The organism is Marinobacter sp. DUT-3 (assembly GCF_050379435.1).
Classification (GTDB): Bacteria; Pseudomonadota; Gammaproteobacteria; order Pseudomonadales; family Oleiphilaceae; genus Marinobacter.
Genome location: NZ_JBNRMG010000003.1, coordinates 1 through 230,686, shown reverse-complemented (window position 1 = coordinate 230,686; position 230,686 = coordinate 1). Strand labels below are relative to the sequence as shown.

General features: G+C 58.3%; 213 protein-coding genes, 3 tRNA genes, 2 rRNA genes and 1 other RNA gene (1 of these 219 cut by a window edge). 74 read left to right on the top strand and 145 right to left on the bottom strand.

The window, feature by feature from the left end; translation table 11 throughout:
• From ACQUWM_RS06405 to ACQUWM_RS06395, 3 genes are all read left to right on the top strand, one after another.
• On the top strand, positions 1-1,528 hold the 3' portion of the coding sequence (locus tag ACQUWM_RS06405; protein WP_407002063.1) for a putative bifunctional diguanylate cyclase/phosphodiesterase. Its footprint begins 644 nt before the window's first position; the window shows 1,528 of its 2,172 coding nt (coding positions 645-2,172); the start codon falls outside the window, past its left edge; its stop codon occupies positions 1,526-1,528.
• A gap of 264 nt (positions 1,529-1,792) precedes the next feature.
• A complete protein-coding gene (locus ACQUWM_RS06400; RefSeq protein ID WP_428921557.1) occupies positions 1,793-2,449 on the top strand; it encodes a class I SAM-dependent methyltransferase in 657 nt (218 codons plus the stop codon).
• 50 nt (positions 2,450-2,499) lie between these two features.
• Positions 2,500-3,507, top strand: a complete 1,008-nt coding sequence (locus ACQUWM_RS06395; RefSeq protein ID WP_428921556.1) for a DUF2156 domain-containing protein — start codon at positions 2,500-2,502, stop codon at positions 3,505-3,507.
• Here ACQUWM_RS06395 and murI read toward each other — a convergent pair.
• The gene (gene murI, locus ACQUWM_RS06390) at positions 3,485-4,333 is read right to left on the bottom strand and encodes a glutamate racemase (protein ID WP_428921555.1); all 849 of its coding nucleotides are present in this window, start codon (positions 4,331-4,333) and stop codon (positions 3,485-3,487) included. The two genes, ACQUWM_RS06395 and murI, sit on opposite strands and share 23 nt — an antisense overlap.
• Positions 4,334-4,355: 22 nt before the next feature.
• Positions 4,356-5,165, bottom strand: a complete 810-nt coding sequence (gene nudC, locus ACQUWM_RS06385; protein ID WP_407002067.1) for an NAD(+) diphosphatase — start codon at positions 5,163-5,165, stop codon at positions 4,356-4,358.
• A 166-nt stretch (positions 5,166-5,331) separates the two neighbouring features.
• Here nudC and plsB point away from each other — a divergent pair, with 166 nt between their 5' ends.
• Entirely contained in the window at positions 5,332-7,797 is a 2,466-nt protein-coding gene (gene plsB, locus ACQUWM_RS06380; RefSeq protein WP_428921554.1) for a glycerol-3-phosphate 1-O-acyltransferase PlsB, read from the top strand.
• 10 nt (positions 7,798-7,807) lie between these two features.
• On the opposite strand, the gene ACQUWM_RS06375 is transcribed toward plsB, so the two are convergent.
• From ACQUWM_RS06375 to ppc, 7 genes are all read right to left on the bottom strand, one after another.
• Positions 7,808-8,653: a class I SAM-dependent methyltransferase gene (locus ACQUWM_RS06375; protein ID WP_428921553.1), complete on the bottom strand. Its 846-nt coding sequence runs from the start codon at positions 8,651-8,653 to the stop codon at positions 7,808-7,810.
• Positions 8,653-9,009: a UDP pyrophosphate phosphatase gene (locus ACQUWM_RS06370; protein ID WP_428921552.1), complete on the bottom strand. Its 357-nt coding sequence runs from the start codon at positions 9,007-9,009 to the stop codon at positions 8,653-8,655. The genes ACQUWM_RS06375 and ACQUWM_RS06370 overlap by 1 nt, the downstream gene beginning before the upstream one ends.
• Positions 9,010-9,094: 85 nt before the next feature.
• Positions 9,095-9,892, bottom strand: a complete 798-nt coding sequence (locus ACQUWM_RS06365; protein WP_407002071.1) for an undecaprenyl-diphosphate phosphatase — start codon at positions 9,890-9,892, stop codon at positions 9,095-9,097.
• Between the two features lie 32 nt (positions 9,893-9,924).
• On the bottom strand, positions 9,925-10,623 hold the full coding sequence (tsaB, locus tag ACQUWM_RS06360; RefSeq protein WP_407002072.1) for a tRNA (adenosine(37)-N6)-threonylcarbamoyltransferase complex dimerization subunit type 1 TsaB: 699 nt from the start codon (positions 10,621-10,623) through the stop codon (positions 9,925-9,927).
• Positions 10,624-10,654: 31 nt separating this feature from the next.
• Positions 10,655-11,308, bottom strand: coding sequence for an adenylate kinase (gene adk, locus ACQUWM_RS06355; protein ID WP_407002073.1), 654 nt, complete (start codon positions 11,306-11,308; stop codon positions 10,655-10,657).
• A 204-nt stretch (positions 11,309-11,512) separates the two neighbouring features.
• Positions 11,513-12,883 (bottom strand): HDOD domain-containing protein, encoded by a 1,371-nt coding sequence (locus tag ACQUWM_RS06350; protein WP_407002074.1) that lies wholly within the window; start codon positions 12,881-12,883, stop codon positions 11,513-11,515.
• Positions 12,884-12,945: 62 nt separating this feature from the next.
• Positions 12,946-15,591, bottom strand: a complete 2,646-nt coding sequence (gene ppc, locus ACQUWM_RS06345; protein WP_407002075.1) for a phosphoenolpyruvate carboxylase — start codon at positions 15,589-15,591, stop codon at positions 12,946-12,948.
• 83 nt (positions 15,592-15,674) lie between these two features.
• Here ppc and ACQUWM_RS06340 point away from each other — a divergent pair, with 83 nt between their 5' ends.
• A complete protein-coding gene (locus tag ACQUWM_RS06340; RefSeq protein WP_406986465.1) occupies positions 15,675-15,908 on the top strand; it encodes a hypothetical protein in 234 nt (77 codons plus the stop codon).
• A 72-nt stretch (positions 15,909-15,980) separates the two neighbouring features.
• Here the strand turns inward: ACQUWM_RS06340 and ACQUWM_RS06335 are convergent, their stop codons facing one another.
• From ACQUWM_RS06335 to cysM, 5 genes are all read right to left on the bottom strand, one after another.
• A complete protein-coding gene (locus tag ACQUWM_RS06335; protein ID WP_406986462.1) occupies positions 15,981-16,325 on the bottom strand; it encodes a pilin assembly protein in 345 nt (114 codons plus the stop codon).
• 158 nt (positions 16,326-16,483) lie between these two features.
• Complete coding sequence (mazG, locus tag ACQUWM_RS06330) at positions 16,484-17,326, bottom strand: nucleoside triphosphate pyrophosphohydrolase (protein WP_407002076.1); 843 nt, start codon at positions 17,324-17,326, stop codon at positions 16,484-16,486.
• Positions 17,323-19,560: a GTP diphosphokinase gene (relA, locus tag ACQUWM_RS06325; protein ID WP_428921551.1), complete on the bottom strand. Its 2,238-nt coding sequence runs from the start codon at positions 19,558-19,560 to the stop codon at positions 17,323-17,325. The genes mazG and relA overlap by 4 nt, the downstream gene beginning before the upstream one ends.
• Before the next feature lie 58 nt (positions 19,561-19,618).
• Positions 19,619-20,959, bottom strand: a complete 1,341-nt coding sequence (gene rlmD / locus ACQUWM_RS06320; protein ID WP_428921550.1) for a 23S rRNA (uracil(1939)-C(5))-methyltransferase RlmD — start codon at positions 20,957-20,959, stop codon at positions 19,619-19,621.
• 21 nt (positions 20,960-20,980) lie between these two features.
• Positions 20,981-21,874, bottom strand: coding sequence for a cysteine synthase CysM (cysM, locus tag ACQUWM_RS06315; protein WP_428921549.1), 894 nt, complete (start codon positions 21,872-21,874; stop codon positions 20,981-20,983).
• Positions 21,875-22,135: 261 nt separating this feature from the next.
• On the opposite strand from cysM, the gene ACQUWM_RS06310 reads away from it, so the two are divergent.
• Complete coding sequence (locus ACQUWM_RS06310) at positions 22,136-25,036, top strand: ATP-binding protein (RefSeq protein ID WP_428921548.1); 2,901 nt, start codon at positions 22,136-22,138, stop codon at positions 25,034-25,036.
• A gap of 15 nt (positions 25,037-25,051) precedes the next feature.
• Here ACQUWM_RS06310 and pdxJ read toward each other — a convergent pair whose 3' ends face one another.
• From pdxJ to rpoE, 13 genes are all read right to left on the bottom strand, one after another.
• On the bottom strand, positions 25,052-25,789 hold the full coding sequence (gene pdxJ / locus ACQUWM_RS06305) for a pyridoxine 5'-phosphate synthase (RefSeq protein WP_428921547.1): 738 nt from the start codon (positions 25,787-25,789) through the stop codon (positions 25,052-25,054).
• Positions 25,779-26,507: a DNA repair protein RecO gene (gene recO / locus ACQUWM_RS06300; protein WP_407002082.1), complete on the bottom strand. Its 729-nt coding sequence runs from the start codon at positions 26,505-26,507 to the stop codon at positions 25,779-25,781. Before recO ends, pdxJ begins: the two co-directional genes overlap by 11 nt.
• Before the next feature lie 7 nt (positions 26,508-26,514).
• Positions 26,515-27,432: a GTPase Era gene (gene era, locus ACQUWM_RS06295; RefSeq protein ID WP_428921546.1), complete on the bottom strand. Its 918-nt coding sequence runs from the start codon at positions 27,430-27,432 to the stop codon at positions 26,515-26,517.
• A complete protein-coding gene (gene rnc, locus ACQUWM_RS06290) occupies positions 27,432-28,121 on the bottom strand; it encodes a ribonuclease III (RefSeq protein ID WP_406986437.1) in 690 nt (229 codons plus the stop codon). The genes era and rnc overlap by 1 nt, the downstream gene beginning before the upstream one ends.
• Positions 28,118-28,507 (bottom strand): DUF4845 domain-containing protein, encoded by a 390-nt coding sequence (locus ACQUWM_RS06285; RefSeq protein ID WP_406986435.1) that lies wholly within the window; start codon positions 28,505-28,507, stop codon positions 28,118-28,120. The genes rnc and ACQUWM_RS06285 overlap by 4 nt, the downstream gene beginning before the upstream one ends.
• 21 nt (positions 28,508-28,528) lie before the next feature.
• A complete protein-coding gene (gene lepB, locus ACQUWM_RS06280) occupies positions 28,529-29,317 on the bottom strand; it encodes a signal peptidase I (RefSeq protein ID WP_407002084.1) in 789 nt (262 codons plus the stop codon).
• An 11-nt stretch (positions 29,318-29,328) separates the two neighbouring features.
• Positions 29,329-31,131 (bottom strand): translation elongation factor 4, encoded by a 1,803-nt coding sequence (gene lepA, locus ACQUWM_RS06275; RefSeq protein ID WP_407002085.1) that lies wholly within the window; start codon positions 31,129-31,131, stop codon positions 29,329-29,331.
• A gap of 104 nt (positions 31,132-31,235) precedes the next feature.
• Entirely contained in the window at positions 31,236-33,962 is a 2,727-nt protein-coding gene (locus ACQUWM_RS06270) for a bifunctional diguanylate cyclase/phosphodiesterase (protein WP_428921545.1), read from the bottom strand.
• A 113-nt stretch (positions 33,963-34,075) separates the two neighbouring features.
• The gene (locus tag ACQUWM_RS06265; RefSeq protein ID WP_407002098.1) at positions 34,076-35,473 is read right to left on the bottom strand and encodes a DegQ family serine endoprotease; all 1,398 of its coding nucleotides are present in this window, start codon (positions 35,471-35,473) and stop codon (positions 34,076-34,078) included.
• A gap of 146 nt (positions 35,474-35,619) precedes the next feature.
• The gene (locus tag ACQUWM_RS06260) at positions 35,620-36,087 is read right to left on the bottom strand and encodes a SoxR reducing system RseC family protein (RefSeq protein ID WP_407002087.1); all 468 of its coding nucleotides are present in this window, start codon (positions 36,085-36,087) and stop codon (positions 35,620-35,622) included.
• Positions 36,084-37,127 carry a MucB/RseB C-terminal domain-containing protein gene (locus ACQUWM_RS06255; RefSeq protein ID WP_428921544.1) on the bottom strand — a complete coding sequence of 348 codons (1,044 nt, stop codon included), beginning with the start codon at positions 37,125-37,127 and terminating at the stop codon, positions 36,084-36,086. Before ACQUWM_RS06255 ends, ACQUWM_RS06260 begins: the two co-directional genes overlap by 4 nt.
• A 21-nt stretch (positions 37,128-37,148) precedes the next feature.
• Entirely contained in the window at positions 37,149-37,715 is a 567-nt protein-coding gene (locus ACQUWM_RS06250) for a sigma-E factor negative regulatory protein (protein WP_428921543.1), read from the bottom strand.
• A 15-nt stretch (positions 37,716-37,730) separates the two neighbouring features.
• On the bottom strand, positions 37,731-38,405 hold the full coding sequence (gene rpoE, locus ACQUWM_RS06245) for an RNA polymerase sigma factor RpoE (protein WP_407002090.1): 675 nt from the start codon (positions 38,403-38,405) through the stop codon (positions 37,731-37,733).
• 129 nt (positions 38,406-38,534) lie between these two features.
• Between rpoE and nadB the strand changes: the two genes are divergently transcribed.
• Both nadB and ACQUWM_RS06235 read left to right on the top strand, forming a co-directional pair.
• On the top strand, positions 38,535-40,139 hold the full coding sequence (gene nadB, locus ACQUWM_RS06240) for an L-aspartate oxidase (protein ID WP_407002091.1): 1,605 nt from the start codon (positions 38,535-38,537) through the stop codon (positions 40,137-40,139).
• Positions 40,140-40,168: 29 nt separating this feature from the next.
• Positions 40,169-40,423: a succinate dehydrogenase assembly factor 2 gene (locus tag ACQUWM_RS06235; RefSeq protein ID WP_406986412.1), complete on the top strand. Its 255-nt coding sequence runs from the start codon at positions 40,169-40,171 to the stop codon at positions 40,421-40,423.
• Positions 40,424-40,631: 208 nt separating this feature from the next.
• Here the strand turns inward: ACQUWM_RS06235 and ACQUWM_RS06230 are convergent, their stop codons facing one another.
• Positions 40,632-40,784 (bottom strand): hypothetical protein, encoded by a 153-nt coding sequence (locus ACQUWM_RS06230; RefSeq protein WP_407002092.1) that lies wholly within the window; start codon positions 40,782-40,784, stop codon positions 40,632-40,634.
• On the opposite strand from ACQUWM_RS06230, the gene ACQUWM_RS06225 reads away from it, so the two are divergent.
• Together ACQUWM_RS06225 and ACQUWM_RS06220 are read left to right on the top strand one after the other, a co-directional pair.
• Complete coding sequence (locus ACQUWM_RS06225) at positions 40,772-41,770, top strand: YgfZ/GcvT domain-containing protein (RefSeq protein ID WP_428921542.1); 999 nt, start codon at positions 40,772-40,774, stop codon at positions 41,768-41,770. The two genes, ACQUWM_RS06230 and ACQUWM_RS06225, sit on opposite strands and share 13 nt — an antisense overlap.
• Positions 41,771-41,851: 81 nt before the next feature.
• A complete protein-coding gene (locus ACQUWM_RS06220; protein ID WP_407002094.1) occupies positions 41,852-42,685 on the top strand; it encodes an HDOD domain-containing protein in 834 nt (277 codons plus the stop codon).
• A gap of 161 nt (positions 42,686-42,846) precedes the next feature.
• On the opposite strand, the gene ung is transcribed toward ACQUWM_RS06220, so the two are convergent.
• From ung to ffh, 13 genes are all read right to left on the bottom strand, one after another.
• Positions 42,847-43,587 carry a uracil-DNA glycosylase gene (ung, locus tag ACQUWM_RS06215; protein WP_428921541.1) on the bottom strand — a complete coding sequence of 247 codons (741 nt, stop codon included), beginning with the start codon at positions 43,585-43,587 and terminating at the stop codon, positions 42,847-42,849.
• A gap of 3 nt (positions 43,588-43,590) precedes the next feature.
• Positions 43,591-45,123 (bottom strand): lysine--tRNA ligase, encoded by a 1,533-nt coding sequence (gene lysS / locus ACQUWM_RS06210; RefSeq protein WP_428921540.1) that lies wholly within the window; start codon positions 45,121-45,123, stop codon positions 43,591-43,593.
• A gap of 54 nt (positions 45,124-45,177) precedes the next feature.
• Positions 45,178-46,273 (bottom strand): peptide chain release factor 2 gene (prfB, locus tag ACQUWM_RS06205; RefSeq protein ID WP_407002097.1). Its coding sequence is split into 2 segments (ribosomal slippage): positions 45,178-46,200 and positions 46,202-46,273, totalling 1,095 coding nucleotides; the frame shifts between segments, so codons are not numbered across the junction.
• Positions 46,274-46,543: 270 nt separating this feature from the next.
• Positions 46,544-48,280 carry a single-stranded-DNA-specific exonuclease RecJ gene (recJ, locus tag ACQUWM_RS06200; RefSeq protein ID WP_428921539.1) on the bottom strand — a complete coding sequence of 579 codons (1,737 nt, stop codon included), beginning with the start codon at positions 48,278-48,280 and terminating at the stop codon, positions 46,544-46,546.
• 6 nt (positions 48,281-48,286) lie between these two features.
• Entirely contained in the window at positions 48,287-49,687 is a 1,401-nt protein-coding gene (thrC, locus tag ACQUWM_RS06195) for a threonine synthase (protein WP_407002100.1), read from the bottom strand.
• 11 nt (positions 49,688-49,698) lie between these two features.
• On the bottom strand, positions 49,699-51,000 hold the full coding sequence (locus tag ACQUWM_RS06190; protein WP_428921538.1) for a homoserine dehydrogenase: 1,302 nt from the start codon (positions 50,998-51,000) through the stop codon (positions 49,699-49,701).
• Between the two features lie 158 nt (positions 51,001-51,158).
• Positions 51,159-51,860 (bottom strand): thioredoxin fold domain-containing protein, encoded by a 702-nt coding sequence (locus tag ACQUWM_RS06185; protein ID WP_428921812.1) that lies wholly within the window; start codon positions 51,858-51,860, stop codon positions 51,159-51,161.
• Between the two features lie 182 nt (positions 51,861-52,042).
• On the bottom strand, positions 52,043-52,975 hold the full coding sequence (gene xerD / locus ACQUWM_RS06180) for a site-specific tyrosine recombinase XerD (protein WP_428921537.1): 933 nt from the start codon (positions 52,973-52,975) through the stop codon (positions 52,043-52,045).
• Between the two features lie 107 nt (positions 52,976-53,082).
• Positions 53,083-53,439: a 50S ribosomal protein L19 gene (gene rplS, locus ACQUWM_RS06175; protein ID WP_127330945.1), complete on the bottom strand. Its 357-nt coding sequence runs from the start codon at positions 53,437-53,439 to the stop codon at positions 53,083-53,085.
• A 24-nt stretch (positions 53,440-53,463) separates the two neighbouring features.
• Positions 53,464-54,222 carry a tRNA (guanosine(37)-N1)-methyltransferase TrmD gene (trmD, locus tag ACQUWM_RS06170; protein ID WP_407002103.1) on the bottom strand — a complete coding sequence of 253 codons (759 nt, stop codon included), beginning with the start codon at positions 54,220-54,222 and terminating at the stop codon, positions 53,464-53,466.
• Positions 54,223-54,224: 2 nt separating this feature from the next.
• On the bottom strand, positions 54,225-54,752 hold the full coding sequence (gene rimM / locus ACQUWM_RS06165; RefSeq protein WP_428921536.1) for a ribosome maturation factor RimM: 528 nt from the start codon (positions 54,750-54,752) through the stop codon (positions 54,225-54,227).
• 27 nt (positions 54,753-54,779) lie between these two features.
• The gene (gene rpsP / locus ACQUWM_RS06160) at positions 54,780-55,019 is read right to left on the bottom strand and encodes a 30S ribosomal protein S16 (RefSeq protein ID WP_012138828.1); all 240 of its coding nucleotides are present in this window, start codon (positions 55,017-55,019) and stop codon (positions 54,780-54,782) included.
• A gap of 162 nt (positions 55,020-55,181) precedes the next feature.
• On the bottom strand, positions 55,182-56,570 hold the full coding sequence (gene ffh, locus ACQUWM_RS06155) for a signal recognition particle protein (protein WP_428921535.1): 1,389 nt from the start codon (positions 56,568-56,570) through the stop codon (positions 55,182-55,184).
• A 179-nt stretch (positions 56,571-56,749) separates the two neighbouring features.
• Between ffh and ACQUWM_RS06150 the strand changes: the two genes are divergently transcribed.
• The 5 genes from ACQUWM_RS06150 to ACQUWM_RS06130 all read left to right on the top strand — a co-directional run bounded on the left by ACQUWM_RS06150 (position 56,750) and on the right by ACQUWM_RS06130 (position 62,811).
• Positions 56,750-57,550 (top strand): cytochrome C assembly family protein, encoded by an 801-nt coding sequence (locus ACQUWM_RS06150; protein ID WP_428921534.1) that lies wholly within the window; start codon positions 56,750-56,752, stop codon positions 57,548-57,550.
• Complete coding sequence (locus ACQUWM_RS06145) at positions 57,547-58,824, top strand: HlyC/CorC family transporter (RefSeq protein WP_407002107.1); 1,278 nt, start codon at positions 57,547-57,549, stop codon at positions 58,822-58,824. The genes ACQUWM_RS06150 and ACQUWM_RS06145 overlap by 4 nt, the downstream gene beginning before the upstream one ends.
• Before the next feature lie 141 nt (positions 58,825-58,965).
• On the top strand, positions 58,966-59,568 hold the full coding sequence (locus ACQUWM_RS06140; RefSeq protein ID WP_428921533.1) for a Yip1 family protein: 603 nt from the start codon (positions 58,966-58,968) through the stop codon (positions 59,566-59,568).
• 199 nt (positions 59,569-59,767) lie between these two features.
• Positions 59,768-61,987: a DUF1631 domain-containing protein gene (locus ACQUWM_RS06135; RefSeq protein WP_407002109.1), complete on the top strand. Its 2,220-nt coding sequence runs from the start codon at positions 59,768-59,770 to the stop codon at positions 61,985-61,987.
• 38 nt (positions 61,988-62,025) lie between these two features.
• Positions 62,026-62,811 (top strand): TonB family protein, encoded by a 786-nt coding sequence (locus tag ACQUWM_RS06130; protein WP_428921532.1) that lies wholly within the window; start codon positions 62,026-62,028, stop codon positions 62,809-62,811.
• 4 nt (positions 62,812-62,815) lie between these two features.
• Here ACQUWM_RS06130 and grxD read toward each other — a convergent pair whose 3' ends face one another.
• The gene (grxD, locus tag ACQUWM_RS06125; protein ID WP_406986354.1) at positions 62,816-63,142 is read right to left on the bottom strand and encodes a Grx4 family monothiol glutaredoxin; all 327 of its coding nucleotides are present in this window, start codon (positions 63,140-63,142) and stop codon (positions 62,816-62,818) included.
• Between the two features lie 331 nt (positions 63,143-63,473).
• Between grxD and argF the strand changes: the two genes are divergently transcribed.
• Positions 63,474-64,388, top strand: coding sequence for an ornithine carbamoyltransferase (gene argF / locus ACQUWM_RS06120; RefSeq protein ID WP_407002111.1), 915 nt, complete (start codon positions 63,474-63,476; stop codon positions 64,386-64,388).
• A 4-nt stretch (positions 64,389-64,392) separates the two neighbouring features.
• Positions 64,393-65,466 (top strand): ABC transporter ATP-binding protein, encoded by a 1,074-nt coding sequence (locus ACQUWM_RS06115; RefSeq protein ID WP_428921531.1) that lies wholly within the window; start codon positions 64,393-64,395, stop codon positions 65,464-65,466.
• 8 nt (positions 65,467-65,474) lie between these two features.
• Here ACQUWM_RS06115 and glpK read toward each other — a convergent pair whose 3' ends face one another.
• The 3 genes from glpK to ACQUWM_RS06100 all read right to left on the bottom strand — a co-directional run bounded on the left by glpK (position 65,475) and on the right by ACQUWM_RS06100 (position 69,594).
• Positions 65,475-66,956: a glycerol kinase GlpK gene (gene glpK, locus ACQUWM_RS06110; protein ID WP_407002113.1), complete on the bottom strand. Its 1,482-nt coding sequence runs from the start codon at positions 66,954-66,956 to the stop codon at positions 65,475-65,477.
• Positions 66,957-67,211: 255 nt separating this feature from the next.
• Positions 67,212-68,786, bottom strand: coding sequence for an ATP-binding protein (locus tag ACQUWM_RS06105; RefSeq protein WP_428921530.1), 1,575 nt, complete (start codon positions 68,784-68,786; stop codon positions 67,212-67,214).
• 70 nt (positions 68,787-68,856) lie between these two features.
• Positions 68,857-69,594, bottom strand: coding sequence for a response regulator (locus tag ACQUWM_RS06100; protein ID WP_406986342.1), 738 nt, complete (start codon positions 69,592-69,594; stop codon positions 68,857-68,859).
• Between the two features lie 248 nt (positions 69,595-69,842).
• Here ACQUWM_RS06100 and ACQUWM_RS06095 point away from each other — a divergent pair, with 248 nt between their 5' ends.
• Both ACQUWM_RS06095 and ACQUWM_RS06090 read left to right on the top strand, forming a co-directional pair.
• Positions 69,843-70,601 (top strand): GNAT family N-acetyltransferase, encoded by a 759-nt coding sequence (locus ACQUWM_RS06095; protein ID WP_428921529.1) that lies wholly within the window; start codon positions 69,843-69,845, stop codon positions 70,599-70,601.
• Positions 70,601-71,410, top strand: coding sequence for a lysophospholipid acyltransferase family protein (locus tag ACQUWM_RS06090; protein ID WP_428921528.1), 810 nt, complete (start codon positions 70,601-70,603; stop codon positions 71,408-71,410). The genes ACQUWM_RS06095 and ACQUWM_RS06090 overlap by 1 nt, the downstream gene beginning before the upstream one ends.
• A 21-nt stretch (positions 71,411-71,431) precedes the next feature.
• Here the strand turns inward: ACQUWM_RS06090 and ACQUWM_RS06085 are convergent, their stop codons facing one another.
• The 4 genes from ACQUWM_RS06085 to ACQUWM_RS06070 all read right to left on the bottom strand — a co-directional run bounded on the left by ACQUWM_RS06085 (position 71,432) and on the right by ACQUWM_RS06070 (position 75,812).
• The gene (locus ACQUWM_RS06085; protein WP_406986335.1) at positions 71,432-71,890 is read right to left on the bottom strand and encodes an FKBP-type peptidyl-prolyl cis-trans isomerase; all 459 of its coding nucleotides are present in this window, start codon (positions 71,888-71,890) and stop codon (positions 71,432-71,434) included.
• Complete coding sequence (locus tag ACQUWM_RS06080; RefSeq protein ID WP_428921527.1) at positions 71,890-74,091, bottom strand: acetyl-CoA hydrolase/transferase C-terminal domain-containing protein; 2,202 nt, start codon at positions 74,089-74,091, stop codon at positions 71,890-71,892. The genes ACQUWM_RS06085 and ACQUWM_RS06080 overlap by 1 nt, the downstream gene beginning before the upstream one ends.
• 139 nt (positions 74,092-74,230) lie before the next feature.
• Entirely contained in the window at positions 74,231-74,548 is a 318-nt protein-coding gene (locus ACQUWM_RS06075; protein ID WP_407002119.1) for a hypothetical protein, read from the bottom strand.
• A 226-nt stretch (positions 74,549-74,774) separates the two neighbouring features.
• Positions 74,775-75,812 (bottom strand): NADP(H)-dependent aldo-keto reductase, encoded by a 1,038-nt coding sequence (locus tag ACQUWM_RS06070; protein WP_428921526.1) that lies wholly within the window; start codon positions 75,810-75,812, stop codon positions 74,775-74,777.
• Between the two features lie 87 nt (positions 75,813-75,899).
• On the opposite strand from ACQUWM_RS06070, the gene ACQUWM_RS06065 reads away from it, so the two are divergent.
• Both ACQUWM_RS06065 and ACQUWM_RS06060 read left to right on the top strand, forming a co-directional pair.
• The gene (locus ACQUWM_RS06065) at positions 75,900-77,147 is read left to right on the top strand and encodes a glycosyltransferase family 4 protein (protein ID WP_428921525.1); all 1,248 of its coding nucleotides are present in this window, start codon (positions 75,900-75,902) and stop codon (positions 77,145-77,147) included.
• Positions 77,113-77,685: a phosphatase PAP2 family protein gene (locus ACQUWM_RS06060; protein WP_428921524.1), complete on the top strand. Its 573-nt coding sequence runs from the start codon at positions 77,113-77,115 to the stop codon at positions 77,683-77,685. The genes ACQUWM_RS06065 and ACQUWM_RS06060 overlap by 35 nt, the downstream gene beginning before the upstream one ends.
• Before the next feature lie 8 nt (positions 77,686-77,693).
• On the opposite strand, the gene dinB is transcribed toward ACQUWM_RS06060, so the two are convergent.
• Positions 77,694-78,758 (bottom strand): DNA polymerase IV, encoded by a 1,065-nt coding sequence (dinB, locus tag ACQUWM_RS06055; RefSeq protein WP_428921523.1) that lies wholly within the window; start codon positions 78,756-78,758, stop codon positions 77,694-77,696.
• 115 nt (positions 78,759-78,873) lie between these two features.
• Here dinB and ACQUWM_RS06050 point away from each other — a divergent pair, with 115 nt between their 5' ends.
• From ACQUWM_RS06050 to minE, 5 genes are all read left to right on the top strand, one after another.
• Positions 78,874-79,152 (top strand): DUF1244 domain-containing protein, encoded by a 279-nt coding sequence (locus tag ACQUWM_RS06050; protein ID WP_406986319.1) that lies wholly within the window; start codon positions 78,874-78,876, stop codon positions 79,150-79,152.
• Positions 79,152-79,541: a HopJ type III effector protein gene (locus ACQUWM_RS06045; RefSeq protein ID WP_428921522.1), complete on the top strand. Its 390-nt coding sequence runs from the start codon at positions 79,152-79,154 to the stop codon at positions 79,539-79,541. Before ACQUWM_RS06050 ends, ACQUWM_RS06045 begins: the two co-directional genes overlap by 1 nt.
• The gene (minC, locus tag ACQUWM_RS06040; protein ID WP_407002126.1) at positions 79,538-80,317 is read left to right on the top strand and encodes a septum site-determining protein MinC; all 780 of its coding nucleotides are present in this window, start codon (positions 79,538-79,540) and stop codon (positions 80,315-80,317) included. The genes ACQUWM_RS06045 and minC overlap by 4 nt, the downstream gene beginning before the upstream one ends.
• A gap of 65 nt (positions 80,318-80,382) precedes the next feature.
• Positions 80,383-81,195, top strand: coding sequence for a septum site-determining protein MinD (minD, locus tag ACQUWM_RS06035; RefSeq protein WP_406986311.1), 813 nt, complete (start codon positions 80,383-80,385; stop codon positions 81,193-81,195).
• A 3-nt stretch (positions 81,196-81,198) separates the two neighbouring features.
• A complete protein-coding gene (gene minE, locus ACQUWM_RS06030; protein WP_406986309.1) occupies positions 81,199-81,453 on the top strand; it encodes a cell division topological specificity factor MinE in 255 nt (84 codons plus the stop codon).
• Between the two features lie 81 nt (positions 81,454-81,534).
• Here minE and ACQUWM_RS06025 read toward each other — a convergent pair whose 3' ends face one another.
• The gene (locus ACQUWM_RS06025) at positions 81,535-82,548 is read right to left on the bottom strand and encodes a DUF2804 domain-containing protein (RefSeq protein ID WP_428921521.1); all 1,014 of its coding nucleotides are present in this window, start codon (positions 82,546-82,548) and stop codon (positions 81,535-81,537) included.
• 131 nt (positions 82,549-82,679) lie between these two features.
• On the opposite strand from ACQUWM_RS06025, the gene ACQUWM_RS06020 reads away from it, so the two are divergent.
• From ACQUWM_RS06020 to ACQUWM_RS06010, 3 genes are all read left to right on the top strand, one after another.
• Entirely contained in the window at positions 82,680-83,417 is a 738-nt protein-coding gene (locus tag ACQUWM_RS06020) for an START domain-containing protein (protein ID WP_407002128.1), read from the top strand.
• A gap of 60 nt (positions 83,418-83,477) precedes the next feature.
• Positions 83,478-83,960 carry a CBS domain-containing protein gene (locus tag ACQUWM_RS06015; RefSeq protein WP_406986301.1) on the top strand — a complete coding sequence of 161 codons (483 nt, stop codon included), beginning with the start codon at positions 83,478-83,480 and terminating at the stop codon, positions 83,958-83,960.
• Positions 83,961-84,023: 63 nt separating this feature from the next.
• Positions 84,024-85,379 carry a PhoH family protein gene (locus tag ACQUWM_RS06010; RefSeq protein ID WP_407002138.1) on the top strand — a complete coding sequence of 452 codons (1,356 nt, stop codon included), beginning with the start codon at positions 84,024-84,026 and terminating at the stop codon, positions 85,377-85,379.
• A 90-nt stretch (positions 85,380-85,469) separates the two neighbouring features.
• On the opposite strand, the gene ACQUWM_RS06005 is transcribed toward ACQUWM_RS06010, so the two are convergent.
• The 4 genes from ACQUWM_RS06005 to ACQUWM_RS05990 all read right to left on the bottom strand — a co-directional run bounded on the left by ACQUWM_RS06005 (position 85,470) and on the right by ACQUWM_RS05990 (position 89,603).
• Complete coding sequence (locus ACQUWM_RS06005; protein ID WP_407002129.1) at positions 85,470-86,579, bottom strand: porin; 1,110 nt, start codon at positions 86,577-86,579, stop codon at positions 85,470-85,472.
• A 77-nt stretch (positions 86,580-86,656) separates the two neighbouring features.
• On the bottom strand, positions 86,657-88,183 hold the full coding sequence (locus ACQUWM_RS06000; RefSeq protein ID WP_428921520.1) for a tripartite tricarboxylate transporter permease: 1,527 nt from the start codon (positions 88,181-88,183) through the stop codon (positions 86,657-86,659).
• The gene (locus tag ACQUWM_RS05995; protein ID WP_428921519.1) at positions 88,183-88,629 is read right to left on the bottom strand and encodes a tripartite tricarboxylate transporter TctB family protein; all 447 of its coding nucleotides are present in this window, start codon (positions 88,627-88,629) and stop codon (positions 88,183-88,185) included. Before ACQUWM_RS05995 ends, ACQUWM_RS06000 begins: the two co-directional genes overlap by 1 nt.
• Entirely contained in the window at positions 88,626-89,603 is a 978-nt protein-coding gene (locus ACQUWM_RS05990) for a Bug family tripartite tricarboxylate transporter substrate binding protein (RefSeq protein ID WP_428921518.1), read from the bottom strand. The genes ACQUWM_RS05995 and ACQUWM_RS05990 overlap by 4 nt, the downstream gene beginning before the upstream one ends.
• Before the next feature lie 268 nt (positions 89,604-89,871).
• Between ACQUWM_RS05990 and ACQUWM_RS05985 the strand changes: the two genes are divergently transcribed.
• From ACQUWM_RS05985 to ACQUWM_RS05975, 3 genes are all read left to right on the top strand, one after another.
• The gene (locus tag ACQUWM_RS05985; RefSeq protein ID WP_428921517.1) at positions 89,872-91,461 is read left to right on the top strand and encodes an ATP-binding protein; all 1,590 of its coding nucleotides are present in this window, start codon (positions 89,872-89,874) and stop codon (positions 91,459-91,461) included.
• Positions 91,458-92,144, top strand: a complete 687-nt coding sequence (locus ACQUWM_RS05980; protein ID WP_428921516.1) for a response regulator — start codon at positions 91,458-91,460, stop codon at positions 92,142-92,144. The genes ACQUWM_RS05985 and ACQUWM_RS05980 overlap by 4 nt, the downstream gene beginning before the upstream one ends.
• Positions 92,145-92,340: 196 nt before the next feature.
• Complete coding sequence (locus ACQUWM_RS05975) at positions 92,341-94,284, top strand: alpha/beta hydrolase (RefSeq protein ID WP_407002135.1); 1,944 nt, start codon at positions 92,341-92,343, stop codon at positions 94,282-94,284.
• A 45-nt stretch (positions 94,285-94,329) separates the two neighbouring features.
• On the opposite strand, the gene ACQUWM_RS05970 is transcribed toward ACQUWM_RS05975, so the two are convergent.
• On the bottom strand, positions 94,330-94,755 hold the full coding sequence (locus tag ACQUWM_RS05970; RefSeq protein ID WP_407002136.1) for a secondary thiamine-phosphate synthase enzyme YjbQ: 426 nt from the start codon (positions 94,753-94,755) through the stop codon (positions 94,330-94,332).
• Positions 94,756-94,869: 114 nt separating this feature from the next.
• Between ACQUWM_RS05970 and ACQUWM_RS05965 the strand changes: the two genes are divergently transcribed.
• The gene (locus ACQUWM_RS05965; RefSeq protein WP_428921515.1) at positions 94,870-95,991 is read left to right on the top strand and encodes an HD domain-containing phosphohydrolase; all 1,122 of its coding nucleotides are present in this window, start codon (positions 94,870-94,872) and stop codon (positions 95,989-95,991) included.
• Positions 95,992-96,026: 35 nt separating this feature from the next.
• On the opposite strand, the gene ACQUWM_RS05960 is transcribed toward ACQUWM_RS05965, so the two are convergent.
• From ACQUWM_RS05960 to ACQUWM_RS05940, 5 genes are read right to left on the bottom strand one after another with little or no spacing between them, the layout of a single operon-like run.
• A complete protein-coding gene (locus ACQUWM_RS05960) occupies positions 96,027-97,091 on the bottom strand; it encodes a succinylglutamate desuccinylase/aspartoacylase family protein (RefSeq protein WP_406999890.1) in 1,065 nt (354 codons plus the stop codon).
• A 1-nt stretch (position 97,092) separates the two neighbouring features.
• Positions 97,093-97,998: a 30S ribosomal protein S6--L-glutamate ligase gene (gene rimK, locus ACQUWM_RS05955; protein WP_406999891.1), complete on the bottom strand. Its 906-nt coding sequence runs from the start codon at positions 97,996-97,998 to the stop codon at positions 97,093-97,095.
• On the bottom strand, positions 97,995-98,492 hold the full coding sequence (locus ACQUWM_RS05950; RefSeq protein WP_406986273.1) for an ATP-dependent zinc protease family protein: 498 nt from the start codon (positions 98,490-98,492) through the stop codon (positions 97,995-97,997). Before ACQUWM_RS05950 ends, rimK begins: the two co-directional genes overlap by 4 nt.
• Positions 98,473-99,360, bottom strand: a complete 888-nt coding sequence (locus ACQUWM_RS05945; RefSeq protein ID WP_406999893.1) for a mechanosensitive ion channel family protein — start codon at positions 99,358-99,360, stop codon at positions 98,473-98,475. The genes ACQUWM_RS05950 and ACQUWM_RS05945 overlap by 20 nt, the downstream gene beginning before the upstream one ends.
• 31 nt (positions 99,361-99,391) lie before the next feature.
• Positions 99,392-100,210, bottom strand: a complete 819-nt coding sequence (locus ACQUWM_RS05940; protein ID WP_406999895.1) for a hypothetical protein — start codon at positions 100,208-100,210, stop codon at positions 99,392-99,394.
• 149 nt (positions 100,211-100,359) lie between these two features.
• Between ACQUWM_RS05940 and phrB the strand changes: the two genes are divergently transcribed.
• The gene (gene phrB, locus ACQUWM_RS05935; protein ID WP_428921514.1) at positions 100,360-101,760 is read left to right on the top strand and encodes a deoxyribodipyrimidine photo-lyase; all 1,401 of its coding nucleotides are present in this window, start codon (positions 100,360-100,362) and stop codon (positions 101,758-101,760) included.
• Between the two features lie 132 nt (positions 101,761-101,892).
• Here phrB and ACQUWM_RS05930 read toward each other — a convergent pair whose 3' ends face one another.
• The 4 genes from ACQUWM_RS05930 to hemA are packed head-to-tail and all read right to left on the bottom strand — an operon-like array spanning position 101,893 to position 105,880.
• Complete coding sequence (locus tag ACQUWM_RS05930) at positions 101,893-102,639, bottom strand: molybdopterin-synthase adenylyltransferase MoeB (RefSeq protein WP_428921513.1); 747 nt, start codon at positions 102,637-102,639, stop codon at positions 101,893-101,895.
• 37 nt (positions 102,640-102,676) lie between these two features.
• Positions 102,677-103,519, bottom strand: coding sequence for a peptide chain release factor N(5)-glutamine methyltransferase (gene prmC, locus ACQUWM_RS05925; RefSeq protein ID WP_428921512.1), 843 nt, complete (start codon positions 103,517-103,519; stop codon positions 102,677-102,679).
• Positions 103,512-104,597: a peptide chain release factor 1 gene (gene prfA, locus ACQUWM_RS05920; protein ID WP_428921511.1), complete on the bottom strand. Its 1,086-nt coding sequence runs from the start codon at positions 104,595-104,597 to the stop codon at positions 103,512-103,514. Before prfA ends, prmC begins: the two co-directional genes overlap by 8 nt.
• The gene (gene hemA / locus ACQUWM_RS05915) at positions 104,594-105,880 is read right to left on the bottom strand and encodes a glutamyl-tRNA reductase (protein ID WP_428921510.1); all 1,287 of its coding nucleotides are present in this window, start codon (positions 105,878-105,880) and stop codon (positions 104,594-104,596) included. The genes prfA and hemA overlap by 4 nt, the downstream gene beginning before the upstream one ends.
• Positions 105,881-106,097: 217 nt before the next feature.
• Between hemA and ACQUWM_RS05910 the strand changes: the two genes are divergently transcribed.
• The 12 genes from ACQUWM_RS05910 to ACQUWM_RS05855 all read left to right on the top strand — a co-directional run bounded on the left by ACQUWM_RS05910 (position 106,098) and on the right by ACQUWM_RS05855 (position 115,620).
• Positions 106,098-107,852, top strand: coding sequence for a tetratricopeptide repeat protein (locus ACQUWM_RS05910; protein WP_428921509.1), 1,755 nt, complete (start codon positions 106,098-106,100; stop codon positions 107,850-107,852).
• Positions 107,853-107,854: 2 nt separating this feature from the next.
• Positions 107,855-108,496 carry a lipoprotein insertase outer membrane protein LolB gene (lolB, locus tag ACQUWM_RS05905; protein WP_428921811.1) on the top strand — a complete coding sequence of 214 codons (642 nt, stop codon included), beginning with the start codon at positions 107,855-107,857 and terminating at the stop codon, positions 108,494-108,496.
• Positions 108,493-109,356, top strand: a complete 864-nt coding sequence (gene ispE, locus ACQUWM_RS05900; RefSeq protein WP_406999908.1) for a 4-(cytidine 5'-diphospho)-2-C-methyl-D-erythritol kinase — start codon at positions 108,493-108,495, stop codon at positions 109,354-109,356. Before lolB ends, ispE begins: the two co-directional genes overlap by 4 nt.
• Positions 109,357-109,375: 19 nt before the next feature.
• Positions 109,376-109,450, top strand: a tRNA-Gln gene (locus ACQUWM_RS05895).
• A gap of 52 nt (positions 109,451-109,502) precedes the next feature.
• Positions 109,503-110,453: a ribose-phosphate diphosphokinase gene (locus ACQUWM_RS05890; protein ID WP_406999910.1), complete on the top strand. Its 951-nt coding sequence runs from the start codon at positions 109,503-109,505 to the stop codon at positions 110,451-110,453.
• A 170-nt stretch (positions 110,454-110,623) separates the two neighbouring features.
• A complete protein-coding gene (locus ACQUWM_RS05885) occupies positions 110,624-111,268 on the top strand; it encodes a 50S ribosomal protein L25/general stress protein Ctc (protein ID WP_406986390.1) in 645 nt (214 codons plus the stop codon).
• A 30-nt stretch (positions 111,269-111,298) separates the two neighbouring features.
• Positions 111,299-111,889, top strand: a complete 591-nt coding sequence (pth, locus tag ACQUWM_RS05880; protein WP_406999912.1) for an aminoacyl-tRNA hydrolase — start codon at positions 111,299-111,301, stop codon at positions 111,887-111,889.
• Positions 111,890-111,966: 77 nt separating this feature from the next.
• Entirely contained in the window at positions 111,967-113,058 is a 1,092-nt protein-coding gene (ychF, locus tag ACQUWM_RS05875; protein WP_406999914.1) for a redox-regulated ATPase YchF, read from the top strand.
• Positions 113,059-113,132: 74 nt separating this feature from the next.
• Positions 113,133-114,518: a hypothetical protein gene (locus ACQUWM_RS05870; RefSeq protein WP_428921508.1), complete on the top strand. Its 1,386-nt coding sequence runs from the start codon at positions 113,133-113,135 to the stop codon at positions 114,516-114,518.
• Between the two features lie 82 nt (positions 114,519-114,600).
• Positions 114,601-114,677, top strand: a tRNA-Met gene (locus ACQUWM_RS05865).
• 158 nt (positions 114,678-114,835) lie between these two features.
• Entirely contained in the window at positions 114,836-115,291 is a 456-nt protein-coding gene (locus tag ACQUWM_RS05860) for a PACE efflux transporter (RefSeq protein WP_428921507.1), read from the top strand.
• Positions 115,288-115,620: a DMT family transporter gene (locus tag ACQUWM_RS05855; protein ID WP_406999920.1), complete on the top strand. Its 333-nt coding sequence runs from the start codon at positions 115,288-115,290 to the stop codon at positions 115,618-115,620. Before ACQUWM_RS05860 ends, ACQUWM_RS05855 begins: the two co-directional genes overlap by 4 nt.
• A 68-nt stretch (positions 115,621-115,688) precedes the next feature.
• Here ACQUWM_RS05855 and ACQUWM_RS05850 read toward each other — a convergent pair whose 3' ends face one another.
• Positions 115,689-116,204, bottom strand: a complete 516-nt coding sequence (locus ACQUWM_RS05850; RefSeq protein ID WP_428921506.1) for a hypothetical protein — start codon at positions 116,202-116,204, stop codon at positions 115,689-115,691.
• 189 nt (positions 116,205-116,393) lie between these two features.
• On the opposite strand from ACQUWM_RS05850, the gene ACQUWM_RS05845 reads away from it, so the two are divergent.
• The 4 genes from ACQUWM_RS05845 (at position 116,394) to ACQUWM_RS05830 (ending at position 122,755) form a co-directional block, all read left to right on the top strand.
• Entirely contained in the window at positions 116,394-117,671 is a 1,278-nt protein-coding gene (locus ACQUWM_RS05845) for an O-acetylhomoserine aminocarboxypropyltransferase/cysteine synthase family protein (protein WP_428921505.1), read from the top strand.
• Between the two features lie 128 nt (positions 117,672-117,799).
• Positions 117,800-118,840, top strand: coding sequence for a lipoyl synthase (lipA, locus tag ACQUWM_RS05840; protein ID WP_406999925.1), 1,041 nt, complete (start codon positions 117,800-117,802; stop codon positions 118,838-118,840).
• Between the two features lie 149 nt (positions 118,841-118,989).
• Complete coding sequence (locus ACQUWM_RS05835; RefSeq protein ID WP_428921504.1) at positions 118,990-120,210, top strand: methyl-accepting chemotaxis protein; 1,221 nt, start codon at positions 118,990-118,992, stop codon at positions 120,208-120,210.
• A 52-nt stretch (positions 120,211-120,262) separates the two neighbouring features.
• Positions 120,263-122,755, top strand: a complete 2,493-nt coding sequence (locus ACQUWM_RS05830) for an efflux RND transporter permease subunit (protein ID WP_428921503.1) — start codon at positions 120,263-120,265, stop codon at positions 122,753-122,755.
• Positions 122,756-123,165: 410 nt separating this feature from the next.
• On the opposite strand, the gene ACQUWM_RS05825 is transcribed toward ACQUWM_RS05830, so the two are convergent.
• Positions 123,166-123,633, bottom strand: coding sequence for a Spy/CpxP family protein refolding chaperone (locus tag ACQUWM_RS05825; protein ID WP_428921502.1), 468 nt, complete (start codon positions 123,631-123,633; stop codon positions 123,166-123,168).
• A 253-nt stretch (positions 123,634-123,886) separates the two neighbouring features.
• On the opposite strand from ACQUWM_RS05825, the gene ylqF reads away from it, so the two are divergent.
• A complete protein-coding gene (gene ylqF, locus ACQUWM_RS05820) occupies positions 123,887-124,780 on the top strand; it encodes a ribosome biogenesis GTPase YlqF (protein ID WP_428921501.1) in 894 nt (297 codons plus the stop codon).
• On the opposite strand, the gene ACQUWM_RS05815 is transcribed toward ylqF, so the two are convergent.
• Positions 124,772-125,554, bottom strand: a complete 783-nt coding sequence (locus tag ACQUWM_RS05815) for a helix-turn-helix domain-containing protein (protein ID WP_406999936.1) — start codon at positions 125,552-125,554, stop codon at positions 124,772-124,774. The two genes, ylqF and ACQUWM_RS05815, sit on opposite strands and share 9 nt — an antisense overlap.
• 52 nt (positions 125,555-125,606) lie before the next feature.
• Complete coding sequence (locus ACQUWM_RS05810; protein ID WP_428921500.1) at positions 125,607-126,131, bottom strand: DUF962 domain-containing protein; 525 nt, start codon at positions 126,129-126,131, stop codon at positions 125,607-125,609.
• Positions 126,132-126,342: 211 nt separating this feature from the next.
• Between ACQUWM_RS05810 and fabB the strand changes: the two genes are divergently transcribed.
• Both fabB and fnr read left to right on the top strand, forming a co-directional pair.
• Complete coding sequence (fabB, locus tag ACQUWM_RS05805) at positions 126,343-127,551, top strand: beta-ketoacyl-ACP synthase I (protein ID WP_428921499.1); 1,209 nt, start codon at positions 126,343-126,345, stop codon at positions 127,549-127,551.
• Positions 127,552-127,694: 143 nt separating this feature from the next.
• Positions 127,695-128,441: a fumarate/nitrate reduction transcriptional regulator Fnr gene (gene fnr / locus ACQUWM_RS05800; protein ID WP_406999941.1), complete on the top strand. Its 747-nt coding sequence runs from the start codon at positions 127,695-127,697 to the stop codon at positions 128,439-128,441.
• 35 nt (positions 128,442-128,476) lie between these two features.
• Here the strand turns inward: fnr and ACQUWM_RS05795 are convergent, their stop codons facing one another.
• Positions 128,477-129,355, bottom strand: a complete 879-nt coding sequence (locus ACQUWM_RS05795; RefSeq protein WP_406999943.1) for a sugar nucleotide-binding protein — start codon at positions 129,353-129,355, stop codon at positions 128,477-128,479.
• 142 nt (positions 129,356-129,497) lie between these two features.
• Between ACQUWM_RS05795 and ACQUWM_RS05790 the strand changes: the two genes are divergently transcribed.
• A complete protein-coding gene (locus tag ACQUWM_RS05790; RefSeq protein WP_406999945.1) occupies positions 129,498-129,857 on the top strand; it encodes a hypothetical protein in 360 nt (119 codons plus the stop codon).
• Between the two features lie 14 nt (positions 129,858-129,871).
• Here the strand turns inward: ACQUWM_RS05790 and alr are convergent, their stop codons facing one another.
• The 8 genes from alr to rnr form a co-directional block, all read right to left on the bottom strand.
• Positions 129,872-130,951 (bottom strand): alanine racemase, encoded by a 1,080-nt coding sequence (alr, locus tag ACQUWM_RS05785; protein WP_428921498.1) that lies wholly within the window; start codon positions 130,949-130,951, stop codon positions 129,872-129,874.
• A complete protein-coding gene (gene dnaB / locus ACQUWM_RS05780) occupies positions 130,951-132,357 on the bottom strand; it encodes a replicative DNA helicase (RefSeq protein WP_406999949.1) in 1,407 nt (468 codons plus the stop codon). The genes alr and dnaB overlap by 1 nt, the downstream gene beginning before the upstream one ends.
• Positions 132,358-132,580: 223 nt before the next feature.
• Positions 132,581-133,027, bottom strand: coding sequence for a 50S ribosomal protein L9 (gene rplI / locus ACQUWM_RS05775; RefSeq protein ID WP_406999951.1), 447 nt, complete (start codon positions 133,025-133,027; stop codon positions 132,581-132,583).
• Between the two features lie 20 nt (positions 133,028-133,047).
• Positions 133,048-133,914, bottom strand: a complete 867-nt coding sequence (locus ACQUWM_RS05770; RefSeq protein ID WP_406999953.1) for a hypothetical protein — start codon at positions 133,912-133,914, stop codon at positions 133,048-133,050.
• 26 nt (positions 133,915-133,940) lie between these two features.
• Entirely contained in the window at positions 133,941-134,171 is a 231-nt protein-coding gene (gene rpsR, locus ACQUWM_RS05765) for a 30S ribosomal protein S18 (protein ID WP_114613426.1), read from the bottom strand.
• A 25-nt stretch (positions 134,172-134,196) separates the two neighbouring features.
• Positions 134,197-134,628: a 30S ribosomal protein S6 gene (gene rpsF / locus ACQUWM_RS05760; protein WP_406999955.1), complete on the bottom strand. Its 432-nt coding sequence runs from the start codon at positions 134,626-134,628 to the stop codon at positions 134,197-134,199.
• Positions 134,629-134,867: 239 nt separating this feature from the next.
• On the bottom strand, positions 134,868-135,605 hold the full coding sequence (gene rlmB / locus ACQUWM_RS05755) for a 23S rRNA (guanosine(2251)-2'-O)-methyltransferase RlmB (RefSeq protein ID WP_428921497.1): 738 nt from the start codon (positions 135,603-135,605) through the stop codon (positions 134,868-134,870).
• A gap of 3 nt (positions 135,606-135,608) precedes the next feature.
• Positions 135,609-138,182, bottom strand: coding sequence for a ribonuclease R (gene rnr / locus ACQUWM_RS05750; RefSeq protein ID WP_428921496.1), 2,574 nt, complete (start codon positions 138,180-138,182; stop codon positions 135,609-135,611).
• 252 nt (positions 138,183-138,434) lie between these two features.
• On the opposite strand from rnr, the gene ACQUWM_RS05745 reads away from it, so the two are divergent.
• A tRNA-Leu gene (locus tag ACQUWM_RS05745) sits at positions 138,435-138,521 on the top strand.
• A gap of 95 nt (positions 138,522-138,616) precedes the next feature.
• Here ACQUWM_RS05745 and ACQUWM_RS05740 read toward each other — a convergent pair.
• The 4 genes from ACQUWM_RS05740 to mpl all read right to left on the bottom strand — a co-directional run bounded on the left by ACQUWM_RS05740 (position 138,617) and on the right by mpl (position 143,885).
• Positions 138,617-140,461, bottom strand: coding sequence for a hypothetical protein (locus tag ACQUWM_RS05740; protein WP_428921495.1), 1,845 nt, complete (start codon positions 140,459-140,461; stop codon positions 138,617-138,619).
• 139 nt (positions 140,462-140,600) lie between these two features.
• Positions 140,601-141,740 (bottom strand): acyl-CoA dehydrogenase family protein, encoded by a 1,140-nt coding sequence (locus tag ACQUWM_RS05735; protein WP_428921494.1) that lies wholly within the window; start codon positions 141,738-141,740, stop codon positions 140,601-140,603.
• 85 nt (positions 141,741-141,825) lie between these two features.
• Positions 141,826-142,491: a flavin prenyltransferase UbiX gene (locus ACQUWM_RS05730; protein WP_428921493.1), complete on the bottom strand. Its 666-nt coding sequence runs from the start codon at positions 142,489-142,491 to the stop codon at positions 141,826-141,828.
• The gene (mpl, locus tag ACQUWM_RS05725) at positions 142,488-143,885 is read right to left on the bottom strand and encodes a UDP-N-acetylmuramate:L-alanyl-gamma-D-glutamyl-meso-diaminopimelate ligase (RefSeq protein WP_428921492.1); all 1,398 of its coding nucleotides are present in this window, start codon (positions 143,883-143,885) and stop codon (positions 142,488-142,490) included. The genes ACQUWM_RS05730 and mpl overlap by 4 nt, the downstream gene beginning before the upstream one ends.
• 156 nt (positions 143,886-144,041) lie before the next feature.
• Between mpl and ACQUWM_RS05720 the strand changes: the two genes are divergently transcribed.
• Positions 144,042-145,304, top strand: a complete 1,263-nt coding sequence (locus ACQUWM_RS05720; protein WP_428921491.1) for a 6-phosphofructokinase — start codon at positions 144,042-144,044, stop codon at positions 145,302-145,304.
• Between the two features lie 69 nt (positions 145,305-145,373).
• Here the strand turns inward: ACQUWM_RS05720 and ACQUWM_RS05715 are convergent, their stop codons facing one another.
• Complete coding sequence (locus ACQUWM_RS05715) at positions 145,374-145,628, bottom strand: GrxA family glutaredoxin (protein WP_406999971.1); 255 nt, start codon at positions 145,626-145,628, stop codon at positions 145,374-145,376.
• A 170-nt stretch (positions 145,629-145,798) separates the two neighbouring features.
• On the bottom strand, positions 145,799-147,925 hold the full coding sequence (locus ACQUWM_RS05710) for a methyl-accepting chemotaxis protein (RefSeq protein ID WP_428921490.1): 2,127 nt from the start codon (positions 147,923-147,925) through the stop codon (positions 145,799-145,801).
• A gap of 46 nt (positions 147,926-147,971) precedes the next feature.
• Here ACQUWM_RS05710 and ACQUWM_RS05705 point away from each other — a divergent pair, with 46 nt between their 5' ends.
• A complete protein-coding gene (locus ACQUWM_RS05705; protein ID WP_406986162.1) occupies positions 147,972-148,424 on the top strand; it encodes a YqaA family protein in 453 nt (150 codons plus the stop codon).
• On the opposite strand, the gene ACQUWM_RS05700 is transcribed toward ACQUWM_RS05705, so the two are convergent.
• Positions 148,355-149,809 (bottom strand): ABC1 kinase family protein, encoded by a 1,455-nt coding sequence (locus tag ACQUWM_RS05700; protein ID WP_406999974.1) that lies wholly within the window; start codon positions 149,807-149,809, stop codon positions 148,355-148,357. The genes ACQUWM_RS05705 and ACQUWM_RS05700 overlap by 70 nt on opposite strands.
• A gap of 262 nt (positions 149,810-150,071) precedes the next feature.
• On the opposite strand from ACQUWM_RS05700, the gene ACQUWM_RS05695 reads away from it, so the two are divergent.
• On the top strand, positions 150,072-151,163 hold the full coding sequence (locus ACQUWM_RS05695) for a GGDEF domain-containing protein (RefSeq protein WP_406999976.1): 1,092 nt from the start codon (positions 150,072-150,074) through the stop codon (positions 151,161-151,163).
• 15 nt (positions 151,164-151,178) lie between these two features.
• Here ACQUWM_RS05695 and lipB read toward each other — a convergent pair whose 3' ends face one another.
• The 11 genes from lipB to ACQUWM_RS05640 form a co-directional block, all read right to left on the bottom strand.
• Positions 151,179-151,817, bottom strand: coding sequence for a lipoyl(octanoyl) transferase LipB (gene lipB / locus ACQUWM_RS05690; protein ID WP_406999978.1), 639 nt, complete (start codon positions 151,815-151,817; stop codon positions 151,179-151,181).
• A gap of 4 nt (positions 151,818-151,821) precedes the next feature.
• Complete coding sequence (locus ACQUWM_RS05685; protein ID WP_406986151.1) at positions 151,822-152,091, bottom strand: HP0495 family protein; 270 nt, start codon at positions 152,089-152,091, stop codon at positions 151,822-151,824.
• Positions 152,092-152,125: 34 nt separating this feature from the next.
• Entirely contained in the window at positions 152,126-153,289 is a 1,164-nt protein-coding gene (locus tag ACQUWM_RS05680) for a D-alanyl-D-alanine carboxypeptidase family protein (RefSeq protein ID WP_428921489.1), read from the bottom strand.
• Positions 153,290-153,327: 38 nt separating this feature from the next.
• On the bottom strand, positions 153,328-154,221 hold the full coding sequence (locus ACQUWM_RS05675; RefSeq protein ID WP_428921810.1) for a septal ring lytic transglycosylase RlpA family protein: 894 nt from the start codon (positions 154,219-154,221) through the stop codon (positions 153,328-153,330).
• Positions 154,218-155,225 (bottom strand): lytic murein transglycosylase B, encoded by a 1,008-nt coding sequence (gene mltB, locus ACQUWM_RS05670; protein WP_428921488.1) that lies wholly within the window; start codon positions 155,223-155,225, stop codon positions 154,218-154,220. The genes ACQUWM_RS05675 and mltB overlap by 4 nt, the downstream gene beginning before the upstream one ends.
• Positions 155,226-155,363: 138 nt before the next feature.
• Entirely contained in the window at positions 155,364-156,500 is a 1,137-nt protein-coding gene (rodA, locus tag ACQUWM_RS05665) for a rod shape-determining protein RodA (protein WP_428921809.1), read from the bottom strand.
• Positions 156,500-158,392, bottom strand: coding sequence for a penicillin-binding protein 2 (gene mrdA, locus ACQUWM_RS05660; RefSeq protein ID WP_428921487.1), 1,893 nt, complete (start codon positions 158,390-158,392; stop codon positions 156,500-156,502). Before mrdA ends, rodA begins: the two co-directional genes overlap by 1 nt.
• An 8-nt stretch (positions 158,393-158,400) precedes the next feature.
• On the bottom strand, positions 158,401-158,871 hold the full coding sequence (gene rlmH / locus ACQUWM_RS05655; RefSeq protein WP_428921486.1) for a 23S rRNA (pseudouridine(1915)-N(3))-methyltransferase RlmH: 471 nt from the start codon (positions 158,869-158,871) through the stop codon (positions 158,401-158,403).
• 2 nt (positions 158,872-158,873) lie between these two features.
• Positions 158,874-159,224, bottom strand: a complete 351-nt coding sequence (gene rsfS, locus ACQUWM_RS05650) for a ribosome silencing factor (RefSeq protein ID WP_406999988.1) — start codon at positions 159,222-159,224, stop codon at positions 158,874-158,876.
• Positions 159,225-159,294: 70 nt separating this feature from the next.
• A complete protein-coding gene (nadD, locus tag ACQUWM_RS05645) occupies positions 159,295-159,945 on the bottom strand; it encodes a nicotinate-nucleotide adenylyltransferase (protein ID WP_428921485.1) in 651 nt (216 codons plus the stop codon).
• A gap of 6 nt (positions 159,946-159,951) precedes the next feature.
• A complete protein-coding gene (locus tag ACQUWM_RS05640; protein WP_406999992.1) occupies positions 159,952-161,208 on the bottom strand; it encodes a glutamate-5-semialdehyde dehydrogenase in 1,257 nt (418 codons plus the stop codon).
• 202 nt (positions 161,209-161,410) lie between these two features.
• Here ACQUWM_RS05640 and ACQUWM_RS05635 point away from each other — a divergent pair, with 202 nt between their 5' ends.
• Genes ACQUWM_RS05635 through ACQUWM_RS05625 form a run of 3 tightly spaced genes read left to right on the top strand, consistent with a single transcriptional unit; the run spans position 161,411 to position 164,876 of the window.
• Entirely contained in the window at positions 161,411-162,430 is a 1,020-nt protein-coding gene (locus ACQUWM_RS05635; RefSeq protein ID WP_428921484.1) for a GGDEF domain-containing protein, read from the top strand.
• Complete coding sequence (locus ACQUWM_RS05630; RefSeq protein ID WP_428921483.1) at positions 162,427-163,419, top strand: GGDEF domain-containing protein; 993 nt, start codon at positions 162,427-162,429, stop codon at positions 163,417-163,419. The genes ACQUWM_RS05635 and ACQUWM_RS05630 overlap by 4 nt, the downstream gene beginning before the upstream one ends.
• A 2-nt stretch (positions 163,420-163,421) precedes the next feature.
• On the top strand, positions 163,422-164,876 hold the full coding sequence (locus ACQUWM_RS05625; protein ID WP_428921482.1) for a bifunctional DedA family/phosphatase PAP2 family protein: 1,455 nt from the start codon (positions 163,422-163,424) through the stop codon (positions 164,874-164,876).
• Between the two features lie 9 nt (positions 164,877-164,885).
• Here ACQUWM_RS05625 and ACQUWM_RS05620 read toward each other — a convergent pair whose 3' ends face one another.
• Complete coding sequence (locus ACQUWM_RS05620) at positions 164,886-165,464, bottom strand: LON peptidase substrate-binding domain-containing protein (RefSeq protein ID WP_428921481.1); 579 nt, start codon at positions 165,462-165,464, stop codon at positions 164,886-164,888.
• Between the two features lie 49 nt (positions 165,465-165,513).
• Entirely contained in the window at positions 165,514-166,770 is a 1,257-nt protein-coding gene (locus ACQUWM_RS05615; RefSeq protein WP_428921480.1) for an HDOD domain-containing protein, read from the bottom strand.
• A 172-nt stretch (positions 166,771-166,942) separates the two neighbouring features.
• On the opposite strand from ACQUWM_RS05615, the gene ilvD reads away from it, so the two are divergent.
• Positions 166,943-168,778 carry a dihydroxy-acid dehydratase gene (gene ilvD, locus ACQUWM_RS05610; protein WP_407000003.1) on the top strand — a complete coding sequence of 612 codons (1,836 nt, stop codon included), beginning with the start codon at positions 166,943-166,945 and terminating at the stop codon, positions 168,776-168,778.
• A gap of 71 nt (positions 168,779-168,849) precedes the next feature.
• Here ilvD and ACQUWM_RS05605 read toward each other — a convergent pair whose 3' ends face one another.
• Positions 168,850-169,269 carry a peptidoglycan-binding protein gene (locus tag ACQUWM_RS05605; RefSeq protein WP_428921479.1) on the bottom strand — a complete coding sequence of 140 codons (420 nt, stop codon included), beginning with the start codon at positions 169,267-169,269 and terminating at the stop codon, positions 168,850-168,852.
• Positions 169,270-169,411: 142 nt separating this feature from the next.
• Positions 169,412-170,488, bottom strand: coding sequence for an AI-2E family transporter (locus tag ACQUWM_RS05600; protein ID WP_407000007.1), 1,077 nt, complete (start codon positions 170,486-170,488; stop codon positions 169,412-169,414).
• A 125-nt stretch (positions 170,489-170,613) separates the two neighbouring features.
• Between ACQUWM_RS05600 and ACQUWM_RS05595 the strand changes: the two genes are divergently transcribed.
• The 3 genes from ACQUWM_RS05595 to ACQUWM_RS05585 all read left to right on the top strand — a co-directional run bounded on the left by ACQUWM_RS05595 (position 170,614) and on the right by ACQUWM_RS05585 (position 172,351).
• Positions 170,614-170,958 carry a hypothetical protein gene (locus ACQUWM_RS05595; protein ID WP_428921478.1) on the top strand — a complete coding sequence of 115 codons (345 nt, stop codon included), beginning with the start codon at positions 170,614-170,616 and terminating at the stop codon, positions 170,956-170,958.
• 120 nt (positions 170,959-171,078) lie between these two features.
• Positions 171,079-171,327, top strand: coding sequence for a hypothetical protein (locus ACQUWM_RS05590; RefSeq protein WP_428921477.1), 249 nt, complete (start codon positions 171,079-171,081; stop codon positions 171,325-171,327).
• Between the two features lie 124 nt (positions 171,328-171,451).
• Positions 171,452-172,351 (top strand): haloalkane dehalogenase, encoded by a 900-nt coding sequence (locus tag ACQUWM_RS05585; protein WP_407000013.1) that lies wholly within the window; start codon positions 171,452-171,454, stop codon positions 172,349-172,351.
• Between the two features lie 23 nt (positions 172,352-172,374).
• Here the strand turns inward: ACQUWM_RS05585 and ACQUWM_RS05580 are convergent, their stop codons facing one another.
• Entirely contained in the window at positions 172,375-173,163 is a 789-nt protein-coding gene (locus ACQUWM_RS05580) for an acyl-CoA thioesterase (RefSeq protein WP_428921476.1), read from the bottom strand.
• A 194-nt stretch (positions 173,164-173,357) separates the two neighbouring features.
• Between ACQUWM_RS05580 and ACQUWM_RS05575 the strand changes: the two genes are divergently transcribed.
• Positions 173,358-174,893 (top strand): DEAD/DEAH box helicase, encoded by a 1,536-nt coding sequence (locus tag ACQUWM_RS05575; protein ID WP_428921475.1) that lies wholly within the window; start codon positions 173,358-173,360, stop codon positions 174,891-174,893.
• Here the strand turns inward: ACQUWM_RS05575 and ACQUWM_RS05570 are convergent.
• The 4 genes from ACQUWM_RS05570 to ACQUWM_RS05555 all read right to left on the bottom strand — a co-directional run bounded on the left by ACQUWM_RS05570 (position 174,872) and on the right by ACQUWM_RS05555 (position 178,261).
• On the bottom strand, positions 174,872-175,387 hold the full coding sequence (locus tag ACQUWM_RS05570; protein ID WP_407000019.1) for a dihydrofolate reductase: 516 nt from the start codon (positions 175,385-175,387) through the stop codon (positions 174,872-174,874). The genes ACQUWM_RS05575 and ACQUWM_RS05570 overlap by 22 nt on opposite strands.
• 441 nt (positions 175,388-175,828) lie before the next feature.
• Complete coding sequence (locus ACQUWM_RS05565) at positions 175,829-176,668, bottom strand: thymidylate synthase (RefSeq protein ID WP_428921474.1); 840 nt, start codon at positions 176,666-176,668, stop codon at positions 175,829-175,831.
• On the bottom strand, positions 176,665-177,453 hold the full coding sequence (gene lgt / locus ACQUWM_RS05560) for a prolipoprotein diacylglyceryl transferase (RefSeq protein ID WP_407000023.1): 789 nt from the start codon (positions 177,451-177,453) through the stop codon (positions 176,665-176,667). Before lgt ends, ACQUWM_RS05565 begins: the two co-directional genes overlap by 4 nt.
• A 10-nt stretch (positions 177,454-177,463) precedes the next feature.
• Positions 177,464-178,261, bottom strand: coding sequence for a sulfite exporter TauE/SafE family protein (locus ACQUWM_RS05555; protein ID WP_428921473.1), 798 nt, complete (start codon positions 178,259-178,261; stop codon positions 177,464-177,466).
• A gap of 85 nt (positions 178,262-178,346) precedes the next feature.
• On the opposite strand from ACQUWM_RS05555, the gene ACQUWM_RS05550 reads away from it, so the two are divergent.
• The 4 genes from ACQUWM_RS05550 (at position 178,347) to dxs (ending at position 182,374) form a co-directional block, all read left to right on the top strand.
• Positions 178,347-179,123: an NRDE family protein gene (locus ACQUWM_RS05550; RefSeq protein ID WP_428921472.1), complete on the top strand. Its 777-nt coding sequence runs from the start codon at positions 178,347-178,349 to the stop codon at positions 179,121-179,123.
• A gap of 55 nt (positions 179,124-179,178) precedes the next feature.
• Positions 179,179-179,433: an exodeoxyribonuclease VII small subunit gene (locus tag ACQUWM_RS05545; RefSeq protein WP_127330714.1), complete on the top strand. Its 255-nt coding sequence runs from the start codon at positions 179,179-179,181 to the stop codon at positions 179,431-179,433.
• On the top strand, positions 179,433-180,332 hold the full coding sequence (locus tag ACQUWM_RS05540; RefSeq protein ID WP_428921471.1) for a polyprenyl synthetase family protein: 900 nt from the start codon (positions 179,433-179,435) through the stop codon (positions 180,330-180,332). The genes ACQUWM_RS05545 and ACQUWM_RS05540 overlap by 1 nt, the downstream gene beginning before the upstream one ends.
• A gap of 110 nt (positions 180,333-180,442) precedes the next feature.
• Positions 180,443-182,374: a 1-deoxy-D-xylulose-5-phosphate synthase gene (gene dxs, locus ACQUWM_RS05535; RefSeq protein WP_428921470.1), complete on the top strand. Its 1,932-nt coding sequence runs from the start codon at positions 180,443-180,445 to the stop codon at positions 182,372-182,374.
• A 50-nt stretch (positions 182,375-182,424) separates the two neighbouring features.
• On the opposite strand, the gene ribA is transcribed toward dxs, so the two are convergent.
• From ribA to ACQUWM_RS05505, 6 genes are all read right to left on the bottom strand, one after another.
• Positions 182,425-183,039: a GTP cyclohydrolase II gene (gene ribA / locus ACQUWM_RS05530; protein WP_406986044.1), complete on the bottom strand. Its 615-nt coding sequence runs from the start codon at positions 183,037-183,039 to the stop codon at positions 182,425-182,427.
• Between the two features lie 107 nt (positions 183,040-183,146).
• Complete coding sequence (moaC, locus tag ACQUWM_RS05525; RefSeq protein ID WP_407000033.1) at positions 183,147-183,635, bottom strand: cyclic pyranopterin monophosphate synthase MoaC; 489 nt, start codon at positions 183,633-183,635, stop codon at positions 183,147-183,149.
• A 99-nt stretch (positions 183,636-183,734) separates the two neighbouring features.
• The gene (locus ACQUWM_RS05520; RefSeq protein ID WP_428921469.1) at positions 183,735-184,691 is read right to left on the bottom strand and encodes a Nudix family hydrolase; all 957 of its coding nucleotides are present in this window, start codon (positions 184,689-184,691) and stop codon (positions 183,735-183,737) included.
• 3 nt (positions 184,692-184,694) lie between these two features.
• Complete coding sequence (gene argJ / locus ACQUWM_RS05515; protein WP_428921468.1) at positions 184,695-185,912, bottom strand: bifunctional glutamate N-acetyltransferase/amino-acid acetyltransferase ArgJ; 1,218 nt, start codon at positions 185,910-185,912, stop codon at positions 184,695-184,697.
• 106 nt (positions 185,913-186,018) lie between these two features.
• Positions 186,019-188,760, bottom strand: coding sequence for a preprotein translocase subunit SecA (gene secA, locus ACQUWM_RS05510; RefSeq protein WP_407000039.1), 2,742 nt, complete (start codon positions 188,758-188,760; stop codon positions 186,019-186,021).
• Between the two features lie 194 nt (positions 188,761-188,954).
• Entirely contained in the window at positions 188,955-189,911 is a 957-nt protein-coding gene (locus tag ACQUWM_RS05505; protein ID WP_407000041.1) for a M23 family metallopeptidase, read from the bottom strand.
• Positions 189,912-190,123: 212 nt separating this feature from the next.
• Here ACQUWM_RS05505 and ACQUWM_RS05500 point away from each other — a divergent pair, with 212 nt between their 5' ends.
• Positions 190,124-190,570, top strand: coding sequence for a DciA family protein (locus ACQUWM_RS05500; RefSeq protein ID WP_428921467.1), 447 nt, complete (start codon positions 190,124-190,126; stop codon positions 190,568-190,570).
• An 11-nt stretch (positions 190,571-190,581) separates the two neighbouring features.
• Here the strand turns inward: ACQUWM_RS05500 and lpxC are convergent, their stop codons facing one another.
• The 18 genes from lpxC to rsmI all read right to left on the bottom strand — a co-directional run bounded on the left by lpxC (position 190,582) and on the right by rsmI (position 210,236).
• Entirely contained in the window at positions 190,582-191,499 is a 918-nt protein-coding gene (gene lpxC / locus ACQUWM_RS05495; protein WP_406986027.1) for a UDP-3-O-acyl-N-acetylglucosamine deacetylase, read from the bottom strand.
• A gap of 209 nt (positions 191,500-191,708) precedes the next feature.
• On the bottom strand, positions 191,709-192,866 hold the full coding sequence (gene ftsZ, locus ACQUWM_RS05490) for a cell division protein FtsZ (protein ID WP_407000045.1): 1,158 nt from the start codon (positions 192,864-192,866) through the stop codon (positions 191,709-191,711).
• Between the two features lie 96 nt (positions 192,867-192,962).
• Positions 192,963-194,198, bottom strand: coding sequence for a cell division protein FtsA (ftsA, locus tag ACQUWM_RS05485; protein ID WP_213479051.1), 1,236 nt, complete (start codon positions 194,196-194,198; stop codon positions 192,963-192,965).
• Between the two features lie 36 nt (positions 194,199-194,234).
• Positions 194,235-195,074, bottom strand: a complete 840-nt coding sequence (locus ACQUWM_RS05480; protein ID WP_428921466.1) for a cell division protein FtsQ/DivIB — start codon at positions 195,072-195,074, stop codon at positions 194,235-194,237.
• Entirely contained in the window at positions 195,067-196,023 is a 957-nt protein-coding gene (locus tag ACQUWM_RS05475; protein ID WP_407000098.1) for a D-alanine--D-alanine ligase, read from the bottom strand. The genes ACQUWM_RS05480 and ACQUWM_RS05475 overlap by 8 nt, the downstream gene beginning before the upstream one ends.
• 10 nt (positions 196,024-196,033) lie before the next feature.
• On the bottom strand, positions 196,034-197,479 hold the full coding sequence (gene murC, locus ACQUWM_RS05470; RefSeq protein WP_428921465.1) for a UDP-N-acetylmuramate--L-alanine ligase: 1,446 nt from the start codon (positions 197,477-197,479) through the stop codon (positions 196,034-196,036).
• Positions 197,472-198,557 carry an undecaprenyldiphospho-muramoylpentapeptide beta-N-acetylglucosaminyltransferase gene (murG, locus tag ACQUWM_RS05465; RefSeq protein ID WP_428921464.1) on the bottom strand — a complete coding sequence of 362 codons (1,086 nt, stop codon included), beginning with the start codon at positions 198,555-198,557 and terminating at the stop codon, positions 197,472-197,474. The genes murC and murG overlap by 8 nt, the downstream gene beginning before the upstream one ends.
• The gene (gene ftsW / locus ACQUWM_RS05460; protein ID WP_428921463.1) at positions 198,550-199,749 is read right to left on the bottom strand and encodes a putative lipid II flippase FtsW; all 1,200 of its coding nucleotides are present in this window, start codon (positions 199,747-199,749) and stop codon (positions 198,550-198,552) included. Before ftsW ends, murG begins: the two co-directional genes overlap by 8 nt.
• The gene (gene murD, locus ACQUWM_RS05455) at positions 199,749-201,089 is read right to left on the bottom strand and encodes a UDP-N-acetylmuramoyl-L-alanine--D-glutamate ligase (RefSeq protein WP_428921462.1); all 1,341 of its coding nucleotides are present in this window, start codon (positions 201,087-201,089) and stop codon (positions 199,749-199,751) included. Before murD ends, ftsW begins: the two co-directional genes overlap by 1 nt.
• A gap of 15 nt (positions 201,090-201,104) precedes the next feature.
• Positions 201,105-202,190: a phospho-N-acetylmuramoyl-pentapeptide-transferase gene (mraY, locus tag ACQUWM_RS05450; protein ID WP_407000057.1), complete on the bottom strand. Its 1,086-nt coding sequence runs from the start codon at positions 202,188-202,190 to the stop codon at positions 201,105-201,107.
• Positions 202,175-203,566, bottom strand: a complete 1,392-nt coding sequence (locus ACQUWM_RS05445) for a UDP-N-acetylmuramoyl-tripeptide--D-alanyl-D-alanine ligase (RefSeq protein ID WP_428921461.1) — start codon at positions 203,564-203,566, stop codon at positions 202,175-202,177. Before ACQUWM_RS05445 ends, mraY begins: the two co-directional genes overlap by 16 nt.
• On the bottom strand, positions 203,563-205,047 hold the full coding sequence (locus ACQUWM_RS05440) for a UDP-N-acetylmuramoyl-L-alanyl-D-glutamate--2,6-diaminopimelate ligase (RefSeq protein WP_428921460.1): 1,485 nt from the start codon (positions 205,045-205,047) through the stop codon (positions 203,563-203,565). The genes ACQUWM_RS05445 and ACQUWM_RS05440 overlap by 4 nt, the downstream gene beginning before the upstream one ends.
• Positions 205,048-205,050: 3 nt before the next feature.
• A complete protein-coding gene (locus tag ACQUWM_RS05435; RefSeq protein WP_428921459.1) occupies positions 205,051-206,790 on the bottom strand; it encodes a peptidoglycan D,D-transpeptidase FtsI family protein in 1,740 nt (579 codons plus the stop codon).
• 32 nt (positions 206,791-206,822) lie between these two features.
• Positions 206,823-207,227 carry a cell division protein FtsL gene (gene ftsL / locus ACQUWM_RS05430; protein ID WP_428921808.1) on the bottom strand — a complete coding sequence of 135 codons (405 nt, stop codon included), beginning with the start codon at positions 207,225-207,227 and terminating at the stop codon, positions 206,823-206,825.
• A gap of 2 nt (positions 207,228-207,229) precedes the next feature.
• Entirely contained in the window at positions 207,230-208,216 is a 987-nt protein-coding gene (gene rsmH / locus ACQUWM_RS05425) for a 16S rRNA (cytosine(1402)-N(4))-methyltransferase RsmH (protein ID WP_428921458.1), read from the bottom strand.
• Complete coding sequence (mraZ, locus tag ACQUWM_RS05420) at positions 208,213-208,665, bottom strand: division/cell wall cluster transcriptional repressor MraZ (protein ID WP_406985999.1); 453 nt, start codon at positions 208,663-208,665, stop codon at positions 208,213-208,215. Before mraZ ends, rsmH begins: the two co-directional genes overlap by 4 nt.
• A gap of 298 nt (positions 208,666-208,963) precedes the next feature.
• An RNA gene (gene rnpB, locus ACQUWM_RS05415) (RNase P RNA component class A) lies at positions 208,964-209,313 on the bottom strand.
• Positions 209,314-209,363: 50 nt separating this feature from the next.
• Positions 209,364-210,236, bottom strand: coding sequence for a 16S rRNA (cytidine(1402)-2'-O)-methyltransferase (rsmI, locus tag ACQUWM_RS05410; RefSeq protein ID WP_428921457.1), 873 nt, complete (start codon positions 210,234-210,236; stop codon positions 209,364-209,366).
• Positions 210,237-210,354: 118 nt separating this feature from the next.
• Here rsmI and ACQUWM_RS05405 point away from each other — a divergent pair, with 118 nt between their 5' ends.
• Genes ACQUWM_RS05405 through ACQUWM_RS05395 form a run of 3 tightly spaced genes read left to right on the top strand, consistent with a single transcriptional unit; the run spans position 210,355 to position 213,248 of the window.
• Complete coding sequence (locus ACQUWM_RS05405; protein ID WP_428921456.1) at positions 210,355-212,259, top strand: penicillin-binding protein activator; 1,905 nt, start codon at positions 210,355-210,357, stop codon at positions 212,257-212,259.
• Between the two features lie 24 nt (positions 212,260-212,283).
• Positions 212,284-212,655 (top strand): YraN family protein, encoded by a 372-nt coding sequence (locus tag ACQUWM_RS05400; protein WP_407000071.1) that lies wholly within the window; start codon positions 212,284-212,286, stop codon positions 212,653-212,655.
• Between the two features lie 2 nt (positions 212,656-212,657).
• Positions 212,658-213,248 carry an SIS domain-containing protein gene (locus ACQUWM_RS05395; RefSeq protein WP_407000073.1) on the top strand — a complete coding sequence of 197 codons (591 nt, stop codon included), beginning with the start codon at positions 212,658-212,660 and terminating at the stop codon, positions 213,246-213,248.
• A gap of 42 nt (positions 213,249-213,290) precedes the next feature.
• Here the strand turns inward: ACQUWM_RS05395 and ACQUWM_RS05390 are convergent, their stop codons facing one another.
• The 16 genes from ACQUWM_RS05390 to ACQUWM_RS05315 all read right to left on the bottom strand — a co-directional run bounded on the left by ACQUWM_RS05390 (position 213,291) and on the right by ACQUWM_RS05315 (position 230,448).
• A complete protein-coding gene (locus tag ACQUWM_RS05390; protein WP_407000102.1) occupies positions 213,291-213,704 on the bottom strand; it encodes a ClpXP protease specificity-enhancing factor in 414 nt (137 codons plus the stop codon).
• A gap of 63 nt (positions 213,705-213,767) precedes the next feature.
• Positions 213,768-214,397 carry a glutathione S-transferase N-terminal domain-containing protein gene (locus ACQUWM_RS05385; RefSeq protein WP_406985986.1) on the bottom strand — a complete coding sequence of 210 codons (630 nt, stop codon included), beginning with the start codon at positions 214,395-214,397 and terminating at the stop codon, positions 213,768-213,770.
• A 108-nt stretch (positions 214,398-214,505) separates the two neighbouring features.
• Positions 214,506-215,261, bottom strand: coding sequence for a cytochrome c1 (locus ACQUWM_RS05380; RefSeq protein WP_428921455.1), 756 nt, complete (start codon positions 215,259-215,261; stop codon positions 214,506-214,508).
• Positions 215,261-216,493, bottom strand: coding sequence for a cytochrome b (locus tag ACQUWM_RS05375; protein ID WP_407000077.1), 1,233 nt, complete (start codon positions 216,491-216,493; stop codon positions 215,261-215,263). Before ACQUWM_RS05375 ends, ACQUWM_RS05380 begins: the two co-directional genes overlap by 1 nt.
• Entirely contained in the window at positions 216,493-217,089 is a 597-nt protein-coding gene (petA, locus tag ACQUWM_RS05370) for a ubiquinol-cytochrome c reductase iron-sulfur subunit (RefSeq protein WP_428921454.1), read from the bottom strand. Before petA ends, ACQUWM_RS05375 begins: the two co-directional genes overlap by 1 nt.
• Positions 217,090-217,336: 247 nt before the next feature.
• Positions 217,337-217,729 (bottom strand): 30S ribosomal protein S9, encoded by a 393-nt coding sequence (rpsI, locus tag ACQUWM_RS05365; protein WP_407000081.1) that lies wholly within the window; start codon positions 217,727-217,729, stop codon positions 217,337-217,339.
• Positions 217,730-217,741: 12 nt separating this feature from the next.
• The gene (rplM, locus tag ACQUWM_RS05360; protein WP_012139003.1) at positions 217,742-218,170 is read right to left on the bottom strand and encodes a 50S ribosomal protein L13; all 429 of its coding nucleotides are present in this window, start codon (positions 218,168-218,170) and stop codon (positions 217,742-217,744) included.
• Positions 218,171-218,375: 205 nt separating this feature from the next.
• The gene (locus ACQUWM_RS05355; RefSeq protein ID WP_428921453.1) at positions 218,376-219,152 is read right to left on the bottom strand and encodes a TatD family hydrolase; all 777 of its coding nucleotides are present in this window, start codon (positions 219,150-219,152) and stop codon (positions 218,376-218,378) included.
• 15 nt (positions 219,153-219,167) lie between these two features.
• Positions 219,168-220,748, bottom strand: coding sequence for a peptide chain release factor 3 (gene prfC / locus ACQUWM_RS05350; RefSeq protein WP_428921452.1), 1,581 nt, complete (start codon positions 220,746-220,748; stop codon positions 219,168-219,170).
• Between the two features lie 103 nt (positions 220,749-220,851).
• Entirely contained in the window at positions 220,852-221,337 is a 486-nt protein-coding gene (gene rimI / locus ACQUWM_RS05345) for a ribosomal protein S18-alanine N-acetyltransferase (protein ID WP_428921451.1), read from the bottom strand.
• Positions 221,334-222,164 carry a 2-isopropylmalate synthase gene (locus ACQUWM_RS05340; RefSeq protein WP_428921450.1) on the bottom strand — a complete coding sequence of 277 codons (831 nt, stop codon included), beginning with the start codon at positions 222,162-222,164 and terminating at the stop codon, positions 221,334-221,336. Before ACQUWM_RS05340 ends, rimI begins: the two co-directional genes overlap by 4 nt.
• Before the next feature lie 36 nt (positions 222,165-222,200).
• Positions 222,201-223,751 (bottom strand): 2-isopropylmalate synthase, encoded by a 1,551-nt coding sequence (locus tag ACQUWM_RS05335; protein ID WP_428921449.1) that lies wholly within the window; start codon positions 223,749-223,751, stop codon positions 222,201-222,203.
• Between the two features lie 48 nt (positions 223,752-223,799).
• Entirely contained in the window at positions 223,800-225,509 is a 1,710-nt protein-coding gene (locus ACQUWM_RS05330) for a protein kinase domain-containing protein (protein ID WP_428921448.1), read from the bottom strand.
• A complete protein-coding gene (locus ACQUWM_RS05325; protein ID WP_428921447.1) occupies positions 225,506-226,975 on the bottom strand; it encodes an MFS transporter in 1,470 nt (489 codons plus the stop codon). Before ACQUWM_RS05325 ends, ACQUWM_RS05330 begins: the two co-directional genes overlap by 4 nt.
• Before the next feature lie 368 nt (positions 226,976-227,343).
• A 5S ribosomal RNA gene (gene rrf / locus ACQUWM_RS05320) occupies positions 227,344-227,458 on the bottom strand.
• Between the two features lie 96 nt (positions 227,459-227,554).
• A 23S ribosomal RNA gene (locus ACQUWM_RS05315) occupies positions 227,555-230,448 on the bottom strand.
• Positions 230,449-230,686: the final 238 nt, after the last annotated feature.

The window sequence follows — 230,686 nt, the reverse complement described above, 5'->3', positions numbered from 1 at the left end:
CCCGAATATATCCGCAGACAATCCCCGCACCCTGGAGGTTCGCCTGAAAACCCGGGGCAGCCGTCGCGCCAACCGCCACTTTGAAATCACCGCCTTCCCGATTGACCCGGAAACCTGGCCCCAGGCTGGCGGCGACACACAGGGCAAATGCCGGGAGGCCCGCTATTACGGTACCGCCCGGGATGTCACGGAGCGCAAGGAAGCGGAAGCGTTTATCAACTTCCAGGCCTACCATGACCTGCTGACCCGCCTACCCAACCGTGCCCTGTTCAAGGATAGGCTTGAACTGGCCATTACCCACGCCCGGCGGGGGAACCAGAAGCTGGCGGTGATGTTCCTGGACCTTGATCGTTTCAAGGTGATCAACGACACCCTCGGCCACGCCATGGGAGACCGACTGCTGCAGGCGGTTACCCATCGCCTGGAGCGCTGTCTGCGCAAGGGCGATACCTTATCGCGGTTTGGCGGCGACGAGTTCACGCTATTACTGCCGTCCATCCGCAGCCATGAGGATGCGCGCCAGATTGCGAAGAAACTGATCAAAGCCCTGCGCTCCCCGTTTCAACTCGGCGAACACGAAGTATTTGTCGGCGTCAGTATCGGCATTTCCATTTTCCCGGAAGCCGGGGAAACCATGGATAACCTGATCCAGAACGCGGACATAGCCATGTACCACGTCAAGGCCAAAGGCAAGGACGGCTATCGCTTCTATTCCGAAAGCATGAGCATTGACTCGGCCAACCGACTCGGCCTTGAGCGTGACCTGCGACTGGCCCTGGAGCGGGACGAACTGCGGGTGTTCTATCAGCCCCAGGTCTGCTCAGACAGCAACCGCGTGATCGGCCTGGAAGCCCTGGTGCGATGGCAGCATCCCAGGCGTGGCCTGCTCTACCCCCGGGATTTCCTGCCCCTCGCCGAAGAGACCAGGCTGATCTCCCAGGTCAGCGAACGGGTCATGGATCAGGCCTTCCGGGATGTTGGTAACTGGATCAGGTCCGGCCACCACGACCTGCGACTGGCGGTGAACCTCTCTCCGATCCAGGTCGAACACCCAAAGTTTGTGGACAACCTGATGAATCAGGTCCACGCCAGTGGATTCCCGCCACAGAACCTGGAAATAGAAATTACCGAAAACCTGATCATGAACGACCTGGAGCAGATCAGCCAGAAATTGCGGGAGCTGGCAGATTTCGGCGTTCGCATCGCTATTGACGATTTTGGCACCGGCTACTCATCCCTCAACTACATTCACCGCCTGCCAATCCACACCCTCAAGGTGGATCAATCGTTCGTCAAAGCCATTCGCAGCGGCGAAGACGGCGCCTGCATCGTCAACGCTATCATTGCCATGGCTCACGGTCTGAAACTGGATATTGTGGCGGAAGGCGTTGAGACAAACGAGCAGCTGACCTACCTGAAGCAGCTCGGCTGCCACCAGATCCAGGGGTTTATCCATGGCGCGGCAAGGCCCGCCGAAGTAATCGGGAAGTCCCTGAACCGCCCGCATGCCAAGGCGGCCGCTCTCTGACCGCCGCCTGACTCATTCACCTGTTCCGTTCGCCCGCCATACAATTGTCTAACATTCCTATTATAAATGTTGACTTGGTTTGCAAAGCGTTTCACTGCGTTACTTTATGTATCCGGAAATGCGCGGTGCTGCACATAATTCCCCCTGCCTCTTCCCTAGAGTGAGATTCACAAGGCGTTGTCACCGGAAAGCCGACAGGCAGTCGAGCCAACAATCACAAAAACGGTGACAACATCCACAGGATCCGGACAGGCAACAGTGATCATGCGCGACAAGTACAAATACATTGGCCCCGTTTACGATTTCCTCAGCAACCTATACAGCGGCAAAAATATCCACCGGTGCAAGACAGCCATGCTGGACGTGGAGACCGTAGGCCCCGGATCACGCGTTCTGTTTGCCGGGGTGGGCCACGGGCGGGACGCCATCAGGGCAGCAGAGCTCGGCGCCGACGTAACGGTGGTCGACCTGTCCGAAACCATGCTGCGCAAATTCGGGGAAGCCCAGGAGAAAGAAGCCCCCCACCTGGTCATTCGCCGCATCCACAGCGACATTATGAAAGTCGAAGAGTTCGGGCAATACGACATGGTCGTTGCCAATTTTTTCCTCAACGTGTTTGACGAAGACATGATGGTGCGGGTGCTGGAGCATCTGATTCGACTGGGCAAGGCAGACGCCAAAGTGGTGGTGGGAGATTTCTGTTACCCCACCGGCAACCTCGTCGCGCGGATGTTCAAGAAAATGTACTGGTACATGGCGGTTTTCATATTCTGGCTGTTCGCCAACAACGCTTTCCACAAGATCTACAACTACCCCGAGCATATGCAGCGTCTCGGCCTTGAAGTCACCGAGAAGAAACACTTCAAGCTGCTGAACATGAACTGCTACTGGTCGATCCTCGGTCAGAAACAGGCGCAGTAACAGGCTCTCAAAGCACTCTCTGAACAAGAACAAACCGGGGGAGCATTCATATGTCAGACCAGATTCTTGCACTCGATGATATTCGTTCGCTGGACGAGGGCGCCTTCAGCTTTCCGGAACGTGTGGGCTACCTGAAAAAATACGGCGGCCATTCCCAGTCTTTTTCCACCCTGCAGCCAGGCATGAAGTATTACGACATGGCCGGAGTCGGCTACGTCGCCTACATGCGCAAATGGAGCGGTACGTTTGTATTGTCGGACCCAGTCTGCGCTCCGGAGCACGTCGCCCTCATTCTGGAGCGGTTTCACAACCGCTTTCCGAATGCCTGTTACATTCAGGTCTCCAAACCGGTGGTGGACTTCCTGCATAGGCGTTTCGGGTTGTTTGGCACCCAGTTCGGCAGTGAGTCCCGCATTGACCTGAAACACTGGACCCTGAGCGGGAAGAAAAAGCAGGTCCTGCGCACCGCCCTGAACCAGGCGGAAAAAAACGGGATCACCGTGAAAGAGCGGTTCAGCGACGACCATACCCGGGAAATCTCAGACGCCTGGATCCGCACCCGCAAGTGCAAAAGCAAGGAGATCCGGTTCCTGATTCGTCCCATGGAAATGGATTACCGGGAAAACGAACGTCACTTCTATGCCTACCAGGACGGCAAGGCGGTGGGTTTTATCTACTTTGATCCAGTTTACCGCAACAATGACATCGTCAGTTATGTACCCAATATTTCCCGGGCCAACGCCGATTTCAGACAGGGCATCTTTTATACACTGATGGCCCACGCCATGGAGGTGTTCAGGTCGGAAGGTGTGCCCTACCTGGATCTCGGGCTGATTCCGCTATCGCTGGACCCGGCTACCGAGCATCAGGAAAGCCGGTTGCTCAAGCGCTTACTTCATGGTCTCTATGAACGCGGAAATTTCCTGTACAATTTCAAAGGGCTGGAGTTCACCAAATCCCGCTTTCGCGGTGATAATTTCAAGACCTACTGCTGCCACCGCAAAACCATCCCGGCACTGGAATTCCTGGCCATGTTCAAGCTGACCCGGCTGTTGTAACCCCTTCATCACCGGGCCAGTGGCCCCGGATGTTATCCGGGGCCAACCCTGCCTGTTCCATGTAATGCCTCAACCCATCGGGCACTTCCCCGGAAAACAGAGCTGCGCATACCGCCCCCCCGGGCAGCGTTGACGGAGGCAAGGACACACCCTGCTGGCTCAGGAGCCACTCGGTGCGACGGGCAATGGCATCTCCGGAATCCACCCAGAAACGCACCTCCGGCAGGCATGCCTGGAGCTGGTCGCGAATCAGAGGGTAATGGGTGCAGCCCAGAACCACCGTGTCGACACCGGTTTCCCGGAACGGCTGCAAGGCTTCCTTCAGCGCCTGTTGCGGCAGGTCGTGCCCGATGACGGTGTTTTCAATCCAGCGCACCAGCTGCGGATGGCCGATGCGCTCAATCCGGCAATCAGCGGCAAATTCCTGAATCAATTCGTCCAGATAGGGGCGGCGGATAGTCGCCGGAGTCGCCAGGATGCCGATATGGCGGTTCAGACTGCACGCTGCCGCCGGTTTCACTGCCGGTACAACGCCCACCACGGGCACGGATGTCATTGCGCGCAGATCCGGCAGCACCACCGTACTGGCGGTATTACAGGCCACCACGATAACGTCACAGGGATACATCCGCAGTGCCCCGGAAATCAATTCCCGGCAACGCCGAATAACCACGGGTTCGGGCTGGTCACCGTAGGGAAAACCGGCATTATCCGCGACATACACCTGCTCGGCGTACGGCAGGCGCTGCCGGATACAGGCAGACACACTGAGACCGCCAATACCGGAGTCAAAAACCAGAATACGCGGTACCGTCACACCACCCATCCCGACAGTTTCATCAACCCTGTCATATCTGCTCCAGCTCCTGCGCCATCTCCCGAATCAACCGCCCGGCGATGGTGGTTGTTGGCGGCACCGGCGGTAAATCGTTGGGGAGAAACCAGTCCGCGTCTGCCAGCTCATCCTCCTGGAGCACCAGATCGCCACCACTGTAATCGGCGAAAAAACCAACCATCATCTGGTGCGGGAAGGGCCAGGGTTGGGACGAACGATAGCGGATATTGGTCACATCCAGGCCGGTTTCTTCCTTTACTTCGCGGACAACCGCCTCTTCCAGGTTCTCTCCCGGCTCCACAAACCCGGCAATCAGACTGTAAAAGTGCCGTTTCACCCGGGACGATCGGGCCAAAAGCATACGATTTTCCCGGCGAATAACCACGATGACGCAGGGCGCAACCCGTGGATACCAGGGAATGCCACAGGGCTCACACCACTTTGCCCGCTCCAGTGGATGGAGCCCGGTGACGCCACCACAACGGCCACAAAAACGATGATCCCGCCACCACTGCCAGACCTGGAAACCGGTTCCCAGCATGTCCGCGGGAGCCTCTTCCATCATCAGGATCGCGTCCCTCAACGGAATCACTTCCATCGTATCCGGTAACCGGTCGGCGGCCAGTTCAACCACGTAAAGCGGCTGGCCGCCCCACTGGCCAAGGTTTACCGGCACCAGATCACTTGCGGCGTATGGTTCCGCCCGGTGCCAGCGAGTCAGCCACTGACCGCCGGACCTCACCACGTTTTGCCCGGTGATTGCCAGCACCGGATCACCCGGAGCGGGAGGCGTTGTTGTCCAGCCTGGCTGCCATGACGTCATACACAGAACCTGAAACAATAATTGGAGGTTTTAACGATCAAACGGTGATTCCTGTCTGCGGGAAATGTATCACACGGAGCTTCGCAGCAGAACGCCGGCACGTCTTTCCGCACCGCACACAACCAAGTAAACTTAGCGCCTGTTCAGCAGACCGGAGCAACACTTTATGCGAATTTTACAGGCCCTTCGCAGCCTGATTCTGACTTTTTTCCGCAAGATTCTGTTTCTGTGGGTCAGGACCGATGTCAGTGGTAACAGCCGCGAAGCTCTCGGGCTCGATCCCGACAAGCCTGTCTGCTATGTGCTGCAATACAGCTCCATGTCCAGCCGGCTGGTTCTCGAGCAGGAAGTATTGCGGGCCGGTCTGCCCGGCGCCGAGGCGTCACTACCCGTCAAGAACGGGCCGGTGCATTCGTTTTTCTTCCTCTATCGACGCATTGGCGGGCTATTCCGGAAGCGGCAAACCCCGGTTCCCACATCGGAATTCAAGGCGCTGGTTCGCTACGGTCTCGAGCAACCGGACAAGGATGTGCAGATTGTGCCGGTGTCGCTTTTCTGGGGCCGCTCTCCGGATAAGGAGAAATCCCTGGTCAAGCTGTTGCTCTCCGATACCTGGTCTGTCGCCGGCCGGCTGCAGAAACTGCTGATCATCATGCTTCACGGCCGCAGCACCTACGTCCAGTTCAATCAGCCGCTGTCCCTGAAACAGGTCATCGATGAATACCGTCACAGCGAAGAGCGCGCCAACCGCAAGCTGGCCCGCATCCTTCGCACCCATTTCCGCCGCGTTCGCCAGGCCGTACTCGGCCCCGACCTGTCCCACCGCCGCACCCTGGTGGAAGGACTGGTGCGCACCCAGGCGGTAAAGGAAGCCATCCGGGAGACCGCCCGCCAGGACGACATCCCGCCGGAAAAGGTACGGGCGAAAGCCTACAAGTACGCTGACGAAATCGCCGCCAGCATGTCCATCGTCACCATCCGCTTCCTGGAAGTGGTGCTGTCCTGGCTATGGAACCGCATTTACAACGGCATTGCGGTGAACAACATCCGCGTAGCCAAGGAAGTCGCCCAGGACAATGCCGTGGTGTATGTGCCCTGCCACCGCTCCCACATTGACTACCTGCTGTTGTCCTACGTGCTTTACAAGAACGGCCTGATGCCACCGCACATTGCCGCCGGCATTAACCTGAACATGCCCATTGTCGGCCCTATACTGCGTCGGGGTGGTGCCTTTTTCATGCGCCGCAGCTTCAAGGACAATCCGCTCTACGCCACGGTGTTCAATGAATACATGCACGTCATGTTCACCCGGGGTTACTCGGTGGAATATTTCGTGGAAGGTGGCCGCAGCCGCACCGGCCGCATGCTCCAGCCACGGCCCGGCATGCTGGCCATGACCGTCCGCAGTTTCCTGCGCAACCACCGCAAACCCATTGTCTTCGTCCCGGTATACGTGGGCTATGAGAAGGTCATGGAGGGTCGTTCCTACCTCGGGGAGCTCCGCGGTAAGAAAAAACAGAAAGAAAGCGTATTTGGCCTGGCCAAGACCGTGCGCAAGCTCAGCAACTCCTTTGGCCGGGTTGCGGTCAATTTTGGCGAAGCCATTCCCCTTGAGGACGTGCTGAACGAGGTTCATCCAAGCTGGCGCGACGAGGCCTACGACGCCGAGTATCGTCCCTCCTGGCTGCCAGAAGCGGTGGACAGCCTTGCCACCCGCGTGGCGGCTAATATCAACGCTTCGGTGGCCGTGAACCCCATCGGCATGACCGCAACCGTGCTGCTGGGCACCGACCGGCTGGCCATGGACGAAGGCCAGCTTATCCGCCTGATGGACCAGTACGCCAACCTGCTGAGGGCTTTCCCCTATGCCAGCACCGTTACCATGCCCGAGGGCAGTGGCAAGGACTGGGTAGCCTACTGCGAAAATATGGGACTGGTGACCCGCCAGCCCCAAAAGCTGGGGGACATCATTGCTCTGGAAGGCAGCAATGCCACGCTGATGACCTATTACCGCAACAACATCCAGCACCTGTTCGCGTTGCCGTCGCTGATTGCCAGCCTGTTCGAGAACAAGGATTCGCTGCAGCGGGACAAAATCGTGTTCCTGGCCAGTGTCGCCTACCCCTACCTTCAGTCCGAGCTGTTCCTGAAATACCAGCCGGATGAAGTAGAAGGCGTGATCAATCAGTGGATCGACCTGATGATCGAACAGGGGCTTATATTCGAGAGGGACGAGCGCATCTGCCGACCGGAAGAAGGCACCGATGCCATGCTGCGGCTAAGGGTTCTGTCACGCTTTATCATCCAGACTCTGGAGCGCTACCACATAGCCATTGGCATCCTGCGCAAATACGGTTCCGGCCGTATCAGCGCTGCCGAGCTGGAAGAGCAAAGCACCCTGCTCGCGGAGCGTATGTCGATTCTGTTTGGATTGAACGCCCCGGAGTTCTTCGACAAGAGCCTGTTCCGAAACTTCATCGCCAATATGCAGAAAAACGGCGTCATCACCACTGATGACAACGGGCTGCTCAGTTATACCGAAGGATTAAACGAGGTGGCGGAAGACGCCCGCCTGGTTCTGAGTGTTGAGAAACGCCAGGCCATCCAGCAAGTCACCATGCTCGGTGCCTGAATCCGGACTATCAGGCGTTGCCGCTGGGTAGCGCCTTGAGCGGGTATATGTCGTAGCGGCTGCTCTTGCCTTCAATGCGGGTAGCCGGTTCGGGACCCTCAATGGACGGCGCCTTGCGAGGACGCTTGACCACCACCCGGTAAGTGGCTGCTTTCAGTGCTGCGGCCAGCAGCTCCGCAGCATCGTCGTCGTCCCCCACCACCGTGCGAAACACCTGCATTTCCTTTTTCACCAGTGCGGACTTGTCGCGATGGGGAAACATGGGGTCCAGGTACACAATATCCGCTACGTCTCCCTCCGCAGTGTCTCCCGCTCCTTTCCCCAGACTTTCAAGCCACGCCCTGCTGCTGCCAGCCCGCAGCGTCATCCTGGCAATGATGGGGGCACATTCGGTATTCAGGGCCGCCCTGGCCAGTCCGTCCGCCAGCAGGGCGTGAATGACCGGGTTGCGCTCAAAAAGGGTGACCCGGCACCCCAATCCGGCCAGTACAAACGCATCCTGCCCCAGGCCTGCCGTGGCATCCACCACGTGCAGTGGGACACGGGTCTTTTGCAGACCAATGGCCTTGGCGACCAGCTGCCCGGTACCGCCACCATGTTCGCGACGATAGCCGGCCTTACCCGACACGAATTCCGCACGCACCGGCCCGGGCGCACCTTTTCCGGTCACTTGCAGGCTCAGCCCCAGCTCATCAAACATTAATAACACGGGAAAGTCGGCAACCAGCTTGGGCTTGACGGCCCCCAGAAAGGGAATGGCCAATTGTGTGGCCAGTTCCCGGGCCTGTACGGCATCACCCAGCGGACTGCAGGCTACGGCAAGGGATTGGTCTGAAGCGGGAGGTTCTGAAGACATCAAACCAGGATATCAATACCGGCCAGACCATTCTCACCATTATCACCGCGGGCAGCGATATCAGTGAACGTGGACAGGGCGCGTGAGGTGGATAACGGCAACTCGTCTGCGCGAAAGCGTTCCAGGCGGGCGTCTTCCGCAGCCCGACGTGCCTCCACACGACGCTCCAGGGACTCGGTGTTAACCTGCCGGGGAGCAGTCTCAGGACGTCCCTCGGCCAGATCACGGCGTACTCCCTCGGTACTTCTGTCAGGCGAGGACGCGGGCGTCCGCGCCACATCACTACGCTCCCGGACTGGATTGCTGTTACCAGACTGGAACGGGTAGTTGTTGTTGGGATTAACACCGCCGATCATGGACTGAAACCGGAAAAATGGATGGAATTCGAGTATGAAAGATCGTCACGCAATTTGAAAGCCCGACGAACAGTTTTTAACCAACCTACCACAGCATGACAACAAGCAGCAGCCCCAACAGCAGGCGGTAGATCACAAATGGCATCATGCCCAGACGCTCGAGGAATTTCAGGAACAGGTGAATGCACACGACAGCGCTGACGAAGGACACCAGGGTACCCAACAGAATAGCGGTCCAGTCGGTGGCGCCGCCCTGCTCGACCAGTTCCAGGGTCTTGAGCAGTCCTGCGGCCAGGATCAGGGGAATGGACAGCAGGAACGAGAATTTTGCAGCCGCTTCCCGTTTCAACCCGAGAAACAGCGCCGCAGTGATGGTAATGCCCGAGCGCGAGGTACCGGGAATCAGCGCCAGAGCCTGCGCCAGTCCGACGATTACGGCGTCCTTCATGGTCAGCGCCGGCAACTCCCTGGCCCGCCGCCCCACGGCATCAGACCACCACAACACCAGACCAAATCCGATGGTGGAGGCGGCTATCACCAGCCCCGACCTCAGCTCCGTTTCGATAAAATCATTCAGCAGCAGGCCTGCAAGACCCGCCGGTATGGTACCGACAATCACCGCCCAGGCCAGCCCACTGTCCTGGCCTATCCGCCCACGGGTCGTGTCGCCCACCCAGGCCACGGTGAGCCGATACACTTCGCGGCGGAAATACCACATCACCGCCGCCAGCGTGCCTACGTGAACGGCCACATCGAAGGCAAGCCCCTGGTCCGGCCAGCCCAGCAGCTGCGAGGGTAAAATCAGGTGAGCGGAGCTGCTGATCGGAAGAAACTCCGTCAACCCCTGCATAACCGCCAGGGCAATGATGTGCCACAGTTCCATGGGCAAAGATTCCGGTAACGGGTAAGAGTGGATCAGCGGCCTGGTAGTTTCTTCCAGGTCACTTCGTCACGAACGTACACTGGTTGCGCCTCGGCAGCGGACACACCACCGCCGGCAGCCAGTTCATGACTGGCGAGGCGGGCCACATGGCCGGCACGCGGTACCAGCGTGTCATCCAGCCGCGACATGGTCGCCACCAGGGCTTGGGGCATCTGATCCTGCAAACGCCAGCCCTGACCAGCGCCATACCAGCTGCCGGTGATCACCGAGGGCAGGCTGACGGATGCCGGGGCACAGACCTGTTCGGGCACAAGCAGCTCGGGCAAACCCTCACTGGCCTGGAAACACCCCCAGTAGACTTCCCCCATACGCGCATCAAAGGCAACGGCAAGACCGTCGCCTTCGGCAACATTGAGGGTTTCCATTGCGCTGAGGGCCACCGCAGCCAGGGAGGAAACAGGAACAACCGGTACTTCCAGCCCCCATGCCAGGCCCTGGACCACACCCGTGGCGATACGCAGCCCGGTAAAAGACCCTGGGCCCCGCGCAAACGCTAATGCATCGAGGTCCGCCGGCGCCAGTCCCTGTTCGGCAAGCAGCTCGCGGATCATCGGCATCAGCAGTCGGGTATGACCACGAGGGGCCAGCTCAAAACGCTCGGTCAGGCTGCCATTGATCAGCAGCGCAGCCGAGCAGCCTTCCGATGAGGTATCCAGTGCCAGTAACTTCACGGATGCTGCCGTTGCCTCAAGGTTAGGTGGTTTACTTCAGCTGCTGGAGAATCTGGTCGCGGATCGCGTCCAGGCTGCCGACGCCTTCCACTCGCACGTATTTCGGTGCGGCACTGGCGTCTTTTTCAGCCCAGTCGTGATAATAGTCAACGAGCGGAGCGGTCTGCTCGTGGTAGATGGACAGGCGCTTGCGCACGGTCTCTTCCTTGTCGTCCTCGCGCTGAACCAGGGGCTCCCCGGTTTCGTCGTCCTTGCCGTCCTGCTTGGGCGGATCGTATTTGACGTGGTAAATGCGACCGCTGCCCTCGTGGACGCGACGACCGGACAGGCGGCTGACGATTTCCTCGTCATCCACGGCGATTTCGACCACGTAGTCGATAGCGATGCCCTGGTCTTTCAGCGCCTCGGCCTGCGGGATGGTGCGGGGGAAGCCATCCAGCAGGAAGCCATTCTTGCAGTCCGGCTGCTGGATACGCTCTTCGATCAGCGCAATGATGATATCGTCAGACACCAGACCACCGGTCGCCATCACTTCCTTGACCTGCTTACCCAAATCGGACTCGGCCTTGACCGCCGCACGCAGCATGTCGCCGGTAGAGATCTGGGGGATGTCGAAGCGCTCGGTAATAAACTGGGCCTGGGTCCCCTTACCTGCGCCCGGTGCGCCTAACATAATAATTCGCATAACGCTGTGCTCCCATAATATTTAGTCATTATCGTTTGAAAAGCTATGGCAAAAACGTCTGCCTTTGCGAAAGCCTCTCGACCAGGAACAGGTGCAAGCCGGAGCCGGCGAAGGCGCATTATACGAAGTCAGCCGCCTTAGAGAAAGTCGACCTCCGTATCATGCACCAGAACGGGACACGACTGCCCGGAATGCCAGGCAGGATCAGGATGACAGGGAGGCGGCCAACGCGTCCAGCTCACCGGCCACGTCATCGATACTGGTACCAATGGCCGAGATTGCGTTGTCGTCCAGGCCCAGTAACCTGGCCAGCGCGGGCACATCGTCCGGATTGAACTCGTCACCAATACCGCGTTCTTTCAGTAACCCGTTAGCAAGCTGCACCATCAATACATAGTGTTCATGCTCACCGTGGTATCCGGTTTGCTGGTGCATACCGGCGGCCTTGACGACCGGATCGGGCAATTGCCACAAGCGATGCAGGATCCCGCCGATGGCACCGTGGCCGACCGCCAGCACATCCTGGCCATGCCCCGCCCCGAACACCTGCTGCTCCAGGGAGTGCATGCTTGCTTCGGGGTTCGCTTCCCGCAATGTGTTCAGGTCTTCAAACTCGCTGGGGAACAGATGCCCCACCAGCAAGAGCCCGAAATTGTGCAGAAGGCCGCACAGATACGCCAGGCCTTTGTCCTCGTTACAGTAGGAAGCGATACGCTGGCACAGGAAAGCACAGTACAGGGAGTGCCGCCAGAAGCTGTCCATCCCCAGCATCCCGTGACGGGGCACATCGAAAGCCCGAACCGAGGCAATGCCCAGCGCAATATGGGCCACCCTGTCGAACCCGAGCACCCGGGTGACCGCCTCCTGGACGGAATTGATCTGCCCGGGATAATTGAATAGCGCTGAGCGCGCATACCGCATGATTTGCGCCGTCAGGCTGGGATCGAATTCGATCAGTTCCGCCAATTCCCTCGCGGTGGCTTCGGTATTGGCGGTTAACTTGAGAATTTTCAGCGCAAGGGCCGGCATGGGAGGCAGGCGATAAAGCTTCTGCAGCTTGTTTGCGACCTCCTCCAGGGTCAAGACGTCCCGTTCGCCATCACCCTGCCCCCTTATAACCAAGCGCCCGCCACGAGCCCCCGCCAGCGCAAGGCGTAACGCACCACCATCAAGCTCAATCAGAGTATGATCATTGCCGCTGGTCATCAGGGCGCGGGAACAGCCCAGCACATCCTCGTCGACCAGCACCGGAATGTCATAGGCCCCGCCCATCGGCGGCTGGAAACCGGGATCACAATCTGCGAACAAGCGATTACCCTGACGGGCCGTCAGCGGCTGCAGCCGCCGCCCCGTCAATTGCTGCACGGCGTCCATGTCGAGCGTGCTATCGAAACGGTGAACAGCCATAACCACACCGTTGATGTCGATCAGCAGCGTGGCGCGGATGAAGTCATCCTGCGGCCGCCCCGATGCAATCACGGCGGCATCCAGGTTGATCACCTGATCAATCGGTCGCTCCGTGAAGGAAATCCCCTTACGGGCAAAAAAACGTGCCAGTCGCGCAGCTACAGCCACGGCGTTACTCCTGTTATCCATACTGGCCGACACTCCAGCCAGCCATACATCGTCGGGCCTGATCAGCCGGTATTACGCATACCGGCAGCAATACCCGCCATGGTTACCTTCAGGGCCCGTCCGACCACTTCCGGCACTTCGCCCTTACCTTCGCTTTGCCGGTCACGCTTGAGCAATTCCGCCTGCAGGTAGTGCAAAGGATCAGTATACGGGTTCCTTACGCGCATGGAATGGGCAAACACCGGTTCCCCTTCCAGCAGGGTCTGCTGATCCTTTAACTCCAGCAGCCTGTCAATGCACCCGTTCAGGCGCTCCCGCAGACTGCCCCCCAGTTTCTTCAGGTCTTCATCCTCAACCAGGGTCTGCTCATAGTAACTGGCAATCCGCAAATCGGCTTTTGCCAACACCATTTCCAGCATATCCACGTAGGTGCGGAAGAACGGCCAGCCGCTCATCATCTCCCGCAGCACTGGCAGGCGGTCATTGCGGGCCGCTTCTTCCAGCGCCACATCACTGCCGAGCCAGCTTGGCAGCATCAGCCGCATCTGGGTCCAGGCAAAAATCCACGGAATGGCGCGCAGACTCTCGACGCCTCCGCTCGGTTTCCGGCGGGCCGGGCGGCTACCCAGGGCCAGCTTGCCCAGCGCCTGTTCGGGGGTGACCTGGCGGAAGTAGGGTACAAAATCAGGGTCTTCCCTCACCACATCCCGATAGGCCTTGAGAGACCTCTCAGTCAGCCAGTCCATGGTTTCACGCCAATGCGGTTCCGGTTCGGGTGGCGGCGCCAGTGTCGCTTCGACCACCGCAGTGGTGTACAGCGTCAGGCTCTGCTCCGCCAGACGCGGCAGACCGAACTTGAAGCGGATCATCTCTCCCTGCTCGGTGATGCGGAAGCTGCCATTCACCGACCCGGGCGGCTGGGACAGAATGGCCCGGTTAGCCGGACCACCGCCCCGCCCCACAGTGCCACCACGACCATGGAACAGGGTCAGGTGAACGCCATAACGGGCAGCAACAGCCGTCAGCTTTTCCTGAGCCTGGTACTGGGCCCAGGCCGCCATCAGCTGGCCGGCGTCCTTGGAGGAATCGGAATAGCCGATCATCACTTCCTGGCGTCCGCCGCAATAGTTTCGGTACCACTCCACGTCGTACAGGGCCGCCATGCTGTCGGGCGCACCGGTCAGATCATCCAGGGTCTCAAACAGGGGAACGACCCGCATGGGAAAGGTCATGCCGGATTCCCGCAGTAACAGGATGACACTGAGCACGTCGGAAGGTTTGCTGGCCATGGAAATCACGTAGGAACCCAGGGCTTCCGGCGTTTGACGGGCAATCACTTCGCAGGTGGCGAGCACTTCGCGCACCTCTTCCGAGGCTTCCCAATGTCTTGGCACCAGGGGGCGACGCCCCTGCAGTTCTTTCAGCAAAAACTGCTGACGCTGCTCCTCGGTCCACGACAGGTAATCGCCAAGCCCGAGGTAATCCACCATTTCCGCCACCGCCTGGGCATGCCGGGAGGCCTCCTGGCGAATATCCAGACGGATCAGCGTCAGGCCAAAGGTATGAGCGCGCCGGATGGTGTCCAGAAGAGGACCATTCGCAATGTTCTCCAGACCACAATCCACCAGCGAGCGGTAGCATATTTCCAGGGGCTCGATAAAATCCCTGTTCTCGAACAGGATGTCCCTGTCATCTCCGGACCCGCCATTGACACCGGCCTCAGCCCAGTCACGGGTCTTGATCAGCCGGTCCCGCAATCCGGCCAGGATGTAACGGTAGGGTTCCCGGCTCTCGCCCGCCAGCGCTTTCAGTTCGTCATTGGCCTGCCACATGGACAACTCGGCACGCAGCGCCTGGATATCCCGCAGATAGAGGTCCGCGGCCATCCAGCGCCCCAGCAGAAACACCTCGCGGGTCACCTGATGGGTCACGTTAGGGTTGCCGTCCCGGTCTCCGCCCATCCAGGAAGCAATTCGAATCGGCGCCGCATCGAGAGGCAGCCCCTGTCCGGTCACTTCGGTCAACGACAGGTCGAGGCTTCTCAGAAACCGGGGCAAGGCCTGCCAGAGGCTGTTTTCGATCACCGCAAACCCCCACTTGGCTTCATCTACCGCCGTCGGGCGCTCGTGGCGAATCTCGTCGGTATGCCAGGCCTCGGAAATCAACTGGGCCAGCCGGTTCACGATCTCATCCCGCTCCGCCGGCAGCAGGTCCTGGTGATCCAGGCGAGCCAGGCAATCGGACATTTCATCGTACTTCATGATCAGGGTGCGGCGGGCAACCTCGGTGGGGTGCGCCGTCATCACGAACTCGATACTCAGGCCCGCCACCTGACGATGTAATTCATCGGCACTGATGCCGGACGACGTCAGACGCTCAAACACTTCCTCCAGGGACTCCACCATCAGGTCCGACTGGTGGCCACGCTTGCGGCGTATGCCATGATACTGCTCTGCCAGGTTGGCGAGGTTCAGGAACTGGTTGAAGGCGCGGGTGACCGGAAGCAGTTCTTCATCTTCCAGCTTCCCCAGCAGGTTGACCAGACGCTGCCCCGAACCGCTTTCCTGGCGACGATCAGCCTTGGCTGCGGCGCGAATCTCCTCAATCAGGTCAAAGCAGTCCTGCCCCGGGTAACGCTGGATGCTCTGGCCCAGCAGTTCACCCAGCATACGAACGTTTTCTCGAAGGTCGGGATGTAACTCGGTCACATTGACGTCCTTTTAAATTGACGGAAGCGAAGTAAACTAACGATACTAATAACGATTAAAGCCCGTAGTCGCAAGGAGAATTCATGAAAGTTACTGATCTGCCCAAGCATTGGGAAAGCAAGAAGAAAAACGTCGAGAGGACCCACGACTACAACCTGCGGCTGCCGCTGGAGGATGCCGCACGGATCGCCGCGCTGGCCGAGCTTTATCCGGACCGGTCGGAGAGCGACATACTCAATGACATGATCGGAGCCGCGCTGGACGACCTGGTCAGGCAGAGTCCGCTCAAGGATAAACTCGAAGGAAAAGAAAAGTAGCGCAGAAGGCATGGATTCGGGGTGGCGGGACCACCCCGACGGGAGAAGCCAAAGGTCAGTGAAGCTGCCGTGTCAGGCAACGGACTCCAGCTGACGGGCTTTCAGACGCTGGATGTGCTTCTGGCTCAGGCTGACAAAGCGCGGTGTCATACCCTGATCCTCGTAGATCTCGAAGCCGTCCTCATCGTATGCCACCACCTTCGTTCCCTCAACGTACGGGAAGCTGGTTTCCAACTCATCAAGAGCGGCGGAAATCAGATCACGCATCAGGTCCTGGGATGACTTCATCGGATAAAGCGCGGCGAGCTTTTCCAGTCGCTTGTGATGCTGGTCAGACAGCTCCATAAAATAGGCATCGCGGGTCAGACGTCCCCGTGCATGCTTATCCCAGTAATTGACCAGATCTTTGATTTTCATGGTGCCTTCACTCCTGCATCTTCTCTGCGGCCTACGGCGCACTGATAAAGTGCATCCGTTTCAGGAAGTGTAGACGAAGGAAACGCATGCCGGGACAACAAATTGGTAACGGATTGTACTTACCAACCCTTTGCCAACCCCTTGCAGGTGCCGGGTTTTCAGCCTTTCTCCACACCTTTGACCTGTTGCCAGATGGCGTCCAGGGCCTCCAGGGTTTCATCGTCCAGGTTACGGCCTTCGCCCTCCAGGCGCTGCTCTATGGCACGAAAGCGTGCATCGAACTTGTGATTGGTTCGATTCAGCGCCTGCTCAGGATTCACCTTCATGAACCGTGCCAGGTTAACGCAGACGAACAGTAGATCCCCCAGCTCATCCTCAACCGCATCACGGGCGCCAGTACCGTTCTCGGCAGCGTGCCAGGCTTCCTTGAGTTCATCGATTTCCTCGTGGAGCTTGTCGAACACCGGCTCAATATCCGGCCAGTCGAAGCCGTGGTTGGCGGCCCGCTTCTGCAGTTTTTCCGCACGAGCCATGGCTGGCAGGGTCCGGGCGATACCATCCAGTCGACTGCTGTCGCTCGTTTCCGGCTTGGGGTTGAGTGCGCGTTCTTCTGCCTTGATTCGCTCCCAGCTCGCCTTAATCTCGGCCTCGCCAGGCCGATTATCGGGGTCAACACGGCTCTCAAGGGTGCCTTCGGGGAAAACATGCGGATGGCGACGCAACAGCTTGCGCACCAGATTGTCCACCACCGAGTCAAAATCGAAATGCCCCTGTTCCCGCCCCATCCGCGTGTAGAAAATCACCTGGAACAGCAGGTCCCCCAGTTCGTCTTCAAGGTGGGGGTAATCAGCCCGCTCTATGGCATCCGCCACTTCGTAGGCTTCTTCCAGGGTGTGAGGCACGATGCTTTTAAAGGTCTGTTTGATATCCCAGGGGCAACCGGTCTCGGGATCCCGTAACCGCGCCATCAGGGTTTTCAGGTCCTCAATGGAGTAACTCATCCTCGCTTGCGCCTCACGTCAATGATGTTGGGCAGGTTGCGTATCTGGGCCAGCAGCTTCGCCAGTTGCTCAAGACTGGAAATCTCCACCGTTACGGTCATTGTCGCGGTGTTCTCATCCTTGTTGCTGAGCGTGTTCAGGGACAAAACATCACTTTTGGAGGACGACAGCACCTGGGTGATATCCCGCAGCAGCCCCGAACGATCGTAAGCCTGGATTTCAACATCCACGGGATAGACCGCCGCTGGCTGACCGCCCCAGCTCACCTCAATGATCCGGTTGGGCTCCAGATCCTTCAGGTTCAGGAAGGTGATGCAATCCTGCCGATGCACGGTCACTCCGCGACCAACCGTAATGTAGCCACCGATATCATCCCCCGGCAGCGGTTTGCAGCACTTGGCCACCTGGGTCTTGAGTTTGCCGACCCCCAGGATGCGGATATCCGATTCCGTATCATAAGGCCGGCGACGCTGGCCGCTGAGTTTGAGGTCCAACTGCTCCGACTTGGGCTCCAGCATCTGCTGGGCCACATTGGCCACGTGGGTGGGGCGCAGGTCGCCGGCGCCAAGTGCAGCGAACATATCCTCGGCATCGTGGTAGTTGACCTTTCGGGCCAGATCCCCGAGGTCGACATCATAGAGGGAGAGACGACGAAACTCGTCTTCGAGAATGGCTCGTCCATCGACGACATTCCGATCGCGATCCTGCTCCTTGAACCAGTGGGTCACTTTCGCCCGTGCCCGGGAGGTCTGGATGTACCCCAGGCTGGGATTCAGCCAGTCCCGACTGGGCGCCGGATTGTTCGAGGTAAGAATAAACACCTGATCACCGGTTTTCAGGGGATAGGTCAGGGGCACAATCCGGCTATTGACCCGGGCGCCACGGCAGGCGTGACCGATCTCGGTGTGTACCCGGTACGCAAAGTCCACCGGGGTCGCCCCCTGGGGCAGATCCACCACATGCCCTTCGGGCGTGAAGACATACACCCGGTCGGAAGCCACGTCGCTTTTCAGGTGATCGGCGAGCCCGGACAGGTCACCCAACTCTTCCTGCCATTCCAGCACCTGACGCAACCAGTTGATCTTGGCATCGTAGCCAGTGGAACGGTTCCCGGTGTCCGTGCCCTTGTAGAGCCAATGGGCGCACACGCCCAGTTCCGCTTCCTCGTGCATCTTGTGGGTGCGGATCTGCACTTCCATCACCTTGCCCTCGGGGCCAATCACGGCGGTATGCAGGGACTGGTAGCCATTTTCCTTGGGGTTGGCGATGTAGTCGTCAAACTCGTTGGGGATGTGGCGCCACAAAGTGTGCACGATACCCAGCGCCGCGTAGCAGTCCCGCACTTCGGGCACCAGTATCCGTACAGCTCTGACATCGTAGACCTGGGAGAAATCGATGCCCTTACGGCGCATCTTCCGCCAGATGCTGTAAATGTGCTTGGCGCGCCCCGACAACTCCCCTTCGATACCAAAATTCTTGAGTTCGGTTTTCAGGGTATCGATCACCCGGCGGATATAACTCTCCCGGTCGAGACGCTTCTCATCCAGGAGCTTGGCAATTTTCTTGTAGGCCGAGGCATGGAGATACCGAAAGGACAAGTCCTCCAGCTCCCACTTGATGTGCCCGATGCCCAGGCGATGGGCCAGGGGCGCATAGATGTCGAACACCTCCCGGGCCACCCGCATACGCTTTTCTTCGGACGCGTTCTTGACCGCGCGGATCGCACAGGTTCGTTCTGCCAGCTTGATCAACGCGACACGAACGTCGTCAATCATGGTCACCAGCATCTTGCGCACATTGTCGAGCTGGCCTTCACTCTGGCCAAGCACATTGCCCTTCAACGGGTGATGGATCGAGGAGATGGCAGCCATATGCTGAACGCCATTAATCAGCCCGGCGACTTCATCGCCAAACTCCTTGCGGATCTCCTCCAGGGGCACCCGCTCCTCACGCACCGCACGGTAAAGTATCGCAGCCACCAAACTGGCCTGATCGAGATGCAGCTCCACCAGCACCTGCGCCATTTCTATGCCGGTACGGAAACTGCTGGCGCCTTCGGCCCACAGGCGATCTTCGCGGAAAGCCTGCAGATCGATCTCTGCCGCTTTTTCGCAGGCACGGCGAAACTGGTCCACATTCTCCAGGCGGGTCTGGGATTCGATCCGGCGCACCCAGCGCCCGATATCTACCTGACCATCACCGGTGACTGCGTAATCTTCGCGTACTTTTACCATATCGGTTTTGTTCTTCCCGTTTATTCACCCGGCCATCCCTGACCGGCTGGTTAATCTGTCATTGATCGTCACGCTCAAACATCGCAATGGATTCCACATGAGTGGTGTGTGGAAACATATCCATCACACCCGCCCTGACCAGGCGATAACCATTACGCACCATAACGCCCGCATCCCTGGCCAGCGTAGCCGGATTACAGGAAACATACACAATACGCCTGGCGCCAAACGCTGTCAGGTATTCACACACTTCCTGGGCGCCCGACCGGGGCGGATCAATCAGGATCTTGTCGAACCCTTCAACTGCCCACGGCTGGGATGTGAAATCCGCCTGCAAATCGGCACCGTGGAAAGTGACATTGGTCAGGCCGTTGAGTTCCGCATTTTCCCGACCACGGACCACCATGGCGTCATCACCTTCGACGCCGACAACCTGCCCGGCCTTGCGCGCCAACGGTAACGTAAAGTTGCCAAGGCCACAGAACAGATCCAGAACCCGCTGTTCCGGCTGAACGTCCAGCCACTCCACAGCCCGGTGAACCATGGTGCCATTGATGCCCGCGTTGACCTGGGTGAAATCCATCGGATGGAACTTCATCGTCAGGTCAAATTCGTCGAGACGATAACTCAGGCGCTCTTCGCCCTCTTCGGGCCAGATGCGATGCACGGTATCAGGCCCTTTCGGCTGCAGGTAAATATGCAAATCGTGGGCCTGACCAAAGGCAATCAGGGCGGCCCGGTCCGGGTCACTGAGGTCGTCCATGTTACGGAACACCATGACCGCGACATCATCGCCACAGGCCACTTCGACCTGGGGAATGCGGCTGAAGGCGTCCAGCTTGTAGAGCATCTCCCGCAGCGGAGTAATACGCTCGCCAATTCGCGGATCCAGAACCGCGCAGCGGTCAATGTCCGTCAGAAAACTGTTGCGCTTTTCCCGGAACCCCACCAGCACCGAATCCCTGGCCTGGACATGGCGAACACCGAGACGGGCCTTGCGGCGGTAGCCAAGGGAGTCCGGCGACCGCATCGGCGGTACCCATTCTTCGGGCTCAATGCCCCCGAAATGGGCGAAGTGCTCCCTGAGAGTATCTTCCTTGAACTGAATCTGGGCATCGGCCCCCATGTGCTGAAGGCTGCAGCCACCGCACAAATCTGCATAGTCACAGGGAGGCGTCACCCGCGCGGGAGAATCTTCCAGCACTTCCAGGGTTCTCAATTCGTCAAACTTGCTGCGGGAACCCACCACCTTCGCCATCACCGTCTCGCCGGGCAAGGCGCCATCGACGAACTGGGTTTTCCCGTCCTGACGGGCAATGCCCCGGCCATCGTGACTCAGGTTTTCAACTACACAACGGACAGGTTCTTTCGGAAGTACCTTCCTGCGTCTTCTGCTCATACTGAATTCTCTTGCTGCGGTTCAGGCGCCGGGAAAGACGCCGGTAGACAGGTAACGGTCGCCACGGTCACAGATAATGGCCACGATCACGGCGTTTTCAACCTGTCGGGACAACTGCAGGGCCGCGGCAATAGAGCCCCCGGAAGACACACCGCAGAAAATCCCTTCCTCGCGGGCGAGGGCTCTCATGGTGTCTTCCGCTTCCTGCTGGCCAATATCCAGCACCTGATCAACCCGACTGGCCTCGTAGATTTTGGGCAGATAGGCTTCCGGCCAGCGCCGGATACCGGGAATGGATGCGCCTTCCCTGGGCTGCAAACCGATGATGCGGATGTCCGGGTTGCGTTCTTTCAGGTATCGGGACACCCCCATAATGGTGCCGGTCGTGCCCATGGAGCTGACAAAGTGTGTCACCCGACCTCCGGTCTGCTCCCAGATCTCGGGGCCGGTGGTGCGATAGTGAGCCAGGGGGTTATCGGGGTTGCTGAACTGATCGAGAACCTTACCCTTGCCATCGGACTCCATTTGCAGGGCCAGGTCACGGGCGGTTTCCATCCCCTCTTCTTTCGAAACGGTGACGATTTCCGCGCCATAGGCCCGCATGGACGCCCGACGCTCCTCGCTCATGTTCTCCGGCATGATCAATACCATGCGGTAACCCTTGATGGCGGCGGCCATGGCCAGAGCAATACCGGTGTTACCACTGGTGGCCTCAATCAGCGTGTCGCCAGGGCTGATTTCGCCCCTGCGCTCGGCTTCCTGAATCATGCTCACCGCCGGGCGGTCTTTCACCGAGCCGGCCGGGTTGTTGCCTTCCAGCTTGGCGAGAACGACATTACTGGTATCACCCGGCAGGCGCTGCAAACGGACCAGCGGTGTGTGCCCGACATAATTTTCTATGGTGGGGAAATTCATAACGGAACCTTTCCTCAAATCTGCCTCCTCCCGGCATGCCAGATAACCAAGCTGACAATAGCCTGTGGTACACTTCCGGGTTCGCATGATACGCGTTATGGTCGCCGTCTCCCAATACAGCTTCTCGCTATATCCATGACCGGCGGCTATATCCGGAACACTACCGGGCTGTCAGAACAGCACCGATGTTCCGGATCATCTATTCTGACAGGGAAGTAAGGCCAGATAACCGGCTGGTAACGACAACATCGGGAACACGATATGCGGCGTTGGGGCATTCGCAAAAAAGTACTGGTGGTGACGCTGGTCCCCACTCTTCTGACCACCCTGGTCCTGGGGCTATTCTTCACCTATAGCTGGGTCAATAACATTGAAAACCTGCTCCAGGATCGTGGCCAGTCGTTGTCGCGGCAACTGGCGGCAGGCTCCGAGTATGGCCTTTTTACCGCCAACAGAAGTCTGCTGAACAGCCTTTCCAACGCCCTTCTGGAAGAGCAGGACGTACGTTCCATCACGTTTTTCAACGCCGAACGTCAGCGCCTGCTGCATACCGGCCCGGGAAGCACCGACGCCATCTCCGCCGAGGACCTCACGGCGGATCGCCCCTGGCGCATCTTCCGCGAGAACAGCACCCTGTTCGTCACCCCGGTTTTCCTTCAGGACCTGATGATCGAAAGCATGCTGGACCCGGATGCCGGGCAGCCAGTGAATGGGGTGCGGGAGCCCCTGGGCTGGGCGGCCGTGGAGATGTCCCACATCCGCACAGAAAAGGAAACCTACAAGGCGCTGCTGATCTCGCTGATGCTGGTACTGGGGGGCGTCATTCTCAGTCTCATCATCGCCATGCGCCTCAGTCGCGCCTTTACCGATCCGGTTTTCGAACTGAACGAGGCCGTTGCCAAACTCAAGGAAGGCAAGCTGGATACCCGCGTGCACACCGCTGCTGGCCCTGAGTTCGAGCAACTGGAATCCGGCCTCAACGCCATGGCGGAGGAGCTCAGCAAGGCCCAGGCGGAAATGCAGCAGAACATTGATCAGGCCACCGAGGATCTTCGGGAAACCCTGGAGACCATTGAGATCCAGAACATCGAGCTGGATTTCGCCCGTAAGGAAGCCCTGGAGGCCAGTCGGATCAAATCCGAGTTTCTCGCCAACATGTCCCACGAGATACGCACGCCCCTGAACGGCATCATTGGCTTCACCGAGCTATTGATGAAGAGTCCTCTGCCCCGCCAGCAACGGGACCATCTCAGCACCATCCGAAAATCCTCGGAGATCCTGCTGACCATCATCAATGACATCCTGGATTTCTCGAAAATCGAAGCCGGCAAACTGATCCTGGACAGGGTTCCGTTCCAGCTGAGGGACATCGTCGAGGATGTCATGGTCATGCTGGCCCCGGCCGCCCACGGCAAGAACCTCGACCTGGTGCCGCTGGTCTACAACGATGTGCCAGACAACATCATGGGCGACCCGTTGCGGGTCAAACAGGTGATTACCAACCTGGTCAACAACGCCATCAAGTTCACCCAGACCGGCGAAGTCGTGCTCCGGGCCAGCCTCGAAGAAGAGGACCAGGAAAGCAACAGGGTGACCCTGCGCATCAGCATCACCGACTCCGGCGTGGGCCTTTCCCGGGCCCAGCAGCAATCCCTGTTCAATGCCTTCAATCAGGCAGACGCCTCAACCGCGCGCCAGTATGGCGGTACCGGCCTCGGGCTGGCGATCTCCAAACGGCTGGTTGAGGAAATGGGCGGCAAAATTGGTCTGCAAAGCGACCTGGGCAAGGGATCGACGTTCTGGTTCACCCTCACCTCGGAGCTGTCCTGCTCCGGCGAGGCCATCGCTCCCCGGGACGCCCTGCGGGGGGAACGTGCCATTTACCTGGAGCAACAGAGGACCACTGGCCTCGCGGTGGAGCACATGCTCAGAGAATGGGGCATGTTGGTCGATGTGGTCGCCTCCCCCGGCGCCATGCAGGAACAGGTGGAAGAGGCCCAACGCAACCAGTCCGGCTATGCTCTCGCCATCGTTGGGATTACCCGGCATTTGCTGAATTCCAGCCAGTACTGCGGCCTGGTACGGACCCTGGAACTGGAGCGTGACTGCCGGACACTCCTGCTGACACCGACTCTGGACACCCACGACACACCCCTCTCCGGTCTCGCCAGCGGGCACCTGACAAAACCTGTGTGTCGTGACGCCCTGTATGACGAGCTACTGTTACTGGTTCACGGCATCAGCACCGGACAGAAAACCCTGCTGGAGCACTCCGCGCCACCGCTGTGGCAACCGTCCGGAGCCATGCCAAGGATCCTCGCGGTGGACGATAACGACGCCAACCTGAAGCTGGTCATGACCTTGCTGAAAGACTGCCAGGTCAACGCGGAAGGCGCTTCCAGTGGCTTTGAAGCCATCAGCAAGGCCCGCAAAAACCCGTTTGACCTGGTCTTCATGGACTTGCAAATGCCCGGCATGGACGGCGTCGAGACCACGGCCCGGTTGCGCGCCATGGACAGCAAGACCCATCGCACCCCGGTGATCGCCCTCACCGCCCATGCCCTGGCCGATGAGCAGGACCGCCTGGCACGCCAGGGATTCGATGGCTATCTCGCCAAACCCATCAGCAGCCACCAGCTGGTCGAAACCATTCGCGAATATACCGGTTATTCCTCTGATGCCTCACCGCAGCCCGAACAGACCCGGATTCCGGAAGTCAGGGACACCCGCAAGACCCTGAGGCCATCGACTCGCAACCTGCAACAGGAATCCGTCAGCGTTGAGGAGAGCATTCAGTTGGCCGCCGGCAAGGCGGATCTTGCGGAGGAGTTGTTCAGCATGCTTCTGGAGCAGCTGTCAGCGGATGCGGACAAGGTCCGCAATTTCTGGAGAGAGGGCGATCTTGAACCGCTTCTTGAGTGTGTCCATAAACTGCATGGCGCTACTCGCTACTGCGGCGTTCCGGAACTGCGTGCTGCCGCCAATCAGTTCGAGACAGCACTCAAGTGTTCTTCCTCGGACATGGCCTACCAGAAAGATCAGTTACTGGCGGCCATTGAGAGGCTTGAGATATGGAGCGACCAGACGGACTGGCAATCCCTGTTCCGCCAGCAATCCGAGAGCGGGACAACGGACGCCGAGAACACCAACACCCTGTCCTGAAGGCTCTGTCCTGACCTAGCGGCTCCGGGCACTCTCAAGAATGGTCTTCATGTCACGCACCGCGTCCTTCAGGCCAGTGAAGACCGCCCGGGCAATAATGGCGTGACCGATATTAAGCTCGTTGATGCCGGGAATGGCCGCCACCCGCTCGGTATTGTGATAGTGCAATCCATGGCCTGCGTTCACGATCAATCCCTTTTTACGGGCGTAAGCCACAGCGTCCGCCAGTATCCTGAAGGCTGACTCCACGGCCTGAGGCTCCTTAGCCTCGGCGTATTCACCCGTGTGTAGCTCCACTACAGGGGCGCCGCAACGAACCGCAGCATCAATCTGCGCCGGATCAGGATCAATAAACAGGGACACTTCGGCTCCGATCTTAGCCAGACGCTCGCAGGCCTTGGCCACCCGGGCCTCCTGACCGTCAACGTCCAGCCCACCCTCGGTGGTGAGCTCCTCCCGTTTCTCTGGCACCAGGCAGACGCATTCCGGCCTCACCTGTTCCGCAAATGCCAGCATGGCATCGGTCACCGCCATCTCAAGGTTCATCTTGGTCTGCAGGGTCTCTTTGAGCATCAGCACGTCACGATCCTGGATGTGACGGCGATCTTCCCGCGGATGAATGGTGATCCCGTCAGCACCGGCCTCTTCCGCCAGCAGTGCCGCCTGGACCGGATCGGGATAGCGGGTACCCCGCGCCTGACGGAGGGTGGCCACGTGATCAATATTCACACCAAGTAACACTCTAGGATTCATTCGGTTCTCTCCGTGCATGACTGAAAAGGCTCCTGCTGTGCAGTGGCCTGCCCTGTAACAGGTAGTCCACCAACACGCGCATGACCCGTTTGGCGGTACGACGGCATTCCGGTGACTGCAGGTCTCCCTCCGCCAGGGCAAGCAAGGTATCTCCCGACAGACGCCTTAACCGTACATTCTGGTCCGGGCGCTGCAAAATGCCCTGCTCCGGATCATAGCAATAGCTCTGCCCCGCCTCGACCCCGATTCCGGTATCTGTCGCCATGTCCCAGGCGAAGCTGTAACCCAGCGCCTCGGCAAATGAGCGCTCAAACCGGCGCAGCACCGGTTCAACGTCGTCCGTGAGCGCCAGTTCGGCGATAACATCAATGTAGGCGGCAAACAGGGAGGGGTGGGGATCCGCCACTGGCAGGATCCTCTGCAGCAACTCATTAATATACAACCCGCTGTACAACGCAGTCGTACGGTTAAGCGAGGGACCACTGCGCACCTCTGCCTGGGTCAGGGTTTTCAGATTACTGCGGCCGGTCCAGTCCAGCATCAGCGGCTGGAACGGTTGCAACTGCGCCTTCAGGGGACTTTTGGCGCTATTGGCGCCACGGGCGATCAAGGACACGCGGCCCGCATTCAGCGTGAATACGTCAACCTGAAGACTGGTTTCCCGCCAGGGACGGCGATGGAGGACATACGCCGGCTCCTGCTGAACTGACCCGGCCATACGGTTCTCAGAAATCGTTCATGCCCAGGCTCTTCAGGGCCCGGTCGCTATCAGCCCAACCCCGCTTGACCTTGACCCACAGGCGAAGCATCACCTTGCTGTCGAACAAACGTTCCATATCAGCGCGGGCTTCCTGGCCGATGCGGCGCATTCGCTCACCCTTATCGCCTATGATGATCTTCTTCTGGCCCTCCCTTTCCACCAGAATAAGCGCGGAAATATGCAGGGTTTTGCCATCACGACGAAATTCCTCTATCTCAACAGCGACGGAATAAGGCAGTTCCGCACCCAGTTGCCGGGTGATTTTCTCCCGCACCATTTCGGCTGCCATGAATCGCTCACTGCGATCGGTGACCTGGTCATCCGGGTAGAAGTGCACGCTCTGAGGAAGATAGCGGCCAACCGCCTCTTCCAGCGGCTCCAGGTTCATCTCCTTGAGGGCTGACAGCGGAATGATCTCGGTAAACTCCCGCTTTTTTGACAGCATATCCAGATGCGGCAACAGGGTTTCCCGCTTCTCTATCCTGTCGACCTTGTTCACCGCGAGAATCACCGGGCACTTGAGGCTGGATAGCTTTTCCAGAACCAGTTCATCGGCCGTGGTCCACGCCATCTGGTCAACCACAAACACAACGACATCCACATCAATCAGCGCCGAAGTCGCGGCCTTGTTCATGTAGCGGTTCAGGGCCCTGGGCTCATCCTCGTGCATACCCGGGGTATCAACATAGATCGCCTGCACCGGCCCCATGGTCTTGATACCCAGCACCTGATGGCGGGTGGTCTGAGGCTTGCGGGAGGTTATGCTCAGCTTCTGGCCGAGTATATGATTCAGCAGCGTGGACTTGCCCACGTTTGGCCTGCCAACGATGGCAACAAAGCCACATCGGCTTTCCGGGTCGTCCGGACGGGTAATATCGTTCATTAGTCGTTCTCCACGCCCAGTTCCTTCAGGGCATTACGGGCGGCCTGCTGCTCGGCAATACGACGACTGCTGCCAACACCGGACGTATTACGACCCAGTGACGGCAAAGCGCAGGAAACATGGAAAGTCTGTGCATGGGCTTCACCGTCCACCGAGATTACATCGTACCGCGGCAGGGGAAACTGGCGCGATTGCAGATATTCCTGAAGACGGGTTTTCGGATCTTTCTGGGTGTCCTGGAGGTCCAGATTCTTCAGGCGCTGCTCAAACCAGCGCAGAACCTGCTGCCGACAGGTATCGAAATCACTGTCGAGGTAGATGGCGCCGATGATGGACTCCACGGCATCCGCAAGGATCGATTCGCGGCGGAATCCACCGCTTTTCAGTTCACCGGACCCCAGCCTGAGGTATTTTCCCAATTCAAACTCACGCCCGATCTCGGCAAGGGTCACGCCTTTGACCATACGGGCGCGCAAGCGACTTAACTGGCCCTCCCGCGCTTTCTCGAACTGCAGGTAGAGGTGTTCGGCAATAACCATATTCACGATGGAATCCCCCAGGAACTCCAGCCGTTCGTTATTCTGGTTGCCATAACTGCGGTGCGTCAGTGCCAGCAGCAAGCGCTCCGGCGTCTTGAACTGATAGCCGATACGACGCTGTAGTTGTTCCAGATCCGGTTGTGAACTCACTGGCCCTTCATCTCGTATTCGTGTTGGAAGTGGATGACGGTATCCACGTTACGGAACAGGTTATTACGCACCTCATAGTCCACTTTGATCACTACAAATTCACCGTTTTTCTCAACACTGATCTGTTTGGCATCAAAACCGCGGACGTTGTTCACGCTCAACCTTTTGTTGATCAGGCTCCTTACCTGGGGAGGCCCCATGGTCGAAAGACCTTCCGTGCCTTCCAGACCCTCAAGGGCTTCCTGAATGGTAATGTCATCCAGATAGGCCGGCCCCAGCTTGATCACCAGTGTCAGCAGGCTGCCAAAAAACAGCACCATCACCAGCATGGTAAGGGCCGAGGCACCGCCCTGACGCCCCATTGAAGAGACTTTATTCTTCTTCATTCAGACTACACTCCTTGAAAATTATTCAATGGCGCCGACACGATCAAAGGATGGCAGACTGGTCAGTGATTTCCAGTGCATCCAGATAGCAAATGCCTTTCCCACGATCAGTTCATCCGGCACCGTCCCCCAGTAACGACTGTCGTTACTGTTGTCGCGGTTATCACCCATCACGAAATAATGCCCCTCTGGTATCGTCCATTCTCCTTCACCGGAGCCACCCGGGCGCCCCAGGGTCAGGTAAAGGTTGTGTTCGATATCACCCAGGGTTTCACGGCGGAGCTCCATCGGTGGCAGTCGAGCCACAAACCGGGAGTCCACCTTGTCGCCATTGATAAACAGGTCCTTGTTGCGGTAACGGACATGATCCCCGGGCAAACCGACCACACGCTTGATGTAGTTGGTGCGTCCGTCCTCGGGATAGCGGAAGACCACCACCTCACCACGATCAGGATCATCCACTTCAAGAATCTTGGTACCAGCCACCGGCAGCCGCAGACCATAGGCGTACTTGTTCACCAGAATAAAGTCGCCCACTTCAAGCGTCGGCAACATCGACCCCGACGGTATCTGGAAAGGTTCCACCAGAAACGAGCGCAGCACCAGGACGATCGCCAGTACCGGGAAAAAGGAACGGCTCAGATCCACCAGGTATGGCTCTTTGGGTTCCTCCGCCTCGGTCCCCTGTGAGCCATCATCGGAGGGCACACCGGCCATTCTGCGCTTGCGGAGAAACAGCCTGTCTGCCAGCCAGATAAGGCCCGTTGCGAACGTCAATACAACCAGGACCAGGGGAAAATCAATATCCATTCAGGCGCCTTCTATTTATCCACTTTCAGTACGGCAAGGAACGCTTCCTGAGGCACTTCAACGTTGCCCAGTTGCTTCATGCGTTTTTTACCTTCTTTCTGCTTCTGCAGCAGTTTCTTCTTACGACTCACGTCACCACCGTAACACTTGGCGGTGACGTTCTTGCGAAGCGCTTTCACAGTCACCCGCGACACCACGTGAGTGCCAATGGCAGCCTGAATGGCGATATCAAACATCTGACGCGGGATCAGTTCCTTCATTTTCTCAATCAGCTGCCGGCCTTTGTAGTGGGCCTGATCCTTATGCACGATCAACGCCAGGGCGTCGACCCGCTCACCATTAATCAACACATCAAGACGTACCAGGTTGGCCGTCTGGAAACGGGTGAAATGGTAATCCAGGGAGGCAAAGCCGCGGCTGGCGGACTTGATGCGGTCAAAGAAATCCATCACCACTTCCGCCATGGGCAACTCATAGGTGAGCTGCACCTGGGTCGACATGAAGTGCATGTTCTTCTGAACACCCCGTTTCTCTTCACACAGAGCGATAACACTACCAAGATGCTCCTGGGGCACCAGAATGTTGGCCTCGACGATAGGCTCACGCATTTCCTCAATGGACCCAACATCCGGAAGCCGTGAGGGGTTGTCCACCGACAACGTCTCATTCTGCTTGTTCAGCACCTCATAGATGACCGTCGGGGCGGTGGTAATAAGGTCAATGTCGTATTCCCGCTCCAGCCGCTCCTGGATAATTTCCATGTGGAGCATGCCGAGGAAACCGCAACGGAACCCGAAGCCCAGGGCATCGGAGTTTTCCGGCTCGAAAAACAGAGAGGCATCGTTCAGGGTGAGCTTTTCCAGGGCATCCCGGAAATCGTCATAATCGTCCGCACTGACCGGGAACAACCCGGCGTACACCTGGGGTTTCACTTTTTTGAACCCCGGTAGCATCGGTGTGTCTTCCGAGAATTTCTGATGCACGATGGTATCGCCCACCGGCGCACCATGAATGTCCTTGATGCCCGCAACCACGAAGCCCACATCACCGGCCTGGAGAATGTCGGTGTCTTTGGGCTTGGGGTTGAAGATACCCACCTTGTCCGCGTTCCAGGCCTTGCCAGTGGACTTGATGACAATCTTGTCGCCCTTTTTCAGGGTACCCTCGGTGACCCGCACCAGGGAGACCACCCCGAGGTAATTATCGAACCATGAGTCGATGATCAGTGCCTGCAAAGGCGCGCCCCGATCACCTTTGGGAGGCGGTATCTTGCGGATCAGGTCTTCCAGTACATCTTCTACTCCCAGCCCGCTCTTGGCACTGCAGCGCACGGCATCGGAAGCCTCAATACCAATGATATCCTCAATTTCAGCTGCCACCCGCTCCGGCTCGGCCTGGGGCAGATCCATCTTGTTGAGCACCGGCACCACTTCCAGTCCCTGTTCGATGGCGGTGTAACAATTGGCTACGGACTGGGCTTCCACGCCCTGGCCGGCATCCACTACCAGCAGCGCCCCTTCACAGGCGTACAGAGAGCGAGATACCTCGTAGGAAAAATCCACGTGCCCTGGGGTGTCGATAAAGTTCAGCTTGTATTCCTGACCATCCCGGGCTTTATAGTTGAGCGTGACGCTCTGGGCCTTGATGGTAATCCCGCGCTCACGCTCAAGGTCCATGGAGTCCAGGACCTGCTCCGCCATTTCTCGGTCGGTCAGGCCGCCGCAAACCTGGATAAAACGGTCCGCGAGTGTGGATTTACCATGGTCGATGTGGGCGATGATGGAAAAGTTACGGATTCGGCTCAGTTCAGTCACAGACAATGAATACTCATATAAGACGAAGGATTGAGCCCGGAGGGGCCGCTACCGCAGTCCGGGAACGGCGTGATTTTACCGGTTACTAGCCGCCATTGCCATGTTCAGGAAATAAGCGGTCGCTCATACTGCCGAATCAGGAAGCCAATCAGCGCATCCTCGTCAAGCGGATAGCTGAACAGATTGCCCTGACACTGGGCGCACCCGGCCGTTTTAAGGAAGCTGAGTTGCTGGGGCGTTTCCACACCCTCCGCCACGACCGTCAGGTGCAGTTTCCTGGCCAGGGCAATGACGGCGGACGCCACGTCAGTGGCGCTGACATTATAGGGGATGTCGCGGATAAACCGATGATCAATCTTGATCACATTCAGCGGCAGTTGCTGCAACGCCACCAGGGAACAGGAACCGGTGCCGAAGTCATCAAGGATCAGGCACACACCGAGATCGTGCAGGGACACCAGCAACTCCCGCAACCGACGGGGATCTTCATTCAGCAGTTCCGCCGGCATTTCCAGTTCCAGCCGTTCTGGCGATACTCCGGTTTCAGTAATCACCTGGCGCACCATGTCCAGGAATCCCGGATCAATCAGCTGGTGCACGGACAGGTTCACCGCCATTTTGAGCGATTCAAAGCCGGCGCGCTCAAGCGCCTGAACCTGAATGCAGGCCTGGCGCAGGGCGATCTCCCCGAGCCGTACAATAAGGCCCGTTTCCTCCGCCAGCCCGATGAACTGTTGGGCCGACACCAGCCCCCTCTCCGGATGGTGCCAGCGCAGGAACGCTTCAACACCAATCACTCGCTCGGTTTCGAGATCCACCTTCGGCTGATAGTGAAGAACAAAACGGTCGCCATCCAGGGCGGTCGCCAACTCCTCCTGCTGCAGCAGACGACGCGCCGCCTGAATATTCATCGCAGGAGTAAAGAACTGATAGGTATTCCGGCCCATCTCCTTGGCACGATACATGGCAAGGTCGGCATACTTCATCAGGGTACCGGATTCCTCGCTGTCATGGGGAATCATGGTGATACCGATACTGACGGTAATGCCTACTTCGTGCTCGTTCAGACGGATGCGCTGGCACAGCCGCCTCAGGATGGTTTCCGCCACTTTGCCGGCGGCATCCGGGCCGCTGATTCTCGACAGCAGGACAACAAATTCATCCCCACCCAGACGGGCAACGGAATCCTCCTCCCGCACGCAACCAGTAAGCCACTGGGCAACCTGTTTCAACAGCTCATCGCCGGAATCGTGACCGAGGGTGTCATTGATCCGCTTGAAACCATCAAGGTCCAGAAACATCAGCGCGGCAGGCTCCCCGCTGCGGCGGCTCCGGCGAACCACGTGGTTCAGCCGGTCACGGAAAAGCTGTCGGTTCGCCAGACCGGTCAGAGGATCATAGAACGCGAGGCGATGCAGTTCCGACTGCGCCGCTTTCAATTGCGTCAGGTCCCGCAGGCTCAGCACCACACCGTTCACCCCCGGCACATTCAGCATCGCGGTATAGGTGCCTTCCATGTCCCGCCACTGGCCTTCGGCATCACGTACACGGGCGCGAATAACCGGCATTTGTTTACCGGGGGCCCCGATCGCGTCATCAAATCCGGTCACCAGCTGTGGCCAGTCATCGCCATGCACAATCGACTCAAAGTCCAGTTCCTGCAGCTTGTCGGGATCAAAACCAAGAATGTCCATGCTGGAGGGGCTTGCATACTGTGGCTTGCCATCGCGACCAAGCACCAGGGTGACATTGGCTGCGCCTTCGGTAATGGCACGGTACCGGCCAGCACCCACCTGCGCGAGTATGCGGGAGCGGATCAGCGTCAGGGCGAACAGGAACAACAACAGACTGATAACAATACCGGCACCCAGGACAATCGGGGGCCTGGGATCGGACGCCAGGAAATCAAAGGCGGGTGTCGAGCGGGTCTGTAACAGCCAGTCCCGGCCGCCATGGCGGATGGTCTGGCTCATTTCAAAACTGAAATCGTTATCCAGGGAACCGAGGTTGGAGCCATACATCACCGCGTCCCGGGAGACCTGGTTACCGTCGTAGATACGCACATCCAGAAAAGGCGAAATCAGGCCGACAATGCCGTCAATCAGGTTATTCATACGGAATGCACTGAACACGTAACCGGCCAGCATCATCCGGCGCTCCCCACGGAGGTCCGGAATCTTCCCGCCCTGGTACACCGGGTAATACATCAGGAAGCTGGCCTGATCTTCCGCAACTTCCTCCTGGATCAGGATCACTTTCCCGGTCACTGTTGGTTTGGCATCATCCCGGGCTTCTTCCATTGCGCGGCGATGAATGGGGTCACTGAAAGCATCGTAACCCAGCGCCCTGCGATTGCGTTCCGTACCGGGCTCCAAATATACCATCGGGTAATAATCCGGCCCGGCCCCCAACGGCGTGACCAGGTAATTGCGCACGCCCTCGGCACGGACCGAGGAAATATGATCCGCCATACGCCGCACGCCAATGCGCTCGACATAGCCAATCCCCTGTATGCCGGGGTAGTAACGGTCTATATCGACCTTGTCCACGTACTCCCGCCACTCATCGCGACTTACCTCTCCAGCTACGGCAAACAGACCCGCGCTGCCGGCCAGCACCTGCTCATAGTTCAGCAACCGTTCTTCGATGGCGGTCTTGAGCTGAAGCGACTGTGTACGGAAACGGGCCTCAGTGCGGTCTTCAACCAGTCGAATGGAAACCTGCCAAAGCAAAAGGGTCACCGCGATACTGGCAGCGAAAAGAAGCCACGCAACCCAGGCGTTGCGCAATTTCAGAAGTGTCCTGAGGGGAAGTTCCTTTTTGTTCATCATTCGGGCAGGTCCGGTCCGTGGCCAACGTTCTTGTTTAGTTCCGGCAGTATAACAAAAGCCCCGGGCAATGTCCCTGACCAGACATTACCCGGGGCTTTGGTACCAACGCCGGATCAGGGCTTCATCACAAGATAGATGGCCCGCCCCTGGCGCACTATGCGAACCGACACGGCACGATCCTCGGGTAAAGAGGATACGACCTCATGAAACTCCTCAACCGAACGAACCGGCTTGCGGTGGATCTCGGTAATGACATCCCGCGGACGAATACCCGCGTTCAAAGCCGGTCCCCGGCCAACATGCGCAACCAGAACACCCGAACTCAACTCCATGGCATCGGCGAGCTCCGCGGGTATCGGCTCAACCGACAGCCCCAACGGTGCCGACGCCGGGCCATTCTGATCCGTTGCGGGAGCGCCTGCCTGAACATCACCCTGCTCGGGCAGCTTGCCAATTTCCACATCCAGACTCATCTCCCGGCCTTCCCTGAGCACCGTCAGAGATGCAGTCTCGCCGACGGGGGTACGCCCAACCATGGGCGGCAGGTCCGACGACAGCTCGACATCGTCACCGTCGTACTCAAGCACGATATCGCCTGCTTCCAGACCCGCCTCCTCAGCCGGTGACCCTGCCATGACTTCCGCTACCAGGGCACCCCGGGGACGTTCGAGACCAAAGGATTCGGCCAGGTCCCGATTCACTTCCTGAATCAGCACACCCAGCCAGCCGCGGGCTACCACCCCCTTGTCACGAATCTGCCTGAAGACATTCATGGCGTCATCGATGGGAATGGCAAAGGAAACTCCCATGAAGCCCCCGGAACGGGTGTAGATCTGGGAATTAATGCCAACCACTTCGCCGTCAAGATTGAACAGCGGACCGCCGGAGTTCCCCGGATTAATGGCAACGTCAGTCTGGATGAACGGTACGTAGTTCTCGGTAGGCAGTGAACGACCGAGCGCACTGACAATGCCAGCAGTAACTGTGTAATCAAACCCGAAGGGAGAACCAATAGCCAACACCCACTCCCCCACTTTCAGATCCCGGGACTGGCCAATCTTGACCACCGGAAGGTCATCACCATCCTCAATCTTGAGCACGGCCATATCGGAACGGGGATCCGTACCCACCAGGGTTGCCGGCAATTCACGCCGATCACTCAGCCGCACGACAATCTCATCAGCACCCTCGATCACGTGATTGTTAGTCAGCACATACCCGTCTTTCGAAACAATGAAGCCGGACCCCATGGAACGACGGGGTTCCGAGCGCCCGGGACTGTTACCAAACGGAGACTGGGGCCCCCGAAAGAAGTCCTGGAAGAATTCCGGCAGCTGTTCCAGCTGGCGTTCATCAAACGGCATACCGGGATAACCGCCACCGCTGCGGGAGGACGAAGGAGTGCTGGTCGTACTGATGTTAACCACGGCGCCGGAGTTCTCCTCCACCAGTTCGGTGAAATCCGGAAGACTGCGTGCACTGACCCCCTGGGCCCAGACCAGAGACACCATCAGACACAGAACGAATGCCAAAGCCGTGGATACACCACCGGAGGTTGTCGCCAGCGTTCTGCGCTTCAGGTTTATTGTTAACATTTAGAACCCCCTGTTTATCAGAACTTTACGAATATTCTGTAGTCAGATACGCGATTTTCAACTTACAAAACGGTAGGGTTTGCGGGCACATGTCTGTCGATGGCGGCAGCAACTCGGATCAGCCGGGGTTCGTAACGATGGGCAGAGTGTCGCTGCAGCCAGCGAACCAGCGCGAAGCCACCGGCAAGCCCTGCTACAGCGCCAGCGATAGAAGCAGGATCCTGCCCCCCTGAACCCTGGTAACCCAGTACCGCCCCCATAACCATCAACAACAACGGCACGGCATACACCAGCAGGGACGCCCTCAGCAAGGCCGCCTCATCAATGGCCAGGGTGACCTCGTCGCCCACCTGCGCCTCCAGGTCATTAGCCACCAGCACCTGGTTGGCCCGGCCACCGGTCGCGCCGGCCAGCGCACGCTGACCACACCCATGACGGGCCGCACAGCTCTGGCAGGCGCTGCTACGAATGGTCTGTACCCAGACGCGCGCGCCGTCGATCGCCACAACCTTACCATTTTCAGTAATCATCGCCGGGCCGTCTCAAACGCCATGGCATCGTCTACCTCCACGGATTCCGCCACTTTCTTCGCCGTTACCGGGGGCACTTCGCCGACCACTGTTACCATAAAAGAACGGTCTCCCGTCTCCAGCTGATTGATGTATACGGTAGTGGCGCCAATCCTGGACGCCCCGGTGGGCATGGTAATCCGCCCTGTCGGCTCGACAAACACAGAAAAGGCCGCCAGCCCGTCTGAAAATGCTACCGCCTGACCATTGCCAGAGCGCGGCGCGGCGGCCGGCATAAACCCCTCGGGCTGCCAACGCAGTATCCAGCCATCCATTCGCGGCGCCTGGGAAGAGGAGCTCCCGTCGCTCAGGGAGCGCTCTATTTCCTGTCCCCGGGTTTGCACCTGAAATTCGCTGTCCGGCAGATTATCCGTGATTTCCAGACTGGTAAACTGGAAATGCTCCAACACCTCGTCGGTATCCGAACGGACATGGCTCTTGACCAGCAGACCAGTGGATTTCTCAAGCCACAAGCGGTGACTGTAGCGGTGTTCATCCCGTGCCTTGAGCGCAATTTTCACCACATCGTAGCCGGCCACCCGGTCTTCCCCCATCAACTCCGGGGTATACCACTGGATGACCGGCATCAACTGGCTCGAAAACGCTTCTGCAAACGGACCGGAAGGAATCACCTGATCCAGCTGGATGCGCCCCTGGTCAGGCAGAACACAGACAACCCGCATGCCCTTGCGGACGATTTCACCACTGCCGCCATCCTGGAGCACCAAACGCTCTTCAACCACGCCGTCACGGTAGCGATGGGCAATTTGCAGGGAACTGACCTGGTCCCCACGGGCATATACAAACACACCGCGATAGGAGGTCATATTGAGCGCCGGCCCCAAACGGGCCAGCCATTGTTCAGCAGTCTTTGACGCGGTACCGGTTTCAGATTCTGCACTGACCGCAACGGCAGGCGAAGCCGCGAGGAGCATCGCGACAGTCACCATACAGAACCTGTGAACCCGAAAATACCGGGTAATTGCCCGCCAATTCAACATCGACCACTCCACTTCCGAATACTAGTAAGCCGGGGCTGACGCACTGACCAGCCGGGCATAGCCAACGGATCCCCGACCTGCTCCCACGCTGTTGTGCTGAGCATGTTCAAGCAGATACCGACTCAGATGTTCCCATTGTTCCTCGTCCAGCCCCTGCAGGGCGACTTCCTGTACCTCGTCACCCGCGCCTTCACCTGCGGCAGCGGCATCCGCACTGGCCACTCCGGCAACTTGTCCCTCGAGCGCGGATGAGTCCCACCCTGCGCCGACACCAAACCCGACAATCAACGCGAGACTCACCATGGCAACTGCCGGCCAGTGCCAGCTTCTGTTCCGATGCACGTTGACGGCCTCGACCCCGGTTCCGGTGGCGCTCTGACCTGAGAGCGCGCGCCTGACGCCGGCACTGACATCGATAGCATCCGAGGGAGCTTGGCTCTGGTGCATGAGATCCCGCACTTGCTGCCAGCGCTGCCACTGGGAGCGAACATCGTTCTGCTCATCATGGGACAACAGCCGTCGGACGGATAGCTCATCCGCTTCATCGTCCATCATGGCAGACAGTGTTTCTCTGAGACGATCATCCATGGGATGCAACCTCATTCACGTCGGGGAATTATTGAGTAGCGGCCCGAGCTGTCGATCAACAGCATCCCGCGCCCTGAATATCCGGGACCGGACGGTGCCAATCGGGCACTCCAGTATGCGCGCGATATCCTCATAGCTCAGACCATCATATTCTCTGAGCAGAAAAGCGGAGCGGAGTTCCTCCGGGAGGTTCGATATTGCCCTGCCCAGTTCCTGCTGCAACTGCTCCCGCTGCAACAGCTTCTCCGGGGACGCGCTGTCCCGCAGCCTGGCGCCGTCTTCAAAGTTTTCCGCTTCGGTGACATCCGCACTCCCCTGCGGCCTTCGACCACGGGCCTCAAGGAAATTTTTGGCGGTATTGACAGCAATCCGGTAGAGCCAGGTATAGAATGCGCTGTCACCACGAAAACGGTCCATTGCCCGGAAGGCCTTCACAAAGGTTTCCTGGGTCAGGTCCTGCACTTCCTGGCTGTCGTAGATATACCGGCTGATGATCGAGGCCACCCGGGACTGATACTTGACGACCAGGAGGTCAAACGCTGCCCGATCACCATGGCGCACTTTGCGTACGAGCTGGAGATCGGTCTGGCTGTCGGGGGCATCCCCCTTGTGCTGATCAGTATCCGGAGTCATGGACGGATTGCCGGGGCGCTCAAGTTTTATAGCCTGCCTTGAATTACTTTGCATCATAATGCTGTCCGGCGTCCGTTTGAGAATCGGCCAGGGCCAGGTCAGGCCTGCCCTCGTCAGGGCAAATAGACAGCAAGCGTAAAGTTTAGTTCAATACACGTCCACATTATGGCCCGCGATAACGACCCAATGCCACAGTCTCACGAATACGATGTCCTGATTATCGGCAGCGGTGCTGCCGGCCTAACCGTCGCTCTCAATCTGCCGGAGCACCTGAATGTCTGTGTCGTAAGCAAGGCCGACATCAGCAGCGGGGCCACGCTCTGGGCCCAGGGTGGCATTGCAGCGGTACTGGATGACGAAGACTCCCTGGAGAACCATGTCCAGGATACGCTGAATGCCGGAGGGGGCCTGTGCCATGAAGACGCCGTGCAATTCACCGTCGAACACGGCAAGGAGAGCATCAACTGGCTTATCGACTCGGGAGTGGATTTCACCCGTGACGAACGCTCGCAGTACCACCTGACTCGCGAGGGCGGCCACAGCCACCGACGCATCATTCATGCCGCGGACGCCACCGGACATGCCGTTTCCACCACCCTGACATCTCAGGCACAGGCACGCTCCAATGTCACCCTGATATCGGGCCGGGTAGCGGTGGACCTGATCACCAACCGCAAACTGTCATTGCCGGGCAATCGCTGTGTCGGCGCCTACGTTCTCAATCTGGAAGACAATCACGTTGAGCTGATCCGGGCCCGTTTTACCGTGATCGCCACCGGCGGCGCCAGCAAGGCCTATCGCTACACCACCAACCCGGACGGCGCGTCCGGCGACGGCATCGCGATGGCCTGGCGTGCCGGGTGCCGGGTTGCCAATATGGAATTCAACCAGTTCCATCCGACCTGCCTGTACCATCCTCACGCCAAATCCTTCCTGATCACGGAAGCCGTGAGGGGTGAAGGCGGCGTGCTCAAGCTTCCGGACGGCAGCCGCTTCATGGACCGGTTCGACAAGCGTGGAGAACTCGCGCCCCGCGACATCGTGGCACGTGCTATCGACCATGAGATGAAACGCCTGGGCGCCGACCACCTGTACCTGGACATCAGCCACAAGCCGGCCGACTTTATCAGACATCACTTCCCGACCATTTACGAGAAGTGCCTTGAGTTTGGCATCGACATCACCAAAGAGCCCATCCCCGTGGTGCCGGCGGCACACTATACCTGTGGCGGCATTGTCAGTGATGACCGCGCCCGCACCGACATCAACCAGTTGTATGTGGTTGGGGAAGCCGCTTTCACCGGCCTGCACGGCGCCAATCGCATGGCCAGCAACTCCCTGCTGGAGTGCCTGGTGTATGGGCGCGCTGCCGCCGCCGACATTACCCGCCGGGAAGCCGACATTCCGCCACCGCCGCCAGTGCCGGACTGGGACGAAAGTCAGGTGCGGGATTCCGACGAGGACGTGGTAATCTCCCACAACTGGGACGAACTGCGCCATTTCATGTGGGACTATGTTGGCATTGTACGCACCACCAAGCGCCTGCAGAGAGCCAAGCACCGCGTCGATCTGCTGTCGCGGGAAATAGGTGAGTTCTACAGCAACTACCGGGTCACCAATGACCTGCTTGAGCTGCGCAACCTGGTTACGGTGTCTGACCTGATCATCTGCTCCGCGCTCCAGCGCAAGGAGAGCCGGGGCCTCCATTACACCCTGGATTACCCGGGGCTACTTAACGAGCCGGGGGACACGGTGCTGTTCCCGACAACGTACAGAACGCTATCACCCTGACACACCCGACCAGCGGAAAGAGAAACCGAATGTCTGACAACACCGAATACAAACGCCTGTGGTGGCACAGCCGCCGGGGAATGCTGGAACTGGACGTATTGCTGGTCCCATTTGTGGAAGAGGCGTACCCCGACCTGCCCGCAGACGACCAGGCGCGCTACGAGAAACTGCTGACCTGCGAGGACACCGACATGTTCGAGTGGTTCATGCAGCGTAGTCGACCGGAAGATCCGGACCTTCAGCGTATCGTGGATATGATCCTGAACCGTGTCCAGCCGGATTAACCTGCATCTTCGGCCGTCGGCTCCCCAGGGCTGGTTGCGTAACTTGCTAAGGGCGGTTAACACCGTGACGGAGCTGACTCTGGATCACAACCAACTCCGGGCCCGCTTCGGCTCCGGCGACAGCTGCCCGGTCGCCGTCGCGGGGGAGAGCCGGCTAAGTCCCCGGCTGACACTCTTGAAAATTCGGCCAACCGACTCCAGATTCCATTCACGCCTGGTTGTTCTGGCCAATTTCGGCCCAGGGTTTCGCAATGTCGATCCCGAGGAATTCCGCCGTTTGCGGATGTGGCTGAGACTGGGTCAGTCCAACCGCCCCCTCGTCAGCAACACCGATACCGGGAGTGCCCAATGACAGATCCATCGACCCTCGTTGCAGGCCAACCACTGCCTGCTTCAGCCTGGGCCGCCCTTGAAGACCAACGCATTGTCCGTATTGCAGGTTCCGGAACCGACAAATTTCTCCAGGGTCAGTTCAGTCAGAACCTGACGGACGTCACCGAGGCCTTCTCGCCCCGAGCTGCGGCCAGCACCCCCAAAGGCAGGGCCTATTGCCTGACGCGCATGGTGCGTGACGGGGATGACGTTCTGCTCGCGCTGCCGGAAGACCTTGCCGACCACATCACCAGCCAGCTGCGCAAATACCTGATGCTGTTTCGCGGCACGACGATGGAGGTTGTCGACGGCGCCCGCGTGCTTGGCATCCTTGGCGATGATATTGCCCGGCGCTTCGGTGAGGATGCCGCACTCAACCTCCACAACCCCGGCGACAGCCTTGTTGTCGGCCAGCACCACCTGATCAGGACCGAGAATACGGCCGAGGGCCTTCCCCGGTATGAGCTCTGGCAACTGGGTGAGTTTTCGCCGCAACAATCCGAAGCCTTCCCGGAAGCCGAACGCACAGAACTCGTCGACTGGCAGGCATCGGAAATCGCGGCGGGTATTGCCAGACTCACACCGGAATCCATGGAAGCCTACGTGCCACAGATGCTGAACTGGCAACACGTGCTCGGCGTTCATTTCAAGAAAGGTTGCTACACGGGTCAGGAAGTCATTGCCCGTATGCATTTCCTCGGTCAGCTCAAGAAAAGCCTGTTTCGCTTTTCCGCCACCGGCGTAGATGCTGCTCCCGCTTCCGGAACATCGATCAAGGCCGGTGAGAAAACCGTCGGCGAGGTGGTCAATAGCGTTCGTCTGGCAAACCATTCCGTACAATGTCTGGCCGTTGTCCGCCACAATGCCGTGGATACTCCGCTCCACCTGGCCCCCCATCCGGACATCACACTGGAGCGACTGGCACTGCCTTATTCTGTGCCGGAGCAGCAACAATCCGATACGCCAGATACATAAGTTGACAGGCATTCCGACGATTTTTTGCTATAAAGTACGTCATATTTTTGAATATTTTCAGGCGACGGACCTCAACTGACCATGTCGAACATTGTTGAAACCATCAGAAATGATCTGATCAGTGCGATCGAAAATGACAAGCTGGTGCTGCCAACGCTGCCGGAAGTCGCCTTGCAGGTGCGGGAGATTGCCGAGTCGGAGGACTCCGCCATTCTGGACCTGGTCAAAGTCATCAGTAACGATACCGCCCTGTCCGCCCGTATTATCCGTGTCTGCAACAGCCCCCTGTTTCGGGGCAGCCGCGCCATAGAAAACCTGAATATGGCCGTCAGCCGCCTGGGTATGGCCTATACCAGCAATCTGGCGATGGGACTTGCGATGGAGCAGATGTTTCAGGCCACGTCTGACATGATCGACAAGCGTCTGCGGGCAACATGGCAAACCAGCACAGAAGTCGCTGGTGTTTGCCACGTTCTGGCCCAGCATTACACCCGACTGAAGCCGGACCAGGCCACGCTGGCCGGCCTGGTTCATCTGATTGGTGTACTGCCTATCCTGCGGTACGTTGAGGATCGGGATATCCAGATCAGCAGCATTATGCTCGATAATGTCATTGATGCACTGCATCCGCGTATCGGCAACCTGATCCTGAAAAAGTGGGATTTTCCGGAGGAACTCCAGTCCGTGCCACTGGACTATGCCAACTTCCAGCGCGAGGTGCCGGCGCCGGACTACGCTGACCTGGTGATGGTGGCCAATTTGCAGCTGGTGGCTGGTTCCGATCATCCCTGGACTGAGATGGACTGGAAATCCATTTCCGCCTTTGATCGACTTGGCCTTGATCCCGAGGTGGACATGAGCGAGGAGGAAGACCTCAACGCTCAGATGGAAGCCGCTATGGCCCTGCTTAAGTAGTCATAGAGAACTGGGGCTGGTCCCGGGGAGGGGGTACTTTTTCTTCGGGAAAAGAACTCGCTTCGCTCAGACACCTTTGTCCTGCCAGAAAAAGTACCCCCGCCCCGTGACCGGTCGGATGCTTTTCTTTGCCGCCTGAACAGCAGAACCCTGCATTTCGGTTAAGACTGATTCTGGCTGTAGCGTTTAAGCAGGTCAGACTTTGTTGGTAGCGACCAGTCTACGGGCTGCATCCCTTCCTGCTTCAGCCAGTCATTAGCACGTGAGAAATGCTTGCAGCCGAAGAAGCCACGGTAAGCGCTCAGTGGTGACGGGTGCGGACCATCCAGTACATGATGGCGGCTGCGGTCGATGTGCTGCCCCTTCTTTTTCGCGTAACTGCCCCAGAGCAGGAACACCACCCCTTGCCGTTCACGGTTGATGGTTTCGATAACCTTGTCGGTGAAGACTTCCCAGCCCTTGCCCTGGTGGGCGCCGGCCTGGCCCTGGACCACGGTGAGTACGCTGTTGAGCAGTAACACGCCCTGTTCCGCCCAGGGTTGCAGGCAGCCGTGGTCCGGTGGCTCGATGCCCAGATCTTCGCGGATTTCCTTGTAGATGTTTACCAGTGACGGGGGTGTGGGTACGTCCGGGCGGACGGAGAAGCAGAGGCCGTGGGCCTGGCCGGGGCCGTGGTAGGGGTCCTGGCCGAGGATCACCACGCGCACTTTGTCCAGCGGCGTGCTGTTGAGGGCATTGAAGCAATGATGGCTGGCCGGGAACAGGGTTTTACCGGCCTGTTCCTCGGCAGCCAGGAATTCCGCCAGCTTTTGCATGTAGGGCTGGCGAAATTCCGCTTCTAAATGCTGACTCCAGCCCCGGTCGGGCCTGAGCTGGCTGGCCAGTACCTCCGCCGGGTGCATGGGTTACTCCTCGTCTTTCCGGGCTTCAGCCTTGTGTTCCGGGCGCATGGCCGGGAACAGGATGACGTCGCGGATCGACTGCGAGTTGGTCAGCAGCATGGCCAGGCGGTCGATCCCGATGCCCTCGCCGGCGGTGGGCGGCAGGCCGTATTCCAGGGCCATCACGTAGTCTTCGTCGTAGAACATGGCCTCGTCATCACCGGCGTCTTTCTCGGCGACCTGGGCCTGAAAACGTTCGGCCTGGTCCTCGGCGTCGTTCAGCTCCGAGAAGCCGTTGGCGATCTCGCGGCCGCCAACGAAGAATTCGAAGCGTTCGGTGACGAACGGATCACTGTCTTTGCAGCGGGCCAGCGGTGACACTTCTTTCGGGTATTCGGTGATGAACGTCGGCTGCATCAGGCGGTGCTCAGCCGTGGCTTCGAAGATCTCGATCTGCACCTTACCCAGGCCCCAGCCATCCTTGAGGTGGATGCCCAGATCCTTCGCCACCTGGCGGGCGCTTTCTTCGTTCGCCAGCTGCTCAGCCTTGATGTCCGGGTTGTAGCGCAGGATGGCGTCGACCACTGTCAGACGATCGAACGGCTTACCGAAATCGTATTCGATGGTTTCTTCCTCACCGTCCTTCAGCGTGCGGGTGTTCACCACCGTGGTCGTGCCCAGTACCTTCTCGGTAATGGTCCGCAACATGTCCTCGGTGAGATCCATCAGATCATTGTAATCCGCGTACGCCTGGTAGAACTCCACCATGGTGAATTCCGGATTATGACGGGTGGAAAGCCCTTCATTGCGGAAGTTGCGGTTAATCTCGAACACCCGCTCGAAACCACCGACCACCAGGCGCTTGAGGAACAGTTCCGGCGCAATGCGCAGGTACATGTCGATGCCCAGGGCATTGTGATGGGTCACGAACGGCCGAGCCGTGGCGCCACCGGGAATCACCTGCAGCATCGGGGTTTCCACTTCCATGAAATCCCGGTCAGTGAAGTACTGGCGCATGGCGCTGATGATTTTCGAGCGCGCGTAGAACACCCGGCGACTATCCTCGTTCACCATCAGGTCGACGTAGCGGTGACGGTAACGGGCCTCGGTATCGGTCAGGCCTTTGTGCTTCTCCGGCAGCGGGCGCAGGGACTTGGTGAGCAGTGTATACTCGTCCATGGTCACGTACAGGTCGCCCTTGCCGGACTTGCACAGGATGCCTCGCACACCCACGATATCCCCAAGATCCCAGTGCTTGGTGTCTTTCTGGACATCCTTGGTCGCATAGATCTGGATGCGGCCGGTCATGTCCTGAACCACCTTGAACGCCTTGCGGTCAAGCATCATGCGGCCGGCAATGGCCACCTGGATACCCATCTCCGCCAGCTCTTCCTTGGTCTTGTCACCGTATTTGGCCTGCAGCTCGGCGGCCGTCGCGTCACGGCGGAAGTCATTGGGGAAGGCGTTGCCCTGCTCGCGCATGTCCGACAGCTTGGCGCGGCGCTCGGCAATCAGCTTGTTGTCCTCGTGCTGTGCATTCTGGGTTTGTTCAGTCATGTTGGCTCACTAAAAATCGGGGGTTGTCCGGGTTAGCGTGGCGAAGGCGCTGGGTTACAGCGCCATCTTCAGGCTGGCTTCGATGAACTTGTCGATGTCACCGTCCAGCACCGACTGGGTATTGCTGGTTTCGACCTTGGTGCGCAGATCCTTGATACGGCTGTCATCCAGTACGTAGGAGCGAATCTGGCTGCCCCAGCCGATATCGGCCTTGGCATCTTCGGCTTTCTGCTTCTCGGCGTTACGTTCCTGCATCTCGCGTTCAAAGAGTTTGGCCTTGAGCTGTTTCATGGCCTGGTCTTTGTTCTGATGCTGGCTGCGCCCGGCCTGACAGGCCACCACAATCCCGGTGGGGTTGTGAGTCAGACGTACCGCGGACTCGGTCCGGTTTACGTGCTGACCACCAGCGCCGGACGCACGGTATACGTCAACGCGCAGGTCAGACGGGTTGATTTCGATTTCAAAGCTGTCATCCACTTCCGGTGATACGAACACGGAAGAGAAGGAGGTATGGCGACGGTTACCGGAATCGAACGGCGACTTCCTCACCAGGCGATGGACACCGGTTTCGGTGCGCAACCAGCCGTAGGCGTAATCGCCCTGGATATGGATAGTGGCGCTCTTGATACCGGCCACATCCCCTTCCTGCAATTCGACGATTTCCGCTTTGAAGCCACGACGCTCTGCCCAGCGCAGGTACATGCGCAGCAGCATGTTACCCCAATCCTGGGCTTCGGTACCGCCGGAGCCGGCCTGGATGTCCAGGTAGGCGTTGTTGGCGTCCATCTCGCCGGAAAACATGCGACGGAACTCGAGTTTTTCCAGTTCCTTGTCGAGGCTTTGCAGATCGGCCTCGATTTCGCCGACGGTACCTTCGTCCTCTTCCTCGGCCGCGATTTCCAGCAGGCCGTCGGCGTCTTCAAGGCCGGAGGTGAGGTTGTCGATGGTGCGCACGATCAGTTCAAGGTCTGAGCGCTCCTTACCCAGGGCCTGGGCGCGCTCGGGATCGTCCCACACCGTGGGCATTTCCAGTTCCCGCTCTACTTCGACCAGTCGTTCGCTACGCTGATCGTAGTCAAAGATACCCCCTGAGCGCTTCGGTGCGCTCACGAAGTTCTTTAATCTTCGTCACAATGGGATTAATTTCCATGGAAACCTTACTCGCTATTGAAAAATGGAGAGTAAAAACAGAGGCGGAATTCTACCGGAATTCTGTTTGTAAATCAGCCTGTGGGTTTTGTTTGCCTTGGAGTTGGTTCCGGGGTGGGGGTCGCTTTTCTTTCGGGAAAAGAACTCGCTTCGCTCAGACACCTTTGTCCCTGCAGAAAAGCGACCCCCACCCCGAAACCGGCAGGCCTGCTTGCCGGCCTTCCATGCTTGTCGGATTACGCTTTGCTAATCCGACATAGCACCCACAAAATCAGGAGCTCAGCGGTTCCAGATAATCCACCAACAACTGCAGGTTGGTTCTTCCCCTGAACGTATTGGCATCCGGCTTGTAAACCACTCTGGCCCCGGTTTTAGTGTAGTCGGGCACTTCCGGCCCGGTGTTGAACGCAATGCCATCAACAATCCCGCTGCCATCAGCGGGCTGCAGCACCAGTTTCAGGTGGTTTTCGCCGACGATGCGCTGGCTGACCACACGGAATTCGCCATCGAACAGCGGCTCGGGAAAGTGCTGCCCCCAGGGACCGGCTCGCTTGAGCAGGGTAGCGGTGTCGAGGCACAGCTCCTGGCTGTTCAGCGGGCCGTCGGTGACGATGGCGGCTTCCAGGTCTTCCGGCGTTAGCGTATCCCGCACGGCTTGATCGAAAGCCTCGCAGAAAGTGTCCAGATCTTCCCTGGCCAGGGTCATGCCGGCAGCCATGGCGTGGCCGCCGTATTTTTTCATCAGGCCGGGATTGCGCGAGTCCACTACCGCCAGGGCGTCGCGGATGTGCAGGCCGGGGATGGAGCGGGCGGAGCCTTTGACGTCTTCGCCGTTGTCGTCCGCGGCAAACGCTATTGTCGGACGGTTGGTTTGCTCGCGGATTCGCGCGGCGAGAATGCCGATGACGCCCTGATGCCACTCCGGGTCATACAGCGCCAGCCCCCAGGGCAACCCCTCCAGATCCAGGGACATGGACGCCAGCAGGTCCTGGGCCTGGGCTTTCATGTCTTTTTCGATGGTGCGGCGTTCGCGGTTGAAGGTGTCCAGCTCTCTGGCCAGCCTCTGGGCCTCGTCGGGGCTGTCGGCCAGCAGGCAGGCGATGCCGATGCTCATGTCATCGAGCCGGCCGGCGGCGTTGAGGCGGGGGCCGACGACGAAGCCAAGGTCGGTGGAACTGATGGCGGTGTGATCACGGCCTGCCACTTCCAGCAGCGCCAGAATACCCGGGCGGGCCTCGCCCTGACGTATCCGGCGCAGGCCCTGCTCTACGAATATCCGGTTATTGTGGTCCAGTGGCACAACATCGGCCACGGTGCCCAGCGCCACCAGATCCAGCAGGGTGCCAAGATTGGGCTGCGGCTCCGGCAGTCTGCCCTGCTCCCGCAGGTGTTTGCGCAACGCCGTCAGTACGTAAAACATCACGCCCACACCGGCGGCATTCTTGCTGAGGAACGGGCAACCCGGCTGATTGGGATTCACGATGGCATCGGCATCTGGCAACGTCTCGCCGGCCAGGTGATGGTCGGTGATGACCACCCGGATGCCCAGTTCTTTTGCCGCCCTGACACCCTCAACGGCGGAAATACCATTATCCACCGTGACCATCAGGTCCGGTAGCTCGCCCTCATCCTTCAGGCGATGAATGATGCCCGGGGTCAGGCCATAGCCGTCAGCAAACCGGCTGGGCACGCGGAAGTCGACGCTTTTCAGACCAAGCATGGACAATCCCAACATGGCGACAGCGGTGCTGGTGGCACCGTCAGCGTCAAAATCCCCCAGAATCATCACCCGCTGCTGACCGGTGATCGCTTCAGACAACAGCTCCACCGCCCGGTCAATACCGCGCAGCTCCAGCGGCGAGGCCAGGTGCTTCAGGGTATAAGTCAGCTGCTCATCGGAAGTGACGCCGCGTGCGGCGTATAAACGGCGAAGCAAGGGGGGCAGGTTTTGGCCCCAGCCCGGAAGGGTGTCGGGCTGGGGGCGACGCAGGATCTTTTTGGGTGTCATACCGGATCAGGTATTCTTCCAGTGTTTGGCGATGAATTCCTGAACACCCGCGATGTTGTTATCCAGCACCGTGTAGCGCTCTTCCCGCTCGAACAGGTCCGCCATGTGCGCCGGCAATTCGGGCTTGACGGCCAGGCCGGATTCCGCGATGGCATCCGGGAACTTGGCCGGGTGGGCCGTACCCAGGGTCACCATCGGCACGGCCTTGTCACGGCGACAGTTACGGGCGGCACGCACACCGATAGCGGTGTGGGGATCCAGCAGGTATTCGTTCTGCTCGTAGATCTCGCGAATAGTATCGCAGGTGGTCTTGTCGTCCACCGCGTCACTGTCAAACAACTTGCGAGCATGCTTCCAACGGTATTCCTCGATACTGACCGGCCCCTTGGCGGCATTCTCCAGAAGCAGCTTGACCGCCGCGCCGTCACGACCGTGCAGATCGAACAGCAGGCGCTCGAAATTGCTGGATACCATGATATCCATGCTCGGCGACAGGGTATGTTCGAGCTGGTGCTGCTCGTACTTGTTGCCGCTCATGAAGCGATGAAGAATGTCGTTACGGTTGGTGGCGATCACCAGTTGGGAGATCGGCAGGCCCATTTTCTTCGCCAGGTAACCGGCAAAAATGTCACCGAAATTACCGGTAGGCACCGAGAACGCCATGCTGCGATCGGGACCGCCCAGCGCCAGCGACGCCTGGAAGTAATAGACGATCTGGGCCATGATCCGCGCCCAGTTGATGGAGTTCACCGCAGCCAGCTGGGTCTTGCCACCCAGGAACGACTGGTTGCCGAAGCTCTCCTTCACCATACGCTGGCAGTCATCAAAGTTGCCGCGCACCGCTATGTTGTGGATATTGTCGCCCTTGACCGTGGTCATCTGGCGACGCTGCACTTCGGACACCCGCTCGTGCGGATGCAGGATGAAGATATCCACGTGCTCGCAACGACGGCAGCCTTCAATCGCCGCGGAACCGGTATCACCCGAGGTTGCCCCCATGATGACCACGTGCTGCTTGCGTTTCTCCAGCACGTAATCCAGCAGACGGCCCAGCAGCTGCAGGGCGAAATCCTTGAACGCCAGGGTCGGACCGCGGAACAGTTCCAACACCCATTCATTGGTGTCGAGCTGAACCAGCGGGGCAACCGACTGATGGGCAAACACGCTATAGGTCTCGTCCAGCATCTTGCGGAAATCATCAGCCGGAATGGCGTCGTCCACGAACGGGTACATGACGTTGAACGCCAGCTCGCTGTAGGACAGGCCACGCCAGCTGCGAATTTCTTCCACGCTGAAGTGCGGCAGGGATTCGGGCACATACAGGCCACCATCGGTGGCCAGCCCGGTCAGCAGAACGTCTTCAAAACCCAGAGCGGGAGCTTCCCCCCGTGTACTGATGTATCTCACGTGCGTACCTGTCAGTTGAAGTTTTCGGCGCGGATGCGAACAACCTGACCATCGATGTCCGTCAGGGCTTCCAGTTCTTCAATGGCGCGGTTTACCTGGCGCTCCTGAACCGTGTGGGTCAGGATGATCACCGGAATGCGGCCATCTTTCAGCTCCGACTCCTTCTGCATGATCGACTCTATGTTGATGCCATGCTCGCTGAGAATCGAGGCCACCTTGGCCAGCACACCGGGATGGTCCATGGCGGTGATGCGCAGATAGTACGCCGACTGAATGTCTTCCATCGGCAAGACATTGAGATCTTCCAGCGCGGACGGATCAAAGCCGAGGTAGGGCACCCGCTGGGAGCTTCCGGCTGCGACCGTGCGGGCCACATCCACGATATCAGCGATCACTGCGGAGGCCGTCGCCTCGTCGCCGGCCCCCGGACCGTAATACATGGTCTGACCAACCGCGTCGCCGTCCACCAGTACCGCGTTGAGAACGCCATCGACCTGGGCAATCAGGTGGCTCCGTGGCACCAGGGTCGGATGCACACGCAGCTCGATACCGTCATCACGACGACGGGCAATGCCAAGGTGTTTGATGCGATAACCCAGCAGCTCCGCATGGGCAATGTCGTAAGGCGTGATCTGCGAGATGCCCTCGGTGTAGGCTTTTTCGAATTGCAGCGGCACACCAAAACCGGCCGAAGCCAGGATGGTCAGCTTATGTGCGGCATCAATACCTTCCACGTCAAACGTGGGGTCGGCTTCGGCGTAACCCAGGTCCTGGGCCTCCTTGAGCACTTCCGCGAATTCGCGGCCTGCGCGCATCTCGGTAAGAATGTAGTTGCCAGTACCGTTGATGATGCCGGCAATCCAGTCGATGCGGTTGGCAGCCATGCCCTCGCGAACCGATTTGATCACCGGAATACCGCCCGCCACGCCGGCCTCATAGGCAACGATAACGCCGGCTTTTTCTGCCGCCTCAAAGATCTCGTTACCGTGGACCGCGATCAGGGCCTTGTTGGCCGTCACCACATGCTTGCCATTCCTGATGGCAGCCAGCACCAGTTCCCGGGCAGCGTCATATCCACCAATCAACTCCACCACAACATCAATATCGGGGTCGTTGATGACGTCGAAAATGTCGGTGCTGAACGGAATACCGCCCATATCAATATCTTCCCGGGGGGTACGGCTAGCCACCCGGCCAATCCGGATATTGCAGCCGGCACGGCCCGTAATGAGTTTGGCGTTTCGGGTCAGTACGTTAAATGTACCGCCGCCGACGGTTCCCAATCCGCAGATTCCGACACTGACGTCTTTCAAACTTTCACCTCTGATCCCGCTTGGGGGTGCTGATGGGTTTTCTTGGGGTTATCTCAAGAGGGCATAGTATACCGATTAAGGGCACACTGAATAAGCCCTGCGTCACTGCTCGGACTTATTCAGTCGGGGGCGCCGGTAAGGCCCCGGCATCCGCAGGGTTACAGCAGGCCAAGCCCTTCGGCCAGTTTCTGCGCGGGGACGTATCCACGCACCATGTTGCCATCTTCCAGCACAATAGCCGGTGTGCCGGTTACCCCAACTTCTCCGCCCAGATTGAACTGATCCCTGACAGGATTCTCGCAGGATTGCGCATCAACCTGTTTGCCGGCTTTGGCCATATCCATAGCCGCCTGCTGATCGTCACTGCACCATACCGAAACGTATTTGTTGAACGACCGGGTATTCGGCCCCGAACGGGGGAACCCATAATAGTGCACGGTAATACCGTATTCGTTGAGCTGGGCCATCTCGTCATGCAACTTGCGGCAATAAGGGCAGTCGATATCGGTAAACACGGCAACCTCAGCCTTCTCTTCGCCGTCGGCACGATAACTGATCACTCCCCTGGCACCAAACGCTTCCATCTGCTGTTTGCGGACAATGGCCCGATTCCTTTCCGACACATTGGCAATGCCTTTATCGGTTACCTGAAGCAGATCACCCGTTAGCAGGTAACCGCCATCCTCGGTGGTATAAATAGTGTCGCCATTATTGCTGTACACCTCATAAAGCCCCGGAGCTTCAGACTCTCGAACCTCACTCACCCTCAGCCCCGGAATGGCCTTGGTCAGCCGCTCGGAAATCCGGTCCTCCACCTCGCCGGCCACCGCAGTGTGCATGCCGGTCAACCCCGCCATCATCAGGGCGACCACCAGGGAGGATGTAAACAGTTTTCTGGCAAACATAATGTCTTCCGCTTTCAGTTGTGGTTCAAACCCGGCGCGTCCCCGGGTCGGGTTCAGTTAATCTACTGCGACACCCTGGCGGCGCGAAAGTTCAGGCGCAGCTCCAAGGTTATCAGAGTTACTGGAAAGAACACCCCTCAGCCACGCGGATGGTGAGTCTGATGCAGGGACTGCAGGCGCTGGCGGGCCACATGGGTATAGATTTGCGTGGTCGAGAGATCGGAGTGCCCCAACAGCATCTGAACCACTCGCAGGTCTGCACCGTGGTTCAGCAGGTGCGTCGCAAAGGCGTGCCTCAGTGTGTGCGGAGACAGGTGCTTGTTAATGCCGGCACGCATGGCGTAATGACGGATACGATGCCAGAAGGTTTGCCGTGTCATTGCCACAGGCCGGTTACCCGGGAACAGTGCATCCGAGGTTCGTCCTTTCAACAATTCCGCGCGCCCTTCTTTCATGTAGCGCAGCAGCCAGTCCACCGCCTCTTCACCAAGCGGAACCAGGCGCTCTTTGTTTCCCTTGCCAGTGATCCGAGCCACGCCCTGGCGCAGGTTGACCTGATCCACTCGCAACTCCGTCAATTCCGAAACCCTCAACCCACACCCATAGAGAATTTCCATCATCGCCTTGTCGCGCAATTCTATGGGGATTTCCGGATCTGGCTCGTCCAGCAGGGCATCAACATCCCGTTCCGACAACGAATCCGGAAGCCTGCGGGGCAGACGCGGGCTGTCAATCTGCAACGTGGGATCTTCACTGATAACCCCCTCTCGCAGCAGATAACGATAGAAGCGCCGCAACCCCGACAGCCTGCGCGCTGCCGTAGAAGTCTTGGCGCCCTCCGCCAACCCCCGGGAGATCCACGCGAGCAGATCCATCCGCTTCACCGCCACCAGAAGCGGTCGCCCCGGCTGATCCACCAGCCAGGCTGCCAGACCCTCCAGATCATTACGGTAAGCCATACGGGTTTTATCGCCCAGGCCATCTTCCAGCCAGATAGCATCGGTGAAACGCGCAATCAGCGCCTCATCATCGGGCCGAAGCTCCTTACGGGATCTGCGTTGAGACACCATACTTACTTCCCGGACCAATGACTAAAACCCTGTTTATAACAGCCAGACACGAAAAAGGCAGCCCGCGGCTGCCTTTTTCTGAAGCACTCTGTTCAGCGCAAGGCTGATCAGCCCAGCTTCTCCTTGATACGAGCTGCCTTACCAGACAGGTCGCGCAGGTAGTAAAGCTTGGCCTGACGTACGTCACCACGACGCTTCACGCTGATGCTGTCGATCAGCTTGGAGTGAGTCTGGAAAGTACGCTCAACACCCACACCGTAAGAAATCTTACGAACAGTGAAGGAAGAGTTCATGCCACGGTTACGCTTACCGATAACAACGCCTTCGAACGCCTGCAGACGCTCACGGTTGCCTTCAGTTACGCGAACCTGGATAACCACGGTGTCACCCGGCGCGAACGCAGGGATTTCCTTGGTCATCTGTTCTGCTTCAAGTTGACTGATGATGTTGTTCTTGCCGCTCATCGTATGCTCCTGATACCCAATCTTTTAATGCCCTGATGATTCAGAGGCACCCGGTTCGTTCAAAATCTCTTCCAGCAGCTCACGCTCTTCGTCCGTCAGTACCCGCTTTTCCAGCAGGTCGGGGCGTCGCTCCCGGGTTCGCCTCAGCGACTGCTTGAGCCGCCAACGCCGGATCTGATCATGGTGACCGCCTAACAAAACATCCGGCACCGCCTGACCTTCGTAAACCTCGGGCCGGGTGTAGTGCGGACAATCCAGCAAACCGTCGGCAAAGGAATCCTGCTCTGCCGACTGCGCATGACCCAGCGCTCCGGGGATGAGGCGCGTAACCGCATCAATGACAGCCATGGCTGCCAACTCGCCGCCGGACAGGACAAAATCCCCCAGCGACACTTCCCGATCGACTTCCGCCGATATCAGGCGCTCGTCGACACCCTCGTAACGGCCCGCCACCAGAATCAACCGTTCTTCCGCCGCAAGGGACTCAACAACAGACTGATTCAGGGTCTCACCCTGGGGTGAGAGATAAACAACACAGGCTTTGCCGGGTGCCGATTCCCTGGCCGCATGGATCGCATCCCGCAGAGGCTGCATTTTCATCAGCATGCCAGGACCACCACCATAAGGCCGGTCATCCACCGTGCGGTGACGATCATGGGTAAATTCCCGCGGGTTCCAGCTCTTGAAGGTCAGAAGACCATCACGAACCGCCCTGCCGGTAATGCCATAATCAGTGACCGCACTGAACATTTCCGGGAACAGACTGACTGCGCCAATCCACACCCTCAGAACTCCGGATCCCAGTCAACAACCATGCGCTTCGCGGCCAGATCCACTTCCCGAACCACCTGATCCGGAAGATAGGGAATCAGCCGCTCACGCTGGTCGATGGAAGCCTGATTGGACTTCACCACCAGAACGTCGTTGGAGCCTGTCTCGATCATGTGATCCAGCACACCCAGGCACTCATCCTCAACAGTGAAGACGTCAAGCCCCTCAAGCTGGTGCCAGTAGTACTCCCCTTCGGGAAGCGCCGGCAGCTCAGCGGTCGGAACCTTGACCTCTGCACCGCAGTATGTGTGCGCCAGATCACGATCATTAATACCTTTCAGCCTGACGACGATCCCCTGCCCCTGGCGGCGACCTTCCTCAAGCCTGGCCGGAATACGCTTACCGTTGAGGACCAGAGTCCAGTCACGGTAGTTCAGTATTCCGTCCCTGGGGTCTGTGTAGGAATAAACCTTAAGCCATCCCTTAACCCCAAACACCGAGGTAATCCGGCCAATCACAGTTTCCTGCGAATGCTGTGTCATGCCATCAACCCCGGTATTAAAGCGTAATTACTCAGCGCCTTTCAGCAGCTGGGCAACGCGATCGGTGGCCTGAGCACCCTGGCCCAGCCAGAACTCAACACGATCACGATCAACGCGCAGACGCTCTTCCTGACCACGGGCAACCGGGTTGAAGAAGCCAACACGCTCAATAAAACGACCGTCGCGGGATTTGCGGCTGTCGGTGACTGTCAGGTGATAGAACGGGCGCTTCTTTGAGCCGCCGCGAGCCAAACGGATTGTTACCATTTAACCAATATCCTGTTCTGTTGTACGAACTTTGTACGATTCACACCCGCCAGAACTGGCCGGCGTGAAGACCCATACTCGAAAGGGGCGCTATTCTATGCTAAAAAAGCGCCAATGAAAACAGGGAAACACAGTGAAACCCGGTTTTCTGCGTACGGCTTTCTACATACGGCCATATGGAGGCATACCGCCACCGCCTCCACCCGGAGGCATCATGCCGCCCAGGCCCCGCATCATATTGGCCATACCGCCTTTTTTACCGAATTTCTTCATCATTTTCTGCATCTGCTTGTGCTGCTTGAGCAGACGATTCACATCCTGAATCTGGGTGCCGGACCCGGTCGCTATACGGCGCTTGCGGGAGTTGTTGATGACATCCGGGTAACGACGCTCTTTCGGCGTCATGGAGCAGATGATGGCCTCCATCTGCCCCATGGACTTGTCATTCACCTGCTGCTGGGCCATTTGCGCCATCTGCCCCATGCCCGGCAGTTTATCCATCAGTCCGGCGACACCGCCCATGCTTTTCATTTGCTGCAGCTGATCACGGAAGTCCTCAAGATCGAAACTCTTGCCCTTCTTGATCTTCTTGGTCAGCTTCTGGGCCTTCTTCTGGTCCAGCTTGCGCTCAGCCTCTTCTATAAGGGAGAGCACATCCCCCATCCCCAGAATCCGCGAAGCCACCCGATCCGGATAGAAGGGCTCAAGGGCATCGGACTTTTCACCAATACCAAGGAACTTGATGGGCTTACCGGTAATGTGACGCACGGAAAGCGCGGCACCGCCACGGGCATCGCCATCGGTCTTGGTCAGCACCACACCGGTCAGCGGCAAGGCATCATTAAAGGCCTTGGCGGTATTGGCAGCGTCCTGACCGGTCATGGCATCGACCACGAACAGGGTTTCCACCGGGTTGACCGCCTTATGCAGCCGTCCGATCTCGCCCATCATCTGCTCATCCACATGCAAGCGACCGGCCGTATCCAGGATCACTACATCTATATGCTTTTTACGGGCTGCTGCTATGGCACCTTCGGCAATGTCCACCGGATCCTGATCCGAGGAACTGGGGAAGAACTCCACCCCGACCTCACCGGCCAGAGTTTCCAGCTGCCGGATAGCGGCAGGGCGGTAGATGTCGGCACTGACCACCATCACCGATTTTTTCTGGCGCTCCTTGAGCAATCGGGAGAGCTTGGCCACCGTTGTGGTTTTACCCGCACCCTGCAGGCCAGCCATCATGATCACCGCCGGAGGCTGCACGGCCAGGTTGAGGGATTCATTACCCTCACCCATGACCCGCTCAAGTTCCTGCTGGACGACCTTTACAAACACCTGGCCCGGCGTAAGACTGCGCTGCACTTCCTGGCCGACGGCGCGCTGGCGGACACCTTCTATGAAGCCCTTGACCACCGGCAGGGCAACGTCTGCCTCCAGCAGCGCCTTTCGCACTTCGCGCAGCGTGTCCTTGATATTGTCATCGGTAAGCCGCGCCTGGCCGGAAATTTTGCGCAGGCTACCGGAAAGTCGGTCTTGGAGGTTTTCAAACATGTTGCTCTTCCGTACCCCGGATAAATTGAGTGCACAAACCACAAAGCCGGAACCCGGCTCCTTGATTCCTGTTGCATAATCGCGACATTATAACCAGACTATCGCCCTGAAACGACCAACCCGGTCAAATCGGTGACTAACCGCACCGATCCCCAGTCAGACAGTGGTTAAAGGAAGTCATGGGAACGCTGATTCTCGCGGTCACCTCTCTTTTTCTGTATAGCATTGGTACCGCCCTACAAGCACTCAGCTTCAGGGGGCGAGTGCATACCAATGTAGCCATCACCATGCTGATTGGCATTCTGGCACTGACCGGCCACGGCCTGCTGATTGCCCAGACGATGCATCAGGATACTGCCTTTGATTTCAGCTTTTTCCAGAGTTCAGTACTGATATCCTGGCTGATCGTCTTCCTCCTGCTCGGGCTGAGTCTGCGCAAGCCTGTGCAAAGCCTGTTCCTGGGAGCTTACCCCCTGGCCGGGCTCACAATCATCCTGTCACTGATTACCCATACCCCTTCCCGCCTGATACCGGAAGACAGCTATGGCATGCTGTCCCATATCGCGCTATCGGTGACAGCCTACAGCCTGTTCACCCTGGCCGCCATTCAGGCGACCCTTTTTTACTTCCAGAACCGTCAGCTCAAGCACAACTACAACAGCATCCTGGTTCGCAACCTGCCGCCACTGCAAACCATGGAATCCCTGCTGTTTGAAATGGTTTGGGCCGGGGTGGTCATGCTCATTCTGGCGATCGTCACCGGCGCGCTATTCGTGGAGGACCTGTTTGCCCAGGACCTGGCCCACAAAACGCTCTTTTCGCTGTTATCCCTGGTGGTTTTTGTGGCTCTGCTGATTGGCCGCTACACCAAGGGCTGGCGCGGCATTACCGCCAGCCGCTGGACCCTAGCGGGCTGCGCGCTGCTGATGCTGGCGTTCTACGGTAGTAAATTCGCACTTGAGCTGGTTTTCCATCAATGAATGAAACGTCGCTAACGGTACTTTTTAGCGTACTGGTCGGGCTTATTGTGCTGTCTGCTTTCTTCTCCAGCTCTGAAACCGGGATGATGTCCCTGAACCGGTACCGCCTGAAGCACATGGCGAAAACCGGCCACAAGGGCGCCAAGCGCGCCCAGGGCCTTCTGCAGAGAACCGATCAACTGATCGGCGTCATCCTCATTGGCAACAACTTCGTCAACATCCTGGCGTCCTCCATAGCGACTGTCATCGCCATTCGCATCTGGGGGGATGCGGGCATAGCCATCGCCACGCTGCTGCTCACGCTGGTTATCCTGATTTTTGCCGAAGTAACCCCGAAAACCCTGGCGGCACTCTTCCCTGAAAAAATCGCTTTTCCGGCCAGTCACATTCTCGGACCGCTGCTCAAGATCCTCTATCCGCTGGTCTGGGCGGTCAACCTGTTCACCGGAGCTATCCTCAAGATTCTCGGCATTTCTCCCCACGACGCTGCCAACGACCACCTGAGCCGCGAAGAGCTGCGCACCGTAGTCAATGAAGCCGGCGCGCTGATTCCCGCCAAGCACAAAGACATGCTGGTGGGCATCCTGGATCTGGAGAACGTCACTGTGAACGACATCATGGTGCCCCGTAACGACGTGGTCGGTATCGATCTCGACGATGAAATGGACACCATCCTGCGCCAGCTCCGCAGCAGCCAGCACACCCGGCTGCCGGTCTACAAGGGCGACATCAACAATATCCGGGGTATTCTCCACCTCCGCAGCGCGTCAAAACTGCTGTTGCAGGAAGACCTGAACAAGGCAATGTTGATGCAGCTGTGCCAGGAACCCTACTTCATCCCGGAAAGCACGCCCCTGAATACCCAACTGATCAATTTCCAGAAAGGCAAGCGCCGGTTCGGGGTAGTGGTGGATGAGTATGGCGACGTGCGGGGCCTGGCCACTCTTGAGGACATCCTTGAAGAAATCGTGGGTGAATTCACCACAGATTACGCCGCGACCAGCCCCGACATCATCCCGCAGGACGACGGCACCTTTATTATTGATGGCGCCACGGCGCTCAGAACCATCAACAAGACACTGGGCTGGAAGATGCCCACGGATGGCCCCAAAACCCTGAACGGACTGATCACCGAAACCCTGGAAAACATCCCGGAAACCAACGTCTGCCTTAAGGTCTCCGGTCACCGGATCGAGGTTCTGCAGATCAAGGATAATGTCGTCAAGGCAGCCATCGTCCACCCTGCCCGCCGCAAGAAACGCTCTCTCCTCTGATGCTCCGGGATACTTATACCGTAAGGTTATAGCAGCTCCGGGGTTAGACGATCAAAATTTAACCGACTCCTTGACCGCCACTCACATTCCACCAAGACTGAAGGTGCGTGCGACATAACAATAATCATTAGGAGTCTTTCCATGAGTCTGACACACACCGTTGGCCTGCTCACCCACCCTGATCGTGAGTGGGAAGCCATACGTCGGGATTCTGAATCCGTTAGTAAACTGTATTTAGGCCACATTTTTATCCTGGCCCTGATTCCCGCTATTGCCGGTTTTGTCGGGACCACCCAGGTTGGCTGGCAAATCGGAGATGGAGCCATCACCCGGCTGACGGTCACCAGCGGACTGCAACTGTCCGCCCTGTTCTACGCCGCCATGCTTGCGGGCATCTATGTTCTGGGCAAGTTCATCGATTTTTTCGCCGCCACCTACGAAGTCAAGGACCGCACACCCCGTGGCGTGACCCTGGCCGCGTATACTGCGACCCCGATGTTCCTGCTGGGCGTTATTGCGGCCTACCCCAACATCTGGGTAAACATGGCGGTAGGGCTCGTCGCCGTTTCCTACGCCGTGTATCTTCTTTATGAAGGCCTGCCGATCCTGATGAAGATACCTGAGGATCGGGGCTTCATGTTTGCGTCCTCGGTACTGACCGTCGGACTGGTCATGCTGGTGGCGCTGCTGGCAGTCAGCGTGGTGATCTGGAGCGTTGGCATCGGACCGGTGTACATTCACTGATACCGTCCGAACCTCGCATAAACCGAGGATCATGCAACGGGGTACCCTTCGGGGTGCCCCGAAATTTTTTGGCAACGTGGGCCTGTTATCATTTAGTCATGTTACCGCCTGTAAAAATGCGGTAGATTTAACCGATAATGAGAAACAAAGTCAGTAAGCTCGGTCATGTATCCGGTTGAGGCGTAAACAGGAGTCGGCCATGAATAAGCAGTCCGGCATACATTATCTCCGCGAACACAGGAAAGCGGGCAGTTCCCGCCCCGTTCCCGCAGAGGTAACCCGGATCCGTGACACCGTCGTTGCCGGGCTGGGTGACTTGCTGCAGGGAGCCTTCGACGCGGTCGATGACTCGTTGTTCGAGCTGGCCAACAATGCCCGCAGCAATAACGAGCAAAACCGGTATTTTGAGGCGATGCGCGAAATCCGCATCAAACGCAAGGGTGTGGAACGGCATTTCCAGAACGCCGTTGCCCAGAATTTTTCCGCGCCACCGCGCAGCGGCGGTGTGACCAGCGAAGAAAGCCAGACTGCACAGCCTTCGGCTGACAACCTCTCTCTCGTGGGCAATGACGACCTGGAAGAGCAGGTCGCACTCAATGCCATGATCACCAAGGCCAAGGCACACTTCCAGGGACCACTGCTGCAACTCCAGACCCGTTTCAGCGTGGTCTACCCGGAAGCCAGCGAAGAGTCGCCGGTTAATCCGATGGCCCCGGAGCACTTGTGCAGCGCCTTTATCGAAGCCATACAGGCGCTGGAAATCCAGATTCGTGAGCGCCTGATCCTGCTCAAACAGTTCGACCGATACGTGGTATCCAACCTGGGCATGCTGCTGGATGAAGCCAACCGCATACTGATCCAGGCCGGCGTTATTCCCAATTTCCGCTACCACGGCAAAACCGGGCAGCAACAAGGTAAAACCCAGGGACAGTCGACTGAAAAGCCCAGGCCCGAGGGAGAGACCGACGACGCATCCCGAGCGGCCGGCCAGGCCGGTGACAGCGCGGTGTTTGAACAGATACGCCAGATGCTTGCCTTGCAGCGGGCCAACGCCGGCATCCCGTCACGGGCATCGGACCCCAATGTCCACGTTATCGGAGACGCGGAGCTGATCGGCCTGCTGAGCGCCCTGCCCCAGCAGCCGGCAACTTCCACCTCAGAGAACCTCAGTGCCGGAGAGCCGCTCACCGTAGATCTGCGGCAGGTGGTTGAGCAGTTGCTGGCCCACAAAGTGGCTGCGGATGGCAAGAAACCCGCACTGAACGAAATGGATGAGGACCTGATCAACCTCGTCTCCATGCTGTTTGAATTCATCCTTGACGACTACAACCTGTCAGCGCCTATTCAGGTACTGATCAGCCGGTTGCAGATTCCCATCCTCAAAGTGGTCATCAAGGACAAAACCTTCTTCAGCAAAGCAACCCATCCGGCGCGCCGTTTACTGAACTCCCTTGCCCGTGCAGGTATCGGATGGAGTGACAGTGACGAAAAGACTCGCGACAAACTTTACGACAAGATTCACAGCATCGTGCAACGCATCCTCAACGAATTCGATGGCGACCTGTCACTGTTTGAAGAACTCGGAGAAGAGTTTGAGCAGTACCTTGCCAGGGAGAACCGTAAAGCTTCACTGGTGGAACAACGAACCCGAGAGTCGGAGCGTGGCCGAATAAAATCCCAGAAAGCCCAGGAAACCGTCGATCGCGTGCTTCAGGAAAAAGTCGCCCGCTACCATTTGCCGGATTCGGTTCAAAACATCCTGGTCAACGGCTGGAGCCGGGTCATGTTCCTGGCGTACCTGCGGGACGATGTCGAGCACCGCTGGCTGGAATCCGTACGGGTCGTGGATGACCTGATCTGGTGCCTCCATCCTCACCAGGAAGATGAGGAAAGAGACCAGTGGGTACGCGTAGTGCCGGGCCTGATCAAGTCTTTGCGCGCAGGGCTGGAAGAAGTTTCCTACAACTCCTCAAAGCTCGACGAAATGATGAGCGAGCTCAAACACGAATTGACGGAAGCATTCCGGGCCAACGCGCTGATGGAAGCCCGGGAGGAAATACCAGCCCCCTCCGCTGAAGAACCGGAACAAATCCCGCCAACGGCTGTCGAGCGCCAACAGCAGCTTGAGGAAGCCGCCATTGCGGAGTACGTCGCGCAGATTGATGCGATCGAAATTGGCAACTGGGTTGAGTTCAACCTGGTCAACGGCGCCAGCTTCCGCTGCAAACTGTCTGCCATTATCGAGGAAGCGGACTGCTTCGTTTTCGTCAATCGCATGGGGCTCAAGGTAATCGAGAAAACTCGCACCGAGCTGGCCCACGAAATGCGTCGCGGGAGACTGACCGTACTGGAACAGGGCGCACTCATTGACCGGGCACTGGATGCTGTTGTTGGCAGCTTGCGGAGCAAGGCTGGATAAGGCCGCAATTCATTCTTGCCAGGAGCACGCGACAGACCATGCTGGATTATGGCCGTACTACCAGCCTTCCGGCCCAGTATCGAATTGCCCTTGCCATTTCCCTGGCGCTGTTCCTGCACACTGCGGCCCTGTCGGCCATTCCCTCACTGCTTGAGAAAACAGAGCAACCGACGCCGACCATGACCGTCACGCTGGTTGCTCCCGGCAGTCAGGCAGCCCCCGAGGCCGTGACCAGCTCCGCGGAAAAACCCGCCGAGCGGCCACAGCCCCCCCGGGATTCCAGCGTCCCGCCGCAAAATTCGAAGACAGCAAACCCGGACCAACCCGAGACGCCCTCGCAATCTGCACCCCCACGGGTCACTCCGGCCCCCGAACCGGCATCAGCGGCGCCCGCCGCCGGAGCCTCGCAGGCGGAGGCAGAAAACCAGTCGCCCTCCTCCCGAACAACGGCGGCGGGCGCTCCCGCCACCTCTCCAACCGAAGCGCCCCGTCAGATCAGACAGGTAACAGACTCCCCGAAAGAAACCGACGCCTACGTTGTCAGTCTCGCCACCCGGATTGCCCGGGAACTGAGGCGCAATGGCGTGCCGATGCTTCGGGAACTGAGCTCGCCCATCACCCTGGAGGTTGAACTGCAACTGCTGGGAAATGGCGCTCTGACCAGGGCAAACGTGTCCCGATCAAGTGGTATGAAAGGAATCGATGGCGCAGCCTACCGGGCTGCATTGGCAGCCAGCCCCTATCCGGAGCCGCCAGGTAAGGAGGGAGGGCAACAACGCTACCGGGTTGAACTGGTGTTCTCCCCGGAGCGCCTGGAAAACTAACGGATCAGGCTTCAGCCTGCTTGGCTGCATCCTTGACAGCCTTGGCCAAATCGCCACTTTCGGACATCTCAAGAACGATGTCACAGCCACCCACCAGCTCACCGTTGATGTAAAGCTGCGGGTAGGTCGGCCAGCTGGAATAAACCTTCAGGGCCTCACGCAGTTCCTGATTGTCCAGAATATTGACAAACGCAAAGCGCTCACCGCAGGCCATCAATGCCTGGACGGTTTTTGCCGAGAAACCGCACTGTGGAGCCTGCGGAGTACCCTTCATGTACAGAATGACCGGGTTACCCTCAAGCTGGCTCTTAATGGTTTCGTTAATGTCCATGAACATTCACCTCTGATTGGAAACGGAATTGCCTGTCGGCAATGCACTTGAGGCCTATTGTACACGCCGCCTGTCGGGGGCACCAAACTCCCCGCTTGATGCAGCGCAACCACCTCGGCAACGCCGTTGTCATCATCTGCCTTAAGGGCTAGACTTGAGCCCCTGTCTTCCAGGCAGTCAGCGCAGCTCCCGTCACGTTCACCCGCCGGTGCGGTTTTATCCGCAGTCTGGCGCGTTGTGGTTTTCCGACGCGGATTTTTACGGGCCAGTTGTAACAACCAGCATGCCCGTAAATGTGCGGCAGGGTTTTCGTTTGATAAAGGGCCAGAACATGGCAGCAAGACACTTTCTGACATTGAATGACATGACCTCCGGCGAGCTTGAGAGCCTGTTGGACCATGCAAGCAAACTTCGCAAAGAGTGGCGCAGCGGCGTTACCCGGGACACCCTGAAGAACCGGGTGCTGGCGATGATCTTTGAGAAATCATCCACTCGAACCCGGGTATCGTTCGAGGCCGGCATGACCCAGCTCGGCGGCGCCGCTCTGTTCCTCTCTCCCCGCGATACCCAGTTGGGACGAGGTGAGCCCATCGAGGATTCCGCCATCGTCATTTCCAGCATGGTGGATGCGGTGATGATCCGCACTTTTGCCCACGAAACCGTGGAAAAATTTGCCAGCGCCTCCCGCGTGCCGGTCATCAACGCGCTGACCGACGACTTCCATCCCTGCCAGTTGCTGGCCGACATGCAGACTTACCGTGAGCACCGGGGCAGCATCCGTGGCGCCACGGTGACCTGGGTCGGCGATGGCAACAACATGTGCCATTCCTACATCAATGCCGCTACCCAGTTCGGCTTTAACCTGCGCATTGCCTGCCCTGAAGGCTACGACCCCAGCGCCTCACTGATGCAGATGCACAGCGACCGCGTCAGCATCGTCCGCGATCCGCAGGAGGCAGCCCGTGGCGCCAACCTGCTGGTCACCGACGTGTGGGCCTCCATGGGCCAGGAAGACGAGCAGAAAGCTCGCGAAAAGGCATTCCAGGGTTACCAGATCAGCCCTGAACTGATGACCCTGGCAGACAAGGACGCACTCTTCATGCACTGCCTCCCAGCCCACCGGGGCGAGGAAATCTCCACGGACATGATGGAGCACGCCAGCTCCGTAGTGTGGGATGAAGCGGAAAATCGTCTGCATGCCCAGAAGGCACTGCTTGAATTCCTGATTCTCAACAAACTGGACTGACCGGATGAGCCCGAGCCTGAACCAACCCGCCGACTGGCTGCTGGAAGTGCACAACCTGTCCTGCGGGTACGGTGACGGCTCGGTGGTCAAGGACGTCAGCTTCTCACTGAGCCACGGCGACATTGGCTGCCTCCTGGGCCCCAGCGGCTGCGGTAAAAGCACCATACTTCGTGCGCTGGCCGGTTTCCTGCCGCTCAATACCGGCGAAATCCGCCTGCAGTCACAATCCATCAGCCTGCCCGGCCGGACACTGGCACCGGAGAAACGCCGCATCGGCATGGTGTTTCAGGATTACGCGCTGTTTCCACACCTGACCATCGCCGACAATGTGGGGTTTGGCCTGCACAAGGAGAGCCGCAGCGAGAAGCGCCAGAAAGTCATGGAACTGCTGACTCTGGTGCACCTTCAGGACCTGGCGGACAACTACCCCCACGAACTGTCAGGCGGCCAGCAACAACGGGTCGCTCTCGCCCGGGCACTGGCGCCGGAACCAACGCTGATTCTGCTGGACGAACCCTTCTCCAACCTGGACACCGATCTGCGCCGTCGCCTGAGCCTGGATGTGCGCGAGATCCTCAAAACCCTCGGTATCAGCGCCATCCTGGTGACCCATGACCAGCAGGAAGCCTTTGCCATGTGCGATCAGGTAGCGGTACTGAAAAACGGCAGCATCCAGCAGTGGGACGTGCCCTACAACCTCTATCACGAACCGGCCAATCGTTTTGTGGCCGGCTTTGTCGGTCAGGGTGGTTTTATTCCCGGCAAGGCGCTGGGTCCGGATACCATTGAATCGGAGCTGGGCATCATTCACGGCAACAGGGCCTACAAATGGGCACCCGGCACCCTGGTGGACGTGCTGATCCGGCCTGACGACATCGTCTACGACGCGGACTCCGGCCTCAAACCCAAGGTGGTCGAGAAAACCTTTGCCGGCACCTCAACCCTGTACCGTTTCCGCTGCTCGGAAGACACGGAGTTCGAGGCCCTGTTCCGCAGCCATCTGGATTTTCATCTGGGCGAAACCGTGCCGGTGCGCGTCGAAGCCGACCATCTGATCGCGTTCGAACGCACTGCCTGACCGGGCCGTCAGTTGTTGCAGACCCGCTCCACGGCATCCAGCCATCCGGCATAGAGCGATTCCCTGAGGGCCGGTCTCATGGCCGGCTCGAACCGCCGCTCCCGCTCCCACAACTGCGCAATCTCATCCAGGCTCTTGTAGACGCCAGTATGGAGCCCGGCCAGGTACGCGGCTCCCAACGCCGTGGTTTCTGTCACCCGGGGGCGGTCCACCGTCACATTCAGAATATCCGACAGGAACTGCATGACCCAGTCGTTCACCGCCATGCCGCCATCGACCCTCAGCGCCTGCAGGGGGGCACCGTCGTTCTGAATGGCGCGGACAAGATCCTTGGTCTGGTAGCAAACGGACTGCAGGCCTGCGGTGACAATCTCGGCGATACCGGTATCCCGGGTCAGCCCCATGATTGCCCCCCGGGCGTGAGGGTCCCAGTGTGGCGCCCCCAGACCGGTAAACGCCGGCACCAGGTACACCGGGTTATCCACCCCGACCTGCTCCGCACACGCAGCCGATTCACTGGCATGGCGAATCAGCTTCAGGCCATCCCGCAGCCACTGCATCGCCGCACCCGCGACAAAGATGCTTCCCTCCATGGCGTAACAGGGTTTGCCGTTCAGACGATAGGCCATGGTGGTCAACAGGCGGTTCTCGGAGCGTAGCGCCTGCTCTCCGGTGTTGAGCATGAGAAAACAGCCGGTGCCATAGGTGCTTTTGGCCATACCAGGCTCAAAACAGGCCTGGCCGATCAATGCGGCGTGCTGATCACCCGCGATACCCGCGACCTGCACCGGCGCGCCCAGACATGCCTCGTCAGTGGTACCGAAATCCGCGGCACAATCCATGACTTCCGGAAGCAGCGCCCTGGGCACGCGGAACAACTCAAGCAGTTCATCGTCCCAGGCCTGATTATGGATATTGAACAGCGCGGTGCGAGAAGCGTTGGTGGCATCGGTCAGGTGCGACCGGCCGCCGGTCAGGTTCCACAACAACCAACTGTCAACCGTGCCGAATGCCAGTTCTCCGGCCTCGGCGCGGGTCCGAGCACCATCGACATGATCCAGAATCCAGGCAACCTTGGTGGCCGAAAAGTATGGGTCAATCAGTAATCCGGTACGCTCGACAACGGTATCCTCATACCCATCGGTTTTCAGCTTGGTGCAAATCGATGCCGTACGGCGATCCTGCCAGACAATGGCGTGATGAATGGGCTTGCCCGTCTGACGGTCCCAGATAATCGTTGTCTCACGCTGATTGGTGATTCCGATCCCTGCCAGGGTCGCGGCGTCTATGCCGCCTTTTTCCAACACTTCACGACACACCGCCAGAGTGCTGTCCCATATCTCGGCGGCATCGTGCTCAACCCAGCCATCCCGGGGGAAATATTGATGGAATTCCTGCTGGGCCACGGCAACGCTGGTCCCGGTTTCATCAAACACGATAGCGCGGGAGCTGGTCGTCCCCTGGTCAATGGCGAGAAGGTAATCTGGCATGGTGATTGGCACTCCATTGTTTTTTCATGATTCTAACAGTGGAGAGCCTGAGGAAAGCAAAACCAGCAACAAAAATCCAAAAAAAAGGGCCGGTAAAAACCGGCCCTCAAATGACGAATGAAACAAGGAAAGTTCGTAAGAACTACAACCTCAAAAGTCATCCCTTACACTGCGAATTATGGACAAGGCGATGACCCTGTTCAGTTGAGGTTATGTATGTGGATTGTTACATCAGGTGAGAGGGCGAGACACAGTTCACACTATCGCGTCCACCGGCTTCTTGCGCGGCCACACCAGGCTGAACCTGGCACCACCCAGCGCTTCACTGCGGCTGACGAACGCCTGCCCGCCATGCCAGTACAGAATACGGCGCACAATCGACAACCCCAGCCCATAACCGCCGGAGGTGCGCGTGCGACTGTCATCCAGACGGGCAAAGGCGGTAAAGACCTTCTCCCAGTCCTCTTCCGGAATGCCGGGACCGTCGTCCTCAACGTCCACCCGGCAGTTATCTTCGTCGAAATGACAGCAGACCATCACTTTCTCGCGGGCATAACGTCCGGCATTTCCGACCAGGTTCTGGATGGCTCGGTGGATGTAGCGAGGCTCGACATCTGACAGCCCCCACTGCTCCGATTCCTCGCCAATCCTGGCCGTAATGGCCAGTTCCGGGCGGATCAGCTGCTGCTCGCCCACCACCTGCCGGACAATATCCGTTACCGAAGTTTCCTGCAGCGAGAACACCGGCCCACCCTGCTCCAGCCGGGCGTAGGTCAGAATCTCATCAATCAGTTCATCCAGTTCCTGGATATCGCCGTCAATGCCATCCAGCTGCTTCTGCAGCGCCTCCGGGCTGGAGGCGCTCTCAATCATCTGTACACCAAAACGAATGCGGGCAACCGGCGTGCGCAACTCGTGGGACACCGCGTGGATCATCTCCCGCTGAACCCCCACCAGACGCTGGATATGCTCTGCCATGCCATTAAAGGCCGCGGCCAGACGGGAAACCAGCTTACTGTCCCCGGCATCCACCCGGGCGCCCATCTCCCCCCGTGCAATGCGCACAGCCACCGATTCAACCGACCGCAGATTGCTATCCACTTCCCTCAGCGCCAGGTAGAGCGCCAGTGCCAGCACGCCGCCACTGACCGTCAGCAACAGCAGGATCACGGGCCAGCCCCAGGGACTGAATGGCTTCGGCATGGTGAGGTCGAACAGGGAACCGTCCCCAAGCCGAATCAATACACTGGCACGGTCAGTGCCGTCCTGCTGGTACAGTGACAGTCCCCGCTCCGATACCCGATCCAGCACTTCGGAGCCCGGCACACGATCAGGACTCTCAACCCGGGACAGGAGTATCCCGAAGGTCTCTTCCAACTGATCGATCATCATCTCTTCACGGCCGGGGCCCACTTCATCCATATGCTGGCGCACAATCAGGGCCACCGCTTCAGCCACATCGCGATAGGTATCCCTGAATCGGATCGACAGCACCGAACCATCCACACCCTGAACCAGAACCTGCTGACCGATACTCGACTCCCTGGCGACAACCTGGCCATACGCCAACCGCTCAAGAACAACCGGTGACAGAGACAGGCCATCGGGCGCGGCTACCTGGAAATCGTAGAGCGATTCAAGCCAATGATATTGCTGGAGTGGTGCTGGCGACGCTGCCAGCCAGCGCATGAGCGGCTCGGGAAATCGTTCATTCCAGAACTGGGAACGAACCGAATTGACGCCCATGAACAAGGCAGCACACAGCAGCAGGACCAGAAAGGTAAGGCCGATCAGGCGAAGGTAGAGTTTGAGGAAAAACTTCAGGGGCATCGCGTTAACCCTGGCAACGAACGCCGGCCCCACCCCACAGGGAAGGCTGCCGGCGCCAGAGGCTGATGGTTCAGGCTTCTTTTACGAACAGATAGCCTTTGCTGCGAACCGTTTTGATGCGGCGGGGGTGTATCGGATCGTCACCGATCTTGGGACGAATCCGTGACACCCTGACATCGATGGAGCGGTCCTGGCCGTCGTATTCAATCCCCCGCAGGGCCGTGAAGATTTCCTCCCGGCTGAGCACCCGCCCGGCGTTACTGGCCAACAACCAGAGCAGATCGAACTCGGCACTGGTCAGATCGATACTCTCGTCATTGAGCCAGGCTTCGCGCATGGATCGATCCACCACCAGATCATTGAACTGAAGCCGGACCGGTTCTTCACCATTGACTTCTTCGGCCCCGCCCTGGCTGCCCTCGGTGATTCGTCGCAGCATGGCGCGAATCCTTGCCAACAGCACCCGGGGCTTTACTGGTTTGCCGATGTAGTCATCCGCGCCCATCTCCAGACCCAGCACCTGATCCAGGTCATCGGTCCGGGCGGTGAGCATGATGATCGGCCCCTGATAGGCAGGCCTCACCCGACGACAGATGGACAAGCCATCCTCGCCCGGCAGCATAAGGTCAAGAACAACCAGGTCAGGCTGCTCGTTGCGGATACGTTCGACTGCGCGGCCACCATGGGTCTCCAGGGAAACGGTCAGGCCGTTACTCTCCAGATATTCCCTTGTCAGCTCTGCCAGCCGTTCATCATCCTCGACAATGAGAATTCGCCAACTTTCGTTTGTCTGTTCCACGCCGTCCATCTCTGGTTTTGTTATTCCGGTTTCAGAAGAAGCATTCTGTTACTGACAATACAGGCAACCTGCTGTAACAGCAATTATACATGCTATTCAGAAATATACATGGAACCGCCACTCCGTTACAGCTGGTGACATACCTCACAACCTGATTTGTCCAAAAAACACTGTAACCCAGTCGTCATCAGGCGGTCATTCCGCTGTCACACCCGGTTCATAGCCTTGTCTGGAAACGGCAACAATGAGACCAAGCTATGAGCGCACAATCCGTTGACGTCACCCGCCCCGCCCGCCAGTTAAAGGCTGGAATAACAAACCACCCGGCCACTGTGGAAGCAGCCCAGCGCCTGCGTTACCGGGTATTTTCCGAAGAATATGGCTCCGACCTCGGCGCCACCACCCCGGGTATCGATGCGGACAGCTTCGATACGTATTGCGATCATCTGATTGTTACGGACCAGTCCAGCGGACAGCTGGTGGCGACCACCCGCATCCTGCACCAGCGGGATGTGGCAAAGGCCGGCGGCTTCTATTCCGAAGGGGAATTTGACCTGGCCGCATTTCACCGTCTACCGGGCACTGTGGCAGAGTTGGGCAGAACCTGCGTCCACCCGGATTACCGGAATGGCGCCACCATCACCCTGCTGTGGGCCTCCCTGGCGGAGTACCTGGTTCAGCACCAGGTAGACTACCTGATCGGCTGTGCCAGCATCAGCATGGCCGATGGCGGACTGAAAGCCTGGAACATCGCCCGCTACCTACAGCGTGAATTCATGTCCGATGAGGCCTTTCGGGTGACTCCGAAACGGGAGCTGCCACACCTGGCTCATCCGGTCAGCGAAGGACGACCGGTGAATGTACCGGCCCTGATCAAGGCATACATGCGACTGGGGGCCAAAGTATGCGGGGAACCCTGCTGGGATCCGGAATTTCGCTGCGCGGATGTCCTGGTGGTGCTGGAAGTGAGCCGGCTGGCTTCGCGTTACAGCCGACACTTCCTGGCCAGGGCCTGATGGCCATGGGAGGAATCCGGCTCACCGTCAGGCTGGCGCTGTTTTCCGCCTTCCTGCTCACTACCGCACTGATCGCAGCAGCCTGCCTGCTGGCGGAAAGCGTCTCGCGGCGCGCCATCAACCGTGCTCCGATCGCCCGCTTCTGCTTCCATGGCGCCAGCCGCTGCCTCGGCCTTCGCATTCGCCTGCAGGGCACCCCGGCCGCCAGGCCCGTGCTGTTTGTCAGCAACCACATTTCCTGGTCTGACATTCCAGTGCTGGGCGGTAGCGTCCCACTCCGCTTCCTGTCCAAGGCGGAAGTGGGTCGCTGGCCGGTAATCGGCTGGCTTGCGCGACAAGCCGGAACACTGTTCATTGTCCGTGGCGGCGGCAGGGCACGGGAAGCCAGGCAGGAAATCGCCTCGACCCTGTGCGGCGGGCAATCCGTGCTGATATTTCCGGAAGGCACAACCAGCACGGGGCTGACGGTACTCCCGTTCCACAGCCGGTTACTGCAGGCAGCGGCGGATGCCAATGTTGCCATTCAGGGCATCAGCATTGCCTACACCAGACAGGGGAGGCCGGACCACCTGGCACCGTTTATTGGCGATGACGAGTTCCAGTCCCACCTGCCCCGACTGCTGCGACAACCAGCCGTGGACGTTACAGTGGTGTTTCACCCGCCAGCGCAGATGGGCGCCGACAGGTCACTGACGGAGGTCGTTGAACAGGTACAGGAAACCGTCGCCGGCGGCGTGCGGCAGATCTATCGGGAAAGGGCCATTGAAGCTGGCAGAGACGCAGGCGAGCCTGTGCGGCAGCAGGCGTAAGCCGTACAGGCAACCCGCCGCTCAGTAAAGCGGGCGCCCCTGAGCGACTTCCTCTTCCGTAGCTTCCCGCTTGCCGACAATTTCCAGATCGAAGTACAGGGTAAAACCCGCCAGCGGATGATTGGCATCCACCTTAACCAGGTTGCCATCAATACTCACAACCTGAACGACTTGTGCGCTGTCTCCGGTGTTGGTCTGGAACTTCATGCCAACATCAAGGTTCTCCACCCCCTCGAACATGGAGCGTGGCACCTTGCGAATCAATTCCGGGTTGTGCTCGCCATAGGCCATGGAGGGCGGCACGGTGACCTCAAGGCAATCGCCCACGTTCCGGTCTTTTACCGCCTCCTGAATGCCGGCGATAATGCCCGGGCTGCCATACAGGAAGTGCAGAGGCTCACTGCCCTCCGAGGTATCAACCAGCTCCCCGATCTTGTTCTTCAGGACATAGTGAACGGTAAAAACATCAGGTTTTTGCATCAGGTTTCTTTGCTTCCCGTGTCGGATGGTGTATCAAGTTTGCGCAGGCCATGAATAACCAGGCGCCGATCAAGCCTGGCCTTCAGGCCACGGGGATTCTCCAGCCCCATACGCTGCAACAATGCCGCGTAACGGCCGTCCTCATCCTTCTCCCGAAGGGCCTGCCACAGCGTCACCAGTTTACCACGTCGGGTCGACGTTGCGGCCTTCAGGGTCTGCAATGCCTTGCCCAGCGTCAGTTCCTCGTCGGTGAAGTCGCGGCCAAAGGGAAACGCCGGGAACAGCTCTTCGTCCCCAGTACGGGTCACCGCCTGGCGCACGGCGTCCGGCGTGTTATTGCACCAGTCGGCGGGCAGCGTGAAATCCGGCGCCACCTTGCCTGCCTTCTGGGCCTGTTTCAACAAATCCTGCTGAAAGCGGGAATCGGCGATGCGGATCAACCTCAGATAGACCTGTTCGTCAGGCTGTCCACGCAGATCGGCGATGCCATATTCGGTCACCACAATATCCCGCAAGTGTCTGGGAATGGTGCAATGACCATAGCTGAACACAATATTGGACACTGCCTCACCCCCGGATTGACGGGTACTCCGCAACGTCAGGATTGATCTGGCGTCCGGCAGCTCGTGAGCCATGGCGACGAAGTTGTACTGACCACCCACCCCACTGACCACGCGGCCATCGTCCAGGCCGTCGGAAACGGCAGCGCCGCTGAGGGTGTACATCATGGCCGAATTGATAAACCGGCTGTGAACGCGTTGGGCGGCCTTTAACCGCTGATTGCCGAAGGCGTGATCATAAAGGTGGTTGATGTAATTCACGCTGGTCATGCAGATGCGCTGACGGTCCTCGTCGGACAGATCCCGCAGAGCCTGGTAGAACGATTCCGGCCCGACATAGAAGCCACCGTGCATGACCACGCCGCCGGTCAGGCGATCACCCAGCGCCAGGGTCCGGATGGCCTCTCTGGAGTCGGCATTATCCAGATCCGCATCCAGCGATTGCTCCCCTACCCTGAGGCGCCCCCCCTTGAATTCGACGGTGTCCCTGAAAATACCGAATCGGGTCAGCCAGCGAACGTCCCGGGCCCGCATCGGGGAATCAATCAGCTTTTCCCGGCGGAGGACATCGAGTGTGTCCAGTGAGACCTGCTGACTGATATCGCCCTGGTTGATCAGGGTTTGCAGGCCAGCGTGGTCATATACCACGCGGGTCAGTACGCCGGCATCCAGCAGATAATAGAAACCGTCGACCATCATTTCGCTGCAGCCATACAGCCCTTCCCGGAACGGCTCAGTGCCACCGTCCTCCGTTGCTACCGGGAACCGGTCCGCCACACGCAAACGGTCAAAGACCGCATTCCAGTCATCGTTCTGCTTGTGACGCATGATGGTACTGTGCACCAGAGCTGCCCCCAGGGAACCGATCCCCACCTGCAAGGTGCCGCCATCCCTGAGCAGGGTGCTGGCATAAAAGCCGATCAGATGATCTGCCGGGCTCACCGCCATCTGTGGAGCGGAGAACAGCGGATAGTCGGATGGCTGGTGCTCCAGCAGGACATCGAAACTGGTCTCGGCAATTGCCGCATGCTGCCCCATGAACGGCAGGTTTTCATTGAGCTCGCCAATGACAGCCACCGGCGTCCCTTCAGCTTCCCGCTCACGCATCAGGGGCAACAGATCCAGAGACAGGTCCGGATTGGAGCTGAGACTGACCTGACCCGAGCCATCCCCGGGCGCGATCATCTGCCCGATCACATTCACCCCCAGCGCCATGAGATCCCGCACGGCATGGGTGTAGTTGGTGCAAACGTAATTGCGCTGCTGATCAACATTGTTAAGGAACGATCCGGCCTTGAAGAAAAACTCGGATACTTTGACGTTGTCCGGCAGGCGGTTGGCACTGACATCACGGGCATAGGCCAGTTCCGGAATACGTCCATACAGACGCTCGGCGAACGGCCCCATAAATCGCTTTTCCAGGGAGGAACTACCCCGGGGAGCGAGCAGCGACAGCGCGGTGACAATATGAAGGTTAATGGAGGGATCGTCCTTGGCGCGCTGATACAGCGCATTCACGAACCGAACGGGTTTACCCAGCCCCAGCGGCAAGCCGAGCGTTATGTTCTTGCCCACCCGCTCGATAACGGCGTCCACACAGGCATTGGTATCACTCAGGCGCAATGGCGCGTCTGCCACCATATCCATACTCCTTTATAACCTTCGTAGAGGGTTCCGGAGAGGATCATCACATGATAGGTGCAGGCAGACAATGAGCCAGGCGACTTAGTTGGGAGCTAAAACGGCAAATTCCGGGGAGATGGCAGAGGAAGAGTGGAGGTCAGAAATTCCACTTCAGATTCAGGGCCGCGCCCTCTTCCAGCAGGGCAACGCCATGGTCCGCACGGGCCCGATCGGAAGCGTAGCGTTTTCCGCTGGACCCGGAACGATACAGGCTGAGGCTCAACAGGCGGGAACCAATTTCCGTCAGCGCGTCCTCGGTATCGTCACGCTCAAAATCACCCGCCATCCGTTCCTGGAGCTCGTATACATCCTCAGCAACGTTTTCATCAGCAATGACTCGCTCGTCCGCCTCGGCACGAACGACGAATGCAATCATATTGAGGGCTAACAGCGTGACAAAAATGCGGATAATCATGATACTTCTACGACCTTTATTATTAGGGAAGCAGTCTACGTTCGTATACTGCTAAAGTCTAATGATTCGAGGCCAGAAAGATGTGATTCTGCACACAAATTAGTCGATTTTTTGTCACCAAATGAAACCGTTTATGTCAATAAATTATCCCTTCCAATTTCAGTGTATCTTTCTGGCGAGGGCTGCGCCCCGACGCGTCTCCAGGCAACACGTCGGGGCGAGCCACTCAGGGACAGGGGTAGGTGAACTCCTGGTGAATGGCCTCGATGGCTTCAATCAACTCTCTGTCCAGCGTGATCCGGGCCGATCCGATGTTCTCCCTCAACTGCTCCATGGTGGTAGCGCCGATGATATTACTGGTAACGAAGTCCCGGCTGTTCACCCAGGCGAGGGCCAGTTGCACCGGTGACAGACCATGTTTCCTGGCCAGATCCGCATAGGCACGGGTCGCCGCCTCGCCACGACCGCCGGAGTAACGGCTGAAACGCTCAAACAGGGTCAGACGTGCCTTCGGTGGGCGCTGACCATCCAGGTACTTGCCAGACAACATACCAAACGCCAGGGGCGAATACGCCAGAAGTCCGGCCTGCTCCCGATGTGACACTTCCGCCATCCCCACTTCGTAGGAGCGGTTCAGCAGGTTGTAGGGATTCTGGATACTCACCGCCCTGGGCCAGCCCTTTTCCCGGGAAAGCCTCAGATACTCCATGGCTCCCCAGGGCGTTTCATTGGACAGTCCGATGTGGCGAATCTTGCCCTCTTTCACCAACTCGTCGAGAGTCGAGAGGGTTTCCTCAATCGGTGTCGACTGCTCCTCCGGGTTATGGACATAACCCAGCTTGCCAAAGAAGTTGGTATTCCGGTCCGGCCAGTGCACCTGGTAGAGATCAATATAGTCGGTCTGCAGGCGCTTCAGACTGTCATCACAGGCCTGGCGGATGTGCTCACGGGTCAGGCGGGGCCCGTCCCGCAAATAACTCAGACCATTTCCCGGCCCCGCCACCTTGGACGCAATCACCAAATCATCCCGACGACCGCGGCGAGCCAGCCAGTTGCCGAGGTATTGCTCGGTCCGTCCCTGGGTCTCAATTCGAGGCGGCACCGGGTACATTTCTGCCGCATCAATAAAGTTAATACCTTCGGCAACGGCCAGGTCCAGTTGCTCAAATGCTTCCTGTTCCGTGTTCTGCTCGCCCCAGGTCATGGTGCCGAGGCAAATCAGGCTGACATCGATATCGGTGGTACCGAGCTTGCGCGTCTGCATAGTTTCTCCGGTTTGTCTGGTCAAAAGGTAAACAGATTGTCACGGGGCTGTCGCATAACTGTCACAGCGACTTCCCATAGTGGAAACATGATTCAGGGAAACACAGGACGCACCGTGACCAATTCATTGCAGGCCATCCGGCGCAGCAGTCACATTACCATCGTTTCCGAGACCTTTCCTCCGGAAATCAATGGTGTGGCGAACACCTTGAGGCACTTGTGCCAGGGCTTGCTGCAACGCGGCCACCGGGTAGCGGTGGTACGCCCCCGCCAGCAGCATGAAGTCAAAGGACAGGTGGACCACGCCGGAGATCAGCTGTTTTCCGCCGAACACGTGGTAACGGGCCTGCCCCTGCCCGGCTATCCGGATCTGCGCTTCGGACTGGCAGGAGCGCGGTCGCTGACAAAACTCTGGAAAGCGCAACGTCCGGACGCGGTTTACGTAGCCACCCAAGGGCCACTGGGGCTGGCAGCCGTAGCCGCCGCCAGACGTCTGGGCATTCCGGTCAGCTCCGGCTTTCACACCAACTTCCACTCCTACAGCCGATATTACGGCGCAGGGTTCCTGGAAAAGCTGCTCTGCGCGTATGGGCGCTGGTTTCACAATCGCACCGCCATCACTCTGGTGCCCACTCGGAAAATGCAGCGCACGGTGGCGGATATGGGCATCACCCCGACAGGACTCTGGAGCCGGGGCGTCGACTGCCACCGTTTCAGCCCACACAAACGCGACGAGGCACTGCGTCAACAGTGGGGCCTGAAAGACACTGACCGGGCCATTCTTTATGTCGGCCGGCTGGCCTCCGAGAAAAATTTGCAGATGGCCGTCGCCTGTTTCGAACGCCTTCGGGGACTGCACCCCCAGACCCGTTTCGTTCTGGTGGGTGATGGCCCACTGCGCAAACAGCTGGAAGAGCGTCACCCGGATTATATTTTCTGCGGGACCCGGCGCGCGGATGACCTGGCTCGCCACTATGCGTCCGGGGATATTTTCCTGTTTCCGAGCAAAACCGACACTTTCGGCAACGTAGTGACCGAGGCCATGGCCAGTGGCCTGGGCGTGGTGGCCTTCGACGATGCCGCCGCCAGCGAGCACATTCGCCAGGAAGAAAATGGCATGAAGGCGCCGCTGAACGACGATGAGAGCTTCGTGGACAATGCCCTGCGCCTGGCCGACCAGCCCACGCTGCTGAACCGAATCCGCGCCCAGGCACGCCTGGACGCCCTGGAACTGAACTGGGCCAGCCAGATCGAGCAGTTTGAACAGCTGGTATTCAATCAGCCAACAAAGGCCAACTACCATGCCGTCAACAACCAAAGCATCTCGCTTCTTTAACCTGGTGGATCAGCGGGAGTACGCCTTTTGCCAGGCGATTAACCGCAGCCTGCGCTTCCGGCCGGTACACGGCTATTTTCAACTGGTCAGTCGCCTGGGTGACGGCTGGCTGTGGTACGCGCTGATTCTCGCCATGCCGATGATCCGGCCCGCCGATGGCCTGGCGCTGGCCCTGCTGATGGTCTCCACCGGGCTCACCTGCACGGTGACCTACAAGCTGCTCAAACGCTGGCTGATCCGTGAGCGACCGTTTATCTCATTCCCCAGCATCAACTGCGGTACGCCGCCGCTGGACCGCTACAGTTTCCCCTCCGGCCACACCCTGCACGCCGTCTGCTTTACCACCATGATTGCGCTGCTGGCGCCAGGCCTGTTCTGGCTGCTGCTCCCCTTCACACTGAGTGTGGCTGCCTCGCGGGTTGTCCTGGGCCTGCACTACCCCAGCGATGTCGCCGCCGGAGCACTGATAGGCGGATGCCTGGGCAGCCTCGCGGTCTACGGTTTTGCTGCGCCGGTCTGGGCCCTGTTTGCCACCTGAACTGGTCGTTATTCGAACAGCCGCAACTGTGTGACGGGGGAATCGTCGTTACGGAAGCGCACACCCAGCCCCAGAAGCCGAACCGGGCGCGAACTGTCCGTGACCAATTCATCCAGTAACGGGCTGAAATCTTCAATACCGGGCTCCCGGATTTGCTCCCGGACCCGCTCAAGGGTATGGGTCGAAAAGTCGCTATAGCGAATCTTGATAAACAGCTTGTGGATCGGTTTGTCACGGGCCTTACGGCTCAGGCGCAGGTTCAGGTCAGCCACCAGCGAGGCCATCACCGACTCACAGGCGGTCTTGTCGGGAAGATCCTGGGAAAAGGTCCGCTCCACGCTCAGGGATTTGGCGATGCGGGACACCACCACCGGGCGCTCATCACGACCAAACGCCATCTCGTGCAGCCGGTAGCCCTGCTTGCCGAAACGGTCGATCAATACCTCGGCGCCGATCGCCTGCAAGTCACCGCAGGTACTCACGCCGAGAGCGTGAAGCTTGCCGGCAGTGACCTGCCCCACACCAAATAACTTTTCCACAGGCAGCTCGGCCACAAAGCCTTCAACGTCCTGGGGACGAATCACGAACAGACCGTCCGGCTTCTTCCAGTCACTGGCGATTTTTGCGAGGAATTTATTGGGCGCCACGCCAGCGGAAATTGTGATACCGACTTCATCACGCACGCGCTGGCGAAGGTACTGCGCCATCAACGTGGCACTACCCTTGTGATCGGCGACATCACTGACATCCAGGAACGCCTCGTCCAGGGATAGCGGCTCCAGAAGGTCGGTCATTTCACGCAGAATGGCCATAACCTGCTGCGACACGGCACGGTATCGCGCCATGTCCGGCGGCACTGTCACCAGCCCGGGACACAGGCGGCGGGCCTCTCCGCCCGGCATGGCAGACCGCACCCCGAATGCCCGGGCGCGGTAATTACAGGTGGTCACCACCCCCCGACCGCCTTCTCCGCCCACGGCGAGGGGCACGTCCCTTAACGAGGGATCGTCCCGCATCTCCACGGCGGCATAAAAGCAGTCGCAATCCACATGTATGATCTTGCGCTGGGGCATCGGACAACAACTCGAGTCGACAGTCTGTACATATATACAGCCTTGTATCTTAAGCTAACATACAGAGAATGTCAGGAACTCTTCAGGCACTCTACAGCCCAACAAGCGAGCAATCATGACAAACCCCATTCCCGAGCAATCACAAACCGAAATCGAGGCCGCGGCATTCCGCCGTCTGGTGCAACACCTGCGTGATCACACCGAAGTCCAGAACCTGGATCTGATGAACCTGGCCGGGTTCTGTCGTAACTGCCTGTCCAAGTGGTATCGTGCCGAGGCCGCCGAACGGGGCTATGAGCTGTCCGATCCGGACGCCCGCGAGGTTATTTACGGCATGCCCTATGAAGAATGGAAATCCCGTTATCAGAAGGGCCCCAAACAGGACCATAAATAATGAAGATCAATGAATCAGTGCGGATTCATCTGGCGTCCCTGAAAGCGGGCCATGCCGATTTTGACGATACTTTGGCGTTGATTGACCGCCATTTCGAGTATCAGCCGACCGGTTTCCATAACGGCCCACTGCTTAACGCCGCCGGCGAGAATGCAGGCTCCTGCAGGGTATTTGCACTGGGTCAGTACTGCAGCCTCAACGAAGCCGACACCCTGCAGCTGTTCGCACAACATTACCAACAGGTATTGAATGATCCCGCAGGCGGCAGCCATGGTAACATTCGTCAGTTCATCAGCACCGGCTGGTCCGGCATCCGCTTTGAAGGCGAGCCACTTCGCGCCCGCCCTGCCGACTCCCGGAACGATCCCAAGGAAGAGAGCCTTTCATGAGCGATACCGCCACCTCAGGGGTACAACACTGCTTTCAACTGAAAAGCGCCAGCGTGTCCATGACGGCTCTGGAGCTTTATTACTTCGACAATGACGAATTCGAGGACACCCTGCGGGACAAAATCAGTCAGGCGCCCGGGTTCTTCAAGGACATCCCGCTGATCATCAGCCTGGAGAAGTACGAAGGTCTGAGCAGCGAGCTGGATTTCTTCAAGATTATCGGCACCTGCCGCCGCCATAATATCCACGTTATCGGTGTTCGCGGCGGCAACGACGACCAGCGCAGACTGGCCCGGGGAGCTGCACTGGCCCTGTTGCCCGGTGGCAATCAGCGTGACCGTGACGTCAGCCCGTCCGACCAGAAGGCGACCGCCGCCAACGAGCCAGCACAGGTGAGCGAACCGGAAGCCAGCCCGGCCGCAGAATTGCCATCCGGGCCCGCACCGGCCCGCATCATCAATCAGCCGGTGCGTTCCGGCCAGCAGGTGTATGCCCCCGAAGGCGATCTGATCATTCTGGCCCCGGTTCAGGCTGGCGCGGAAGTACTGGCGGCAGGTAATATCCACGTCTACGGTCCGTTGCGTGGTCGCGCCCTTGCTGGCATACACGGTGCGCCGTCCGCCCGGGTTTTCTGCCAGTCACTGGAAGCGGAGCTTGTGTCCATCGCCGGACACTATAAAATCTCTGAGGATCTTCAGGAGAAAAGCTGGAAAACCGCTGTTCAGATCCAGCTCAGGGACGACCTGCTGGTGGTAACGCCACTGGAAAAGGCCTGATAAGACTATAACGACCGATTTACTCGGCATAGATGACGAATCCACCGTGAAACAGGAATGTAACCTTGGCTAGAATCATTGTCGTTACCTCAGGAAAAGGTGGCGTAGGCAAAACCACCACCAGCGCCTCAATCAGTACCGGTCTGGCCAAACGCGGCCACAAGACCGTGGTCATTGATTTTGACGTGGGCCTGCGCAACCTCGATCTCATCATGAACTGCGAACGCCGGGTGGTGTATGACTTTGTCAACGTCATCCAGGGCGAGGCATCGCTGAACCAGGCGCTCATCCGCGACAAGCGCGTCCAAAGCCTGTACATACTGCCAGCCTCGCAAACCCGGGAAAAAGAAGCCCTGACCCGGGAAGGCGTTGAAAAAGTCATTAACGAACTGTCGGAGACCTTTGACTACATTGTCTGCGATTCCCCGGCCGGCATCGAACACGGTGCACTGATGGCACTGTACTACGCGGATGAAGCCGTTGTGGTCACCAACCCGGAAGTGTCCTCGGTGCGGGATTCCGACCGCATCCTGGGCATCCTGCAGAGCAAGTCCCGCCGCGCCGAGATGGGCCAGGACCCGGTCAAGGAGCACCTTCTGCTGACCCGCTACAACCCATCCCGGGTGGAAAGGGGCGAAATGCTGTCGGTAGCAGACGTGGAAGAGATTCTTGCTATCCCGCTGCTGGGCGTCATTCCGGAAAGCCAGATTGTGCTGAATGCGTCCAACCAGGGTCTGCCCGTCATTCTTGAAGAAGACAGCGATGCCGGTCAGGCCTATGACGACGCCGTGGGCCGGCTGCTGGGCGAGGAGCGCGAACACCGCTTTATGTCTGCCCAGAAAAAGGGCTTCTTCTCACGGATGTTCAAGGGGGGCTAAGGGATGAGTTTCCTCGATTACTTCAGAAGCAAGAAAAGCAACAGTACCGCCAACGTTGCCAAAGAGCGTCTGCAGATCATTGTTGCCCATGAGCGGGGTCAGCGCGAACAGCCGGACTACCTGCCCCAGTTGCAGCAGGAACTGCTGGCGGTTATTCGCAAGTATGTGCAGATCAGTGACGATATGGTCCAGGTGGAAGTGGACCGCAACGACAGTTGTTCGGTACTGGAACTGAACGTCACCCTACCGGAAAGCTGATCGCGCTTTAAATCACTTTCCAGATCACTTTCCAGATCACTTTCCAGATCACTTTCCAGATCATTCGCAACACGCCCGCAGCTACCAGCGGGCGAAATGATCTTCCATCAATCCCCGTAGCCCTGCTATGGGGATTTTTTTGTCTTCATCATCCACCACAAAGCCTTCAAACGTGCCCGCGTATTGGCGGAAGTTGGACGCCAGCACCAGAGCATTCAGCCGTTCCTTGCGAACACCCGACGGCACAAAGCGGAGATCCACCCGGCCATCGCTGGTGGTAACCCGCCAGGGTGCGCCCTGATCGTAGCGGTCAAACTCGAACCTGGCCAGATCAAGCTTGATGCAGCGACCATTGAGCCACAGTGCGTTCTCGGTCAGCCCTGATTCGTTCACCCCGGTGGCGAGATTCAGACCAACAGAGGTGCCATCCGCCAGTTGACCGGCCAGGCACGCCCAGTTCCAGGCGGTTTCACGGCGCATGAAACCGCAACTCCAGTCGACTGAACCCCGGGTATGGTCATCACAGCGCCAGACCTGGTCTCCCCAACGAATTTCACCGGTGACCGGCAAGCCCGCAGACTTACGGGTAAACACCCAGCCATTGTACCCTGCGGGACAAGCCAGCCTCAGGGGATCCCGGTCTTCATGGAGTGCAAACATCGCACGAACAGTGTCACCCGCCGTCACGCTGATGCTGCGACCTTCCGGGCCCGGGATAATCCTCAGGTTCGCCTGTTTGCTGCGGAAACTGGCCACACCGTCCTCCGGACGCGGTTCAATCACGGTGCCCCTGCCCAGCGGCTGGATGAAGGTCTGTTCCAGCATCTCTCCGGAAGCAAAATCATACAGGTAGAAAAAACCGTTGCTCACCAGTTTCAGGTCAACAATGGCCAGACCAAATACCCAGTGGTCCGACATGACACTGACAAACTGGAACTGATTGAACCGCCATTTCCGGGCAAGCCGGGAGCGAGGTCGGTCCATCACCGTTCGCAGGTCGTAATCCAGGTAATTGATCGTATCCACGGGGCCCGAAAACACCCCGGTTTGCACCCGCCCCCTGTCATCAATCAGTTGCTTTATCGAAGTCATCATTTTCAATTCGGGCCAAATTCAATGTGTGGATGTAAAGGCAGATACCCAGTTCACAATCCCCTGATTCAACGCCACGCCCCTGTAAATGTGCATGGTAGACTCATGCCACTCACATCAAGGAAGTGTACTCTATGCCTAATCAAAGAGCCCACGGCAAGCCCACATTCACCATTCTGACTGCCATTCTGACCCTCGCCACCAGCTTCCCGGCACTCGTCCAGGCTGGATTACCTTCCGAGAATGCCGATGGCTGGACCCTGCGCAAGGAATCCGACAACATCAAGGTCTACACCATCGACCAGGACGACTCCAGCTTCCAGGCATTCAAGGCCGAAGCATTGATGGATACCTCCATGGAAAACCTGATGGCGGTGATGGTCAATCCGGAATCCTGCGTTGAGTGGGTTCACAATTGCACCAAATCCCATGCCTTTGGTGACGGCAACTTCCTCGACCGGTACGCCTACTCGGTGAATGACATGCCCTGGCCGGTGACCGACCGGGACTACGTCCTGCGCATCCGTACCCATGGCGAACAGTCCACAGGTGAGGTGGAGATGGACCTCAACGCTGTCCCTGATCGCCGCGAGGAGGTCGATGGCCTCGTCCGGGTTGATCGCTCTGATACCCGGTATCGATTTATTCCCGAAGGCGACAAGACTCGTATGGTCTGGATCCAGCACACCGAACCCAATGGCTCGATACCCGGCTGGCTGGTCAACACCTTGCTGGTGGACATTCCGGTAAGATCCATGGAGCAACTGGAGCGGGTCACACACCGGGAGCGCTACCAGGACCACACACTGGTGTATGACGATGAAGGTAAACTCATTGATGTGGCGCCATCGTTACAATCAGGGGATGACTAGCCGCACGGGACAAGCTAAGCTCTGGTGAAAAGGACCCTTCAACAGAACAGGACCCGGTAAATGACTGTTCTCGCTTACGAGATCATGACCCCAAGCATCAAGGCCGTACCGCAATCATGGACGATGGAGAGGCTGGCCCGCTTCCTCACCGACAACGAAATCACTGGAAGTCCGGTCACCGATGAACACGGTGACATTGTCGGTATCGCCACCCTGAAAGACATCACCGAATTTCGCTGGAACGCCAACCGCAATGACAACGATGCCCGGCTGACCCCGGAAGAGGAGCGGGAAGCCCGCCGCCTCCGCATGGCCATCTTCGAGGAGATGGGTAAGGTCCCCGTCGAAGTACGGGATATCATGACGCCGAGCGTCCTTTCCGTTGATGAACAGACCCCGGTGCGCGATATCGCCGATATCATGATGCGTGAACACCTGCACCGGATCTTCGTTACAAAAGACGACAAGATCACCGGTATCATCACCACTTATGACATGCTAAAACTGATTTCAGACAAAGAACTCACCAGCCGCTGTGCCTGAAACGACTGAGCCACCAGAGAGGTAACGCGCCTTATGCCAGGAGCATCGCAAGCTCGCCGAAAGATGTATGTCCTCGACACCAACGTCCTGATTCACGACCCCAACGCCCTCCTCAATTTTGAAGAACACGATGTCATCCTTCCGATGACGGTCCTTGAAGAACTCGACAGCCTCAAATCCGGTAAACAGGCCGTAGCTGCCGATTGTCGCCAGGCCATTCGCAACATCGACAAACTGCTGGGTGATGCCAGCCCGAAGGACATTGAGAAAGGCGTTCCCATTGTAAGGGCAAAGAAGGCCGAGCCCCTTGGCACCCTGTCGATCCTGATGAGCACCGAAAACCACGGCAATCATTCCCTGCCGGAACACCTCAACGACAACAAGATCATCAACACTCTGGCGGCGCTGCAGGAACAGCACAAATCCCGTGACATCATCCTGGTCAGCAAAGACATCAACATGCGGCTCAAAGCCCGCGGTTTCGGTGTCGAAGCCCAGGATTACCACAACGACATGTTGCTGGATGACATCGATTTGCTGCCCAAAGGCTACAAGCAATTCCCCAATTCCTTCTGGGACAATATCGCCAAGGTGGAAACCATACAGCGCGAGGGCATCACCGAACATATCCTCAAGCGCGAAGGTGAGCTGGCCAGGCTCAACGTCAACGAATTCGTGGTGGACGAACAGGGATTCGTTGGCAAGGTGGTGGACCTGTCTGATGACCAACTGGTCATGCAGGATCTGCATCAACACGATCTGATGAACGAGGAAGTCTGGGGCCTGGTCCCCCGGGACATATACCAATCGCTGGCCCTGAACCTGCTGCTGGATCCCGACATTCACCTGGTGAACCTGACGGGGTCGGCCGGTTCGGGTAAAACCATCCTGGCGCTGGCCGCCTGCATCGAGATGACCGTGGCGAGCAAGCTGTACAAGCGCATCATCGCCACCCGAAGCACCCAGGGGCTGGATGAAGACATCGGCTTCCTGCCCGGTACCGAGGCAGAGAAAATGGAGCCCTGGCTGGGCGCCATCGTCGATAACCTGGAAGCGCTCCATGAAGACGACGAGAACATGACCGCAAGCGTCGACTACATCCTCAGCAAGGTGCCATTGCACTTCAAGTCCATGAACTACATCCGCGGGCGCAGTTTCCAGCACAGCCTGATCATTATCGACGAGTCCCAGAACCTGACGCCGCACCAGATCAAGACCATCATTACCCGCGCCGGCAACGGCTCCAAGGTCATCTGCCTGGGTAACCTGGCACAGATAGACACCCCCTATCTCAGCGCCCTCAGCTCCGGCCTGACCTACATGACGGAACGCTTCAAGGGCTTCCGCCATGGCGGCCACATCCATCTCCAGGGTGTACCGAGGTCGGTTCTGGCGGAATACGCCGAAGCCAATCTCTGACAGCCCTCCAGAACCAAAAAAGCCGCACCCTTAACCCGGTGCGGCAAATCTGGGCTCATTCACCCAGGGACAACAACAAAGAGACGCAAATCAGAACTTCAGCCGTCCTCCGACCAGAACGGTGTCCACATCGTCAAAGTCAGCACCGGCACGATCCAGGGAATGGTTGTTGTAACCGGCATAAGCCTCAAACCATTTGATTGGGGTGAAGACATAGCCTACCCCGACGGTTTCCGCCGAGTCGCCCTTTTCAACGCGGTCTTCTGTTTCCATATAATGAATGTCGAAGGCATGTCTGCCCATTATGTATCCCAACTTCGCCAGGTAGAAATCAGAGTCCGGATTGGCAGAGTCATCATCACTGCTGGCTGAGTAGGCGCCCGTCAGGTTGATACCGCTGTCGTGCAACCACGACAGCGAACCGCCAAGGGTTTCAACATCCCCGGTTTGCCCGCCACTGTCCTTGACTGAATAACCGAGCGCACCGGAAATCTTGCCCCCGAACCGGCCAGAGAAGCGCACCCCGATCTCTGAAACGTCATCACCATCCTTGATGCCCTGGCTTATCGAGGGCTGCAGCCCGGCCAGGGCTGGCAGATCGTACTTCACACGGCTGTACCGGCTCTCGAAATCCTGGTCGCTCGTGGCAGCCCCCAGCCGGACCCGCGTATCGGTGGCATCGTCCAGAAACTCCAGACCGCCACCCACCAAGCCGGGGTTGGTATACGAAATAACCTTGGTACCCGACAGGTCCCGTTCGATGTTGCCGTTCGCGGCCCCATCACCCTGGCCGAGTGATAACTTGCCAAATCCACCGGAGACAAACAGGTTCAGCTGGCGCTCATTGAATTCGCCGCTGATCGAACGCTCTTCAAGCGTCACTTTGTTAGAGGCGTTCTGCTGATACTCCAGCTCCACATGGGCACCGACCACCAGGTCTGTATCGTTCAAGTCGCCTTTCAGTTTGGCGCCGATCCGGCTCCCGCTGTTGTCGTTATCAACGATGAAGTGCTCACTGCCATCGCCAGTGTCACCATACAGAAGACCATAGTTCAGCTGGCCATACACGTCCGCAGACACATTCGACACCGGCGCATCCGCTGAGAGCTTCGAGCCCATCGCCTGGGCATACGCACCTGAAGCGGAGAAACCACAAACAACCAACGCAATACATGAAACCAATCTTTTTTGTTTTCTCATTACATCCTTCCTTATTGAATTGTATTTATTGCTTTGCAAGCCAGACACCAGTCTGGCGGGAACACACTGGAGCGCAGTCAGTCACTGACCGGGCTTTCCTTCATGGCAGCGTTCATGCGGCGACGCAGCAGGGGGCCAACCAGGTACGGCAGCACCAGGCTCAACCCGGCGACCAGCCAGAAGCTCTTGGCCAGGGTGCTGGCCCAGAGAACGCTCCAGTCACCATCTGACAGCACAAGGGCATGTCCGAGGTTCTTTTCCATCTCCGGTCCCAGCAACAGACCGAGAATGATGGGCACCACCGGGATTTCCAGCTTGCGCAGGAAATAACCTGCAACACCAAACGCCACCATGAAATACAGATCGAAAGTACTGTTGCTGATGGAGTAAATGCCCACGAAGGCAACCATGGTCACGATCGGCAACAGGTACATGGGGGGAACTGACAGCAGCCGTACAAAGAGCCCGACCAGAGGAATGTTCAGCAGCAGCAAGAGCACATTCCCGATGAGAAGGGCTGCGATGACGCCCCAGACAATATCGGCGTTCTGGGTGAACATGAGGGGGCCAGGCGTGATGTTCAGCGAGATCAGCATCGCCAGCAGGACCGCTGTCGTGCCACTGCCAGGTACCCCCAGGGTCAACATGGGCACCAGCGCACCCGATGAAGCACCGTTGTTACCCGCTTCAGGCGCAACCACACCGCGGATATCGCCTTCACCGAACCTGCCCTTCTTGCCCAGAATCTGCTTCTCCAGCGTGTAACTGATGAAGCTGCCCAGAGACGCGCCCGCCCCCGGCAGGACCCCGGAAATAAACCCGAGCACACCACCACGCAACTGGGTAGGAATGGTGCTGACCAGTTCCCGGAAGCCGAGAGTCAGCTTGCCCACGCTCACCTTTTCGCGCCCACGACCCATGCGTGACTCGACGAAGAACAACAACTCCGAGATCGCAAACAGCCCCACAATGGCGAGAATAAAATCGATCCCTTCGTACAGCTCCAGCACGCCAAAGGTGTAGCGCTGGGTGCCGGTGGAGATATCGATCCCCACGGTGGAAATCATGATCCCCAAAGTGGCAGCGATCACGGTTTTCATCGGGTTCTTACCGGTAATACCACCCAGCGTTGCAAACGCCAGCAGGAACAGCGCGAAGTACTCCGCCGGTCCAAAACTGAGAGCAAACTTCGCCAGCACCGGGGCCAGCATGATCAAACCCACCGTCCCTATCAGACCGCCAGAGAACGATGCTATGGCAGAGATCGCCAGCGCATCCGCCGCCCTGCCCTTGCGGGCCATCGGATAGCCATCAAGACAGGTCATCATCGCCGGCTCGTCACCGGGGATATTGAGCAGGATGGAGGATATGCGGCCGCCGTACATGGCCCCCGCGTAGACCGAGGTCAGCAGGATCATGGCCGTTTCCGGCGGCAGACCCAGCGTGAACGCCAGGGGAATAAGAATGGCCACGCCATTGGCGGGACCGAGGCCCGGCATACAACCGATCAGGGTACCGGCAAAGGCGCCAAGCAAGGCGAACATCAGATTGTACGGTGTCAGTGCCACCGCAAAGCCGTCCATCAGAAAACCGAGCGTTTCCATCAGTTCACCTCCAGAAGGCCAGCGGGCAGGTTCAGTGACAAGCCGTAGTTGAACAACACAAACACCACCACGGCACTGATCAGCCCCGTCACAAATGCACTTCGGGGATTAGCACCCATGCGCCAGCTCAGCGTGCCCACAGCCAGGGTTGTCGAGATGACAAACCCCAAAGGCTCAAGCAGCATGGCGTACACCACCAGAACCAGCAGGGACACCACAAGCTCCAGTGCGGACTTACCCAGCGGCCACTGTGCGTCGGGATCCGGCCTGATCATCAGGTAGATACCACCGGCCACCAGCACGACCGCCAGGATGGTGGGAAAGGTTTCCGGCCCCACGGTTTCGGCGCCGCCAAACGGTTCCGGCCACTGCTGGGCCAACCAGCCGTAAACCACTGCCAGCACCATCAGGCCAAGACCAAGAAGTCGATCACCGAGGCCAGTCATTTGAGCAGCCCTATTTCACGAGACAGAGTTTCGATGTCCTGCACCTGCTGCCGCACAAAGCTGTCAAATTCACCCGCCGGTGGGTGGAAGGGAATCAGGCCATTGGCCTTCATGACCTTTTTCCATTCCTCGCTGGCGTAAAGGGTATCGACCGTATTGGCCCAGTAGGTCTTGGATTCTTCGGAGGCGTCCTTCGGCATGTAGAAACCCCGCCAGTTCGGACCGACCGCATCAATGCCCTGCTCTTTTGCCGTCGGAATCTCTGCAAAGTTACCCGGCACACGCTCATCCGACAGTACCGCCAGCACACGCAGGTCGCCGGATTCCATAAAGCCGGTGACTTCTGAGAGGTCACCGGTAAAGGCATCAACCTGGCCGCCCACCACCTGGGTCATGGCTTCGCCGCCGTTGTTGTAGGAAAGGTAGGGAATCGCCGGGAGCTGCTCAGCACCGGCAGCCTTTGCCGTGATCAGGACCTTGAGATGATCCCACCCGCCCCGGGCACTGCCGCCCGCGAACTTCACCGACTTGGGATTCGCCTTGACGGCATCCAGAAGCTGATTCAGGTTCTGGTATTTGGAGTTGCTGCCCACGGCAATCACGCCGTAGTCGGCCCCCAACGCCCCAACCCAATTCACCATATCTGCGTCCAGACCGGGAAACTGCTTCTGTGCCAGGCGTGTGGTGGTGGCTGTCGATGCGGCCACAATAAGCTTGTCGTCCTCGGCCCGCTTGCTGACCGTGTGGGCAAAAGCAACCCCGCCACCGGCGCCAGCCATGTTCACGGTCTGGACCGTGCCATCAATCAGGCCAAGCTCTCTGAGGACATTGCCGGCACTGCGGCAGGTAAAGTCCCAGCCACCGCCCGGATCGGAAGGAGCAATACACTCGACCTTACCGGAAGGCTGCCAGGCCAGAGCGGACATGCTGAAGGTGGCGGCTGCCACCAGGGAAAGTGTTTGTTTGATAGTCATGATTGTCACCTCACTCTTGTTTTTATGGTCTCTTCCTCGGCGGATCTCATTGCTGGATCCCGCGGGAAGGAGACTCGCAAAAACAGACTAGAGGGCAATCAACGCCTCCAGAAGTTTCTGGACGTAAAGCCTTTAAAGAAACTAATGGGCGTTAAGTTCATAAAATTTACGGGTAATCGCGAAACTTGTGATTTACCCTGAAGGGAATAATGACAACAAACCAATCGCTGCTGATAACGTGTTCCGAAAAACCAAACTTAAAACCCGAATGATCCTTTCGCTCGGGTTCGTCAGTGCCCTGCAAACTACACTGATCGGCGTATTCGCCGGCTATTACCTCAGTGATTCCCTGTTTGATGAGATCGGACAGCGTGCGCTGATGGTTGCCAAAACCGTTGCCGCCGCGCCCACAGTAATAGAGGGCATCCACCAGCGTGATATAGACACCCTCAATCTGTTGGCCAGGCGCCTGGCACACACCAACGAAGCCCTGTTCATTGTTATCGGTGACCACCAGGCCATTCGCCTTGCGCACCCCTCCGCCGACCGGATTGGCCACTCCATGGCAGACGACGATGGTGACGATGGCCGGCGCGCCCTGGTCGATGGTGAGTCCTACGTGGCAAGGGCCGAAGGTAGCCTGGGCGAGTCCATGCGCGGCAAGGCACCGGTGGTTGAACCGGATAGCGGCGAGATTATCGGCATTGTTTCCGTCGGCTATGGCGTCGATCAGGTGAACGCAACCATTGAACGTTACAGCATCGTGCTCTACAGCGTCGTTGGCCTGGCGCTGTTGATCAGCATAGTGATTGCCATCGTCATTGCCGGTCGCTTCAAACGCGCCATATTCGGACTGGAGCCGGAGGAAATCGCACGCCTGTTCCAGGAGCGGGACGCCACACTCCAGTCGGTCCGGGAGGGCATTATCGCCATCAACCGCGAGGGCATCATCACCACCGTGAACCGAACTGCCCTGGAAACGCTTGGATTGGACCCGCACACACCTCTAGCAGGCCGCCCCATTCTCGAAGTCCTGCCCGAAAGCGACCTGCTTTCGGTGCTTGAGTCCGGCACACCGGACTTTGACCGGGAAGTGTGGCTGAGAAACCGGCAGATGATCGTGAACCGGCTACCCGTCCGCCAGGGCACGGACATTATTGGCGTGGTCGCCAGTTTCAGGCTTCGGGACGAAGTGGATCAGGTCAGCCAGCAGTTAACGCGGATACAGCAATACGCTGACACCTTACGAAGCCAGACCCATGAGTACTCGAACAAGCTCCATACCATTGCCGGCCTGATCCAGATCGAAGCCTATGAAGACGCACTGAGTCTGATTGGCAGTGAAGTCAGTGATCACCAGGCGCTGATTCACCTGCTGCTGGATGCGGTGCCCGACCCTATCATTGCCGGTTGCCTTCTGGGCAAGTACAACCGGGCGCGGGAAATGGGCCTGCGCCTCCACATCGATCCGGATAGCCGGATGACGGATATACCCGCCGATATGCCGCGGGATCAACTGGTCAGCGTGCTCGGCAACCTGATCGACAATGCCCTTGAAGCAACCCGCCAACAAACCGGCGAAGGCGGGCTCGTTGAGCTTTCCATGACCGACCTCGGGCACGAACTGATTTTCGAGGTGGAAGATCAAGGCCCCGGCATTCCTGAAGATCTCCGGCAGACGATTTTCGAGAAAGGCGTGAGCACCAAGAAAGGTGACGCACATGGCTATGGCCTGCACTTGGTACGCCAGTTCCTGAATCGCTGGGGTGGGTCAGTCACAGTTGACGACCTGCCTGGAAAAGGCGCCCGCTTTACCCTTTACCTACCCAAAACCAGCAGAGGGAGGGACAGTCATTGACCATCATTCGCATTCTGATTGTTGAAGATGACCGGAAAATTGCGGAAATCCAGCGACGATTTGTCGAACGCCTGGACGACGTCGAACTGTGTGGCATCGCCCACAGCCTGGAAGACGCAAGGGACCTGATCGACGTGATGGCGCCTCACCTGATCCTGCTGGACATCTATTTCCCCGACGGGAACGGGCTTGAACTGCTCCGTGAGCTCCGGGCAAAAGACAGCAGCAGCGACGTTATTCTTATCACCGCCGCCAAGGAAGTGGAAACCCTGAGAAGCGCCCTGCGCGGCGGGGTGTTCGACTATATCCTCAAACCGCTGGTGTTCGAGCGCCTTGAAGAAGCCGTCAGCCGATACCGGGACCACCTTCGCCATCTGTCAGGCCTGGTCCGGGTGGCGCAGAAAGAGGTGGATGCCCTGCTGCCACGGAGTTCGGGCGAAGATACCCAGCCGGCTCGCGAAGAACGGCTGCCCAAGGGCATCGACAGTATCACGCTGGATAAAATCCGCGAGGTGCTTTCATCCGGACAACAATGGAGTGCCGAGGAACTGGGCAATGCCATCGGCGCCTCCCGAACCACCGCTCGCCGCTATCTGGAGTTTCTGGTCGGTAAGGGCGAGCTCACCGCCGAAGTGACCTACGGCAGCGTTGGACGCCCGGAAAGGCGATACCACCTCCAGTGAGATCACGTCCCTCGCCACAACCACACTCCCTGACTGGTCAGGCATACCTTCAGGTGCGTGAGCGTCCCCTGAAGCTTTGACCTGCGAGCCATTCTCCCCGGGCATTCTGGCCATCGCCCCGTAAATCGCCCCGCCTTATTGTGACTTTCGTCACACTTTGTAATGCATCACAACAAAAACATACAAAGGCATAATTATGAACAGATTAACCAGTACCCTGGTTATTGGCACCAGTGCGGCTCTGCTGGCGGCATGCGGAGGAGGTGGCAGCAGCTCTGAGGCTTCTGGTGGAGCCACCCTGGGCGACACCGAAAGCCGCGAAACCAACACCCAACCCTCAACCACCCGAACCATTTCCCGTCCACTGACAGAAAGCATCAGCGAGCTGGTACACGCCTCCTGCGACCAAGGCAGTGATCTGACCGGCGGCCGCAGCTATCGGGTAGAAATGCCTTCCCGGATAGATGGTGCCGCGATCGTATTCCAGGTTTTCGAGCCAACCCAGTTTGACTGCAAGACTGAACACCCCCTGATTCTCCAGGGACACGGTTTCAGCGGCACTCGCTCCACCGAAGCCGGTGATGATCCTCTGGCCCCCATCGCCCCATTGGTGGACGCGGGCTTCACTGTGATCAGCATCGACCAGCGTGGTCATGGTGAAAGCGGCGGAACCATTCGGGTGATGGATCCGGACTTTGAAGGAGAAGACCTTGTCCAGATTGTCGACTGGGCGGAAACCCACCTGGATTACCTCAAATACCGTGATGACAACCTGTTGCTGGGTGGCGTCGGCGGCAGCTACGGTGGCGGTTTCCAGTACCTGCTTTATAACGCAGACCCGGATCAGCGCATGGACGCCATGGTGCCGCACATTACCTGGCACGACCTGACCTACAGCCTGAACCCGGGCAACGTTACCAAGAACTACTGGCTCGCGTTCCTTTCCCTTGCCGGGGATGCCGGGACAGGCGGCTCCATGGACCCATACCTGCGTTCTTCGCTGATCGATGGCATTGTCCAGAACCGCTTCCCCGAGCCGGCACTGGATTTCTTCCACTACCACAGCCCCAGTTATTTCTGGGAAAACGAACGCAGCCTTGAACTGTTCGACAGCGGCAACAGCCAGGAGTACCTGCTGGATCCGATCACCGGACAGATTCCCATCACCAGTGACGGCCGTTATGTCATCAAGACGCCACAGATGGCCCCTTATCCGGTAGACGTACTCATGTTCCAGGGCATGCGAGACAGCCTGTTTCCCTTCAACGACGCCTGGGAAAATTACAAGGAGCTGAAAGCAGCCGGCGGTGACGTGCGCTTGCTCACCTACCCCTTCAGTCATCATTACCTTGCGCCCAACGTCGGCCTGATCCAGGAAACCCTGGCGAGCCTGGGCTTCTATGCCGAGTCGCTGCCGGATCTGGCCACTGCGGGCCTCAACACCCTGACCGATTGCGGCGACATCAGCGCCAATCAGGCGACCGTTGCCTGGTTCAATGAAAAGCTTCTGGGCCGTGGCAATGCGGATAACGTTATCACCACCGGCGACCAGATATGTTACACCCTCTCCCCCGGTGACGCGGTCCCGGCACCGGAAGTCACCGTTGGTGGCGCCAGCTTCCCGGTCAGATACGATATGCTGGGAGAAGACATAGAGGTAACCACCTTCACAGGCGTCGCGGGTTTGTTACCAACCATCGTTCCTTTGACAACGCTGGAGAGTGACGGAGTTATCGCCGGTATCCCGACGGCCACACTCAATGTCGGAGCCCCGTTGTCCGACCTCGAGGAGCGCTGTCTGGATGAGTCGGATCCGGTGTTCGCAACCGGCACCTGCGATGCCATCCTGTTTGTCGGGGTTGGTGTTATCAGAGGGGGCGCAAGCATTCCCGAACTGATCGACGAACAAGTTCAGCCCATTCGCGGCTTCGGGCAACACGACATCGAACTGACGGGAATTGCAGAACGGCTGAACACCGGAGATCAACTGGTTCTGATGCTTTATGGTCAGCACCCGACATTCCTTGGCGCCTTTTCCCGCGATCTGACGGTTCCCGCAGTCAGTGTCAGCGGCAATGTTTCACTGCCTTTGCTGACGGAAGACGGACAGCAGCAACTTGAAATGACAACCTCACGCTAAGACAGGCCATACTGGCAGATTCATTCAAGGGGGTCTGCCAGCTCCTTACCACCGCCCCTGCAACGTTGCCACAATGCGGCGGCTTCCGGCATGGTCCCGGTGCTCGCACAGATAGATTCCCTGCCAGGTTCCCAAGGCCAGATGACCATCCGAAACCGGGATTGTCAGTGAGTGGCCAATCAACACGTTTTTTATATGGGCGGGCATATCATCAGCCCCCTCAGCGGTGTGCTGATAGTAATCAGCCCCTTCCGGAGCCAGCACATTGAAATGCCGCTCCAGATCCCCCCGCACATCTGGATCCGCGTTCTCGTTTATCGCCAATGACGCGGAACTGTGCTGAATAAACAGGTGCAGCAGCCCAACCTGACAATTCCTGAGGTCCGGTGCCTGCGCGACAATTTCGTTTGTCACCAGGTGGAACCCGCGCGGAAGGGGTGCCAATTCGATAAATTTCTGGTCCCAGATCATCTACTGTTCACCTTTTTGTGTAGCGATCAACAAACTCTGACTTCAGCCTAACGCTCTGCATTGGTATTGGCTATGCTTAACTACTAACTCCAAACCTGACGATAAGACTGAACTATGCGCAGCCGGAATGATGTACTGATTACTCTCAACCAGTCTGACTCGCTCGCAGAGAAACTGGTGCATTTGCATCAGGTTGTCAGGGATCTGCACCCGCAGATAACACGAGTTTCCATAGCGTTATACGACAAAGCCACCGACAAGGTCAGAACCTTTACCTACAGTGGCAAGGAAACGCCCTTAAATCACTATCAGTCAACCCTGTCCAGTTGCCACTCTCTCAACCTGCTGGCCCAGTCCAGAGGTGCAAGGCTCGAACAGGACTTGTCTGTTTTCAGAAACAGCTCACACGTCCATGCCCAGAAGATCTATCAGGCCGGGTACCGGGGGAGCTATACGCTGCCACTGTTCTTTGACGACGAATTACTCGGCTTCATCTTCTTCAACGCCGAGCAAGAGAACGCGTTCGATCCCGCCTGCATCAGTCAGCTGAACCTGGTGGCGGACCTGATAGCATTGCTTATATTCAATTCCTTCAGCCTGGTTCGAACTCTACTCTCCACCGTTCAATCTGCACTGGATCTTACTTATTCGCGGGACCCGGAAACCGGCGCCCATCTCCAGCGTATGTCCCGTTACGCCAGAGTCATCGCACGTCACGTCGTCTCCGCCAGCGCAAACGATGATCAGTTTCCCGAATACGTCTACCTGTTCGCGCCACTACACGATATCGGTAAAGTCGCCATTCCGGATAGCATCCTCTTCAAGCCCGGGAAGCTGACAAAGGCAGAGTTTGAGATTATGAAAACTCACACTTCCAAAGGTAAGGCCATGGCAGAAAAACTGCTCCGCAACTACCGCATGGGAGACATCCAGCACACCACAATGCTGTTGAACATCATCGCCCACCACCACGAAGCCTTTGATGGCTCCGGTTATCCAGATGGATTAGCGGGCAAGGACATTCCCCTGGAAGCCAGAATTGTCACCGTGGCGGATATTTTCGATGCACTGACCAGCCGTCGTCCATACAAGGAAGCATGGACCGTTGAACAATCGCTGGACGAAATCAGATCCCTTTCCGGCCAGCGGATTGATCCGGATTGCGCCAACGCGTTGATGGACAATCTGGATGAGGTGCTGGAAATCCGCGAGACCTTTCAGGACGCGGATCAATAACAGACCGTCGCAAATCTTCCTGATTGTCCCGCGGGTTACTTCTGCTGCTCGTCCCATGGATGGACTGGCACCACCGCCTCACCCACTTCCGCTTCATAGGAGCTGCGGAAATAGTTCATCGCTTTCTCAGCCTCGCCCAGCTCGTCAAAACGGGCGATGTGATAAATGGCTTCGCCTTCGTTCACCAGCGGCAGATTGTTCACGCAAATCACAATGCCGGAAACCGGGGACAGCACTGCCGCCTCGGTTTCACCGAACGGGTCCGCCACCATGGCCAGTTTCTGCCCCTTGCGGACTTTCTGGCCAAGGTGGGCCACGGGGCGCATGATGCCATCAATGTCCGCACGCACCCATAGCGAGTTGGCAGCGGTCTCAGAGCGCTTTCTGGGAGCTTTCGGGCTTTTCTTGGCAGGCACCATTTCCAATTCCCGCATCACCCGGATGACCCCTTTCACGCCACTGGTGATAACCACGTTATCAAACCTCAGGGCTTCTCCCCCCTCAAAGGTCACGACAGGTATATCCAGGGAATCCGCATAGGCCCGCAAGCTGCCTTCCCGCAGGCTGGCGTTGATGATAATCGGTGCACCAAAGGCTTCCGCCATGCGGATGGTTTCCGGATTCTTCAGCTCGGCGCGAATCTGCGGCAGGTTGAACCGGTGAATCGCCCCGGTGTGCAGATCGATGATATGAGTGACATGTTCCATGATCTGGGTGCGCAACAGATAGGCAATACGCCCCCCCAGGGAACCGCTCTCACTGCCCGGGAAACACCGGTTCAGGTCTCGCCGGTCAGGCAGGTAGCGAGTGCGTTGCACGAACCCGAAAATATTGACAATGGGCACGGCCAGCAGGGTACCCCGCAGGTGTCGCAGTGCCGAATTGGTCAGCACCCGACGGACAATCTCCACGCCGTTGATTTCATCCCCGTGGATGGCGCCACAGACCATCAACACTGGCCCGTCCCGGCGACCATGAATCACCTCCACCGGAATGTGCAGCGGTGTGTGGGTATACAACTTGGCAACCGGCACTTCCACAGTTTGGCGCGTGCCCGCCTTGATCTCGGTACCGGCGATGACAAATGGCGCTCTGGCCATCTCAACCTCTCCCTTTGGTGCGGGTTTTCCAGGGTTTCTGATTTTTCTCAATCCAGTTAACGATCATCCCCGCGACGTTCTTGCCGGTGGCATTCTCGATGCCTTCCAGCCCCGGTGACGAGTTCACCTCCATCACCAGAGGGCCGCGACTGGAGCGCAACAGGTCCACGCCGGCCACATTCAGGCCCATGGCCTTGGCGGCGGTTATTGCGGTGCGACGCTCTTCAGGGGTAATGCGAATCAGCGAGGCGGTGCCGCCTCGATGCAGGTTGGAACGGAATTCCCCGTCTGCGCCCTGGCGTTTCATGGCCGCAATAACCTTGTCACCAATAACGAAACAGCGGATATCGGCACCGCCAGCTTCCTTGATGAATTCCTGCACCAGAATGTCCGCTTTCAGGCCCATGAAAGCCTCAATCACGCTTTCTGCGGCCTTGCGGGTTTCCGCCAGCACCACGCCAATGCCTTGGGTACCCTGCAACAGCTTAATCACCACCGGCGCGCCACCCACCATCTTCAGCAGTTCGGGCACGTTGTCCGGCTTGTTGGCAAAACCGGTCACCGGCATGCCCACGCCCTTGCGGGCCAGCAGCTGGAGCGAGCGCAGCTTGTCCCGGGACCGGGTAATGGCCACAGACTCGTTGACGGGAAATACCCCCATCATTTCAAACTGCCGCAAGACCGCCGTGCCGTAGAAAGTGACCGAAGCACCAATTCGCGGCACCACCACGTCAAAATTCTCCAGCACCTCTTCGTGGTAGTGGATCTGGGGATTGGACGATGTGATGTTCATGGAGCAGTGAAGGCAGTCGATAACCCGCACTTCATGCCCCCGATTAATACCTTCCTCGACCAGACGACGAGTGGAGTACAGGTGACGGTTACGCGACAGAATCGCTATCTTCATTTGATCGTCCTTAGGGCCGGTTCACCGGCAAGATAGGAAGCTTCAGGATATATAACGGAGCGCCTCGCCATGGCGGTACGCCCCAGCAACATCCGGAACCGCATGGAGTCCCGGTTGGTCAATGTCATTTCGATGGGCCATACGGCATCACCGATCACCAGACGGGTCTCGATCACCAGCCTCAGCTCCCGGTGGCCACCGGAATCCGATACTGAGCGTTCATCCAGTACGGCCGCATCACATTCCACTACGTGGTGAAGGTTGTTCTGGACCGGGTGCACCCAGAAACGCACGCGACGCTCACCGTCACCATCGTACGGCTCAACGCGAAAAGTATGCAGACAGGACGTGCGGGCCCCGGTGTCCACTTTCACCTTGAGCCGGGGAATATCCAGGTCGGGCAACGCCACCCACTCCCGCCAGCCAAGGTTGATCCTGCCCTCAAGCGTCGGGTACGTGACAGGTTTTGTGGGTTTATCCGTTTTCGTCGGCATCCGGCAGTTCCTTATGGGTCGCTCTCTCCGGTCGCAGCAGTTCCACCCGGAAGGGGGCGGAATGGCTTCCGGCATAAATACTGGTATGGGGAAACGGAATCTCGATTCCTTTTCGGTCCAGAGTCTTCTTGATGTCCACCATCATGCTACTGCGGCTTTCCAGTACCCGCTCTTTCGGTACCCAGAACGAAAACTGCAGGTCAACGGAGGACGGTCCGAATGACGTGACCAGCACAAACGGTCGCGGCTCCTCCAGGCAGGCCGGATTACGCCCGGCCAGCTCCAGAAGCAGTGCTTCGACCTTCTCCACATCTTCAGCGTAGGCAATACCCACCGTCAGGTCGAGACGGCGAATCGGAAACCGGGAACGGTTCACCACCCGGGTCTTGATCAGGGTCTCATTGGGAATCCGTACATACAGGTTATCGGTGGTTCTCAGTTTCACACTCAGCATATCAATGCCGACGACCTCCCCAAGGGTGGCATCCACTTCAATAAAATCACCGATTTCAAAGGGCCGCTCCACCAGCAGGAAAAGCCCGCTGATCATGTTCGAGGCCGAGGTCTGGGAAGCAAAGCCAATGGCCACCGTCAGGATACCCGCAGCCCCGAGAAGCACATCCAGCGAAAATCCCGCCTCCCGAAGTGCTGCCATGGCAAACAGGGCAACCACAATATAGAACACCAGACGGCGGAACATCACCGTATGGTGTCGCGATGTTCTTGCCTGCATGACGCGGGAAACGCTCCGTGCCGCCAGGGAACCCAGGACAATGCCCAGAATCAGCAGGAACGCGGCGCTGAGCCACTGCATCCAGGGCAAACCACTGGCCACCTCAACCAGACTGCTTTCCATTTCCTCGATCAAACCACTGGCTCCATTGTTGGCACTCGCATTCTTATCCGAACATTCTGTCGAACGTTCGTATCAGTCGCCCGCGGCCGCCTTTCTCACGCGCTGGTGACACCAGTTTGCAGGTACCGGCCGCCGCGAACAGCGTCCGATCCACATTCAGGCTGGCGGAATTCATTTCGGTTTCACAGACAACCTTCACTCCCGGCGTCCACAGCTGTCCCCGTTCGTTCTGGTGCAACGACAGCAACGGCGTCGGCAGGCTAAAACGCTCCAGCAACAGCGGTTCGGAGCGACGGTTCACGATTTTCACCGGAGTAATAGCTCGCCAGGGGCGCTTGGGTACCGCCTCAAGAACCAGGCGGGCATAGCTGGGGGCCGAATAACACAACTCCCCTTCCATGGTATTTTTCCCGACCCAGGTCTGCGAAGGCTCCGCCAGCGCCAGCTCTGTCAGTTGGGTACGCTGTCGGCCAACGCAGATCTGCATCCACACCACCGTACCAACATAGATCACACACTCGCTACCGGCGGGAATCGTTAACGGCTGATAGGGCCGGATCACCGTGGGGAGGCTAGCCAGCGCAGGTAGAAACACCACTTCATTACTGTCATCCGGCCGTACAAACCGCTGTAACGGAACACCGCTGCCCGGCAATACATGGCTGGTCTGTTCAGTCCAGCGCATGGGGTCGACATCTTTTCTGACGGTTTCCGATCGAATCTGCCACTCAAGATCAAGCCGGGTGACCCAGAGGCGCGTCTGGCTGAGCTCATGAAACTGGGTCTGCCCGGATTCCAGGGTATAGGGGCGAGCCCAGATCCCATCACGCGGCGGCGCGGATTCTTCTTTTTTATCGGCCATTGGCATCCTGAACATTCTGGCGAAAAAACAGATTTAACTATAATCCAATCAATGCCTTCCAGCGAATATCCTGATCATGATATTTACTCATCCAGAGCGATGGTAATTACCCTTACCCGCTTTACCGCCACCCTCTGACAGGAAGTTTGATGACCCAACTTGTCTGGTTCCGCAACGACCTCCGCCTGGCCGACAACCCGGCACTGACCGCCGCCTGCAAGGCCGGAGGCCCGGTCAAAGCCTGCTTTATCGTGACACCGCAACAATGGCAGGAGCACGACTGGTCCCCTGCCCGGGTCCATTTCGTCATCGCCCACGCCAACGCCCTGGCCAGGGAACTCGCGAAGCTGGGCATCCCCCTGACCTTCCTAGAAGCACACCAGTTCAGCGACAGCATCGAATCGCTGACCCGTCACTGCCGCGAAAACGACATCACCACCGTGCACTTCAACGAGGAATACGGCATCAACGAACGCCGACGGGACAAGACGGCCAGGGAACAACTGACGGCCTGCGACATCAAGACAAACAAATACCGGGACCAGACCGTAGCCCCGGTCGGAGCAATACTGACCCAGCAGCAGGAACCCTATTCCGTTTTCACCCCCTTCTCCCGCCGCTGGCGCACCTGGATCGAAGAAAGCAACCCGACCGTCTTCCCGGTTCCCGCGCCACAGGGCGATGCAGTAAAACCGCAACAACTCGACGCCATCCCGGCCGGCTTCGCCGACGCCCCTCCGGCCCTGGTCAAAACCGGCGAGAACGCCGCCCACGACCAGCTCGACGCTTTTCTCAGCGAACGGGGAGGCAACTACAAGGAACAAAGGGATTTCCCCGCCATCGACGGCACCAGCCAACTCTCGCCCTACCTCGCCAACGGCGTGCTGTCCGGGCGCCAATGCCTAATCGCCGCCCGCCAGGCCCAGGGTGCAGGCGGCAACCAGGAAGGCCTGAGCACCTGGGTTAACGAAATCGCCTGGCGGGACTTCTACATCCATATCCTCTACCACTACCCACGGGTCAGCATGCACCGGGCGTTCAAACCCGAAACCGAAAACCTCAGCTGGAACACCCCGGGGGAACACTTCGAAGCCTGGAAAACCGGCCACACCGGCATCCCCATCGTCGACGCCGCCATGCGCCAACTCAACCAGACCGGCTGGATGCACAACCGCCTGCGCATGATCACCGCCATGTTCCTGACCAAGAACCTGTTCATCGACTGGCGCCTGGGCGAGGCTTATTTTATGTCCAAGCTGGTAGACGGCTTCCTGGCCTCCAACAATGGCGGCTGGCAATGGAGCGCCTCCACCGGCACCGACGCAGCCCCTTATTTCCGCGTGTTCAACCCGGTGACCCAGAGTGAGCGGTTCGATCCGAAGGGAGAGTTTATCCGTGAATGGGTACCGGAACTGCAGAAGCTGGATGATAAACGCATCCATGATCCGGGTAGAGGTGGTGTTATTCCGAAGGGTTATCCACGGCCAATTGTGGATCTGAAGGAAAGTAGAAAGGAAGCGATTGCGAAGTTTCAGGCGCTAAAAGGCTAACTCACAAGTCGGAGGCAGGGTCGGGGCAGGTCTGCCCAAAACCCTGCGGAGCCATGGATGGCGGAGCGGAGCCTACAGGGATGTATTCACGGCGTGTTTTGGGCAGACCTGCCCCGACCCTGCCAACCACCATTACTCTGAACAAACCGGGCAACCAGGATCCCGCGCCAGCTTCATCTCCCGCCATTCCATCCTCCAGGCATCCAGAATCAGCAAACGCCCCACCAAAGGCCGACCAACCCCGGAAATCACCTTCACCGCCTCCATCGCCTGACTGGCCCCGATCATCCCCACCAAAGGCCCGATAACACCGGCCTCCGAACAGGACAAATCCTCATTGCCCTGCTCCGGATACAGACAGTGATAACAGGGACTCTCCGGATCACGGGAATCATAAACCGACACCTGCCCCTCACCGCGAATGGCCGCGCCGGAAACCAGCGGCACCTTCGCCGCAACACAGGCCCGGTTCAGGGCAAACCGGGTATTAAAGTTATCCGTGCAATCCACCACCAGGCTCGCCTCACCCACCTGGCGCACCAGTTCATCATTCTCCAGACGATGGCCAATGACCTCCACCGACACCAGCGGATTGATCCGGCGCACCCGATCCGCCAGGCTCTCCGCCTTGGCATCCCCCAACTGATCCTGACTGAAGGCAATCTGACGCTGAAGATTGGCCAGCTCGATGGCATCATCATCAACCAAGGTAAGATGACCCACACCAGCCGCACCCAGATAAAGCGCCACCGGACAACCCAGACCACCGGCTCCCACCACCAGCACGCGGGCAGACTTCAGCTTCTCCTGTCCAGCAATATCGAACGCCGGCATCAGAATCTGCCGGCTGTAACGCATCAGCTCTTCATCGCCGAGCATTGCCCACCCCCATTTGAAAACCCATAGTTCTGACTATTCAGCCCGGCCATTGACCCAGCGTCAACCGGTCGCGATTGCCATAATCCCGACGAGTCTCCACAGCAACCAGCCCCGCCTTCCGGAACAGATCACGAACCGCGTTGCCCTGATCGAAACCGTGCTCAACCATTAGCCAGCCATTGGCGCTCAGCCGCTGCGGACTGGTTGCCACAATCACCCGGATATCGTCCAGACCATCGTCGCCGGCGACCAGCGCGGACGAAGGTTCAAACCGCACATCCCCCTCACCAAGATGATGATCACCACTGGCAACGTACGGCGGATTGGAAACAATCAGGTCAAAACGTCCTGCCGGCAGGTTGTCAAACCAATGACTCAATACCACGGTAACCGGCAAATTCAGGCGCTGGGCATTTTCGGCAGCAAGCTCCACCGCCGATGCCACCGCATCACACGCCAACACCTGCCAGCGGCCACGTTCACTGGCCAGCGCCAGGGCAATGGCACCGGTTCCCGTACCCAGATCCAGCACCTGCGCGTCATCAGGAATCGGTAGCCCCAACGCCGCCTCCACCAGACACTCCGTATCCGGCCGGGGAATCAGCGTAGAGGCATTCACCTTTAAAGGAAGCGACCAGAATTCCTGTTCACCAAGAAGATAGGCCACCGGGTGTCCGCTGGCGCGCTGCTGGACCAGTGCTTCGAAGCGTCTCGCCTCGGTGGCCGTCACCTGCCGTTCCGGCCAGGCACGGAAACTGGTGCGGGACAGCCCGGTCACGTAGCTGAGCAGCAACTCGGCATCCAGCCGCGGGGACTCTCCGGCAATCGCGATGGTCGCATTCCGCAGCAGGGAATCACAGGTAAGCGACGACTCACTCATCTGAGAGGGATGCGAGCAGTTCAGCCTGGTGTTCCTGCTGTAATGGAACCACCACCGCGTCGAGATCGCCGGAGATGACTTCATCCAGCTTGTACAATGTCAGGTTGATGCGATGATCGGTCACCCGCCCCTGGGGGAAATTGTAAGTGCGAATACGCTCTGACCGATCACCACTGCCTACCAGGCTCTTGCGGGTATCCGCCATGGATTTCTGCTGGCGCTCGGTTTCCGCGTTCTGCAGTCGCGACGCCAGCAGGCTCATCGCCTTGGCGCGGTTTTTATGCTGGGAACGCTCTTCCTGGCACTCCACCACCACGCCCGTGGGCAGGTGGGTAATGCGAATGGCCGAATCCGTCTTGTTGACGTGCTGACCACCGGCGCCGGAGGCACGGAAAGTGTCCACCCGCAGGTCAGCCTTGTTGATCTCGATCGCTTCCGCTTCGTCCGCTTCCGGCATCACCGCCACGGTACAGGCCGACGTATGGATGCGCCCCTGGGACTCGGTTTCCGGCACACGCTGCACCCGATGGGCACCGGATTCGAATTTCAGCGCGCCATACACTCCAGCACCCGCCACCCGGGCAATCATTTCCTTGAAGCCGCCGTGTTCGCCTTCGCTCTCGCTGATCACTTCCACCTGCCAGCGATGGCGCTCGGCGTAACGCAGGTACATTTTGAACAGATCCCCGGCGAAAATGGCGGCCTCATCACCGCCGGTGCCGGCACGAATCTCCAGGAACACGTTCTTGCCGTCATTGGGGTCTTTCGGCAGCATCAGCCGCTGCAACTCTTCGTCGAGCTCGTCGGTTTTCTGCTCGGCCAGCGTCAGCTCTTCCTCGGCCATCTCCCTCATGTCGGCGTCGCCATCACGGGCCAGTTCACGGGCCTCTTCAATATCCGCCAGGGATTTTTTCCAGGCCTGGAAACAGTGAACAATCGGCTCGATTTCTGCGAACTCCCGGGAGAGGTCCCGGAATTTTTCCTGGTTGGAAATAACGCTGGCATCACTCAATAACGCACTGACTTCCTCGAAGCGATCTGACAATTGCTCGAGGCGGTTCTGGATCGATGATTTCATAGTTTTTCCGGGGTGGTGGCGTCGTCGTCCTGGGAATCCAGTTGATGTAGCTCCCTCAGCCACTCAGTCACTTCACTGCGACCTTCGGTTGTTGCCTTGCGAACCTGAATGGAAGGTTCGTGGAGGAATTTATTGGTTAGGCCACGGGCAAGACTGCGCAACACGGTTTCTGGATCACCGCCGTTACGCAGGGCCCGCAACGCCTTTTCGGTTTCGGCATCCCGCAGGGCTTCTGCTCGCTGCCGAAACTCCTTGAGAGTGGATACCGCATCCAGCGCCCGCAACTGGCTCAGAAAATCCTGAACCCCGTCAGTCACCAGGTTTTCCGCTTCCCGGGCGGCACCCTCGCGGGAGCGAATGTTCTCTTCAATCACCTGGCGCAGGTCGTCCACGGTATAAAGGTAGACATCGGCCAGCGAAGCCACTTCCGGTTCAATATCCCTGGGCACCGCAATATCCACCATGAAATAGGGCCGGTGCTTTCGTTTTTTCAAAGCCCGCTCGACGGCCCCCTTACCCAGAATGGGCAACGGACTGGCCGTGGAAGAAATAATTATGTCCACATCCCGGAGATGCTCGGGAATGTCAGAGAGCAGAATACCCTTGCCACCCCGGGATTCCGCCAACGCCTGGGCGCGCTCCAGTGTACGGTTGGCCACCAGAAAATCCTTCACCCCGGCATCGGCCAGGTGGCGGGCCACCAGTTCGATGGTCTTGCCGGCGCCAATCAGCAGCGCCTTGTTGCGGGACATATCCGCAAAAATGTGGTGCGCCATGCTGACCGCGGCATAGGCGACCGACACCGGGTTCTCACCTATGGCGGTCTGAGTGCGCACCCGTTTGGCCACCGAAAAGGTATGCTCGAACAGGCGGGAAAGAAACGTACCGCTGGCGCCGTGCTCCCGGGACAGCGCGTAGGCATCCTTTAATTGCCCGAGAATCTGCGGTTCACCCAGCACCATGGAGTCCAGGCCGGCAGCGACCCGCATCATGTGGCGCACGGCATCGCCATCACGGTGCAGGTACAGCGCCTGTTCCAGATCGGCGGCATCCAGGTCGTGAAAACCGGCCAGCCAGCGCAGAATTACCGGCGCGCACTGATCATCACCGGCGATGTAGAGCTCGGTACGGTTACAGGTCGACAGTATTGCCGCTTCGCTGGCACCGCACATGGCGCGCAATTCGGAAAATGCTTCCGCCATGCGCTCAGGCGTGAACGCGACGCGCTCGCGCAGCTCGACCGGTGCGGTGCGATGATTGATTCCCAGCGTAACCAGAGCCATTTCGGGGTTGCGTAACCTTATGCCAGAGTACGGACTGTAAACCGCATTTTACCGACCAGCCGCCCCTGTCGCCACCCAAAAACCAAGAGAGTTCGGGAAGTGCCGACAGGTTGGGCAATATCAAACGCTTGTGCCATCATAGAAGCTCGGCACTGCATGGTCCCCCATTCCGGGGCGACGGGTGCAGATGCGTTGTATACAGAATACGGGATGTTGCATGCATAAATCCGCACCGTTGTTGTTTTCCTGCCTTCTGGGGCTTTCACTCGCTGGTTGCGCCACACTGACCGGAACACCGGAGGAATCGGGCGATACCGGAGAACAAACTTCCGCAGGAAACACGCCGGACAGCACCAGGGAACAGGAAATCCATTACGCCGATTTTGAGCCAGAGGTCCTTTACCTGCTCCTCTCCGGCGAAATTGCAGCCCAGCGTGGACGTTATGACGTCACCCTGGTGAATTACCTGAATGCCGCCCAAAAATCCCGCGACAAAGGCGTGATTGAGCGGGCAATGCGCATCGCCCAGTCCCTCAACGGCGACAATGCCCAGCGCCAGCTCGCCAGTCTGTGGCTGGAAGTGGATCCGGACAACCTCCAGGCGCACCGGGTATCCGCCATTCAGGCCGTCAAGAACAGCGAACTGCAGACCGCGCTGACCCATATGGAAAAAATCATGGATCTCGGCGGGGATGCGGATTTCGACAGCCTTGCCGCCATGGCCGGCAACCTGCCGCCGGAACAACAGCAGGAATTGCTGGACCTCTACAAGCAAATGGCCGAACGCCACCCGGAAACACCAGAACTCAATTACAGCACTGCCCTGCTTCTCAAGGTAACCGGCAAGCCCAAAGAGGCGCTGGAACGCATCGAGGCGCTACTGGAAGACGAGCCGGAGTTCCAGCCAGCCATCATCCTCAAGGGTGACCTGCTATACCAGGTGGGCGAACGCCGCAATGCGCTGGACCACCTGTTGGTCAACACCCGTCGCTTCCCGGCGAACCGCCAGATGGGCACACTTTACGGCCGAATGCTGATCGGCGAGGGAGAGATGCAGGCGGCCCAGGATGAATTCAGCCGACTGATGCAACGATTCCCCAACACCCCCAGCCTACGCCTGTCCCACGCCCTCGTGGCCCTGGAAAACGGGCAGCCGGACCTGGCCAAGCAGGACCTGACACGATTGATCCAGCAGGGTCACCATACCAGCGAAGCCCACTATTACCTCGGGCGGATCGCCGACGAGGAAAACAAAACCAATCAGGCTATCGGCTATTATCGCAGCGTGGAGGAAGGCAACTACTACTTCCCCGCCCTGGCCAGAGCCAGCGCCCTCCAGGCCGGGCAAGGCGAACTGGATGCCGCCCTGACCGACATTCGTGAACTGCGCGAGGCCAATCCCGATCAGGCCGAGAACTTCTGGTTGCTTGAGGTCAACCTGCTGCTGGATCAGGAACGGGAAGACGCCGCCCTGGAGGCCGCCACCGAAGCACTGGCCTCTTTTCCCGACAACATCCGGATCCGTTACGCCCGCGCCATGCTGTTCGACAGCATGGACTCTCCAGAGCAGGCGGAAGACGACCTGCGACGGATCGTTGAGGAAGACCCACAGAATGCGGTCGCTCTGAACGCACTGGGGTACATCCTCACCACCCGCAGCAACCGACTGGACGAGGCGCGCGGTTATATAGAGCAGGCGCTGGCACTTGACCCGGAAAACCCTGCGATTCTCGACAGCATGGGCTGGGTACTCTACTTGCAGGGCCAGGAACAGGAAGCCTTGGCTTACCTGTCAGAGGCCTGGGCCGCTTACCCCGACCCGGAAGTGTCCGCTCACTACGGTGAGGTATTGTGGCGCACCGGCGCCGAGGACCAGGCACGCATCATCTGGAAAGAAGGCATTGATGCCGACCCCGGTCACCCGATCCTCATTGAAACCATTGAACGGCTGACAGGAGAACAGGCACCTTGAATTTGATCAGCCCCAGACTGCTGCTGGCAGTCACCTGCGCCCTGACTCTGGGCGCCTGTACTTCGATTCAGCTGGAACCCCTTCCTGAAGGTCTGACTGACCAGCCACCCGCTGACTGGAGCGAGCGCAGCGAGCTGCTGCGAGGTTTCCATTCCTGGGAATTGAGCGGCAAACTCGCTGTGAAACAGCCGTCCGACAGTGGCACCGCCATTATCAACCACTGGATTCAGGAACGGGAAGCCTACGACCTTGAGCTATCCTCCTCCTTCCTCGGCATGGGCAGGACCAGCCTTCAGGGCGTGCCCGGCTTTATCTCGCTGACCCTGCCTGACGGTGAAACCTATCGCTCTGGCGATCCCGAAGCCCTTATCGAAGCAGCCACCGGCTGGCAACTCCCCCTAAACAGCCTGGTATGGTGGATTCGCGGCATGCCGGGACCAGAAGGTGATTTCCGCCTGCTGTTTGATGACAACAACCAACTGGCAATGATCCGCCAACAGGGCTGGGAAATTCGCTACGATCGCTGGCAATCGTTTATAGACGGCTACCCGGAACTGCCGGCGCGCATCACTGCGGTGAAAGAGGACAAACGAGTGAGACTGGTCGTCACCCACTGGAATGAAACCACGGACCCGGCCCGGTGAAACCGTTTACCCTGCCCTCCCCAGCCAAACTCAACCTTTGCCTGCACATCGTCGGGCGCCGGCCCGACGGCTACCACGAGCTGCAGACACTGTTCCAGTTTCTTGACCACGGCGATGACATTACCTTCCGGCCAGCGGAGGACGGCAGCCATGACATCCTTCTTGAGCCCTCGATACCCGGCATCGCAGACGACGACAACCTGATCCTTCGTGCAGCCCGCTTGCTGGCCAGCACCCGGGAACAGAAACTGCCGGGCATCATCCTGTCCGTCGACAAGCGCCTGCCCATGGGTGGTGGCCTTGGTGGTGGCAGTTCCAATGCAGCGACAGTCCTGCTCGGACTGAATCACTATTGGCAATTGGGGCTGACGATCGATCAGCTCGCGGAACTGGGCCTGCAACTGGGCGCCGACGTACCGGTGTTTGTTCGTGGTCACGCCGCCTGGGGCGAAGGTGTGGGGGAGCAACTGACCCCGGCCAATCCTCCCGAAGACTGGTTTCTGGTTCTTAAACCCGCCTGCGATATAAACACCGGCAAGATTTTTTCCGAGCAAGGGTTGACAAGGAACACCCCTAGAATCAAAATAGCGCCCGCTTTTGAGGGAGACGCCTCGAGGTACCGAAACGACTGTGAGGATGTAGTTCGCAAACTGTATCCGGAGGTTAACCAGAGCCTGGAATGGCTTTCACAATTCGGACCTGCAAGATTAACCGGAACCGGGGCTTGCATTTTTGGACGTTTCCCTACAGAATCCGCAGCCCGGATTATCTGGGAAAGCAAACCCTCCGGCATCACGGGGTTCGTCGCTCAAGGGGTGAATATTTCACCGCTTCACACAAAGCTGACAGAGCTAGAATGATGCCAAAAAAGCACGATACTGGGGTGTCGCCAAGTGGTAAGGCAACGGGTTTTGATCCCGTCATGCGCAGGTTCGAATCCTGCCACCCCAGCCACCTTTCTCCCGCTTCTTCTGAATCAAACGCCGATACCGTGAAGGATGCCGTCGTGTCCAAACTGATGATTTTTGCTGGCAACGCCAATCCAGACCTTGCCAAAGCTATTGCCCAGAAACTCCACATTCCCATGGGTCAGGCCACTGTCGGCCGCTTCAGCGATGGTGAAACCACCGTCGAGATCGATGAGAATGTCCGGGGCCATGATGTCTTCATCATCCAGCCCACCTGCTACCCCACTAACGACAACCTGATGGAACTGATCGTGATGGCTGACGCACTTCGCCGTGCCTCCGCAACACGTATCACCGCCGTTATTCCCTATTACGGGTACGCCCGACAGGATCGTCGCGTTCGCTCAACGCGGGTAGCCATCAGCGCCAAGGTCGTGGCAGACATGATCTCCAGCATCGGCGTGGATCGCGTACTGACACTGGACTTGCACGCAGACCAGATTCAGGGCTTCTTCGACATTCCGGTGGACAACATCTACGCCACCCCAGTAATGCTCGAAGACATTGAGAAGCAACGCTTTGAAAACTTTGTGGTCGTCTCCCCGGACGTGGGGGGCGTTGTTCGCGCACGGGCTGTCGCCAAGCGACTGGATGACGCCGACCTGGCCATCATCGACAAACGCCGCCCGAAGGCGAACGTATCCCAGGTCATGCACATCATCGGTGACGTGAGAGACAAGACCTGCATCCTGGTGGACGACATCATCGACACCGCCGGCACTCTGTGCAAAGCCGCCAAGGCACTCAAAGACCACGGTGCGGCGCGGGTTGTGGCCTACATCACCCACCCGGTCCTTTCCGGCCCGGCGATCGACAATATCAACGCGTCCGAACTGGACGAACTGGTGGTCTGCGACACCATTCCGCTGGGTGACAAAGCAAAGAATTGTGATAGAATCCGCACCCTCAGCATGGCCAGCCTGCTCGCGGAGTCCATTCGCCGCGTCAGCAACGAAGAATCTATCAGCGCCATGTTCGAGAACGTCTGAGCAAGCTTTTTCACTTAACTCAGACAAAACAAGCAGATACAGAATCGGGAGCCTGAACAGGCTCCCGATTCTTTTAGTCAGCCGAAGAAATTGTTCTGAGGCTATTCAAAAACATCATCTGTTCAAACGCCTGGTCGCGGGCAGCTCAGATGACGATCGAGGTACATATCATGTCCCAGGAATTTGTTATTGAAGCATTTCCTCGTGGCGATCAGGGGAGAGGTGCGAGCCGCCGCCTGCGTCGTGAGGAACGTAAAATCCCGGCCATCGTTTACGGTGGTAACAAGGAAGCCACACCGATCTCCATCTGGCACAACGAACTGAAAAAAGCCCTGGAGAACGAGGCCTTCTTCTCTCACGTTCTGACCATCGAACTGGACGGCAAGAAAGAAAGCGTGATCCTGAAGGATCTGCAGCGTCACCCGTACAAGCCGCTGCTGACCCACGCCGACTTCCTGCGCGTTGACAAGGATCACGAGATCCACGTTAACGTTCCGCTGCACTTCCTCAACGAAGAGAGCGCACCAGCCATCAAGCTTCAGGGCGGCGTAGCCAACCACCAGATCAACGAAGTGGAAGTAATCTGTCTGCCGCAGAACCTGCCCGAGTTCATCGAAGTGGATATGGCCACTGTCGAAATGGACCAGGTAGTTCACCTGAGCGACCTGAAACTGCCGAAAGGCGTTCGTATCGCCGCCCTGCTTCAGGGTGAAGATCACGACCAGTCTGTTGTGGCTATCCACAAGCCGCGCGGCGCCAAGGTTGATGACGCCGAAGAAGGTGAAGAAGGCGAAGAAGGCGAAAGCAAGGAGTAACTACTCCTGCACTAACGAGGGCAACGGCGAATGGCACAGGATATTGTCATGGTGGTTGGTCTGGGAAACCCCGGAGCTGACTACGAAAATACCCGCCATAACGCCGGCGCCCTGTTCGTCGAAGCTCTGGCTCGCGCTGCGGGCCAGACGCTCCGCCCCGAACGCAAATACCATGGGCTTTATGCCCGCATCCAGTGGCAGGGTCTCGACCTGCACCTGTTGAATCCCACCACGTTCATGAACCGCAGCGGCCTGTCCATCAAGGCACTGGCGGACTTTTTCAAGATTCAGCCCCAACAGATCCTGGTCGCCCACGACGAGCTCGATATCCCCCCTGGCACCGCCAAGCTCAAGAAAGGCGGCGGACACGGCGGACATAACGGCCTGCGGGACACCATCACCCATCTGGGCAGCAACGACTTCCTGAGACTGCGCGTTGGCATTGGTCACCCCGGCGACAGCCGCAAAGTCACCGGCTACGTACTCGGTCGCCTCGGCAAACGGGAAACCGAAGAGCTGAACGCTGTGATCGACGAAATCATGCGCGTGCTTCCAGACGCCGCCAGCGGCAAACTCCCCGCCGCCATGAACCGCTTGCACAGTTTCAAGCCAACCCCCTGACACATCCCCTTACTCGCTTACACCACCATACACCGGTATAATCCGCCCAAACTTTCCAGCACCAGCAGAGGCATTCCATGGGATTTAACTGCGGCATCGTCGGCCTTCCCAACGTCGGCAAATCCACCCTGTTCAACGCACTGACCAAATCAGGCATTGGCGCGGAAAACTTCCCGTTCTGCACCATCGAGCCCAACGCCGGCGTGGTAGCCATGCCCGACCCGCGCCTCACCAAGCTGGCCGATATCGTCAAGCCAGAGCGGGTAGTCCCCACCACCATGGAGTTTGTGGACATCGCAGGCCTGGTTGCCGGTGCATCCAAGGGCGAAGGCCTGGGCAACCAGTTCCTGGCCAACATCCGCCAGACTGACGCCATCGCCCACGTTGTTCGCTGCTTTGAAGACGGCAACGTCATTCACGTGGCCAACAAGATCGATCCTGCTTCCGACATCGACGTCATCAACACCGAGCTGGCCCTGGCCGACCTGGAAACCGTGGAAAAAGCCATCAAACGCGTTCAGCGCGTGGCCAAGAGCGGTGACAAGGAAGCCAAGGCCCAACTGGAAATGTTCGAGAAACTGCTGCCGGTGCTGAACGAAGGCAAGCCGGTGCGCAGCATGAACCTGGACAAGGACCAGATGGCCCTGATCCGGGAACTGTGCCTGCTGACCGTCAAGCCCACCATGTACATCGCCAACGTCAACGAAGACGGCTTCGAGAACAACCCGCATCTCGACACCGTCAGGGAAATCGCCGAATCAGAGAACGCCGTGGTGGTGCCCATCTGCAACAAGCTGGAAGCCGAAATCTCCGAACTGGAGGAAGACGAGAAAGCCATGTTCCTCGACGAGATGGGCATGGAAGAGCCCGGCCTGGACCGCGTGATTCGCGCAGGGTACAGCCTCCTGGGCCTGCAGACCTACTTTACCGCCGGCGTGAAGGAAGTCCGCGCCTGGACCGTCAAAATAGGCGCCACAGCCCCTCAGGGGGCCGGAGTCATCCACACCGACTTCGAACGCGGCTTCATCCGCGCCGAAGTGGTCAGCTACGACGACTTCGTTCACTACAACGGCGAAGCCGGCGCCAAGGATGCCGGAAAATGGCGCCTGGAAGGCAAGGACTACATCGTCCAGGACGGCGACGTTATCCACTTCCGCTTCAACGTCTAAGACTTGCGCTCTTTGCTCGAAAAACACGCTAAGGCAAAGACGACAAAAAACTCCAATCTTGTCAGGGACGACAAATGCACACCGCAATCGCGCTTGTCACCGCGTTTATTTTTCTGCGTAGCGTCTACAAAGCTGTTCAGTGGTTTTACCGTCGGATTCGCTGGGGGCGCAGTAAGCGCCGCCAGTGCGCCGCCGCCCAAGAATTAAGATCAACGACTGAACCCTTCGGCGAATTGGTCGGCAATCAGGCGGAACAGATCACAACAATCATAAGACTTGAAGCCATTGGATTTACTGGCGGCAAAGATCCATTCACGCCGAGCGATCTCTCGACAAATATTTATCGTATTTTCAATCCAATAATTGAAAGAAAGGCGTGGCTTGAAAGCAACACAGCCACATCGGTCAGCCACACACTGAACGGGTTCGAACTTCTCATGCCTTCTCCTGGGCGAATACTCGACCCGGACACTGAATTCTCCGAGATTCATGTCATTTTCTACGGCGACATCGCTGTAGCAATAAGAGCTCCTGGGCACTTCGATATCTTCGAAGAAAAAAGAGCGCCCTGGCGCTTTGCTCGGCAAATTTCCATTATTGAAACACCAATATCAACGAGGTATGAGGCTACCGGAGGAGAGGAAAGCCCAAGGGTTGAGCCCAAAAATAGTGAGCGAGTGATTCGATACATGGACGATGCTCATGCCATCCTCTTCAACGATCAATGCGTTGCCAATGGCTACATGCTAATAACTGGCACTGCTGGGGTTATTTCGTTGATGATGGCGCTTTTCCTGACTTCAGTGATTTCGCCGCTGATACCAGCAACACTCAAATCTGAGATCCCCTGGCTACCCGCAGTGACAGCTATCGCGGCAACTTGGCTCACTTTGATTCTGGCTTTCCTGGTGTATGAGCACTTCCGGTTCAACAAGCAAAAAATCGTCGTTTTCGACCGCATGAGACAGAAGGTTTATATCAGCCAATCGCGTCGCTCAGAACCAATAGTCGTCCGATGGAATGAGCTCCAGGTAAATATCCACCAGCATCACCTCCGCGCAATCGGAGGGGAGTTCGCAATTAACCATTGTCATCTGCAACTCCAGCCACACCCTACCCCACCCGGAACTTCCGTATCGTTTTCCATGCAAGCATTCAGCTCCGGAATTACCGTATGGCAGTCACTTCACTCTTTCATGTCACGGGAACTTCATAGCATCCATGGGATGGATATGGGAATGCTCGAATACAGGACAGGAGACCCTCCAAGGGATGACATCTACCTGCTGAAAAGACGCTTTAAAACAACTTTCAGGGAGGAAGATTTATTCGTTCAGATTGGATGGAGCTTCCTGTTTTTCCTGACACTGGGCCCACTCCCTTATCTTCTGGCATCAAGGTGCTCGAAGTGGAGAGTCTTGCAGGCCAGGCAAAGAACCAACGGCTTGTCAGAAAGCTGAGTTTTTTTATAGAAGGCCTTGACAGTCTGGACTCAAATACTGAAAATACGCGCCTCGTTTGGGGCCTAGCCCAAAGCGAAATGGCAAGGTAGCTCAGTTGGTTAGAGCACGGCACTCATAATGCCGGGGTCGGCGGTTCGACTCCGCCCCTTGCTACCAGTATTCGAGAGGGTCGCGATTAACGTCGCGGCCCTTTTTTGTCAGTTTGTCCTGGTACTCCGCTCGGCGCACTACTAAAAGGACACTCCACACCTGAGGACGACCTCACCCAGCCCGGGAATTTAACGCGGGACGACCCGTATTACTGGATCCAGGGTATGAGAACCACCAAAGACAGAATCCGCCAGGCAGTATCCTTTGAAGCACTCGGAATTTTACTTTCCGTTCCCCTCATAGTATTCGTTTTCGGCTTTGATTCAGACAAAACCAGTGTGCTCGGCATCGTTGGGGCAACCATGGCTACCGTCTGGAACTATGCGTTCAACCTGATGTTCGACCACGGGCTGAAGAGGGTCACAGGCTCTACACGAAAATCGCTGAAAATCCGATTATTACACGCGGTTAGTTTCGAAATGGGACTTCTAGTGGTATTCCTTCCATTCATAGCATGGTGGATGGATATAGGGTTCGTCGAAGCGCTGATCGTCGACATGGCGTTTATCGCCTTCTACCTGCTGTATGCATTCGTGTTTACCTGGTGTTATGACACAATCTTCCCAGACAACGATGCAAGTGGTAAACGCCACTCTGAAGACGAGTACAGAGCGCTATGAAGAACTGGTTATTCCTGGGCATTGCGATTGTTGCAGAAGTAGTTGCCACGTCAGCCCTGAAATCGAGCGATGGCTTCTCCAGGCTCATGCCTTCAATCGTCGTTGTGGCAGGTTACGTGCTGGCGTTCTACTTTCTGTCCCTGACGTTGAAGGTCATCCCCATCGGCGTGGCGTATGCCATATGGGCCGGGCTGGGCATTGTATTGATTGCGCTGGTTTCGTGGGTGATCTATGGGCAGAAACTCGACCTGCCGGCGATCGCAGGTATGACATTGATCATTGCGGGTGTGGCGGTTATCAACTTATTTTCCAGAACAGCAGGACACTAGCGGCCCCGCTGGAGAAGGCCGGGATTGAACATTGTTCCGGCCTTCCAGCGTTCAGGACCTAACCTGACTCAGTCCCAGATATTCCACCAGGCTTTGGCGTTCTCTTTCTTCTTCTCTTGTCCCTTTTCACTGCCTTTTGATGCAGGGTCAGCCTTGCGGTTTTCATTATCCCGATTGGAAGCCTCTACCTGCTCCCGGGCATTCTCGCCGCTTTCTTTAGCCTCTTCGGCGCGCTCGCGGGCACGTTCAGCTTCGTCTTCCGCACGCTCACGATTACGCTCGGCCTCATCTTCAGCACGCTCACGCGCCTGTTCAGCCTCGTCTTCCGCACGATCCCGCGCATCCTCTGCGTCTTCCTCAGAGCGCTCGCGCATTTCTTCGGCTTTATCCTTGCCCTTGCTCCGTGCTTCTTTCGCCTTCTCTTTGGCTTCGCGAGCCTTGCCTTTGCCCTGCTCAGACATTTCCGCAGCCTGCCGGGCATTGTCTGCAGCTTCGGACTGGGCCCAAACGGGCATCGTCGACAGGCTGCCAGCCAAAACAATGCCTGTTGCAATCACAGTGGAACGAATCATTTTCGTATTCATAGATACTCTCTCTTCAATGAGTGAACACCGGCGTGATACCCGGCACTTCCGACAGCACATCAATCATAGCGATTAATGAAATATCGGCGGCACTCATTTCACGCCAGAAGGCCTGCGCCGGTTCCAATCGGTGTGGCATACTCCGGTATCGAAACAAATAACAAACGTGCAACAGCAAGGATAGTTGATATGAAACCGGAAACTCTGGCCCTTCACGCGGGCTTCAAGAGCGACCCCACAACCAGGGCCGCGACGACACCAATTTACCAGACCACTTCCTACACATTTGATGATACCCAGCATGGCGCCGACCTGTTTGACCTGAAGGTACAGGGTAATATCTATACCCGCATCATGAACCCCACCAACGCCGTTCTGGAAGAGCGCATGGCGGAGCTGGAAGGTGGCGTGGGCGCCCTGGCTGTGGCTTCCGGTATGGCAGCCATCACGTATGCGCTGCAAACAATCTGCAAGGTGGGCAACAACATCGTCAGTACCGGCCAGCTCTACGGCGGTACATACAATCTGTTTGCCCACTCCCTGCCGAACCAGGGCATAGATTGTCGCATGGTGCAGCACGACGATTTCGATGCCGTGGAAAACGCCATTGATGACAATACGCGGGCCCTGTTCTGCGAATCCATTGGCAACCCGGCTGGTAATGTGGTGGATATCCAGCGCTGGGCCGATATCGCCCACAAACATGGTATTCCACTGATCGTGGATAACACCGTGGCCACACCCTTCCTGTGCCGCCCCTTCGATCATGGCGCGGATATCGTGATTCATTCCCTCACCAAGTACATCGGCGGCCACGGGACAACGGTGGCGGGCGTCGTGGTGGATTCCGGCAAGTTTGACTGGAAGGCCAGTGCCGACAAGTTCCCGATGCTGAACGAGCCGGACCCGTCCTATCACGGCGTGGTCTACACCGAAGCCCTCGGCGCGGCAGCCTTTATCGGTCGCTGTCGCGTGGTGCCACTGCGCAACACCGGGGCTGCTCTGGCTCCGTTCAATGCCTTCCTTATCATGCAGGGCCTGGAAACCCTCGCTTTGCGCATGGAACGCCATTGCGAGAACGCCGAGAAAGTCGCCGACTTCCTGCAGAACCACCCCTCCGTGGAATGGGTGAACTACGCAGCCCTGTCTAATAGCCCCTACAAGGCAACCTGCGATAAAATCTGCGGCGGCAAGGCCTCCGGCATCCTGAGCTTCGGCATCAAAGGAGGCCGTGAGGCAGGCGCCAGGTTCATCGACGCGCTGGAGCTGATCTACCGCCTGGTGAACATCGGTGACGCCAAATCCCTGGCTTGCCACCCGGCCACCACCACTCACCGCCAGCTGAACCCGGACGAACTCAAGAGTGCGGGGGTGAGCGAGGATCTGGTGCGCCTGTCCATTGGCATTGAACACGTGGACGATATCATCGCCGACATTACCCAGGCTCTGGTCAAAGCCGTCGACTGATCCCTTAACCGGGTTCGACGAATGTCGGACCCGGTTCCCCCCGTGATTGTCCGTACCTGTCTTGTATCTACCCTGTCCGGGCATTACCCTTTAAGGCTACCCCAAGTTTTAATGAGAGTCCGGTTGCAATGAGCGACAGCGCAAAGCCCCGTATCACCAGTGGATCCAAATTCCGCAACGAGCATGGTTTTTCTGCCATCAAGGACGGAATCAAGCAATCCGGACACAAGGATACGCCGGCCGTTGAGCGCAAACCCAAATGGCTCAGGGCCCGCATGCCCGGCGGAGAGCGCTATGAGGCCGTTCGCAAGAACGTCAGCGAACATCGCCTCAGCACCGTCTGCCAGGAATCTCACTGCCCCAACATTGGCGAATGCTGGACCAACGGCACTGCCACCATCATGGTGATGGGATCCGTGTGTACCCGCGCCTGCCGATTCTGCGCGGTGGATACCGGCAACCCCAAGGGCTGGCTGGACCATGAAGAGCCGGAGAACACCGCCAAGTCGGTGGAACTGATGGGGCTTCGTTATATCGTGCTCACCTCCGTGGACCGGGACGACCTGGACGACGGTGGCGCAGCCCATTACGCCGCCTGCGTTTCCGCCATCAAGCAGCGCACGCCGGAAGTGGCCGTCGAGGCGCTGACTCCGGATTTTGATGCGGTGATGTCGGATGTGGAAAAGGTAGTGGACTCCGGCCTGGATGTGTTTGCCCAGAACGTGGAAACCGTCAAGCGCCTCACCAGCCGCGTGCGTGACCCCCGCGCTGGTTATGAAAAAACCCTGAGCGTACTGGCCCATGCCAAGCAATACCGCCCGGACGTCCTCACCAAGACCAGCCTGATGCTCGGACTGGGTGAAACCGAGGAAGAGATCCTGGAAACCATGGACGACCTGCGCGCCATCGGCGTGGATATCCTCACCCTGGGCCAATACCTGCGCCCCACGCCGAACCACCTGCCGGTGGAGCGCTACGTCACGCCGGAAGAGTTCAACCATTACCGCGACATCGGCCTGGAAAAGGGCTTTATGGAAGTGCCGTCCGGCCCTATGGTGCGCTCCAGCTACCGTGCGGATCGGGTCTTCGACAAGAACAACCTGGGCCTGACCGTGCCCGAGGTACCCGCCGGCGACGCTCAGCAGATCCCGGTCAAGGTTCTTGACTGAAGCAGCCGGGAAATCGGCCAGCTGACATGACCTGAAGCAAGGAAAAGTTCACAAACCCCTGCTATCTTTTGTGTTTTTATGTCGACCAGAGCCTCCCCCGGGCACATGAGGGCTCTGGCAAGCATCGATTGATAGGAAAGCGGGTTTCTATGCTGCAATTGCTCAAGAACGCACGGCTGAAATACAAGTTCTGGCTGCTGAACATTGTCGTACTGACCGTACTTTGCCTTTTGGTACTCTATGCCATGGGCAGCATTGCTACTGCCACTGACCGCACCTTTGCAGACGTCTTCAGCGACACCGCCCCGGAATTTGCCGGGATCGTTGCAATACTGATGGCCCTGGAAATGGCCGGCTCCCAGCTATTGATATCTTTTATCGAGCGCCATGTTAACCGCCTGAAAAGCACCATGGTGGACGTACAGGCCTCAGGAAACCTCAGCCGGCGGGCTGACGTGGACTCCACTGACGAAATCGGTGAAATGGGTAACGCCTTCAACGCCATGCAAGACCGCACCATGAGCGTGGTCAAGAGCATGAAGGAAGCCATCGACCGGCTGCACAATGAGGTCCGCGAACTCACTGCCGCCGCCGAGGCCCGCCGCGATGATCTGGCCCGCCAGCAATCCGGTGCAGATCGGTCCGCCGAAGTGATCGAAGCCATGCTTCAGAGCTTCGTTGGTATCGCTGAGCAGGCGAGTATTGCCAAGACCCTGTCTCACGAAGCCCGCACTACGGCCCTGGAAGGTGGTGAACGAGTGTCCCGCAGCGCTGACTCCATTCGTCGTCTCGAAGAGATCATTCGCAACTCGGCGGCCAGCGTAGAATCCCTTGCCGAAAACAGCCACGAAATCAGCCATGCGGTTACCGAAATCAAGGGTATCGCCGAGCAAACCAACCTGCTGGCCCTGAACGCCGCCATCGAGGCTGCCCGCGCCGGTGAACAGGGCCGCGGTTTCGCAGTGGTTGCTGACGAAGTACGCAACCTGGCCCAGCGGGTACAGGATTCCACTGATCAGATCCAGGATACAATCAACCGCCTGCTCTCGGCTATGGACACTGCCGTCACCCAGATGACCGAAAGCTCCGCGGATGCCAGTCGTTGCGTGGATGAGTCGGAGGAAGGCCGCAAGGCACTGAATGCTATCAATTCGGTCGTCGGTCGCATTGACGAGACCAATGAGGAGATCGCCTCCATGTCCGCCAATCAGACCGCCTCCACCGACGACGTACTGGCCAACGTGCAGGGTATTCGTGACACCACCCAGAGCATGGTGACTCAACTCGCTGAGAGCGCCGATATGACCCAACGCCTGAAAAACCTGATCGACTCACTGGAAGTGGCCTCCAACAGAGTCACAGTTAACTGACAGTTTGTGGCACACTCTGCACTCGTTTTATAACAGTGTGGACTATGTGCCGATGACCCTGATCCGTTCTCTCTATGACCGGCTGATTCTCCCCCACCCGGTTGTTGTTCTGATTGTGTTTGCCTGCATTCTCGTACTCGCCAGCGTCAAACTGGACCAGTTCCGGCTTGATGCCTCGGCGGAATCCCTGGTGCTGGAGAACGACCGGTCGCTGGAACAGTATCGCGAGATCAACCGGCGCTTCACTACCTCTGACGATTTTCTGATTGTCACCTTTACTCCGGATGGCGAGCTGTTCAATGAAGAAACCCTCGGTACCCTTCGCCAATTGAGGGACGACCTGGAGGGGCTGGACAGCGTCAGCTCCACCAACAGCATCCTCAACGTGCCACTGCTCCATAGCCCGGACCTTACCCTGGACACGGTGGATTCGGAAATCCGGTCAATGGACGAGAACGACGTGGCGCCGGAAACCGCCCGGGATGCCCTGCTGGAAAATCCGCTCTACCCCAATCTGCTGATCAGCGAGGATGCCAGGACCACGGCCATCCAGGTCAATCTGCCCACACCGGAGCGTTATTTCGAACTGCTGCGTGAGCGTGAACAACTGCGTGAGAAATCCGCCAGCACCGATGCCACCGCGGCAGACAAGGACAAGCTGGAGCAGGTCAGCGCCGAATTCATTCGTTTCACTGAACAGCTCGGCGAGGAACGGGACCAGACCATTCATCAGGTCCGCACCATTCTGGATGGTTATCGGGGCGACGCCGAAATCTACCTGGGTGGCGTGCCCATGATCGTTGCGGACATGATTCAGTTCATCAAGAACGACCTGTCCACGTTTGGCGTGGGCGTGCTGATCTTCCTGCTACTGACCCTCGCCATCATCTTCCGCCAATGGCGCTGGGTACTGGTACCCCTGCTGTGCTGCAGTTTCACCGTATGGCTGGTAATCGGTTACCTGTCCTGGGCGCAGTGGCCGGTAACGGTGATTTCCTCCAACTTTGTGTCGCTGCTGCTGATCATGACCCTGTCCCTGACGATTCACCTGATCGTCCGCTACCGGGAATTCCAGCACGACGAGCCGGAGGCAGCCCCCCGGGATACGTTGCGGCGCACCCTGCTGGCCATGATCAAACCCTGCTTCTACATGGCCATCACCACCATTGTGGCCTTCGGCTCACTGACTTTCAGCGGCATCCGCCCGGTGATTGATTTTGGTTGGATGATGACCATTGGCCTGTCCGTCGCTTTCCTGATTACGTTCCTGATCTTTCCGGCGTTACTGTCATTGCTGCCGCCGCCCATTGACCGCTATGTTTCTTCCGACCGGATCCCGTTTACCGATGCCTTTGCCCGCTTTACCGAACACCACGGTAAAGTCGTGCTCGGCGGCTCTGTCGTGATCGCGGTGCTGTGTGTGCTTGGCATGAGCAGGCTCACAGTTGAGAACAGCTTCATCGACTACTTCAAGTCCACCACGGAAATCCATCAGGGCATGATCACCATAGACAACCGCCTGGGGGGCACCACGCCGCTGGATGTGGTGATCACCGACGATCCTCCCCCGGAAAATGCCGGTTCCGGTGATCCCTTTGCCAGCGATTGTGATCCGTTTGTGGAGGACTGCGGCGAGGCCGAGGAGTACCGGGACACCTGGTTCACCTACCAGAAGATGGAGCGCCTGCGGGGCGTCCACAATTACCTGGAAAGCCTTTCGGATACCGGCAAGGTACTGTCCATCAGCACGACGCTGGACCTGCTGGCGCAGGTCAACGGGGGGGAGCCGCTGGATGCCCTTCAGTTAGCGTTCGTGCCGACCGCGGTACCGGAAGATCTCCAGGACATCCTGTTGGCCCCGTACATCTCCGAGGAACACGACCAGGCCCGTTTCAGTGTTCGTATCCTGGAAACCAAGCCCGATCTTCGACGCGACCAGCTGCTGGACACCATTCACCAGCACCTGACCGGCGAGCTGGGCTTCGACGATGACCAGGTGATGTTCACCGGCATGACGGTGATGTACAACAACATGCTGCAGAGTCTGTTTGAGTCCCAGATCAAGACCCTGGGCGTGGTGTTCCTGGCCATCATGGTGATGTTCCTGATCCTGTTCCGATCAGTACTGCTGGCACTGATCGGCATGGCTCCGAACCTGATCGCTGCCGGCTCGGTACTGAGTTTGATGGGCTGGCTGGGCATTCCGCTGGATATGATGACGATCACCGTGGCGGCCATTACGGTCGGCATTGCCGTGGATGACACCATCCACTACATCCACCGTTTCAAGACCGAGTTCGCCAAAGATGGCGACTACATCGCCACCATGCACCGCTGCCACCGCAGCATCGGCCGGGCGATGTTCTACACGTCCCTGACCATCATCATCGGTTTCTCGATCCTGGTGTTGTCGAACTTCATCCCGACCATCTACTTCGGCCTGTTCACCGGCTTCGCCATGTTCATGGCCCTGGCAGGCGCCCTGACCCTGCTGCCGCGCCTGATCGTGCTGATTAAGCCGTTTGATTCAGGTTCGGGGGTGTAGTCTTTATGTAGCCTGCTAGCTTGGGAGGGGAGCGTCTGTGATGCCCCCTTCCCAAAACCGCTACGAGCACATCCATGTGCGCTTCTCTCCGGCCATCCTTGGCCTTCGAAATTTTGGGAAGGGGGCATCACAGACACTCTTCTTATTTCTCAGATATCGCAAAGTTAGTCGTAGATCACAATAAACTGATTCCCCGCTTCAAATAACTGCGAAATCTGAGGCATGGCGGGTGAAGGCCCTCGACAGAATTTCGGAGGCCATGGATGGCCGGAGAGAAGCGCACAGGGAAGTGCTCGTAGCGGTTCTGTCGAGGGCCTTCACCCGCCATGCCCGCACCACAAGTCGCAGGCTAGAAACAAAAAAGCCGCCAACGGCCAGAAACCGTGGCGGCTTTTTTTCAGGTCAGACTTTTACTGCTGCTGCATTTGCTGCTGCATCTGACGCTGTTGTTGCATCTGCTGCTGCATCTGCTTCATGCGCTTGTCCAGCTCCGCGCGCTGCTCTTCAGTGAACACAGCGTCGACCTTGGCCTGCATCAGAGTAGACAGTGCGGTCATTTCACCAGTCAGGTCACCCAGCTTCTCGGCGTTGTCGCGGATGGTGTCTTCGTCATAGTCCGGCTTGATCTCGGCCTGGATGGCCTGCTGCAGCTGCTGTGCTTCCGCCTGAAGACCCTGAATCTGGCCCTGCATCTCTTCGATGATGCCGCGAATTTCTGTCTGCTGGTCATCGCTCAGACCCACCAGCTCGGCCAGTTGATCTACCTGGTCACCCTGAGGTGCCTGGGCGCCACCCTGCTGACTCATGTCCTGAGCCATGGCTGGGCCGGCCAGACCGATAGTCAGAAGGGCAATACCAAACAGTTTTACAAGCTTCATAAATTTCTCCGTAAATTAAGCGGTAACCACGCGATATAGTGACGTCAAACCGCTGATCATCATTGGTTTCTCGGTTCAGGTCCACCACCCTAAAACAAAATGCCCTCCGCTTTCACCCCGATATCCCCTCTTTTTGTACATACTTCTCAAACCACCCGCCCGGATGCCGCAGCACCGGCGGTTTCAATCAAATGTGAAAATTTGGTCATTCCCGTCCATAATGGCGCCGTTCAGCCAATTCTGGAGTATCAACATGGCCATCAACTGGTTTCCCGGGCATATGCACAAGGCCCGCAAGGAGATCAAAAAAGTAATGCCGCAGATGGACCTTATCATTGAGGTCGTCGACGCCCGCATTCCTTTTAGCAGCGAAAACCCTCTGGTTCCCAACCTGCGGGGCGATACGCCGCTGATCAAGGTACTCAACAAGCGCGACCTGGCGGATCCTGACATTACCGCCCGGTGGCAGGACTGGCTGGAAAAGGAACGGGGGGTGCGCGCCATCACCCTCACCCACAACCAGCGCGGTGAGGCCATAGACATCCTAAAACTCGCCGCCGCGATGACTCCGGGCCACGACCGGCAGAAAAGTGCGCTGCGGGTGATGATCCTCGGCATTCCCAACGTGGGGAAGTCTACCCTGATCAATACCCTGGCCGGACGCCCGGCGGCAAAGACCGGTAACGAACCGGCGGTGACTCGCGCCCAGCAGGCCATCAAGCTGCCAGACAACATCCTTCTGTACGACACCCCGGGCTTCCTCTGGCCCAAGCTGTCGCCGGAAGCCTGTGGCTATCGTCTCGCGATTACCGGCGCCATTCGCAGTGCGGTGATTGATTTTGAAGACGTGGCCCTGTTTGAGGCGGACTACCTGCTGCAGGCATATCCTGAGCTGATCAAGAAGCGCTACGGCTTTGAAGACCTTCCGGTTGATGGCCTGGCACTGATGGACGCCATTGCGGGCAAGCGCCGGTTCTTTGCGCGGGGAGGCATCCCGGATCTACACAAGGTATCCGAGGTTCTGCTGAATGAGCTGCGCGCGGGCACCCTGGGGCGTATCTCGCTGGAGACACCGGAGATGATTGAGCGGGAAGCCCGGGAAGCTGAGGCCGCGAGGCTGGCCAAAGAAGCCGATCAATCAGGCTGATGGGCACCGACACACCCGGAACCAGCCGGTGGTGACGTATTCCGAAGGCAAGGCATCGAACATTTCCCGCGCGGTTCTGACCAGGTGCGGCTGATCATAGAATCCGGCTTCTGTTGCCAGCCGCGACACCGACTTGCCCGGCTCCCAGAATGCCAGCGCCCGGTTCATTTTCAGGTGCAGCAGGAAACGACGCAGCGGCACCCCGGTCTGCTGACGGAACAGGTGGCTCAACCGCGACGCGGATAGTCCGACGTACCCGGCCAGCAGGTTGACGTCCAACTTCTCCGGCAACTCCTTTCGCAGAATGTCACAGACCCGTGATACCCGCTCGTCCAGTGGTTCCGCCGGACGTCCGGCGATGGTCAACAAGCCCTCCAGACAGCGCTTCGCTGCTTCGCAATCCAACCCCTGAACGGATGGTACGTCAAGGCGATCGAGATTCAGGTCAGCGGAACCTGAATCACCAACCAGATGGCGCAGGGCGCGCCAATGGCGGCTGTCGGGATCCATCTGGACAATCCACATATGGGTATGACCAGGATCGAGTGCCTGAATGACATCGGGTGACACAATGGCAGCCCGCGTACGGCGCCAATGGCCGTCCACCTGCAGCTGAAATGCCTGATCCAGCCCCACCAACAGCGATGCGCTAATGTGTCGATGGGGCCGGTTCGGCATCAGCCGCCCGACCACCTGCCAATGGTCCGACCACAGGAACAGGGTGCCCTGGGGGCTGTCGGATGCGGGCGGGCGCCCCGCGGAATTACACGTCATAGAATGCACCGGATCAGGATTCTGCTATCAAGCATACCCCAATCAGTGCGTATCAGTGACCTTGGGCGGGCTTGCTGGTGGAATGTGAGCCCTGGGCATGGGGTACCGGAATGCCCAGTTTGGCGGCAAACTCGATGCTCACAAAAATGGGACCGATCAGCAGAAAGACCAGATCCTCAACAAAAGACGGTTTTTTGCCCTCTACCTTGTGGCCCCACACCTGCACCACCCAGGCCAGGACCCAGACCACAAGACTGGTCCAGAACAATGACCAGCCGCTGGCAATCACGCTCTGGATAATCCAGGCCGACAACGCAAACCATGCGGCCATCAGCACAAACACCCACACGGACAGTCGCAGGTACACGATGCCCGACAGCACCGCCAGTATGGTGGCGCCATTAACCCACTCAGCCGCTGCACCAGACAAACCCAGCCAATGGCCCACCGGTATCAACCAGAACAGACCAAGCGTTGAGATCATGATGGCAGGCACACAGACAATATGGACCCACTGGTTAAAGGGGTTCTGGTGGCTATCGCCGTAATCATGAAGAAACCGGGACAAGCTACGCACAGAAATATCCTCTTGTTGTAATTGATAAGTGTCATGTTATCAGGACCAACCTGCCCTGCCTTGTACGTAACAGCTATCGGATGTCCCGTCTGCAGCGCCCCTTACCAAGGTCAAATATCACCCGCGCGACAAAGCGCCTAAACTGTCAGGTAAGATCAGTGAACGAACAGAGCACCTACCGGCACGCCGGAGGGCTCCTGAGGAGGAAAGTATGAGACGCGTTGTCGTCACCGGTATGGGCATTGTTTCGTGCCTGGGTAACTCCGCCGATGCGGTACTGGACAGCCTGAAAAACGGCAAATCCGGCATTCGCTTCAGCGATACCTACAAGGAGTTGGGGTTCCGCAGCCAGATTTGCGGTTCGGTGGATGTGGATACCAGTGTGATTGATCGCAAACTGCGTCGTTTCATGGGCCAGTCAGCCATGTACAGTTATCTGGCCATGCAGCAGGCCGTGGAATCCGCCGGTCTGACCGAAGACCTGGTTTCCAACGATCGCACCGGCCTGATTGCCGGCTCCGGCGGGGCCTCCAGCGCCAGCCAGGTCGAGGCAGTCGACCTGATGCGGGAGAAAGGCGTCAAGCGTATCGGGCCCTATATGGTCCCGCGCATCATGACCAGCACAGTCTCCGCCTGCCTGGCCACTGCCTTCAAGATCCGGGGGGTTAACTATTCCATGTCCTCGGCCTGCGCCACCAGCGCCCACTGCATCGGCCACGCCATGGAGCAGATCCAGTCCGGCAAGCAGGATATCGTGTTTGCCGGCGGCGGCGAGGAAGAGGACTGGAGCCTGACCATGCTGTTTGATGCCATGGGCGCGCTGTCCACCAAATACAATGATGCCCCGGAAACGGCTTCCCGCCCGTTTGATAGCGGTCGGGATGGCTTCGTGATCGCCGGTGGCGGCGGTATGCTGGTGATGGAAGAGCTGGAGCACGCCCGCAAGCGCGGCGCGACAATCATCGCTGAGCTGACCGGTTACGGCGCCACATCCGACGGGCACGATATGGTCGCTCCTTCCGGCGAAGGCGCCACGCGCTGCATGAAGCAGGCCCTGGCGACCATCGATTCACCGGTGGATTATATTAACGCCCATGGCACCAGTACGCCTGTGGGCGACGTCGCTGAGCTGGGCGCGGTTCGCAACGTTTTTGGTGACCGGGTTCCGCGGATTTCATCCACCAAATCCCTGTCTGGCCATTCCCTGGGCGCTTCCGGCGTGCATGAGGCGATTTATTCCCTGCTGATGCTCCAGAACGGTTTCATTGCCGGCACTGCCAATCTCAACAACCCGGATGAGAAAATCAGTGATATGCCCGTTGTCGGGCCGAACGCACAGGACGCCGAGCTGAACACGGTTATGTCCAACAGCTTCGGCTTTGGCGGCACCAACGCATCACTGATATTCCAGAAGGTGTAAGCCCCTGGCGGAGAGCCTCTCACCGTGGTGGCTCTCCGCGTGCCGACTTTTTAACCGCGGCCCAGCGTTTCATCATTGGCACGGCGGGCTTTCCGTATTAGGGTACATACTTGATATGACTCAATATGGACCGTTCCTCCGCCATGGCCAGAGCAATGAACATTAAACTCGCTCCCGCACTCAAGGCCTCCTGCCACAACTGCGGCCTCAGCAACCTGTGTCTTCCCCTTGCCATTGAGGACAATGAGCTCGACCGACTGGAAGATATTGTGGAGCAGGGCCGCATCTTCAATCGCGGCGAACACATCTTCGAACAGGACACCCCCTTTCGCTCATGCTTTGCCGTGCGTAGCGGCGCCGTGAAAACCTCAATCATCACCGAGAGCGGCCAGGAACAGGTGACCGGCTTCTTCCTGCCTGGAGAGCTGGTGGGACTGGACAGTATGAGTGGCAAACGCTACGCCTGCACCGCAAAAGCGCTGGAGCGCACCAGTGTGTGCAAATTCCCGGTAGAGAAGCTGGAAGAGCTGACCGGCGCCATGCCCGAGCTTCAGCATCACATGTACCAGCTGATGAGCCAGGAGATCCGCAACAGCCATCAACTGGTCATGCTGCTGAGCAAGAACACCGCCGAGGAACGCATCGCCGCTTTTCTGCTCTCCCTTTCCAGCCGTTTCCAGCGCCGGCGCATGTCTCCCACGACATTCAGCATGCCCATGGCGCGCAATGATATTGCAAATTTCCTGGGCCTTGCGGTAGAAACCGTGAGCCGGGTTTTTACCCGATTTCAGAACCAGGGCCTGATCAGGACCCGAGGCCGCGAAGTGGAGATTCTGGATATTGAAGCGGTAAGGAAGGTTCTTCCGGAGTTCTCCCGTCAGGGCTGCTGAGCCCCGACAGGGAATAACACTGCCCTGGATGCCCCTCAGTGGGCGGTCGTATCCGTTGGCTGCCTGCCATTGGACAATGACAAAGCTTCCAACTCATCAGACAATCCGGAACGCCAGGGTAGCTGCTTGATGCCAAACGTATTGCGGATTTTGGTACAGATCAGAGTGGCGTTGGCGGGCTCCCATGTGGCCCATTCCGGGGTGTCGTCAACCACCCGTATTCCCGCCGGAATGCCCGGCAGACCGGCAATTGCCAGCCCCAGCTCATAGAGGGAAATTTCCTCGGCGCCAGCATACTGATAGGTTCCCCACACTTCTGCCCCGCAATCAATCTGCAGGATCACCGCCTTCATTACCCGGGCCAGATCCCGCACCGTCACTGGCTGCCCCCGACACCGGCCCGGTAGCCGCAAAGTATCCCCCGGAGCGGTTCCCTGTTGCACCTTGCGAATGAAACGCCCGAGGCTCCAACCGGTACGCAGGATGATATGACGGGGTAGCAGGGTTCTCAGGGCCTGCTCGCACTCCCACTGCCAGTTACCAAGCTCATTGCAGGGATGACCCGGATTTGAAGATATGTAAGCGCTCTGCTTGCGGCCATCAAAAACGTAACAGGAGGACAGCTGCAACAGCGCCATATTGCGTTCACCGGCGAACTCCGCCAGGGCTATGGGCAGGGAAAAGGCCGCCTTGTGAATACCCTCGGGATCCTGCTCTGCGGCCTCGGGATCCGTCAGCCACAGGGCATTGACGATCAGATCCGTATCCGCCGGAATCCACTCTTCGAGGGCGGACAGGTCAGCCTTGTCCGGATCACTGACCAGCAGCGGGCTGACATGGAGCGGTGTATTCCGCAACCGCTCCAGCAAAATCCGCCCCAATGATCCGTAATCATGAACTACAACAACATGCACAAGCGTCCCGCGCCTCCCGAAATATCACAAATGTGACGGTCACCCGATAACGATCAAGCCAATGGCACCACCGGTGACCAACTTACAATACTACGCAACTGCCCCATTAGAACCTGAAGAGCATACAACAACAGGATCCGACATGCTGAAACAACAGAGCCACATTGTAGCCCCGATTCCCGACGAACTGCGCACCCGCGCCCTGCTCACCGTTGAAGAACTGCGTGGGCGCGGCAAGGCCGACAAGGAAGCCATCGACAGGCTTTACAACCTAATCGTGGAAATGACCGAAGAAGGTCTCGACTTCTTCTTCCTTGAACCCCTGCGCCGTCTCAACGCCGGCAACATGATGATGAGCATGGCCAAAATGGGCATTGGCAGCATGCTCAAGGGCAGCAAGATGGTGATTCATAAAGTCCTGAAAAAGCTCGACGATCGCAGCCTGCACTCCATTCTGGACTTCGTCGAGGAAATCATCCACGAGCCAGAGGCTGCCGCCTGAGTTCGCCTGCCAGCTTACCGGTACAGCCTGGGCACCCGGGCTGTTACCCCTGTCAGCAACTCATAGCCAATGGTACCGGCATGGCCGGCCACTTCATCCACGCTGACCTGATTTCCCCACAACTCTACCCGATCCCCGGCCTGCGCTTCTGGCGCCTCCGACAGATCCACCGCCAGCATATCCATGGAAACCCGGCCAATCAGACGGATGCGCTTACCGTTTACCGCTGCCGGCGTCCCCGTGCCGGCGTGGCGAGGGTAACCGTCACCATACCCCACAGCGACTATCCCCATCGGCGTCTCTTTGTCAGCGACCCAGGAGGAACCGTACCCGACACTGTCACCCGCCTTGAGTACACGCCGGGCAATTAACGGAGCTTCCAGTGTCATCGCCGCTCTCAGGCCCAGTTCCGGCCCCGTCACACCAATAACCGGCGATGCACCGTAGAGCATGATGCCCGGGCGGCTCCAGTCAAACAGTTCCTGTTCCGGCAAAAAATGCGCGGCGGAATTACCAACGCTTCTTTCAAGATCCGGCCAGGATGAAACCGCTGCCTTGAAACGCTGCGTTTGCTCCCGGGTAAAGCTGCTGTCATGGTCATCAGCGCACGCGAAATGGGTGACAAACCCCTGCAACGCGGACTTCGTGGCCGGTGATGACAGTAATGCCTCCACCCTTCCCGCCAGATCATCCGCCGGGAACCCCAATCGGTTCATCCCGGTATTCACTTTCAGCCAGAAATTCGGAGTGGACTCAGCCTCCCTTAGCCACGCCAGTTGGTAATCACTGTGCATGACGGGCTGGAAGCCCTGATGGGCACACAGGGCGACATCCTCGGGCGCATGGGTACCCTGAAGCATTATCACCGGCTGGGTGAGTCCTTCGTCCCGAACGGCCATCGCTTCTTCAAGGCTGGCAACCCCATACCTGGGCGCCTCCCCGGCCAGTGCCCTGGCAACCTGCCGGATACCATGGCCGTATCCATCAGCCTTGATCACCGCCATGGCCCGGGCGGGACCTGCGCGTTCACAGGCTAATCGATAATTATGGCGCAGCGCCTCCAGGTTAACGCGGGCGATGGTACTTCTCGGCATCAGTACTCACCACCGTAATCGCCATAATCCCCATGGGCCAGGTCTTCGAACTTGGTGTATTTGCCGATAAACGCCAGGCGAATGGTGCCGATAGGACCGTTACGCTGCTTACCGATAATAATCTCGGCAATGCCCTTGTCCGGGGTGTCTTCGTTGTAGACCTCATCCCGGTATACAAACATGATGACGTCGGCGTCCTGCTCGATCGCACCGGATTCCCGCAGGTCCGAGTTGACCGGGCGCTTGTTGGGGCGCTGCTCCAGACTACGGTTCAGCTGTGACAGCGCCACCACCGGGCAACTCAGCTCTTTGGCAATCCCTTTCAGCGAGCGGGAGATTTCGGAGATTTCCGCCGTCCGGCCCTCAGTGTTACCCGGCACCCGCATCAACTGAAGGTAATCCACCATGATCAGGCCGATCTTGCCATCGTTCTCGCGGGCAATACGGCGGGCACGGGAACGCATTTCAGTGGGGCTCAGTCCGGGAGTGTCATCAATATAGAGCGGCTTGTCTTTCAACAGGCTGACCGCCGAGGTGAGTCGTGGCCAGTCATCTTCTTCCAGCTTGCCGCTCCGCACCTTGGTCTGGTCGATCCGCCCAAGGGAGGACAACATACGCATGGCAAGCGCGTCTGCCGGCATTTCCATACTGAACACCAGGACCGGCGTGCCGGTACTGATCAGCGAGTTCTCCACAATGTTCATGGCAAAGGTGGTTTTACCCATGGACGGGCGCCCCGCAACGATGATCAGGTCCGCCGGTTGCATACCGGAGGTCTGCTCATCCAGATCCCGGAAACCGGTGGTCAAACCGGTCGTCTGCTCGCCCGACTCGAACAACTCCTCAATTCTGCTCAAAGCCTTGGTCAGAATGGGATTGATCGCCTGCGGGCCAGAACCTTCTTTGGCACGGGATTCAGCAATTTTAAATACGCTTCGCTCAGCCTCATCCAGAACTTCCGCACTGGTACGTCCCAGCGGATTGAAAGCGGAGTCCGCAATCTGACCCGAAACCTCCACAAGGCTGCGTAAGACCGCCCGCTCTTTGACGATATCGGCATAGGCACGAATGTTGGCCGCACCCGGCGTTTTTTCCGCCATTTCAGCCAGGTAGGACAACCCACCTGCGTCTTCAATATCGCCCGCACGCTCCAGGAATTCTGCCAGAGTGACCACGTCCAGCGGTTCGCTTTCACTGGCAAGGCGCTCCGCCGCCGCGAAAATCAGGCGATGGTCCTGGCGATAGAAATCAGCGGCGGAAATCACCTCACTGATCTCGTCAAACCGGCGGTTGTCCAGCATCAAACCACCCAACACGGCCTGCTCAGCTTCGACCGAGTGTGGCGGCACTTTGATGCGGCTGGTTTCTATATCTGTTTTTGCGGGCTTGAGATTAGGATTGGCCATGAACACATCTTCAGTTAAGGATCATTTCAGCGACAGTTTAAGCGGTTTGCATCCTCGATGGGAGAGCTCCCAAGAGCATACCAGAAAGCAACAGGCCCGGAACCGCTTTCGCGGAACCGGGCCTGTACAGCGGGCGCCCCGAACCATCCGGAGACACCCACATCGCCACTGGCAGGATCAGCAATCCGGCGGTAACACCGGGTTGCCAAGCCCTGGCCGCCGATTACTCGGCAACAACGACCAGCTTGATAACAACGGTAACGTCAGAGTGCAGCTGCAGCTCAATGTCGTACTCGCCGGTCACGCGCAGCGGACCTTCGGGCAGACGAACTTCGCTCTTCTCTACTTCGGTACCGTCGGCAGTCACGGCATCAGCAATGTCGCGCACACCGATAGAACCGAACAGCTTGCCTTCTTCACCAGCCTTGGAGGTGATGGTGACGGAAGCGCCTTCCAGAGCTTCGGCGCGGGTCTGGGCAGCTGCCAGCTTTTCAGCGGCGGCTTTTTCCAGCTCTGCACGGCGCTCTTCAAAGGCCTTCAGGTTTTCAGCAGTGGCTGCAACGGCTTTGCCATATGGCAGCAGAAAATTACGACCGTAACCGGCCTTTACCTTGACCTTGTCACCGAGTGAACCAAGGTTTGCTACTTTCTCGAGCAGAATAACTTCCATCTCGTTAACCTCTTCGTGCTTTATTCAGCCGGCCCGGCGGGCTTGATTCGCCCCCGGATATCCAGCCAGCTATCCACAAACGCCAGAAACACTAACAGAATCATCAGGCTTGGGGCCGTTAGCACCAGTGCTATGTAAAACAACACCAGCCACTGACCATTCAGATTTTTACGACCAACCAGACCGTGAATAAGCGCCAGGCCCGCAACAAGCAGCGGCATGCCCCCAGCCCATCCCAACAGCATGGAATTCAGCCCCAGAAAGGGCCCCACCACCATGGTAACCGCACACAGTACGGCGACCACCGGTGACAGCCGGAAAGCATGAAACTCTTTCCGGAACCCGCCGGGGTTATAAAGCCCGGCCTGCCAGGATCTTGCCAACATGGTCATTGCCACACCTGTTACCAGGTAAGTACCGGCCATGCTGGCACTCATGGTGTCCCGAATCACTGTCTCCAGCTCATCGCCCAGACTGCGGGCCACCTCGGCATTGTATTGTTCGTAAAAACTGACCCCGGTGCGGACCAGATCGTCCAGTAACTCCGGGTATATCACGGGCAACATCAGCCCCGCGACAATCGCCAGAAAGCTCCCCCCAAGGAGGGCTCTTTCCCAGGACAGGGACAGCCTGAGTATGGAGGCCATCAACATCACTTCGAGCATGACCGCCAGCGCCGTCGGATCCTGTCCGAACCAGCTCCAGCCAAGTGCCGGAAGCAATGCCCAGAGGCCGACATTCAGCCCCTGGCCGATACCCAGCCTGAGAATCACCAGGCCAATAACGGCAGCTCCAACCCAGAACAGCAGGGGTATCGCAGTAGTGACTGCCGCAACCCCGCCTGCCTGCAGGGGACCGCGCATTACAAACTGTGCCAGTGCACGCATGGTCCCAAGTCCTGTTTATCTGTTAATTAATTATCGTGGCTGTCCGAGTACGGCAGCAGTGCCAGGTAGCGGGCACGCTTGATAGCGGTAGCCAGCTGACGCTGATAACGTGCTTTGGTGCCGGTGATGCGGCTGGGCACGATCTTGCCGGTTTCTGTGACATAACCTTTCAGGGTGTCCAGATCCTTGTAATCGATCTCTTTAACACCTTCTGCCGTGAAGCGGCAGAACTTACGACGTCTGAAAAAACGAGCCATAACTTAACTCCTCAACTCCGGTTAATTACTCTTCTTCGTCCTGGGTCTCAGCCTTCTGACGCTCTTCCTGACGCTCTTCAGATTCGGCCGGACGACGTGCCGGACGCTCATCTCCACCAGAGCGACGGTCCTCACGGGACTCAGCAGCTTTCATCGGAGACAGATCGGTAACAGCCTCATCGCGACGCAGAATCAGGTCACGGATGATGGCATCGTTAAACCGGAAGTTGTGGGTCAGCTCGTCCATAGCGGCCTGTGAACATTCAGCGTTCATCAGCACGTAATGAGCCTTGTGGATCTTGTTGATCGGGTAAGCCAGGTGACGACGGCCCCAATCTTCCAGGCGATGTACCTTGCCGCCATCTTCAGTGATGACGTTGGTATAACGCTCGATCATCGCGGGCACCTGCTCGCTCTGATCCGGGTGTACCATAAATACGATTTCGTAGTGACGCATGAGTTCTCCCTACGGTTTAAACAGCTTCCCCTTGAATGGACGGGCAAATCAAACAAAGCACCCGGGGCCATCAAATATGAAAGCAAGGAGGTGGCAGTCTCGCTGCCGGTTTCTTTTGCTTTATCAATGAGGCATTACAGAAAGGCCTGATCAAAAGCGTCATGTTGCTGCCCGGAATTCAGGCAATACAACACTACCCCTATAAAAAGGGGTGCCGTATTCTAGGCGTGTCGGGCATTCTATGCAAGCCTCTGGCGCAGCGCTTCGTACAGACAGACGCCTGTCGCCACGGACACATTCAGGCTGTCCACGTGCCCCTGCATCGGAATGTTGATCAGGGCATCGCAGTGTTCCCGGGTCAGTCGCCGCATGCCCTTGCCCTCAGCCCCCATGACCAGGGCCACGGAACCGGTAAAGTTTGCCTGGTACAGGGTGCTGTCCGCTTCTCCTGCGGTGCCGATTAGCCAAACCCCCTCATCCTTAAGGGTTCGCAGGCAACGCGCCAGATTGGTCACCCGCACGAAGGGCACGGTTTCCGCTGCGCCACAGGCGACCTTGCGGGCCACCGGCGTCAGGGTTGCTGACTTGTCCTTGGGGACAATCACCGCCTGCACGCCGACGGCATCCGCCGTTCGCATGCAGGCCCCCAGGTTATGAGGATCGGTCACACCGTCCAGCACCAGAAGAAACGGCGGCTTGTCGGACCCGGCGAGCATAGCCATCAAGTCGTCTTCGCCCCATTCCCGGCTTTCAGACACCGCTGCCACAATCCCCTGATGGACACCGGACACTTTCTCATCCAGCTCCTTCCGGTGCACAACGCTCCAGCGAACACCGAGATCATCAAGAGCAGAAGTGATGCCTTTTACCCGTTTGTCCTGACGCCCCGTCTGTATCCAGACCTGCTGCAGCCGCTCCGGCTCGCGCTTGAGGACGGCCTCAACCACGTGCCAACCAAATATGAATTCTCCGGACACTGGTTATTTTCCTGACTTGCGGGGTTTCCGTTTCTTGTCCTTGCCAAGGGCCAGCTTGGCAGCCTGCGCCACCAGCTCATCCCGGGCGGACATTGGCTCATTGCCCGAACCCTGTTCCTTTGCCGCTGGCTTGCCCTTGGGCTTGTCACCTGCGGCTTTGGCCGGGCGCTTTTTAGCGGCGGGCTTCTCACTGGCATCGGAACGGGGCCTGGATCTGGACTTGCCATCCCTTGCCGCACCCTTGGGCGCGCCCTTCGACCCACCCTTACCTCGGCCTTTCGCCTTGCCGCGAGGTTCCTTGCGGGTCACGTCCAGCGCATCCCGGTCGGCTTGCCGAAGATGAGGCTCGCTGATCAGTTCAAGGTCTATTTTGCGGTCCTCCATACCAACCCGAACCACCTTGACCCGCACCTCGTCGCCAAGGCGGAAACTCTGGGCGGTACGCTCACCGATCAGGCGGTGCTTGGCCGCATCATGATGGAAGAAGTCACCACTGAGGGTAGACACATGGACCAGCCCTTCGATGTAAACGCCAGACAACTCCACAAAGAAGCCAAACGGCACTACCGCGGCAATAACCCCGTCAAACTCTTCGCCAACGTGGTCGCTGAGGTATTCGCATTTGAGCCAGGCCATGACATCGCGGGTAGCATCATCCGCACGCCGCTCGGCCATGGAGGTATGCTCGCCAAGTCGCTCCATACTGGCAAAGTCGTAGGGATATTCTGCCAGCTCCGGGTCACGCCTGGGCGGCTTTACGACATCTTTTGCAGGATTTTCACTATGGATAATGGACTTGATGGCCCGATGGGCGATCAAGTCCGGATAGCGGCGAATGGGCGACGTGAAATGGGCATAACCGGCAAAGCCAAGACCAAAGTGGCCGCCCTCTTCCGGGCTGTAAACCGCCTGGCTCAGTGACCGCAACATCACGGTCTGGATCACATTCGCATCCGAGCGGTCAGAAATATGAGACAACAACTCCTGGTAATCCGCTGAGGTCGGGCTATCGCCGCCACCGAGCTGAAGGCCCAGCTCGCCAAGGAACAACCTGACCGCATTCAGGCGCTCTTCCGAGGGGCCATCATGAACCCGGTACAGCGCCGGCAACTTGTATTTCTTGAGGAAGCGAGCGGTGGCAACGTTCGCGCACAGCATGCATTCCTCGATGATCTTATGGGCTTCGTTGCGTTGCACCGGCACGATTTCTTCAATCTTGCGCTCGGCATCGAATACGATTTTGGTTTCGGTGGTTTCAAAATCAATCGCGCCGCGCTCGGTGCGCGCTTTCCGCAGCAGCTGGTACAAACCATACAGGTTGTGCAGCTGCGGCAGCACATGGGCGTACTGCTCACACAGTTTGTAGCCCTGCTCCGAGTCCGGGTGTTCCAGCATGGAACTGACCTTGTTATAGGTCAGCCGAGCATGGCTGTACATCACCGCCTGATAGAAGCTGTAACTGCTGATATTACCCGCCGCACTGATGGTCATATCCGCCACCATGCACAGCCGGTCAACTCCCGGGTTCAGGGAGCACAACCCGTTGGAGAGCTTCTCCGGCAGCATCGGCACCACATGGTCCGGGAAGTAGACAGAAGTACTGCGATTGACGGCTTCATCGTCCAGCGGCGTTCCCGGCCGGACATAATGTGACACGTCGGCAATCGCCACCAGCAAGCGATAACCGCCACGCGGGCGCGGCTCGCAGTAGACCGCGTCATCAAAGTCCCGCGCGGTTTCATCATCAATCGTCACCAGACGCAGATTGCGGATATCCACCCGGTTGGCCTTGTCTTTCTCTTCGACCTCTTCGGCAATCTTCGCCGCCTGTTCGCCGACGGCCGGCGGCCAGCTGTGGGGAATATCATAGGAGCGAATGGCAACGTCGATCTCCATGCCGGGCGCCATGTGTTCGCCCAGGATTTCCACCACCTTGCCAAGTGGCTGGGTACGAACGGTCGGCTGGCGAATAATGTCCACAACCACATACTGACCGTGCCGGGCCTCGCCACAATTCTCCTGGGGCACCAATACCTCGTGGTTGATACGGGCGTTTTCCGGAACCACAAAGCTGATCCCGCTCTCCTGAAAAAAGCGGCCAACGGTCTGGTTGGTCTTGTGTTCCAGCACCTCGACAATGACTCCCTCACGGCGTCCCTTGTCATCGACACGGTCCACCCGGGCAGCAACCCGATCACCATGAAATACCTGGCGCATCTGACGCGCGGTCAGGAACAGGTCACTACCGCCATCGTCCGGGACCAGAAAACCGAATCCATCCTTGTGCCCTATCACCCGGCCTGAGACCAGGTCGGCTTCTTCGATGGGCAAATAAGCACCCCGACGGTTACAGATCATCTGGCCGTCACGACACATGGCGATCAGCCTGCGCCGTAAAGCCTCGATACCTTCCGGGGAATTCTGTCCGAGTTCCTGACAGAGGGTTTCGTGGGTCGCCGGAGCGCCACGCTCTTTCAGATGCTCAAGAATGAACTCCCGGCTCTGGATAGGGTTGTCGTATTTTTCCGCCTCACGACTGGCGTGCGGATCTCTGTCCGTCTTATTTCTTGAAACCATTCGGATCCTTGTCCTGTCCGCCTTTAAATAACGCGGTCATATTGCATGTGCTCAGGAGTATAACGCCGGTTCGGCCAGCCTGCCTAACCGTCAGCAAAATAAAGCAATTAATTTCCCGATAATTTTCCGAAAAAATGTTTGACAGCTTTTTCCGCAATCATTAAAGTACGCGCCATCGGTTGAGGGACACACCTCACCGCTGGCAGAAACGCCAAGTTTTCAATAAACTGTAGGCAAATCTGTGAATCACCTGCCGAGGTGGTGAAATTGGTAGACACGCTAGCTTCAGGTGCTAGTGGGGGCAACCCCGTGGAGGTTCAAGTCCTCTCCTCGGCACCATTTCCTTCCCCAGGAAATGGCAAGAAAGAATCCCAAACACAGCATACGCTTACGACTAACCAGTCGCCCGGACGTTGATCGTTCAGGGGTTATGGCTATTCCACCAGCTCTGTCAGATAGTCCGAGAGCCGCTGGTACTGATAACTCACCCGCCCGAACACTGCGAACGGCACTTCCTCAAATTCCCGACCACAGTCCGCGGTGGATCGATGATCCGTGAGGTAGGCATCCGCAATCAGGTTGGGCTGCTCTGCCACGTAATGACCCATGCCTTCCTGCGGATAGAACATGATCCAGTCGAAGCCGCCTTCCGCAGACACATGGTCTAGCCCGGACATCTTCGGGTCAGTAAATGAGTATCGCAGCAACCGGACATAGTCACCCCGGGTATCGAACTCCAGGGCCAGACTGCCGTAGCCATCGGGGGCGTCTGCGGCGGCGTAACTGTATGCCTGCTGAGCGGAAACCACGTGACTCGCACCTTCACTGCCTTCATCAATGGCACACTCGCCTGATGCTCCTGCCAGGCTGATGGCCGCCTGCTCTACACCATCAACCATGAGCCGATAGCCGTTGAACAACGGGGTTCCGTTGGTGTAATCCGGCTCAAGGGTCCGGTTTTCAAGAGCGGAATCGGCTGCCAGTCCTTCCAGCCTGCCATCGGACATGGCCCAGCTGTAGGTAATTTCCGGCGGGCCGCCAAACTCCGAGGCATCCGCCAGACCATCCTGACATTGCGTGGTGGTCTCGAAAGTGGCCTGGCGATTGGCCCAGTCAAAACTCAGGCGCTCATCAACCCCGGGATCGTCATAAGCCACCCGGCTTTGCAGGGACAGGGAAACCGACGGCAACCACTGGACATCCAGATCCGCCATTCGCCCACCGACGTTGATCAGCCTCGCAATTTCGGGCATGGAGGGGGTCATGCACCCTTCTGACGCTATCGCCATCAACCGACCATCGGGGCCATAATCGAAGGACAGCTCCGCCGTGGTTAACAGCGAGGAGCGGTTAGCAGGCAGATCACCATATTCCGACTGGCCCGAGACCACCTGACGCGTCAACAAAACGGGATCGGACAACTCCAGATCGACTTCCGGCAACACCAGACTGTCGGTGTCGACATTGGCGTAACCTCCCTGGGAGGCGGCATCGTCCACGACGGCGACAATCTCGGCGGCATTCTGGACCAGTGACAGCCCCAGCAGATAGGCCGCCCGCGGGCTCAGGAAACGCTCCGTCCCATCAGCAGCGTCTTTTGCCAGTGCCTCGTTGTATGCCTCGGGGAACTGCCCCGCCATGAACCGTGCAAACGCCCGAGCGTAACCATGGGCGCGCGGATCTCCGGCCCGAATGTAGTCGGTCAGCAGGTTCACTTCCGCCAGGGACGAACCGGCACCCTCCGACACCAGCGACGCTGCACCTGCCAGGCCACGGTACCGCGCCAGCGTCGTCAAAGGCGTCACCTGCCTGACACCCGGCGTCGCCGACATCATATAGGCGCTGTCAACGGGACGGTCACCACCGGGCAATTGCTCCACCGTCTTACCCGGCAAGGCCAGGGCATACAGAGGATAATCCCTCGGATCAATATCGGGGGCATCGGCAGAATCCTGCACCAACGCCTCAATCTCCAGCGTGAACGCGCCGTCCTCCCCGGACATTGCAGTCGGCTCTCCGGATGCCAGAGTCACCGTGGTGCCAGATGCCAACTCCACCGTCAGCGGCCCCGGCGTGTACTGGCTGTCGCCGTCAATATCGAGCCACACCCTGGCATTACGCAGGTAACCGTCAATCACTTTTCCGGTGTAGGGCACGGGTTCACTGTAACCCACCCCGTCGAAATCACGACCATCAACAGGCCGCTCATCGGATTCCTTGCCACATCCGGCCACGGCCAGGGCAAAAATAGACACAGACAGGGGAAGAAGACGTTTCATGGCAGCAACCGGTTATCCTTGTTGGAGGTTGTGCCGCTACTGTAGGGGATGTTGAAGAGGGGAACCTTGATAGGTTTGGCAATTTGTAAAGTTTGGTAACAGAAGGCTCCAGCGGGCATGGCCGCCGGAGCCAACCCGATCAGAACGACCGGGCGACGATTTCCTTCATGATTTCATTGGTACCGGCATAAATGCGCTGGGCGCGCGAATCCGCCCAGGCACGGGCAATCGGGTATTCCCACATGTAGCCGTAACCACCGTGCAACTGAACACACTCATCAATCACCTTGCACTGAATGTCGGTGGTCCACTGCTTCAGCATTGCCGCGGTCGGAATGTCGAGCTTCTTGTCCAGATGCAGCTCCAGGCAGCGATCACAGAAAACCCGGGCAGCGGTGATTTCCGATTTCATTTCCGCCAGCTTGAAACGGGTATTCTGGTAAGCAATTACCGGCTTGGAGAACGCTTTGCGCTCTTTGACGTAATCCAGAGTCCACTGCCAGGCGGCCTCGGCTGCCGCAACGGCAGTCAGTGCCACCTGCAGGCGCTCGGCGGGCAGCTCCTGCATCAGCTGGAAAAACCCCTGCCCTTCATTGGATCCCAGCAAGTTCCCCGCAGGCACTTTCACATCCTGGAAGAACAGCTCAGAGGTATCCTGGGCTTTCATACCCACCTTATTCAGGTTCTGGCCTTTCTCGAACCCTTCCCACGCGGTTTCGACGATCAGCAGGCTGGTGCCTTTGGCGCCTTCTTTTGGATCTGTCTTGGCAACGACAATGACCAGATCCGCCATCTGGCCGTTGGTGATAAAGGTCTTGGAGCCGTTGAGAATATAGTGGTCGCCATCCTTGATCGCTGTCGTTCTCACACCCTGAAGATCAGAACCGGCGCCTGGCTCGCTCATGGCAATGGCCCCGATCATCTCACCGGTGGCCAGTTTCGGCAGGTAACGCTCCTTCTGCTCCTGAGAACCATAGTTGAGGATATAGGGCGCAACGATGTCGGAATGCAGCCCCCAACCAATACCCGACAGGCCGGCATAGGAGATCTCTTCCATAATCACGGCGCTGTATCGAAAATCTGCGCCCACACCACCGAACTCCTCCGGCATGGTCGGACACAGGAAGCCCAACTCGCCGGCTTTGGTCCACAGTTCGCGGCTGACGTGTCCGTCTTTTTCCCATTGCTCATGGTAGGGAGCCGCTTCCTGCTCGAGGAATTTACGAACGGAATCGCGGAAGCCGTCGAGATCGGCATCAAAGAGTGTGCGTGGAATCATGGTAAACCTCGGTGAATGACCTGTGTTGTGGTTATCGTTCACCAAGTCTCTGCTCAGAGGCGGTTTCGCTCAATGGTGAAAACCATCAATCGGGCTGACCAAAACCATCGCCGCGCTTTGCCTTCGCGCGTTCCTCGCCCCAACGCGGCATCAGGTCCTGGGAAAGACCCAGGTGATCGAGAATGCGGGCCACAATAAAATCAACCAGGTCACTCACCGATTGCGGGCTGTGATAGAACCCGGGACTCGCCGGCATGATGACCGCTCCCATGCGGGTCAGCCGCAACATGTTCTCCAGATGTACCTCTGAGTATGGCGCTTCGCGGGGCACCAGGATCAGTTGCCGACGCTCTTTCAGGGCCACATCTCCGGCCCGCTCGATCAGGTTGTTGCTGGCGCCGGTGGCCAGCGCGGACAGGGTGCCGGTACTGCAGGGGCACACCACCAGGGGGGCCTTTTCACCGGAACCGGACGCGGGTGGCGCAAACCAGTCTTCCCGCCCGAATACCAGCACCTGACCAGGGCTCGCGCCTGAAAACTCTGTTAGCGTCTCCTGCATTGCCTGCGGGGAGCCCGGCAACTTCAATTCGGTTTCCGTGGCGATCACCACCTGGGCGGCACGACTGACCATCACATTCACCCTACAGCCGGCCGCCACCAGGCATTGCAACAGGCGCAGACCGTACTGGGCGCCGGAGGCACCGGTAAAGGCCAGGTTGATGGTTTGTGGTTGTACCGCAGGTTCAGTCATGACGGATATCTACGTTCGAGTTCGGCAACCAGTTTCTGGTGAATACCACCGAAACCGCCATTGCTCATGATCACAATGTGGCAGGGACCGCTCACATTCGCCAGTGTCTGTTCAATCAGGGCGTCCACGCTCGCTTCCACATGGTGTTGTACGGTTTCGCCCTCACCGCCCTTCCAGCTCTTCACCAGCGCCGGCAGCCACTCCAGCTGATTCAGATTGGCCCAGATTACATGGTCGGCGGCGACGGCACTGGGCAGCAGCGCCTGCTGGTGCACCCCCTGCTGCATAGTGTTCGAACGGGGTTCGATCAAGGCGATCACCGGCTCCTCGCCCACTTTATTGCGCAGCCCCTCCAGGGTGGTGGCAATAGCAGTTGGATGGTGGGCAAAGTCGTCATAGACGCTGACGCCGTTAATCTCAGCCAACAGCTCCATGCGCCGTTTCACCCCGGAAAAGCGGCACAGGGCAGCAACGGCGTGGTCCGGCGTGACGCCCACATGACGGGCGGCGGCAATGGCCGCCAGGGCATTGCGAACGTTGTGCATGCCGGTCTGGGACCAGGTCACCGTGGCCACTGGCTGCTCGTGGTGAACCACCATGAAACGGCTGCCGTCCTCTGACAGCAACTCCGCCCGCCAATCCGTGGTATAGGCGACTTCACTGCCAATGGCGGTATTTTGCACCGCGCTCCAACACCCCATGTCCAGGGCGCGATCCAGATGCACATCGTTCGCGGGACGAATGATCAGACCGTTGGACGGCACGGTACGAACCAGGTGGTGGAACTGACGCTCGATAGCCTCGACATTGTCAAAAATGTCGGCGTGATCGAATTCCAGGTTATTCATGATCAGGGTGTGGGGGCGGTAATGGACGAACTTGGAACGCTTGTCGAAAAACGCGCTGTCGTATTCATCGGCCTCGATCACAAAGAAGTCACTGGAACCGAGGCGTGCCGATACCGGGAAATCCTTCGGTACGCCCCCGACCAGATAACCGGCGTCAAAGCCGGCCTGCTCGAGAATCCACAGCAGCATGGACGTGGTGGTGGTCTTGCCATGGGTACCGGCCACCGCCAGTACCCAGCGATGACGCAATACTTCCCGCGCCAGCCATTCCGGGCCGGACATGTAATCAATATTGCGGTTGAGGACAGCCTCCACCTCGGGATTGCCGCGGGACATGGCGTTACCGATCAGCACCAGATCCGGCTTCGGCTCCAGGTTCTCGGCGCGGTACCCTTCCATCAGACCAATGCCCTGGGCTTCCAGCTGGGTGCTCATGGGTGGATACACGCCCTGATCCGAGCCCGTTACTGTGTGCCCCAACTCCCGGGCCAACACCGCAAGGCTGCCCATGAATGTGCCACAAATTCCCAGAATATGAATATGCATGACCGGTCTGACCTCTTGAATTGGACGTGCCAAGCCTCCCGTATACATCACCGACCGTCAAGAGCTTCGTTATCCGCAATCCTGCTCATGAAAAAAACCGGCATTTGGCGTATCATCTGCGGCAATTACTGAACCAGCAGGAGGCTCCAGCCCGAGATGGCCACCAAGAACGCTTTTTACGCTCAATCCGGCGGTGTGACCGCAGTCATTAACGCCAGCGCCTGCGGGGTTATCCAGACCGCCCGCAAACACCCGGAAAGCATCGGCAAGGTCTACGCCGGCCGTAACGGGATCATTGGCGCACTCAAGGAAGAGCTGATTGATACCAGCCTGGAAAGCGACGAGGCCATTCAGGCGCTGATCCACACTCCCGGTGGGGCTTTCGGTTCCTGCCGTCACAAGCTCAAGAACATTTCCGAGAACAGGCGTGAATACGAGCGCCTGATCGAAGTGTTCCAGGCCCATGACATTGGTTACTTCTTCTATAATGGCGGCGGCGATTCCCAGGACACGGCCTACAAGGTATCCCAGCTGGCCGAGAAAATGGGCTACCCGATTACCTGTATCGGCGTGCCCAAGACCGTGGATAACGATCTGCCCTTTACCGACTGCTGCCCCGGCTTTGGCTCAGTGGCGAAGTACATTGCCACCTCGACCCTGGAAGCCAGCCTCGACATCAAATCCATGTGCGAAACCTCCACCAAGGTCTTCATCCTTGAGGTCATGGGCCGCCATGCCGGCTGGATTGCCGCTGCCGGCGGACTGGCCGGCGAGGGCGCAGACCAGCCGCCCCACATCATCCTGTTCCCGGAGATGCCATTTGACCGCGAAGCCTTCCTGGCACGGGTGGAATTCTGCGTGAAGGAGTACGGCTACTGCGTCATCGTCGCCTCTGAGGGCGCCCAGTACGAGGACGGCCGCTTCCTGGCCGATGCCGGCGCCAAGGATGCCTTTGGCCACACCCAACTCGGTGGCGTGGCGCCGGCCCTGGCCAACATGGTCAAGCAGGCATTGGGCTATAAGTACCACTGGGCAGTGGCGGATTACCTGCAGCGCAGCGCCCGCCATATTGCCTCTGCCACTGACGTTGAACAGGCCTACGCGGTGGGCAAGGCGGCGGTTGAAATGGCCGTGGCGGGCAAGCAGGCGCTGATGCCGACGATTGTCCGCGAACAGTCCAAACCGTATCGCTGGCACATTGGCGAAGCACCGCTGAGCGAAGTGGCGAACCAGGAAAAGAAAATGCCCATCCATTACATTTCGGATGACGGCTTTCACATCACCCAGGACTGCCGCGACTACCTCGAGCCGCTGATCTACGGCGAAAGCTTCCCACCGTTCGACAATGGCCTGCCCCGGGTGGCAAAGCTGCAGAACAAACTGGTGGAGAAAAAACTCAGGACCGACTTCCAGCTCTGATCTCTGCCCCGGACACAAAAAAAGGCGCCTGCGGGATAACCGCAGGCGCCTTTTTTCTTTCCGCAGGGATCAGTTTGCTCTCGCAGTCTCCTGCGCACTCACATAACGCACGAACTCATCCGAGCCGCCGATGTACTCCTGCCCGACCAGAATCTGGGGCACGGTATAAACCGGCCGGCCAATCCTGTCAGCGATGTCCTCCTTGGACATGCCCTCTTCAATCATGTCCACGTAAGTAAAGGGAATCCCCTTCACTTCGCACAACTGCCTGGCACGAACACAGAAACCGCAGGAAGAGCGGCCGTAGATGGTCACATGCTCCATACATTACTCCTTAACCGAAACGATCAGGCGGGGGTCTCGCCCTGAATAACTATTGCCGCCATGATGTCATGCCACCGGATAAAATAAAATTGATGGTTTGAATGATCACCATAGTACCAGCCGATACGCTGGTTACTGCCTGATCCCGTAGTGGAAAGCCTGTGGCGGCGTCAGGTTTTCAGACGCCCCAGCTCGGAATCCAGCACCTCTACCTGCTCATCCAGGGCGTCACCACTACCACGCACCCGCTGTGCAAGCACCCGCAGATCACTGGCGGCATCCCCGATTTTCGTCAGGTTCCGGTTGATCTCTTCGCTGACCGAACTCTGCTCCTCAGCCGCTGTCGCCACCTGGGTTACATGCTCCACGATGGTGCCAATGCGTTCGACCACGGCGGCCAGGGAATGATCCGCCTCGCGGGTACCGTCCACCGCGGTTGTTGCACGGTCCACACCGGAGCGGATCACCGACACTGCGCCATTCACATCGCTCTGCAGGCCTTCGATCATCTCACTGATCTCGTCGGTGGACTGTCGGGTACGGGACGCCAGTGTGCGTACCTCATCCGCCACCACCGCAAAGCCACGCCCCTGCTCACCTGCGCGGGCCGCTTCTATGGCCGCATTCAGGGCCAGGAGATTGGTCTGCTCGGCAACACCGCGAATCACATCCAGAATGCGGTTGATGTCGTCGCTACGGGTGGCCACCTGGGTAATCGCCGTACTGGCCTGATCCATGTCCGCGGACAGGGCGCTGACACCATCCACCGCCGTGGTGAGAGTATCCTGGGTAAAGCGCACCCCGTCCTGAGCCTGGCGTGCATTCTCCGCCGCCTCCCCGGCAAACCCGGCCACTTCTCCGGCAGCCGCCGACATCTCGTTCATGGCGGTCACCACGCTCTCAATATCCTGATGCTGGCGTTCGGTCTGTCCGTCCGTCTCCCGCGCAATACCCCCGACATCGGTCGCCTGCTGTCGAACCTGGCCGTTAACGTTCTTGAGGTCGTTGATCATATCCCGCAGGCGGGCAAGGAATGCGTTGAATCCGCCCGCCAGCTCAATCAGCTCGGCGTGGGTATCAATCGACAGCTCGCGGGTGAGATCCCCCTCGGCACTGGCCAGATTTTTCATGCGGTCACGAATTTCGTTGAGCGGGCGGGTAACAGAACGAACCAGCAGCACCAGAATCAGAATGGCAAGCACGGACACCACAATGCCCACCAGGGTTTGACGCGCGGCCGTAGCGCCAACTTCGTCGGACAACAGGGCGGTGATGGCAGAAACCTCAGCCAGGGCGGCTTCGCGGGGCAGCTCAATCAGCAGGGACCATTGTGTGCCCGGCAGGTCAATCTCCACAGGATAGGACACGGCAAGGGTCTCGCCATCGTCAAAGGTCCGCTCCCCCTGGTGCAAGTCAACGAACTCGCCCGCCAGTTCGGGCAGAGCCTCGCTCAACGGGCGGCCAAGGTGGCTGTCGTAGTGACTGGAGGCGGCAATCAGCCCCTTATCACTCAGCAACGTGACGCGGGATTTGCCACTGTACAGCTCATTGCTGACCTCCCGAATGGTTTGCTGGAGTGTCGAGAGATTGATATCAACACCGACTACCCCTGCGAACTCTCCGCCATCGAGAATCGGCACCACCAGACTGGTCATCAGCTCGGAATAGCCTTCCTCAATCTCATACTCATAGGGCTCCATGATACAAGGCTGCTTGCTGTCTCTGGAGCACAGGTACCATTCCGCTTCACGAATGCCGAACTCATTGCGGCTGTCGAGATACTTGGTGGCGGGATCCTCGGTACGACTGAAGACCACCTCACCGTCGGGCGCGCGATAAAAATAAATTTCCAGGGTGCCCTCATCACTGCTGTGCTCTTCCACACCACCAGTAAAGTACCGGTCCTGCCCGTCGTAGGCATCCGGCTCAAACTGTGCATAGACCGAGCTCAGGCTTTTTTGTTCCTCCAGCACCGTGCCAACCGTCTCCTGCAAGGCAACTCGACTGATCCTTCCGGAACTGTCAGCCTGGATATTGCGGATAATCACGTTGCGAACCACTTCCGGCGTACGGTAGGCGGTCGCAAACTGGCCGCTGACCAGTTCCCCGTACTTGCCCGCAGTTGCACCAAGGCGCTCCATCACAATACCCTGCACGGTATCGCGGGTTTCGGTGGTCATCCGCTCTTCCATGTCACTGAGGGACAATTGGGCGGTCACCACGATACTGACCCCCATCACAAGCAGCAGCGTAATAACCAGGGCGTAGAGTTTGAAGCGTAGCGAAAGCTCTTTCATTGCAATGGAACCTGTTCGATGGCGGTGTAAAAAACGAGGTAACAACTTGGCATACCTGACCCTATTCCTGACGGCCTTTGCCGCAGCCACCCTGCTCCCGGCGTATTCCGAAGTCATGCTCGGCGCTATGGTAACCCAGGGTTACCCCCTTGGGTGGCTCTGGTTCTGGGCCACTGCGGGGAACACTCTGGGCTCCGTTGTTAATGGGGTTATCGGCCGGCAGGTGGATCGCTTTAAGGATAAACGCTGGTTTCCGGTTTCAGAGAAGCAGCTTGAGAAAGCGCGGGACAGATTCAACCGCTATGGTCAGTGGTCTCTGCTATTGGGCTGGTTACCGCTGGGAGGCGACGCGCTCACCCTCATCGGAGGCGTGATGCGCGTACCCTGGATCAACTTCGTGGTACTGGTTGCGATTGGCAAGGGCGCCCGTTACGGCTTCGTACTCTGGCTGGTTCTGGAAACCGCCGGGGTTCCCTCGGAGTCGGTACCGTCGCCGTAAAGGTAGGCCCGCAGCAGTTCTTCACCGTTGAACTCCGCGTTCAGCACCGCGATGAAGGTGTATACCCCAATCAGCTTCCGGTTCAGGAACACAAATTCCTTGGGCGGCACCCTGAAATAACGATTGATGGCAGATCGCGCCGCCTGGCGGGCCACCCGCGACGGCAGATCGCTCTGTTTCCAGCGATACTCCCCGTCGGCATTCACAGCATAATCCGGCCACTGGCTTCGGTCCCGGGCCAGGGGTTCCAGCACTGACATACAGACAGCGCCAAACTTGTCGAGCACATCGTCTGGCCAATCACGGCTCATGAAGCGCAGTTCCACGCCCCCTTCGACAACCGCTGGCAAGTCCCCTTCATAGGACGCGCGAATCATCTGAATAACCGGGTCGAGGAACGACGGCGAATAAGCCTGCACCGCGCCAAAATCAAGCAGCACAATCTGGTCGTAATCCTGATCGGATCCCTGCTCGCCGGCGATACGAATGCGGTAGTTACCGAAATTGGGGTCGGTCTGGATTTCGCCCCAGACAAACAGCTCCCGGAAAAACAGCTCCAGCGCCGCCATCCCCAGCTCGGAACGCCGCTCCAGCGGCAACTCCCGCACAGCGACGGAACTGACCGAATGGCCGTGTTCGTAGGTGGAAGCGATCACATGGGCAGTGGAGAACTCCTGCAGCACTCTGGGCACAACAAACCTGGGATCGGCAACCAGCATCTTGCGGAATTTTTCGGTAGTACGGGCTTCCAGCCGATAATCCACTTCCCGGTGCATCATTTCCCGGACTTCTTCCAGCCAGTCGTTGAATTCAGGTCCAAAAGAAACCAGCCGCGCGATTTTCAGGAGCTGGGCCACCGCATTGAGGTCACTGTCCACCGCATCCGCCACCCCCGGATACTGGACTTTCAGCACCAGTTCAAGGCCATCGCTTTTGCGTCGCGCACGGTGTACCTGCCCCAGTGACGCCGCCCCGATCGGTTCGGGATCGACATCCAGTTGTGCCAGCCGGTCGGCGCCCAGCTCATCCTTCAGAACACGCTCAATGGCAGACCACTCGAGGGAGGTTGTCTGGTCCTCCAGGGTATGCAGCGCTTCTGTTACTTCCTCAGGCAAAAAATGCTCACCGTAGAGGGCCATAACCTGGCCGATTTTGACCACACTGCCCTTCAGCTTGCCCAGTTCATCCACCAGAAACTCGGCCTGACTGGACAGCATGGCGCGGTGGCGCTGGTCCCGCTTGTCACGGCTACTGAACCAGTTCGTTGCCATGTGAGACGCCATCCGGGTGCCGGCAAACAGCCCTGCCCGGGTCAGCGTCAAACGGCGTTCGAAGCTTCCGGTCTTGATACGTGAAACAGAAGTTCCTCGTTTTTTGGATACCATCAATCATCCGCCCGGTTCATTGCATTTCAGCCCTGAGGCTGCTTCGGTCATTATACGGATAGCGCCTGCCTCAAACCTCACTGATTCGCCAGTCTTTTCCCGGCCTTGCGGCCAATGCAACCGGGATCTCAGGCGTATAGTGATGAATTCATTGCAACTCTTTACGTTTTTACACACTTTGAAGCCAGGAATCCGTCTAGTATGAATCTGCGGACCTGGTATTCCAGGCCCAACAATAACACCAGAACAACAAGACCTTAAAATGACTCACATAGCCACACACAACGCGGATACCGACCTGTCCCAGTATCGGGTGAAGGGAGAGATTCCCGTCCCCACCCTGATCGGATGGCTGACACTTGCCGCCGTGCCTCTGCTTGTGTTCTTCGCGTATCGCTCATCCCTGCGCGGAGACCCCACCGCACCAACGGTGCTGATCATATTCGCAGGGCTCCTGGCGGCCAATGGCATTGCCTACCTGATCAGGCACAGCAGCACCCTGCAACGCCGGGGTTTCATCACCATCATCACCGCACTGTTCACCTATCTGGCGGTCCAGGCGGTCGAGGATGGCTCCGCGATTATCTGGCTGTTCGCCTACCCGCCGATCATTTTCTACATCAGTCAGTCCAGGGTCGGGGTGTTTGCCTGCGCTGGCGGGCTCGCAGCCGTGGCCGTTCTGTTCAGCCCGATTGGCGACCTGGTGTTTGATGCGCCCTACAGTACCAGTTTCCGCCTGACCATGATTGCCGTGCTCGCCTTTGAGATGTCCACCTGCTATGTGCTGGATCAAAGCCGGCGGCGCAGTAAACTGGGCCTCCTGAAACTGGCGCGGGAATTTGAGTATGCCGCCAAGCACGATGCTCTCACTGGCCTCGCCAACCGTCGCGAAGTGCTGTCGCAACTGGATAACGAATACCAGCGTTACCAACGAAACTCACGGGTATTCTCGGTACTGCTGATGGATATCGATCTTTTCAAGAGCGTTAATGACAACTACGGCCATCACATTGGTGATGAAATGATCGTACTGGTGGCCTCGACGCTGAAAGAACAATGCCGGAAAGTGGATACCCTGGCACGGTGGGGAGGAGAGGAATATCTGGTGCTACTGCCGGAAACCGGCACTGAGGAGGCAGTAAAGACCGCCAACCGGATCCGCAAGGTTGTCAGCAGCAAATCCGTATCCGCGGAAGGCCAGGCCATTGCAGCAACCATCAGCGTTGGCGTTGCCACTATCCGCGATGACGAGTCCGTGGACAGATTGTTGCAGCGAGCGGACGAGGGGCTTTACCGGGCAAAAACCCAGGGACGAAATACCGTCTGTGAGTTCGAAGAGGCATTCACGGACTAAACGCGCACGGTTGCTCTACCACCCGGAGCGGTACTCGACATGGTCGTGGCCGAGCCCTGCAACCAGTTCGCCGGCAAGCTTTACGGCAAAATCCTCCACGGTCGCACCGGCAACAAAGTCGCTGACCTGGCACATAGGCATACCGGCGTAGCCACAGGGATTGATACGGCGGAACGGCTCCATATCCATGTCCACGTTCAGCGCCAGGCCATGGAACGAGCACCCACGACGGACCCGCAATCCCAGGGACGCAATTTTGGCGTCACCCACATAAACGCCAGGGGCATCGGGCCTGGGGGCGGCTTCGATCCCCGCGCCCGCCAGCACACGGACAATGCCCTGTTCAATCTGATCCACCAATGTCCGCACACCCAGCTTGTGGCGAGGCAGGTTGATCAGCAGGTAGATAACCAGCTGACCAGGCCCGTGATAAGTAACCTGCCCGCCCCTGTCCACCTGAATCACGGGGATATCTCCGGGCGCCAGGATGTGTTCAGCTTTGCCTGCCTGGCCCTGTGTATAGACCCTCGGGTGCTCAAGGCACCAGAGTTCGTCCGCGACCGAGTCATCGCGATCAGCGGTGAAGGTTTTCATCGCCTCCCAGGTTTCCTGATATGGCTGCTCTCCCAGGGTGCGTACGATCAGCTTCGACATTGGCTCAGAGCACCATATGGACCCGGCCACTGGCCTTCAGGTCTTCAAACAACGCCTTGAGCTGGGCTTCGCCAGTGGCCACTATCTTCAGCTGCACTGAAGAGAAACGGCCACCACTGCTCTTATTGACGGAAACATCAGCATCGGTGATACCTGGCGCATGCTGCTCCACGACCTCAACCACGAATTCGGTAAAATCCGGCGCCGAATTGCCAATCACTTTGATGACATAGTCACAGGGAAACTCAATTTTAGGTGCTTTCGGCTCACTCATGCCGGCTTACTCCCGAAGACGTCAGTGGTTGTCACTAGAACAACTGAACAAAAAAGAGCTTGATGGCATCCCACAGACGCTTGAACAGCCCGCCCTCGGGCACGTCGCTGAGTGCCAGTACAGGCTGGTCCACGATCACATCATCGCCCAGTTTGACCTGCACACGGCCAAGCTCATCCCCCACCTTGATGGGTGCCTTAATGACAGAATCAAGGTCCACGGTGGATTCCAGTGAGTCACGGGAACCGCGGGGAATGGTGACATTAACTTCTTCAGTGACACCAACCGACAGTTCATCTTCACGACCGCCCCAGATCCGTGCCTCGATCAATTCCTGACCGGCGCCAAACAGCGTCTCGCTTTCATAGTACCGGAAGCCATAGTTCAGCATCTTCTGGATTTCCTGGGCCCTGGCTGCCGTACTGTCTGTTCCCATCACAACGGCAATCAGCCGGGTACCATTGCGCTTGGCCGAAGCCACCAGACAGTATCCGGCTTCTTCGGTGTGCCCGGTTTTAAGACCATCAACACTGTCATCACGCCAAAGCAGGCTGTTGCGATTGGGTTGTCGGATGTTGTTGTAAGTGAAGTGCTTCTCAGCGTACAGCGGGTAATTCTCGGGGTAATCATTGATGATCGCCATCGCCAGCAGCGCCAGATCGTAGGCGGTGGAGAAATGGTCCGGTGATGGCAGGCCGGTGGCATTCTCAAAGTTGGTATCTTTCATGCCCAGCAGTTGGGCCTGCTGGTTCATGATGTCAACGAATGCACTTTCACTGCCGGCAATGAACTCCGCCAGCGCAACCGAGGCATCATTTCCCGATTGAATAATCACGCCCTTGAGCAGTTTTTCCACCGAGACCTCGGTTCCCTCCTGAACAAAGGTGCGCGAGCCTTCCGTGCGCCAGGCATTGACACTGATCGGAACCATATCCGACATGGAGATACGGCCTTCGTCCAGCTCGCGCTCAACGATGTAGGCGGTCATCATCTTGGTCAGACTGGCCGGCGGCAGGCGTTCGTTGCTGTTCTCATCCATGATGACCCTACCACTCAAGGGGTCCATCAGGATGTAGGAGCTGCCCGCCACTTGCGGAGGCGAGGGAATCAGTACTGTCTGGGCGTGGGCCGATCCCAGGGGGATCAACACCAGAAGCAGAACTGCGGTTAAAGCGCGGAAAACAGGATTAGTCGCCATGGGTTCGTTCATTCGTCGTTAAGTGTATTGATTCTTTTTTAGTGGGAATCGGTCAGCAATATGGTCTGGCCAAATCCCTGGTTTTCAAGCCTCGCCTGGGCTTTTCGGGCTTCATCCGGGGTGCTGAAGGGGCCTACCTGCACACGATGGAAACGCCCGGACACCGTATCCACCTCCCTTACCCGCATTGGGTTCTCGATAACACTTTTGACCTTGCCCAGCAGAGCTTCTGCAGGATTCCGGCTGCTAAAGGAGCCCAACTGCACAAACAGTGCCGACGCGCCGCCATCGGTTTCGGAACGCTCCGCCACTGCTTCTACCGGGACCGCCTCCCCGCCGCCAGAGTATGGCCGGCCAGCCAGCGTCATGGTACCGTCTTTCCTGACCGTAATGGCGGCCACTTCAACCCGGGCAGTGCCTTTTCCCTGATAGCCGAGCTTCTTCGCCGCTGCATAAGACAAGTCAATCAGCCGATCGCCATGAAATGGCCCCCGATCATTCACACGGACAATCACCGAACGACCGTTGTCCAGGTTGGTCACCCGGGCGTAGCCAGGAATTCTCAGGCTTTTATGGGCCGCTGACATTTCATACATATCAAAAACCTCGCCATTGGAGGTTTTATGGCCATGGAACTTTTCGCCGTACCAACTGGCAATGCCCCGCTCGACGTATCCGTCATTACTGGCCATAACACTGTATTGCTTGCCCCACACCGTGTAGGAGGATTTGTTGCCCGCAGAGCGGGGCGCCTCGTATCGCGGCGTTGCGTCCCCAAGATCTGACACATCAAAGTTGCCAGCGGGTGCGCGATCCTGTGAAATGGTGTACCGGGAGGAATGATCCTTCTCCGGTGCGGGTGAAGATGCACAGCCTGACAACACCAGCGCCGCAGCGATCAGGAACGGCAACGAAAACGGAAAATTGATCACCACTGGTCAGGATTCCTGTGTTTGTCCAGTTCATCAGCCAGCTGCTTGACCGCCAGGGCGTACAGATGACTGTGATTGTAGCGGGTTATCACGTAAAAGTTATGGTATGTCAGCCATAACTCCGGTCCTTTGGCCCCCTGTAACAGGATCGCCCGGGCAGCTGCACCCCCTTCCACCTCTTGCCTGGGTTCCAGTCCCGCATCGCGATAATCACTGACCGTCAGCCGCGGCTTGAGTTCCCGCGTCAACAGCGGGGAACCCTCTGGCAGGTCACTTTCCAGGCGCTCTGCAACCGGCTCACCTTCGCGCCAGTGGTGCTTGCTGAAATAATTGGCGACACTGCCGATGGCGTCCACCGGGTTGGTCAGAATGTCTGCAATACCGTCATCATCAAAGTCGATGGCAAAGTTGCGATAACTGCTGGAAATAAACTGTCCATAGCCCATGGCGCCGGCATAGGAGCCTTTGACGGCAAGGGGATCAAACCCCTGCTCCCGCGTCATCAGCAGGTATTGAACCAGCTCACTGCGGAAAAAACGGCTGCGGGGAGGATAGTCGAAGGCCAGGGTCGCCAGCGCGTCCATGACACGGTAGTTTCCGGTGTAGTTGCCGTACCAGGTTTCCACGCCGATAATGGCCGCAATGATCGTAGCGGGCACACCGAACCGGGATTCCGCCCGGGCGAAGACCTCTTCATACTCCTCAAGAAACGCCAGGCCACGCTTGATCCTGTCCGGCTTGAGAAAAATTTGCCGGTACTCCCCCCAGGTCAGAGTCTTCTCTGCCGGACGGCTGATGGATTCGAGAATTTTATCGATGCGCGTTGCGTCGGCCAGCAGGGATTCTACCCTGACCTGGTCAAAACCATACTTCGCAACCATCTCCTCGATCAGCTGCCGGCCTTCCGGCGTGGCCTCGTACCCCCCTGCATGGGCGAAAGAAGCGAGCACCCCGAACAGGACAGGTACGAGGCGGATAAAACCTGGAAAACGGACAGCTGTCATTACTTACCTGTGAGTTAATGGCCGAAAAGCAATTCCGGGATCCCGGCACACCGGACCCCGCTTCTTCGCCAGCTTGCTGAAAACCGGGGCTACATTACCATGGAGCGCAAGCGGCGGACCATTACCCGCCGTCCATGGTCAGGCGCTGATCATTCGTCGGTGAGTGTGGATCGACATCAACACACCAAAGGCAGCCATCAGGGTGACACTCGAGGTCCCGCCATAGCTGACCAGTGGCAGCGGAACGCCCACCACCGGTAACAGCCCGCTGACCATCCCCACGTTAACGAAGATGTAGATAAAAAATGTCATGGTCAGTGCTCCGGCGAGCAGCCGACTGAATGAGTCCTGGGCTGTAGCCGCTATGTAAAGGCACCGAAGTATAATCAACAGATAGACAGCCATCAGCACCAGCATGCCGATGAAACCGAATTCCTCAGCCAACACCGCAACGATAAAATCGGTGTGGCTTTCCGGCAGGAACTCAAGATGGGACTGGGTACCCTGCAGCCAGCCCTTACCGTCAACCCCACCGGAGCCAATCGCGGTTTTCGACTGGATGATGTTCCAGCCCGCGCCGAGTGGATCGCTTTGTGGATCCAGCAGGGTCAGCACCCGCTGCTTCTGGTAATCACGCATGACAAAGAACCACATCAGTGGCGCGGCCACCGAGACCATCGCTACAAACGCTGCGATCAGGCGCCAGCTCATACCGGCAAAAAACACCACAAACAGCCCCGCGGTACCCACCAGCAGCGAGGTCCCCAGATCCGGCTGGAGAATGATCATGGCCATCGGCGCCAATACAATCAACAGGGAAACCCCCACTCGCGACAACGACGGCGGCAGGAAATGACGCGACAGGTACCAGGCCGCCATCATCGGCACCACAAGCTTCATCAGTTCCGAGGGCTGGAAACGAGGCAGCCCCGGAATAGCCAGCCAACGCTGCGCCCCCTTGGCACCAACCCCCGCCAGCAGGACCGCAACCAGGCCCGCAAGGCCAGCCAGGTACAACCAGGGGGCCCACCGCCGGAATACGGCCGGGTCCAGCTGGGCAAATACCAGCATGACCACAAGGGCGATGCCCATGCGAATCCCCTGGGCCTTGACGACTTCGATGTTGCGGTCGGCACCGCTGTACAGGACCACCAGCCCCCCGCCAATCAGGAGCAAAAGCAGGGCCAGCAGGATAGGGTCAATATGAAACGCAGACCACAGGCTTCGCGGTCTGGACAGCGGGTGATGCGACGACTGCAGGCCTTTACCCAGCATCATTCAGTTACCTCGTCGGTGGTGCCCGTCACCAGCGCCTTACCTTCCTCGGGGAATCCAAGCAGCCAGGCATCAAACATGGCTCTTGCCACTGGTGCGGCGGTACCACTGCCGCTACCGCCATTCTCGACGATCACCGCAACGGCGATCTCGGGATCATCAACCGGGGCAAAACCCACAAACAGGGCGTGATCACGCAGACGCTCACGGACGTCTTCTTCCTCGTACTCTTCATCTTCAGCCAGACTGAACACCTGTGCTGTCCCGGTCTTGCCCGCCATGCGATACGGCGCGCCCCGTGCGGCTCCACGGGCAGTACCCTTGGTTCCGTGCATGACCTCCGCCATGGCATCAACCACGAACTCCCAGTCGTCTGCATTCTTTAGCGTCAGAGGGTCATGAGCCCCCTGGGGGAGGAACTCATCGGCGGAGCGATCTCCCTTGATGCTTTTCAGCAGTCTCGGTTCCACCCAGCGGCCACGGTTCGCAATCAGCGAAGTCGCTGTCGCCAGTTGCAACGGAGTCGCCAGCATAAACCCCTGACCAATCCCCATGTTGACCGAATCCCCCGGATACCAGGGCTCGTTCTTCACCGCCCGCTTCCAGTCACGGGATGGCAACAGGCCACTCAACGCACCGGAGACATCCAGAGTCGCGTCTTCGCCAAATCCGAAGTGGGCAAGGTATTCGTACATGGTGTCCACGCCCATCTCAACGGCGATCTCATAAAAGTAGATATCGCAGGACTCCGCCACAGCATCGGTCAGGTCGACCCAGCCATGACCTGAACGCTTCCAGTCACGGTAGCGACGCCCGCCGGAGTTCAGTTGGAAATAACCGGGATCCCAGATGGTTTTGTCCCGCGTGGTTGCACCACTGTCCAGGGCCGCCACCGCCAGCATGGGCTTCAGGGTGGACCCCGGAGGGTATTGTCCGCGCAATGCACGGTTGAACAGCGGCTTGTCGATATCAGTGCTCAGGGCCCGGTAGTTCGCCACACTGATGCCGGTTACAAACTGATTGGCATCAAACCCGGGGACACTGGCAAGAGCCAGCAGGCCGCCGGTATCCGGTTCAATCGCAACAATGGCGCCTCGCCGGCCGTCCAATAATTCGTGGGCCAGGCGCTGTAGTCGGAGATCAAGATGCAACTGGATATCTTCTCCCGGGACCGGGTTCTGTCGCTCCAGTACCCTCAGCGTTCGTCCCCGGGCGTTGGTCTCCACATGCTGGTAGCCCACGTGACCATGCAGCAGCGCCTCATAGAATCGCTCAATGCCGGATTTACCGATGTAGTTGGTGCCAGCGTAATTAACCGGATCAATACGCTGCAGCTCCTCCCGGTTGATCCGACCCACAAAACCCAGGGCGTGGGCGGTCAGCTCACTGTGGGGATAGTACCGGACAAGTTCCGCAGACACTTCCACGCCTGGCAACTCATGGCGATGAACCGCAAGGCTGGCAATTTCCTCTTCATTAAGGTCGTAGCGCAGGGGGAGTGGCTGAAACGGTCGACGGGGTTCCCGCAGGCGACGCTGAAATCGCTCCACGTCCTCTTCGGAAATATCGAGAAGCGCTTCGAGCTTGGCCAGCGTTTCTTCCATACCGTCAACACGCTCAGGCACCAGGGTCACGCCGAACACCGGGCGGTTCTCGGCGAGCAACTCATCATTGCGGTCATAGACCAGACCACGGGGAGGGGCAACCGACTGGACCTGGACCCGGTTCTTGTCGGAGAGGGTGGTGTACACGTCATGCTCAACGATCTGGAGCTGGTACATCCTGGCTACAAGTAGCCCCAACATAACAAACACGACGCATACCATGACCAGCGTACGTCGCTGGAACAGGCGCCGCTCGGCGGCTACGTCTTTGAATTCTCCCCAGGGCATGATGCGTCCTACGCCCGATGATACGGATGGTTGCGGGTGATTGACCAGGCACGATACAACTGCTCAGCCAACAGGATTCTCACCAGAGGGTGCGGGAGCGTCAGGGGCGACAGGGACCAGAGCTGGTCTGCCCGCTGTCGACAGGTTTCAGCAAGCCCATCCGGACCACCGACCAGGAAGCTGACGTCACGCCCGTCCTGCTGCCAGTTTTCCAGCTGGCTGGCGAGCTTTTCCGTTGACCAGGGGCGGCCGCCCACTTCCAGAGCGACCACGCGATCCCTGGGCCCTGCGGCAGCGAGGATCGCATCGCTTTCCTTTTGCATCAGCCGGGCAATGTCCGGATTCTTGCCGCGATGGGCCATGGGAATCTCTACCAGTTCCAATGGCAGCTCCGGCGGCATTCGGCGGGCGTAATCAGTGTATCCCTGGCTGACCCAGTCGGGCATTTTCTGCCCCACGCAGATCAGGCGCAATCGCATGGTTATTCGCTACCCGCAACACCCAGATCCGGAGCATCGCGCCAAAGGCGCTCAAGATCGTAGAATTCGCGGGTGGCTGGCATCATCACATGCACAACAACATCCCCCAGATCCACGAGAATCCAGTCGCTGACGTTGCTGCCTTCCACATTACTGGCGCGAACTCCCTGCTCTTTCGCTTCCGCAATCACGGAATCCGCCAGTGATTTCAAATGACGATTGGATGTTCCCGAAGCCAGCACCATGTAATCCGTCACGCTGGTACGATCCCGAACATCAATCACGCTCACATCCTGTGCCTTTACTTCACCAAGTGCACCTATCACCAGATCTTTCAGTTGCTCAGCCTGCATAATCACCCTGTTGGACGGATGGCGGCGAGGGCGGCCACCCGAAAAGTCATGTTCAAAAGCGATTGTAGCATTAAAAGTTCTCGTCAGGGCAGGCACCGTATAGCCCGAGACGGCGAATTTCCTGCCAGACCGGATCCGGCAACAAATACCGGGGCGAGCGGCCAGACAGGATTCTTTCACGGATACCGGTGGCGGAGATGTCCAGAAGGGGCGGATCCAGCTCCAGACAGTATCCGCCGGGAGCGCTGTGAAGTTGATCGGCGCTTGAGACCCCGCGTTCCTGCAGCAGTTTCGCCGGCACGCCCAGCGGTTCCAGCGCAGGCCCAGGGCGTTTCACGACAACCACATGGGCCAGTTGCGGAATCTTCTCCCACTCCCGCCAGCGATCGAATCCTGCGAACGCGTCCGTACCCACCACCATGACCAGCGGCTCATGCTCCCCCAGTTGCTCACGCAGCTGGCGCAAGGTATCAGCGGTGTAGGAAGCCCCCGACCGTGCCAACTCACGATCATCGACAACCAGCCCGGGCTCATCGGCGACCGCCAGTCGCAGCAAGTCCAGGCGCTGAGCGCTGCTGGCATCCGTCGAGCCGCGGTGCGGCGGGATATGGCATGGCACCAACGACACTTCCGACACCCCCAGGCGCTCCTTCAGCTCAATCGCGAGCCTGAGGTGACCATGATGAATGGGATCAAACGTTCCGCCGTATATGACATGCATAAGCAATCAGGTCCGGATGTGGCCGTCACCAAACACCACGTACTTCTGGGACGTCAGCCCCTCCAGCCCGACGGGCCCGCGGGCATGGATCTTGTCGGTGGAAATACCGATTTCGGCGCCCAGACCATACTCAAAGCCGTCAGCAAAACGGGTCGAAGCGTTGACCATCACCGAACTGGAGTCTACTTCGGTAATGAAGCGTCGCGCCCGGGTGTAGTTTTCCGTAATGATACTGTCGGTATGCTGCGAGCTGTATCGATTGATATGGGCAATGGCAGCTTCCAGACCATCCACCACCCTGACAGCCAGAATCGGAGCAAGGTATTCCTCTTCCCAGTCCGCCTCGGTTGCTGCAGCCATGGACGACACAATAGCGCGGGAACGCTCACAGCCCCGCAATTCGACGCCCTTGTCCACAAAAGCGTCCGCCAACAATGGCAGCATGTCTTCGGCGATCTCGGCATCCACCAGCAGGGTTTCCATGGTATTACAGGTGCCGTACCGGTGGGTTTTTGCGTTCACGGCAACGTTCAGCGCCTTTTCCGGGTCCGCATGACTGTCAATATATACGTGACAGACCCCGTCCAGGTGTTTGATCACCGGCACCCGGGCATCGCGGCTGATGCGCTCGATAAGCCCCTTGCCACCACGGGGTACGATGACATCCACATATGCAGGCATGGTAATCAGCTCACCCACGGCGGCACGATCCGTGGTCTTGATGACCTGTACCGAGGTTTCCGGCAGCCCGGCTTCAGCCAACCCCTTGGCCAGACATCGGGCAATGGCCTGGTTGGAGTGGATGGATTCGGATCCGCCACGAAGAATGGTGGCGTTTCCCGATTTCAGGCACAGACTGGCCGCTTCCACGGTTACATTGGGACGCGACTCATAAATGATGCCAATCACCCCCAACGGCACCCGCATCTTGCCAACCTGGATGCCCGATGGGCGGTATGTCATATCGGTAATCGCACCAATGGGGTCCGGTAACGAGGCGACCTGCTTCAACCCTTCAATCATGGTATCGATCCGCTGCGGGGTCAGTTCAAGGCGATCCAGCATGGCCGCATCAAGCCCGCTCTCACGCCCCTGTGACAGGTCCCGCGCATTTGCTTCCGCCAGCTCACTGCGGGCGGAATCCAGCGCCTCGGCGGTTGCCAGCAGGGCCCGGTTACGCACGGCCGTGGTCGAGCGCGCCACAACAGTAGCCGCGGAACGTGCCTGCTGACCCACTTCAGCCATGTAAGCTGCAATATCCATTCGATTACCTTCGGTGTTAATAGCTGAATTCACAAATAAGGCCCTAACTTTACCTTTCCCGTTTCAAGTACGCACCCCAAACGATTATTATACCGCTGCCGAACAGCCTGTTCGGCATTGAATGACAGACGACGGACGCAGGCTATTCAATGCTACCTGCGTTATGCTGACACAAACGGATGTCCGGGAGAGGATGGATACTATGGCCCAGATGGCCGAAAAATTCCTGTTGAGTCGCCTGTCGAGAGCCGGCTTCATTGTATTGGCTGCCATCGCCATACTCTCCGCCGTAAACGGTGACCACCTCACAGCACTTACTGCCCTGGCCGCAACGGCACTGGTGTTTACCGGTAGCGCCTTTCATCCTCATCGTTCACGCGCCCCCTGGCCAACGATTAACCGACTGGTTCTTGGTACGCTCCTGGCCTTGCTGGCCACAAGCCTGTGGGCCGGCCCGTGGAGTCTTGTGCACTGGCTGTATGCCGCCCCCCTTCTCGCTTTTGCGCTTCTGCCCCTACCCTGGGCCACGGTCACAACCCTGGTCTGTGCACTGCTGGCGATGATCGCAACCCAATGGTCCGCCGGCCTGCCGGAACGCCACCAGATGATCAGTGCCTTTCTGCTGACGATCATGCTGGCTGCAATCCTGGTGTTCCTGCGTGAGTATAAATCCCGCCAGCTGGCGCCACTGCGCCGTACCGATGAACTGACCCAGGCCGCCAGCCGCGAGTATCTGTCCGCCGACCTGCACAAGGAAATTCAGCGCAGCGAACGGGAAGGCACGGACATGTCCATCATCATGCTCGGGCTGGATACCCACCTGAGCGATACCGATCCGGATGCAGACATCCGCTCCATATTGCCCCGTATCGGACGCTACCTGCACTCGCAACTGCGGGATTTTGACACCTATTATCGTGTCGCGGACCTGCAGTTCCTGGTTATCCTGCCCGGCATTGCCACTTCCGATGCCTCCAACCGGGCCGAGGTGATTCGCAACGGGCTGCGGGCCCTGCTGGTTTCCCACGGCCTGGAATTAACCGTCAGCGCCGGCATTGCCGGCCTCAACATCGGAGACAACGCCGACAGCCTGCAGCAGTCCGCCGCCAATGCCCTGCGCCGGGCCCAGCAGCAGGGCGGCAATCGCGCCCAGTCCTACAGCACCTGGTCCCATTCTTCACCTCCCAACAGGGAAGCCGATGCGGAGGGCCCCGCGGCATGACCGAGACACGCCTGAGAACCTACACCCATCTCGCCGGTTATTGTCTGGCCACCCTGTTCATAGCCAGCCTGGCCTTCCAGAACCTTCGTTACGGATTCTATAGCCTTTTTTACCTGGCAGCGGGCATGGCGTTACTGACCCTCGCGGGGGCCGGTTACACCTTTGTGTGCCGCCGCCATCAGTTGTCTGCCCCTGGACACCTGGCGATACTGACCGCTCTGAACTGCGGGCTGATCGCCGCCATGTACACCATGAGTACGCCGGGGATCAGCCACTGGAGCATGCCCCTGATCCTTCTCAACCTGTTGATCCTGCCCCTGCGCCAGGGGCTTATTCTGTCACTACTGTTATTTATTGCCCTGGCCGCCTTTCTGCTGTTCCGGCAGCCGTTCCAGGAAACCATCACCGTGATGACCGGCGCCCTGGCACTGATCACCATCGGCGCACTTTATATCTGGCACTACAACCACATGGCCCAGTCGGCGGAAGATCTGGCCATTACCGACCCGGTCACCGGAGCCCACAACGCACGCTTTCTGGACGAAACACTGCAAAAGGAAATCAGCCGTGCCATTGCCACCGGTCATTCGCTATCGGTGGTTACACTGGCCATTGATTACGCCGACGAAGTGGAGGACCTGCATGGCAAGCCCGGCATGCAGACCCTGTTCCGGGATGTCACCCAGCATCTTTTCGGGGTCATTCGTGCCGGAGATACCCTCTATACCCTGAATGAGTCCGAATTCTTCCTGATCCTGCCCTTTACACCGGAAGAGGGCGTCAGGGTGATTGCCGAGCGCATCCGCAGAACGATTGCCGAACATAACTGGGCTATGGTCGGAAAGGCCACTGTCAGCCTGGGCTGTACCACTCGCGGGTCCGGTGACACCCGCACGGACACGCTGCGCAAACGCGCCTGCCTCGCCCTGGAGGAAGCCCGCAAACGCGGCGCGGATTCCATCTGGTTTCTGCCGGGAGACGCCGCCTGATCATGAGCGGTGACTGGCTGACCTCCCTTGCCACCTGGCTGACCTCCCATTCCGAATGGCTGGCCGTGGCGCTATTCGCAACCGCGTTCGCCGAATCCCTGGCCATTGCCGGTATACTGATCCCCGGCGTGGCCATCATTTTCGCCATCGCCGCTCTGGCCGGACAGATCGCCATGCCCCTGGGCGAGGCCCTGTTGTGGGCTGCGCTGGGCGCGATTCTCGGCGACAGCATCAGTTTCGCGCTTGGAAGACTCTGCCAGGGCAAGCTGGACCGTGTCTGGCCCCTGAGCCGTTACCCGAAAGCCATCCACAAGGGTGAGTATTTCTTTCACCGGTACGGTGGGGTCAGCGTGGTTATCGGCCGCTTCGTTGGCCCGATACGGCCCGTCATTCCCCTGGTGGCCGGGGCATTGATGATGCCGTGGCGCCGGTTCCTGCTGTTCAACCTGACCTCAGCGCTGGGCTGGGCGCCGGTCTATGTGATACCGGGCTACCTGGTGGGCAGCGCACTGGCCAGTGACATAAAACCACCCGCCCACTTTTATCCGGTCATCGCCATCAGTATGGGCGTGCTGATTGTCATCTACCTGACCGTCTTCCGCTTTCAACTCGGACTTGGATACAGCAGCCGGCTTTACCAATGGCTGGCCGGCAAAATGGAAAAGTACGACGCCACTCATCGGTTCTGGCGGCTCTATTCCAGTGAACGCCCCGCCCAGGCGGGCGAGTTCCCCCTGCCCTCTCTGTCCCTGGCGGTTACGGCGACGGCGCTGCTCCTGATCTGGAGCCAACTGGCCACCGGCACCACGCTGTTACAGCCGTTCGACACCGCCGTATCCACGTGGTTCTCGCAGTTACGACAACCACTGTTCGACCCGACCATTCTGTTCTTTACCATGACCGGCGATGCACCGGTGCTGATTGCCGCGGCGGGCTGCCTCTCTCTTGTTCTGTTGTTCCGGGGTTATTATGGCGGGGCTGTTCATATTCTCGCCGCTGCAGGGCTTACCTTCCTGCTGGTGTGGCTTCTGAAGTCCTTTACCGGGACAGCAAGGCCGGATGAGGTCCTGGCCCCTCCGTCATCGGGCGCTTTTCCCAGCGGTCATACCGCCGGCATAACGGTACTGTGCATGCTGTCAGCCAATTTTGTCGCCCGGGAAACCCGACACCGCCGCCGCTGGCGCACCTATCTGGCATTCAGCCTGCCCGTTGTACTGGTGGCTTTCAGCCGACTGTATCTTGGCGTGCACTGGTTCACGGATGTTATCGGGGGATTGTTTCTTGGGTTGGCCATTACCGGCTACATTCGCGCCAGTTACAGTCGTTATGACCGGGTACCACTGGCGCCGGATGTCTCACTGCTTGGGGCGATCGTTGCCTGGATCGCCTTCACCGCCGCCTATGTCTGGCACCAATGGCCGCAAGCCATGCTCTTCTACCGGTCGACCGGGCTCTAGACGCGTCACTCAGCCCTGCTCCAGCGCCTCAAGCAGTGACTGTAACCTGCCTAGTCGTTCTATCGGATCCTGCAATTCCACCAACCGCTGCTTTTCCTGCTTGTCCAGCGGTAACAGCTCTGTCAGACGCCACCCGACATCCCGGGCATCACTGTAGTCAACGTCCATTTCCAGATCACGAATCACGGGATGTCTAAACAGCGCTTTCAGCACGGCGGATAGTTCGGTGTAACGCTCCGGGACCTCGCAGTCAATTTCGTCCATCAGGCATTCAACGTCCCCCAGGTTCAGCCCATCAGGCTCCTGCCAGCTTCGAATAACGGAAACCTTGCCCTGGCCCTCCACCGTAATACCCAACAAGCCGTTATCCAGCTGCTGAAAATCAATGATCCGCACATAAGTACCGATATCGTAAAAGGCTGCCTCTTTGGCTGTTTCCAGGCCTTCTCGAAGCATCACGATGACAAAGCCCCGGTCCTCCTTGAGGCATCGGGTCAGCATATCGATATAACGCGGCTCGAACAGCTGCAGGGGAATCCGCCCCTTGGGCAGGACGATGGAGTTGAGCGGAAACAGGGGTACATTCATCTGGGGCCGGTCACCTGTCAGTCGAATCCGAATTAACCATTACATAACCTCAGTGAATTGACAGCAGCCTGTGAACCTCGTCCACCCTGGCGCGCGCTTCTGTCAGCAGCTGCAAGCTACGGGAAGCATTCAATTCAAGTTCACCCAGCCTGCGGTAGGCTGGTACCTCGTCAAACCGGGGAAGGTTCGCATTCTGACTGGAACCGATCATTGAGTGCAACTGAGCGACGATCACCACGTCTACCAGCTGCGGCTCCGGTTGGCGGCTTTCATACCCCCAGTCCTCGGCGTGACGCACGGCCTCGACAAAAGGCGCGGGGAACGACCAGCTCTCCAGCATGGCGGTGCCGATATCCGCCCTCAGCTCGGCGATAGCGTGGCTCAGGTTGGCCGGATCCGCAAACAGGTTGACGTGATGCTCCGCCTGCACCAATACCGGAACCACCCCGATATCGTGTAGCAGCCCCGCCAGCAAAGCTTCCTCGGGATTGAGCCGGGTAGCACCGTCCGCCAGCACCCAACACAGGGCCGCCACTTCCCGGGAGTGACGCCAGAGCCGGTCCATTTCCTTCTGCAGAGCCGCCTGGCGAGTCTTGAACACCTCCCGCATGGCAAAGACCGTAACCAGCTGACGGGTAGTGCGCATGCCAAGGCGCACTACTGCCTCCCGAACATTGCGGACATCGGTGAACCCACGGTACAGGGGACTATTGCTCGCCCGCACCAGTTTGGCGGCCATGGCGGGATCCGCGGATATCGCCTGCGCCACCTGCTCTGCGTTGGAATCTTCCCGCTCAACAAGCCGCCGCACCTTCCAGGCCACATCCGGCACGCTCGGCACACTCAACTGATTGGAACGCAGTTCGGAATAGAACTCCATCAGCAGGTGATGTTCCTCGCTTTCACCGCTCTCGGATCCCGCTGAGGATTCGATCTCGACCTGCTGAACCGGTGCCGAGCGCAGCAACTGATTAAGGATTTCCTGCTCCACCGCCAGAAATTCACAGGCCTGGGTCGCCGTCACATCGTAAATTCTCGGTTGCAAACGTGCGATGGGATTGAGCGCCTTGTCACTGTCGGCCTCAATGGTCGACTTGCGGCCATCCGCCGACTCCAGCTCAACCGCCCCCTCCACCAGGAACAGGTCCATCCCATCCCGGACACCCCGTTCGACCACTCGTTGCCCGGCCCCGTGTACACGCCTTTCGGCGCGGCTGGCAAGTACAACCAACTGTTCATCGGTCAGCCGGTTAAGAGGCTGAAACTGCTTGAGACGACGCAGTGACAGGCTTTCTCTGACCGCCATAGACACTCTCCCCTTCCACGTTGACTCGCCCGTCGCCTCAGGCGACGTTTCGCCCCTACTGTTACTCATTGTAAACACGGACCCGCAAAACAACCATGCGATCAGGGTCGAATCTGGTATCCTCTGTGTTCCCAAACCCCGTCACAGGCAACAATAGAGAGACCAGAACCCCATGCCTCAGTATCGTTCGCGGACATCCACCGCAGGCCGTAACATGGCCGGTGCCCGTGCGCTCTGGCGCGCCACCGGCATGAAAAACGAAGATTTCGGCAAGCCCATCATTGCGGTTGCCAACTCATTTACCCAGTTTGTGCCGGGGCATGTTCACCTCAAGGATCTGGGCCAACTGGTTTGCCGTGAAATCGAAGCCGCGGGCGGCGTTGCCAAGGAATTCAATACCATCGCCGTGGACGACGGCATCGCCATGGGGCATGACGGCATGCTGTACTCGCTGCCGTCCCGGGAAATCATTGCCGATTCCGTGGAATACATGGTCAACGCACACTGTGCTGACGCCCTGGTTTGCATCTCCAACTGCGACAAGATCACACCCGGCATGCTGATGGCCGCCATGCGGCTGAATATCCCCACCATTTTTGTCTCCGGCGGCCCCATGGAAGCCGGTAAAACCAAACTGTCCGAGCATAAACTGGATCTGGTGGATGCCATGGTCATCGCTGCGGACCCCAACGCGGATGACGAAACAGTCGCTGAATACGAGCGCAGTGCCTGCCCTACCTGCGGATCCTGCTCTGGCATGTTCACGGCCAACTCCATGAACTGTCTGACCGAAGCCATCGGCCTGGCACTCCCGGGCAACGGGTCGATGCTGGCCACCCACGCCGACCGTGAACAGCTGTTCCTCAACGCCGGTCGCCAGATTGTAGAGAACGCGCGGCGCTATTACGAAGAAGACGACGCCAGCGTGTTGCCCCTGAGCATCGCCTCCATGGCCGCCTTTGAGAACGCCATGGTGATGGACATCGCCATGGGTGGCTCCACCAATACCATCCTGCACCTGCTGGCGGCGGCTCAGGAAGGCGGCGTTCCGTTCACACTGAACGAAATCGATCAGCTCTCCCGCCGGGTACCGCAGCTTTGCAAGGTGGCGCCCAACTCACCCAAATACCACATGGAAGACGTCCACCGCGCTGGCGGGATTATGGGCATCCTCGGTGAGCTTGAACGTGGCGGACTGATCAACACCGACCTGCCGACGGTGCATAGCAAAACCATGCGCGAAGCCCTGGAAACCTGGGACATCATGCGCAAGCCGCCCGCGGAAGTGGTGGAATTCTACAAGGCCGGGCCCGCTGGCATTCCCACCCAGACCGCGTTCAGCCAGAACACCCGCTGGCCGTCACTGGACGGTGACCGGGAGAGCGGCTGCATCCGCTCCGTTGAGCACGCCTACTCGTCTGAGGGCGGCCTCGCGGTTCTGTACGGCAACATTGCCATGGATGGTTGCGTGGTCAAAACCGCCGGGGTGGATGAAAGTATCTATGTCTTTGAAGGCAAGGCCCGGGTTTTCGAAAGCCAGGACTCCGCCGTGGCCGGCATCCTCAGCGACGAGGTCAAGCCCCACGAAGTCGTGATCATCCGTTACGAGGGCCCCCGTGGTGGTCCCGGCATGCAGGAAATGCTCTACCCTACCAGCTACCTGAAATCGAAAGGCCTGGGCAAGGAATGCGCCCTGCTGACCGATGGTCGTTTCTCTGGTGGCACTTCCGGCCTGTCCATCGGTCACGCCTCGCCAGAAGCAGCGGCGGGCGGCGCCATTGGCCTGATTGAAAATGGCGACCTCATCCGCATTGATATCCCGAACCGGAGCATCAACGTGGAAATTGACCAACGGGAACTGGATCGCCGGCGCGCTGAGCGCGACGACAAGGGCTGGAAACCCGAGCTCCCCCGTGACCGCAAGGTTTCTGCGGCACTGAAAGCCTATGCCCTGCTGGCCACCAGTGCCGACAAAGGCGCCGTCCGGGATCTCGACAAGCTCGACTAAGCCACGGCTGGCCCACAAAAAAGCCCGCCCAGGTTCTACCTGAGCGGGCTTTTTTCGTTACGGAATCAGGGTCAGAACAGTGACCAGCCACCGTCATCGTCTTCCTCAACAGCGTCTTCCTGCTCAGACTCCGACCTGGCCTCAGAGGCCCGGGATTCTCCAGTGTCAGCCGTAGCAGCATTGGCGCTACCAGACGCAGGCGCGGCATTGGCCGCCACTTCCATCGGCACCATCCCCAGTGCGGACTTGGTGGCCTCATCCAGTTCTCCACTCACTGTCAGCCCCTGGTCACGCTGAAAAGCTCGCAGTTCCGAACGAGTCGTATCGTCCATAGTACCGCTGACGTTGCTCACGTCGTAACCGGCCCCATAGAGGGCATTTTTGAGGGCCACAGTCTCGTTAGCAAGCGCAGCGGGTACTGCTGCGATGGTCAACGCCGCAGTGATAATGGCAGCGGCCAACGGACGATGGTTCGTTGTTTTTATACGCATCAATTTCTCCTGAAAATCTTCTGGTATCATGACGATACTCATTCTTCTTATCGTATTGAGCCTATCCCCGCAGGGGGCATGTGGTGGGGAGCGTAACACAATTCCTTTGAATGCGGCCCCGACCCCGGTCACGCTTTCCCGATTACTGGCCTGTTTCCTCACTTCCGGCCACCACCGAAGCCTCACTAAACTCCCGGATAAAGATCCCCCAGAACGCCATGAACAGTGCCGCAACCAGCGGCCCCATCACAAACCCGTTGATGCCAAACATAACAATACCGCCCAGGGTCGATAGCAGCACGATATAGTCCGGCAGTTTGGTATCACGCCCCACGAAAATGGGGCGTAAAACGTTATCGGCCAGGCCGATCACAATGGCGCCATAGGCAGCCAGGATAATGGCTGGAACCACGTCCCCGACGGCTGTCAGGTAAATCGCAACTGGCACCCATACCAGGGAGGCGCCAATTGCGGGTATTAATGAAACAATCGCCATCACCACACCCCATAACAGAGCCCCGGTGATGCCCAGTATCCAGAAAATCAGCCCCCCGAGAGCCCCCTGAATAATAGCGATCAGCAGGTTACCTTTCACCGTGGCCCGGGTGACCTCCGCGAACTTGGCAAACAACAGGCGCTCCCGCTCGTCCCCCAGTGGCAGAGCGCGAATCATCAACTCCACCAGCTTGTTGCCATCCCGGATCAGGAAAAATGCCAGGTACACCATCAGCGCCAGTCCGAGAAAAAACTGGAAGGTATTCTGACCAACACCCAGGGCCTGCTTGGCCAGGAACTGACTGCCTCCGAGAAAGGCGTTAACAGCGCGATCCCTGAGTTCGCTGAAATCAATATTGAATTGCGCAAGGAAAGCCTCTATAGCCGGAAACGACTGGTTGACCTTATCAAGGTACTCGCCTGGCTGGATCTCACCACTCTGGATTTTCTGGTACAACCCCAGCCCTTCCGCGATCAGGGACGTCAGCAGAATGATGACCGGGATAACAACGATGATCAGGCAGATGAACAGCGTGAGCAGCGCAATCACATTGGGGCGATCCCCCATTTTCCGCGACAACGCTTCCCGCACCGGGTAGAAGATCAGGGCAATAGCCACCGCCCAGAAGATCGGGCCGAAGAATGGCTTCATCAACCAGATAAATGCCAGGGATACCCCCACCAGCATCGCCAGAAAAGTCCGTGTTTCCAGTTTTCCGTACATCGATTGAGCATCCTCTGAGCTGTGGTTCCGATAGCTGGGCCATAGCCTAACACGGCCCGTGGCCAGTGCAGGCTTTTTCAGGGTATAGTGGTGGGTTATTGATCAGTAATAAAACAGGTCAAGCCTTGGATCACGAAGAGTTTACGACTGAAACAGCCCTCGATGCTGCCACCGCTCTGCATAAGGTGCTGGCCGCCCGAACCCATCGTCGCAAAGTGATGGGGCAGGACGTGTGGGTGCCAGGCCAACTGGGCGAGGCATTGCAATTGCCCCGCATTATTCGTCGCCTGCAAAGCAAGCAACTGAAACAGCGGGACCAGGGCCTGGACGAGTTTCACGAGCTTTGGCCGACCCTGTCCCCCGCGACCCGGGACAAGGTGCTGGACCGGATTGGCTGGTATAACCCGAAAGAGCTGGACTGGGACGACAAGCGCTCCAATCGCCGACCGACTCCCGACGCCGACAGTTGAATCCGGAAAAGTGAACATTCAGGGAGTTGTGTACGTACTTTCCATCAGTTACACAAGGCGCCCCGGTCGTTGAAATGTCACACAGGGCCCTTACTGTTAGGAAGACTGAGGAGGTCTATGATGAGTAAACCAGAACATTACCGCGCGGTAGCGGCCGAAGGGAGCGCCGTTCCCACATTGCTTTGCGGCCATTGCCATTCGACATTGCCCCGCGCCCGCATATTCCGAAACGACAGCGAGCGCTTCCAGGATTTCCAGTGCCAGACCATCGGCCTTTGCTCTGCCGACGATTGCGGGGCTGTCAACTGCTGTGACGACGCCCTGACGGCGTTCGACAATCCGGAAACGCTGTTCGGTCTTGCATCCTGATTCAATCAGACAACGCTCTGTTACCTAAACCAAACACACAAATTTCCCATCTGATTTATCCTGAATGAAGTTTAGGCTGCAATCACCACAGCCACGCAACCACTCAGTCAGGACAGTCGATGGCATGCGTATTCTGAGAACCGATGAGGCCCGTTTCGACGGCCTTCCGGACTACCCTTTTGCACCTCACTACCTGGACGTGGAACCAGGCCTGAGAATGCATTTCGTTGATGAAGGACCGGCAACCGCCTCGCCTGTGCTCATGCTTCATGGTGAGCCGTCCTGGTCGTACCTGTATCGCCACATGATCCCGATTGTCGCATCTGCGGGACACCGGGTTCTGGCCCCCGACCTGATTGGGTTCGGCAAGTCTGACAAACCTGCCAATGTGGGCGACTACAGTTACCAGCGTCATATTGACTGGCTGACCCGCTGGCTGGAATCCCTGGAACTGACCAACATCACACTGGTTTGCCAGAATTGGGGATCCCTGCTGGGACTACGCCTGGCGGCGGAAAATCCACACCGGTTCCAGCGGATCATCGTTGGCAACGGCATGCTGCCCACGGGTGAAACCCGCATCCCCCCGGTCTTTACGCTATGGAAAGCCTTTGCCACCCACAGCCCCTGGTTCCCGGTAGGACGCATCGTGCAACTGGGCACGGAACGTGCTCTCAGCCGGGCTGAGCTGGCGGCGTACGAGGCGCCGTTCCCCGGCCCCGAGTACAAGGCCGGGGCCAGGGCATTTCCCAAACTGGTACCGGTCTCACCGGATGATCCGGCCAGCGAACCCAACAAGGCCGCCTGGAAAGTCCTGGAGAAGTGGCGGAAACCATTCATTACCTGTTTCAGCAGCGGCGACCCCATCACCCGGGGCGGTGACCGGTACATGCAACGACGCATCCCCGGAGCCTATGGCCAGCCTCACATTACACTCAGGGGCGGCCACTTCCTTCAGGAAGACTCCCCGGATGATTTTGCACGCATCATCAACGATGCCCTCAAATCTGCGCTGGCGGCCTGACGCCACCAGCTCCGAAAGGAACCTCAGCCAAACACGGTGACGGTCTGTCGGCTCAGCGCAACCAACTCGCCCTTGTTGGTCCAGATGCCCGCCTGGGTATGTCCGTAACCTGCACCGGCCTGGTCGATTGTCGCCTTGTATAGCAACCAGTCTCCCGGCGCCATCGCGGGGCGGGGATGCATTATATCCAGGGCCCAACTCAGGGAACTGGCGGGCACACGTTCTTTCAGGTGGGGTAGCACCGCCGGAGGCCAGGCATCCACCAGGGCAACAATATGGGCATCGGAGATTTCCTCTGGCTGCTCCCGGAACTGCATCCAGCCGCCCATGTCACGACCGCCCTTGCCACTGAACGGGAAAGAACCGAACGCCCAGCGCATCTCGATATGCTGGGTGAACTCCGGCGTCATGCCTTTGATGTAGGGCAACCCCTGACACGCGTCCACCGGCGTCGCCTCCGGCGCAGGCAGCGGGTTGACGGTCACCGCCGATTCCCGATCCCCGCCAAAGCTGGCGAGACATACCAGCTTTGCCTCGCCCTCTTGCAGGATACGGCCCTGAACCTGGCTGACAGCTTTGCCCTCCCGCAGGATCTCGGCTTCGATCTGAACCGGTACATCCGGCGTGACCGGACCGACAAAAGACACCTGCATCGACCGCATGGCCCGCCCGGAAGCCACCACTTTTTCCATCTTGTCGAATACGAGTGCGGCAATAATGCCACCAAATGTGGCACGCCCCTGCGCCCAGTCAGGCGTAAACACCAACTCCCCTCCGGCCCTGCCGGCCGCCAGCACGTCATCGAATTTCATTCGTCGATCCTGTTAGGTTGCTATCTTAAAATCCAAGATTGCCCAATAACGTACGGCAACGCAACGGGGCGCTCCGGCAACTACCTACGACAAGTCAGGTATTTTGCGTATTAAAGCAATCGCAAACGGGCTATAATGCGATCACATCATGCATTGCCCCGCAATGCTTTACCCTCCGAATTCCGAGTACATTAATGTCAGAATTGTCTTTTGCCGAACTTGGTCTGGACTCAGCCGTTCTCGACGCTGTGACCGCCGTCGGTTATGAAACCCCGTCTCCCATACAGGCCCAGGCCATTCCTGCCCTGCTCGCTGGCAATCACCTTCTGGGCGTCGCCCAGACCGGTACCGGCAAGACAGCGGCGTTTGCTCTGCCCCTGCTGAGTCGGATTGACGCTTCCGTAAGCGAGCCCCAGATTCTGGTACTGGCTCCCACGCGGGAGTTGGCGATCCAGGTGGCCGAAGCCTTTACCACCTACGCCAGCAAGTTCAGTCGCTTTCACGTGCTGCCAATCTACGGTGGCCAGGATTTCTATCCCCAGTTGAAGGCACTCAAGCGTGGCGCCCAGGTTATCGTTGGTACCCCGGGTCGCCTGCTGGATCACCTGCGCCGTGGCACCCTGAAACTGGACAGCCTGAAAGCCCTGGTGCTGGACGAAGCCGACGAAATGCTTCGCATGGGCTTTATCGACGATGTGGAGGCGATTCTCGCCAAGACACCGGAGAACTGCCAGCGCGCGCTGTTCTCGGCCACCATGCCGCCACAGATCAAGAAAGTCGCCCAGACCTATCTGCGCAACGCGACCGAAGTCAAAATCGAGAGCGAAACCCGCACGGTAGAGCGGATTTCCCAATTCGTGCTGCCGGTCTATGCCGAGCGCAAACTGGACGCTCTGACCCGAATTCTTGAAGTAGAGCCGTTTGACGCCTCAATTATTTTCGTGCGCACCAAGGCGGAAACCACGCTGCTGGCCGAGAAGCTGTCTGCCCGCGGGCACGCTGTTGCCCCGCTAAACGGTGACCTGAACCAGCGTCAGCGCGAGCAAACGGTCGAAGATCTCAAGCGCGGCAAGAAAGACATTATCGTAGCTACCGACGTCGCTGCCCGGGGCCTGGACGTGCCGCGGATTACCCACGTTATCAACTACGATGTGCCTTATGATACCGAGGCCTATATCCACCGGGTTGGTCGTACCGGTCGCGCCGGTCGTGTGGGCAAGGCAATCCTGTTGGTCACCCCGAGGGAACGCAGCTGGCTGCGCACCCTTGAGCGCGCCACCAACTCACCCATGGAGTCTTATGAACTGCCCTCGCCCACGGATCTGAAAAAGATGCGTGAGCAGCAGTTCGAAGCGCAACTGCTGGGGTTTGCCGAAGACGGGAAACTGGCCAAGGCGATGGCGCTGCTTGACGAGATTGCCGAGCGCAATGACATGGATATGGCGATGGTGGCAGGCGCCATGGCCTGCTGGATGGAAGCGGCCCAGCCAGGTTCCATGCCTCTGGAACAGCCGGAAGCCTTACCCGTGGTTTCTGCGACACCGCCACGCCGGGATCGCAAAGGCGGTCGTCCAGGCGATGGTCGCAAGGGTGGCAAGCCCGGGTTCAAGCCGGGCTTCAAGAAAGGTCCGAAAGGCCGCGGTGGCCCCGGTCCGAAAGGCAAGCCTCCCGGCAAGGGCGGCAAGCCCGCTGGCAAGCGCCCTGCCCGTCAGGCCGACGCCAAGCGCTGATAGACGACGAAACTGTAGTCGTAAGGGTTGTTATCGGACGCGGAGAAATCCTCCCGTCCGATTTCTTCCCACTCATCCCAGTTCACTTCCGGAAAAAATGCGTCTCCTTCGACTTCTGCATGCACCTGGGTGATGTAGATCCGATCCACCATCGGCAGGGCTTCGGCGTAAATCTGCCCGCCGCCGATAATCATCACTTCGTCTCCGCCTTCAATCTCAGCCTGAGCTTCGGCTTTCACCAGTGCATCTTCCAGTGATTTTGCTGCTACCGTTCCGGCAGGTGCTTCCCATTCCGGATTGCGGGAAATAACCACGTTCATCCGCCCGGGCAATGGCCGCCCAATGGAATCCCAGGTTTTCCGCCCCATGATAATGGGCTTCCCCATGGTGGCCTGCTTGAAGTACCGCAGGTCGCCCGGCAGGTACCAAGGCAGCTTGTTGTTACGACCGATGACCCGGTTACGGGACATGGCGACTATCAGGGCTTTTCTCATGTTTTGTCCTTTTGGTTCTCAGGTCCTGGCTTTAAACTTTGGGCGTTAGACTTTGGGGGCTGCAAGAGGGCGGGAAACAGTCTCCAAAAAGCGCCTCAAGACGTCCGTGTGCGGCTTCGGCTCCGCCATCCATGGCTCCGCAGATTTTTGGAGACTGTTTCCCGCCCTCTCGCGACTCGACAATGAAGTCAGCCCTCTCGAACTGATTACTCAAGCACTCGTTAGCTCAAACCGGAGTAGGCAATCCCAACCGTCACCGAATCTTCTTGAACAGCCAGCTCTGTCGTCAGAACGCAGGGTAGCGGGTGGGGCTTTCCGAAAATCTGCGGAGCCATGGATGGCGGAGCCGAAGCCGCGCATGGATGCCTTGAGGCGTTTTTCGGAAAGCCCCACCCGCTACCCTGCCGCCCCCACAACAACCGGACCGGGCCCAAGCACAGGTCAAATCGCGATGGGAGCCTTAATCACAGGGTAAGGGTCATAACCCTCGAACTCGAAGTCTTCCAACTCGTACTCAAAAATCGACTCAGGCTTCCGTTTGATCACAAGCTCGGGTCGAGACCGAGGCTCCCGCTTCAATTGCTCGAACACAATGTCGTCGGTCAGGTGATTTTGGTACAGATGACAATCACCAAAGGTGTGGACGAACTCCCCCACCCCCAGATCACATTGCTGGGCGATCATGTGGGTCAGCAGCGCGTAAGACGCGATGTTGAACGGGACGCCCAGGAACAGGTCGGCACTACGCTGGTAGAGCTGGCAGGAGAGCTTGCCGTCGGCGACGTAGAACTGGAACAGGCAGTGGCACGGGGCCAGTGCCATGCGGCCCTGGCGGACGTTGTCCTGGGGGCCGATGGATTCGTCCGGAAGCTCCGCCGGGTTCCAGGCGGACACGATCAGGCGCCGGGAGTTGGGCTTGTTGCGGATCTGGTCAATGACGTCGCTGATCTGGTCAACGGTGCTGCCATCCGGGCATTGCCAGCTGCGCCACTGCTTGCCATAGATCGGCCCCAGGTCGCCGTTTTCCAGGGCCCATTCGTTCCAGATGGAAACGTTGCGCTCTTTCAGCCAGTTGTTGTCAGTGGAGCCCTGCAGGAACCACAGCAGTTCCTGGATGATGCTGCGCAAATGGACTTTCTTGGTGGTGACCAGCGGAAAGCCTGCCTGCAAATCGAAGCGGATCTGGCGGCCGAAGACGGAGCGGGTGCCAACGCCGGTGCGGTCACCGCGGTCCAGGCCGTTGTCTACTACGTCTTTCATCAGGTCGAGATAGGCTTTCATTCAACACCTCTGCGGTAAGCAATAACCATCAGGCCGGCGCCGGCCAGAATCATCGGGAACGACAACACCTGCCCCATGGTGAGCCAATCGAAGGCGAGGTAGCCCAGTTGCGGATCCGGCTGGCGCACGAACTCTACCAGGAACCGGAACACGCCGTAGCAGACCAGGAACAGGCCGGAGACCGCCATCCGCGGGCGGGGCCTGGAAGAGAACCACCAGAGGATGATAAAGAACACTACCCCCTCCAGGGCAAACTGGTAAAGCTGGGACGGATGGCGTGCCAGCGCATCCGGCGCCTGGGGGAACACCATGCCCCAGGCAACGTCCGTGGGCTTGCCCCAGAGTTCGCCGTTGATGAAGTTACCGATGCGCCCGGCTCCGAGGCCGATGGGGACCAGCGGAGCAACGAAGTCAGCCATTTTCCAGAAACCGCTGCCGACTTTGCGACCGTACCACCACATGGCAAACATGACGCCCAGCAGGCCGCCGTGGAAGGACATACCCCCTTCCCACACCCGCAGCAGCCAGAGCGGGTCGGCGATAAAGGCGTCAAAATTATAGAACACCACGTAGCCGAAGCGGCCACCAAGAATGACGCCGAGGGCGATATAGAACAGCAGGTCGCCCACCTGGTCTTCGTTCAGGGGTGACCAGGGTTTGCGGGCGCGGATTCGCCCCAGCCACCAGCCGGCAATAAAGCCGACCAGGTAGGTCAGTCCATACCAGTGGATTTTCAGGGGCCCCAGGGAAATGGCCACGGGATCAAACTGCGGGTGCTGCAGCATCAATAACCTCTCAGCTCAGAAGAAAGCGGATGCCGACCAGGATCAGCATGATGGCGAATATGCGTTTCAGTAACCGGGCGTTCAATCGGTGCGCGAGATTCGCTCCGACCCGGGCAAACAATACGCTGGTGAGGATAATACCGAACAGAGCTGGCAGATAGATGAAGCCAAAGCTCAGTTCCGGTAACTCCGGGTTTTCCCACCCGGTCCAGATATTGCCCAGAGCGCCAGCGATCGCGATCGGCAGGCCGCAGGCAGCCGATGTGCCCACGGCCTGCTGCATGTTCACGTTACACCAGCTCAGGTAAGGCACGGTCAGGGTGCCGCCGCCAATACCGAAGATCGCGGAGGCCCAGCCGATACCGCCACCAGCAGCTCCAAGCCCGGCGAAACCGGGCACTACCCGGCCCGGCTTTGGGTTTACCTCAAGGATCATCTTCACGGCCACCAGAATGACAAAGATACCGATGATCAGTTCCAGCGCCGGCCCGCTCAGCAGGGAGGCCGTCCAGGCGCCCACCAGGGCACCGACTACAATGCCTGCGGTCATCGGTTTGAATATGTCCCAGCGTACCGCCGCATGAAGGTGGTGAGAGCGTATGGAGCTCAGCGACGTGAACACAATGGTTGCCAGCGACGTGCCAACGGCCATGTGCGCGGCGATTTCAGTGCTGATACCCTGTAACCCGAAGCTGAAGATAAGCACAGGCACAATAACCAGCCCGCCACCAATCCCGAACAGCCCGGCCAGCGTCCCGGCAAAGGCGCCGAGCGCAAGGTAGAGACCAAATACGCTTAACAGGGTCATAGCACAGCCACACGCAGTCAGAAAACAAGGCTGGTATGATACACACCGACGTCGCCGAGTTCATTATGAGAGCATCGATACCACCATGTGCCTGATTGCCTTTTCCCTGGGACAGAATCCTGACTATCCACTGGTGGTTGCCGCCAATCGCGATGAATTTTTCCGCCGGCCCACGGCTGCCATGGACTGGTGGCAGGACGCAGGGCAGCCCCCAGTACTCGCGGGCCGTGATTTGCTGTCCGGCGGCACCTGGCTGGCCGTCAGCGGGGACGGCCGGATCGCAGCGGTAACCAACGTCCGGGAGGGCACCGCCGAGCCCGGACGACTCAGCCGGGGCGAGCTGCCACTACAGGCGCTGACGCTGCCTGGCGCCGAACTGGAACAACAGTTGATGCACCGCCAGGATGACTATTCCGGTTTCAACCTGATCCACCTGGATGGACAATCCGGCTGGTATTTCAGTAACCGGGACGCCCACCCCGGGCGCAAGGTCCATCGGGGGACCTATGGACTCAGCAACCACCTGTTGCAGACTCCGTGGCCAAAACTGCTGAAGCTCCGTAACGCCATGTCGCGCACGTTGGCAGACACGTCAGCGGGGTCGTCAGAACCGCTCCATGACGCCCTGATCAAACTGTTGCAGGACACCACACCCGCTCCGGACCGGGATCTGCCCGATACCGGTGTCGGCCTGGAAACCGAGCGCTTCCTGTCCTCCCCCTTTATCGTCGGCAGCGATTACGGCACCCGTGCGACCACCATTGTGTCTGTCAGCCGCTCCGGGGAAATCCGGGTGACCGAACAGGGCTGGAACCCCATGGGCAAACCGGGCGAACGTCGGCAGTTCTGTTGGCAGCGGTAACACGCAACCTTTGATATAATCCGCCAAAACCCGCGAAGCAACCGGAGGGCCTCCCATGGCCGGTGAACAAGGCGCAACATCCATCGCCGACTTTGAAAAATCCCTGGATGAGCTGGAAAAGCTGGTTCGTGACCTGGAGCAGGGCGAATTGTCCCTGGAGCAGTCACTGACCGCCTTTGAACGGGGCGTCAAGCTGACCCGCGAGTGCCAGCAAGCCCTGAAAACAGCAGAACAGCGCGTTGAACAGCTGGTACAGAATAACGATGGCACCCTGGAAACCCGCCCCTTCACTCCGGATGAGTCCGCCTGATGACCGCACAGCCACTGATTGCGGAAGATTTTCTTGAAACCTCACGGGCCCAGGTGGATGCCGCACTGGATGAACGCATCGAAGCCGGTGGCCATGCGTCGGACCGCCTGCAGGAAGCCATGCGTTACAGCGTGCTGGGCGGTGGCAAGCGTATCCGACCGGCACTGTGCCTCGCGGCCGCGCGTGCAGTGGGCCAGACATCAGAACGAGCGTTGGTTCCGGCCTGTACCCTGGAGCTGATCCATGCCTATTCGCTGATCCATGACGATCTTCCCGCCATGGACAACGATGAATTGCGCAGGGGCCGCCCCACGACCCACATCGCCTTCGACGAGGCCACCGCCATCCTGGCCGGTGATGCCCTGCAGGCGCTGGCCTTTGGCTGGTTGGCGGAAGCCCCTGCGTTGAGCGATGCCACACGGCTGACGATGGTTCGCGAACTGGCCGCCGCCAGTGGCCACCGTGGCATGGTCGGCGGTCAGGCCATTGACCTGGCGTCTGTCGGCATGACCCTCAGCATTGATGCGCTGGAAAACATGCATCGCCATAAAACCGGCGCATTGATCGAAGCCAGTGTCCGCATCGGCGCTTTGACGGCTAAATCACTGCCGGACCAGCACCTCACTGCATTGACAGGCTACGCAAAAGCGCTCGGGCTGGCGTTCCAGGTCCAGGACGACCTGCTGGACATCGAAGGTGATACTTCCGTCATCGGAAAACCCCAGGGCTCCGACCTTGCCAGGGGCAAACCCACGTTCCCGTCACTGCTTGGCAATGACGGCGCCAGGGAGCTTCTATCGCAGCTGTTGAAGACCGCTCTCGACCACCTGGACGACTTTGGCCCCGAAGCAGACCCACTGAGAGCCATGGCGGATTACGTGGTCGCCCGGAGCCATTGATTGATCCGGGACAGGAAGCGCACACTGTCATTACCCCGTAGGTCGGATTCGCCTCAGGCGTCATCCGACAACCATTGATTCGTCACACAGATCGAGAAAGACCCGAGCAGATGCAGGACACATACATATTCAAGGAAATCCCGCCACAGCGGCCCAATACGCCGCTACTGGACAGGATCGATACTCCGGACCAGTTACGCGAACTGCCGGCCGAGCAGCTGACGCAACTGGCCCGTGAGCTGCGGGCGTTTCTGCTGTGGTCCGTTGGCCAGACCGGCGGCCATTTCGGCGCGGGGCTGGGTGTACTCGAACTGACCGTTGCCCTGCACTATGTCTTTAACACCCCGGAGGACCGCCTGGTCTGGGATGTAGGCCACCAGGCCTACCCCCACAAGATCCTGACCGGCCGCCGCGGGCAGATGGGGAGCATTCGCCGCAAGGGCGGACTGGCGGGTTTCCCCAAGCGCGCTGAAAGCGAATACGACACCTTCGGTGTGGGACATTCCAGTACATCCATCAGTGCTGCCCTGGGCATGGCCATGGCCGCCCGCATGCAGAACACCGGACGCAAGAGCATTGCGGTTATTGGCGACGGCGCAATGACGGCCGGCATGGCCTTCGAGGCACTGAACCACGCCGGTCACCTGCATGCCGACATGCTGGTGGTGCTGAACGACAATGACATGTCCATTTCCCGCAACGTTGGCGGGCTGTCCAACTACTTTGCCAAGCTGCTGGCCAGCCGTACCTACAACCAGGTTCGGGACAGCAGCAAGAAAGTCCTTCAGGGCGCGCCCCACCTGATGGCGCTGGCGAAGAAGACCGAAGAACACTTCAAGGGCATGATCGCCCCGGGCACACTCTTCGAGGAGCTGGGCTTCAACTACATTGGCCCGATCGATGGGCACGATCTGCCCCTGCTGATCGAGACCCTGGAAAACATCCGCGAGCTCGACGGCCCGCAATTTCTCCATGTGGTAACGACCAAGGGTAAGGGCTTTGCTCCGGCCGAGGCCGATCCGATCGGCTACCACGCCATCAACAAGATTGAGCCGGTGCCCGCCAGTAAACCGGAACCGGTAAAACCAAAGCCGTCCAGGCCCAAGTACGCCAATGTGTTCGGTCAATGGTTGTGCGATGCGGCGGAACAGGATGAGCGGGTCGTCGGCATTACCCCGGCCATGTGCGAAGGGTCGGACCTGCTGGCGTTCTCCGAACGCTTCCCGGATCGCTACCACGACGTGGCCATTGCCGAGCAACACTCCGTGACCCTGGCTGCCGGCCTGGCCTGTGATGGTGCGAAACCGGTGGTCGCCATATACTCCACCTTTCTTCAGCGCGCCTACGACCAACTGATCCACGATGTGGCCATCCAGAACCTGGACGTGCTGTTTGCCATTGATCGCGCCGGTCTGGTCGGCGAGGACGGCCCGACCCACGCCGGATCCTTTGATATCAGCTACCTGCGCTGTATTCCCAATATGCTGGTAATGACACCGTCCGATGAGAATGAAACCCGGCAACTGCTTCATACCGGCCTGATGTTCCAGGGGCCGGCCGCTGTGCGCTACCCAAGGGGAACCGGGCCGGGAGCGGACATCGTCGAAGAGTTAACCCCCCTGCCCATTGGTGAGGGACGCATGGTGAAGGAAGGAAAGGGTGTCGCCATTCTCAATTTCGGCACCTTACTGACGCCGGCACTCGAGGCAGCCGAGGCCCTGGGAGCGACCGTGGCGGATATGCGGTTCGTAAAGCCCCTGGATGAAGAGCTGATCCTGTCACTGGCCGAACGCCACGAGCTGCTGGTCACCCTGGAAGAAAACAGTATCGCCGGTGGTGCCGGCAGTGCCGTTACTGAGTTTCTCAACGCGCACGACGTCAGCCAGCCGGTCCTGCAACTGGGGCTGCCGGACAGCTTTATCGATCATGGTAAGCACGGGGAATTGCTCAGTGACTGCGGGCTGGATGCAGACGGCATTCGCCGCTCAATTGAAATGCGCCTGGAGCGGCTTCGGCACCAGACCCTGAAAGCGGTCAAGTAACCGCCCAACCGGCACCCTGTTAAAAGGCGCCCCGGTTGAGCACGGTCGCTTTATTCTTGCGGATCGTCGTCCTGATGGGTCTCAAACCAGTGGCCCAACTTGCTCTGCTTGGTGTTGAGGTAATGCTCATTGTGGGGGTTACGGCCAACGTGTAACGGCACCCGTTCGGTGATATCGATGCCGTAAGACGTCAGGGCATCCACTTTACGCGGGTTGTTGGTCATCAGCCTGAGGCTCTTGATGCCCAGGTGCTCCAGCATGTCCTTGCACATGCTGTAATCACGCAGATCCGCGGCAAAGCCCAGCTTCTCGTTAGCCTCAACGGTGTCCGCGCCCTGATCCTGGAGGTGGTAGGCGCGAATCTTGTTCAGCAACCCAATGCCACGGCCTTCCTGGCGCAGGTACATCAGGATGCCACGGCCTTCGCGGGCAATACTGCGTAACGCTTCTTCCAGCTGATAGCCGCAGTCACACCGCATGCTGTAGAGGGCATCGCCAGTCAGGCATTCGGAGTGGGTACGTGCCAGCATCGGCTCATCGCTGTTCAGATCACCCAAGGTCAGAGCCACGTGTTCCTTTCCGGTGTCCGGCTCTTCGAAGCCGTGCATGTCGAAGACCCCGAACGGTGTAGGCAGCCGGCAGGTCTGGATGTAACGAACAGCCACAGTGTTTCCTCGTGGTTCAATCAATCGGGCCGCGCATTCTATCACGTGGGCGCCCTCTTGGCGTAGTCTCTGCACCGTCGCTTCCAGCGTAATGGATATTTACGGACTTACGATCCCGACGGCAATGCGGACCAGTGGCCACTGCGACCACCTTTCTTTTCAAGCAGGCGAACCTGGTCTATCACCATGCCGCGATCAACGGCCTTGCACATATCGTACAGGGTCAGGGCCGCTACGCTGGCTGCAGTGAGTGCTTCCATCTCGACGCCAGTCTGAGCAGCGAGCTTACAGAACGTGGCGATATGTACGGATGCACCATCTTCCCCCGGCGTCAGTTCCACCTTGACCGATGAAAGGTTCAGCGAATGGCAGAGCGGGATCAGGTCATGGGTCTTTTTTGCCGCCATGATGCCGGCAATACGGGCAACCGCCAGTACATCCCCTTTCGGATGCTGACCATCCACAATCATCGCGAGCGTCTGTGGCGACATTCGTATCAGGGCCTCGGCGCGGGCCTCACGCTCGGTCACGTCCTTGGCGGTCACATCCACCATCCGGGCTTCGCCTTTCTCATCCAGGTGGGTCAGCTTGCTCACGCTTTCTCCTGTGTCCGGTTATCCGGCAATGCGATAATTGGAAAGAATCTCAGAGACTCCATGATAACAGAAGCCAACCTCCCAACGACCTGACAATCGTCAGATCCCGGGCCACCAGAGGCTGATGCCGGCAATACCTTGTGCACCCAGCCCGGTCGCAACGTTACGGTCATCCGGCGTGAGTCCCCCGAGGGCGTATACCGGCACCTGGGCGACGGCCACCTGCTGACGGAAGGACTCCCACCCCATGACCGGGGCACCGGGGTGGGAAGGCGTCGACGAGACCGGACCGAGGGTGACATAGTCCGCCCCTATGGCTACTGCGTGGCTGACTTCAGCGTTATTGTGGCAGGACACCCCCAGCCATTTGTCAGCCGGAATCGGGCGATGCCCACACTCGCCGGCTTCACGCCATGGCAGATGCACGCCCGCAGCTTCAGGCACCATCTCCAACCGGTCAGCGGCGCCGTGAAGCAGGATTTCCACTCCCTGATCACGACCAACCATCACCAGATCGCGGGCAACCGCCTGGTATTCGGTGACATTCAGCTTCGGAGCGCGCAGGACCACAAGCTCCGGCCGGGTCATGCGGATGCGCTCCTGAAATTGGTTCAGTATGTCCGCTGGCACCCGGTATTCCCCGGTAATCGCCAGCCATGACGGCAGCTTGATCGCGCGGATAATCGGCCGGTTGGCAGCCGGAAAATCTTCATCCCGGAGTTCAGCCACCGACCGCCATTGAACCGGCTGGCCTTCCCGACCTTCCGCCTCGCCAATGGCGGCTTCGGTGCGCCAGACATCGAGAAAGACCCGCTTGTCACCGTAATCATGGCGAACAGCAATAACCGGGCTCAGGGACTCTAAAGGCACCTTGAGACCGGTCTCTTCCTGAATCTCCCGGGCCAGGGCCTGCTGCACCGTTTCACCGGGCTCAACCTTGCCACCGGGGAACTCCAGAAGCCCGCCCTGATGGACGTGGTCCGGGCGGCGCGCGATCAGCACCCGGCCTTCGCGAATGATCACCGCTACAGCAACGTGGATTTCAGTAAGTGCCATGGTTCAGGTACGGTATTCTGCGTTGATGGTGACGTAATCGTGGGAGAAATCGCAGGTCCAGACCCGCTCCATGACCGTTCCCCGCTTGAGGTCGATAGCAATGGTGATGTCCTCACGGTCCATCACTGCCTGCCCGCGTTCTTCGGAATAATCGTCTGCGCGCCCCCCATTGCGAACGAGACAGACGTCACCGAGGTAGATTTCCAGGGCGTTGAGATCCAGCCCCTCTACTCCGGCGCGACCAACCGCCGCAAGAATCCGCCCCCAGTTGGGGTCGGAAGCAAACAGCGCGGTCTTGACCAGCGGCGAGTGGGCAACGGTGTAGGCAACGTCCAGGGCCTCCTGCTGACTTGCCGCCTGACTGACTTCGATAGTAACGAACTTGGTGGCGCCCTCGCCGTCACGCACGATGGCGTGGGCCAGATCCAGATACACCTGCCGCAACGCCTCGCGGAGCTTGGGCAGCAGCGGGCTGTCTGATGTGATTTCCGGACCGCTGTTTTGGCCACTGGCAATCAGCATGCACGCATCATTGGTGGAGGTGTCGCCATCAATGGTGATGCGGTTGAAGGATTTCTCTCCCAGCTCGGAAGCCAGTGACGCCAACGCATCCGGAGCAATTCTCGCATCGGTGGCAATGAAACCCAGCATGGTCGCCATGTTGGGACGAATCATGCCGGCGCCTTTGCTGATGCCAGAAATCGATACCGTGTGGCCGTCCAGATCCACCTGGCAGGACGCTCCCTTGGGGCGGGTGTCGGTGGTCATGATACCGGACGCTGCTTCCGCCCAGTGGTTCTCATCGGTATCCCCAACGGTGGCTGGCAAGGCCGAGACGATCTTGTCCACCGGCAACGGCTCTCCGATCACACCAGTGGAGAACGGCAGTACTGCTGAGGCATCTACCCCGACCGTATCCGCCAATGCCTGGCAGCAGGCCAGCGCATCTTTCATGCCTCGCTCACCGGTACCGGCGTTGGCATTCCCGGTGTTAATCAGGAGATATCGTGGCGCACCCTGGGCCAGATGTTGACGACTTACGGTCACCGGAGCCGCGCAAAACTGGTTTTGGGTAAATATCCCAGCCACGCGGCTTCCGGGAGCCAGCTCAAAGACCACCAGGTCCTTGCGCCCCGGCTTCTTAATGCCTGCACTGCCAATGCCAAGCCTGACACCGGCGATCGGGAAAAATTCGGGCAAGGTACCGGGACCTACCGCCATACTGCCTCTCCTCAACGTATTCAAATCCGTCACTGTTTAACAAAAAACCCGCAGCCTGACAGTATCAGGTGCGGGTCATCCGGTTCACTGCGATGTTGCCGGGTAGTTAACTGACCTTACCGCAACACTGCTTGTACTTCTTGCCAGACCCGCAGGGACAAGGCTCGTTTCGACCCACCTTGCGCTCCTGTCGAACGAAGGTATCCGGTGTCCCCTGCTGGTTACGCCCCTGGTCGTCTTCGTTCTGCTTCTGCGCTGTGGCGCTGGTTTCTTCATGCTGCAGCTTGGCTCTCGCCAGCTCCTGCTCCAGTTCCTGCTTGCGACGACGCTCAACCTCTTCCATCTCTTCCCGGCTCTGAACGCGCACATGGCTGAGCACACGGGTAACATCCCGCTTCATTGTTTCAAGCATGGTTTCAAACAGGTTGAAGGCCTCACGCTTGTATTCCTGCTTCGGGTTCTTCTGGGCATAGCCACGGAGGTGAATACCGCGACGCAGGTGATCCATGTTCGAAAGGTGCTCTTTCCAGAGCGTATCCAGCACCTGCAGGAAGACCTGCTTCTCGAACTTGCGCATGGATTCGGAACCGGCAACCTCTTCCTTGGCCTTGTACTCACCCACGATGGCATCAAGAACCTTCTGGCGCAGGTTCTCTTCATACAGCTTGCTGTCTTCATCCAGCCACTTCTGAATCGGCAGATCAATGGCCATTTCAGACTGCAGCTGGGACTCAAGACCCGCCACATCCCATTGCTCGGGCATGCTCTGCGGCGGAATGTATTCACTGATCAACGCATCCACGACATCCTCGCGAATGGTGTTAATCATGTCGGAAATGTCTTCCGAGGACATGACTTCGTTGCGCTGCTCGTAAATGACCGTACGCTGGTCATTGGCAACGTCATCATACTCCAGCAGGGTTTTCCGCATATCAAAGTTGCGGCCTTCCACCTTGCGCTGGGATTTTTCAATGGCGTTGGTCACCATCCGGTGCTCAATCGCCTCACCTTTCTTCATGCCCATGGCCTGCATCAGGCTCTTGACCCGATCCGGGGCAAAGATACGCATCAGGTTATCTTCCAGGGACAGGAAGAAACGGGAGGAGCCCGGATCACCCTGGCGACCGGCACGGCCACGCAGCTGGTTGTCGATCCGGCGAGACTCATGACGCTCGGTACCGATGATATGAAGGCCACCTGCGTCCAGCACCTGGTTATGGCGCTCAGTCCATTCCGCCTTGAGGCGGGCAATCTCTTCCTCGGTCGGATTATCCAGCCCCGCGACCTCGAATTCCCAGTTACCACCCAGCACGATGTCGGTACCACGACCCGCCATGTTGGTGGCGATGGTCACCGCGCCCGGGCGGCCGGCCTGGGCAATAATCTGTGCTTCACTTTCGTGCTGTTTGGCGTTGAGGATCTTGTGGTCGATACGTGCCTTTTTGAGCAGCATGGACAACAGCTCAGACGCTTCGATTGAGGCGGTACCCACCAGAATGGGGCGACCTTCCGCCGTGACATCCTTGATCTCATCGATGATGGCGTGGAACTTCTCTTCCTGCGTCAGATAGATCAGATCGTTGTAGTCAATACGCTGAATCGGCTTGTTGGGCGGAATCACCACCACATCAAGGCCATAGATCTGGCGGAATTCGAAGGCTTCGGTATCGGCGGTGCCGGTCATGCCCGCCAGCTTGTCGTACAGACGGAAATAGTTCTGGAAGGTCGTGGAGGCCAGGGTCTGGCTCTCGGCCTGGATACGCACCCCTTCCTTGGCCTCAATCGCCTGATGCAGCCCTTCGCTCCAGCGACGTCCGGGCATGGTACGGCCGGTATGCTCGTCGACGATAACCACCTGGTCACCCTGAACAATGTAGTCAACGTCTTTCTGGAACAGGTGGTGGGCACGCAGGGCTGAGTGCACATGGTGCAACAGGCTCAGATTGGCAGCGGAGTACAGGCTTTCGCCTTCCTTCAGCAGGCCCCGCTCGAGCAGCAGTTCTTCGACTTTTTCATGGCCACCCTCGGTGAGCTCCACCTGGCGGGATTTCTCATCGATGGTGAAATCACCGCTGGGCTCGCCTTCCTCTTCGCTGACCTCGCCCATTTCCAGATTGGGAATCAGGGTATTGATGGCCTGGTAAAGCCTGGAACTGTCCTCAGCCGCGCCGGAGATGATCAGCGGGGTACGGGCTTCATCAATGAGGATGGAGTCCACCTCATCCACAATGGCATAGTGCAGACCGCGCTGGACTTTGTCCTCAGTGCTGAACGCCATGTTGTCACGCAGGTAATCAAAGCCGAATTCGTTGTTGGTACCGTAGGTGATGTCCGCCTGGTATGCCGCACGCTTTTCTTCCGGGGTCTGGCCTGCCACCACAACACCCACCTGCAGGCCGAGGAACCGATAGAGCTTACCCATCCACTCGGCGTCACGGCGGGCCAGATAGTCGTTTACGGTAACCAGATGCACGCCCTTGCCGGACAGCGAGTTCAGATATACAGAAGCCGTTGCCACCAGGGTTTTACCCTCACCGGTCTTCATTTCGGCGATGTGGCCTTCGTGCAGGGTAATGCCGCCAATGAGCTGGACATCGTAGTGACGCATACCCATCACCCGGCGACTGGCCTCACGGACGGTGGCAAAGGCTTCTGGCAAGATGGCGTCAAGCTTTTCACCGTCATGAAGGCGACGGCGGAACTCTGCGGTCTTGCCTTGCAACTCGGAATCGGACAAATTGCCAAACTGCTCCTCAAGTTCATTAACGCGCATGACTGTTTTGCGCATTCTCTTGATTTCTCTGGCGTTTTTACTGCCGAACATCTTCGTTGCAAGCTTTGTGAACATAGACCACTGCTTCTTTGATTAATCGGAGGAAGCCGGCATTCTAACCTTATTTGCCGACAGTACAAAAGGCAGGGCTCACACCAGCGCGAATTGCACCCATGATACGCCCCCGTCCGGGGTAACGCTCTGATATTACGGGAGTGGTTTACAAAGGAAAAGGCGCGGGGGCTGGATTCACCCCCGTAAAGGCGATGTCAGCGACTGGCGCGCTGGATATAGGTTTCCGGATTTTCGGATTTGCCGTTACGGATCACTTCGAAATGTACGTGCGGACCAGTGGATCGGCCGGTGCTCCCCATCAGCGCGACCACCTGCCCCTTCTGCACCACATCACCCACTTCTACCTTGATGGACTTGGCGTGAGCGTAGCGGGTCACCAGACCGTCACCGTGATCGACCTCCACCAAGTTGCCGTACCCGTAACGTTTGTCAGCGTACGTCACGACACCACCTGCGACCGCAATGATATCGCTGCCGTCCTTGCCGGCCAGGTCAACCCCGGAATGCCAGGTACGCTTGCCGGTGAAAGGGTCAGAACGGTACCCATAGCGGGATGACAACCAGCCCCAGGTAATCGGGCGCCCCTCAACAAACAGCTCATCTTCAAGCTTCTTGCGGGAAGCCACCTGATCCAGCAGACGCAGCTGCTGCTCCCGATCATCAATAAGCCGCGACAGTTGGTCAATCATGCTCGTGAGCTCCGGAGCGGTAAAAGAATCACCAGAAAGCCCATCATCCTCCGGCCCACCCACGGCGGCTGGCTGATCAAAATCAAACTCATCGCTGGCTACCAGGCCAGACTCCACGAATCGCTGGCCCAAGGCATCCAGCCGTAGCAAGCGGCCCTGCATTTCGCCCAGACGTAAGGTCAGCGCATCAATCTGCTGCTGAACATTGTGCTCTATCTGGGCAAGCTCGGATTTCTGGTTTTTGAGTTTGGTTTTCCATTCAACCACCAGCTCCGAAGGTGAAGGCTTTGCCGCTTCTGCCTGACTGACAGCAACCCGGTAACCGGACCAGCCCGCCAATGCCAGCAGAGCAAGCACAACCAACACCAGACCGGCTGCAACCGGGGCATTTACTGCGACCACTCGTGATTTTCCGTGGTGCTTGCCAACGAAAATTATATTCATATCGTCTTCTGGTTTCATAGAAGAGCCGCAACCTGATCCTGTAGTGTTGCGCCTCAGACGTTCTGGCCGGGCCTGCTATCCTTAGCAACAACTACGTATTTAATTACTCGCAGCCGCCCGTGGACATATACACATGAGACAATGTAAAAGGAGTGTAATACAGGCACTGCGCGCAAACCGTGCCGAAGTGTAACCAATCGTAACCGGAGTCGTCGAGAAAAACTGCGACCATGAAAAAGACCTCTGACACCAAAATGACCCCGGAAACCTTCCGCCGGGCCCCCGTGCTTCGCGAACTGATGAGCAAGGCCGAGCTCCACCAGCAAGCTGAGGCCGTGGTACTGGCGGCGTTACCGAACCATCTGGCGACCGGCACCCGATTTGTCAGTTGCCAGGAAGGAGAGCTGGTACTGTCAGCAGAAACCGGCGGCACCGCCAGCCAGATCCGCTTCCGTCAGCACGAGATTATGGAGAATCTCAGGAAGGAAGACCTGTTCCGCTTTGTCTGGAAGCTGAGGGTAAAAGTAGCCCCACCGCGTTTCCGCGAAAAACCCAAAGTGGAAAAGACACCCCTGAGCAAAGAAAATGCCCGACTCCTTAAGGAAGAAGCCGGGCACACGAAGGACAAACAATTACGCGAGGTTCTCGAAAAACTCGCAAGCCACGTCCGGGATTAAAGCGTCCTGCTTTAAGCCTGGGCCGCCAGCACAGGTTTCATATAGGAAATCGGGGCAGTGGCCTCGTCGTCGAAAGTCACCACTTCCCAGGCATCCTCTTCCGCCCTGAGCTTGCGCAGCAGCTTGTTGTTCAGGTCATGACCGGACTTGATGCCGCGGAACTCGCCAATCAGGCTGTTGCCCAGCAGGTACAGGTCGCCAATGGCGTCCAGCACCTTGTGTTTGACGAACTCGTCATCGTAACGAAGGCCGTCTTCGTTAAGAATCTTGTAGTCATCAACCACAATGGCATTATCCACACTGCCACCCAGCGCCAGATTCATCGCCCGCAGCTTTTCGATATCACGCATGAAACCGAAGGTGCGTGCGCGGCTGACTTCCTTCACGAACGACGTGCTGGAGAAGTCAACGGTCGCGGTCTGGGCGCGCCCCTTGAACACGGGGTGATCAAAGTCAATCCCGAAGCTGACCTTGAAGCCTTCAAACGGCAGGAAGGTGGCCTTCTTGTCGTCTTCTTCAATGGTCACTTCGCGCTTGATGCGGATAAACCGCTTGGCGGCTTCCTGCTCGGCAATGCCGGCAGACTGCAGAAGGAACACAAACGGACCGGCGGAGCCGTCCATAATGGGTACCTCGGCAGCGCTGAGCTCCACAAAACAGTTATCAATCCCGAGACCAGCCATGGCTGACAGCAGATGCTCTACTGTTGCCACACGGACACCGTTTTTTACCAGCGTCGTGGACAGCATGGTCTCACCCACATTTTCCGCGCAGGCGCGAATCTCGACCATCGGGTCCAGGTCCGTTCTGCGGAAAATGATCCCTGAATCAACAGGCGCGGGCTTCAGGGTCAAATAGACCTTCTCCCCTGAATGCAAGCCTACACCGGTCGCACGGATAGTGTTTTTAAGTGTCCGTTGTCTGATCATCGGTTCATCATTCCGTCACAAATTGGCGATATTCTAGGCAAAAATCTGCCCGGAGAATATCAGAAAGTAAGACTGAGTACCATTTAACCAGTGTGGCTTTGCCTTAAATTTACAATAAGCCAACACAGCAATCAGCCCACGTTCAATCCGGGCCGTCGGCTCTCAAGTACTCCAGAAAACCGTTTCCGGATCACAGTTGAGACAGATTATCAATCAGCCTGACGGCGAAGGAATGCGGGAATATCGAGATAGTCGACCCCCTGCTCTTCGCTTTCTTTGCTCTGGTCAACAGCCACATTACCATGGGCAACCGCGCGCCGACGCAGCACTGCAGGCCTATCGAGCTGATTGTAATCGGTTGTGCCATCCAGGGTACGGGTGTTATCCACCACCTTGGTCGGCTTCTCACGGTCACCGCCCAGGCCGGTCGCGACCACGGTAACCTTCAGTTCGTCAGTCATCTCCGGATCAATCACCGTGCCGACAACCACAGTTGCGGAATCCGATGCGAATTCACGCACAATGTCGCCAACCTCGGAGAACTCGCCCAGGTTGAGGTCCATGCCAGCGGTGATGTTGACCAGAATGCCCTTGGCGCCCTGCAGGTTGATATCTTCCAGCAGCGGGCTGCGCACAGCGGCTTCGGCCGCTTCGCGGGCGCGGTTCTCGCCAGTGGCACGTGCAGTCCCCATCATGGCGTTGCCCATCTCGGACATCACCGTCTTCACGTCGGCAAAGTCGACGTTGATCATACCGTTACGGGTAATCAGGTCAGCGATCCCCTGAACTGCCCCAAGCAAAACATCGTTGGCGGAACCGAAAGCATCCAGCAGGCTGGTTTTCTTGCCCATGACCGCCAACAGCTTTTCATTGGGAATGGTGATCAGTGAGTCAACCGTTTCTTCCAGCTCCTTGAGCCCGGCCTCTGCCACACTCATGCGCTTGCCGCCCTCAAACATAAACGGCTTGGTGACCACGGCAACGGTCAGGATACCCATTTCACGGGCCACCTCGGCCACAACAGGCGCCGCACCGGTGCCGGTGCCACCGCCCATGCCCGCGGTAATAAAGACCATGTCGGCGCCTTTCAGCGACTCGGCAATGCGGTCACGGTCCTCCAGAGCGGACTGACGCCCTACCTCCGGATTGGCGCCGGCACCCAGCCCCTTGGTGATGTTACCACCAAGCTGGATGATCTGGCGTGCATCCAGGTCGGTCAGTGCCTGGGCATCGGTATTGGCGCAGATGAACTCCACACCTTCAATGTCACTGTTAAGCATGTGGCGTACGGCGTTACCACCGCCACCACCTACACCCACTACTTTAATGACAGCGTTTTGCTGGACATTATCGACGAGTTCAAACATTCCCCTACTCCTTCGTGCTGTTTTCAGCCTTGTTCCAGGCTGTTTGTTCGAGATTGTGTTTTCGAGATACCTTCGTTTACTGCTACCCCGGAACCGTCAGAAGTGACCGGTAAACCAGGCTTTCATGCGCTCCAACAGCGAGGGTGCGTCTTCACCCTTGAGCACCGGCGTCCGCCCCAGATCCATCTGGCGGAAACCATGAATCAACAACCCCACGCCGGTGGCGTAGATCGGATTGTTGACCACTTCCGTCATACCGGAGACCGCCTGCGGACAGGCCAGCCTTACCGGCATGTGGAAGATCTCTTCGGCCAGCTCCACCACCCCTTCCATGGTGGAGGAACCGCCTGTAATCACGATGCCTGCGGGAATCAGATCCTCGAATCCGGACCGTCTCAGCTCCGACTGCACGAGGGTGAAAAGCTCCTCGTAGCGGGGCTCAACCACTTCCGCCAGGGCCTGACGCGACAGGTCCCGCGGTGCGCGGTCTCCGACACTGGGCACCTTGATGGTTTCATCCGCACCGGCCAGTTGGGTCAGTGCGCAGGCATACTTGATCTTGATTTCTTCGGCATTCTGCGTGGGTGTGCGCAGGGCCATGGCAATGTCATTGGTGACCTGATCCCCGGCAATGGGAATCACCGCGGTGTGACGAATCGCACCGCCGGTGAACACGGCGATGTCGGTGGTGCCGCCACCAATATCAACCACACACACGCCCAACTCTTTTTCATCTTCCGTCAGGATGGCGTGGCTCGACGCCAGCTGCTCCAGAATGATGTCATCCACCTCCAGGCCGCAGCGCTTCACACACTTCTCAATGTTCTGGGCGGCATTCACGGCACAGGTCACCAGATGCACCTTGGCTTCCAGACGCACGCCGGACATGCCCATGGGCTCCTTGATGCCTTCCTGGCTATCGATGACGAACTCCTGCGGCAGTATGTGCAGGATTTTCTGGTCCGCCGGAATGGCCACCGCCTGAGCCGCGTCAATCACCCGGTCGATATCCGCCTGGGTCACTTCCCGGTCACGGATGGCGACAATGCCGTGGGAGTTGAGACTCTTGATGTGACTGCCAGCAATGCCGGCATACACCGAGTGAATCCGACACCCCGCCATGAGTTCGGCTTCTTCAACCGCGCGCTGGATGGCTTGCACGGTGGTTTCGATATTCACCACCACACCACGCTTCAGCCCCCGTGACGGGTGCGAGCCGATGCCCACCACCTCAATGGTCCCGTCCATCTTGCGCTTGCCGACAATCGCAACCACCTTCGAGGTTCCGATATCGAGGCCGACAATCATGTTTTCCGTTTCAACCGATGACATGTGTTTCACCAAACCGTAGGTCTGAATTTGACGTTGCTATGATTTTTTTCCGGAGCCAGACGCTTCCGACTTCCACTTCACCGCCACACCATTGGTGTAGCGGGCATCCACCCGACTGACTTCATCCGCACGGGAGATCAGCCGGTTTTCATACACTGTAAGAAAACGCGTAAAGCGCTCTTCCACCTGATCACGCCCCAGCACCACTTCAATGCCGTTGGCCAGGCTGAGGGTCCAGGCGCCCCGTTGTTCCAGAGTCAAGCCAGCAAAACCAAGGCCATGCCCCGTCAAGGTATCGCTCATGGTTCGAGCCATGCGAATCACGTCCTTGACCCGCTCATCCGGGCCGGCAAGCCTGGGTAACCGGCCTGCCACTTCCGGGTTGTCCGGAGAAAACAATTCGCCGGCACGACTCACCAGCCGGTCTGCGTTCCAGTAAGCCAGCGGCTTCTTTTCGCGAATCTCGATTTCCAGCCGATCCGGCCAGACCCGGCGCACGGCTGCCGATTCCACCCACGGACGCCGCTCGAGAGAGCTCTTGATTTCAGACAGATCCGTGGCAAAGAAACTCTTGCCAATCCAGTCCCCCGCCTTACGCTCCAGGTCGGTGCGACTCTCGCCCACCAGGGTGCCGGTCACATCAATACCCATGATCTGGCGATCCATCGCACTCAGCACCTGGCTGGTCCCCCAGGGCACCATCGCCGCTGCCAGAACAATCGCGGCGCCCATACCAACCTGTAGCCAGGGCACGGCCGCCAGCACTGCCTTCAACAATCCGAACCGGTTCCGCTCTGGTCCCAGGGTCGTTGCCCCCCGCCGCCGAGGGGGATCGGGCGGTACCGCCCGGCTCCGGATCAGAAGGCTGTCAAGCATGGCTGTCCTCCAGGGTGTCCTTGAGAATCCGTACAACCAGTTCTTCAAAGCTGATACCCGCCGCTCTTGCGGCCATCGGTACCAGGCTGTGATCCGTCATCCCCGGAACAGTGTTGACTTCCAGCAACCAGAAACCGCCATCGCGGTCCTGCATGATGTCCACTCGCCCCCAGGTGCGACAGCCAACGACCCGGAAGGCGTCCAGGGCCAGATGCTGCAACTCCAGTTCAGTCTCCGGATCAAGGCCACAGGGAATGCGATAACGGGTGTCGTCCGCCTCGTACTTTGCCTCGTAGTCGTAGAACACATGATCGGTGCTCAACCCGATGGCTGGCAGCGCCTGGTCCTGCAGCAGGCTGACCGTAAACTCCGGACCTTCAACCCACTCTTCCACCAGTACCAGCGAGTCCAGCGTGCAAGCCTCCTGATAGGCTTCCACCAGTTCGTCGCGATTGGTCACCTTGCGAATGCCAATGCTCGATCCCTCGCGGGATGGCTTGACGCTCAGGGGCAACGACAGGTTCCGCAGAATGTCGTCGACTTCACTCACCGCTCCCATGGCGCGAAACTTTGGCGTCGGCAGACCGCAACCCTCAAACACGTATTTGGTGCGCAGCTTGTCCATCGCCAGAGCGGAAGCCAGCATTTCGCTGCCGGTGTAGGGAATACCAGCCTGGGACAGAATCGCCTGCAGGGTTCCGTCTTCACCGCCACGGCCATGAAGTGCTATGAACACCCGATCAAACTCCGGGCTGTCCACCGTACGCAACAGGCACCCCTTGACGTCAACGCCGTAGGCGTCGACGCCGGCGGACTGCAGCGCGGCCAGGACCGCGTTCCCGCTTTTCAGGGACACTTCCCGCTCCGCGGAATCACCACCCATGAACACAGCCACGCGACCGAGCGCCCGCACGGTTTCCGGCGCCGCCTGATAACCCTGTGTATCCATGCGCTTTGCATCACTCACTGGCAATCACTCCTGCCGCCGCGAGGCGGGCAGCAACGCCGCCAATATCCCCGGCACCCTGGGTAATCAGCAGATCCCCGTCCCGCAAGGTATTGGCCAGCAACTGTTCAATTTCACTGTTGTCTTCCACAAACACCGGCTCTACATTCCCGCGCTGACGAATGCTACGGCACAGAGCCCGGCCATCGGCTCCGGGAATCGCGGGCTCGCCAGCGGAATACACATCCATCAGCAACAGTCCGTCCACCTCCGACAGCACCCGTACGAAATCTTCGTAAAGATCCCGGGTACGGGTGTAACGGTGGGGCTGGTAAAGCATCACCAGACGACGCTCGGGCCAGGCATCGTGCGCTGCGCGAATAACCGCTTCCACTTCGGTCGGGTGATGACCGTAATCGTCCACCAGCGTGATGGTGCCGTTGGGGGTCTGATAGTCGCCATACACTTGGAACCGTCGGCCCACGCCTGCAAATCCGGCCAATCCGCTACAAATAGCCGCGTCATCAACACCCTCATCAGTGGCGACCGCAATGGCCGCCAGGGCATTCAGTACGTTGTGACGGCCCGGCATCTTCAGCTCCACCTGCAGGTCCGCCCGGCCACCCGGCCGGCGTACCAGGAAGTGAGTACGCAAACCGTCGGAGCTGATCTGTTCAGCACGGTAATCCGCTTCCGGGTTGTCGATGCCGTAGGTAATAATCGCCCTGGAGATGCGCGGGATAATCTCCCGCACGTAGCCATCGTCCACACACATCACCGCAACGCCGTAGAACGGCAGGTTGTGCAGGAAATCGACGAAAGTCTGTTTCAGGCGCTCGACATCACCACCGTATGTGTCCATGTGATCGGCTTCGATGTTCGTTACCACCGAGATAACCGGCGTCAGGTGAAGGAAAGACGCGTCGCTTTCGTCCGCCTCTGCCACCAGATATCGGGAACCGCCCAATTGGGCGTTGGTGCCGGCGCTGTTCAGCTTGCCACCGATCACAAAGGTGGGATCCAGCCCGGCTTCGCCCAGTACCGAGGCAATCAGGCTGGTGGTGGTGGTTTTACCGTGAGTGCCCGCCACCGCAATACCATGGCGATAGCGCATGATTTCCGCCAGCATCTCGGCACGGGGCACAATCGGCACCCGCCGGCTGCGGGCCGCTGCCACTTCCGGGTTATCACCGGATACAGCGGTGGATACCACCACTACGTCCGCCTTGGCGCTGTTCGACTCCCGGTGGCCGATGTGGACTTCAACGCCCATGGCCTTCAGCCGGTCGGTCACCGCGCCTTCGCGAATATCAGAACCCGATACATCGTAGCCCTGATTCTTGAGGACCTCGGCAATACCGCTCATGCCGGCACCGCCAATACCCACAAAATGGATATGACGAATACGGCGCATTTCCGGCACCTGATAGACCAGCGGCGGGTTGGTTGCGTCAGCCATTGGCGGCCTCCAGACAGTAATTCACGACTCTCTCCGTTGCATCCGGGCGGGCCAGCGATCGCGCAGCCTTCGCCATGTTCAGTACCCGGGACCGGTCGTTCGACAGATCCCGTAACGTTTCCGCCAGCGATTGCGGGTTCAGCTTCGGCTGCGGAACAAGAACCGCCGCCTGAGCGCTTACCATGTGCTGGCCATTCATGGTCTGGTGATCGTCCACGGCATGGGGGAAAGGCACCAGGATCGCCCCCAGGCCCGCCACACAGAGCTCCGATACGGTCAGGGCGCCGGAGCGACACAACACCAGATCCGCCCAGCTGTAGGCTTCCGCCATATCCTTGATAAACGGTTCCACGGACGCCTCAACCCCATTTTGCTCATAGGCATCCCGGGCAGCATCCGCATGTTTTTCACCACACTGGTGTCGCACCACTGGCCGTTCGGCTTGCGGGAGTTTCGCCAGGGCCTCGGGCACCTGCTGGTTAAAAACCTGCGCACCCAGGCTGCCACCGACCACCAGCAAACGCAGTGGCCCTTCCCGCTGCGCCATCCGCTGCTCCGGCGCGGCCAGTTCCGCCAGATCCTGCCTTACAGGATTACCGGTACAGCGAGTCACGACCTTGTCACCGAAGCTGCCCGGGAACGCTTCCAGAACGGTTTCGGCGAAACGCACCAGTAGACGGTTGGTCATACCGGCCACGGCATTCTGCTCATGGATCACCAGCGGGATACGGTTCAGCCACGCGGCGAGCCCCCCGGGCCCGGTGACGAAACCACCCATACCGACCACACAATCGGGCCGGATTCTGCGAATGACGGTGAAGGCTTCGCCTAGACCGCGCATCAGCCGGAAAGGCGCTGCCAGCAACGCCAGTTTGCCTTTGCCCCGCAGCCCGGAGACGTGAACCAGCGACAGCGGAATGTCGGTTTCGTCGATCAGACGCTCTTCCATACCACCCGCGGAGCCGAGCCAGAACACCTCGTGGCCCTTTTGCTGCAGAGCCCGTGCGGTCGCCAGTGCCGGGAACACATGCCCACCGGTGCCGCCGGCCATCATCAGGAAACGACGCTTGTCAGTCATACACTGCGCCTCCCCTGACCCGCTTTCCGGTTTTTTCCCGGGCCAGCCGCTCCCGATCCAGGCGCTCCATTTCCACGCGCGCCAGGATGCCCAGGGAGATGCAGGTAATCATCAGGCTCGATCCGCCGTAACTGACCAGCGGCAGGGTCAGCCCTTTGGTCGGCAACAATCCGGTACTCACCGCCATGTTGATTCCGGCCTGCAGGCCAATCAGTAGCGTAATGCCGTAGGAGAAACACGCGGCAAATGGCATATTGGCCAACTCGGCGCGTCGGGCAATTACGAAGCCCGTTACCACCAGAACCGTAAACAGCCCCAGTACAACCAGCGATCCCATCAAACCGAACTCCTCGGCAATGATGGCGAAGATGAAATCCGTGTGAGCCTCCGGCAGATAGAACAGCTTCTGCACCGAGTTGCCCAGCCCGACGCCAGCCCACTCACCGCGCCCGAAGGCGATTAGTGACTGGGTCAACTGATAGCCGGTGTCAAACTGATCTTTCCAGGGATCGAGATAGCTGACCACCCGCTTGAGGCGATACGGCTGGGTTACCACCAACACCACGCCGAGAACCACCAGGGTCCCGATCAGCGGCATAAACCGGGTCAGCCGGACGCCGCTCAGGAAAATCATGCCGGCGGCCGCGCTCACCAGTACCACCGTGGCGCCGAAATCCGGCTGAATAACCAGCAACATCGAAGCCACAGCCAACACGACCAGGGGCTTGATAAAGCCTGGCCAGGTGTTCAGCAACTCATCACGGCGCCGAACCACATACCCGGCCAGGTAGGCGATCAGACACAGTTTGGCCACTTCCGACACCTGGACATTGAACAGTCCGAACGGGATCCATCGAGTGGAGCCGTTGACGGTCCGCCCCAGGGGGGTGAGCACCAGCACCAGTACCAGCAAGCCGACACCCAGCAGAAGCCATCCGCTACGCTCCCACCAGGATACGGGGACATTCACTGCCACCAGAGCCAGAAAGCACCCGATACCGGCGAAAATCAATTGCCGGATCACGTAGTGGTAGCTGTTGCCGACGGTTTCCGCCGCTATATCCATGGAGGCAGAGGAGATCATGACCACCCCCATGACCAACAGGGCCACGGAACTGAGTATCAACAGTGGCAGTGGTCGCAGATCACTGAACAGCTGTTGCCGGCTCGGGAGTGTGAAATCAGTCTGCATCACAGCCCCTCCACTTGTTGCCGGAACTGATCCCCGCGATCGTTGTAGTCGCGGAACATGTCAAAACTCGCACAGGCCGGGGACAACAACACCCGATCCCCTGGCAGAGCCAGGTTTGCCGCCTGGACAACCGCGTCCGCCATGCTTTCCGCATGGGCAATCACCGCCGCCGTTCCAAGGTTTTCAGCAATGCGGCTGGCATCCCGGCCGATCAGCACCACCGCGCGGCAATGCAGGGTGACCGGCACTTCAAGTGGCAAAAAGTCAGCCCCCTTGCCATCGCCACCTGCGATCAGAACGATTTTCCCGTCCTCCGGGGCCAGGCTCTCGATAGCTGCAGCCGTAGCGCCAACGTTGGTGCCCTTGGAGTCGTTGATGTAATCCACATCATTGACCCGGCGCACGAACTCACACCGATGCGGCAGGCCTCGAAACTCCCGCGCCACCGTCAACATGGTTTCCATCGGCAAACCAGCCGCCTGCCCCAACGCCAGCGCAGCCATGACGTTGCTGATATTGTGGCGGCCCAGGAGTTTGAGCTCTTCCGCCAGCAACAGGTTGTCAAAACCGAAGGTGATCCAGGTGCCCTGATCATCGTCACGGGTACTGAACGTATCCGGATTCACACGGTGAAAACCGAAGCACAGGAACCTCAGGTTATCCCGTGCCATCGGCGTGCTCAGGGCATCGTCCAGATTCACAATGGCGTTCTGGCAGCCCCGGAAAATACGTTGTTTGGCCTGGAAGTAGGCCATCTTGGACGGATAACGGTCCATGTGGTCGTCACTGACATTCAGTACCGTGGCCGCCAGGGCATTCAACTCATCGGTCGTTTCCAGCTGGAAGCTGGAGAGTTCCAGCACATACAGGTCAGCCTGACGCCCCAACAGGTCCAGTGCCGGGGTACCGATATTACCGCCCACTTCGACCCGGCGCCCCGCCGCCCTTGCCATCTCACCCAGCAACGTGGTGACCGTGGTTTTACCGTTGGAGCCGGTAATGGCAACAATGGGAGCATCCGCAGCCTCGGCAAACAGATCGATATCGCCGCGGATCTTCGCACCCCCGGCCACCGCCGCCCGGATGGCAGGCGTTTCCACACTGACCCCGGGGCTGACCACCAGCTCATTGAAGCCGGCAAACCACTGCTCATCGAACGGTCCGGTTTGTACCGGCACGTCTGGCCAACCGGACTTCAGCTCGTCCAGACCTGGCGGATTTTGACGACTGTCAGCCACGGCAATTTCGCGCCCCTGCCCGCACAGATAGCGCACGCAGGAAAGCCCGGTTTTACCGAGCCCCACGACCAGTGTGCGGCGATCTGACACGATGACACTCATAGAGACGCCATTCCCCTATCGCAGTTTCAGACTGGCAATGCCAATCAGAACCAGAACCACAGTAACGACCCAGAAACGCACGATAACTCGTGGCTCGGGCCAGCCTTTCAATTCAAAATGGTGATGCAACGGCGCCATGCGGAAGATCCTCCGACCGGTCAGCCGGTAGGACGCCACCTGCAGGATCACCGATACGGTTTCCATGACGAACACCCCGCCCATGATGAACAGCACAATTTCCTGGCGGACGATCACGGCCACGACCCCCAAGGCTGCCCCAAGGGCCAAGGCACCTACATCACCCATGAACACCTGGGCCGGGTAGGTGTTGAACCAGAGAAAGCCGAGGCCGGCGCCAACGAGGGCGCCACAGAACACAATCAGTTCCCCGGTACCCGGCAAGTGCGGAATCAGCAGGTAATTGGCAAACTGGGCATGGCCGGACAGATAGGCAAACAGACCCAGTGCGCCGGCTACCATGACCGTTGGCATAATCGCCAGGCCGTCCAGGCCATCCGTCAGGTTGACCGCGTTGCTGCTGCCGACAATCACGAAATAGGTCAGCAGGATAAAAATCACCGGGCCGAGGGTCAGCGATACGCTCTTGAAAAAGGGCACATACAACGACGTTTCCTGTGGCAACGAAGAACTGAAGAACAACGCAACCGCTGCGGCGCCACCAATCACCGATTGCCAGAAGTATTTCCAGCGGCCCGGCAGGCCCCGCGGATTGCGCTCCACAACCTTGCGGTAATCGTCGACCCAGCCGATAGCGCCGAATAGCAGCGTGACCAGAATCGTCACCCACACATAGCGGTTGCTGAGATCCGCCCACAGCAGGGTACTGATGCCAATGGCAACCAGGATCAGCGCGCCTCCCATGGTGGGCGTTCCGGCCTTGCTCAGATGCGTCTGCGGACCGTCGTCACGCACCGCCTGACCGATCTGATACTGACTCAGTTTGCGAATCATCACCGGACCGATCAGCAGCGATATGGCCAACGCCGTCAGCGTGCCCAGAATCCCGCGCAGCGTCAGATACTGAAACACCGTCAGGGCGGTAAAATATTGTGATAGAACCTCTGTTAGCCAGAGCAGCATGAGTTATTCACCTTTTCTTTCATTCCCTCCACCACGCGATCCATGGCGGAACTGCGAGAACCCTTGACCAAAACGGTCATCGGAAGCTGCGGGCCAGCCAACAGGCGGTCCACGGCATCATTGTGGGACGGGCATTTTTCAGCCGTTTTCCCAAAACCTTCGACATACCCCTCACATCCCGGGCCCACGACCACCAGACGCTCTATCCCGCGGTCGCGGGCATGGGCGCCCACGTCGCGATGCAACGCCAGGCTCTCGGGCCCGAGCTCCGCCATGGCGCCAAATACCGCTACGCGGGTACCCGGCCTGGCCGCCAGAACATCGATGGCGGCCTTCATGGACGACGGGTTGGCGTTATAACTGTCGTCGATCAGCGTCAGATCTCCGGACAGCGCCACCATCTGCAACCGCCCCTTCACTGCCTCCAACGCCGCCAGCCCCTCGCGGATGGCGTCATCCGTCGCCCCGAGCTCACGGGTAGCCGCGATAGCCAGAAGGGCATTGGTGATATTGTGTTCGCCCTGGAGAGCCAGGGAGACGCTACACTGCCAGTCATCGGCGCCGTGTGCGATGAAACTTTGTCCATCGATATCAACGCTGATCCCGGATGGGTAATAATCCACTGAGTCCCGGACCTTACCACTGACGGCAACGACCCTCCGTTCCCCCGCCCGCTGCTGCCAGACGCCAAACGCAGGGTCATCTCCGTTAAGGACCACCAGTCCGTCGGGGCCAACGCCATCAATGATCTCGCCTTTGGCGCGGACAATGTTCTCGTAACTGCCGAACCCCTCCAGGTGGGCCTGACCGGCATTGGTCAGGATGGCCGCGTCCGGACGGGTAATCGCCACTGTGTGGGCAATTTCCCCCAGCCCACTGGCGCCCAGCTCAATGGCGCCAAAACGGTGTTCCTTCTCCAGCCGGAACAGGGTGAGAGGAACTCCGATGTGGTTGTTCAGATTGCCCTCTGTCGCCAGGGTGGTTCCCATCTGTGACAGAATGGACGCCACCATTTCCCGAACCGTGGTTTTGCCGCTGCTGCCGGTGACCGCCACAAACCGAGCGGCACTCTCGTTACGATTACCGGCTGCCAGCTGCGCCAATGCCTCCACAGTGTCCGCGACCACAATCTGCGGTATATCCACGGACCGGTCTTCGGTATCCACCACCGCACCCACGGCGCCGGCATCCCGAGCGGTCGCAAGGAACTGGTGACCGTCAAAGTGTTCGCCCCGCAGCGCCAGAAACAGATCCCCACGGCCAATCCTGCGGGTATCCGTGGAAACACCGGAAAACAGGCGCTGCCCGGCGTCGGCCGCCCGACACTGGCCGCCTGTCATCGCGATGGCTTCCGCCAGCGAGAAGGCGCGAATCACGCCACACCTCCATTGAGCTGGAGAATATGACGAACCTGTTCCGCGTCGCTGAAATGACTCCTCTGCCCGGCGATTTCCTGGTAGGTCTCATGGCCCTTGCCAGCGATCAGCACGACATCACCCTCGCCAGCCTGACGGACCGTTCGGGCAATCGCCTCAGCGCGATCATGAATCACCGCAACCTGGTCCGGATCTGAAAACCCTTCCAGAATATCGCGGGCAATGGCGTCCGGATGCTCACCGCGGGGGTTGTCATCAGTCACCACGACGACATCCGCACCCTTTTCCGCTTCCGCCGCCATTTCGGGACGCTTGCCGCTGTCCCGGTCACCACCACAACCGAACACACAGAACAACCGGCCTTTTACATGGGGGCGAAGCGCCGCCAGCGCATTGGCCAGGGCATCCGGTGTGTGGGCATAATCCACCACCACACGCACGCCATTGGCGCCGGTGAACGGTTCCAGCCGACCGGGCGGGGGTTGTAGCGACTCGACGGCTTTCTGAACCCGCTCTACCGGCACGCCAAGACTGAGCACGGCTGCCATCGCCGCAAGCACGTTGCTGGCGTTGAAGCTGCCCATCAACGGCACACTGATGTCGAACGCGCCCCATTCGCCATCCACCGAAGCACTGAATCCGTGCAGGGTTGGCTCGAATTCCGTCAGCCACAATTCCGTCTGGGCCTCGTGCAGGCTGTAGCGCACACGATCACATTTGCCTTCAAGCTGCTCGTAAAGCTGTCGTCCGAACGGGTCATCAAAATTGACCACGGCGAAGTGCAGCTCCTCTCGTTCAAACAGTCGGGCCTTGGCCGCGCCGTAGGCTTCCATGGAGCCGTGATAGTCAAGATGGTCCCGGGTCAGGTTGGTAAACACGGCACCCGTCAGGGTGAGCCGGTCAATCCTGCCCTGGGCAAGCGCGTGGGAAGACACTTCCATCGCCGCGGCACGGCCGCCCTGCGCCAGGATCCGGGATAACACCCGGTTGACCTGAACCACATCCGGCGTGGTGTGGGATGCCACCTGAAGCGCACCCGGCATGCCGTACCCCAGGGTACCCAGCACCCCACAGGGTGTTCCGGTCTGCTGGAGCAGCTGTGCGATGTACTGACTGACCGAGGTTTTGCCATTGGTTCCGGTCACCCCGATCAGGCGCAAGCGCTGGGAGGGGTGCTCGAAAAATCGATCGGCAATCTTGCCCAGCTTGCTTCGCAGGCCGGTGACAGGAACGATCAGGGCACCGTGGTGTTCACGGCACTCGCCGGGCTCATCGACCTCAAGAATAATGACGGTTGCTCCCGCCGCCACGGCCTGATCGACATAATGATCGGCAGGCGTCTGGCTGCCAGCCAGCGCAATAAAGGCATCCCCCGACGTTACCTTCCGGCTGTCCGTTTGCAAGCCATGGATGGTCACGTCGAAGACCGACGGTACCGGTGCGATACCCTGTAACAATGTGCTGAGTGATGTGATACACATAGCTTACCCCCGCTCCCCGGGTGTTTTCGGTCCTGCTGGTGCGTCACCGACTTCCAGTTCCGGTTTCACATTCAGCAGCCGCAGCGCATCGCTCATGACTCTGGCAAATACCGGTGCGGCCACTTCGCCACCGTAGTACTCACCGGATTGAGGTGCGTCTACCGCCACCACTGTTACGATTCTCGGATGATCAATAGGTGCCATACCGGCGAAGATGGCCTTGTACTGACTGTCTTGATAGCCACCTTTCCCCACCAGGTGCACGGTGCCAGTCTTGCCGCCGGCAGAATAAAAACCCGGCTGCGCGCGTTTGCCCGTGCCATGCTCAACGGCTTCGCGCAGCATTTCCCGTATCTGAAATGAGACCTTTTCAGACAGCACGCGTTCCCCCGGTGGCCGCTCTTCCCGCTTCAGCAGACTCAATGGATAGCGAATGCCGCCATTGGCCAGCACCATGTATGCCTGCGCCAGCTGCAGGGCGTTCACGCTCATGCCATAGCCATAGGACAATGTCGCCTCTTCAACGGGGCGCCACTTGGGCGGTGCCGGCAGAACGCCAACGGCTTCGCCAGGGAACCCGATTCCTGTCGGCTGGCCAATACCGAGGCGGGAGTAAAGATCCCGGATGACGTCACCACCAAGCTCTGTGGCAATTCGGCTCATCCCCACGTTGCTGGACTTGGAAATGATGGTGGTCATGTCTATCACGCCGTAATTGCGACTGTCGCGGATGGTAAAACGACCAAAGCGCCGATAACCCGGCGCTGTATCAATCGTGCTGTTGTGATTGAACTTTCCAGACTCCAGGGCCGCCGCCATAGTGACCGGTTTCATGGTGGAACCGGGCTCAAACAGATCCGTAATGGCTTTGTTCCGCAACCGGTCCGCACTCAACTGACTGCGGTCATTGGGGTTGTAGGAGCCCTGGTTAACCATCGCCAGCACTTCCCCGGTATCCACATCCAGCATGACCAGGGTTCCGCCGCGGGCACTGTGTGCTCCGACAACCGCCTTGAGCTCCCGATAGGCCAGGTACTGCAGGCGCAGATCAATGCTTAAGGCGAGATCTCTTCCGGGTCTGGCATCACGGATCAGCGTCAGATCCTTGATGACCCGGCCACGATTATCCTTGAGCACCCGCTTGCGGCCACTCTCGCCACTCAGCCACTGGTTGTAGGCCAGCTCTATGCCTTCCTGCCCGCTTTCATCTATGTTGGCAAACCCGACCACATGGGAAGTCACCTCGCCCGCCGGGTAATACCTGCGATATTCCTGACGGCTGTAGACCCCAGGGATACCCAGCGCCAACGCCTGTTCGGCAAGGCCCGGCTGGATCTTACGACGCAGGTACATGAACTCACGACCTTCATAGGACGCCAGCCGCTGCCGCAAACGAGCTTCATTGATGTCCAACAGGCGCGCCAGATGACTTAAACGGGGTTCATCCGGACCCAGTTCGGATGGATTGGCCCACACCGTCTGTACCGGCGTGCTGACAGCCAGGGATTCCCCATGACGATCCGTGATAACGCCCCGGTGGGCATCGATGGATTCCACGCGGATAGTGCGCACATCGCCCTGTTTGCGCAGGAATTCGTTATCGACTACATGCAGGTCCACCAGGCGCCAGCCGAGAGCGACCACCACAACCAGGAAAACGCCCAGCACAGAGCCATAGCGCCAGGCTTTCAGCCCGGCAGCCAATCGCTGACTCCATGTTGAATTCTTTCCCTGATCGGACAAAGCAGTCACCCTGAGTTAATTATTATCAGTGTTCAAAGACCCGCTACCGGCGTCATCAGCGGCACCAGCACGATATCCTCTTTACCGGGCACAACCATTCCAAAGCGTTGGGCCGCAAGAGCTTCCACCCGACTATGGGCGCTTAACGCACTCTGCTCCAGCAGCAACTGACTCCATTCCCGCTGGTACTGATCCCGCTCACCCTGGAGCTGCGACAAAGTGTTGAACAACTCCCGGTTCTCATGGGCACTCACAACCACGCCAATGGAAGACGCAATCAGCAAGCCCACCAGCGCAACGGAAATCAGCACCCGTTTCTGTTGCAACGACTCAAAAACCTGCTGCGACACACGAACCGCACTCGCCAGCCCGTCCTTGACCTTCTGTTTGTTCAGACCCGCGGTCTTGACCGCTGGCTCAATAGCTATGGCGCCCATACTCATGCGCTCCCCTGCAAACCCTGATTGTTATGAACACGCTCAAGCACTCTCATGACTGCACTTCGCGCCCGAACGTTATCGCTCACTTCTTCCGTATTGGCTTTATTGGCCTTGCCGATCAAACGAAACTCCGAGGCCTCCTCGGCAGCCGTCACCGGCACCCCTTTTGGCAACCTGGGCCCACGGGCAATATCCCGCATGAACCGCTTGACCAAACGATCCTCCAGCGAGTGGAAACTGATCACCACCAGACGCCCACCCGGTACAAGCCGCTCCGCCGCCGCAGCAAGCACCACCTCCAGATCCTCAAGCTCCCGATTGATAAAAATCCGGATTGCCTGAAATGTCCGGGTTGCGGGATGCTTGTTTTTTTCCTTTTTCGGGACCGCCTGACTGACCAGTTCCGCCAGCTCCCGGGTGGTCTGCAGCGGCGTTTCCTGCCGACGCTCGACAACTCGGCGAGCGATGCGACGGGAGAAACGCTCCTCTCCGTAGCGGTAGATGACGTCCGCAATTTCGCGTTCCTCGGCCTTCGCCAGCCATTGCGCGGCGCTGGGCTCCTGCTCGGGATTCATGCGCATATCCAACGGACCATCGCGCATGAAGCTGAATCCACGGGCGGCGTCATCCAGTTGCGGCGAAGACACCCCCAGATCCAGCAACACTCCGTTCACGCTTTCCCATCCCTGCTCCCGGATAGCCGCATCAAGCTCGGCAAAAGATCCGTGATAACAGGAGAAGCGTGTATCCTCGGAAGCCAGCTCACGGGCCGCCCGAATTGCCTCGGGATCCTTGTCTATTCCCAGTAACCGGCCCTGCTCCCCGAGCTTTCCGAGCACCAAACGACTGTGGCCACCACGACCAAAGGTGCCATCGACGTACAAACCATCGGGGTCATTAATCAGATAATCGACCGCCGAATCCAGGAGCACGGAGCGATGCGAGAACTTCTGGCCCGCAGCCCCCTGCTTGCGCTCGGAGGTCATAAGGAAAGTGCCTCCATCTCTGGCGGCATGTCTTCGTCGTCCGAGGACTCATCCAGCCAGGCGAACCAGCGCTCTTCGCTCCAGAGCTCCAGCTTTTTGCCTTGCCCGATCAGCATCAGTTTTTTCTCCAGGTGCGCATAACTGCGCAGTGTAGGCGGAACAAGAATGCGCCCCGCGCCATCAAGCTCCATGGGCGCAGCATTACCCAGAATCAGGCGCTGCAGCCGACGGGCCGCTTTGTTCATATTGGGCAAGGCTTCAATCTTGGGCCGGAGGATTTCCCATTCCGGCTCTGGATACACCAACAGACAGCGCTCTTCATCAGCATTGGCAGTCAATACAATGCGACCACCACAGGCTTGCGCGAGTTCCTCACGCACCTTGGCGGGAATCGCCAAGCGACCCTTCGCATCCATATTGATGGCATGACTGCCAAGAAAATTGCTCATTTGCACCGACTCTGGGGTTCAGAAACCAAAAAAAACCACTAAAAACCACTTTTTCCCACTTCTGCACACTATAGAAACACGCAATACACAATGCAAGCGCCGCTAACGGCGTCGCACCTGTAAAAGTTCCTTTTATGACAAGAGGTTACAGCTCAGGATTCACCAGAGGACACGGATTACGAAAAAGAAAGGGATAAAAATCATAGACCTGCAAAAAGGTCTGAAGATGGCAAGTGAGGTTTAAGATTTTTTGGCTATAAAAGGCGCCGTCTGAGAATGACAAACAGCAAAGGCAGGAAAAACGAGCTCGCCGGTAAGCCGGGTTCTGTCGTGGACAGTCATTCATCTAGGGCCTGCGTCACCACAGGCCTCAAGCAACCTACCCGAATCCAGCGCGGGCCACGCCATTGGATTCCTATTTGGTCTTGCTCCAGGTGGGGTTTACCATCGCCGTGAACTGTTGCCAGTCACGCGGTGCGCTCTTACCGCACCGTTTCACCCTTACCGGCGCCCGAAGGCGCTTAGGCGGTCTGCTTTCTGTTGCACTTTCCGTCGGCTCACGCCGCCCAGGCGTTACCTGGCACCTTGCCCTGCGGAGCCCGGACTTTCCTCCCCCAGCGTACTGGCGGCGACTGTCTGGCGAGCTCGGGCACGACAATACTCCTGCGAACGAAAGCGTGCAAGCGAAACCCGCTCACTCACTCCGGTTTCAGGGCTAACACGCGCTGATACAATTCGTTTTTGGAGCGCCCCGTCAGTTCCGCGGCTATCTTCGCCACCTTCTTGACCGGCAACTCAGCCGCCAGCAACTGCAACAGTTTATCCGTATCGACAGCCCCAGTGTCATCCATGTCCGACTCACGTCGCACCCCATGGATCATCACCACAAACTCACCACGAGCCCCGTTGGGGTCCGCCTCAATAACCTGACAGACCTCACCCGCCGGCCCGGCGTAGAAGGTTTCGAAGGTTTTCGTAAGTTCGCGACCAAGGACGATTTCGCGCTCCCCCCCCATCACATCGCGAATTTCAGCAACGGTTTCCAGGATCCGGTGGGGCGACTCATAGAAGACCAGCGTAGCCGTCTCCGCAGCCAACGCCTCCAGCTCGGACCGACGGGCGCCACGTTTGGAAGGCAAAAAGCCAGCAAACAGAAAACGATCCGTAGGCAGGCCGGCCGCGCTCAGGGCGGTTACCAAGGCGCAAGGACCGGGAACCGGGCTCACCCTGATACCCCGCTCTCTCGCCTGGCGCACCAGCACATAACCCGGGTCAGAAATCAACGGCGTACCGGCATCGGATACCAGCGCCACATCCTCCCCGGATTCCAGTCGATCGAGCAATCGGGAAGCCCTGTCGCGCTCGTTATGATCATGAAGCGCCAGCATCGGCTTGCTGATACCAAGGTGTTGCAACAGCCGGCCACTGTGGCGCGTATCCTCAGCGGCAATTACGGCGACACTTGCCAGCGTTGAGGACGCCCTGGGGGACAGGTCCTCCAGATTACCAATGGGCGTTGCCACAATGTATAGGGTGCCTGACCTGGCCTGGGAACCGGGGTCTGATTTCACTTATGCCTCTCTTGCCTGGGGACCATGACACCAACGTCATGTGAAATGGCCCGGGAGCTGTTAAACTTGCCAGCCTGAGAATGATACAGGGGAGCCCGCCAAATTCCGGGCTCCCGGCATGATGCCGTCGTTTATCCAGCGTCACAAGCGTATTTACCCGGAGTATCGTGAGCCCGCCATGACCAAACACTGTCTGACCCCGAGAACTTTCATCACCGTTCTGCTACTGACAATGCTGGCCGCCGGATGTGCCAGCGTCAACCTGGAGTCCGAGGTGGCCGAAACCGCCAGCGAGGCTATTGAGACCGCAAGTGGCCATAGTGACCGGAACGAGGCTCAGAAATACCTGCTACGCACAGCAGACCGGTTCCAGAATCAAGGTGATCACCAAGCCGCACGAATCATTCTACAGAGCGACCTGCTGAGCCAGCCTACTGGCAACCTGATGGATCAGTATCTGTTACTTTCGATGGGCAGTGCCACTGCCCTGGAGGATCGGGCATGGGCCGACGAACTCTCCAGCAGCCTGAAACCAGACCAGTTCCTGAACTATGAGCGAGGCCTGATGGCGCGCGCTGCCAATCTGCAGGCCGACACCCTGCAGCTGGCCGGCGACAACCTGTCCGCCGCAGCTACCCTGATACTGCTTGCGCAATCCGACTCCCGCCAGGATATGCAGGAAATCCACGACCGCATCTGGCAAGCGCTCAAGGCTACTTCAGACAAGCAGCTATCAGAGGACAGCGGTCAGATCATCGGATATGAAGGCCAGGGCTGGATAGAGCTTGCCGGTATGCTGAGGGAACCCGGCATGAACCTGGACGAGCAGGGTCGCACAGTACGCCAGTGGCAAAGCAACTGGCCAGGGCATCCCGCCGCCATCGCCATGCCTTCCGAGCTTCAGTTGATCGCCAGCCTGGCCGAGACCCGGCCAGAGCGAATCACACTCGCACTGCCGCTAGATGGCCCACTGGCAAACGCAGGCAAAGCCATCAGAGACGGCTTTTTTGCCGCCTACTATGATGACCAGTCCGCCGACCGCAGCAAAACCGAGATTCGGGTAGTCGATTCTTCCGGCAAGGACTTCCGGGACCTCTATCAGGAGTTTGCGGCGGACGGGCAGGATCTTGTTGTCGGCCCGCTGGAAAAAGAGGCACTGGCCAGCCTCGCCGAGATGGAGTCCATGCCAGTACCGGTACTTGGCCTGAACTATCTGCCACAGGGCTCTGAAGCACCATCCGGCCTATACCAGTTTGGCCTCTCCGCCGAAGACGAAGCCCGCCAGATCGCCGACCGGCTTGCCAGCGAAAACAATGACCAGATACTGGCATTGATTCCCCAGGGTGAATGGGGGGACCGCCTGGAATCCGCGCTGCTGGAGCGCATGGCGGAGAATGGCAGTATCGCACTGGACATTGAACGCTACTTCAAGGAAGACAATTTCCGGGCAGTAACCGCCGACTTACTCGGCATCACCGCTTCCCGTGAGCGGGCGATTGATGTAGAGCGCACTGCAGGGGTGAATGTCGAGTTTGAACCCCGTCGCAGGCAAGACGCGGATGCCGTGGTGATGGTCGCCGAACCCACCATTGCCAGGCAGTTCAAGCCATTGTTTGCTTTCTATTTTGGCGGTGACCTTCCCGTGTATTCACCATCCATGGTGTATGAGGGCAATGAGGATCCCTCTCGGGATCGCGACCTCAACAACGTCATCTTCACTGACATTCCCTGGGTTCTTGATGACGAAAACGAGTTCCGCAATACTGCGCTCCAGGCACTACCGGACATGCGGGGCCAACTGGGCAGATTGTTCGCCATGGGCGCGGATGCGTGGAACCTGAGCAAGCGCCTGCCACTTCTGCGGCAGGTCGAAGGATCGAGCATCAAGGGTCAGACCGGGGTTCTGACCATGGCGCCGCAAGGGAGCATTCACCGCCAACAGCTGTGGGCACGCTTCTCGGGCGGAACGCCAGAATTGTTAACATCCGGGCCGGAAGATGACATCACCAGGGAAGAAGAATAACCACCAGAAAACGGGAAACTCGCCATGGACGGCAAACCAGGCAGCAAAGCCATTGGGAACCACACAGAGGCTGTCGCCGCAAGATATCTGCAGAGCCGCGGCGTCACCATCCTGGAACGCAACGTGTTCAGTCGTGGTGGCGAAATTGACCTCATCGGCCGCGACGGTGAATCACTGGTCTTCTTCGAAGTCCGCTACCGCGGCCATGGCAGCTTCAGTGGCGGCGCGGAGTCTGTAACCCGGGAAAAACAGCGCAGACTGGTGAAAGCAGCATCCTTTTATCTGCATCGGAACGGACTCTGGAACGTGCCCAGCCGCATTGATGTCATTGCGATCGCGCCCGGCGATATCAAAAAATACCGGGTACAATGGATAAAAAATGCAATTCAGGCGTGAACATGACCGATACCGAACAACAGATCAACCAGTGGTTTGCTGCGCACATGGAGCACACTGCCCACGCTGCCAGCACGACAGCGCCCGCCATTGAAGCAGCGGCGGATGCCTTTGTGCACACCCTCCTGAGCGACGGCAAGATCATCACCTGCGCCAACGGGAATGCCAACATCCTTGCCCAGTACTTCTGCACGGCGCTGCTGAACCGCTTTGAAAACGACCGGCCAGCACTCCCCGCCATCAACCTCGGCGCTGACGCCACCACCTACTCCGCGATCTGTCGCGACAATCGTTTTAATGACACGTTTTCCAGGCAGGTTCGCGCCATTGGAAAGGCCGATGACCTGCTCTTTGTCATTGTGGATGACGGGCACAAAGCAAACCTTATTCAGGCCATCCAGGCCGCCCATGACCGGGAAATGCGGGTAGTGGTTCTGAGCGCGAAGGAAAAATCCGACATCACCTCCCTTCTCCACCCGGAGGACCATGAAATAGCCCTGGACAACCTGTCCGCCACCGCAGCGACGCCATTGCTGCTTGTCATTATCAATGCCCTCTGCGGACTGATCGACGGCAAACTTTTCGGCGGGTAATAAAAAAGCCAGCGGGATGCTGGCTTTTTTACTTCTGGACGTCTATTTGACGACCTTCAGTGTTGGACGACCTGACGGACGCTCTCCGGAGCTTTGACCACTTCCCCCGGAATCATGGGTACCGTCGTCATCAGGATCGGGGGAGCCCGGCTCGCTGCCAAACACCATCCCTTCTCCATTCTCCTTGGCATAAATGGCCATGACCGCCTGCAACGGTATAAACACCTGCATCGGAACGCCACCAAACCGGGCGCTGAACTCCAACGCACCGTTACCGATCACCAGCCCACGCACCGCGCCCGGACTGATGTTCAGGACGATCTGACCATTGGCAACATGCTCGGTTGGCACCTGAACCCCCTGCACACCCGCATCAACGACGATATAGGGAGTACAGTCATTGTCCAGGACCCACTCATTGAACGCCCTGACAAGGTAAGGGCGACTGGACGTCATGGTAACTTTGCTATCAGGCACTGCCTTTCTCCTGACCCGTTCTTCAGGCCCTGCATTGCTGTGTTAGCTACGGATATCTTCTTCCAGATCGGAAAGGCTCGCCTTGAACCCCTCACGACTGAAGATACTTTCCATGTATTTCTGTAATGGCTTGGCCTGCTTGTCGTCAAGCTCAATCCCCAGAGCCGGAAGACGCCAGAGGATCGGAGCGATACAACAATCCACGATCGTGAACTCTTCGGACAGGAAGAATGGCATCTCTCCGAACAGGGGGGCTGTCGCCAGCAGGCTTTCCCGCAGCTCCTTGCGGGCAGCCTCGGAAGCCTTGGCTCCCGGTTGCGCCAGGATCTGGTCTACCAGGCCACACCAGTCTTTCTGGATCCGATGGATCATCAGCCGGCTATTGGCCCGCGCGACCGGATACACCGGCAGCAACGGCGGATGGGGAAAACGCTCATCCAGATATTCCATCATGATATTCGGCTCATAGAGAACCAGATCACGATCCACCAGGGTAGGCAGGGCATTATACGGATTAAGGTCGGCCAACTCCGCCGGGGGGTTATCCGGGTCAACATCGACGACATCAACCGTTACACCCTTCTCTGCCAGTACAATGCGTACACGATGACTGTAATGGCTGGCCGGGTCCGAGAAAAACGTCATTGATGACCGCTTGGTCACAACGCCCATAGAACTACCTCACGAGTAAACAAACCGAAATGATCCTGAAAAACGCAAAAATCCAGCGGGCCGGCGATTGCCCGCTGGAACTCAGGGTACGAGATTATACCTGAAATCTCAGTGTACGTCCTTCCAGTACTCCCGATTGAGCAGGTAGGCGAAAATAAAGAAGATCGCCACGAAGATCAGTACGAAGATCCCCAGACGTTCACGCTCCTGTTTCACCGGGTCGCCCATATAGGACAGGAAGTTGGTCAGGTCGTACATTGCCCGATCAAACTCCGCTGCAGACATGCTGCCCTCAATGGCATATTCAGGGCAGACATCGGCATTGTTAATGTTACCGCTCAACGGATCAACGCTGGAACCCTCACCAATTCTGGGTTCAACCGCACACAGCCCCTGCAAGTCAGCCATAACATGGGGCATACCAACATTTTCAAAGACAACATTGTTCACGCCGAGTGGGCGGGTGTCGTCCTTGTAGAACCCCCGAAGGTAGGAGTAAATCCAGCTCTCGCCACGCAGACGGGACTCCAGGGTCAGGTCAGGAGGAGGCGCACCAAACCAGTCAGCGGACTGGTCCTTGCTCATAGAAACCTTCATCAGCTCGCCAATCTTGGCACCAGTGAAGATCAGATTCTCCTCGTATAGCTCTGCTGGAATACCCAGATCGTCGGAAACACGCTTGTAACGTGCAAACTCGGCAGAGTGGCAACCCATGCAATAGTTGGTGAACAAGGCCGCACCACGCTGAAGAGATGCCTTGTTAGCGTGATCAGGCTCCATGGTGTCCAGAGGCACGGCGGCACCCGCTGCCAGCCCGAGGGCTGGCAGGATCGCGATGAAAAGACCAAAAATCAGCTTTCTCATTATCCTGTCACCCTCTCTGGTACTGGCTTGGTTTTCTCCATGCGCGTGTAGAACGGCATGAGAATGAAGTAGAGGAAGTACAGCGTTGTCAGAATCTGAGCAACGATGGTCCGCCCTTCTGTTGCCGGTACGATACCCAGGTAGCCCAGAATCACAAAGCTGACGGCAAAGATCGCCAGGGCAATCTTGCTGATCCAGCCCTTGTAACGCATGGAACGTACCGGGCTCCGGTCAAGCCAGGGCAGAACAAACAGGATAGCGATGGCCGCACCCATGACGACAACACCCCAGAACTTCGCATCGAGACCGAACAGATCCACGGTCACCGCCCGCAACATTGCGTAGAATGGCGTGAAGTACCATACCGGCGCGATATGATCCGGCGTCTTCAGAGCGTTGGCAGGTTCGAAGTTCGGCTTCTCCAGGAACAGGCCGCCCATCTCCGGGAAGTAGAACACCACGATAAAGAAAATGAAGAAGAACACACCCACACCGAGCAAGTCATGGACGGTGTAATACGGATGGAAAGGAATACCATCTTTGGGGATACCGTTCTCGTCTTTGTTCTTCTTGATATCGATGCCATCGGGGTTATTGGAACCCACTTCATGGAGCGCGAGGATGTGCAGCACGACAAGACCAAGGAGAACGATCGGCAGAGCGACCACGTGGAGCGCAAAGAAACGGTTCAGGGTGATGCCGGAGATCAGATAGTCACCGCGAATCCACAGGGACAGATCATCACCGATAACCGGAATGGCACCAAACAGGTTAACGATAACCTGAGCACCCCAGTAGGACATCTGCCCCCAGGGCAGCAGGTAGCCCATAAAGGCTTCCGCCATCAACACCAGGTAGATCAACATGCCGAAGATCCAGATCAGCTCCCGGGGCTTCTGGTAGGAGCCATACATCAGACCACGGAACATGTGGAGGTAAACCACCACGAAGAACGCCGACGCACCGGTGGAGTGCAAGTAGCGGAGCAACCAGCCCCACTCGACATCACGCATGATGTATTCAACCGACGCAAAGGCGCCCTCGGCGGTCGGGTTGTAACTCATGGTCAGCCAGATACCGGTAATCAGCTGATTGACCAGCACCAGCATGGCCAGTGAGCCAAAGAAGTACCACATGTTGAAGTTTTTTGGCGCGTAATACTTGCCAACGTGTTTGTTCCAGGCGTCAACAACCGGAAGACGCTCATCAATCCAGGATACTAGCTTTTGCATTACGCTGCCCCCTCCGGATCAAGACCTATGGTCAGAGTGTTCTCATCATCGAAACGATACGGAGGAACCTCCAGGTTCTGCGGTGCCGGCTGGTTTGCAAAGACACGTCCGGCCAGATCGTAGCGGGAACCGTGACAGGCGCAGTAGAATCCGCCCAGCCAGCCCTCTCCCAGATCGGCAGGAGATACTTCGGGACGGAACTGCGGCGAGCAGCCAAGGTGCGTACAGATACCCACCAGAACCACGTATTCTTCCTTAACGGCACGGTAAATGCCTTCAATGTAGGCAGGCTGAGCGGCGTCCTCTGACTGAGGATCCTTGACCTCATCGTTCAGCTTCTCAATGTTGTCCAGCATTTCCTGCGTACGGCGGATAACCCAGACAGGCTTACCCCGCCACTCCACGGTCATCTGCTGACCCGGCTCCAGTTTACTGACATTAGCGGTAACCGGCGCACCAGCTGCTTCCGCTTTGGCGCTGGGATTCCAGGACGCCACGAAAGGGACTGCCGCACCGACGACGCCGACTCCACCTACCACCGACGTAGCACCGATCAGAAACCGGCGCCGGCCTTGGCTCACGTCGCCATTACTCATTATGGTTTTCTCCCATCAGGCGAGGCGCAGAGCACCGCGAATCGGCGCTGCCACACTTCATAAAGGACTTCACAACCCAAAATTATAAGCGCACAAATGGTAATGAAATTACCCTGACCTTACAAGTCGGAAAGCCGGAGGCAAACCCAGCGCCCAACCTCCCGACAGATTGGAACATACTTTCCAGACAACAAAAAACCCGACCATCGGGCCGGGCTTTCTGGACTGCTGCAATGCTCCAGCGAAATTAACGCTTGGAGAACTGAGGACGCTTACGCGCCTTGCGCAGACCCACTTTCTTACGCTCAACTTCACGCGCATCACGGGTAACGTAACCCGCTTGACGCAACGCCGGGCGCAGAGTCTCATCGTAATCCATCAGGGCACGGGTCAGACCGTGGCGGATCGCGCCTGCCTGACCACTGATGCCACCACCCTTGACAGTGATGTTGATGTCGAAACGATCAGTAGACTCAGCAACAACCAGCGGCTGACGAACGATCATGCGCAGGGTCTCACGACCGAAGAATTCTTCGATGGAGCGACCGTTGATTGAGATGTTACCGCTTCCCGGCTTGATGAAAACCCGAGCCGTGGATGTCTTGCGGCGACCAGTACCGTAATTTTGTGCTACAGACATATCCGCCTTCCGTTAAATGTCGAGTTCTTTGGGCTGCTGGGCTGCGTGAGGGTGCTCAGCGCCGGCATAGATTTTCAGCTTCTTGAACATGGCACGGCCGAGCGGGCCACTCGGAAGCATGCCTTTGACAGACTTCTGAATGATTTGCTCAGGAGCCTTGTCGACCAGCTTCTCGAAGTTGATGGACTTGATTCCACCCGGAAAGCCAGTGTGGCTGTAGTACATCTTTGCAGATGCTTTTTTCCCGGTAACCCGGACCTGGCTTGCGTTGATAACAACGATGTAATCGCCAGTGTCTACATGAGGGGTATACTCAGGCTTATGCTTGCCCCGCAGACGACGGGCGATTTCGGTTGACAGACGACCCAGCGTCTTGCCGGCTGCGTCTACAACGTACCAGTCACGTGTTACTGTTTCTGGTTTCGCACTCAGAGTCTTCATTGATTCCGCCTTGAACGCTATATAAGAAACGTTAAAAACCACCACCGGTAAACGCTTGGCATCCGGAGGGGTTCTGTACCTGTATTGATTGGCAGTGACATCATTCGGGGCTGAGATGATGGCATCGCCTTGAAAAGCCAGGGCGCGAAGTATATCCGAACCTCACAGGAAAGCCAACCCCGAAGCTCGGTGTTTCGTTATTCCCTTACACCTGCAGCTTCCAGTCATAAAGCCGGTAGGCGTTATCCCTAAGCTGCTCGGCCAACTGATCGGCGTTTTCGTGGCGCAGCCCTGCGAGCGCACTGAATATCCGGGGCAGGAAAACGGGCGAATTCGCCCCCTTCCTCACACCCTCCGGCGGCATGTCCGGCGCATCGGTCTCCAGCACCAGAGCTTCCAGCGGCAGGCGCGCCACCGTATCCCGCGTCTTCTTCGCGCGCGGATGGGTAATGACGCCACCAATACCGATATAACATCCGAGGTCCACCAGTTTACGGGCCTGCTGATAGCTTCCGGAAAAACCATGAACCAGCGCTTTGCCGTGAAAGCCCCGAGCCCTCAATATTCCATGGATTTCATCGTGGGTTCGTACCGAGTGGATAACCAGTGAACGCCCCAGCCGACCGGCCAGGTCCACCTGCGCCTCGAACCACGGAATCTGGCTGGACAACTCGCCCCTCAGGCGATCCAGCCCGCACTCCCCGAGCCCTACGCAGCGCCTGTCCTGGCCTGAAAGCAACGCTTCCAGGACGACCAGATCGTCCTGCTGGTGCTCATCAACAAACCACGGATGGATGCCCAGACAATAAGACACGCCGGGCAAACTGGCGGCGGTCGCGATAACCCGCTCCCAATTCTGTCGATCAACACCGGGTATCACCAGCCGGGAAACGCCTGCATCGCGCGCCTGGTCAAGCACCCTCTCTCGCTGGCCGTCAAATTCCGGGAAATCGAAGTGACAATGGGCATCAACCAGTTCCATAGCGTTCCGCCGTGATTAATGTTCCCGGGTCTTGTGGAACTGGATGTCGGGATAACGCTCCTGGGCCAGCTGCAGGTTCACCATGGTCGGTGCGATGTAAGCCAGATGGTCGCTGCCATCCAGTGCCAGGTAATCATTGTTCTTGCGCTGAAACTCGTCCAGTTTACGCTCATCACTGCTGCTTACCCATCGCGCGGTCGCCACATTGATCGCCTCGTACACAGCCTCGACCTTGTACTCACTCTTGAGACGACTAACCACCACATCGAACTGCAGGACACCGACGGCTCCCACAATCAGGTCGTTGTTCTTGAGCGGCCGGAATACCTGGACGGCGCCTTCCTCGGACAGCTGGATGAGCCCTTTTTGCAATTGCTTGGACTTGAGCGGGTCCTTGAGGCGGATACGACGGAACAGTTCCGGGGCGAAATTCGGAATACCGGTAAATTTCATGCTCTCACCGGAGGTGAAGGTGTCACCGAGCTGAATGGTACCGTGATTGTGAAGCCCGATAATATCCCCGGCAAAGGCTTCCTCCGCATGTTCACGATCACCTGCCATGAAGGTCAGCGCATCTGAAAAACGCACCTCTTTGCCGATCCGCACATGGCGGGCTTTCATGCCCTGATTGTAACGCCCCGACACGATCCGCAGGAACGCTACCCGGTCCCGGTGCTGGGGGTCCATGTTCGCCTGGATCTTGAAGACAAAGCCGGAAAACACATCTTCAGCCGGCTCCACCGGCCGCAAATCGGTCTCCCTTGGCTGCGGCGCCGGAGCCCACTCCACCAGACCGTCCAGCATATGGTCGACGCCGAAGTTACCCAGGGCAGTCCCGAAGAAAACCGGGGTCAGTTCGCCCTTGAGAAACGCGTCATGATCGAACTCGTGGGACGCCCCTTTAACAAGTTCGATTTCATCACGCAGCTCGGAGGCATAAGCTCCCAGTACGTCATCCAGCTCCGGATTGTCCAGACCGGAAATGACACGACGCTCCTGGATCATATGACCCTGCCCCGACTGGTACAGAATCACCTCATCACGCAGCAGGTGGTAAACCCCCTTGAAATTCTTGCCCATGCCAATGGGCCAAGTCACCGGGGAGCAGGCGATCTTGAGGATATCCTCCACTTCGTCCATCAGCTCCACCGGATCCCTTGTATCCCGGTCAAGCTTGTTCATGAACGTCAGGATCGGAGTATCCCGCAGACGGGTGACCTCCATCAATTTGATGGTCCGTTCCTCAACACCCTTGGCACTGTCAATTACCATCAGACAGGAATCGACCGCCGTCAGCGTGCGGTAGGTGTCCTCGGAGAAGTCTTCGTGACCCGGCGTGTCCAGCAGGTTCACCAAACGGTCGCCATAGGGGAACTGCATGACGGAGGTGGTCACCGAGATGCCCCGCTCTTTCTCCATCTCCATCCAGTCGGATTTGGCATGCTGACCGGACTTCTTGCCTTTGACCGTTCCGGCTTTCTGGATCGCCTGCCCGAACAACAGGACCTTTTCCGTGATGGTGGTCTTACCGGCGTCGGGGTGCGAGATGATCGCAAAGGTACGACGTTTGGAAACTTCTTGTGAAAGGGTGGACATAATGGACAGCAACCTGAATCAAATACGCTGAAAAGGCCGCTATTATAGGGGGAATAAGATCCAGACGCGAACACTGTAGCCGCAGGAAAGTCGTTGATAGCCCCTAGGCGCCGGACAAGCCGAAGGCCATGACAATGGCGTCCTCACGCCCCTCGGGCGCAGGGTAATAGCCGGGTCTCTCCCCGATAACCCGAAACCCTTCCGACTGGTAGAGCGCCGCTGCAATGCGATTGGAAGTGCGAACTTCGAGAATCACCTGCTGCATCCCGTCGTGCGCCGCGTATGCCAGCAGATGCCGCAGTAACTGACGGCCGGCTCCTTCCCCCCGTATGTCCGGGGCAATGCACAGGTTCAGCAAATGTGCTTCGTCATACAGGTACGCAACAATTGCATAGCCGCTCAGCGCGCCGCCGCAATGGTAGGCCCATAGCCGGTAATTCTGCCGGAAACAATCACGGAACACGGACTCGCTCCAAGGGTGGGAATAGCACCGCAGTTCGATATCCAGAACAGCTGGCAAGTCGTCGGGCAACAGCGGACGGATCACCCGGTCATTCTGGCGAACCTGATCGTATTGCGATTGGGTCACGCCCGGGACCTTGTCAACGGTTTGAGCTGCTTCCAGAGTGCGCGCTTGTAGGAAGGCACCGCAGCCAGCTCAGCCAGGGTGTGGGGAAAATCAACGGTCACCTGTCCCAGCGTGCTGGCCAGCCACGAATCGCGATCAGTAGGCAAATCCGCGGGCAAGACCCCGAGCAGGATGATCCGCCGACCGTCGCGTTCTCCCGCCAGGGACTTCAATACCCGGGTAAAATCGGCGAAGCCGTTCCCCGGCACCAGCGGGTTGGCAAAAACCGGCCATTGCAGACTCTCAGTCTTCGCCTGCTCCGCATAACCCAGGGCCTTGAGAATATTGCCGGCCAGAGAGTCCTGCAGACGGGCACTGGCGTCATCCGACACTTCTCCCAACAACAGCACGCCATCAACCGCCCATAGTCCGAGGGTTACCTTCAGCTCGCCCCCCTTCAATGGCGCCAGGCTCAGCTCCTCAGGCGCCTCATTCACATCGTCATCCGATGCCTGCCGGGACACGACATCGTCAGTCCCGGACTCCGTCGTCGCTTCCGGGGCAGAGGCATTCGCAGGTGTATTTTCTCCTGCCATCAGCGCCTGCAGATGGGCAATCCGCTCAACGGCCCGCCCTGCCACTTCCGGAGCAGGCTTCCTGTTGGCCGACGTTTTCGCAGCCGCCGGGGCAACGTGGGCCGCTGGCTCTGCCGATTCGGGCGGCGCAACCTCCTCGGGAAACTCAAAAACCGGACTGGGAGCGGCGCCCGGCAGGGGCTCACGGGCATACCATGTACGGATACCTGCGACCCCGAGATAGAATTGTCTCTCAGCTTCCGACACTCTCATCCGAACGCCCCGGTTGTTACTCTCACATCGAACACATCAAACATCGGCAACCTGGGGGTGTTGGCGAATGCCGCCCCGACTGATCAGGTTCAGGGCCTCAATGTAGGCCTTGGCGGAGGCGATGATAATATCGGTATCCGCGCCAACGCCATTCACAATCCGGCCACCTCGCTCAAGACGAACCGTCACTTCACCCTGGGCATCGGTGCCACTGGTAATATTGTTTACTGAATACAGCTGCAGATTACAGCCGGAGTCTACCAGGGATTCTATCGCCTTGAAGGTGGCATCCACCGGCCCACTACCCTCGGCTTCAACCTTGTGCTCTCTGCCGTCCATCAGCAACGTGAGGCTGGCCCTGGGGACGACGCCGGTTTCCGAACATACCTGCAGGCACACCAGCCCGAACCGGCCTTCTTCCTCTTTTTGCCGAGTATCGCTGGCAATTGCCTGCAGATCCTCGTCGAAGATCTCGTGTTTAAGATCCGCCAATGCCTTGAAGCGGGTGAAGGCTTCGTTAAGTTCGGTCTCTGTCTCAAACTGGATACCCAGTTCAAGCAAACGGGTGCGGAACGCATTTCGCCCGGAGTGTTTGCCCAGAACCAGACTGTTGGTGTGCCAGCCGACGTCCTGGGCCCGCATGATCTCGTAGGTTTCACGATGCTTGAGCACGCCATCCTGATGGATGCCGGATTCATGGGCAAAGGCGTTGGCGCCAACAATTGCCTTATTGGGTTGTACCGGGAAGCCGGTAATAGTCGAAACCAGTCGTGAGGCGGGCACAATGTGCTGGGTGTCAATGCGGGTATCGATGGAATACAGATCCTGACGGGTGCGCACCGCCATGACAATTTCTTCCAGCGAAGCATTGCCCGCCCGTTCGCCGAGACCGTTGATCGTACATTCTACCTGGCGCGCGCCGCGGCTGACTGCTGCCAACGAGTTCGCCACTGCCAGTCCCAGGTCGTTGTGGCAATGCACGGAAAATACCGCCTTGTCGGCATTGGGAATACGGTTCAGCAGCTGATGAATGGTTTCCCCGAACTGTTCCGGGATGGCGTAACCAACGGTGTCGGGAATATTGATCGTGCGGGCACCGGCATCAATGGCCGCCTCAATGATACGGCACAGGAAATCCAGCTCGGAGCGACCGGCATCCTCACAGGAGAATTCAACATCGTCGACATGGCCACGGGCCCGTTTCACCGCCCGGACAGCCTGCTCTACGACTTCGTCCGGCTGCATCTGCAGCTTGTGCTTCATGTGAATCGGGGAAGTTGCGATAAAGGTGTGAATACGACCGCTTTGCGCGGGCTGTATGGCTTCGGCTGCGCGGTCTATGTCGCCGTCTGTCGCACGTGCCAGGCCGCAAACAGTGGAATCCTTGATGGTCTCTGCAATGGATTTTACCGCGTCAAAATCGCCTTGGCTGGCAATGGGGAAGCCGGCCTCGATGACGTCCACCCGAAGCTTCTCCAGTACCTTGGCAATACGCAGCTTCTCTGCCTTGGTCATGGTAGCGCCAGGGCTCTGCTCGCCATCCCTCAGGGTGGTATCAAAAATGACCAGGTGATCTTGGACCGGCATTTGATTCTCCATGGCAACGGAACTTTATCGTGTCGGGAGAGTATACCATTAGTAATCGAGCAGCAGGGCAGCCAGCAAGACCAGATTGAACATCAGTGACAGCGCCGCGATAAAACGCCAGTCCTTGGTTGAAACACGTTCCACCAGAGGGCCACGGGTGGACGGTGTGAGAGAAGGATTCGGGAACTCAAGATCCCTCAGGAACTCTGACAAGGCGGAATACCGGGCGTCCGGCTTCAGAGCCACGGCCTTCTGCAGGCAGGCATCCAGCCATACCGGCAAATCCGGGTTCACCTCTCGGGCGCTCCGATAGACCAGCTTATGCCGACTGGACGGCCTGGGGGGCTTGTCGTACGGGAGGCGACCGGTTAACAGCTCATAGGCGATCACTCCCAGGGAGTACCGATCAGAGGCGGCAGTGGCCAACTCCCCCTCCAGACATTCAGGTGCGGCATAGCTTTCCGTACCCAGACGCGCATCATGCCCCCAGGGCACGTCGATCTGCTCAATACCCCGGATACGGACCGCCCCCAGATCTATGATCTTGATGGTGCCTTGCTGGTCGATCACCAGGTTTTCCGGCTTCAGGTCCTGATGCACCATTTCCAGGCGATGCAGTGCACGCAGCCCGGACACCACCTGCCGTACCATACCCCTCACCACAGCCGGAGCTGGCATGGGGTTATCATTCATCCACTCCCGCAAGGTCTGACCTTCAATAAATTCGGTCAGGCAGTAGAGGCATTGGCGATTCTGGGGGGGATCAAGAAAACGCACGATATGCGGGCTCTGAATCCGATTCGCCACCCAGGATTCGGTAAGGAAGCGATCAATGTAGGCTGCATCATCGACAAAATTGGGCGAAGGCGTTTTCATGGCCACCAGCTCCCCGTTTTCCTGCGACTCCGCGAGGTACACCTGGGTTCGGCTGCTGGCATGCATCTCCCGAACGATGCGATAGCCATCAAGACGCTGGCCGGGCTCCAGAGGCGGCGGAAACGGCAAGGCTAGCAGACGTTCGTAATGAGCTTCGATATCCTCCTCTGGCAGCCTGTCCACCACCAACACCTGGGCACTCAGGTTATCCGGACTGCCCTGCTCCATGGCCGCCTCGACCAGGGCCCTGGCAGCATCCTCCGGATGAGCGTCGCGGACCTTTTCGGTCATCGCCGTATCACTCAGGTAACCATGAACACCATCCGTGGTCAGCACCAGGCAGTCTCCCGGCTGCAAACCGACCCGATTCATGTCGATTTCGACGTTGAGTTCCACGCCCATGGCACGGGACAAGGCCGTTCTGTCAGATCCCAGCATAACGTGATGGTCGCGAGTCAGGCACTCCAGCCGTCCGTCACGGTACAGATAGACACGGCTGTCCCCCACATGGAACACGTAGGCACGATTATTCTTGACCACCACCAGGCTACAGGTGCATACCATGCCCCTGGCATCACCATGACTGCGGTGTCCCCGGCCATGCAACCACCGGTTCAGGGCTCCGAGCACCCGCCCGACTGACGTTTCCACCGACCAGGAGTCGGGGGTGCTGTAGTAATCGTGCAATACGCCCTTGACGCATGCCTCAGCCGCCTCGCGCCCGGACTCGGAAGCACTGACGCCGTCAGCAACAACCGCCACAACCCCCTTCAAGGCAAGCGCCTCACCCTCCGGATAACAGACGCCCAGGCTATCTTCGTTGGTCTCCTTGCGACCGGCCGAGCTGTGTTGGCCGATTCGCAGGTGCAATTGCGGGCTCATGTCACATCAATCATCCGTACGGAACCATCCGGCATAACTTCGCTCGTCTGCGGGCTGGGCTCATCCATGAAGATCATCACCATCGCCATGATCACCACAGCTATCCCACCCAGCACCAGGAAAAACACCTTGGGCGTCACCATCGCCAAAACCACCAGGAACACCACACCACCAACGTTGCCATAGGCTCCGGCCATACCGGCCACCTGCCCGGTCAACCGGCGCTTGACCAGCGGTACGGAAGCATACACCGCGCCGCAGCCTCCCTGCACAAACACAGAACAGAACAGAACCAGGGCCACAGCTACCGGCAAGGGCCAATGGCTATCGATCTGCGCCATCAACAAATAGCCCAGGGCAATACCTGCCAACATCACCAGAGTAATGAACTTGCGGCCAAACCGATCGGCAAGGTATCCGCCGCCCGGACGACCAAACAGGTTCATCAGCGCAAAACTGCCACCCAACATACCGGCCAGTACCGGTGAAATATCAAAGGTATCCAGGAAGTACAGTGGCAGCATGGACACCACGGCAAGCTCGGAACCAAAGCTGGCCATGTAAACCAGATTCAGAAGCGCCACCTGCTTGAAAGGGTAGCGGTCAAAAGCCGGCACCGGGCGCTGGAATACATGGCCGTTGATTTGCCAGATACGGACAACCTGCACCACCAGCATCAGCAGAATGACACTGGATAAAACGTAGGTTGTTACCGCGCCCAGCATGCCCAGCTTTTGCGGGCCCAATTGCCAGACGATTAATCCGAGAGCCAGGAACAATGGCAGATTCATGACCACATAGAGAATGAAATCCCCCCGACTGGTCACTTCCATGGCGCCGCCGCGCTTGGGTTTGAAATAGGTAGAGCCCTTGGGCGTGTCCCTGACCTGATGGTAGAACACTGCGGCATACAGGATGGCAATAACACCGGTTGTACCTATGGCCCAGCGCCAACCATCATCGCCCCCATACCAGAGCGCCAGGGCCGGTAATGACAGGCCAGCAAAGGCAGCACCGAAATTCCCCCAGCCTCCGTAGATGCCCTCGGCCAGCCCCAATTCCCGGGCCGGGAACCACTCGCTGATCAAGCGAATCCCGACCACGAATCCGGCACCGACAAACCCCAGCAGGAAGCGGGTAAAAGCCAACTGTTCAAAGGTGGTCGACAACGCAAACGCTACACACAGAACACCTGAGATGACCAACACCAGACTGTAAACCTTACGCGGTCCGAGCCCGTCAACCAGCATACCGATCAGGATGCGCGCCGGTATAGTCAGTGCCACATTGAGCAACAGCAGTGTATTGACCTCCGCTGCACTGAGGCCAAACTGCTCGCGGATTGCAGACATCAGCGGTGCGTGGTTAAACCACACCAGAAAGCTGATAAAAAAGGCCACCCAACTGAGGTGGAGCACCTTGATTTTTCCGGCATAGGAAAAGAAGCGAAAAGCTGTATCCGTCATGGCTGATCCTGTCAAAACCTGGCAAATGGTCCCACCGGGTTGAATGAAGCCTACAGATACCAACGAGGGAAACTGATCTGGATCAGGAACCGACCTGGTCGACACCGGGTGACTTCATGCGACGGCGCCGTTGCCGATTGCCTGATGGGGAATTGTTCACCGGAACTACAGCAAGATACATTCCACAGATGTATTTTTTATATTAATCAACACCATACAACCCAATGGCCGGGCAGGAGTCACTAAGAACGCACTATAGGAAGGCGACGCACACATGGGACGCACCGGCATGTGGCAGCTGGATGAACTTTTCTTTCGGGCAATAAAAAACCCCAACATCGAGGATGCTGGGGTTTTCGGTATTAGGAGCCTGACGATGACCTACTCTCACATGGGCAACGCCACACTACCATCGGCGCAGGTCTGTTTCACTTCTGAGTTCGGGATGGGATCAGGTGGTTCCAGACCGCTATGGTCGTCAGGCAAAACGGTTGATCACTGGGTGGACGAGATGGAACGTGTGTCTTTCGACGGTGATATCGATTTCGTTGCATTATCCGCAATTGTCTTGGGTGTTATATAGTCAAGCCTCACGAGCAATTAGTATCGGTTAGCTCAACGCCTCGCAGCGCTTACACACCCGACCTATCAACGTCCTGGTCTTGAACGGCTCTTCAGGGACCTCAAGGGTCCAGGGAGATCTCATCTTGGAAGGGGCTTCCCGCTTAGATGCTTTCAGCGGTTATCCTATCCGAACATAGCTACCGGGCAATGCGTCTGGCGACACAACCCGAACACCAGCGGTTCGTCCACTCCGGTCCTCTCGTACTAGGAGCAGCTTTCCTCAAATCTCCAACGTCCACGGCAGATAGGGACCGAACTGTCTCACGACGTTCTAAACCCAGCTCGCGTACCACTTTAAATGGCGAACAGCCATACCCTTGGGACCGGCTTCAGCCCCAGGATGTGATGAGCCGACATCGAGGTGCCAAACACCGCCGTCGATGTGAACTCTTGGGCGGTATCAGCCTGTTATCCCCGGAGTACCTTTTATCCGTTGAGCGATGGCCCTTCCATACAGAACCACCGGATCACTATGACCTACTTTCGTACCTGCTCGACGTGTCTGTCTCGCAGTTAAGCGGGCTTGTGCCATTACACTAACCGCACGATGTCCGACCGTGCTTAGCCCACCTTTGTGCTCCTCCGTTACGCTTTGGGAGGAGACCGCCCCAGTCAAACTACCCACCACACAGTGTCCTCATCCCCGATCAGGGGACCAAGTTAGAACCTCAAACATATCAGGCTGGTATTTCAAGGTTGGCTCCACGAGAACTGGCGTTCTCGCTTCAAAGCCTCCCAGCTATCCTACACAAACATGCTCAAAGTTCACTGTGAAGCTATAGTAAAGGTTCACGGGGTCTTTCCGTCTAGCCGCGGATACACCGCATCTTCACGGCGATTTCAATTTCACTGAGTCTCGGGTAGAGACAGCGCCCCCATCGTTACGCCATTCGTGCAGGTCGGAACTTACCCGACAAGGAATTTCGCTACCTTAGGACCGTTATAGTTACGGCCGCCGTTTACCGGGGCTTCGATCAAGAGCTTCGCACGAATGCTAACCCCATCAATTAACCTTCCGGCACCGGGCAGGCGTCACACCGTATACGTCCACTTTCGTGTTAGCACAGTGCTGTGTTTTTAATAAACAGTCGCAGGGGCCTGGTATCTTCGACCGGCTTCCGCTCCACCCGCAGGGGCTTCACGTACATACCGGCGTGCCTTCTCCCGAAGTTACGGCACCATTTTGCCTAGTTCCTTTACCCGAGTTCTCTCAAGCGCCTTGGTATTCTCTACCTGACCACCTGTGTCGGTTTGGGGTACGGTCTCGAATCACCTGAAGCTTAGAAGATTTTCCTGGAAGCAGGGCATCAATGACTTCCCGCTCGCATGAGCAGTCGTCGTCGCGTCTCAGGATTGAGGACCCGGATTTGCCTAAGTCCTCTCCCTACTCGCTTAAACCGGGACAACCGTCGCCCGGCTCACCTAGCCTTCTCCGTCTCTCCATCGCAGTGATCCAAGGTACGGGAATATTAACCCGTTTCCCATCGACTACACCTTTCGGTCTCGCCTTAGGGGCCGACTCACCCTGCGCCGATTAGCGTTGCGCAGGAACCCTTGGTCTTCCGGCGTGGGAGTTTTTCACTCCCATTGTCGTTACTCATGTCAGCATTCGCACTTCTGATACCTCCAGCATGCTTCTCAACACACCTTCGCAGGCTTACAGAACGCTCCCCTACCCCGCATACAAAGTATGCAGCCGCAGCTTCGGTGACCAGTTTGAGCCCCGTTACATCTTCCGCGCAGGCCGACTCGACTAGTGAGCTATTACGCTTTCTTTAAAGGATGGCTGCTTCTAAGCCAACCTCCTAGCTGTCTGAGCCTTCCCACATCGTTTCCCACTTAACTGGTACTTGGGGACCTTAGCTGGCGGTCTGGGTTGTTTCCCTCTTCACGATGGACGTTAGCACCCACCGTGTGTCTCCCGGATAGTACTCACAGGTATTCGGAGTTTGCATCGGGTTGGTAAGTCGGGATGACCCCCTAGCCGAAACAGTGCTCTACCCCCTGTGGTATTCGTCCGAGGCGCTACCTAAATAGCTTTCGGGGAGAACCAGCTATCTCCGGGCTTGATTAGCCTTTCACTCCGATCCACAAGTCATCCCCTGGCTTTTCAACGACAGTGGGTTCGGTCCTCCAGTTGATGTTACTCAACCTTCAACCTGCTCATGGATAGATCGCCCGGTTTCGGGTCTATGCCCAGCGACTAAATCGCCCTATTCAGACTCGGTTTCCCTACGGCTCCCCTATACGGTTAACCTCGCCACTGAACATAAGTCGCTGACCCATTATACAAAAGGTACGCCGTCACGGAACAAGTCCGCTCCGACTGCTTGTACGCATACGGTTTCAGGATCTATTTCACTCCCCTCACAGGGGTTCTTTTCGCCTTTCCCTCACGGTACTGGTTCACTATCGGTCAGTCAGGAGTATTTAGCCTTGGAGGATGGTCCCCCCATGTTCAGACAGGATGTCTCGTGTCCCGTCCTACTCGATTTCACTGGACTCAGGTTTCGGATACGGGGCTATCACCCACTATGGCGGCTCTTTCCAGGGCCTTCTCCTACCAGTTGTCCAGCTTAAGGGCTGGTCCCCGTTCGCTCGCCGCTACTGAGGGAATCTCGGTTGATTTCTTTTCCTTCGGGTACTTAGATGTTTCAGTTCCCCGAGTTCGCCCCGTACGGCTATGTATTCACCGCACGGTACCGACCCGAAAGTCGGTGGGTTTCCCCATTCAGAGATGTCCGGATCACAGCTCGTTTGCCAGCTCCCCGAACCTTATCGCAGGCTTCCACGTCTTTCATCGCCTCTGACTGCCAAGGCATCCACCGTATGCGCTTAGTTGCTTGACTATATAACCCCAAGACAACTGATCACGATCCAACACCCTTCACCAGGCAAGCCTGACAAAGAATCCTGTTTCGAGACAGCCTCTTGAAGCGATATAACAACCACTTCAACGACAACACCGGATAACGCTTGAAATCGCTATCACATTGAACACGTTCTCTCGGAGATAATGAGAAAACGTATTCGTGTTCTATCTCGTCCAATTTGTTAAAGAGCAAATCTGACCCAGTGATCAGAAAG

Excerpts from the sequence above, each read along its gene's own strand:
- ACQUWM_RS05620 (WP_428921481.1), bottom strand. The coding sequence starts at position 165,464 with ATGAATGTACCCCTGTTTCCGCTCAACTCCATCGTCCTGCCCAAGGGG.
- ACQUWM_RS05605 (WP_428921479.1), bottom strand. The coding sequence starts at position 169,269 with ATGCGTATAAAAACAACGAACCATCGTCCGTTGGCCGCTGCCATTATC.
- dxs (WP_428921470.1), top strand. The coding sequence starts at position 180,443 with ATGCAGGACACATACATATTCAAGGAAATCCCGCCACAGCGGCCCAAT.
- relA (WP_428921551.1), bottom strand. The coding sequence starts at position 19,560 with ATGGTAAAAGTACGCGAAGATTACGCAGTCACCGGTGATGGTCAGGTA.
- rsmH (WP_428921458.1), bottom strand. The coding sequence starts at position 208,216 with ATGACCTCCGAGCGCAAGCAGGGGGCTGCGGGCCAGAAGTTCTCGCAT.
- ACQUWM_RS05940 (WP_406999895.1), bottom strand. The coding sequence starts at position 100,210 with ATGGCCGATAAAAAAGAAGAATCCGCGCCGCCGCGTGATGGGATCTGG.
- ACQUWM_RS06065 (WP_428921525.1), top strand. The coding sequence starts at position 75,900 with ATGATTCAGGGAAACACAGGACGCACCGTGACCAATTCATTGCAGGCC.
- pth (WP_406999912.1), top strand. The coding sequence starts at position 111,299 with ATGGCACAGGATATTGTCATGGTGGTTGGTCTGGGAAACCCCGGAGCT.
- ACQUWM_RS05575 (WP_428921475.1), top strand. The coding sequence starts at position 173,358 with ATGTCAGAATTGTCTTTTGCCGAACTTGGTCTGGACTCAGCCGTTCTC.
- murI (WP_428921555.1), bottom strand. The coding sequence starts at position 4,333 with ATGGGTGGTGTGACGGTACCGCGTATTCTGGTTTTTGACTCCGGTATT.
- lepB (WP_407002084.1), bottom strand. The coding sequence starts at position 29,317 with ATGGATATTGATTTTCCCCTGGTCCTGGTTGTATTGACGTTCGCAACG.
- adk (WP_407002073.1), bottom strand. The coding sequence starts at position 11,308 with ATGCGAATTATTATGTTAGGCGCACCGGGCGCAGGTAAGGGGACCCAG.
- mazG (WP_407002076.1), bottom strand. The coding sequence starts at position 17,326 with ATGAGTTACTCCATTGAGGACCTGAAAACCCTGATGGCGCGGTTACGG.
- ACQUWM_RS05960 (WP_406999890.1), bottom strand. The coding sequence starts at position 97,091 with ATGGCCAGAGCGCCATTTGTCATCGCCGGTACCGAGATCAAGGCGGGC.
- phrB (WP_428921514.1), top strand. The coding sequence starts at position 100,360 with ATGACCCAACTTGTCTGGTTCCGCAACGACCTCCGCCTGGCCGACAAC.
- ACQUWM_RS06000 (WP_428921520.1), bottom strand. The coding sequence starts at position 88,183 with ATGGAAACGCTCGGTTTTCTGATGGACGGCTTTGCGGTGGCACTGACA.
- ACQUWM_RS05710 (WP_428921490.1), bottom strand. The coding sequence starts at position 147,925 with ATGAAAGAGCTTTCGCTACGCTTCAAACTCTACGCCCTGGTTATTACG.
- ACQUWM_RS05930 (WP_428921513.1), bottom strand. The coding sequence starts at position 102,639 with ATGCTCGGCGATGAAGAGCTGATGCGTTACAGCCGGCAGATTCTGATG.
- ACQUWM_RS06045 (WP_428921522.1), top strand. The coding sequence starts at position 79,152 with ATGAAGATCAATGAATCAGTGCGGATTCATCTGGCGTCCCTGAAAGCG.
- ACQUWM_RS05995 (WP_428921519.1), bottom strand. The coding sequence starts at position 88,629 with ATGACTGGCCTCGGTGATCGACTTCTTGGTCTTGGCCTGATGGTGCTG.
- ACQUWM_RS05325 (WP_428921447.1), bottom strand. The coding sequence starts at position 226,975 with ATGACGGATACAGCTTTTCGCTTCTTTTCCTATGCCGGAAAAATCAAG.
- ACQUWM_RS06100 (WP_406986342.1), bottom strand. The coding sequence starts at position 69,594 with ATGGACGGCGTGGAACAGACAAACGAAAGTTGGCGAATTCTCATTGTC.
- ACQUWM_RS05835 (WP_428921504.1), top strand. The coding sequence starts at position 118,990 with ATGCTGCAATTGCTCAAGAACGCACGGCTGAAATACAAGTTCTGGCTG.
- mpl (WP_428921492.1), bottom strand. The coding sequence starts at position 143,885 with ATGCATATTCATATTCTGGGAATTTGTGGCACATTCATGGGCAGCCTT.
- ACQUWM_RS05730 (WP_428921493.1), bottom strand. The coding sequence starts at position 142,491 with ATGACTGAACCTGCGGTACAACCACAAACCATCAACCTGGCCTTTACC.
- cysM (WP_428921549.1), bottom strand. The coding sequence starts at position 21,874 with ATGAATTTCCCCACCATAGAAAATTATGTCGGGCACACACCGCTGGTC.
- hemA (WP_428921510.1), bottom strand. The coding sequence starts at position 105,880 with ATGGCTCTGGTTACGCTGGGAATCAATCATCGCACCGCACCGGTCGAG.
- ACQUWM_RS05685 (WP_406986151.1), bottom strand. The coding sequence starts at position 152,091 with ATGAGTGAGCCGAAAGCACCTAAAATTGAGTTTCCCTGTGACTATGTC.
- ACQUWM_RS06070 (WP_428921526.1), bottom strand. The coding sequence starts at position 75,812 with ATGCAGACGCGCAAGCTCGGTACCACCGATATCGATGTCAGCCTGATT.
- ACQUWM_RS05770 (WP_406999953.1), bottom strand. The coding sequence starts at position 133,914 with ATGCGTGCACTGGCACAGTTTGTAATGCGCGGTCCCCTGCAGGCAGGC.
- rpoE (WP_407002090.1), bottom strand. The coding sequence starts at position 38,405 with ATGATGCAAAGTAATTCAAGGCAGGCTATAAAACTTGAGCGCCCCGGC.
- ACQUWM_RS05695 (WP_406999976.1), top strand. The coding sequence starts at position 150,072 with ATGACTCACATAGCCACACACAACGCGGATACCGACCTGTCCCAGTAT.
- ilvD (WP_407000003.1), top strand. The coding sequence starts at position 166,943 with ATGCCTCAGTATCGTTCGCGGACATCCACCGCAGGCCGTAACATGGCC.
- mltB (WP_428921488.1), bottom strand. The coding sequence starts at position 155,225 with ATGACAGCTGTCCGTTTTCCAGGTTTTATCCGCCTCGTACCTGTCCTG.
- nadB (WP_407002091.1), top strand. The coding sequence starts at position 38,535 with ATGCCACAGTCTCACGAATACGATGTCCTGATTATCGGCAGCGGTGCT.
- ACQUWM_RS05985 (WP_428921517.1), top strand. The coding sequence starts at position 89,872 with ATGATCCTTTCGCTCGGGTTCGTCAGTGCCCTGCAAACTACACTGATC.
- ACQUWM_RS05855 (WP_406999920.1), top strand. The coding sequence starts at position 115,288 with ATGAAGAACTGGTTATTCCTGGGCATTGCGATTGTTGCAGAAGTAGTT.
- ACQUWM_RS05545 (WP_127330714.1), top strand. The coding sequence starts at position 179,179 with ATGGCCGGTGAACAAGGCGCAACATCCATCGCCGACTTTGAAAAATCC.
- ACQUWM_RS05870 (WP_428921508.1), top strand. The coding sequence starts at position 113,133 with ATGCACACCGCAATCGCGCTTGTCACCGCGTTTATTTTTCTGCGTAGC.
- ACQUWM_RS05950 (WP_406986273.1), bottom strand. The coding sequence starts at position 98,492 with ATGCCGACGAAAACGGATAAACCCACAAAACCTGTCACGTACCCGACG.
- glpK (WP_407002113.1), bottom strand. The coding sequence starts at position 66,956 with ATGCCAGATTACCTTCTCGCCATTGACCAGGGGACGACCAGCTCCCGC.
- recJ (WP_428921539.1), bottom strand. The coding sequence starts at position 48,280 with ATGACACCCAAAAAGATCCTGCGTCGCCCCCAGCCCGACACCCTTCCG.
- ACQUWM_RS05580 (WP_428921476.1), bottom strand. The coding sequence starts at position 173,163 with ATGAAATTCGATGACGTGCTGGCGGCCGGCAGGGCCGGAGGGGAGTTG.
- ACQUWM_RS06375 (WP_428921553.1), bottom strand. The coding sequence starts at position 8,653 with ATGTCTTCAGAACCTCCCGCTTCAGACCAATCCCTTGCCGTAGCCTGC.
- ACQUWM_RS05885 (WP_406986390.1), top strand. The coding sequence starts at position 110,624 with ATGTCCCAGGAATTTGTTATTGAAGCATTTCCTCGTGGCGATCAGGGG.
- nudC (WP_407002067.1), bottom strand. The coding sequence starts at position 5,165 with ATGACGTCATGGCAGCCAGGCTGGACAACAACGCCTCCCGCTCCGGGT.
- ACQUWM_RS06255 (WP_428921544.1), bottom strand. The coding sequence starts at position 37,127 with ATGTTGAATTGGCGGGCAATTACCCGGTATTTTCGGGTTCACAGGTTC.
- ACQUWM_RS05825 (WP_428921502.1), bottom strand. The coding sequence starts at position 123,633 with ATGAAGCTTGTAAAACTGTTTGGTATTGCCCTTCTGACTATCGGTCTG.
- ACQUWM_RS06130 (WP_428921532.1), top strand. The coding sequence starts at position 62,026 with ATGCTGGATTATGGCCGTACTACCAGCCTTCCGGCCCAGTATCGAATT.
- ACQUWM_RS06050 (WP_406986319.1), top strand. The coding sequence starts at position 78,874 with ATGACAAACCCCATTCCCGAGCAATCACAAACCGAAATCGAGGCCGCG.
- ACQUWM_RS06395 (WP_428921556.1), top strand. The coding sequence starts at position 2,500 with ATGTCAGACCAGATTCTTGCACTCGATGATATTCGTTCGCTGGACGAG.
- ACQUWM_RS05405 (WP_428921456.1), top strand. The coding sequence starts at position 210,355 with ATGATGCCGTCGTTTATCCAGCGTCACAAGCGTATTTACCCGGAGTAT.
- ACQUWM_RS06185 (WP_428921812.1), bottom strand. The coding sequence starts at position 51,860 with ATGATGGCGGGGTTGACCGGCATGCACACTGCGGTGGCCGGCGAGGTG.
- ACQUWM_RS06060 (WP_428921524.1), top strand. The coding sequence starts at position 77,113 with ATGCCGTCAACAACCAAAGCATCTCGCTTCTTTAACCTGGTGGATCAG.
- rplS (WP_127330945.1), bottom strand. The coding sequence starts at position 53,439 with ATGAGCGGCAAGAACAACATCATCAGTCAACTTGAAGCAGAACAGATG.
- rplM (WP_012139003.1), bottom strand. The coding sequence starts at position 218,170 with ATGAAGACTCTGAGTGCGAAACCAGAAACAGTAACACGTGACTGGTAC.
- ACQUWM_RS06025 (WP_428921521.1), bottom strand. The coding sequence starts at position 82,548 with ATGATGACTTCGATAAAGCAACTGATTGATGACAGGGGGCGGGTGCAA.
- ylqF (WP_428921501.1), top strand. The coding sequence starts at position 123,887 with ATGGCCATCAACTGGTTTCCCGGGCATATGCACAAGGCCCGCAAGGAG.
- ung (WP_428921541.1), bottom strand. The coding sequence starts at position 43,587 with ATGCACCCGGCGGAGGTACTGGCCAGCCAGCTCAGGCCCGACCGGGGC.
- ACQUWM_RS05600 (WP_407000007.1), bottom strand. The coding sequence starts at position 170,488 with ATGTACGGAAAACTGGAAACACGGACTTTTCTGGCGATGCTGGTGGGG.
- rpsI (WP_407000081.1), bottom strand. The coding sequence starts at position 217,729 with ATGTCTGTAGCACAAAATTACGGTACTGGTCGCCGCAAGACATCCACG.
- ACQUWM_RS05385 (WP_406985986.1), bottom strand. The coding sequence starts at position 214,397 with ATGGGCGTTGTGACCAAGCGGTCATCAATGACGTTTTTCTCGGACCCG.
- rpsR (WP_114613426.1), bottom strand. The coding sequence starts at position 134,171 with ATGGCTCGTTTTTTCAGACGTCGTAAGTTCTGCCGCTTCACGGCAGAA.
- rimK (WP_406999891.1), bottom strand. The coding sequence starts at position 97,998 with ATGAAGATAGCGATTCTGTCGCGTAACCGTCACCTGTACTCCACTCGT.
- argF (WP_407002111.1), top strand. The coding sequence starts at position 63,474 with ATGGCAGCAAGACACTTTCTGACATTGAATGACATGACCTCCGGCGAG.
- ACQUWM_RS05640 (WP_406999992.1), bottom strand. The coding sequence starts at position 161,208 with ATGGATATTGCAGCTTACATGGCTGAAGTGGGTCAGCAGGCACGTTCC.
- ffh (WP_428921535.1), bottom strand. The coding sequence starts at position 56,570 with ATGTTTGAAAACCTCCAAGACCGACTTTCCGGTAGCCTGCGCAAAATT.
- ACQUWM_RS05990 (WP_428921518.1), bottom strand. The coding sequence starts at position 89,603 with ATGACTATCAAACAAACACTTTCCCTGGTGGCAGCCGCCACCTTCAGC.
- ychF (WP_406999914.1), top strand. The coding sequence starts at position 111,967 with ATGGGATTTAACTGCGGCATCGTCGGCCTTCCCAACGTCGGCAAATCC.
- ftsL (WP_428921808.1), bottom strand. The coding sequence starts at position 207,227 with ATGGGCGCCATAGCTATTGAGCCAGCGGTCAAGACCGCGGGTCTGAAC.
- ACQUWM_RS05375 (WP_407000077.1), bottom strand. The coding sequence starts at position 216,493 with ATGCAAAAGCTAGTATCCTGGATTGATGAGCGTCTTCCGGTTGTTGAC.
- ACQUWM_RS05815 (WP_406999936.1), bottom strand. The coding sequence starts at position 125,554 with ATGACGTGTAATTCCGCGGGGCGCCCGCCCGCATCCGACAGCCCCCAG.
- prfA (WP_428921511.1), bottom strand. The coding sequence starts at position 104,597 with ATGAAATCATCGATCCAGAACCGCCTCGAGCAATTGTCAGATCGCTTC.
- ACQUWM_RS05330 (WP_428921448.1), bottom strand. The coding sequence starts at position 225,509 with ATGAGCCCGCAATTGCACCTGCGAATCGGCCAACACAGCTCGGCCGGT.
- ACQUWM_RS05355 (WP_428921453.1), bottom strand. The coding sequence starts at position 219,152 with ATGGAACTGGTTGATGCCCATTGTCACTTCGATTTCCCGGAATTTGAC.
- ACQUWM_RS05520 (WP_428921469.1), bottom strand. The coding sequence starts at position 184,691 with ATGGCACTTACTGAAATCCACGTTGCTGTAGCGGTGATCATTCGCGAA.
- ACQUWM_RS06365 (WP_407002071.1), bottom strand. The coding sequence starts at position 9,892 with ATGGAACTGTGGCACATCATTGCCCTGGCGGTTATGCAGGGGTTGACG.
- dinB (WP_428921523.1), bottom strand. The coding sequence starts at position 78,758 with ATGCCCCAGCGCAAGATCATACATGTGGATTGCGACTGCTTTTATGCC.
- ACQUWM_RS06335 (WP_406986462.1), bottom strand. The coding sequence starts at position 16,325 with ATGAAAATCAAAGATCTGGTCAATTACTGGGATAAGCATGCACGGGGA.
- rplI (WP_406999951.1), bottom strand. The coding sequence starts at position 133,027 with ATGGAAGTTATTCTGCTCGAGAAAGTAGCAAACCTTGGTTCACTCGGT.
- ACQUWM_RS06150 (WP_428921534.1), top strand. The coding sequence starts at position 56,750 with ATGGGAACGCTGATTCTCGCGGTCACCTCTCTTTTTCTGTATAGCATT.
- minC (WP_407002126.1), top strand. The coding sequence starts at position 79,538 with ATGAGCGATACCGCCACCTCAGGGGTACAACACTGCTTTCAACTGAAA.
- nadD (WP_428921485.1), bottom strand. The coding sequence starts at position 159,945 with ATGCATGTCATATACGGCGGAACGTTTGATCCCATTCATCATGGTCAC.
- ACQUWM_RS05400 (WP_407000071.1), top strand. The coding sequence starts at position 212,284 with ATGGACGGCAAACCAGGCAGCAAAGCCATTGGGAACCACACAGAGGCT.
- grxD (WP_406986354.1), bottom strand. The coding sequence starts at position 63,142 with ATGGACATTAACGAAACCATTAAGAGCCAGCTTGAGGGTAACCCGGTC.
- ACQUWM_RS06095 (WP_428921529.1), top strand. The coding sequence starts at position 69,843 with ATGAGCGCACAATCCGTTGACGTCACCCGCCCCGCCCGCCAGTTAAAG.
- ACQUWM_RS06135 (WP_407002109.1), top strand. The coding sequence starts at position 59,768 with ATGAATAAGCAGTCCGGCATACATTATCTCCGCGAACACAGGAAAGCG.
- murC (WP_428921465.1), bottom strand. The coding sequence starts at position 197,479 with ATGGCTGACGCAACCAACCCGCCGCTGGTCTATCAGGTGCCGGAAATG.
- murD (WP_428921462.1), bottom strand. The coding sequence starts at position 201,089 with ATGAGTGTCATCGTGTCAGATCGCCGCACACTGGTCGTGGGGCTCGGT.
- ACQUWM_RS05500 (WP_428921467.1), top strand. The coding sequence starts at position 190,124 with ATGAAAAAGACCTCTGACACCAAAATGACCCCGGAAACCTTCCGCCGG.
- ACQUWM_RS05965 (WP_428921515.1), top strand. The coding sequence starts at position 94,870 with ATGCGCAGCCGGAATGATGTACTGATTACTCTCAACCAGTCTGACTCG.
- prmC (WP_428921512.1), bottom strand. The coding sequence starts at position 103,519 with ATGAGTGAGTCGTCGCTTACCTGTGATTCCCTGCTGCGGAATGCGACC.
- ACQUWM_RS05555 (WP_428921473.1), bottom strand. The coding sequence starts at position 178,261 with ATGACCCTGTTAAGCGTATTTGGTCTCTACCTTGCGCTCGGCGCCTTT.
- plsB (WP_428921554.1), top strand. The coding sequence starts at position 5,332 with ATGCGAATTTTACAGGCCCTTCGCAGCCTGATTCTGACTTTTTTCCGC.
- ACQUWM_RS05570 (WP_407000019.1), bottom strand. The coding sequence starts at position 175,387 with ATGAGAAAAGCCCTGATAGTCGCCATGTCCCGTAACCGGGTCATCGGT.
- murG (WP_428921464.1), bottom strand. The coding sequence starts at position 198,557 with ATGACTGACAAGCGTCGTTTCCTGATGATGGCCGGCGGCACCGGTGGG.
- ACQUWM_RS06340 (WP_406986465.1), top strand. The coding sequence starts at position 15,675 with ATGAAAGTTACTGATCTGCCCAAGCATTGGGAAAGCAAGAAGAAAAAC.
- lgt (WP_407000023.1), bottom strand. The coding sequence starts at position 177,453 with ATGCTGCAGCACCCGCAGTTTGATCCCGTGGCCATTTCCCTGGGGCCC.
- lipA (WP_406999925.1), top strand. The coding sequence starts at position 117,800 with ATGAGCGACAGCGCAAAGCCCCGTATCACCAGTGGATCCAAATTCCGC.
- xerD (WP_428921537.1), bottom strand. The coding sequence starts at position 52,975 with ATGGTGTCTCAACGCAGATCCCGTAAGGAGCTTCGGCCCGATGATGAG.
- rpsP (WP_012138828.1), bottom strand. The coding sequence starts at position 55,019 with ATGGTAACAATCCGTTTGGCTCGCGGCGGCTCAAAGAAGCGCCCGTTC.
- rlmH (WP_428921486.1), bottom strand. The coding sequence starts at position 158,871 with ATGCGATTGCGCCTGATCTGCGTGGGGCAGAAAATGCCCGACTGGGTC.
- ACQUWM_RS05845 (WP_428921505.1), top strand. The coding sequence starts at position 116,394 with ATGAAACCGGAAACTCTGGCCCTTCACGCGGGCTTCAAGAGCGACCCC.
- ACQUWM_RS05630 (WP_428921483.1), top strand. The coding sequence starts at position 162,427 with ATGACCGAGACACGCCTGAGAACCTACACCCATCTCGCCGGTTATTGT.
- pdxJ (WP_428921547.1), bottom strand. The coding sequence starts at position 25,789 with ATGAATCCTAGAGTGTTACTTGGTGTGAATATTGATCACGTGGCCACC.
- ACQUWM_RS05540 (WP_428921471.1), top strand. The coding sequence starts at position 179,433 with ATGACCGCACAGCCACTGATTGCGGAAGATTTTCTTGAAACCTCACGG.
- lysS (WP_428921540.1), bottom strand. The coding sequence starts at position 45,123 with ATGACTGAACAAACCCAGAATGCACAGCACGAGGACAACAAGCTGATT.
- minE (WP_406986309.1), top strand. The coding sequence starts at position 81,199 with ATGAGTTTCCTCGATTACTTCAGAAGCAAGAAAAGCAACAGTACCGCC.
- ftsA (WP_213479051.1), bottom strand. The coding sequence starts at position 194,198 with ATGTCATCGGTTGAAACGGAAAACATGATTGTCGGCCTCGATATCGGA.
- mraZ (WP_406985999.1), bottom strand. The coding sequence starts at position 208,665 with ATGAGCAATTTTCTTGGCAGTCATGCCATCAATATGGATGCGAAGGGT.
- ACQUWM_RS06400 (WP_428921557.1), top strand. The coding sequence starts at position 1,793 with ATGCGCGACAAGTACAAATACATTGGCCCCGTTTACGATTTCCTCAGC.
- fnr (WP_406999941.1), top strand. The coding sequence starts at position 127,695 with ATGGCCAGAGCAATGAACATTAAACTCGCTCCCGCACTCAAGGCCTCC.
- ACQUWM_RS06075 (WP_407002119.1), bottom strand. The coding sequence starts at position 74,548 with ATGATTATCCGCATTTTTGTCACGCTGTTAGCCCTCAATATGATTGCA.
- fabB (WP_428921499.1), top strand. The coding sequence starts at position 126,343 with ATGAGACGCGTTGTCGTCACCGGTATGGGCATTGTTTCGTGCCTGGGT.
- rlmD (WP_428921550.1), bottom strand. The coding sequence starts at position 20,959 with ATGAGCAGAAGACGCAGGAAGGTACTTCCGAAAGAACCTGTCCGTTGT.
- ACQUWM_RS05615 (WP_428921480.1), bottom strand. The coding sequence starts at position 166,770 with ATGGCGGTCAGAGAAAGCCTGTCACTGCGTCGTCTCAAGCAGTTTCAG.
- ACQUWM_RS05625 (WP_428921482.1), top strand. The coding sequence starts at position 163,422 with ATGAGCGGTGACTGGCTGACCTCCCTTGCCACCTGGCTGACCTCCCAT.
- ACQUWM_RS05550 (WP_428921472.1), top strand. The coding sequence starts at position 178,347 with ATGTGCCTGATTGCCTTTTCCCTGGGACAGAATCCTGACTATCCACTG.
- ACQUWM_RS06015 (WP_406986301.1), top strand. The coding sequence starts at position 83,478 with ATGACTGTTCTCGCTTACGAGATCATGACCCCAAGCATCAAGGCCGTA.
- ACQUWM_RS05680 (WP_428921489.1), bottom strand. The coding sequence starts at position 153,289 with ATGGCGACTAATCCTGTTTTCCGCGCTTTAACCGCAGTTCTGCTTCTG.
- ACQUWM_RS05505 (WP_407000041.1), bottom strand. The coding sequence starts at position 189,911 with ATGAAACCAGAAGACGATATGAATATAATTTTCGTTGGCAAGCACCAC.
- ACQUWM_RS05480 (WP_428921466.1), bottom strand. The coding sequence starts at position 195,074 with ATGCTTGACAGCCTTCTGATCCGGAGCCGGGCGGTACCGCCCGATCCC.
- ACQUWM_RS05635 (WP_428921484.1), top strand. The coding sequence starts at position 161,411 with ATGGCCCAGATGGCCGAAAAATTCCTGTTGAGTCGCCTGTCGAGAGCC.
- rpsF (WP_406999955.1), bottom strand. The coding sequence starts at position 134,628 with ATGCGTCACTACGAAATCGTATTTATGGTACACCCGGATCAGAGCGAG.
- rodA (WP_428921809.1), bottom strand. The coding sequence starts at position 156,500 with ATGCTGGGTAAAGGCCTGCAGTCGTCGCATCACCCGCTGTCCAGACCG.
- ACQUWM_RS05475 (WP_407000098.1), bottom strand. The coding sequence starts at position 196,023 with ATGGATACACAGGGTTATCAGGCGGCGCCGGAAACCGTGCGGGCGCTC.
- ACQUWM_RS06230 (WP_407002092.1), bottom strand. The coding sequence starts at position 40,784 with ATGGATCTGTCATTGGGCACTCCCGGTATCGGTGTTGCTGACGAGGGG.
- ftsZ (WP_407000045.1), bottom strand. The coding sequence starts at position 192,866 with ATGTTTGAACTCGTCGATAATGTCCAGCAAAACGCTGTCATTAAAGTA.
- lipB (WP_406999978.1), bottom strand. The coding sequence starts at position 151,817 with ATGTCGAAGCTGATCGTACGCACCCTGGGAGAGCAGCCATATCAGGAA.
- ACQUWM_RS05440 (WP_428921460.1), bottom strand. The coding sequence starts at position 205,047 with ATGTGTATCACATCACTCAGCACATTGTTACAGGGTATCGCACCGGTA.
- secA (WP_407000039.1), bottom strand. The coding sequence starts at position 188,760 with ATGTTCACAAAGCTTGCAACGAAGATGTTCGGCAGTAAAAACGCCAGA.
- era (WP_428921546.1), bottom strand. The coding sequence starts at position 27,432 with ATGAACGATATTACCCGTCCGGACGACCCGGAAAGCCGATGTGGCTTT.
- ACQUWM_RS05700 (WP_406999974.1), bottom strand. The coding sequence starts at position 149,809 with ATGGTATCCAAAAAACGAGGAACTTCTGTTTCACGTATCAAGACCGGA.
- ACQUWM_RS05975 (WP_407002135.1), top strand. The coding sequence starts at position 92,341 with ATGAACAGATTAACCAGTACCCTGGTTATTGGCACCAGTGCGGCTCTG.
- ACQUWM_RS05715 (WP_406999971.1), bottom strand. The coding sequence starts at position 145,628 with ATGGAGCATGTGACCATCTACGGCCGCTCTTCCTGCGGTTTCTGTGTT.
- ACQUWM_RS05740 (WP_428921495.1), bottom strand. The coding sequence starts at position 140,461 with ATGAAACGTCTTCTTCCCCTGTCTGTGTCTATTTTTGCCCTGGCCGTG.
- dnaB (WP_406999949.1), bottom strand. The coding sequence starts at position 132,357 with ATGGCCAATCCTAATCTCAAGCCCGCAAAAACAGATATAGAAACCAGC.
- ACQUWM_RS05380 (WP_428921455.1), bottom strand. The coding sequence starts at position 215,261 with ATGAGAAAGCTGATTTTTGGTCTTTTCATCGCGATCCTGCCAGCCCTC.
- ACQUWM_RS05790 (WP_406999945.1), top strand. The coding sequence starts at position 129,498 with ATGCTGAAACAACAGAGCCACATTGTAGCCCCGATTCCCGACGAACTG.
- ACQUWM_RS05850 (WP_428921506.1), bottom strand. The coding sequence starts at position 116,204 with ATGAATACGAAAATGATTCGTTCCACTGTGATTGCAACAGGCATTGTT.
- ACQUWM_RS05585 (WP_407000013.1), top strand. The coding sequence starts at position 171,452 with ATGCGTATTCTGAGAACCGATGAGGCCCGTTTCGACGGCCTTCCGGAC.
- mrdA (WP_428921487.1), bottom strand. The coding sequence starts at position 158,392 with ATGCCCTGGGGAGAATTCAAAGACGTAGCCGCCGAGCGGCGCCTGTTC.
- ACQUWM_RS06225 (WP_428921542.1), top strand. The coding sequence starts at position 40,772 with ATGACAGATCCATCGACCCTCGTTGCAGGCCAACCACTGCCTGCTTCA.
- ACQUWM_RS05860 (WP_428921507.1), top strand. The coding sequence starts at position 114,836 with ATGAGAACCACCAAAGACAGAATCCGCCAGGCAGTATCCTTTGAAGCA.
- ACQUWM_RS06005 (WP_407002129.1), bottom strand. The coding sequence starts at position 86,579 with ATGAGAAAACAAAAAAGATTGGTTTCATGTATTGCGTTGGTTGTTTGT.
- ACQUWM_RS06020 (WP_407002128.1), top strand. The coding sequence starts at position 82,680 with ATGCCTAATCAAAGAGCCCACGGCAAGCCCACATTCACCATTCTGACT.
- ACQUWM_RS06090 (WP_428921528.1), top strand. The coding sequence starts at position 70,601 with ATGGCCATGGGAGGAATCCGGCTCACCGTCAGGCTGGCGCTGTTTTCC.
- ACQUWM_RS05565 (WP_428921474.1), bottom strand. The coding sequence starts at position 176,668 with ATGAAAGCCTATCTCGACCTGATGAAAGACGTAGTAGACAACGGCCTG.
- rimM (WP_428921536.1), bottom strand. The coding sequence starts at position 54,752 with ATGACACAGCATTCGCAGGAAACTGTGATTGGCCGGATTACCTCGGTG.
- mraY (WP_407000057.1), bottom strand. The coding sequence starts at position 202,190 with ATGCTGCTCTGGCTAACAGAGGTTCTATCACAATATTTTACCGCCCTG.
- ACQUWM_RS05390 (WP_407000102.1), bottom strand. The coding sequence starts at position 213,704 with ATGACGTCCAGTCGCCCTTACCTTGTCAGGGCGTTCAATGAGTGGGTC.
- ACQUWM_RS06285 (WP_406986435.1), bottom strand. The coding sequence starts at position 28,507 with ATGAAGAAGAATAAAGTCTCTTCAATGGGGCGTCAGGGCGGTGCCTCG.
- ACQUWM_RS05910 (WP_428921509.1), top strand. The coding sequence starts at position 106,098 with ATGCATAAATCCGCACCGTTGTTGTTTTCCTGCCTTCTGGGGCTTTCA.
- lpxC (WP_406986027.1), bottom strand. The coding sequence starts at position 191,499 with ATGATCAGACAACGGACACTTAAAAACACTATCCGTGCGACCGGTGTA.
- ACQUWM_RS06235 (WP_406986412.1), top strand. The coding sequence starts at position 40,169 with ATGTCTGACAACACCGAATACAAACGCCTGTGGTGGCACAGCCGCCGG.
- ACQUWM_RS05395 (WP_407000073.1), top strand. The coding sequence starts at position 212,658 with ATGACCGATACCGAACAACAGATCAACCAGTGGTTTGCTGCGCACATG.
- ACQUWM_RS06085 (WP_406986335.1), bottom strand. The coding sequence starts at position 71,890 with ATGCAAAAACCTGATGTTTTTACCGTTCACTATGTCCTGAAGAACAAG.
- ACQUWM_RS06080 (WP_428921527.1), bottom strand. The coding sequence starts at position 74,091 with ATGGTGGCAGACGCGCCATTGCGCCTGAGTGATACCAATGCCTGTGTG.
- ACQUWM_RS05335 (WP_428921449.1), bottom strand. The coding sequence starts at position 223,751 with ATGCCGGTCCAAGATCACCTGGTCATTTTTGATACCACCCTGAGGGAT.
- ftsW (WP_428921463.1), bottom strand. The coding sequence starts at position 199,749 with ATGCAGACTGATTTCACACTCCCGAGCCGGCAACAGCTGTTCAGTGAT.
- ACQUWM_RS05830 (WP_428921503.1), top strand. The coding sequence starts at position 120,263 with ATGACCCTGATCCGTTCTCTCTATGACCGGCTGATTCTCCCCCACCCG.
- argJ (WP_428921468.1), bottom strand. The coding sequence starts at position 185,912 with ATGGCGGTAGGTCCCGGTACCTTGCCCGAATTTTTCCCGATCGCCGGT.
- ACQUWM_RS06140 (WP_428921533.1), top strand. The coding sequence starts at position 58,966 with ATGAGTCTGACACACACCGTTGGCCTGCTCACCCACCCTGATCGTGAG.
- ACQUWM_RS05720 (WP_428921491.1), top strand. The coding sequence starts at position 144,042 with ATGGCCACCAAGAACGCTTTTTACGCTCAATCCGGCGGTGTGACCGCA.
- ACQUWM_RS06105 (WP_428921530.1), bottom strand. The coding sequence starts at position 68,786 with ATGCCCCTGAAGTTTTTCCTCAAACTCTACCTTCGCCTGATCGGCCTT.
- ACQUWM_RS05590 (WP_428921477.1), top strand. The coding sequence starts at position 171,079 with ATGAGTAAACCAGAACATTACCGCGCGGTAGCGGCCGAAGGGAGCGCC.
- ACQUWM_RS06310 (WP_428921548.1), top strand. The coding sequence starts at position 22,136 with ATGCGGCGTTGGGGCATTCGCAAAAAAGTACTGGTGGTGACGCTGGTC.
- alr (WP_428921498.1), bottom strand. The coding sequence starts at position 130,951 with ATGCCGAGAAGTACCATCGCCCGCGTTAACCTGGAGGCGCTGCGCCAT.
- recO (WP_407002082.1), bottom strand. The coding sequence starts at position 26,507 with ATGGCCGGGTCAGTTCAGCAGGAGCCGGCGTATGTCCTCCATCGCCGT.
- ACQUWM_RS06115 (WP_428921531.1), top strand. The coding sequence starts at position 64,393 with ATGAGCCCGAGCCTGAACCAACCCGCCGACTGGCTGCTGGAAGTGCAC.
- ACQUWM_RS06220 (WP_407002094.1), top strand. The coding sequence starts at position 41,852 with ATGTCGAACATTGTTGAAACCATCAGAAATGATCTGATCAGTGCGATC.
- ACQUWM_RS06265 (WP_407002098.1), bottom strand. The coding sequence starts at position 35,473 with ATGGTGTCTCTGGTCTGGGCCCAGGGGGTCAGTGCACGCAGTCTTCCG.
- ACQUWM_RS06145 (WP_407002107.1), top strand. The coding sequence starts at position 57,547 with ATGAATGAAACGTCGCTAACGGTACTTTTTAGCGTACTGGTCGGGCTT.
- ACQUWM_RS05340 (WP_428921450.1), bottom strand. The coding sequence starts at position 222,164 with ATGAGAGTGTCGGAAGCTGAGAGACAATTCTATCTCGGGGTCGCAGGT.
- prfC (WP_428921452.1), bottom strand. The coding sequence starts at position 220,748 with ATGTCCACCCTTTCACAAGAAGTTTCCAAACGTCGTACCTTTGCGATC.
- petA (WP_428921454.1), bottom strand. The coding sequence starts at position 217,089 with ATGAGTAATGGCGACGTGAGCCAAGGCCGGCGCCGGTTTCTGATCGGT.
- ACQUWM_RS06270 (WP_428921545.1), bottom strand. The coding sequence starts at position 33,962 with ATGATGAACAAAAAGGAACTTCCCCTCAGGACACTTCTGAAATTGCGC.
- ACQUWM_RS06260 (WP_407002087.1), bottom strand. The coding sequence starts at position 36,087 with ATGATTACTGAAAATGGTAAGGTTGTGGCGATCGACGGCGCGCGCGTC.
- rsfS (WP_406999988.1), bottom strand. The coding sequence starts at position 159,224 with ATGCAGGCTGAGCAACTGAAAGATCTGGTGATAGGTGCACTTGGTGAA.
- ACQUWM_RS06250 (WP_428921543.1), bottom strand. The coding sequence starts at position 37,715 with ATGGATGATCGTCTCAGAGAAACACTGTCTGCCATGATGGACGATGAA.
- rnr (WP_428921496.1), bottom strand. The coding sequence starts at position 138,182 with ATGGTTTCAAGAAATAAGACGGACAGAGATCCGCACGCCAGTCGTGAG.
- ACQUWM_RS06370 (WP_428921552.1), bottom strand. The coding sequence starts at position 9,009 with ATGATCGGCGGTGTTAATCCCAACAACAACTACCCGTTCCAGTCTGGT.
- ACQUWM_RS05970 (WP_407002136.1), bottom strand. The coding sequence starts at position 94,755 with ATGATCTGGGACCAGAAATTTATCGAATTGGCACCCCTTCCGCGCGGG.
- ACQUWM_RS06010 (WP_407002138.1), top strand. The coding sequence starts at position 84,024 with ATGTATGTCCTCGACACCAACGTCCTGATTCACGACCCCAACGCCCTC.
- ACQUWM_RS05735 (WP_428921494.1), bottom strand. The coding sequence starts at position 141,740 with ATGATTCCACGCACACTCTTTGATGCCGATCTCGACGGCTTCCGCGAT.